Raw genomic sequence first — 221,072 nt, forward strand, 5'->3', positions numbered from 1 at the left:
GGCGTGGACGCCCCCGCCAGCGCCCCGACAAGCTGCACGCCGACAAGGCCTATGATGCCAGAGCGCGGCGTCGGGAGTGCCGGGCACGCGGGATCAGACCGCGGATTGCCCGGCGCGGTATCGAGAGAAGCGACAGGCTCGGGCGGCATCGCTGGGTGGTCGAGCGCAGCCACGCCTGGTTCAACCGTGCCCGCCGCTTGCCCGTCCGCTATGAGCGGCGCGCCGACATCTACGAGGCTTTCACGCTCCGGCAAGCCAGCCTCATCACCCTCCGCCAGTTCAGGCGGTTCTGTTAAACGCTCCAAGTGGGCTGCGGGCCTTATCCGCTCCCCTTTGTTCCCAACTCGACCCGTGTGCGATCCGTGCTGGATGGTCACGCCGCGCTGGTATCACGACCTTCCGCCCCTCGCGAGCAGACGCCGACCAGCGACAACGTGGATGGCAAAGCCACGACCATGTCGTACGAAGGATTATGCCGTTTGGCTCCCCTGCCGGCCGTAGACGTCCTCAATACGAATGATGTCGTCCTCGCCTGTGTAGCTCCCGACCTGGACCTTGATCAGGTCGAGCGGGATCTTGCCCGGGTTGGCCAGACGGTGCACGCACCCGATCGGCAGGTGCGCCGCCTCGTTCTCGTGCACCAGCCGCACCACACCGTCCACCGTCACCTCCGCCGTGCCCCGCACCACCACCCAGTGCTCGGCCCGGTGATAATGCTTCTGCAGCGACAGCCGGCCGCCCGGCTTCACGGTGATCCGCTTCACCCCGAACCGGCCCCCGATGTCGATGCGCTGGTAGGAGCCCCACGGACGGTACATCAGCCGGTGGGCATCTGCCTCCGGCTCGCCCCCCTCGCCGCAGGGTCTCGACCAGGCCCTTCACCTCCGCTCCGGCGCTGCGGCTCGTCACTAGCACCGCGTCGTCGGTCGCCACCACCACCACGTCGTCGAGGCCGACCACCGTGGTCAGGATCTCGCCGGAGGAATGGACCAGGCTGTTGCGGGTGTCGTGCACCGCCACGCGGCCGCGCAGCGCGTTGCTATCGGAGTCCCGAGCCGAGATCTCCCACAGCGCACCCCAGGTGCCGATGTCCGACCACGGGAAGCTCACCAGCAGCACGCCGGCCCGGCTAGTCCGCTCCATCACTGCGTAGTCGATCGAGATCTGCGGTGCCCGCGCGAAGGCCGCCGCGTCCAGGCGTACGAAGTCGAGGTCGCGGGTAGCCGTCGCGACGGCCTCGCGGGCGGCCGCGAGCACCGCCGAGGCGCGGGCCTCGAGTTCGTCGAGCATGACGTCGGCGCGGAACAGGATGTAGCCGCCGTTCCACAGGGCGCCCGCGGCGATCAGGTTGGTGGCGCAGGATGCGTCTAGCTTCTCGAGGAAGCGGGCGACGGCATGGGCGCAGGCCTCGCCGGGCAGCGTATGGCCGGGCTGGATATAACCGTATGCGGTGGAAGGGTGGGTTGGCGCAATGCCGAGCGTCATGATGTGACCGGCGCGGGCGGCGCGGACGGCGGCGGCGAAAGCCGCGTCGTCGCTGATCGCGTGGTCAGCGGGCAGGATCAGCAATAGGGCTTCGGAATCGCGGGCGGCGACGTGTAGCGTCGCGACCGCGACCGCCGGGGCGGAATCACGCCGGCACGGCTCAAGGAGGATGTTGGCCTCGATCTCGCCCTGAGCGAGTTGTTCGGCGACCAGGAAGCGGGTGTCGTTGGCGGTCACGACCGCCGGACGGGCGAAGGTGGCGGCGTCGGAGAGCCGCGCGGCGGTAGCCTGGAACGACGAACGCCCGGGCTCAGCGAGGGGGATGAACTGCTTGGGGAAGCTCTCGCGGGATGCTGGCTACAGCCGCGTCCCGAATCCGCCGCACAGGATCACTGGATAGACGAGATCAACGTAGTCACCGGTCATAACCTTCTCCTACTTGTGTATTAGCCTGCAGCGTCGCATGTCGGCTGGACCTCTGACTTGTCCTTTGCTTTGTTCGCTACGACGAGCGAATCCTTATCCGAGCGGCCGCTATGCCCACACGTGTTATCGACGACGTCATGATAGAATTTGAACCCGCCGCCCGGCCGCGGCGTTCTCCATAGGAACCGATCGGACCACGCTGGGCGACCGATCGTCGTGACAGACATGAAGAACGAGGTAGCCAAGGCCAACCTTCCGCCGGAGGAGCAGCTTTATCGCGGAGCGCCAGGTAGATCTCGTCGCTCGTATGACTGGGCTCCTTCGATCGTGGGAACGACGAAACCGAGTGCTTCAGCCCGCGCGGTGATCGAGGAACCACCGATAGGTGCTCGCAATCCCCTCTGAGAGGCCGATCCGGGGCCGCCATCCCATCGCGCGGATCATGTCACTCGACATCAGTTTGCGCGGCGTCCCATCCGGCTTCGAGGTATCGTATCGGATGCCACTCTCGTATCCGACCGTATCGCAGACCAGCTTGACGAGACCGCTGATCGGGATGTCCTCGCCGCTTCCGACGTTGACGTGCTGGTCGCCCGAATAGGTCTTCATCAGGAAGACGCAGGCATCGGCGAGATCGTCGACGTGCAGGGATTCCCGCCGCGGCGAGCCTGTGCCCCAGACATGGATCTGCGGGTCTCGAGTCAGCTTAGCCTGATGGGTCTTGCGCATCAGCGCCGGCATGACGTGGCTGGAGGACAGGTCGAAGTTGTCGCTCGGACCGTACAGGTTGGTCGGCATCACGAAGATGTAATCTCGGCCATGCTGGCGCCGGTAGGCCTCGCAGAGCTTGAGCCCGGCGATCTTCGCCACGGCATACCACTCGTTCGTCGGCTCGAGGGAGCCGGTCAGTAGGGCGTCTTCCAGAATAGGCTGCGGCGCGAACTTGGGGTAGATGCAGCTCGAACCGAGAAAGAGCGGCTTCTCGACGTTGTTGCGGTGTGCCGCCTCGATGACGTTCATCTCAATAACAAGATTGTCGTAGAGAAAATCGGCCGGAAACTGCGAGTTGGCGAAGATGCCGCCAACCTTAGCGGTGGCCAGGAAGACGACGTCGGGCCGCCTGCGCGCGAACCAGTTCCGGACCGCGCCCTGCTCCCGCAGATCGACCTCGCAGCGATCCGCGACGAGGATCTCGCACCCTTCCGATTCCAGGCGCCGCACAATGGCGTAACCGACCATCCCGCGATGACCGGCCACGAAGGCCCTCTTCCCCGAGAACGGGAATTGCTTGCTCATCCTACACGCCTTTCGCGATCGGAGCGTCCTTCATGACGACCAGATCCGCCTCGACCATCTCCCGCGCGAGTTCGCGAGCCGACGTCTCATGCGTCCAGTTCAGCTTATCTCGGGCTTTGGATGGGTCCCCGAGTAGCAGGTCGACCTCGGTCGGCCGGAAGTAGCGGGGGTAGCTCTCGATTAGGCATCGCCTGGAGGACGTGCAATAGTCCTTCTCATCGACGCTGCTGCCCTCCCATCGTAGGCCGATATCGACTGCCGAGAACGACCATTCCACGAAGTCGCGCACGGTCGTCGTCTCGCCCGTGGCGAGCACGTAGTCGTCCGGCTACTCCTGCTGCAGCATCAGCTTGATGGCCGCGGCCGCGCGGATGATCTTTCGCGTAACGAAGGTTTCGCCGCGCAGAGGGCTCTCGTGGTTGAAGAGAATGCCGTTCGAGGCATACCCACGGGCGCCAGCACGAAGCAGACCAGGCCCGCCATCACGGCGCAGCCGAGGCGCACGAGCCGCGCCTCCGTCGGCCGCAGGGCGTCGTGGGTCAGGACCCCGACGAGGAACGCCGCCGCGACCGTGGCGCCGAGGCTGACGAGGCGGCCGGAGAGGAGTTCTTCGAGGCCTGCCGCCCGGGCGAGCAGGCCGGCGGCAAGGTGATAGACCGGCGGGTAGTGGTAGACGAGGGCGGGAAAGACCCCGAGCGGGGCATAGGCGCGGCCGGAAAGGACGTCGCGCATCTGCTGCCAGACGATGCCCTCGCCGTACTCGCCTCCGTAGGGGTAGTGCAGGATCGCCGCCCCCGTCCCTGCGAGGGACGCCGCCGCGAACACGAGCAGCGCGGCGCTGGCGGCGAGGATTGCCGTGGCGAAGACGGGGTGCAGGACCCGATCCAACGTCCGGCCCAGGACCCCGCCCGGGCTCCCGTGCGCTGCCCGCCCAGTCACGCCGCCTGCCCCGGGCGTGCCACGACCAGCATCTGCTTGCCGAGCGGCTTGACCGGCGACCTCAGGTAGGCGCCGATCAGGGCCGGCCAGACCGGCAGGCGCGACTTGATGGTGGGCGGCAGGAAGCGCGGGCGCACCTCCTCGACGACCCAGCCATGCGCGCGCAGGAAGTCCGGCAGGCTGTGGTGCGAGTAGACCGCGACGTGGGTGTAGTCGTCGAAGTACTCGGGGTAGGCGTAGCGATAGTTCGGCTGCAGCAGGGTCAGGCGGCCGCCGGGGGCGAGCACCCAGCGCAAAGCGACGAGGGTCTCGACGGCGACGTCCTGCGGCAGGTGCTCGAACAGGTTCGACGCGAAGGCGAAGTCGACGCATCCGGCCTCGATCGCGCCGAGGTCCGTGATCGAGGCCACCACCGCTTCGACACCGGGCGCGACGTGGTGCGCCAGACCGGGCCAGCGGTCGACCGCGATGCGCCGCTGGGCGGTCACGACGTTGATGAAGCTCGCATAGCCCGCCCCGAGATCGAGGACGCAGGCCTCCTGCGCGATGCTGTGGCGGAAGTGGTAGCGCCACAGGGCCCGCCACAGCACGTCGCGGCGCGGATCCTCGGCGAGGCGCGAGCCGTGGTAGTCGCCCTCGCCGCCCGGGCTGCCCTGGCCGCTCACGCGAGGCGCCGCCAGTCGGACAGAAGCCCGAGGATCATCCGCGAGCCGACGGTGAAGCTGCGCCAGTTGCTGACGTTGCCGCCCTTGCTCACGCCGATGCGGGAGTGGAACGTGACCGGGCATTCGATCAGGGTGAGGCCGCGGGCGAGCGCGGTATCGAGGAAGTGGGCGTTGAACTCGAGGTTGACGGCCGGGTCCAGCCCGTCGAGCAGCCCCGCCAGCGGCTCGCGCCGACACAGCTTGTAGGTCTTGCCGACATCCGTGACGGTGCCGCGCCCGAGATGCTTGGCCTCGAGCAGCTTGTCGACGAACAGATTGCAGTAGAACATGAAGGTGCTGAGCTGCGTCAGGTACTGACGCAGGGGCTCGATCATGCGGGTTCCGTTGACGATGTCGGCGTGCGGCGCGTAGGCGACCAGCTTGTCGATGTCGTAGGCGCGGAAGGTGGCGTCGCCCTCGCACAGCACCACGAGGTCGGTGTCGGTGTGGCGCACCGCCTCGGACAGGCAGCGGAACACGCAGCGCCCGTAGCCGCGCCGCGTCTCGTCGAACACGATCGCGCCGGCGTTCTGCGCCACCGTGAGGGTCCGGTCGCAGCTGGCGTTGCTCACCACGATCACCCGGGCAACGAGCGGGTGACTCAGGAAGTCGGCGACGGCACCGCCGATGCTGTTCTCGTCGTTGTAGGCTGTGAGCGCCACGGTCACGCGGGAGTCGCGCAAGGGCTCGAAGCGCGCCGGCACGTCGGGCTTCTTGCGCCGGAGCAGGCACGGAAGGTCGAACAGCGACAGCACGATGCCGGCGAGGATCGGGATCCCGCTGTACCACACCAGCGCCTCCGCGACCGGATCGAGCAGGGCGTGCAGGCGCAGCAGGTAGCGCAAGAAGATCAGCAGCACGCCGGCCAGGTACATCGCCCCCACCGAAGCAGAAGCACAGCACGCCGTATAGCAGGAACGGCGCGCGCAGGCCCGCGCGTGCGACGACCGATATGCCCATGCGGCTTTTGCTCCCCACCCGAGCGGCCGAGCGGCGGCCGTTGCGCAGCGACGATTGGCGGCCGGGGGTTAAGGCGAGCTTGAGCCGATCGCGCGCAGGGCACCGAAGCGCGAGGTGAGAGCGCGAAGACCGGGCGGGAAGGAGAGAATGGTGCCGCTGGGGAGGATTGAACTCCCGACCTCGTCATTACCAATGACGCGCTCTACCACTGAGCTACAACGGCGCGCCGGTGCCTCGCTGCCCTCCCGGAAGGGATCGGCAGCTGTCAGACACACCGAGCGAAATCTCGAGACTTTCACGGTGAAAATGGTGCCGCTGGGGAGGATTGAACTCCCGACCTCGTCATTACCAATGACGCGCTCTACCACTGAGCTACAACGGCCCGTCTGCGCCGCTCGTCCCGCCCGTGGCTTCAAGGCCGGGCGGTTCGGGATGCGCCGAAGACGAGCGGGGGGATAGCGGATCGCCCGGCGCATTGCAACAGGCTCGCGACCGGGAATTGCCGAGCCGGCTGCGCGGATCGGCGCCTGCGCCGCCGGCCCGGCCCCCGCTAGCGCTGGCCCGCACCTTGCTTGAGTTTTTGGCAAGGGCAGCACGCCGTGGGGGGCTTTCTCGTTGGACATCGAACTCGCCAGCCTGACCAAGCGCTACGGCGACACCGTCGCGGTTGACGGCATCAACCTGAAGATCCGCTCCGGCTCGTATTGCTGCCTGCTCGGCCCCTCCGGCTGCGGCAAGACCACGACGCTCCGGATGATCGCCGGGCACGAGACGGTGTCGTCGGGCGACGTGGTGATCGGCCCCAAGGCGGTCGGCGACCTGCCGCCGGCCCAGCGCGGCACCGCGATGATGTTCCAGAGCTACGCGCTGTTCCCCCACCTCACCTGCCGCGACAACGTCGCCTTCGGGCTGAAGATGCGGGGCGTCCCGAAGGCCGAGCGGATCAAGCGCGCCGAGGCGATGCTGGCGCTCGTCCAGATGGACCACCTCGCCGGGCGCCTGCCGGCGCAGCTCTCGGGCGGCCAGCAGCAGCGGGTGGCGCTGGCGCGTGCCCTCGTCACCGGCCCGAAGGTGCTGCTCCTCGACGAGCCGCTCTCGGCCCTCGACCCGTTCCTGCGGGTGCGGATGCGGACGGAGCTGAAGCGGCTGCAAAGCGAACTCGGCATCACCTTCGTGCACGTCACCCACAGCCAGGAGGAGGCGATGGCGCTGTCCGACCTCGTGGTGGTGATGAATGGCGGCCGCATCGAGCAGGCGGCCGATCCCCGCACGGTGTTCGAGCGCCCGGCCACCGCCTTCGTCGCCCGCTTCATCGGCGGCCACAACGTCATCGCAATGCCCGACCGGCGCATCGCCGTGCGGGCCGACCGGATGCGCCTCGGGGCGGAGGCTGGCCCGGAGGCGAGAAGCGCCCGCGTCGTCGCGGTCGAGTACCAGGGCAGCACCGTCCACGTGAGCCTGGAGGCGCCCGACCTCGCCGCCGAACCGAATGCGCCGCTCACGGCGATCCTGAGCGACCACGCCTATGCCGGCCACCCCCTCGCCCTCGGAGACACGGTGCGGGTGGGCTGGCCGGCGAACGAGGCCCACCGCCTCGACGCCTGACGACTTTCAAAGAGGGGAGAATCCACCATGACCGAGATGAAGACACCTCGCCTGTCGCGCCGCACGCTGCTGCAGGGCGCCGGCGCCGCGGCCGGCCTCGCCGCGGGCTCGGGCGTCATCACGGGCTTTCCGGCGATCATCGCCGCCGAGCCGGTGACGCTGCGCTACCTCGGCACCGCCGTGAACCAGAGCGGCGACATCGCCCGCAAGGTGAAGGAGGATCTCGGCATCACGATCGAGTACATCCCGGTCGTGACCGACGAGGTCTCGAAGCGCGTCGTCACCCAGCCGAACTCGTTTGACATCGTCGATTCGGAGTATTTCAGCCTCAAGAAGCTGATGCCGTCGGGCAACCTCGTCGGCATGGACGCGCGCCGGATCAAGAACGCCGACAAGATCACCCCGGTCTTCACCAAGGGCGAGGTGGTCGGCAAGAAGATCGGCGACCAGGGCACGGCGCCCAAGAAGGTGTTCTACCTCGAGGGCCAAACTTCGACCAAGTTCGCCTCGTCGCCGACCGAGTGGATTACCCTGATCCCGACCACCTATAATGCCGACACGCTGGGCATCCGGCCCGACCTGATCAAGCGCCCGATCACGTCGTGGAAGGAACTCCTGAACCCCGAGTTCAAGGGCAAAGCCTCGATGCTCAACATCCCGTCGATCGGCATCATGGACGCCGCGATGGTGGTGGAGGCCACCGGCGACTACACCTATCCCGACAAAGGCAACATGACGAAGGCCGAGATCGACCGCACCATGAAGGTGCTGATCGAGGCCAAGCGTGCCGGCCAGTTCCGCGCCTTCTGGCAGGACTTCAACGAATCCGTGAACCTGATGGCCTCGGGCGAGACGGTGATCCAGTCGATGTGGTCGCCCGCCGTCACCAAGGTGCGCTCGCAGGGCGTCGCCTGCACCTACCAGCCGCTGAAGGAAGGCTACCGCGCCTGGGCCACCGGCTTCGGCCTGCCCAAGACCCTGACCGGCAAGAAGCTCGACGCTGCCTACGATTTCATCAACTGGTTCCTGTCCGGCTGGGCCGGTGCCTATCTGAATCGCCAGGGCTACTACTCGGCGGTGCTGGAAACGGCAAAAGCCCACATGGAGCCCTACGAATGGGCATTCTGGATGGAGGGCAAGCCGGCCGAGAAGGACATCAAGGCGCCGGACGGCACCATCATGGAGAAGGCCGGCGCGCTGCGCGACGGCGGCTCGTTCGAGAGCCGCATGGGCGCCGTCGCCTGCTGGAACTCGGTGATGGACGAGAACACCTACATGGTCCGCAAGTGGAACGAGTTCATCGCCGCATGAGCAATGCGGCCACCTCCACTCACGCCCTCCCGGAGGCGGCACCAGCCGCCTTCACCCCCATGGGCCTCGCCGCCGCGACGCGCCGCCAGCGGCGGCTGGCCTATTGGCAGGCGATGCTGCTCGGGCTCGTCTTCCTCGTGTTCTTCGTGGTGCCGCTGGCGCTGGCCCTGGTCGTCAGCTTCTGGGAGTACAACGAGTACGAGATCATCCCGGCCTTCACGCTCCAGAACTACGCCGACGTGTTCGAGGGCTGCCTGTCGGGGGGTGACCTCTGCACCACCTTCCGGACCTACCTGTCGACGCTGAAGTTCTGCCTGCTCGGCTGGGCCGCGACGCTCACGATCGGCTTCACAGTGGCCTACTTCGTCGCCTTCCACGTCCGCTCGACGGCGATGCAGACGGTGCTGTTCCTGATCTGCACCATTCCGTTCTGGACCTCGAACGTGATCCGGATGATCGCCTGGGTGCCGCTGCTCGGCCGCAACGGGCTCGTCAACGACACGCTGATGGGTCTCGGCCTGATCCGCACCCCGATCGAGGGCCTGCTCTACTCCGATTTCTCGGTGGTGCTCGCCTTCATCCACCTGGATACGGTGTTCATGATCGTGCCGATCTTCAACTCGATGATGCGGATCGACCGCTCCTTGATTGAGGCGGCCAGTGATGCCGGCGCCACGCCCTGGCAGACGCTGTGGAACGTCATCGTGCCGCTGTGCAAGCCCGGCATCGCCATCGGGTCGATCTTCGTGCTCACCCTGATCATGGGCGACTTCGTCACCGTGGGTGTGATGGGCGGCCAGCAGATCGCCTCGGTCGGCAAGGTGATCCAGGTGCAGATGGCCTACCTGCAATTTCCCGCGGCCGCCGCCAACGCGGTGGTGCTGCTCGGCGCCGTGATGCTGCTGATCGCAGGCCTCACCCGCCTGATCGACCTGCGCCGGGAGCTCTGAGGCATGCGCCGCGACGGCCCCCGCCCCTTCTCGTTCTACGTGCTCGCCTCCGTCTTCGGGCTGTTCGTGCTCTTCCTGTACGGGCCGACCCTGACGATCCTGGCGCTCAGCTTCCAGGGACCGCAGGGCGGCCTCACCTTCCCGATGAACGGGGTCTCGACCTTCTGGTTCTCGCGCCTGTGGGCCGGGCTCGGCGTCGTCGACATCTGGGCGGCGTTCCGGCGCTCGCTGGCGCTCGGCCTCGTGGTGATGGGGCTCACCGTCACGATCGCGTTCTTCGCGGGGCTCGCTTTCCGCAAGGGCTTCCTCGGCCAGACGCCGCTGTTCTACGTCGCCGTGGCGAGCCTGATCGTACCCTCGATCGTGGTGTCGCTCGGCATCGGCCTCGAGTTCCGGCTGATCGACGAAGGGATCAAGGCGCTCGCCGCCCGGACCGGCTGGGGCTTTCTGCAGGACCACGGTACCGTGATGGGGCTGTTCACCTCAGGCTTGGGCGCGCACCTGACCTGGACCCTGCCCTTTGGCCTCCTCATCATGTTCGCGGTGTTCAACCGCTTCAACCCGGCCTACGAGGAGGCAGCCCGCGACCTCGGCGCCACCGGCCCGCAATCGTTGCGTCACGTCGTCGTGCCGATCATCCTGCCGTCGCTGGTCGGCGTGGCCCTGTTCGGCTTCACCCTGTCCTGGGACGAACTCGCCCGCACCAGCCAGGCGATCGGCGGGCGCAACACCCTGCCGCTCGAACTCCAGGGCCTCACCACCACGGTGACGACGCCGGAGATCTACGCGCTCGGCACCGTGACGACCGGCGTGTCGCTCCTCGTCATCGGGCTCGCCTTCGGCAGCTTCCTGGCGATCCAGCGTCGGCGCGCGAAGCGGGTGACGCTACCGGAAACCTGCTAGCGACGAAGCAGTAGCCGGGCCTCCGGTCATATTGTAGGAGAACCGTGTAACGGGCGGACGCTGAACTATGGCGGTTTCGCTCCACATGTTACCTCGCACGCTCGGATTTGTCGCAAAAATATAAAGTCTCGCTATCATCAAAATTCCCGCTGGAGCATTAAATGTCGAATATTTATAAGCATTTGAATGTCGATATTCAAGATGTAGATCCCAACACATGGAGTATACCAACGGATCGTCCCCAGAAAAATCTTCTATTGAGAATATTTTCAAACACCAATGTGTCTCCGCCAAATTGCTTTACGATTGGTAATAATAATGAAGAAATATCTTTTGCCGCCTATGAAAATAGCCGGGCACGGCACTCCGGCGATATCGGATTTTTCACCATGCACGATGTGGTTTTGCGCAATACTGGATATATTTTTCATGACGATCATCTGCTCTCGCATCCCGGAGTTATGTTGCCATACGTCAAAGGAATGATCGAAAATGGGCAAAGAGATGATTTCATTGATAGTGGCCCGCTCGTCACCCGTGAAATCGAAGGTCCAGTCGCTATTATCACAGCAGAAGCGCCGCAGATTTATGGTCATTGGTTACTGGATTACCTGCCACGACTTTGGCTTTTGAGGCGCTATCTACGCAATACGGGAGTGCGCATCGCCCTCCCACACTTGGTACCACGGTGGGCACGCGATATCATGCTAGATTACTTCGACATGAAACTCGAGGATTTTGTCTATTTTGATCAAGGGGCCGATCTTGTAAAGATTGATCACGCAATTATACCAACTTTCTTGCACGCAGCCCATGAATTCCATCCTATCATGAATGAATTTGTTGCAGACTTGGTAGATCGTTGCACAGGGACCAGCGATACAAGCGATACTGGGGAGCGCATCTATATATCTCGACATCTACAGCGTCAATCTACCTTGAGTCGCCGCCGTACGTTGCGCAACGAAGACGAAATTATGAAGATTGCGCAGGACTACGATTTTAATATTATATGTCCAGAGCAACTATCGTGGCAAGATCAAATTAAAATATTTAGCCGTGCGCGAGTCGTCATTGGAGAAGAAGGATCGGCAATGCACAATACTTTGTTTTCTCCTCCAGGATCCGTCATAGCAACCGTACCGCAAGGAAATCACGTTCAATTTTCCCTATCTTCATTGCGGAATCACTCGATCACATTCCTACCAGCCGTCGATTTATCTGATGCAAATGGCGAAGTATATTATCGAATCGACCGCGCACGTGCGACTGAGATGTTTCAGGAAGCGATTAGGCGGTTAGGCTCAGGGCCGAACTATTGATTAGCATTCGCCAATACGTTAGATCGCGGTAGAGATAACCACTGCTAACAACGCAGATTTGTAATGCGGATACACAGATCTGCGGTTGTGGCAACAGAGATTTTTTCGCCCTTGGACGTCACGGAAACCCGGCAGGTACATCGAATGACCGAAGGAAATGATTTCACCGACCATGGCTCGCACGAGATTGACGAATACAAAATAATATCATCTATTTTTGATGCATTTTGGTATATCAACTCATATCATGACGTTGCCGAACAGCACATCGATCCTATCGCTCATTATATCCAATATGGCGCCCGGGAAGGGAAAGATCCCATTTCGGTCTTCGACACCGACTGGTATGTGCAACGCTATCCGGATGTCGCCGACAGCCGATTGAATCCACTGGTTCATTATCTACTCGAAGGCGGTCAGCGGGGTTACGCTCCGCATCCTCTGTTCGATCCCGAGTGGTATGCATCGCAAGGCGATGTAAAAAATCCGGTTGCCCTGCTCGATTATCTGCAGGACATGGCAAACTGGCGCCGCTCGACCCACCCCTTGTTCGACGGGGCCTGGTATCTCGAGCATTACCAGGACGTCGCCCTGCATCAGCTCAATCCGCTGTGCCACTTTCTCCAGTCCGGCGCGCGCGAATTGCGTGATCCATCGCCGCTCTTCGTGACCCGCTGGTACTTCGAGCGTCATCCCGAAACCCTGGCGCACACCAAGAATCCCCTGGTCGACTACGTCGATCGGACGGACTTCCGGGGTCGGGATCCGAATCCGTTCTTCTTCAGCGAATGGTACCTCCTCATCAACGGCGACGTCTCAGCGAGCGAGGTCAACCCGCTCGTCCATTACGCGACGGCCGGATGGCGGGAGGGCCGCAACCCGACGCCTTACTTCGATACGGCCTGGTACCGTGCTCGCTACCCCGAGGTCGAGCAGCGGAAGATCGACCCCCTGACGCATTTCCTGCGCATGGGCGGCAAGGAGGCGGGGTACATCACCTGTCCGGTCGACCGGCACACCCACGATTGCGACGCGCTCGACATCCCCTATGAGATCGTCCGGGCACCGGCCAGCCTAGCCGACCGCGACGTCTGCCTGTTCGTCGCGTACTCGGCCGAGGGGCGAATCGAGGACTACGTCGTTTCCTACATGAAGGCCCTCCACCGCGAGGGCCTGTCGATGATTCTGGTCATCGTCACGGAGGGCATGAGCGAGCCGATCCCGGCGACGCTCGACTTCATCGACGGCATCCTCATCCGCACCAACCATGGCTGGGACTTCGCCGCCTGGGCAACCGCCCTCGCGGCGTTCCCGGATATCTGGCGTGCCCGCATGGCCATCCTGGCCAACGACAGCGTCTACGGGCCGACCGATCCAGCAGGGCTCGCCGCGGTCCTGAGGTTCTGCCGGGAGAGCGACAAGGACATCGTCGCGCTGACAGACAGCCATCAGGTTCGCCGCCACCTGATGAGCTACTTCACGGCCGTCACGCAGTCGGGGTTGAAGAACCAGGCCATTCGCGAGTTCTGGAATAGCGTCCGCAGCAATCGCGACAAGTCGACCGTCATCCACGAGTACGAGATCCGGTCGATCGAGCGCTGGGACGGCGCGGACGTAACCTGGGACGTGATGTATCCGACGGCCGTCAGCGACGCCCTGCCAATTAATCCGACCCTGCGCGGCTGGCGGACCCTGGTCGAGAGCGGCTTTCCGTTCCTCAAGGTCCAGCTGTTGCGCGACTTCGCATCCGAGATGGATGCAGAGGACTGGGCCTCGAGCTTCTCAGGCAATCCCGAGCTCGTGCCCCTGATCGCGAGCGACCTGGAACGCCGCCGCCATCGCTTCGTGCCGCCGTTCCGCCCGGTCCCCAACCCGAAGCAGCGCTACATCCAGAGCGATCATCTTACCACGTATTACGGCGCAACGACCAGCGTGCGCCCGAGCGACGAGACCGATCTCGCCCTCGAGGTTCCCTTCCGCCCGGTCGGCGATGCGCCGTACGCGCTGCCGGAGAGGGTGGCGGTCATCGCCCACATCTTCTACCCGGATCTCGCTCCATCGCTGCTCGACGCGCTGCGCCGCATCCCGGTTCCAGCCGACATCTACATCTCGACTGACAGCGAGGCGAAGCAGGTCGCGATCCACGCGGCCTTCGAACACTACGACAACGGCCGGATCGATGTCCGCGTCTTCCCCAACCGTGGCCGCGACATCGCGCCGATGCTCATCGGCTTCGCGGACGTCTTCAAATCGTACGAGATCTTCCTCCACATTCATTCCAAGAAGTCGCCCCACGACAGCGCCTTCGCCGATTGGCGCGAGTTCCTGCTCGACAATCTGCTCGGATCCCCGGACGTCGTCCGTTCGATCCTGCATGTTCTGCACAACCATGACGTCGGCGCGGTGTTCTCGCAGCACTTCGCTCCGGTTCGGCACCTTCTGAACTTCGGCTACAATTTCAGCACGATGCGCGACCTGCTCGGTCGCTGCAGCGTGACGCTGACGCAGGACATGGTGCTCGAGTTCCCGTCGAGCTCGTTCTTCTGGATGCGGACCGCGGCGATCCGGTCCCTCCTCGATCTCGGCTTGACGTGGTCGGACTTCCCGGAGGAAGCAGGCCAGGTCGACGGGACGCTGGCGCACGCGATCGAGCGCTCGCTTCTCTACCTGACCGAGTCCGCGGGGCTTCGCTGGGCGAAGGTCGGGCGGCCGTGGAAGGTGCCGTTCGAGATGCTGGTGCCCGTGCAGGGCGTCGGTCAGGTCGAGGACGCCCTGGCGCGCGTGCATCGCCCGTTGCTGAACAACCGCGTGACGCCGCTCAAGGAGGCGACCCTCATCTCGGAGGTGAACAACGTCTTCGCGCGCCGCGACCCGAATCCGCGGCCGCGCCTGACGGTGATCGTGCCGACGCTCCAGCCGATCAAGACGTTCGGCGGGTTGACGACGGCCCTGCGCTTCTTTGCCGACCTCGGCAAGCGGATGGGCGACGACGTCGACCTGCGGATCGTCAGCATCTCGGAGCGCATCGACCTCGTTTCGATGCTGGCCTTCCCAGAGTACCGCCTGCTGCCGATCTCGGCGGTGTCGGACGATCATCCGCGCGTCGTCGTGGATGCCAGCGAGCGACAGCGCGGCTTCCTGAGCGTGCGGCGCAACGAAATCTTCGTCGCGACGGCGTGGTGGACCGCGGCCGCCGCCTACGCTCTCCAGGAGGACCAGGCGAGGCTGCATGGGCGCAAGCTCCCGGTCGTGTACCTGATCCAGGACCACGAGTCGTATTTCTATCCGTGGTCGAGCCGTTTCGGCATCGCGGAATCGACCTACGGCCGGACGCAGGACACCGTCGCGGTTCTGAACGCTGAGGAATTCGCGAACTACTTCTCCGAGCGCTACGGGCTGTCGAAGGCGTACGTTCTGCCCTTCGCGCTGAACCCGGTGATCGAGGCCGCCCTCACCGCCCAGCCGCGCGAGCGGATCATCCTGGTCTATGGCCGGCCGTCGGTGGACAGGAACTGCTTCCCGCTGATCTGCCAGGCGCTCGGATTGTGGCAGCGGGCGGATCCGATCACCGCGAGCCGGTGGCGGATCCTCTCGGCAGGCGAGAGCTTCGATCCGCTTACCGTCTCACAGGTTCGCAACCTCGAGGTGCGCGGAAAGCTCAGCCTAGCCGAGTACGCCGAGCTGCTGAGCACCGCGAGCGTCGGCCTGTCGCTGATGGTCTCGCCGCACCCGAGCTATCCCCCACTCGAGATGGCGTTCGCGGGATTGCACACGATCACCAACGCCTATGCCAACAAGGACCTCTCGCTGCGTTCGAAGAACATCGAATCGGTTGCCCACCTCGACGCGTCCGTGATCGCGGACGCGCTGGGAGCGGCCGTGGCGAAGGCGGAAGCGGTGATCGGCACGATCGTCCATCCCGCGCCGCTCGACGGCATACCGTGCGAGGTGCCGACCTACGACGGCGACGATCTGGCGGGCTACCTTAGATCCGCCATGTCGGCCGCTGTATAGGTGCCCCGCCGCCGCCGCCCCGGGGCGGCGGCGGCGATCTCGGCTCGGCGAGAGGGCCCGTTGCCGCCGGTGCGGCCGGTTCCGCGTTCGGTCGAGCGGGCGCCGTCAATCCGTCGTCCGGACCGTCCAGGTCGCTCGGCGGATTCCCTCGGCCGCCCCGAGGCGGGCGATCACCGCTTCGATTTCCTCCGGCTCGATCGCGGTGCTGACCAGTGTGGCGACCACCTCGACGTCGTCATCGCCGCGCTCCTCGACATCGACCTCGCTCACCGGATAGTGGGCGGCCTCCAGGCGCTCGACCAGGAGGTCGCGCACCTCGGACAGGCGGTCGGTGTCGGTGGTGGCGCGGACCTCGTAGGTCGCCTCGGCGTCGCGCTCGTCGATCGGGATGCGGTTGATGGCGTTGACCAGGGGCCGCAGCAGGGTGTTGCCGGCGAGCACCGCGGCGGTGACGAGGGCGGCCTCGGCGGCGAGGTCGACGCCCGAGAGTGCCCCGACGGCAGCCGAGCACCACAGCGTCGCGGCGGTGTTGAGGCCGCGGACGTTCATGCCCTCCTTCATGATCACGCCGGCGCCCAGGAACCCGACGCCCGAGACCACGTAGGCGACGATGCGGATCGCCCCGTCGGCGTGGCCGATGCGCATGCCGAGATCGGTGAAGGCCGCCGCCCCCACCGCCACCAGCACGTTGGTGCGCAGGCCCGCCGTGCGCTGGCGGTACTGGCGCTCCGCTCCGATCAGGGTGCCGAGCACGAAGGCGCAGAACAGGCTCAGGACCGAGTTGAGGAATTCGCCGGCCTGGAAGGCCTGGATGATCGCCATCGCGTCCGCACTCGTCGGGAGGGAGCCGCCGGGTCGGCCCCCGCGGGAAAGCCTGCCGCTATAGCGGAGCCGTATGACGGCCCGATAGCACCGTTGCCGTCAGGGCGCGCGGCCGGCCGGCCCCTTGGCGGCGGAGCCATTGCCGCCGGATTCCCGGCTGGTCGATGCCTTAGCGGCAGGCCTCTTCGCGGAGGCTTCCCGGGCAGAAGCGTCCTTGGCGACCGCGTCCTTGGCCGCGGAGCCCGCATGCGCGGCGGCCTTGACCTTCGCCTTGGCCTTGGCGCCGTCCGCGCCGGCCGCCCGGATCAGGGCGGCGAGCCCGGCCTCGGTCACCGCCTCCGCCGCGTCCGGCACGCTGAACCAGCGGCAGTCGCGCTCGTGCTGCTCGGGCCAGGTTTTGAGCTGCTTGCGCACCTCCAGCCGGAAGACCTGGACCTGGCACAGCACCGTGTCGCGGCTCTTCAGGCGCTTCTGGTAGAAGTAGCTGCCGAGCGCCCGCCGGCCGACCCGGCCGATCAGCCCCGCCTCCTCGTAGGCCTCGCGGGCGGCAGCCTCGTAATTCTTCAGCCCCTTCATCGGCCAGCCCTTCGGCACCACCCAGCGCCGGGTCTCCCGGGAGGTGATGAGCATGACCTGCATCTCGCCGCCCGGCAGGGTCCGGAGCGGCAGCACGCCGACCTGGCGGCGCGGCTCGCCGTTGCGCTCCGACCAGCCGGTCAGGGCGCCCGCCAGGGCCTTGAGGCTCCTCATGCGCCGGCCCGGCCGGCGGCGATGCGGCGTCCCGGGCGAGGACGGGTGCAGGTCACGGGTGTCACGTCGCGGCGCACTCGCAAGGGGTCCGGTCGGGAGCGGGAGACGGCGTAGGCGGGAGGACGATCGCGAGGATCTCGCCCGCGCGGAATGGCCCACGCGGATCGAACCCAGGCGAGTCGGCCCTCGGGGACGCGCGGCCTTCCGCTCCCCCTCGCGGCGGGCGGCGTCTTCCCGTCCGTCCCTTTAAACGGGATGCGGCGCGGTGCTCAAGCAGGATTTGTTAACCGGCAAAACAAACCGCCGCGGGGTCCGTCGCCTTCAGGCCTCGCCGCCCAGGGTGGCGATGAGCACGTCGAGGCGGGCGCGCAGGTCGGCGATCTCGCCTTCCGTCATCTGCAGGGTCTCGACGATCGACCGGCGCACCTCGACGGCCTGCTCCTCGAGGGCGTGGCCCTCCTCGGTCAGGCTGATCTCGACCTCGCGCTCGTCGGCCTGGCGCCGGGTGCGGCGGACGAAGCCGGCGGCCTCGAGGCGCTTGAGCACCGGCGTCAGGGTTCCGGAATCGAGGCGCAGGCGGCGGCCGATGTCGGAGACGGTCAGGCCGTCGTTCTCCCACAGCACGATCAGGACGAGGTACTGCGGATAGGTCAGGCCCAGCCGCTCGAGCAGCGGCCGGTAGCACTTCGTCATGCGGTGGGAGGCCGCGTAGAGCGCGTAGCAGAGCTGGTTGTCGAGCCGCAGAGCGGTCACGCCTGACAGGACAGGCTCGAAAGAGTTCATGGTCTCACCATACCGACGGCAATCGGACGCCGCCCTCGCCGAAGGATTGTCGAGCCGCCAGCCTATCATGGCGGGGCGGCCCGCCGAAATCGCACCGATGCGTTCGATGGTGGACAATACTCTCTCGAATGCAACTCCTTGTGCAACAGCACAGGATGATGGGCGGGCCGGCGGTGGCCGCAGACCTCAGCGGCGCCCGTCGAGCGGCGGGCGGATCCGGCGCTCGACCATGGGCCGGGTGGCCCGGCGCTCGACGATCACCGTGCGGGGGCCGCGCAGGCCGCTGCCGGTGCTGATGATCCGCTCGGGCGAGCGCTCGGCCTTCGGCTTGGCCGCCTGGGCCTGGGCCGCCTGGAGCACGTGCGGGCGCACCTCGTCGGGGGACAGGCCAATCAGGCCTGCGGCGATCTCGACCTGCTGCTCGACGTCGTCGGCGAGGTCCTGGGCCGCGGCCACCGCCTCGGAGACGGTCGGCGGCTCCTTGCGCACCCGGATGGGCGGCAAGTTGCGGGGCTTGTCGGTCGGCTTCTTCACGGTGCGGCTCATCATCATGGGCTGACCATAGCGCAGGCACGGCGATTGTTGCAGTGCAACACGTGCATGTCCAACCCGGCGCGGCCGGAATGGTTGCCCGGGCCGCCGGCGCGGTTCCGCAGGGTTCGGAAGGTAACCGCACGCCGCCGCCGCGAAAATTCGACTTGTGCCCGGGTCGGACCCCACCTCGGGCATAACGTCGCAGGAGCGATCCGAAACGTCCTGATTCCCGTCGGCGCCCGGTCCGGCTTGCTCCCGGCGGCCCGGCTTGAGAGACTGGCCGGCACCATGACCGCCCCCTTCTCCGCCGACGCCCCCCTCGATCCGCGCCTGACGCCGGCCCGGCCCGACCTCGCCGACGAGCGCCTGCGCGGGCGGGTCGCGGCGGACCGCTACGTCGCCGGGACGACGCACCGGATCCGCGTCCCCGTGGCGCCCCTGCGCCGCGCGCCCGATCCCGCCGCAGCCCTCGACAGTGAGGCGCTGCTCGGCGAGGCGGCAACCGTCTACGAGGTCCGCGACGGGTTCGCCTTCGCGCAGCTCTCGGCGGACGGCTATGTCGGCTACCTGCCGGCCGAGGCCCTCGGGCCGGTCGATCCGGCCCCGACCCATCGGGTCTCGGCCCTGCGGACCTTCCTGTACCCGGCCGCCGACCTGAAGCGGCCCGTCGTCGGGGCGCTCAGCCTCGGCGCCCGGGTGGCGGTCGCGGGGCGCGAGGGCGCCTATGCGCGCCTCGCCGACGGCCGCTTCGCCTGGGCCGGGCACCTCGCCGCCCTGGACGCGGTCGAGCCGGACGTCGCCGCGACGGCCCTGCGCTTCCTCGGCGTGCCCTATCTCTGGGGCGGGCGCAGCAGCCTCGGGCTCGACTGCTCCGGGCTGGTGCAGACCGCGCTCGCCGCCGCCGGGATCGCGGCGCCGCGCGACAGCGACCAGCAGGAGGCCGCCCTCGGCGAGGCGGTGCCGGTCACGGCGGACCTCGCCGGCCTGCGGCGGGGCGACCTGGTGTTCTGGCGCGGCCATGTCGGGATGATGCTCGACGAGGCCCGCCTGATCCACGCCAACGGCCACCACATGGCGGTGGCGATCGAGCCGCTCGCCGAGGCGGAAGGCCGCATCCGTGCCGGGCGCACGGGGCCCGGGACCGGCGACGGGGCGATCCGCGCGATCCGGCGCACGATCGCCGCCTGACGCCCGCCGAGAGACGTCGCGCCCCGCGACACCGGAGGAAACCGGCCCGGTGCGCGTCGAATCGCGCGTGCAAATCCGTGGACATCGCACGGAATGGAGCTCGGGCGGGGCTGGCACCACCTCGCCTCCGCCATCACCTGCGATAGACTGTGACGCAAGGGACCGCCTCGCGCGGCCCGCTCCCTCGAGCCTTGAGGACACCCGCCCGCGATGCTGACCGGTTCGGCCATCACCCGCGCCCTCGTCATCGTCGTGCTGGCAGCCGGCCTCGCCGGCCTGTGGCAGGTCCTGATGCCGCGCGCGACCGGCCCCCACCTCTCCGAGCCGCCCAAGGTGGATGCCGCCAGGGGCGATGCGGCCAAGGGAGATCCTTCCAGGCGGGTCGAGAGCGGGCGGAGCGCTGCGGCCCCGGCGACGGGCGAGACCGCGGACCCGGTGCGCTCGGTCTATCCCGGTCCGCGCCCGGCCGAGCCGTCGCCGCAGCGCCAGCCCCCGGCGGCCGAGGCGATGCCCGCCCCCGCTCCCGTGCCGGCTCCCGCCCCACCCGTTTCCACCCCTGCCGTTCCCGCCCCGAGCGCCGCCCCGGCGACGATGCCGGCCTCCACCCCTCCCCCGGTCTTCAGCCCGCCCTCGGTCGCGACGGCCGAGGAGCCCGCTCCCGCCCCGGCCGCCGCCGGCACCGTCGACCTCAACACCGCCAGCGTGGCCGAGCTGAACGGGCTGGGCGGCGGCATGATCGGCAAGGCGATCGTCGCCCGGCGGCCCTACGCCTCGCCGGGCGAGCTCCTGTCGAAGCGGGTCCTGAGCCGGGCGACCTACGAGAGGATCAAGGGCCAGGTCACGGTACGCTAGGGCGTCGGGATCAGTCGGCGCCCTCGTCGGGGATGTTCAGCACGGTGCCGCAGGCCTTGTAGTGCACGGCGTCCGGCTCGTGGCGCTGCAGCCCGCAGGTCGGGCAGGGAAAGCGCACCTTGTAGGGCCGGAACACCACCTGGGCGAGGCGGAAGAACAAGGTCACGCCGCAGATCATCACGACGACCGAGATGAGCCGGCCCGAGGGGCCCGGCAGGGTGATGTCGCCGTAACCGGTGGTCGTCAGCGACGTGACCGTGAAGTACAGCGCATCGACCGGGCTGCCGATCGCCGGGTTGCTGCCGGCCTGCGTGACGTAGACCACGCCGGTCATCACGAACACGAACACCACCAGGTTGGTGGCGGCCAGGATCGCCTCCTCGTGGCGCCGGAAGATCCCGCTGTCCCGGCGCAGCCGGTCGAGCAGCTGATAGGTGCGCAGGAGCCGCAGCGTGCGCAGGATGCGCAGGAATCCGACGCCCTGCACGAACATCGGCGCCAGGAACGAGGCGATCGCCACCACGTCCGTCCAGGTGCCCAGGCGCAGGAACTCGCGCGCCGGCGCCCGGCTGATCGCCAGGCGGCCGGCGAAGTCGGCCAGCACCCCGAGGCCGAGGACCACGTCGCCGACGGCGACCCAGGGCGAGAGCGGCAGGAACGAGGTTGCGATCACGAAGGCGACCGTCGCGACGTCGAAGGCAAGCAGGGCGTACCGGAAGCGGTGCGCCCCGTCGGTGTCGCCCTCGTAGAGGGCGCGGAGTCTGGCGGTAAGGGCGGTCATGGATCCGGTCGGGCGGGCGAGGGCCGCCCCATACCGCATCCGGGACGCCGACGCCCGTTGCGCGCCGGCCCCGTCGATGGGATACGGAGGCCAAGGTGTGCGGTCCCGGCGCGGGGCTTGCAGGTTCTCTGCCGTTGGTCGGGCCGCCAGCGGGGGAGACCCGTGCCCATGCCCCATCCTACCCTTCGCGGCGTCGATCCGGTCCCGGCGGCCGGCCCCGTGCCGGCTCCGACCCCCCCGGCGATCGGCCGGGCGTCGCCGAACCGTCCTTCCCGCGTCGGCACGGCAGCGGCATGAGCGGTCGGGTTCCCCTGCCGGTGCGCCGGCCGCTCTCGGCCCTGCGCACCATGCTGCACAACGAGGCCGGCGGCGGCCTCGTGCTGATGGCGAGCGCCGCCCTGGCGCTGGTCGTCGCGAACTCGCCCTGGGCTGAGACCTACTTCGCCGTCCTCGCGGCCCATCTCGGGCCGCTCTCGGTGCTGCACTGGATCAACGACGCCCTGATGGCGGTGTTCTTCCTGCTGGTCGGCCTCGAGATCAAGCGCGAGATGCTGGACGGGCGCCTGCGCACTTGGCCGGATCGCATCCTCCCCGGGATCGCCGCCCTCGGCGGCATGCTGATGCCGGCGCTGGTCTACGTCGCGGTCAACCAGCACTCGCCCGAGACCCTGCGCGGCTGGGCGATTCCCGCGGCCACCGACATCGCCTTCGCGCTGGGGGTGCTGGCGCTGCTCGGCTCGCGCGTTCCGGTCTCGCTCAAGGTCTTCCTGACCGCGCTCGCCATCATCGACGACCTCGGCGCGGTCCTTATCATCGCGGCGTTCTACACCGCCGATCTCTCGCTGCCGATGCTCGGCGGCGCCGGCCTGACGCTCGCCGTGCTCTACGGCATGAACAAGGCCGGGGTGGCGCGCCTGTGGCCCTACCTGCTGCTCGGCGCGGTCTTGTGGGTGTTCGTCCTGAAATCCGGCATCCACGCCACCATCGCGGGCGTGCTGGTGGCGCTGACGATCCCGCTGCGCCTCAGCGTCGGCAAGCCGGACGACCCGACCTCGCCGCTGCACATCCTCGAGCACGCCATCCACCCGTGGTCGGCGTTCCTCATCCTGCCGATCTTCGGGTTCGCCAATGCCGGCGTCTCGCTGGCCGGGTTCAGTCCGGCGATGCTGCTCGACCCTGTGACGCTCGGGGTGGCGCTCGGCCTGTTCGTCGGCAAGCAGCTCGGCGTGTTCGGGTTCGTGCTGGCCGTGGTCCGGCTCGGCTGGGCGCAGCGGCCGGCGCACGCGACCTGGCTGCAGGTTTACGGCGTGGCGCTGCTGTGCGGCGTCGGCTTCACGATGAGCCTGTTCATCGGCCTGCTGGCCTTTGCCGCGAGCCCCGCGCTCGAAGCCGAGACCAAGATCGGCGTGCTGGTCGGCTCGCTCGCCTGCATGGCGGCCGGGGCGCTGGTGCTGCGGCTGGCGCCGCGCGGGCCGGAGCGCAGGCCCTGATCGTCGGACCTGCTTGATCGTCGGACCTGCGGCCGAGCCGTGGACCGGACCGGCACCCCGGACGCGGATCGCGGGGCCCCCGCGCCGCGTCGGGGTGGCGGGCCCAACCCGACAGCGCGGCGATGCCGATGACCCGCGGCATGGCAGTCCGGCGCGCGAGCGCGCGCAGGATCGCCACAGCCGAACGATCGCTCGCTCCCGGTCGATCCGGGAGCGAGCGGCTCAGGCCCGGCAGGCCTCGAACCCCTTGCGGATCGCCTCCGGGTCGAGGTGGCGGCCGATGAAGACGACGCGGGACTCGCGCGGGTCGCCCGGCTTCCACTCGTCCTGCAGGTCGCCGTCGAGGATCATGTGCACGCCCTGGAAGACGAAGCGGCGCGGCTCGTCTGGGAAGCTGACGATGCCCTTGCAGCGCAGGATGTCCGGCCCCTGGACCTGGGTCAGGTCGGAGATCCACGGCATGAACTTGTTGGGGTCGACCGCGCCGGGCAGCCGGGCCGAGATCGACTGGATCTCGTCGGAATGGTGGTGGTGGTGCCCCTCCTCCAGGAACTCGGGCTCGATCTCGATGATGCGGGCGAGGTCGAAGGCGCTGCGGCCGAGCACCGTGTCGAGCGGCACGGCGCAGTGCTGGGTGCGGTGGATCTCGGCGGACGGGTTGAGGGCGCGGATCTGGCGCTCGACGCTGTCCAGGCCCGCCTCGTCGACGAGGTCGGACTTGTTGAGCAGGATCACGTCCGCGAAGGCGACCTGGTTCTTGGCCTCGGGGGCGTCCTTCAGGCGCTCGGACAGCCACTTGGCGTCGACCACCGTCACCACCGCGTCCAGGGTGGCGGCCTCGCCGACATCCTGGTCGACGAAGAAGGTCTGGGCGACCGGGGCCGGATCGGCGAGGCCGGTGGTCTCGACGATGATCGCGTCGAACTTGCCCTTGCGCTTCATCAGCCCGTCCATGATGCGGATCAGGTCGCCGCGCACGGTGCAGCAGATGCAGCCGTTGTTCATCTCGAACACTTCCTCGTCGGCGCCGACGACGAGGTCGTTGTCGATGCCGATCTCGCCGAACTCGTTGACGATCACGGCGTAGCGCTTGCCGTGCGGCTCGGTGAGGATGCGGTTGAGGAGCGTGGTCTTGCCGGCGCCGAGGTAGCCGGTGAGCACCGTGACGGGGATCTTGTCGGACATGCGGGAGGCTTCTTCTGCAACCGGACCGGGGGCGGGCGCCGCCGGGGCGCCGCGCGAGCCGGTGATATAGTGTGTCACTCGCCGCCGCGGGAGACCAAGGTCGGCGGAGGGAAAGAAGGCAGGGGAAAGCGGGCGACGTCGCGCAGGAGTTCGACGAAGGCCCGGGCGCCGTGATCGAGGAGGGCCCGCCCCGCCTCCGCGGTGCCGAGGCGCGCGTCGCCGATGGCGCCCGCGGGGTTCAGGTCCTGGGCGTGCCAGGCGAAGGCCGCCGGGCGGCCGGCCCGCAGGTGGGTATAGGTGCGCTCGATCTCCCGCGTCGCCGGCACGAAGTCGCGGATCGCGTCGCGGCGCACGAGGTCGGGGCGCAAGGCCAGCATCAGGGCGGTCTCGATCCCGCCGCCATGGATGCCGTGGCGCATCTCGTCCTCGGGAAACAGGCCCGGCGGAGTGCCGAAGCGGCTCCAGGCGGTCGTCACCGCGACCATCCCGTGCCGGCCGCGCAAGCCCAGGGCCACGAGGTCGACGAGCGCGCTGTTGCCGCCGTGCGAGGAGACGACGACGAGGCGCCGGCAGCCCGCCCGCGCCACCCCGTCGCCGATCTCGCCCCAGGCCCTCAGCGCCGTCTCGGGGGTGAGGGTCAGGGTGCCGGGAAAGTCGGCGTGCTCCGGCGACAGGCCGACCTGCTGGACCGGCAGCACCCGCACGTCGAGGCCGTCCGGGACGAGGGCCACGGCGCGCGCGAGGTAGCCCTCGGCGATGACGACGTCGGTCGCGAGCGGCAGGTGCGGCCCGTGCTGCTCCACGGCCGCGACCGGCAGCACCGCCACGGCGGCCCGGAGCGCGCCCGCGCGGCACTCCTCGGTGGTCAGGTCGCCCCAGGGCCGGGCCGGCATGCGCGTCTCCTCGCCATCTGTCCGTCGCCGGCAACATAAGCCGCGGCGGACCGAGCCGGAACCGGGGCCGCGTCATCCAGGCGTCACAGGCGGGCTGCCATGTGCGTGCGGGGCGCCGCCGCGGCGCCCCGGCCCTCCGTCCTTGCGCCGTTGGTGCAGGCGCGGCAGGATCCGTCTCGAAAAAGGGGCTGAACCCATGGCATCGGGCGAGCAGGCAGTGGCCGTAGCCGGGGACACCCCGCGCCGGGCGGCCAAGCGCCTCCGGCCCCCCGGCGCCAAGAGCGTCGGCTGGGCCCTGATGCAGGCGGCACGCCTGCACCGCGGCCGCATCGGCGACCGCCTGGCCGATCTCGACCTCTTCGCCGGCCAGGAGCAGGTGGTCCAGGCCCTCGCCGCCGCCGGCACCATGACCATGGGCGACCTCGCCGCCACCCTGCGGGTGCGCCCGCCCACCGCCTCGAAGACCATCACGCGGCTCGCCGCCATGGGGGTGGTCGAGCGCCGCACCGAGGCCGGGGACGGCCGGGTCGTGCGGGTCCGCCTGACCGAGGCCGGCATGGCCAAGGCGGAGGCGATCGAGGGCATCTGGGACGACGTCGAGGCCGAGATGCTCGACGGCTTCGACGGCAAGGAGCGCCGGCGCCTGCGCAAGCTCCTGCGCCGCGCCGCCCGCAACCTCGCCGAGGCCGCCGGCCTCGACGCGCACGATTCCGACGGCGAGGCCGAGGACGACCTCGACGGGCTCGATGCCGGGGATTCCAGCCGCGACATGGATTGAGAGCGGGGCGACTGAGGGTCGGGGGGACTGGGGGCAGCTTGCCCAGCGCCCGCTCCGCCGAACGGACTATCCCGGGGCGAGCAACGGCCTATGTTGGATGAACCGGCGCCACGGCGGGTGATCACCTTGCCAACACGCCGGTTTGTCAGTCTTCTACCGGAGGCGGACTGCTCGCGGTGGGCGCGAGGCCGCTAGGCCGGGAACGCGTGTCCGATCACGACCACACAGGCGAGGGTGCGGCCGAGGCCGCGGCGAATCCGCGGCGCGTGCGCGCCCGTCCCCTCTGGGCCCACGTCACGGCGCTGGCCGCGGCCCTGCTCGTGCCGGCGCTCATCATCATCGGGCTGATCGCCCAGCGCTGGGTCCAGGCCGAGCAGGCCCGGATGGAGGAGCGCACCGCGACGCTCAACGCCCACGCGGTCGAGCAGATCGACGGCTTCCTCGGCGGCCAGGTCGCGATGCTGCGGGCGCTCGCCACCTCGCCGGCCCTGGAGGCGGGCGACGACGCCCGGTTCGACCGCCAGGCGCGGGAGCTGGTGCGCCTGCCGGGAGTCGAGATCGTGCTGCGCGATCCGGACGGCCGCGAGCGGGTGAACACCCGGCTGCCCCGGGGCTCGGCCCTACCGGGCGGCGCCCTCGCCGACGACCCGATCGTGCAGGAGACCGGCGCGCCGGCGATCTCGGGCCTGTTCGCCGAGGCCGGATCGGGCCGGGCGGTCGTCGCCGTCACGGTGCCGGTGCGGCGCGGGGACACGGTGACCCATCTCCTCACCGCGACGCTGCCGGCCTCGCTGTTCGGGCAGATCCTGCGGGCGGCGGGCGTGGCCGCCCCCTATTCCGGCTCGATCGCCGACCGGGCCGGGATCATCATCGGCCGCTCGGTCGAGACCGACGCCGCGGCCGGCAAGCCGCTGCCGGGCTTCGGGACGATCGGCGGGACGACCGGGCAGTGGCGGGGCCGCAACCTCAGCGGCATTCCGGTCTTCGGCACCCACCACCGCTCGGTACCGTCGGGCTGGGTGGTGACGATCGGCGTCTCCCAGGCGGCGCTGCAGGCGCCGCTCGCCACCTCCGTCATGGTGCTGGCGCCGGTGGTGCTCGGCCTCGGGCTGATCGCCCTCCTCGCCTCGCTCCATGCCGGGCGCCGCATCCTGCTGGCCAAGGCGCTCCTCGCCGAGGCGGCGGACGACCTCAGCCGGGGCATCCCGCTGCGCACGCCGGTGACGCCGGTGCGCGAGGTCAACGAGGTCGGGGCGGTGCTGGCCGAGACCTCCGCCACCCTGCACCGCCAGGCCGACGCCCTGCGCAAGAGCAACGCCGACCTCGAGGACCGCATCGCCGAGCGCACCCGCGAGCTCGTCGAGAAGGAGGCGGTGCTCACCACCACCCTCGACGCGATGGACCAGGGCCTGATCATGGTCGACGCGCACGGGACCGTCGCGGTGACGAACCGGCGCCTCGCCGAGCTCCTCGACCTCGACCCCGCCTTCCTGGCCGGGCGGCCGTCGCGGGCGGCTCTGCGGCGGGTGCTCGAGACGGCGGGAGAATATGCCGGCACCGATCCGGCCTTCGGGGAGGCGATCGCGGTGGGCGACCTCGCGGTGCTGGGCGAGCGCTACGAGCGCACGCGGCCGAACGGCACGATCCTGGAGGTCCACAACGCGCCCACCGCCGAGGGCGGGGTGCTGCGCACCATCACCGACATCACCGCCCGGCGGGCGGCCGAGGCGGCGCTGCGCCACAAGAAGGCGCTCCTCGACGCGACGCTCGCCAACATGGACCAGGGGGTGCTGCTGATCGACGCCGCGGGCATCGTCCAGCTCTGCAACGAGCGGGCGATCGACCTCCTCGGCCTGCCGCCCGAGTACCGCCATTGCCGACCGGCCTTGGCGGACGTCGTCGCCCACCAGGACGCCGCCGGCGAGTTCGGCGACGCGCAGGCCGGGCGCGAGCCCTGGCTCACCCTCACCGGCGACCTGCTGGGCGCTCCCCCGGTCTACGAGCGCACGCGGCCGAACGGCACCGTGATCGAGGTACGCACCGTGCGGCTTTCCGAGGGCGGGGCGATCCGCACCTTCTCGGACGTGACCGAGCGCAAGCGGCGCGAGCTCGCGGTGCTGGAGGCCAACCGGGTGGCCGAGGCGGCGCGGCTCCAGGCCGAGGCCGCGAGCGCGGCCAAGACCGAGTTCCTGGCGACGATGTCCCACGAGATCCGCACGCCGCTCAACGGCGTGATCGGCTACGCCGACCTGCTGATGCGCGCCGGCGGCCTGTCGCCGGCCCAGGCCCGCAGCGCCGAGCGGATCCAGGATGCCGGCCAGGCCCTGCTGACGGTCGTCAACGACGTCCTCGACTTCTCGAAGATCGAGGCCGGGCAGATCGACCTCGACCCGCAGCCCTTCGCCCCGGCCTCGCTGGCCGACAACGCGGTCGCCATCGTCGGCAGCGCGGCCGAGGCCAAGCGCCTGGCCCTGGCGGTGCGGATCGAGCCCGGCCTCGCCCCGCGCCTCGTCGGCGACCGCGACCGGCTGCGCCAGGTCCTGCTCAACCTGCTCAACAACGCGATCAAGTTCACGCCCGCGGGCGGCGTGACCCTGCACCTCGCCAGCGTTCCGCTCGGCGGGGGCCGCCACGCGCTGAAGGCCGCCATCCACGATACCGGGATCGGCATCCCGCCCGACCGGCTCGGCCGGCTGTTCCAGCGCTTCTCCCAGGTCGACAGGTCGATCCAGCGCCGCTTCGGCGGCACCGGGCTCGGGCTGGCGATCAGCCGGCGGCTGATCGAGACCATGGGCGGCGAGATCGGGGTCGAGAGCCGGCCCGGCGAGGGCTCGACCTTCTGGTTCGCCGTGCCGCTGGCGGAGGCCGCCGAGGAGGCCGCCGGCCGGGAGCGTCGGGCGCCGCCGCCGCTGGAGCGGCCGGCCCGGGTGCTGCTGGTCGAGGACAGCCCGATCAACCAGGACATCGCCCGGGCGATCCTGGAGCGCCGCGGCCACCGGGTCACCGTGGTGGCGGACGGGGCCGAGGCGGTCTTGGCAGTGCAGGCCGGCGCCCACGACGTGGTGCTGATGGACGTGCAGATGCCCGGCATGGACGGCGTGACGGCGACGCGCCACATCCGCGAGCTCGGCTCGCCGCTCGGCCGCCTGCCGATCGTCGCGCTCACCGCCAACGTGCTGCCCCAGCAGGTCGCGCAGTTCCGCGCCGCCGGGATGGACGACCACGTCGGCAAGCCGTTCCGGCCCGACGAATTGCTGGCCACCGTGGAGCGCTGGAGCGCGGGGCGGGCGGCAGCGGCCTGACCGCTTGCCGCGGCACTCGACCGCTTGCCGCGGCACTCGACCGCTTGCCGCGGCGCTTGGGACGCTACTTCTCCCGCGGGATCGACAAGACCTCTCGCAGGAGACCGCCATGGCCAAGCTGGACCGCAGCGCATTGATCGTCGGGGCGTCCCGGGGCCTGGGCCTGGGATTGACCCGGGCCTTCATCGCCCGCGGCTGGGCGGTGACCGCGACCGCCCGGGGCGAGGCGCCGGCGCTCGCCGCCCTCACCCCCGTCGCCCCGGCGATCCGGCGGGTCGACATCGACGACGACGCGGCCGTGGCGCGGCTGCGCGACGAGCTCGGATCCGAGAGCTTCGACGTGGTGTTCGTGGTCGCGGGCATCGCCGACGGCGCCCACGTCCCGCTGCCCGAGGGCGACCGGGCGACGGCGCTCAAGGTCTACGAGACCAACGCGGTGAGCCCGATCCGCTTCGCCGAGGCCTTCGCCGGCCGGGTCGCCCCCGGCGGCCTGATGGTGCTGATGAGCTCGATCCTCGGCAGCGTGTCGCTCAACGAGGGCGGCACCTGGGAGAGCTACCGGGCGAGCAAGGCCGCCCTCAACACGCTCGCCCGCAGCTTCTCCGCCCGCCACGGCGACGCGCCCTTCGGCACGGTGCTGATGCATCCGGGCTGGGTCCGCACCGACATGGGCGGTCCCGACGCCGACATCGACGTGGCGACGAGCGCGGACGGGATGGCGGCGGTGATCGAGGGGCAACTCGGGCAGCGGGGCTGCGTGTACCTGGATTATCGGGGGGAAACGCTTCCCTGGTAGCCCGTCCGGTAGCCCGGCGGCATCCGATCCGCAGGACCGGTCGTCACCCCTCCGCCAGCCCCCGCCCCAGCGCCCCGACCACGATCTCGATCTGCCCGCGCAGGACCGGCTCGCTCAGCACCATCAGCTTCTCGTCGAGGCCGAGGCTGACGAGGCCGTGGGTGGCCGAGAACAGCGAGCGGGCGAGGAGCGCCCGCTCGCGGTCGCCGAGGCCGGGCCGCAGGACCTGCAACGGGGTCTCGATGTAGCGAAACAGGCGCACCTGCTCCACGAGGTACCAGTCGGGCAGCGCGTGCGTGATCCGGTGCTGGAACAGCGCGCGCCAGCGGGCCGGGTTCTCGGCGGCGAAGTGCAGGTAGGCCACCGCCAGCCGCACCAGGGTGTCGGCCGCCGCCGCCCGCTCGGCCGGGCTCGCCGCGCCCGTCGGCGGCGGCGCGATCGTCACCTCGGTGATCGCCCGCTCGAACAGGGCGAGGGTGCGCAGGTTCACCGTGAGGATCAGGGCGTCGAGGTCGGGAAACGCGGTGTAGATCGCCCCGAGCGCGCAGCCGACCTCCTTGGCGAGGTCCCGCGCCTTGAGCGCCGCCAGGCCGTCGGCCGCGATGGTGGCCTCCGCGGCGTCGATCAGCGCCATCCGCAGCCGGTCCCGCCTGTCCTCGTTGCGCATGCCGTTCCCACCTCCCGCCGTGCGTTGTCGCATCTTCGTACCTCGTGCGTCCCCGCACATGCGTGAACGATGTTCAAATTCGTGCTTGAACAACGTTCACGGCTGTGGAAAGGTGCCTTCGTGAACAACGTTCACGCAACCGGAGCCGACGATGCTCAACCTCCTCTCCACCCTCGTCCGGGGCGCATCCGCCCGCGCCGCCGAGGACCTCCACGACCAGCACGCCTTCCTGATCCTGGAGCAGCAGCTGCGCGACGCGGCCGCCGCCCTCGACGACAGCCGCCGGGCGCTCGGGCGGGCCATCGCCCAGGAGGCCGTCGACGCCAAGCGGCAGACGGCGCTCTACGCCAGGATGGTCGATCTGGAGGCCAGCGCCGTCGCGGCGCTCGCCGGCGGGCGCGAGGACCTGGCGCGGGAGGCCGCCGAGGCCCTGGCCGAGATGGAGCAGGCGGCGCTCACCCTCGAGACGACCCGGGCGGCCTATGCGGCCGAGGTCGCCGCCCTGCGCCGCGCGGTGCGCAAGGGCACCCACCAGTTCGCCGAGCTGGAGCGCGGCCAGCGCATCGCCCGGGCGACGGAGGCGGTGCGCCGCCTGCGGGCCCGGCGCGGGCAGGGAACGGGGAGCCCGGCGGCGCTCGCGGAGGCGCAGGCCACCCTGCGGCGCCTGCGCGAGGCCCAGGCCGCCGACGCCGCCTCCGACGAGGCGATGGCGATCATCGACGCGGCGGCGCCCGAATCCCTGTGCGAGCGCCTGGAGGAGGCCGGCTTCAGCCCGCGCCCCCGGCCGAGCGCCGGCAGCGTGATGGAGCGCCTGCGCGCCAAGGCGCAGGCCAAGGAGCAGGCCAAGCGCCAGACAGAGGCGCAGACCGAAGCCGGCGCCGCCTGACCGCACCGAACCCGCATCCCGTTTTCGAGGAGACACCGTCATGACCCAGCAGACCACGCAGCACACCTCCGCCTGGGTGGCGTTCACCTACGCCTCGTTCATCGGCGCCGCCACCATGGTGGCGGGCGGCATCCTGTTCCTGCCGCTCGACCTCTGGACCAAAGCCTACCTCGCCATGGGCGTGACGATGCTGGTCCAGTCCTGCATCACGATGGTCAAGACCGTGCGCGACGTCCACGAGGGCAAGCGTCTCGTCAACCGCATCGAGGATGCCCGGGCCGAGCGCCTGCTGATGGAGATGGGCAAGGAATAGCCGGTTCTCGCGCGCGGCGGCCCGACATCGGATCGCCGCAGACCGCGGCAACAAAGCCGATTAGGGTTTACCGGCTAAGCACTCTTCCGCGGCGGCCGGGGCCCGGCCTCCACGCACGACGCAACACCCAGCGAGGAACGCCCCGATGTCAGGATCGCTGATGGCCAGCCGGCGCTTCGCGCCCCTGTTCTGGTGCCAGTTCTTCTCCGCCTTCAACGACAACTTCCTCAAGAACGCCCTGGTGTTCCTGATCATGTTCGGGGCGGGCGGGGTCGGCGGCGGCGCGGATGGCGGCTCGGCGGCCCTGGTGACGCTGGCCGGCGCGGCGTTCATCGCGCCGTTCTTCTTCCTGTCCGGCCTCGGCGGCCAGCTCGCCGACCGCTACGACAAGGCCTACGTCGCCCGCCGCCTCAAGGCAGCGGAGATCCTGGCGGCGGCCGTCGCGGTGCTCGGGTTCTGGCTTTCCTCGGTGCCGATCCTGTTCGTGGCCCTCGTCCTGTTCGGGATCGTCGCGGCCCTGTTCGGGCCGATCAAGTACGGCATCCTGCCCGACCACCTGGCGCGCGCCGAGCTGCCGGCCGGCAACGCGCTCATCGAGGCCGCCACCTTCCTCGCCATCCTCACCGGCACCATCGCGGGCGGGCTCGCCGTCACCCATGGCGGGGCGCACGCCTTCGGCCTCCTGGTGATGGGCTTTGCCGGCCTGTGCTGGCTCGCCAGCCTCGCCATCCCGACGACCGGCGAGGCGGCGCCCACCCTCGAGGTCGACCGCAACGTGCTGCGCTCGACCGGCTCCCTGATGCGCGACCTCTACGAGGATACGCGGCTGTGGCGCACCGGGCTCATCACCAGCTGGTTCTGGCTCGTCGGCGCCGTGGTGCTGGCCCTGCTGCCGGCCCTGGTGAAGCGCACCTTCGGCGGCGACGAGACCGTGGTGACGGCGCTTCTCGCCCTGTTCTCGATCGGCGTGGCGCTCGGCTCCGGCCTCGCCTCCTGGCTCTGCGCCGGGCGGATCGTGATGCTGCCGACGCCGATCGCGGCGCTGATCATGGGCCTCGTCTCCCTCGACCTCGCGCTCGTGGCGTCGGCGAGCGTCCCGCCCCCCTCCCCCGTCGGCGCCCTCGAGTTCCTGGGGTCGTGGCGCGGCGCCCGCATCGCGGTCGATTTCGTGGTGCTCGCCGCCGCCGCCGGCCTGTTCATCGTGCCCTCCTTCGCCGCGCTCCAGGCCTGGACCCCGAAGGAGCGCCGGGCCCGGGTCATCGCGGCCTCGAACGTGCTCGCCGCCGCCTTCATCGTGCTCGGCGCCGTCAGCCTCGCGGTGCTGCAGAAGGCCGGCCTGTCCTCGGCCGGGCAGTTCCTGATCGTGGGCATCGCCAACCTCGTCGCCGGCGTCGCCGTCATGGCGGTCCTGCCGACGAGCGGGTTCCGCGACTTCCTGTCGATCGTCTTCCGGGCCTTCTACCGGCTCGAGGTGCGGGGCCTGGAGAACATCGAGAAGGCCGGGCCGAACGCCATCATCGCCCTCAACCACGTCAGCTTCCTGGATGCGGGCCTCGCCCTGTCGCTGACCGAGCGCGAGCCGACCTTCGCCATCGACCATACCATCGCGCAGAAATGGTGGGTGAAGCCGTTCCTGTGGCTGACCCGGGCGCTGCCGCTCGACCCGACGAAGCCGATGGCGACGCGCACGCTCATCAACGCCGTCAAGGGCGGCGAGACCCTGATCATCTTCCCCGAAGGCCGCCTCACCGTCACCGGCAGCCTGATGAAGGTCTATGACGGCGCCGGCCTCATCGCCGACAAGTCCGGCGTGCCGGTCGTGCCGGTGAAGATCGAGGGGCCGGAGCGGACGGCATTCTCGCGCCTGTCCCGGGCCCAGGTCCGCCGGCGCTGGTGGCCCAAGTTCATCGTGACGGTGCTGGAGCCGGTGCGGCTCGAGGTCGATCCGGCGCTCAAGGGCAAGGCCCGCCGCCAGGCCGCCGGCGCGGCGCTCTACGGGGTGATGTCGGACCTGATCTTCCGCACCGCACCGATCGACCGCACGGTGTTCGACGCCGTGGTCGAGGCGGCCGAGCGCGAGGGCGGAGCCCGCGTCGCGCTCGAGGATCCGGTCACCGGCACGCTCACCTACCGGCGCCTGCTGATGGGTGCCCGGGTGCTGGGCGCCAAGCTCGGGCCGCTGGCGCCGCAGGGCCGCGCCATCGGCGTGATGCTGCCGAACGCCAACGCGGCGGCCGTCACCGTGCTCGGCGTGATGTCGGCCGGCCGCGTGCCGGCGATGATCAACTTCACGGCCGGCCCGGCCAACATCCTCAGCGCCTGCAAGGCCGCGGAGGTCGAGACCCTCGTCACCTCCCGGGCCTTCGTGCAGAAGGGCCGCCTCGACGCGCTCCTGGAGACGCTGAGCCAGAGCCTGAAAATCGTCTACCTGGAAGACGTGCGGAGCCGGGTCGGCCGTCTCGACAAGCTGCGCGGATTCTTGAGCTGGCGGCAGGCGATCCACCCCCGCAAGCCCGAGGACCCGGCCGCGATCCTGTTCACGTCGGGCAGCGAGGGCACGCCGAAGGGCGTGGTGCTCTCCCACCGCAACATGCTGGCCAACGCCGCCCAGGCCCAGGCGCGGATCGATTTCGGCCGCACCGACAAGGTGTTCAACGTCCTGCCGGTGTTCCACTCGTTCGGGCTCACCGTCGGGCTGGTGCTGCCGCTGGTCTCCGGCGTGCCGGTCTACCTCTACCCCTCGCCGCTGCACTACCGGATCGTGCCCGAGCTGGTCTACGGCTCGAACGCGACCATCCTGTTCGGCACCGACACGTTCCTGGCCGGCTACGCCCGGGTCGCCCACGCCTACGACTTCCGCTCGCTGCGCTACATCCTGGCCGGGGCCGAGCCGGTGAAGCCGGCGACCCGCAAGGCCTACGCCGAAAAGTTCGGCCTGCGGATCCTGGAGGGCTACGGCGTCACCGAGACGGCGCCGGTGCTGGCGCTCAACACCCCGATGTTCAACCGCTTCGGCACCGTCGGGCGGGTCATGCCCGGCATGGAGGCGCGCCTCGAGCCGGTCCCGGGCGTCACGGAAGGCGGGCGCCTGTTCGTGCGCGGCCCCAACGTGATGCTGGGCTACCTCAGGGCCGAGAAGCCCGGCGTGCTGGAGGCCCCGGCCGAGGGCTGGCACGACACCGGCGACATCGTGACGATCGATGCGGACGGCTTCGTCACCATCCGCGGCCGGGCCAAGCGCTTCGCCAAGGTCGGGGGCGAGATGATCTCGCTCGCCGCGGTCGAGGCGGTCGCCGCCGAGCTCTATCCCGACGCCGCCAGCGCGGTGGCGGCCCTGCCCGATGCCCGCAAGGGCGAGCGGCTGGTGCTGGTGACCGAGAAGAAGGATGCGACCCGCGCCGCCTTCCAGGCGCGCGCCCGGGCCAGCGGCCTCAGCGAGCTCGCCGTGCCGGCCGAGATCGTGGCGGTGGACGCGCTGCCCCAGCTCGGCTCCGGCAAGGTCGACTTCGCCGCCGTCACCCGGCTCGCCGCCGAGCGGACCAAGCCCGCGGAGGCGGCGGCCTGAGGACCGGGCCGGGGCGGATCCGATCCGCCCCGGCACCCGTTCAGCCGCGCTTGCGATAGACGTAGACGTCCTGGTGCGCGTCGAGCTGCATCGGCCGGTACGAGACGGGCTCCAGCTCCGGCGCCGCCTCGGCCACCAGGCGCTCGACCGCGTCCTTGGTGAACCAGGTCAGGCCGTACTCGTCGGTGTAGTAGGGGTAGCGGGCGTAGTAGTAGCCGGCCTGCGCCATCGCCGAGAGCACCCCCGGCTTGTCGAGCCAGTACTGCTCGTAACGCTCCGCCGTCTCGGCCGAGCCCTGGCCGTGGATGGTGAACACCGCGACGCCGCCGGGCTTCAGGGCGCGGGCGACGTCGCGCAGGTTCGAGACCACGAAGTCCCGCGGCAGATGGGTGTAGACCGAGAGCAGGTAGATCAGGTCGTAGGCCGCGGACGGCTTGACCGCGGCGCGCTCCATCACCGGCACCTGGGTCGCGCCGAACTCGGACGCCGTGAAGCGGGCGCCCTCGTCGATCACGTCGCAGACCGCGATGCGGTTGCCCGGCAGCCGCCGCGACAGCTCGCGCACGATGCGGCCGTAGCCGCAGCCGATCTCCAGCGCCTGGCCGACCGAGTCCCAGTCGCGCCCGGCCTCCCTGAGCGCCGTCTCCAGGATGTCGACGAACTGGCGTGCGCCCGTCGTATAGCTCGCCACCCGGTCGGGGGCGGTCGAGGTCAGCATGAAGTCGTTGTAGTGGGCCCGGCCGATGCCGGCGACCGGCCGGGCGCCGAGGCGCGAGCCGAGCGCGAAGCGGGCCTTGCGCCCGGCGGCGTAGAGGGACGGCGAACGCTTGATGACGTTCAGCATCCCGGGCGGGATCAGCTTGGTTGAGAGAGAGGGCACTGGATCGCTCCGGTTGAACCGCTCCCGCCCGCGATCGACCGAGAGTGGCGGCACGATGCCGGCCCCCGGCCGCCCGGACAACGGTTGACGCGACTCAAGCCTAACGGAGGCTTGAGCCCGGCGGGAACATCCGCCGGGCCGGTTCACGCGCGTCTTTTGTTAGATCCCATCGCCCGATCGTCTGGAAGTGGACCTCACACCCGCTCGCGGCGGATCTCGGCGCCGCAGCGCACGAGCTTGGCCTCCAGCGCCTCGAAGCCGCGGTCGAGGTGGTAGACCCGGTTGATCTGGGTCTCGCCCTCGGCGGCGAGCCCGGCGATGACCAGCGAGACCGAGGCGCGCAGGTCCGTCGCCATCACGGGCGCGCCCTTGAGACGCTCGACGCCCTCGACCACCGCGACGTCGCCCTCGAGCCGGATCTTCGCGCCGAGGCGGGCGAGCTCCTGCACGTGCATGAAGCGGTTCTCGAAGATCGTCTCGCGGATGCGCGACTGGCCCTTGGCCCGGGTCATCAGGGCCATGAACTGGGCCTGGAGGTCGGTCGGGAAGCCCGGGAACGGATCGGTGGTGATGTCGACCGCCGCGATGCCGTGGCCGTTGCGGCGCACCCGGATGCCGTGGTCGAGCGGCGTGACCTCGGTGCCGGTGGTGCCCAGGATGTCGAGCGCGCTGTGCAGGAGGTCGGCCCGGGTGTTCTCGAGCGTCACGTCGCCGCCGGTCATCGCCACCGCCATCGCGTAGGTGCCGGTCTCGATCCGGTCGGGCAGTACCGCGTGGCGGGCGCCCGAGAGGCGCGACACGCCCTCGATCTCGATGCGGGGCGTGCCGGCGCCCTCGATCCGCGCGCCCATCCGGGTCAGGCAGGCGGCGAGATCCACCACCTCCGGCTCGCGGGCGGCGTTCTCGATCACCGTGGTGCCATGCGCCAGCACCGCCGCCATCAGGGCGACGTGGGTGCCGCCGACTGTGACCTTCGGGAACTTGATCTCGCCGCCGCGCAAGCCGTTCTTGGTGCGCGCCACCGCGTAGCCGCCGTCGATCTCGATCGTGGCGCCGAGCGTCTCCAGCGCCATCAGCAGCAGGTCGACCGGGCGCGTGCCGATGGCGCAGCCGCCCGGCAGCGACACCCGCGCCTCGCCGAAGCGGGCGAGCAGCGGCGCGATCACCCAGAAGCTCGCCCGCATGGTCGAGACGAGGTCGTAGGGCGCCGTGGTGTCGATGACGTTCGAGGCGGTGAGCCGGATCGTCTGGCCGGCCTCGGTGGTCTGGCCCGGACGCTTGCCCACCACCATGTGGTCGACGCCGTGATTGCCGAGGATGCGCAGGAGCGAGGCGACGTCGGCGAGCCGGGGCACGTTCGAGAGCTCGAGCGTCTCGCCGGTGAGCAGGCTGGCGATCATCAGCGGCAGCGCCGCGTTCTTGGCGCCCGAGATCGGGATGATGCCGTGAAGCGGCTTTCCGCCGACGATGTGAATGCGATCCATGGTGAGAACGTCCCTCGCGCCTCTCGCGGCGCGTCCGGCGCGCCATTGAAGCGCGCCCCGATTCCGAAACCCGTTTATTGCACCGCAGCGATGCGACCGCTACGCTTGCGCGTCAACGCCCATCCCCGCCGGTTCGATCCGCGGGTGCGTCCGGCGGGGCCTCGCCGGGCTCGGCCGCCTCCCGGCCCCGCGCCTGCGCCTTGCGGCGCTTGAGGTTGTCCCGGAGCGCCGCCTTCAGGCGCTGCTCCCGGGTTCCGTCGCCGGACCTGCCGTCTTCCCGCCCGCTCATCGCGCGCGACCCTTCGTCGCCATGACCAATTTCCAGCTTCCGTGCCCGTGCGGGAGGCGTCAGAACGCCCGCCTCGCCCTCGACTTTTTCAAAAGACAAAGCCGTCGCATTTGAGCGAGATCAAGGCGCGACCAGCGGCGGATCGGCGATCCCGGTCCCACGCCGCGCGGACGGGCTCCTTCCCGGGGCCTCGCCCGGTCCCGCCCCGGACAGCCGTCCGGCCAGACCGCGAAGGACCACGATGCCCGAGACCCGGCCCGAGACCCGCCCCGACCCCGTTCAGGGCGCGACCGACTACCAGGCCCTCTTCCGCGGCGCCATCGAGCGCCTGCACGGCGAGCGCCGCTACCGCGTCTTCGCCGACATCGAGCGCATCAACGGCCGCTTTCCCGCCGCGCAGTGGCGCCGTCCCGACGCCACCACCCGCGAGATCACCGTGTGGTGCTCGAACGACTATCTCGGCATGGGTCAGCACCCGGCGGTGGTGGGCGCGCTCACCGAGACCGCGCAGCGCTGCGGCGTCGGCGCCGGCGGCACCCGCAACATCGCCGGCAACAATTCGCCGCTCGTCGACCTGGAGCGCGAGCTCGCCGACCTGCACGGCAAGGAGGCGGGCCTCGTCTTCACCTCCGGCTACGTCTCAAACCAGGCCGGCATCTCGACGATCGCCAAGCTGATCCCGCACTGCCTGATCCTGTCGGACGCCTTCAACCACAACTCGATGATCGAGGGCGTGCGCCAGTCGGGCTGCGACAAGCAGATCTTCCGCCACAACGACCTCGCCCACCTCGAGGAGCTGCTGATCGCGGCCGGCGACCGGCCGAAGCTGATCGCCTTCGAGAGCGTCTACTCGATGGACGGCGACGTGGCGCCGATCGGCAGGATCTGCGACCTCGCCGAGCGTTACGGCGCCATGACCTACCTCGACGAGGTCCACGCGGTCGGCCTCTACGGGCCGCGCGGCGCCGGCATCGCCGAGCGCGACCGGGTGATGGACCGGGTCGACGTGATCGAGGGCACGCTCGCCAAGGGCTTCGGCTGCGTCGGCGGCTACATCACCGGCTCGGCGGCGCTCTGCGACGCGGTGCGCAGCCACGCCCCCGGCTTCATCTTCACGACCGCGCTCCCCCCGGCGATCGCCGCCGCCGCCATCGCGTCGATCCGCCACCTCAAGCAGTCGGGCACCGAGCGCGAGGCGCACCAGCGCCAGGCCGCCCGCACCAAGGCCGCCCTCCTCGATGCCGGCCTGCCGGTGCTCGCCACCGAGACCCACATCGTCCCGGTGATGGTCGGCGACGCGGAGGCCTGCAAGGCGGCGGCCGACCGGCTGCTGGAGCGCCACGGCATCTACATCCAGCCGATCAACTACCCCACCGTGCCCCGCGGCACCGAGCGCCTGCGCATCACGCCGTCGCCGTTCCACGGCGAGGCGCATATCGCGGCGCTGACGGAAGCCCTGGTGGAGGTGTGGGACGCGCTGAACCTGCCGCGGGCCGGGACGGTGTTCGTCGAGGCGGCGGAGTAGCGCGGAAGTCCGTTCTCCTCTCCCTTGCAGGGCAGGGCCGTTCGGGGAAAAGCCAAGGACGCGGGCTTTTTCCCCTCCCCCCTCTGCGAGGGAGGGTGCCCCGCGGAGCGGGGCGGGCGAAGGGCAGCGCGACGGTGCCAGGCAGGGCGCCTGTCAAAACTCTCGCGATTCTCCGGAAGCGGCGTCCCCTCTCCCGGCTCACTGCCTTCGCCACCCTCCCCCGCAGAGGAGGGAGGGAAAAAGCTCGCACATTTCCTTCCGCGAACAATCGTACCGTTGAGGGAGCAGCAGCGTTCTATTTTGGAACTAGGTGACGGCTTGATCGCTTCATCGTACGAAACTGCGGAACGTCGTTTTCACCTCTTCGTTGGTCACGAGCTCGCCGCGGGCGATCACGTCCTGCCGGTCGGGGGGCAACCGCTCCAATGCCGCCGCCGCTCGCCGAAGCAATTCCGTCATCGCCGGGCGCCCTCCGTCTCCGGTCCCGCGGATCGCAGCACGGCAAGGCGCCCAAGCCCGCTTACGTCAGCCGGCCCAGCAACCGCTCCACCAGCGGGTTCTCCGCCGCGAAGGCGTAGTCGATCCGCCGCACGCTCACCGCCTGGGCGCCGGCCTGGACCAGCGCCTCGGCGAGCCCGAACACCGCATCGGAGGGGCAGCGCAGCACGATCTCGCCGCGTCCCTCCGGCGCGCCGTAGGGCAATTCGGCCTCGTGCAGGGCGGCGAGACCCGCGAGGTCGATCTCGCCGGACGCCGGCATGCCGGCCCGGACCTCCCGGGTGGTGCGGGCCCGCTCCTCGGCGCTGATGCGGCCGAGCACCGCCTGGACGGCGCGGCGCGGGGTCTCGCTCCAGGAGGCGGCGAGCGAGGCGACGAGGTTCGCCTCCGAGCGCAGGATCACCCCGTCGTCGAGGATCTTCAGGGCGTTCGCCGCGAGCGTGGCGCCGGTCGTGGTGATGTCGACGATGATCTCGGCGCTGCCGGAGGCCGGCGCGCCCTCGGTGGCGCCTAAGCTCTCGACGATGCGGTAATCGGCGACGCCGTGCTCGGCGAAGAAGCGGCGGGTCAGGTTGACGTACTTGGTGGCGATGCGCAGGCGCTTGCCGTGGCGCACCCGCATGTCGCTCGCCACCTCGTCGAGGTCGCTCATCGAGCGCACGTCGATCCAGGCCTGGGGCACCGCCACCACCACGGTGGCCTGGCCGAAGCCGAGCGGCGTCAGGAGCTCGACCTGGCCGGCGGCGTCCGGCAGGGTCTCGCGGATCAGGTCCTCGCCGGTGATGCCGAGATGGGCCGCCCCGCTCGCGAGCTGGCCGGCGATCTCAGAGGCCGAGAGGAAGCGCACCTCGACCCCGTCCACCCCTTTCAAGCGGCCGCGATAATCGCGGGCGCCGCTGGTCTGGGCGAGCGTCAGGCCGGCGCGGCCGAAGAAGGCGGCGGCGTTCTCCTGCAGGCGGCCCTTCGAGGGCACCGCGAGAACCAGGGGGCCATCGACGGGACTTGCCATCGTCCTTGCCATCATCGTGTCGCTCATCAGCGCTCACCCCCGAGGCGTTCGAGCCAGAACGAGCAGCCCACGGCGGGCAGGGCGTCCGTGCTGCCGAGATGCTGGAGCAGGCCGTCGTAGCGTCCGCCACCGACGAGCGGCTTGATGCCTGCGGCGGACTCGCCCCCCTCCCCGTCCGCGACCTCGAAGATGAAGCCGGTATAGTAGTCGAGGTTGCGGGCGAAGCTGCCAGTGAACACGAAGCGTTCGAGCGGCAGGCCGCGGGCGGCGATGAAGCCGTTGCGCTCCTCGAACAGGGCGAGCGCCGCCTCGAGCCGCGGGTCGTCGAGGCCGGCCCGACGGGCGAGGTCGCGGGCGGCCGATGCCGCAGCGTCGGGATCGCCGGTCAGCGCGAGATAGGCGTCGAGCACCTCGCGGGCCTTCTTCCCGAGGCCGGCGCCACCTTCGGCATGGGCCGCGGCCTTGGCGAGGAAGCGCTCGGCGATCTCGCCGGCGGTGCGGCCGCCGACCCGGCTAATGCCCGCGATGGCGAGCACGTCCTCGACGAAGGCGCGCACCCCTTGCGGATCCTGGCCCTGGATGGCGGAGAGGAGGCCGGCATGGGCCGCATCGACCGCGACGGGCGCGGCGACCGCGTCGAGGGAGCGGCCGGCCGCCACCGCCCGCAGCGTCCGGCGCTTGGCCGCCGGCTGGACGTTCAGCGCGTCGAGGAGCGCGGTGATCAGGCCCATGTCGCCGAGGCGCACCTGGCCCTCGCCGCGCCCGAGCCGGTCGAGCCCGTCGAGGGCGAGACCCAGGATCTCGGCATCGGCCGCCGGCACGTCGGTCCGGCCGATCGACTCGATGCCGGCCTGGTGGAACTCGTCGGGCTCGGCCGCCCGCAGGCGGAAGACCGGGCCGAGATAGCTGTAATCGGCGGCCTGCCCGTCGGCGATGGCGCGGTGATGACGCCCGACCGGAATCGTGTATTCGGGCCGCAGGCAGAGTTCCGCCCCGGCGCCGTCCTGGGTGATGAAGATGCGCCGGCGGATGTCCTCGCCGGACAGCTCCAGGAAGGGCTCGACCGGCTGCAGCACCGGCGGCTCGACCCGCGCGTAGCCCCGGTCCTCGAACAGCGCCAGGAGCGCCTCGTGCGCCGCCGCCGGCCGGGGGGCCGCGGCTCCGTTACCCGTCATTGGTCACAACACCTGCAAATCTCGGACGGCCCTGTAGCAGCCGCGGGCGGGCTTGGCGACCGTGGGGACCGCGCGGCACTTTGCGGAGGGTTGGCATCGTCGACAGCCGCCAGACCAAGCGCGGGTTTCCCCCTCCCCCTTCTGCGGGGGAGGGTGGCCCCTGCGTCAGCAGGGGTCGGGCCAGGACGAAGTCCCGCAAGAGGGGCAGCGCGACGGTGCCGAGTATGGCGCCCTTCAGAACGGCTCCGCCTCGCCCGGAAGCGTGGTCCCCCTCTCCCGCCCGGCGCACGAGTGCTTCGCACTCGCAGCCGGGCACCCTCCCCCGCAGAGGGGGAGGGGGAAACCGCGCCGTTCTTTTTCCCGGACAGCCCTACACCTGCGGGGAGAAGCGGATACCGACGAGTTGCGAGCGGGAAAGGCTCTCACCCCCCGTAATGCCGCGCCAGCACCTCGCGCACCCGGGCGACCATCTCGTCCACCGGCACCGAAAGCTGGGCCGGGCGAACGGCCTTCCACTCGGCGTTGCTGGCGATCGCCTCGGCGGCCTTCGCGCCCTCGATCAGGTCCTTGATCTGGACCTCGCCCCTGGCCCGCTCGTCGCTGCCCTGGATGACGACGCACGGCGCGCCGCGGCGGTCGGCGTACTTCATCTGGGCCTTCATGCCGGAGGCGCCGAGATAGAGCTCAGAGCGGATGCCGGCCTGGCGCAGGCTCGAGACGAGCGCCTGGTAGGCGGCGGTCTCCTCGCGGTCGAGCACCAGCACCACCACCGGGCCGGGGGCGGCCTGACCCGAGACGATCGGGCTGCGCACGACCTGGAGGGCGGAGAACAGGCGCGAGACGCCGACCGAGAACCCGGTCGCCGGAACCGGCTCGGAGCGGAAGCGGCCGACGAGCCCGTCATAGCGCCCGCCGCCCGCCACCGAGCCGAAGCGCACGGTCTGGCCGTCCTCGTTGACGACCGGGAAGGTCAGCTCGGCCTCGAAGACCGGGCCGGTATAGTATTCCAGGCCGCGCACCACGGACGGGTCGGCCCGCACCCGGTCGTGGCCGTAGCCCGCCGCCTCGCACAGCTTCATGATCGTGTGCAGTTCGGCGATGCCCTGGCGCCCGGTCTCGGACGCGCCGACGACCTCGCTCCAGCCGCCGAAGAAGTCCTCCCAGAAGGCGAGGCGGTCGCCGCCCTCGGTGGGGCTCGCCTGGAACGAGACGTAGCGCAGGATGCGCTCGATCGCCTCGTCGGAGAGGCCCGCGCCCTTGGTGAAGTCGCCGCTCTCGTCCTTGCGGCCGGGGCCGAGCAGCAGGCGCACGCCGTCCGCGCCCAGGCGGTCGAGCTTGTCGATCGCCCGCAGCACGATGAGGCGCCGCCCGGCCTGATCGGCGCCGCCCAGCCCGATGGCCTCCATCACGCCGTCGAGGACCTTGCGGTTGTTGACCTTGACCACGTAGTCGCCGCGGCCGATGCCGACCTTCTCCAGCGTGTCGGCGGCCATCATGCAGATCTCGGCATCCGCCGCGACGGTCGGGGCGCCGACGATGTCGGCGTCGAACTGCATGAACTGGCGGAAGCGGCCCGGGCCCGGCTTCTCGTTGCGGAAGACGTAGCCGGCGCGGTAGCTGCGATAGGGCTTGGGGAGCGCGTCGAAATGCTCGGCGACGTAGCGGGCGAGCGGCGCCGTCAGGTCGTAGCGCAACGACAGCCAGGACTCGTCGTCGTCCTGGAACGAGAACACGCCCTCGTTCGGCCGGTCGAGGTCGGGCAGGAACTTGCCCAGCGCCTCGGTGTACTCGATGAACGGGGTCTCGACCGCCTCGAAGCCGTAGAGCTCGAAGCTCTCGCGGATCTTGTCCAGCATCCGGTTCGTGGCGGCGATCTCGGCCGGCCCGCGGTCGACGAGGCCGCGCGGCAGGCGGGGCTTGAGGGTGGCGGCCTTCTCGGCCTTCGCGGGCTTGGACATCGGGTCTCGCACAAGAAGCGGTCGGCGCGGCCTCGGGCGCCCGTCGCGGGGACGGGCCCGGGCGGGAGGCCGGCGCGGGGTTTGCCGGGCTCTAGCCCATTTGCCCGCGGCTGCAAACCGAGGCCCGCCTCACGCCTCCCCCGAGGCCAGCCACCGCATCCGTGCCGCCTCCAGTCCCCACACCATGCCGAGCATCATGTAGACGTGGCGCCACTTCTCCATGTCGATCTGCATCGCCTGGAGGAAGAACATCAGGAGGGCCGGAACCACGATCTGGGCGTGGCGCCGGTAGGGCGTGTCCTGGCTCATCAGCCGAAACCCCACCCGGCTCGTCATCAGCACGAGGAACACGAAGGCGACGCCGGCGACCCAGCCGCCGTTGGCGAAGGCGCCGATGTAGGAGTTGTGCGGCTCGAGGTTGAAGGTGCGGCGCCAGCGCAGCGGGCCCATGCCGAGGGGATCCTCGATCAGCATGCCGATGCCGCGCAGCTGGTTGCCGAAGCGGCCGGTCTCGCCCTCGTCGTAGTCCTGGGTGACGGCGGCGCGCTTCGAGAAGGTCTCGCCGACATCGCCGACCGAGAGGAGGCCGGCGAGCGACACCGCCCCGAACCCCGCCGTGAGGGCGGCGAGCAGCACGATGCGGCGGCGCAACCGCGGGGCGCTGGTGCGGTAGAGCATCACCACCAGCAGGATGCCCATCGCCAGGGTGCCGCCCCAGGAGCCGCGGGAGAACGACAGGAACACGCCGGCGAGCAGGATGGCAAGGCCGAGCCCCGACAGGAGCGGGCGCCGGGCCCGGCCGGTGAGCAGGTCGTGCATCAGGTAGAAGGCGCCGAGCGTCAGGAACGAGCCGAACACGTTCGGATCCTGGAAGGTGCCCGACGCCCGGCCATACATGCTGAACAGCTTGTCGTTGCCGATCAGCTCGAGATAGCCGCCGATGCCGAGGATCCCGCAGAACAGCGCGCTGGCGGTGTAGACCTTGAGGGCGACCTCGACCCGCCGGTCGGACTCGTCGGAGAAGAACATGGTGAAGAAGATGCCGGTGACGGCGAGGTAGCACAGCTGCACCGTCCAGACCGGCGGCAGTTCCTCGTCGAGATAGGGCATCAGGGCGACGACCGTGGCTCCCACGAAGACCAGGAGCACCAGGACGAGGGGCACCGCGCCCCGGTAGAGCCGCACGCCGAGCAGGACCCAGAGCACGATCGTCGGGATCGCCACGAGGTCGTAGGGCGAGGTGTCCGAGAAGGCGAAGCAGGCAAAGAAGATGAATGCCGCCATCAGGGCGTGGCCGAAGCCGCGCAAAAGCTGAAGGAACGGCACCGCCGCGAGGTCGCGGCGCGGCAGGACGAACGTGCCCATCGGGCGCCTCCTCGGGTGACGGCGCCCGGGAGGTTAGCGGCGGATGGTGTGCGCCCGCTGAAGCGACGGGGTGAACGAAGACTTAAAATCGGGAGGACGGCACGTCCCGGCAGTGGTGCCGGCACCGATCCACCGACGACGCCGGTCCCGGCCTCGAACGGCACGGCCCCGCCGCGGAACGCGCGACGGGGCCGGACAATCGAGAGAGCCGGTACGCAACGTGGCTCCCCAGGAGAATGGCGCGACGACGTGAATTCTTCGTCAACGCCGGGCGCGTCAGCGCGCCGCGAGCTTCGCCGCCGGTGCGGCGCCGACGGGGATCGCCCCGGCGGCCGGCGGCGCCTGCAGGCGCGCGGCGTAGCGGCGGGCGAGCGCCGCGCAGGCCATGAGCTGGACCTGATGGAACAGCATCAGCGGCAGGAGGATGCCGCCGACGTCCTGGCCGGCGAAGATCACGTTCGCCATCGGCACGCCCGAGGCCAGGCTCTTCTTCGAGCCGCAGAACACGATGGTGATCTCGTCCTCCTTCGAGAAGCCGAGGAGGCGGCTCGCCGCGGTGGTGATCGTCAGGACGAGGGCGAGGAGCACGAGGTCGACGACCAGCATGGTGGCGAGCGCCGGCAGCGGCGTGCGGCTCCACAGGCCGGTCGCCACCGCGTGGCTGAAGGCGATGTAGACGATGAGCAGGATCGAGCCGCGGTCGACCACCATGGTCAGGGGCTTGTGCCGGGTCAGCCAGGGCCCGAGGCGCGGCTGCAGCAGCTGGCCGAGCGCGAAGGGCAGGAGCAGCTGCGCCATGATCTTGCCCACCGCCGCCCAATCGAACTCGTGGTGGCTGCCCTGCGAGTTCAGCAGCACCGCGACGAGGAGCGGGGTGATGAACATGCCGAGGATGTTCGAGGCCGAGGCCGAGCAGATCGCCGCCGGCACGTTGCCGCCCGCCACCGACGTGAAGGCGATCGAGGATTGCACGGTCGAGGGCAGCACGCAGAGGAACAGGACGCCGGCGGCGAGCGCGGGGGTCAGCAGCGCCGGGCTGAGCAGGCCTGCAGCGAGGCCGAGGATCGGGAAGAGCACGAAGGTCGAGGCGAACACCACGAGGTGCAGGCGCCAATGCACCAGGCCGGCGAGCGCCGTCTGCCGGTCGATGCGCGCGCCGTGCAGGAAGAACAGCAGCGCGATCATGCCGTTGGCGAACAGGCTGAGCCATTCGGCCGCCCTGTCCTGCACCGGCAGGACGCTGCCGAGGATCAGGGCGCCGACGATCATCAGGGTGAAGTTGTCGGGACGCAGGCGAGAGAGCATGGCGGGCCGGAAAGGTCGGGGTCTGACGGGATCCCCTTCTCCCTAACCGGCCCGTGCCCGCATGGGTACGCACGGCTCCAGGATTACAGTTATCGCGAAATGCGATAGCCTGGGCCTCGTTCATGCAGGATGCGGAGAGCCGCCGTGGTGCCTTCGACGTGATGCGACCGACATGACTCGCCTGGTCGACCCCGTGCTGCTGCGCACCCTGGCGGCGGTGGTGCGCAGCCGCAGCTTCAGCCGGGCGGCCGAGCAGCTCGGGCTGGGCCAGTCGACGGTGAGCCAGCACGTCCAGCGCCTGGAGGCGCAGCTCGGCCACCGGCTGGTCGCCCGCGACACCCACTCGGTGGCGCTGACCCCGGAGGGCGAGACTGTGCTCGGCTTTGCCCGCACGGTGCTCGACGCGCACGAGCGGCTGGAGCGGGCGCTCGCCGGCGGCCCGGTGCGCGGCAAGGTGCGGTTCGGCGCCTCGGAGGATTTCGTGCAGAGCCGGCTGTCCGACGTCCTGCGCGATTTCCGCGAGGCCTATCCGTCGGTCGACCTCGAGCTGAGCGTGGCGCTCACGGGATTCCTGAACGACGCCCTGGCGCGCGGCGAGCTCGACCTCGTGCTCGGCAAGCGCCATGTCGGCGAGACGCAAGGGGTGCTGGTGCGGCGCGACCGGCTGGTCTGGGTCGGGCTGCCCACCGCGCTGCCCGAGCGGGGCGAGCCGGTGGCGCTCGCGAGCTTCCCGGCCCCCAGCATCACCCGGGCGATCGCGCTGGCGGCGCTGACCCAGGAGGGGCGGGCCTTCCGGGTCACCTGCACCTGCGCCAGCCTCAGCGGCTTGCGCGCCGCCGCGCTCGCAGGCGTCGGCGTGATGGCCCAGCCCCGCAGCCTGATCCCGGACGGGTTGCAGGAACTCGCCCATCCCGAGCTGCCGCGCCTCGCCGACGTCGAGTTCGTGCTCTCGGGGCCCGGCCTCCACCGCGAGCCGAGCCGGGCCCTGGCGCACGAGATCCTGAACGCGGACATCTGGGATTGACGCCGCGTTCAGTGGGGGATGGCGGAGCGATGGGGTCAGTACCCGATGGCGCCGCGCTTGAAGCCGAAGCCCGGGACCTCGCAGCCGCAGGACGAGTTGAGCGGGGCGGGCCGGGTCGGGCAGTTGCCGCGGGCGGTGACGCAGATCCGGCCGAGGCGGCCGCCGCCGTACTCGCGGTAGCCCGGGCGGTCGTAATCGTAGCGCTGGACGCGCGGGCGGTCGTAGTCGTAGCGCTCCTCGTAGCGGCGGCGCGGGCGGTCGTCGTCGTAGCCGCCGTAGCCGTACTGCGCGAAGGCGGGCGCGACGCCGAGGCCGAGGGTCAGGGCGGCCAGGGCCGCGGTCATCACGGTCTTCACGGATCTCTCCTTCGTATCGGATGGTGTGCCGGATCGTTTCACCGGTCACGCTAGGTGCAGCCACATGAACGCGCGCTGAGGCGATTCGGTGCCGTCACGGCAGCGGGGCGGGCGCGGATGCCACGGGGCGGCCTCATCGCGCCGGAAGCGGTTGTCGCGGGCGGGGGACGTCGCCACCTACGGGCGACCACCCTTTTCGACAGCACGGGCCGCGACCGCCGAGGCGACCGGCCCCCAGCACAGGGACGCCGACAGTGAAGGATGCGGAGATGGAGCTCCTGAAGCTCGCTGCCCTCGACGCCGACGATCTCGCGATCATCTCGACCCACCTCCAGGACGCGGTCCTGCGCACCGGCGACCTCGCCTACCTGCCGCGGGAGCGCCGCTTCGCCCTGGTGGCGCGGCGCTTCGACTGGGAGAGCCCCGACGGCGCCCCGCCGCGCCGCCGGCTCACCGGGCTGCACTTCGAGCGGGTGCTGGCCGTCCGCTGCCGCAACATCCCGCGCGACGAACCCGACAGCCCGCTCGAACTCCTCGCCATCACGTTCGAGCCCGGCGAGGCGCCGTCGGGCACCGCCACCCTGGTCTTTGCCGGCGGCGGGGCGATCCGGCTCGAGCTCGAATGCATCGAGGCGGCGATGAAGGATCTCGGCCCGGTCTGGCAGGCCGACAGCAAGCCGCTGCACGCCTCCCACGACAGGCCCCTCGACGCGGCCTGAATTTTTTGGCAGTCGGCGGGCCCTGGCACGATCCGCCGGCCCGTCCCTCCTCTCGGGCCCGTTCCTTCGGCCCGCCGACACGAGACCGGATTCCGCATGCAGCGCCTCGATTCCCGCGATCCCGATTTCGAGTCGCACTTCACCCGCCTGCTCTCGGTCAAGCGCGAGGTCTCGGAGGACGTCGACGCGGCGGTGCGCGACATCATCGCGGAGGTGGTCGCCCGCGGCGACGACGCGGTGATCGACTACACCCGCCGCTTCGACCGGCTCGACCTGACGCCGGACACCATCCGGGTCTCCGCCGAGGAGATCGAGGCCGCCACCGCGTCCTGCTCGGCCGAGGCCCTCGACGCGCTGGCGCTGGCCAAGGCGCGGATCGAGACCTACCACCGCGCCCAGGTGCCGGCGGACCACCGCGAGACCGACGCCCTCGGCGTGACGCTGGGCTGGCGCTGGACCGCGATCGAATCGGTCGGCCTCTACGTGCCGGGCGGCACCGCGAGCTACCCGTCCTCGGTCTTGATGAACGCGGTGCCGGCCAAGGTCGCGGGCGTGCCGCGCATCGCCATGGTGGTGCCGACGCCGGACGGGGTCACCAACCCGCTGGTGCTCGCCGCCGCCAAGCTCGCCGGGGTCGACGAGGTGTTCCGCGTCGGCGGCGCCCAGGCCGTGGCGGCCCTCGCCTACGGCACGGCGACGATCCGGCCGGTGGCCAAGATCGTCGGCCCGGGCAACGCCTACGTGGCGGCGGCCAAGCGCCGGGTCTTCGGCCAGGTCGGCATCGACATGATCGCCGGTCCCTCCGAGGTGCTGATCCTGGCCGATTCCTCCGCCAACCCCGAATGGGTGGCGGCCGACCTGCTCGCCCAGGCCGAGCACGACACCGCCGCGCAGGCCATCCTCGTCACCGACAGCGACGCGCTGGCCGACGCCGTGGCGGCGGCGGTGGAGGGCCAGCTCAAGACCCTGAGGCGGGCCGAGATCGCGACCGCGAGCTGGCGCGACTACGGGGCGATCGTGCGGGTCGCGCGGCTCGCCGACGCGATCCCGCTCGTCGACCGCCTCGCGCCCGAGCACCTCGAGATCGAGTCGCACGACGCCGAGGACCTGGCGGCACGGGTGCGCAACGCCGGCGCGATCTTCCTCGGCGCCCACACGCCCGAGGCGATCGGCGACTATGTCGGCGGCCCCAACCACGTCCTGCCGACCGCCCGCTCGGCCCGGTTCTCCTCCGGCCTCGGCGTGCTCGACTTCATGAAGCGGACCTCGCTCCTCTCCTGCACCCCCGAGGCCCTGCGGGCGCTCGGCCCCGCGGCGGTGACGCTCGGCCGCTCGGAGGGGCTCGACGGGCATGCCCGCTCGGTGGCGATCCGCCTGAACCTTTAATCAACCCGCCCAAGCCACCCTACGTCCGGCTTGCGCGGGAGGCCGCGCTCGCCTCTGCTGCACGCCCTGACAACGAACCCGCGACGATCCGGGGAGGAGATCCGATGGCGAGCGAGGCTCCCGATCCGCGACAACGCCTGGCGGCGGTGACGCTCGACGAGGATTCGATCGGGCGCGGCAATCCCGACCAGGAGCACGAGCGCGCCATCGCGATCTACGACATCCTGGAATCGAACACCTTCCGGGTCGCCAACAACGACGGCGGTCCCTACGGGTTGTCGCTCGGCCTCGTCGAGAACAAGCTGTCCTTCGCGATCTCGACCGCCGACGGCCAGCCGGTGATGACCCATCTCCTGTCGCTGACGCCGTTCCGCGGCGTGATCCGCGACTACGAGATGATCTGCGACAGCTACTTCAAGGCGATCCGCACCGCCTCGCCGAGCCAGATCGAAGCGATCGACATGGGCCGGCGCGGGGTCCACAACGAGGCGTCCGAGCTGCTGCGCCAGCGCCTCGAGGGCAAGGTCGAGATCGACCACGACACCGCCCGCCGGCTGTTCACGCTGATCTTCGCCCTGCACTGGAAGGGCTGAGCCGGTGCCCGAAGGCCCCTCCGCGGACGGCGCCGCGCCCGCCGGGGCCGATCCGACGAAACCCGACCCGTCCCGGCCCGACCCCGCGAGACCGGGCCGGCGGGTGCAGTCGGTCCTGTTCGTCTGCAACTTCAACGCTGTGCGCTCGGCCTGCGCAGAGGCCCTGGCGCGGCACTATTTCGGCAAGTCGGTCTACGTCCAGTCGGCGGGCGTGCGCGGGGGCGAGCCGGCGGACCCGTTCATGATCGCGGCCCTCGACGAGATCGGCATCGACGCCTCGCGCCACCGCCCCCGCACCCTGGAGGAGCTGGAGGAGTGGGAGGGCCTGAACTTCGACCTGATCGTCTCGCTCTCGCCGGAGGCCCACCACGCGGCGCTCGAACTCACCCGGACGCTCGCGGCCGAGGTCGAGTACTGGCCGACCCCGGACCCGACCGTGGGACAGGGCTCGCGCGAGCAGCGCCTCGACGGCTATCGCGACGTGCGGGATGGGTTGGGGTACCGGATCCGACAGCGGTTGCGGTGAGGAAAGCCGGTCGGCCTACAGCCCGACGGCCCGTCCCAGCGCCACCACCCCCAAGCCCGCCAGCACCGCCGCCAGCTCGAACCGGGTCAGCGCCATCACGCCGGCCGCGGTGACGAGGCCGAGCAGGCCCGGCAGCCCGGCCGAGAGGCCGGTGGGCACGGCGGTCGCCACCACGATCGAGCCCGGCAGGGCGCGCAGGCCCCGCTCGACCCGCGGGGTGAGGCGGACCCGGCTCATCAGCACCACGCCCGACGCCCGGCAGAGATAGGTGACGAGGGCGAGCGCCAGGATGGCGATCCAGGGCCCGGCGGGGCCGGCCAGCAGCGCGTCGATCACCGGCCCGCCCCGTCGTCGACGAGGAGGCCGGTGACGAGGCCGGCCGCCGCACCCGCCGCGATGAAGGCGTAGCCCGGCACCAGCCGCTGCACCACGAGCGCGACGAGGCCCGAGGCGAGCCAGGGCAGGGCCGGCCGCACCCCGCGCCACAGCGGCGCCAGCATGGCGGCGAAGAACACCGGCAGGATCATGTCGAGGGCGTAGGCCCGGGGCTGGGTGACGAGCGCGCCGGCCAAGTGCCCGGCCACCGTCGAGGCGACCCAGAGCGGCCACAGGCCGATGCCGGCCCCGAACAGCACGCCGAGATCGCGCCCGCCCTCCGCGCGATGGCGTACGCCGATGAGCCAGCTCGCATCGACGAGCACGAACAGGGTCATCGCGGTGCGCCAGAGCGGCGTGCCGCGCATCCAGGGCTGGATCGTCGCGCCCATCAGGATCATGCGGGCGTTGATGAGGCCGGTCACCGTCATGGCGGCCAGCAGCGCGCGCAGCGTCCAGGGCTGGCCCCACACTTCCAGGGTCACCATCTGGGCCGAGCCGGCATAGACGAGCGCGCTCGCGCCCGCGGCCTCCGCCAGGGTCACGCCGCGCTGGGCCGCCGCGGCCCCGAAGGCGGCGCCGAAGACCGCGATGCTCGGCCAGAGCGGCAGGCTGAGCCGGATGCCCCGAAGGATGCCGGCGCGGGTGAACGGCGCGGCGGATGTCGACGGGGAGGCGGTGAGCGGGGAGGGCTGGGGAGCGGCGGGCTCCCGGGACGACCCGTGGGACATGGAAGCGGGAGCCGTGGCGACGCGTCTGTGCGGGATGCCCGTCTGTCGCCCACCGGCCCGGCGGCCGTCAATCCGCGCGGGCGACGACCCCGGGTTGCAGGGCCCACATCCGTCGCGGGCCTCAGGTCTCGTTGGCGTCGAGGTGGCGGCCCTCGTGGTCGAGATGCAGGTAGTTCGGGTTGAACTGCACCGCCCGCTGCAGCGCGTCGAGCCGAAGAAGGGTGAGCTCGCGGCCGCGCAGCGCGATCAGGCCGGCGCCGCGCAGCTCCTGCAGGGTACGGTTCACGTGCACCACCGACAGCCCGATCGTGTCGGCGATCTCGGCCTGGGTTAGGGGCAGCTCGCAGGTCGGCCCCTGGGTGAGCCCGACCGCGTGCAAGCGCAGATAGAGCTCGCAGAGCAGGTGGCCGAGGCGCTCGAAGGCGGTGCGCTGGCCGATATTGACCGTCCACTCGCGCTGGATCGCCGCCGCCACCAGGGATTCCCAGGTCAGGGCCTGCGACAGCCGGGCGTGTCCGGCGGTGAGCTGGCGGATGGTCTCGGGGGTGATCTCGGCCAGGGTGACGGCGGTGAGGGTGCCGATCGAGTGGTCCATCTCGCGCAGGATCGGGACGCCGTGGTCGCACAGGTCGCCGGGCAGCAGGTAGGCGATGATCTGGCGGCGCCCGTCCTCCAGGGTCTTGTAGCGGCACGCCCAGCCGTCGAGGATCAGGTTCACCCCCGGCGGCAGGTCGCCCTCGCGCACGATGTCGTCCCGCGGGCGGATCTGGCGTGTGCGCTGGCGCGCCGCCTGGTCGAGCGCACGTCTGTCCTCGGCGGACAATCTCGAGAAATTCTCGAGCTCGCGGATCAGGAACTCGGCCAAAACGCCCCACCACAACGTACAAAATTAACGTAACATATTTGTGAAATCGAATATAATAACAAAAGTTAATCATCGCGAATGATCGATAAGTGACCGAAAAAACCGATCGTTAGGCCAATACAGATTGGCTCACGATCGGAACGGCCGCCGCCGCCGCGGCGCGCGCGGATGCAGGCCGCCGGGCTCGAACAGGTGGTGGCGGCGGTCTTCCGGACCCGGCGCGGACGATCAGACCAAGTGTTGCGGTGCCACCACATCGGTTTCCGAAGTGGAAGCTCGGCCACAGAGCAGGGATTGTGATCCGGGCTCAGATGGGCAGTTTTGGCGGCGAGAGCTGATCCTGCAAGGCGAGGCTGCGATGATGTCACGGACGATGCACGATCGTTCCGGCGGGCCGGTCCCCGCCATCCTGCCGCCGCCGGCCCTCCGGTCGACGGACGGCGCGGGTCCCCTCGCGGCCGTCCTGGCGCCGGGCCTGCACGCCGCGTTCGACGGCTGCCTCGACGAGGCGCTGCCGGCGGACCTGTCCGACCTCCTGGGGCGGCTCGACCGCGCCGCGGCCGGGCCCCGCGCCCGGACTTCCGATTCCTTCAAGCGTTCGTAAAGAGTCCCATGAGCGAAATCGCCGCCGAAACCACCCGCGTCGTCGCCTTCCCGCAGGCCGTGGCCGCGAGCCCCGTCGACGAGAACACCGCCTCGATGATCGAGGTGCTGCAGGAACAGCTGCGCCTGGCCCGCGAGGGCAAGCTGCGCTCCGTCGCGGTGGTCTCGGTCTCCTCCGACGGCGGGGCGGTCGGCACGCAATGGTCGTGCACCCACGGCGACATCACCAGCCTGATCGGCAAGCTGACGGTGCTGACCCACGACATGATGGCCGCCCGCAAGTGAGCGCTGCCAAGTGACGGCGGTCGAGTGACGGCGGTCGAGTGACGGCCGGCATCTGACGGCCGGCGAGTGACCATGCGACCCGCGACCGGCCGCGGGCGTGCCGGGACGGGAGACCCCGTCCCCCGCCTCAGTCGCGGCTGAGGCGGTAGGCGTTGGCCCGCACCTTCCGGCGGTAGTCCCGCACGACCCGCTCGGGCGTGCCGCCCGTGGCGAGCGTCATCGCCGCCTCCGCGGCGGCCTCGACCTTCTCGACCACCATGCGGTGCGCCTCGTCCTGGGCCGCGCTGCCGCCGAGCGAGAGCTTGGCCAGCCGCAGGGCGACGACCGTCTGCGCCTCGAGGCCGAGGCGGACCGTGTCGAGGCCGAGGCGCAGCCAGGAATCGTACATCGCGAAGCATCTCCAGATCGGGCTGTGGGGGTGGGGAACCGTCCGGCGCGAACAGCCGCGACGGACGGGGCGCGGCCGCCGGACCGGACGGCGGTCGCCGAATCAGGGAATCGCGCCCTGGGGCAGCATCAGCCCGCCGGGCGTCCGGGCCGGGGCGTCCGGCGCCCTCTCGCGCCGGGGCTTCGGCGCGCGGGGCGCGGGCTTCGACGCCGCCTTGGGCGCCTCCGCGGACGGATCGGCCGCGGCCCCTTCGGCCGAGGCCGCCTCGACCTTCGGGTCTGCCTTGACGTCTTTTTTGGCGGCGGCCCTGCCCATCGCGGTGCCGCGGGCCACGGGGGCGGGCTTGGGCATCGCGACCTTCGGGGGATCGCCGCAGGCCTTGAAGGCCAGCTCGGCCAGGACCTGGCCGTCATCCTCTGACAGGATGCGCAGGGCCGCGGGCAGGCCCTCGAGGGCCTCGGACCAGCGGATCGGCGCACCGTTCTGCGCCTCCAGGGCCGCCGGCGACGGGCCGCGGCGCAGGCCCGACAGGTCGGGTCCGTAGGCGGTGGCGAGCTTGTTGCGGATCACCACCTGCAGCACCTGCAGGGCTTCCGGCGAGAGCGGCCGCAGCGGGTTGTTCCAAGTCATGGTCCCCTGCCGGGTAACCCAGAGGCGAAAGCCCTTGCCGCCGGCGAATTCCGGCGCCTGCGGGGCCGCGCAGGCGGGCACCGCGTCCTCGGGGGCCGCACGGGCGGGGCCGGCCGACAGGGCAAGGCCGGCCGGCAGGGCGGCCAGAAGGACGGCCGTCAAGGCGGCACGGGTCACCGGGAATCTCCGTCACGCTCGAACGGCTGGGGATGGGGACGGCGCGCGCCCGGCCCGGAGCCGTGGGGTTCCGGCTCGGGCAGGCCTGGCTCGGCGGGATCGTGGTCGATGGTCATCGGCCCCTGGGGGCGGGGGCGGGGCGCCTCCAGCCGCTCGTAGGCCCGCGGCACCTCCGGTTGATGGGCGGCCTGCTCGAACACCCCGGCGAGGTCCTGGTCGAAATCGCGAAACAGCTCGTCGCCGCGGTCCTCCAGTTCCTGCTCGTGCGGGAGCCGCAGGGGCGGACGGCCGCGCCCGCGCCCGAACACGAGCATCACGCCGGCGAATACCAGGGCCGCCGCCGCGGCCAGAATCACGACCATCTCCATCGTGACGCCAGCCTTAGAGCATTTCCGGCGGCCTGTCCGGTCGCATGGCGCCGGGCCGGTCTGCGGCGCGCGGGGCCCGCCGCCCAGGCATGTCCCTCGTCGTCAGCCCGGCAGGCGGGCCGCCCGGGCACCCCGCAGGTAACCGGCCTCGCGCAGGCCCGCTTCGACGGCCTCCAGAAGCGCGCCGTTGGCGAGCGCATCCTCGGAGGCCGCCCTCCCGGCCGACGCCCGCGGGCGCTCGCCCATCAGCCCGGCGGGCAGGGCCTGGCCGACGAGGGTGGTGGCCGCCGTGACGGCCGCTCCGATCGACATCATGGCGTGGTCCCTTCCGCGAGCCGGCATCGGCGAGGCTCGCAAGATGGCGCGTTAGGCAAACCTTAACCATTGTCCGGGTCGCCGCAGGGGGATTTCTGGTCCCGCGCCGATCGCCCGGCGACACGGCGGCCGCCTCCCCTCGCAACCGGCGGGATCCCGCGGTAGAGCGTGGCCGGAATGCGGAACGCTCCTTGCGTCACCGCTCGCAGGCGCGAGCCCGCGCGCCGCGCGATCCGGACGGTGATCCGGCCACAGGACGAAGCGACCCGATGGACAGCCCCCACCGCTCCGGCACCCAAGGTCTCGATGCCCGGGAGGCCGACCCGCGCGAGGCCGACGCGCTCGAGGCGGACCTGCTCCGCCTGGTCGAGGAGGCGCGCCATCAGGCGAGCCAGGACCCGTTCCGCAATCCCGTCCTGACGGTGGCGCTGGCGATCAGCCGCCGCTTCGACCGGGGCGAGATCGGCGAGGAGGATCTGGGCGGCCTGTTCGTGCGCCTGCGCGCCCAGGCGCTGGAGGCGCGGGCGGCGCGGCTGCGGGCCTATCTCGGCCTCGGGTCGGAGCCGGATTCCGCCGCCGCGACCGAGGCGGTGGCGGGGGCGGCTCTGGGCGATCCCGAGATGACGTTCGACACCGCCCGCACCCGGGTCGAGCGCACGCGCTTCGCCGCGGTGTTCACCGCCCACCCGACCTTCGGGATGCCGAAGGCGGTGGCCCGGCTCCTCGCCGAGGCGGCGTCCGAGCCCGATCCGGCGGCGCGGCGCGCGCCGATCGCGCAAGCCGCGGCGCTCTCGGCCCGGGCCGACCCGGTGATCACCCTCAACGACGAGTTCGACCAGGCCCGGCACGCGGTCCAGCACGGCCGCGCCGCCCTCGACGGGCTGAACGAGGCCCTGCTGCGGGCCGCCCGCGAGCGCTGGCCGGACCGCTGGAGCGAGCTCGTCCCCAAGCCCGTCGTGATCGCCTCCTGGGTCGGCTGCGACACCGACGGGCGCACCGACATCGGCTGGTACGACACCCTGCGCTACCGGCTCGAATCGAAGCGCACCCAGTTCGACCGGGTGCTGGCCCAGCTCCCCGACGACCCGGCCGCCGCGCCGGCGCGGCGCCTCGCCGAGGAGGCGCGGGCGGCGGTCCTGCGCCAGCTCGCGGTGGCGCCGAAGCTCGGCGACCAGCCCGGGCTCGAGGCGGTGCACCGCTTCGCCCTGGCGCTGATCATCGAGCGCGACCGGGCCCAGACCGAGGCGGGCCCCCTCCTCGCCCTCCTCGACCGGGCGGTCCTGGAGGCCGCCGACGACGAGGCGCGGCTCGGGCTCTGCGTCCTGCGGGCCGGCGTCGCCGCGCACGGGCTCCAGAACGGCCTGCCGCATTTCCGGCTCAACGCCAGCCAGGTCCACAACGCCGTGCGCCGGGCCCTGGAGCAGGACGGCGACCCGACCGATCCGGCCCAGCGCCGCTCGCACCTCGCCTCGATCAACGCGCTGCTCGACACGGTCGCGGCGGTGCCGGTGGATTTCGGGGCGCTCGCCGCCGAGCGGGCCTCGGCCGCCCGGCTGATGATGACGATCGCCCAGATCCTCAAGCACGTCGACGGCACCCACCCGGTCCGCTTCCTGATCGCCGAGACGGAGACCGGCTACACGCTGCTGGCCGCGCTCTGGCTCGCCCAGCATTTCGGCATCGGCGACCGCGTCGAGATCACGCCGCTCTTCGAGACGGCCTCGGCGCTGGAACAGGGCGTGCACGTCATCGAGGACGCGCTGCGCTCACCCCACTGGCGCGCCTACCTCAAGCGCACCGGGCGCCTGGTGGTGCAGTTCGGCTACTCGGATTCGGGGCGCTACGTCGGCCAGCTCGCCGCGACCTTCTGGATCGAGCGCCTGCGCTTCCGCATCACCGAGCTGATGGCGGCGCACGACCTCACCGACATCGAGCTCGTCATCTTCGACACCCACGGCGAGTCGATCGGCCGGGGCGCCCATCCGACGAGCCTGTCCGACCGCCTGGCCTACCTCGCCCCCGACCACGCGCGGCGGCGCAACCGCGAAGCCGGGATCCGCACCAGCCTCGAATCGAGCTTCCAGGGCAGCGACGGCTACCTGATGTTCGGCACGAAGGCGCTCGCCGAGGCCACGGTCGCGCGTATCGGCGAGCACGTCTACAGCCGGCTCCAGCCCGCGCCCGACCCGATCTACGCGGAAGGCGACTTCGCCACCGAGTTCTTCACCGGCGTGCGCCAGGACATGGAGACGCTGGTCAACGATCCGGGCTACGCGGCGCTTCTCGGCACCTTCGGGCCGAACCTGATCGACCGCACCGGCTCGCGCCCGGTGGCGCGGCAATCCGACGGCGGCGGACCGGTCGCCATCACCCATCCGCGCCAGATGCGGGCGATTCCCAACAACGCGATCCTGCAGCAGCTCGGCTTCCTGGCCAATTCCCTGCACGGGGTCGGGCGGGCGGCGGGGCGCGCCCCCGACCTGTTCGTCGAGATGCGCGAGCGCTCCGAGCGCTTCGCCCGCGCCTTCCGGCTGGTGCAGGAGGCCACCGCCGTCGGCGACCTCGACGTGCTGCGCGCCTATATCGATACCCTCGACCCCTCGGTCTGGCTCGAGCGGGCGCGACGCGCGACGCGGGACGGGCGGCGCGAGGAGATCGTCGCGGTCGCCGCAGCCCTCGACCGGCTCAACCTCGCCCCTCACCTGCGCCGCCTGTTCGGCCGGCTGACGCAGGACCACCTGATGCTGCACACGGTCGCCCCGGACCTGCCCGAGATGACGCCGCGGCTGGCACTGCTGCACGCCCTGCGCCTGGCGCTCATCCACCGGATCTGGTTCCTGGCGGTGCACATCCCGGGCTTCCGGCCGCAGAACGGCATCACCCGCGAGGCCCTGATCGAGCGCATCCTGCGCCTCGACGTCGAGGGCTGCCTCAAGCTCCTCGACGACATCTTCCCCGTCACCCCGGACCCGACGCTCGGCCTCAATTTCGGCGAGCCGGCGGGTCCCCGCGGCGTCGGCACCTACGAGGCCGAGCACCGCACCCTGTTCGCTCCGATCCGCCGCCTGTTCGGCCTCGTGCGCGAGATCAGCGGCATGATCCAGCACGAGGTCGGGGCGTTCGGCTGACGGGGGCCGCCCCGCGGAAGCGATTGCGGGATCCCCTCGCCCGGCGATGCCCGGGGCCGAGGGGATCCCGCGCCTTTCCGCCTCACACCGTCCAGGGCGCCGGCCGGTTCGCGCCGAGGCCGTAGCGGGCGACCGCCTCGGCCACCGTCGCCCGGTCGAGCTTACCGTCGTCGGCGAGCGCGGCCAGCGCCGCCACCGCGACGTGGTGCCGGTCGACCTCGAAGAAGGCGCGCAGGGCGCTGCGGGTGTCGCTGCGGCCGAAGCCGTCGGTGCCGAGCGTGACGTAGCGGGCCTGGATCGCGGTCGCGATCAGCTGGGGATAGGCGCGGACGTAGTCGGTGGCGGCCACCACCGGGGCGGGGCCGGACAGCGATTCCTCGACGAGGCTGCGCTTCGGCGGCAGGCCCGGATTGAGGCGGTTCGACCGCTCGACCTCGCGGGCGTCGCGGGCGAGCTCGCTGAAGCTCGTGACGCTGTGGACCTCGCTGGCGATGCCCCACTCCTCGGCGAGAATCTTCGCCGCGGCAATCACTTCCGGCAGGATCGCGCCCGAGCCGAGGAGACGAATAGCCGGCTCATCGTTTCCATAGCCGGCGAAACGATACATTCCGCGGATGATCCCGTCCCGTACGCCCGTCGGCATCGAGGGCTGGGCGTAGTTCTCGTTCATCGCCGTGACGTAGTAGAACGCGTCGACGTCGCGCTCCATCATGTCGCGGGCGCCGTGATCGAGGATCACGGCCATCTCGTAGGCGAAGGCCGGGTCGTAGGCGCGGCAATTCGGGATGGTCGCGGCGACGAGGTGGCTCGACCCGTCCTGGTGCTGCAAACCCTCGCCGCCGAGCGTGGTGCGGCCTGCGGTAGCGCCGATCAGGAAGCCGCGGGCGCGCTGGTCGGCCGCCGCCCAGATCAGGTCGCCGACGCGCTGGAAGCCGAACATCGAGTAGTAGATGTAGAACGGCAGCATCGCGAGGCCGTGGACGCTGTAGGACGTCGCGGCCGCCGCCCAGGACGAGATCGCCCCGGCCTCGGTGATACCCTCCTCCAGGAGCTGACCGTCGCGGGACTCCTTGTAGTAGAGCATCGAGCCGGCATCCTCCGGCTCGTAGAGCTGGCCGAGCGGCGAGTAGATGCCGACCTGCCGGAAGAGGTTGGCCATGCCGAAGGTGCGCGCCTCGTCGGCGACGATCGGCACGACGCGCGGGCCCAGCTCCTTGTGCTTGATCAGGCTGCTGAACAGCCGCACCGCCGCGGTGGTGGTCGACATCTCCTTGCCGTCGGCCTCGAGCGCGAAGCCCGCATAGGTCGAGAGGTCCGGCACGGGGACGTGGGCCGCCGTGCGGCGGCGCTTCGGCAGGAAGCCGCCGAGCTTTTCCCGGCGCTCGCGCAGGTAGCGCAGCTCGCGGCTGTTCTCGTCGGGCTTGTAGAATTCCAGCCGCTCGACCTGCGCGTCGGTGAGCGGCAGGGCGAAGCGATCACGGAACGCCTTCAGGGCGTCGGTGTCGAGCTTCTTCGCCTGGTGGGCGGTCATGCGCGATTCGCCCGCGCCCCCCATGCCGTAGCCCTTCTTGGTCTTGGCCAGGATCACGGTCGGGCGGCCCTTGGTGGCCTTCGCCGCCGCGAAGGCAGCAAAGAGCTTGCGGAAATCGTGGCCGCCGCGCTTGAGCTTGTCGACGTCGCCGTCCGACATGTGGGAGACGAGCGCCTTCACTTCCTCGTCCTCACCGAAGAAGTGGGCGAGGTTGTAGGCCCCGTCCTTGGCGCCCAGCGTCTGGTACTTGCCGTCCACCGTGGCGGCGAAGCGGCGCAGGAGGGCGTGGTTGGTGTCGCGGGCGAAGATCGCGTCCCATTCCGAGCCCCACAGCACCTTGACGACGTTCCAGCCGGCCCCGCGAAAGACGCTCTCCAGCTCCTGGATGATCTGGCCGTTGCCGCGCACCGGCCCGTCGAGGCGCTGCAGGTTGCAATTGATCACGAAGGTGACGTTGTCGAGCTTCTCGCGCGCCGCCAGCGTCAGCGCGCCGATCGATTCCGGCTCGTCCATCTCGCCGTCGCCGAACACGCCCCAGACGTGCTGGCCGGCGGTGTCGGCCAAGCCCCGGTCGCTCAGGTAGCGCATGAAGCGCGCCTGGTAAATCGCGTTCATCGGCCCGATGCCCATCGAGCCGGTCGGCACCTGCCAGAACTCGGGCATCAGCCAGGGATGCGGGTACGAGCACAGGCCCTCGCCGGCGATCTCCTGGCGGTAATGCTTCAGGTTGGTTTCGGAGAGCCGTCCCTCCAGGAAGGCACGGGCATAGACACCGGGCGCCGAATGCGGCTGGAAGAACACGAGGTCGGCGCCCGCACCGGTGGCGTCGCCGGCCTGGAAGAAGTGGTTGAAGCCGAGCTCGAAGATCTCGGCGGCGGACGCGTAGCTCGCGACGTGGCCGCCGAGCTCGCCGTAGGCCATGTTGGCCCGCACCACCATGGCGAGCGCGTTCCAGCGCATGATCGAGGTGAGCCGCTCCTCGACCGCGAGGTCGCCCGGATAGGGCGGCTGCTTCTCGAGCGGGATGGTGTTGCGGTAGGGCGAGTAGGGCGGTGCCTCCTCGACGATGCCGATCTCCCGCGCCTTCTGCTCCAGCCGGTCGAGGAGGAAGCGGGCGCGCGCCGCGCCGCCGTGGCGCAGGACCGATTCGAGGGAGGCGAGCCAGTCCGCGGTCTCGGCCGGATCCGGATCGGCCACGCCGCGGGGACCCAGGATCGCTTGACCGGTCGAACGGTCGTTCTCGTTGACCGGCACGGCCGGGCTCGGCTTGGCGCTCGCGCTCATGGCGTTTCGTCTCCCATCGGTGGCGCCAGGATAAGCCCCCGGTCGCGGCAGAAGCTGCTTCGTTTGCCGCCTCCCGAGCCGATCGCGCAAAACATTTTCGCTTGAGCGGTCCGGTTCGGTCGTTCTTGCCGCAGGCCGGCGGCGAAGCGGTGCCGTTGCCGATCGGTCCGCGCGGGCCGGTAGGCCAGACCGGGTAGCGTCAATGGCACTTTTGTCCTAGCCTCCCGGGCGAAGTCGGACCGCAGGGGACCGGTGGTCCCGCCCGCGGCCGGACACGCTCGGGAGCCTCCGCGATGACCGCCAGCCTCCGTGAGACGCCCTTGCACGCGCTGCACGGGGAGGCCGGCGCCCGGATGGTGCCGTTCGCCGGCTACAGCATGCCGCTGCACTATCCTCTCGGGCTCCTGAAGGAGCACCTGCACACGCGCCGGGCCGCCGGCCTGTTCGACGTCTCGCATATGGGCCAGATCGCCGTGCGGGCCCGCTCCGGCGACCCGGGCGACGCCGACCGCGCCCTCGAGACCGTCCTGCCGATCGACGTCCTCGACCTCGGCGTCGGCCGCCAGCGCTACGGTGTCCTGACGCTGCCGGGCGGCGGCATCCTCGACGACCTGATGCTCGCCCACTTGGGCGACCACTACCTCCTGGTCGTCAACGCCGCCAACAAGGCGGCCGACCTCGCCCACTTGCTCGACGCAATCGGCACCGCCTGCACGGTCGAGCCGGTCGAGCGGGCCTTGCTCGCCCTCCAGGGCCCGGGGGCGGACGCGGCCCTCGCCCGCCATCTGCCGGCGGTCGCCGGGATGCGCTTCATGGATGCACGCACCATCGCGTTCGGCGGCGAGGAGGGCGTCGTCGTGCGCTCCGGCTATACCGGCGAGGACGGGTTCGAGGTCGCGCTGCCGGCCGCCTCCGCGGTGGCGCTCGCCCGGGCGCTGCTGGCCGAGCCGGAGGTGAAGCCGGTCGGCCTCGGCGCCCGCGATTCCCTGCGCCTCGAAGCCGGCCTGTGCCTGCACGGCTCGGATATCGGCCCCGAGACCTCGCCGGTCGAGGCCGGTCTCGCCTGGGCGATCCCGAAGGTGCGGCGCCTGGGCGGCGACCGGGCCGGCGGCTTCCCGGGGGCCGAGCGCATCCTGGCGGAGCTGGAGGAGGGACCGGCGCGGCTGCGGGTGGGCTTGAAGCCTGAGGGGCGGACCCCGGTGCGGGCCGGTGCGGCGCTCTACGCGGCGGCCGACGCCGCCGAGGCGGCCGGCCGGGTGACCTCCGGCGGCTTCGGCCCGAGCCTGGAGGCGCCGATCGCCATGGGGGTGCTGCCGCGCGCGCTGGCCGTGCCCGGCGCGCAGGTCTTCGCCGAGGTGCGCGGCCAGCGCCTGCCCTGCGCGGTGGTGCCTCTGCCGTTCCGCCCTGCCGGCTTCAAGCGGTCCTGACACAAGGGAGTTCTCTCGATGCTGAAATACACCGACGAGCACGAGTGGCTGCGCCTGGAGGGCGACGTGGCGACGGTGGGGATCACCGACCATGCCGCCGGGCAGCTCGGCGACCTCGTCTTCATCGAGTTGCCGAAGGTCGGCGCCACCCTGACCAAGGGCGCGGCCGCCGCGGTGGTGGAATCCGTCAAGGCGGCCTCCGACGTCTACGCGCCGGTCGACGGCGAGGTGATCGAGGTCAACGAGGCGGCGGTGAGCAGCCCGGAGAGCGTCGGCACGGACCCGCAAGGGGAGGGCTGGCTCTACCGCGTGCGCCTCTCGGACCCGTCCCAGTTCGACGGGCTGATGGACGAGGCGGCCTACCGGGCCTCCTTGGGCTGACATCCCGACGGGCGGGGCTGCGACCGGCTCCGCCTTCGCATCCCGAGCCGCCCCACGCGGCTCCGATCAGGGCGCGCCTCCCATGCCGATGGACAAGTACGATCCCTACGACTTCGCCAACCGCCGCCATATCGGCCCGTCGGTCGACGAGATCGCCCGCATGCTGGAGGTGGTCGGTGCGGACAGCCTCGACGCCCTGATCGACGAGACCCTGCCGGCCGGCATCCGCCAGAGAGAAGCCACCGAGTTCGGCGCCGCCCTGTCGGAGCGCCGGGCGATCGAGCGCCTGCGCGCCACCGCCAACAAGAACAGGCTGCTGACCTCGCTGATCGGCCAGGGCTACCACGGCACCACGATGCCGCCGGCAATCCAGCGCAACATCTTCGAGAACCCGGCCTGGTACACGGCCTACTCGCCCTACCAGCCCGAGATCAGCCAGGGCCGGCTCGAAGCCCTGCTCAACTTCCAGACCTGCGTCGGCGACCTGACCGGGCTCGACATCGCCAACGCCTCGCTCCTCGACGAGGCGACGGCCGCCGCCGAGGCGATGGGCATGGCGCGCCGGATCGCGACCGCCAAACCTGACATCTTCTTCGTCGACGCGCAGTGCCTGCCGCAGACCATCGCGGTGCTGAAGACCCGGGCCGAGCCGTTCGGCTGGCGCATCGTCGTCGGCGATCCCTTCACCGACCTCGATCCCGCTTCCGTGTTCGGCGCGATCGTCCAGTATCCGGGCGTCGAGGGCGCGGCCCACGACTTCACCGACGTATTCGCAAAGCTCCATGAATTCGGCGCCATCGCCGTGGTGGCGGCCGATCCCCTGGCTCTGACGGTGCTCAAACCCCCGGGCGAGATGGGGGCCGACATCGCGGTCGGCTCGATGCAGCGCTTCGGCGTGCCGATGGGCTATGGCGGGCCGCACGCCGCCTACATGGCGACGCGGGACGCCCACAAGCGGGCGCTCCCCGGGCGCATCGTCGGCGTCTCGGTCGATTCCCGCGGCAACCGCGCCTACCGGCTCTCGCTCCAGACCCGCGAGCAGCACATCCGGCGCGAGAAGGCGACCTCGAACATCTGCACCAGCCAGGTGCTGCTGGCGGTCATCGCCTCGATGTACGCGGTGTTCCACGGGCCGCGCGGGCTCAAGGCGATCGCGATGCGCATCCACCGCGACGCGACCCGGCTCGCCGCGGGGCTGAACCAGCTCGGCTTCGAGACCCATCCCGACGCGTTCTTCGACACGATCACCGTCACGGTCGGGCCGTTCCAGGGCGTGATCCTCAAGAACGCCGTCGCCAACGGGATCAACCTGCGGAAAGTCGGCAACGACCGCATCGGCATCACGGTCGACGAGCGCACGAGGCCCGACATCATCGAGGCGGTGTGGCGCGCCTTCGGCGGCGACAGCCTGGCTTACGACGAATCCTGGCCCGAGCCGCGCCTGCCGGCGGATCTCGTCCGCACCTCGGAGTACCTGACCCACCCGATCTTCCACATGAACCGGGCCGAGAGCGAGATGACGCGCTACATGCGCCGCCTCGCCGACCGCGACCTCGCCCTCGACCGGGCGATGATCCCGCTGGGCTCCTGCACGATGAAGCTCAACGCGACCGCCGAGATGCTGCCGATCTCGTGGCCGGAATTCTCGGAGCTTCATCCCTTCGCGCCGAAGGACCAGGCCGAGGGCTATGCCGAGATGATCCAGGATCTCTCGCAGAAGCTCGCCGACATCACCGGCTACGCGGCGATCTCGATGCAGCCGAATTCCGGCGCGCAGGGCGAGTATGCCGGCCTGCTCGCGATCCGCGCCTACCACCTGTCGCGCGGGGAGGGGCACCGGACGATCTGCCTGATCCCGTCCTCGGCCCACGGCACCAACCCGGCCTCCGCCCAGATGTGCGGCATGACCGTCGTGGTGGTCGGCGCCGACCGCAACGGCAACGTCGACGTGGCCGATTTTCGCGCCAAGGCCGAGAAGCTCGGAGATAACCTCGCCGCCTGCATGATCACCTACCCGTCCACCCACGGGGTGTTCGAGGAGGCGGTGCGGGAGATCTGCGACATCACCCACGCCCATGGGGCCCAAGTCTATCTCGACGGTGCCAACCTCAACGCGCTGGTCGGCCTCGCCCAGCCCGGCGACATCGGGGCGGATGTCAGCCACATCAACCTGCACAAGACCTTCTGCATCCCGCATGGCGGCGGCGGGCCCGGCATGGGGCCTATCGGCGTCAAGGCGCACCTGATCCCGTTCCTGCCCGGCCACGTCGAGACCGACGGGCGCGAATTCTCGGTCTCGGCCGCGCCCTACGGGTCGGCGGCGATCCTGCCGATCTCCTGGAGCTACTGCCTGCTGATGGGCGGGCGGGGGCTGACGCAGGCCACCCGCATCGCGACCCTCAACGCCAACTACATCGCGAAGCGCCTCGTCGGGGCCTACGAGGTTCTCTACATCGGCACCCACGGCCGGGTGGCGCACGAGTGCATCATCGACGCCCGCCCGCTGATGAAGAGCGCAGGGATCAGCGTCGAGGACATCGCCAAGCGGCTGATCGATTGCGGCTTCCACCCGCCGACGATGAGCTGGCCGGTGGCCGGCACGCTGATGATCGAGCCGACCGAGTCCGAGACCAAGGGCGAGATCGACCGCTTCTGCGACGCCATGCTGGCGATCCGTGAGGAAATCCGGGCGATCGAGGAGGGCCGGATGGACCGGGCCGACAACCCGCTCAAGAACGCGCCCCACACGGTCGAGGACCTGATCGGCCCCTGGGAACGGCCCTATTCCCGCGAGGCCGCCTGCTTCCCGGCCGGCGCCTTCCGGGTCGACAAGTACTGGCCGCCGGTCAACCGGGTGGACAATGCCTATGGCGACCGCAACCTGGTCTGCGCGTGCCCGCCGGTGGAGAGCTACGTCAAGGCGGCGGAGTAGCCGCCTCTACGCGGTCAGGCCGTAGAGTCCGGCCGAGGGATTCTGCCGGGTTGCGCCGGGACCAGGCTGGGTATGAGTGCATCGCGGGATCACGAGCTCACGTCGATTGTCATTCTGCTGGGGATCGAGCGCATTCGCCGAATGCCTGGTTCCACACCGGCTTTGTCCTCCTGCTCCGGATCTGCCAAATTCGGATTCGAAATTGATTTTTTTTAGCTGTGGGACGATTTTTCGATGCACGATACAGCCTACGAGATCGGCGGAGCGTTCATTCGAACATATGTCAAAAATCATCCATGCATAATTGTTGAAATTGGTAGTATGGATGTAAATGGAACATTGCGTGATCATGTTGAAAAAACAGATACTTACATCGGAATGGATGTTGAACACGGAAAAGGCGTCGATCTGATGATCGATCCTCTGAAGCCTCTACCAATAAGAGACAGCTTTTCCGACATCACTTTGTCGAGTTCGCAGATGGAGCACGACAAGTTTTTCTGGAAAACATTTTTAGAGTTAGTCAGAATTACGAAAAATGGCGGTTATATATACGTTAGTGCCCCGTCGAATGGCAAATATCATTCATACCCGATCGACTGCTGGCGCTTCTACCCTGAAGCTGGCCTCGCTCTCGCAGAATGGGCGACGGTCAACGGCTTTCAGTGCACGCTCATCGAGAGTTTCACGGCTGGTCGGATGAGCGACGACTGGAACGACTACGTCGGGATCTTCCAAAAATGTTTGCCGGAGGAGGCCAGTCCGGCCGGCTTCATCTCCGATCATTTCAAATCGTATAATGTCAGAAAATTCGGATCCAACAATGTCACCAACTTCAGCGAGCCGACGGAAGATTTCATACTGCTGACCGAAGTTCGGCAACGTGTGACGGCGCAGCAGAACGAGATTCGCGCGTTAACCGAGAAGATCCAAGCCCTTGAGCACGAACTGAGGACGGCAAAGGCGCAGGATGGGGCCGGACGCGAAGCCACCGAGTAGGATCGATCACGCGCCGGGACGGGTGCCGCGCCCTCAGCGCGCGGATCGCCCTTCCCGATTTCGGAATTCAATCCACCTCCCCCAGGTACTCCCGCCAGATCGCCTTCTCGCCCATGCCCGCCGTGAAGGCCGCATGCGCGGCCAGCTCGGCCTCGGTGAGGCGGCTGCGGGTCGGGCGCGGGCCGTGCTCGACGGGGGCGGCGCGCAGGGACGGGCCGGCCGGGCCGGCATTGCCCTCCACCGTCAGCCCGAGCGTTGTCTGCTTGCCGCCGAGCAACTCGATATAGACCTCGGCGAGGATCTGCGAATCGAGGAGCGCGCCGTGCTTGGTGCGGCGGGAATTGTCGATGCCGTAGCGCGAGCACAGCGCATCGAGGTTGTTGGCCGCGCCCGGATGCTTGCGGCGGGCGAGCGCCAGGGTGTCGACGACGCTCGCCAGCTCGATCGGCGGCGGCGCCTTGTCGCCCAGCCGAGCGTATTCGGCGTTGAGGAAGCCGACGTCGAAGGCGGCGTTGTGGATCACGAGCGTCGCGTCGCCGCAGAACTCCAGGAAGTCGGGCAGGATCTGCGCGAAGAGCGGCTTGTCGGAGAGGAACGCGTCCGAGAGGCCGTGGACCCGGAACGCGCCCTCCGACACCGCCCGCTGCGGGTTGATGTAGCGATGGAACTCGCGCCCCGACGGGATGTGGTTGAGGAGCTCGATGCAGCCGATCTCGATCAGCCGGTCGGTCTTGGCCTCGGTGCCGGTGGTCTCGGTGTCGAGGACGATCTCGCGCAGCATCGTGCGGTTCCCCTGTGAGCTGGTTTCGACCGGTGTAGCGAGGAAGCGTTAACCGGCCCGCCGCGCCGCCGCGGCGGCGATCACCGCGTCCACCTGCGCCTCGGCGTGGGGGAAGCCGCGGTCGGTCTCGATCAGGTAGTCGGCGCGCCGGCGCTTCTCGGCGTCGGGCATCTGCTTGGCGAGGATCTGCGCGAAGGCCGCCTCGGTCATGCCGGGGCGGGCCAGCACCCGGGCGCGCTGCACCTCGGCGGGGGCGGTGACCACCGCGACGGCGTCGCAATGGCGCTCGCCGCCGGTCTCGAACAGGAGCGGCACGTCGAGCACCACGAGGGGCGCCGCCGCGTGCGCGGCGAGAAACACGTCCCGGGCCGCGCCCACCAGGGGGTGGACCAGGGATTCGAGGTGGCGCAGGCGCTGGGCATCGCCCAGCACGGCGTCGCGCAACGCCGCGCGATCGACCGCCCCATCGGCGCCGAGCGTCCCGGGGAACGCATCGCCGATCGCGGCGGCGGCGGCCCCGCCCGGTCCGTAGAGGGCGTGCACGCAGGCATCGGCGTCGTGGACCGGCACGCCGCGCGCGCGGAACATCGCCGCGGTGGCGCTCTTGCCCATCCCGATCGAGCCGGTGAGGCCGAGGACGAAGGGCCGGCTCATCCGTGGCTCTCCAGATCGGCGACGATGCGGGCGCGCAGGGCGGGAGTCACGCAAGGCGTCGCGCCGAACCAGTGGCGAAAGCCCGGCACCGCCTGGTGCAGCAGCATGCCGAGCCCGTCGACCGCCGGCAGCCCGCGGGCCCGGGCGGCGGCGAGCAGCGGGGTCTCCAACGGCACGTAGACGATGTCGGACACCGCGGCCTGTGCCGGCAGCGGTGCGAGGTCGAGGACGAGCGGATCCTGCCCGGCCATGCCGAGCGCCGTGGTGTTGATGAGGAGCCCGGTCTCCGGGAGCAGCGACGGTACCGCATCCCAGGACGACGCCGTGATCCGGGCCGGATCGAGGGCGGTCAGGCCCTCGGCCCGCTCGGCGCTGCGATTGGCGACGATCAGCCGGTCGAGGCCGCGTTCGAGGAGCCCGACCAGGATGGCCCGGGCCGCCCCGCCGGCGCCGAGCACCAGGGCGGCGCGCCCGTTCGCGACGCCCGTCGCCTCCGGCCAGCCGGCACCCAGGCTGGCATCGAGATGGGCGAGGAAGCCCGGCGCGTCGGTGTTGTCGCCGTGGAGGCGCCCGTCCTCGAACCACAGGGTGTTGACGGCGCCGATCCGCCCGGCCCGGGGCGTCAGTTCCTCGGCGAGGCGGAAGGCCGCCTCCTTGTGCGGGATCGTGACGTTGCCGCCGACGAAGCCTGCCGCGTGCAGGGACCGGACGAAGTCCAGAAAGGCATCGGGATGGACGTCGACGCGCTCGTAGGTGCCGGGCAAGCCGTGCTCGGCGAGCCAGTGGGCGTGGATCAGCGGCGAGCGGGAATGGGCGATCGGGTGGCCCACCACGAAGGCTCGGGGGTGCGGGGTCGTCATCGCGACATCAGTCTCAGGCGGTTCGAGTGCTTTTCGAGATTGGTCCAATCCTCAACCTCATCCTGAGGTGTTAGCCGATTGAAAATCGGCTGACCTCGAAGGAGGGCTCCAGGGATCGCAGAGCCTTCTGGAACCCTCCTTCGAGGTCAGTCCATCATTGATGGACTGACACCTCAGGATGAGGTCGCGGGTGGGATGAAGGGAACAGGCGTCACGCTACTGCCCTGCCTCCGACATGTGTCCTCAGAACGCCAGCAATCCCCGCCCCCGCAACCGCGCGAGCAGCGGCAGCAGCGGCAGGCCCAGGATGGTCGAGTGGTCGCCCTCGATGCGGTCGAACAGGTGGATGCCGACGCCCTCGAGCTGGTAGGCGCCGACGCTGCCGGTCACCGAAGGCCCGGCGGCGTCGAGGTAGGCTTTGATCCCTGCCTCGTCGAGCGGCCGCATCGCGAGCCGCGCGGTGACGACGAAGACCTCGGCCACCGCGCCGTCGACCGCGAGCGCCACGGCGGAGTGGAGCGCGTGGGTGCGCCCCTGCAGCCGCGCGAGATGGGCGGCGGCGCCCGCCCGGTCGGCGGGCTTGTGGAAGACCGTGCCGTCGAGGTCGAGCACCTGGTCGGCGCCGACCACCACCCGGCCGGGCGACGGGCCCGCGACCGCCTCCGCCTTGGCGGCGGCCAGGCGCTCGGCGAGGTTTTCGGGCGAGAGACCGGCGGCCTGCGCCTCGACGGCGCGCTCGTCGACGCCCGGGGCCCGGGTCTCCACGGTCAACCCGGCGGATTCGAGCAGCGCGCGCCGGGTCGGGCTGGTCGAGGCGAGGAGGAGCGGCGCGGGCCCGCGCCAGAGCGAGGAAGCGTGCGGCATCGGATCAGTCGGCGATGAACTTGAGCCGGTGCTCGCGGTAGTAGTCGACGATCGCCGCGGCGGTCTCCTCGATCGAGCGCCGGGTGACGTCGATCACCGGCCAGCGGTTGCGGGCGAAGAGCCGGCGCGAGGAGGCGATCTCGTTCGCCACCGCGTCGCGGTCGACGTAGGAGGAGGAATCGTCGGCCTTGAGGCTGAGCAGGCGGTTCTGGCGGATCTGGACGATCCGCTCCGGCGAGGCGATCAGCCCGACGATGAGCGGCTGGCGCAGGGTCTCGAGGATCGCCGGCGGCGGCACGCCCGGGATGAGCGGGATGTTGGTGGTCTTCAAGCCCCGGTTGGCGAGGTAGATCGCCGTCGGCGTCTTCGAGGTGCGGCTGACCCCGAGCAGGATCACGTCCGCCTCGTTGAGGTCGTGCGGCAGGTTGCCGTCGTCGTGGGCGAGCGTGAAGTTCATCGCGTCGATGCGCTTGAAGTACTCCGCGTTCAGCATGTGCTGCGCGCCCGGCCGCGCCGTCGAGTGGGTGCCGAGATAGGATTGCAGCAGCTGGTGCACCGGCTCCAGCACCGAGAGCAGCGGCGAGCCGGTGGCCCGGCAGGCCTCCTCCAGCCGCTCGGTGAGCTCGCGCCCGACCAGGGTGTAGAGCACGATACCGGGGGCCTGCTCGATCTCGTTGATCACCCGCTCGAGCTGGGTGCCCGAGCGCACCAGGGGGTAGACGTGCTCGATCGCCGAAACCCCCTCGTACTGCGCGGCGGCCGCGCGGCCGACATTGATCAGGGTCTCGCCGGTGGAATCCGACACGAGGTGGAGGTGGAAGTAGCTGCGGACCACGCGGGCTCCCCGGGCTCGCCGCGGGCGCGGCAGACACCAAGACTCCGAGGCTCGGTGCGTCGTCCACCGATCAGCCACGCGGAGTCGATGAGTGTGGATAAAGCGCCGACGAAGCGAGGTCCAGGCAGGAGGCCTGTGGGTTAACGGCCTCGCGCCTCAACAGGCCGGGCGTTAACACTCGTGGCGGACCGCCCGTGGGAGAATCCGGGACGTGGACCCGACGATCCGGGTCCGACGGGGGTCAAACCCCTCGTGACTCTCGCGATCCTTCGACAATGGAGTAAATCTGTTAAAGGCCTCTTAACGCACCGGCGGTGGGGACGGGCTGTGGACGGGGCTGGAGCCCCGCGATGCCTGCCCCCAATAGAAAAAACAGATTCCTAGAATCTCTCTTTTCTTTTCAGAGGCCTGGGTGGGGATGGGCATCGCCCGGGGTCGCGACGACGCGTCGGGCTGGCGCCGGAGTGCGGTTCTCGGCATAGGGAAACCGGCCGCCGGCGTGGCGGCAGACGGTTTTCGGGGGGACGGAGAATGAGCGGGACCGCGGGAGCCGGGAAGGAAGCCGCCGAGCGGCCGATCCTGCGGGTGCTCGACGGCGAGGCGCTGTCGCCCCCGCCGGCCTGGATGATGCGCCAGGCCGGGCGCTACCTGCCGGAATACCGGGCGGTGCGGGCCGAGGCCGGCTCCTTCCTCGACCTCTGCTACAACCCCGACTTCGCCACCGAGGTCACGCTGCAGCCGATCCGCCGCTTCGGCTTCGAGGCGTCGATCCTGTTCTCCGACATCCTGGTGGTGCCCCACGCGCTCGGCCAGGACGTGCGCTTCGTGGAGGGGGAAGGTCCCCGCCTCGACCCGATGGCCGGCCGGACCGAGTTCGACGCGCTGATCGAGGCGGGCGACCCGCGGATCATGCGCCACCTGGCGCCCGTCTTCGAGACCGTCGGCCGCCTGCGGGCGGAGCTGCCGTCCGAGACGACGCTGCTCGGGTTCTGCGGCGCGCCCTGGACCGTGGCGAGCTACATGATCGGCGGGTGCGGCACGCCGGACCTGGCGCCCGCCCGCGCCCTCGCCGCCCGCGACCCCGCCCTCCTCGACGCCCTGATCGACCGGCTGGTCGCGGTCTCGACCGAGTACCTCGTGCGCCAGTTCGAGGCCGGCGCCGACGCGGTGCAGATCTTCGAGAGCCATGCCGGCAGCCTGCCGGACGTGCCGGCGGGCGAGGCGGGCGACGCGCTGTCGCGCTGGAGCTTCCGGCCGATCGCCCGGATCGTGTCCGGCATCCGCGCCCGGGTGCCGGGCGCCCGGATCATCGTCTTCGCCCGCGGCTCCGGGCTCGACGGCCACGCCCGGGTGGCGGACGAGACCGGCGCCGACGCGGTCGGGGTCGATTGGGCGGTGGATCTGAAGGCTCTGCGGGCCCGCCTGCCGGCCCGCGTCGTCACGCAGGGCAATCTCCACCCCGAGACCCTGATCGCCGGCGGCGCGGCGCTCGACGCCGCCGTGGACGCCATCCTGGAGGCCACCGCCGGCACGCCCCACATCTTCAACCTCGGCCACGGCATCACCCCGCAGACGCCGATCCCCCATGTCGAGCGGATGCTGGCGCGGTTGCGGCGGTGAGGGGACGTCGCACCACGCACGCTCCTGCCCCTTCTCATCCGCAACCTCATCCCGAGGCGCGACCGAAGGGAGCCTCGAAGGAGGTCTCCAGCTCGCTCGGAGGCTTCTGGAGCATTTTCCGACGAAGTGGATGCCGGTTCGTCGAAAGAAAATGCGGCAAAATCAAAGACGTAGAGAGCTTCGCGATCGCAGCGCGATCGTGGGGCGCTCCAGAGCCCTCCTTCGAGGTCAGTCGATCAAAGATCGACTGACACCTCAGGATGAGGTCGAGGGTAGGATGAAATGAACAAAGCGGTCAAACATCCCCTGACAGGAACCACCCCACCGTGTATCTCTGGATCAAGGCCGCCCACATCGTCTCGCTCATCGCCTGGATGGCGGCGATGCTCTACCTGCCGCGGCTGTTCGTCTATCACGCCGCGCTGCCGGCAGGCTCGGCGACGGCCGAGACCTTCAAGGTGATGGAGCGGCGCCTCGCCAAGGCGATCATGCTGCCGGGCATGATCGCCACCTGGATCTTCGGCATCGCCCTCATGGTGATGAGCGAGGCCTATACCCAGGGCTGGATGCACGCCAAGCTCGCCCTGGTGCTGGCGATGAGCGGCATCCACGGCTGGCTGTCGCGGATGGTCAAGGACTTCGCCGCCGACCGGAACGTTCGCAGCCCCAAATTCTACCGGGTGCTCAACGAGGTGCCGACGCTCCTGCTGATCCTGATCGTGATCCTGGTGGTGGTGAAGCCGTTCTGAGGGAGCCCGTGATGGCCGGCATCGAGACGCAGACCCTCTCCTTCACCCTGGCCGGGCGCGCCCTGACCCTGCCGGTGGACCGGATCGGCGAGGGACCGCCGGCCCTGCTGCTGCCGGCCCTGTCCTCGATCTCGACCCGCGAGGAGATGCGGCCCCTGGCGACGCGGCTGTCCACCCGCCACGCTTGCCTGGTGCCGGACTGGCCCGGCTTCGGCGCGCAACCGCGTGCCCGGGTGCCGCTCGCGCCCGACACGCTGCACGCCTTCCTCGACGCGCTCCTGGCGCCGCATGGCGGCGCATGGCAAGCGCCCGGCCCCTACGCGCTCGGGATCGCGGCCGGCCACGCCGCCGGCTACCTTCTCGCCGCGGCCGCCCGGCATCCGGGCGCCTTTTCCCGGCTGGTCCTGGTGGCGCCGACCTGGCGCGGCCCGCTGCCGACCGCGATGGGCGAGGAGCGCCGGCCGCTCTTCGGGCGCCTGCGCCGCGCCGTCGAGGCGCCGTTCGTCGGCAACCTGCTCTACCGGATCAACGTCAGCACCCCGATCGTGTCGCGGATGATGCAGGCCCACGTCTATGCCGATCGGGCCCGGGTCACCCCGGCGCTGCTGGCCGAGAAGCGGCGGGTGACGCACCAGCCCCGCGCCCGCTTCGGCACCGCCGCCTTCGTCACCGGCGGCCTCGATCCGGTGCGGACCCGCGCCGAGTTCCACGCCCTGTTCGGCCCCGGCCTGCCGCCGGTGACGATGCTCCACCCCAGGGGCGCGCCGCGCCGCTCGGGCGCCGAGATGACGGCGCTCGCCGAGGCCGGCCTCGTGCGCAGCGTCGCGATCCCTGGCGCGCTCGCCGCCCACGAGGAATGCCCCGAGGCGGTCGCGGCCGCGATCCTCGGCGCCGCGGCGTGAGGACGGGGCGGGCGCTCCTCGCGGGGGTGCGCCTCCTCTCCGCGGCGCTTGTGCTCTCTGCCGCGGCGCTCGCCCCGGCCGCGGCCGAGCCTGCGCTGCGGCCCTACCTCGCCGACGGCGCCCTCGACGCCGCGGCGATCCTGCCACCGCCGCCGAAGCCCGGCAGCGCCGCGCACGCCGCCGACGCGGCGACCTACGCCGCGACCCGGGCGCTCGCCGGCACCCCGCGCTGGGCGCTTGCCACCGCCGACATCCCCTCGGGCATCGCCGCGCTCCTCGGCCACTTCTCCTGCCCCGCCGGCCGCCGCCTCGACCCCGCCCGGCTGCCGGTTCTGGCCGGTCTCCTCGCCCGTGTCCGCCGCGACGTGGTGACGGTGGTGCGCGACGCCAAGGCGCATTTCGCCCGCCTGCGGCCGCATCTCGGCAACGACGCGCTCCTCTGCGGCCCGCGCAGCCGGGCCCTCGACGAGAGCCTCGCCTACCCGTCCGGCCACGCCACCGAGGGCTGGACCTTCGGCCTCGTGCTGGCCGCCCTGATGCCGGAGCGCGCCGCCCCGGTCCTGGCCCGCGCCCGGGTCTACGGCGAGAGCCGGATCGTCTGCGGGGTGCATTGGGCGAGCGACGTCGAGGCCGGGCGCCTCGCCGGCAGCGCCCTGTTCGCGGCGCTGATCGGCGATGCGGCGTTCCGGGTCGACCTCGAGCGGGCCCGGGCCGAATTCGCCGACGCGGCGACGATCCCACCCGATCCGGCCGTCTGCGCCCGCGAGGACGCAGCGTCGTCTCCCTGACGCCGGGCCCACCTTCCCGCGGGCGTCCTTCGGGCCGGGGAGCGCGCCGTCGGCCACGACGCCGGATCCTCCCGAACGAGAACAGCCCCCGACCGGGTGACGGTCGGGGGCTGTTCTCGCAGCAACGTTCAGGGGCGCGTCACGCCGCGTTGCGCTTCCCCTTCCGCGCCCGCCGGCCGAGGATGTTCAGCGCCTCGACGCCGGCCGAGAAGGCCATGGCGGTGTAGACGTAGCCCTTCGGCACGTGGGCCCCGAAGCCTTCCGCGATCAGCGTCATGCCGATCATGATCAGGAAGCCCAGCGCCAGCATCACCACCGTCGGGTTGGCGGCGATGAAGCGCGACAGGGGATCGGCGGCCACCAGCATCACGGTCACCGCGGCGAGAACCGCGATCACCATGATCGGCACGTGCTCGGTCATGCCGACCGCCGTGATGATGCTGTCGATCGAGAACACGAGGTCGAGGATCAGGATCTGGCCGATCGCCGCGGCGTAGCCGAGCGAGGCGCCCCCACCGGTCTTCTCCGCCGGATCGGGATCGAGGCTGTGGTGGATCTCCTTGGTGGCCTTCCAGAGCAGGAACAGGCCGCCGGCGATCAGGATCATGTCGCGCCAGGACAGGCCCTTGCCGAAGATCTCGAACACCGGCTGGGTCAGGTGGACGATGTAGGCGACGGTGCCGAGCAGGGCGAGGCGCAGGATCAGCGCGAGCCCGATGCCGATACGCCGGGCCCGCGACTGCTGCGCCACCGGCAGCTTGTTGGTGATGATCGAGATGAAGATCAGGTTGTCGATGCCGAGCACGACCTCCATGACGACGAGGGTCGCGAGGGCGGCCCAGGCCGTCGGGTCGGCGGCGAGCTGAATGAGGGACTCCACGGCGAGATCCTCTCTACGGGAAGATCGAGGGTCGGCCCGTCGGCGCCGCGGGCGGCGGGGCGTGGACCTGGACGGCTTGTCGCAGCACCCGCACGTGGGCGGGGGTGTAGGTCGTCAATTCGCCGTCGGTGTTGACCGGGCGCGGCTTCTTGGTGCGCAGCACCACCTCGGTGGTCTGGAAGGCCCGCACGTCGGCGGCTTTCCCTTGCGTGCCCCGGCGCAGGGCCGGCAGCAGGGCCAGCAGCCGCCACCAATGGGCGACCTCGAGGCTGTAGAAGTTGAGCAGGCCGTCGTCGACGGTGGCGTTCTCCTCCACCGTCATGCCGCCGCCGTAGTGGCGGCCGTTGCCGACCGAGACCTGGATCGTGCGCACGGTCTCCACCGTGCCGTCGTGCTCGATATAGACCGTGAACGGCCGCGAACGGCGCAGCAGCCGGAACGCCGCGACCGCATAGCCGACGGTGCCGAGGCGGCGCTTGAGGTCGGCCGTCAGCTCGCCGGCGAGATCGGCCGAGAAGCCGATGCTGGCGACGTTGAAGAAGTAGTGGCCGTTGACGCAGCCGAGGTCGATCGGCCGGGCCGGCACGGACGCGATCACCTCCGCGGCCTCCAGCGGGTCGGCCGGCAGGCCGAGGCTGCGGGCGAGGTCGTTGGCGGTGCCGAGCGGCAGGATGCCGAGCGGCAGCTGCGCCTCCGTGAGCGCCTGAGCGGCGGCGTTGAGGGTGCCGTCGCCTCCCCCCAGGATCACCATGTCGCAGGTGGCCGCGTGGGCGTGGATCAGCGCCTTGCAGTCGGTCTCGCCCGGCGGCGGATCCACCGGCTCGATGCCGCCGCGGCGCAGCACGCCCTTGACGGCCTCGAGGTCCAGCCCGCCGTTGCGGGCCTTCTTGTTGACGACGAGCAGGGCCCGCCGGGTCGCCTCAGCGCCGGACATCGGCGCCTCCCGCGACGGGACGGGAATGGACGGGGGGAACGACGCGCACGAGTGCGGGCCCTCCAGTGCGATCGTGCCGCGTCAGCACAAAGGCAGAGAAGGGGTCCGACATCGCGGTCGACGCCTCGAACCGCCAGAGGGGCCCGGACCCGGGGAGCCCTTCAGGTGGGGTCGCGGCCGCGCTCGGCAAGGGCTACGTGCTCGCAAGGGCTGCGCGCTCGCACGGGCGCCGCAGGCTCGGCGAACGGGCCGCCGGGCCGGGAGGAGCCGCCCTTCGCGCGGGACGCCGGCCCGATCCGCGGTGGGCCCGGGACCCGCGCGGGGATGTGGGCAGCGTGGGTAGCGGGGAGGGCGCAGCGTCCGCAATGGAACCGTAACCGCGGCGACGAACGTTCACCGTTCTGAACCTGGTCCTCCCCCCGGTGCCGCCCCCATGCTCGGTCCCTTCCGGCCTCTCCCCACCCGTCCCGCGGCCGCCCTGCTCGGGCTCGGCGCGAGCCTCCTGATCGTGCCCGCCGCCCTGGCGCAGGGCTGGGTCGATCCGCCCGCCCGCGCCGGCGTGGCGCCCGCCCCCGCGCCGAAGGTCGAGCCCGGCCCCCGGGTCGAGGCGCCGCCCGCCAAGGTCCAGGCCAAGTCCCAGCCGACCGCCCCGCGCCGGCTCGCCGAGGAGGCCCACCGGCCGGCCCGCAGCGGGCTCCACGCGGCCACCGAGGCCAGGCGCGCGGCGCGTCTCGCCCGGACCGAGCGGCCGCTGCCGGTGCAGATTCCCGCGCCCGCCCCGGTCGCCGTCTCGGACGGCCAGATGCGCGACTGGGCGGTGGCCTCGCAGCGCCTCGCGCGCGACTACCTGGCGTCGATCTCGGGGCCCAACGGCACGACGCTCGCGGACGCGCCGGGCTTCTACGGCAATCAGGTCGTCTTCCACGGCCGCACGATGAGCGTGGCGAGCCTGATGTCCGAGAAGCGCCGCTTCGTGCAGCGCTGGCCGGAGCGGCGCTACCGGCCGCGGCCGGATTCCCTGCGCACCGCCTGCAGCGCCGGCCTCGCCCTGTGCCAGGTGCGGGCCACGGTCGACTTCTCGGCCTTCAGCCCCGCCCGCGGCGTGCGCTCGCAGGGCACCGTCGACCTCGAGCTCGCCGTCAGCCTGGCGGGCGGCCGGCCGGTGATCGTGTCGGAGAACAGCAGGGTCGTGCGCCGCGAGGCCGTGGCGAGCCGCGACTGAGCGCATCTCGCGACCTCCCGGTCACCGCCGCTGCCCGTCGGGGCGGCGGCCCGACGGGCGTCGCGGGCGAGACATCAAGCGCGGCCGCCCTGTGACAGGACGCCGTTCGGCACCTACATGTGGGGCGGCCCGGACGACGGGTGCGGCTCGGGACCCCCGCTGCCGGGACGATGGGACGTGATGCGGACATGACCACGCGTGAGCAGTTGCAGGCGCTGATCCGGGCGGAAATCGACCGTCAGCGTCCCGTCGCGGTGGCCCGTCGCACCCTCGAGCTCCTGGTCGAAGCGGCGATCCGGCGCCTCGACGCCCCGCCCGGCTACCAGGTCGTCGACCGCGACGGGCGCCCGCGCACCCGGACCACGGCCGGCGAGGTGCAGCCCCTGACCCTCGGCGACCTCGTCGACGAGCTGCGCCGCCAGCACCCGACCCTCTTCCTGCCTCCCGCCGCGCCCGGCCCCTCCGCCTCGGCGCCGGCCGCGCGGGACTGGATCGTCGTCGATCCCGCGCCCCGGCCGGGCACGCCCGCCCCCGCCCGGCCCGACCGGACGGCGCGGCTGAAGGAGACCGTCCGGGGTCTCGGGGCGCGCCTGCGCCGTCCGCCCCCGGAGCCCGCACCGCCCGAGGCGGCCGCGCTCCCGGTCGCCCCGCCCCCGCCGGGCGCGGGGCTGAAGCCCGGTCTCGCGCGGCGCCAGCCGGTGCCCGGCCGGGGGCCGGCCCGGCGCCCGCTCTACGCCGCCCTCGGGGCGCTCGTGCTGCTCGGCGGCGCCTACGCGGCGTTGCGCAATCCCGAGCCGGCCGCCGACCGGGCCGCGATCGCCCAGGCACAGGGACAGGCCGCGACCCGCACGGCCGAGGCCAGGCCGCCGGCGCGACCCGACGAGCCCAGGGGCGCCGACAGGACGGTCGCCGACAAGGCCGCCGAGACGAAGCCCGCGGAAGCCAAACCGTCCGAGAAGGCGGGAGAGCCCAAATCCGCCGAGGCGCGGCCCGGCGGCAAGCGCGAGCCGGTCGAGACCGGCGCGGTGACGGACGGCGGCCCGGTCGCCGGCGTCGCCGAGGTGGTCGACACCGCGACCCTGCGCCTCGGCGGCCGGACCTTGCGCCTCTCCGGCGTCGAGGCCGCCCGGGGCGCCCAGGCGAGCGACCTCTCGGGCTACCTCGCCGGTCGTCCGGTCAACTGCCAGCCCAACCCGGGCCGTACCGCCTGGATCTGCACGGTCGACGGCCACGACCTCTCGGAGGTGGTGCTCTACAACGGCGGCGGCCGCGCCACCCCCGAGGCGACGGCGGACCTCGTCGACGCCGAGCGCCACGCCCGCACGGCCCGGCTCGGCATCTGGGCGAGGCCCTGAGGCGGGCCCCCGTAAGCGGGATCGGCGCCCCCTCCGCCCGGGTCCCCGGTCTTACCGCGGACTTAAGAACACGTCGCCACCCTTCTCCACGGGATTGACGCATCCGCCGAGACGCGGCCTGATCGGCACAAGGCCGGGCCATCGAAGCACCGGCGCGGCGGAGGGGACGCAGCGGATGGCGCGAGGCGCTGAGCAGGCGGTGGCGCGGGGAACCGTCGGGGCAATGCCCCCGATGCCCGATGATGCGGGGCGCGCGCGGCTCCACGCTCTCCGGACCGGCCTGGAGGCGGGCCTGATCGGCTCGACCGGCCTCGTCGAGCGGCTGCTGATCGGGCTCCTCACCGGCGGCCACCTCTTGATCGAGGGCGCGCCGGGCCTCGCCAAGACCCGGGCGGTCAAGCGCCTCGCCGACGGGCTCGACACGGGTTTCGCCCGCATCCAGTGCACCCCCGACCTGATGCCCGCGGACCTCACCGGCACCACGGTCTGGCGGCCCGACGGCGGGCGGTTCGAGTTCCTGGCCGGCCCCCTGTTCCACTCCCTGGTCCTCGTCGACGAGGTCAACCGCGCGCCTCCCAAGGTGCAGTCGGCACTGCTCGAGGCGATGGCCGAGCGCCAGGTCACGGTGGCGGGTACCACCCACGCCCTGCCCGATCCCTTCATGGTGGTGGCGACCCAGAACCCGATCGAGCATGCCGGCACCTTTCCGCTTCCTGAAGCGCAGCTCGACCGGTTCCTGCTCCACGTCGTGGTCGAGATGCCGGACGAGGCGTCCGAGCGCCGCATCCTCGACCTCGTCGAGGGCGAGCTGACCGAGGACGTCGCGCCGATGCCGGTGCGGCTCACCGCTGAGGAGCTGCGCGCCGCCCGCGCGGCCGCGCTCAAGACCCACGTCTCGCCGGCGCTCAAGGACTTCCTCGTCCGCCTCGTCGCCGCCACCCGGGGCGGGCCGGCGGCGGCGGATCTGCGCGGCGCCATCGAGCACCCGGTCTCGCCCCGCGGCACCCTGGCGCTGATGCTCGCCGGCAAGGCCCGGGCCTACCTGCACGGGCGCGACCACGTCACCCCGGACGACGTCGTGGCGCTCGCTCCCGATGCGCTCGCCCACCGCCTCGCCCTCACCTGGCGGGCCGCCGCCGAGGGCCAGACCACCCGGGCCCTCGTCGCCGCCCTGCTCGACCGGGTGCACCCGCTCTGAGGATCGTCCCGACCGTGGCACGGCCGCTTCCCGGTTCCGACCCGCTGAAGGCCCCGGGCATCGCCCTCGAGGCCGCCGCCCTGATGGGCCTGCGCCACCTCGCCCGCCGCGGCGCCGGCACGGCGACCCGGGTCCGCGCGGGCCTGCCCGGCGGCCTCGTCACCCGGCGGCGCGGGCGCGGCACCGAGCCCGACGACGTGCGCCCCTTCGCCGAGGGCGACGACGTGCGCCACATCGACCGCAACGTCACCGCCCGCACCGGCTCGCTCCATGTCCGCACCCACCACGAGGAGCGCGACCGCGCCGTGGTGCTGGTGGCGGATTTCCGGCCCTCGATGCTGGTCGGCACCCGCCGGGCCCTGCGCTCGGTCGCCGCCGCCGAGGCGCTGGCACTGCTCGGCTGGCGCATCGTCGGCGATGGCGGCCGGGTCGGGCTCTGCGTCGTGGCCCCCGAGCCCGCCGCCCTGCCGCCCGCCGGCGGCGGGCGCGGCATGGCGGCCCTGTGCCAGGCCCTGGCGCGGGCCCACGAGAGTGCGCTCCTCGGCCCGCCGGACCCCGATCCGCCGCTCGGGCCCGTGCTGGAGCGGGCCCGCGCCCTGCTGCCGGCGGGCGGGCACCTCGTGCTGGCGAGCGCCCTCGACGCGCCGGGCGAGGGTTTCGCCGAGGCGGTGGCGGTCCTGGCCGAGCGCATCTCGGTGAGCCTGATCCTGGTGAGCGACCCGTTCGAGCGCGCGGCCCCGCCCGGCCTCTATCCCTACGCCACCCCGGACGGCCGGCGCGGCACCGCGCGGCCCGCCAAGGAGCCGGTAAGGGGGCCGGCCAGGGCACGGCCGGCGCCGGAGGAGCGCGTCGCGCCCTATACCCGCCTCGGCGTCGCGACCCTGCGGGTCGATTCCGAGATGGGGCCTGAGGGCGTCGCGCCCCTGATGGAGCGGCTCGATGCCGTGCTGTGAGGTTCCCCCCGGTGCGCTCTCCGCCCTGCGCGGCCTGCACCTGCCGCCCGATCCCGGGCTGGTCCGGCCCGGGGTGCTGGCGGCGGTCGTGGCCGGCCTCGTGCTCGCCGGTCTCGTCGCCTGGCTGTGGCCGCGCTGGCGCGCCCGCCCGGTGCGGCGCGCGGCGCTCGCCGAGCTTGCCGCCGCCCGCGCCCTGCCGCCCGCCGAGCGCCGCCTCGCCCTGGCCCGCCTCAGCCGGCGGCTCGCCCGCAGCCTCGGGGTCGAGGGGCCGGCGGGGCTCGACGCCGCCCTGCGCACCGACTTCTTCGGTCGCGGCCCCGGCCGGGTCCTGACCGAGGCCCTCTACGCCCCGGGGCCGGTGCCGGACCTGTCGGCCGCCGAGGCCGGGCTCGCCCGCCTCGTCGCCGGCCTGCGGGCCTGACGGCGATGGCCGGCCTCGCCTCCCTCGACTTCGCGGCGCCGCTCGCCGCCCTGCTGCTGCCGCTGCCGCTTCTGGCAGCCCGCTTCCTGCCGCCGCGGCCGGGGGGCAGCGGGGCGCTCGCCGTTCCCGCCTCCCTGGTCGCCGGGCTCGACCGCGGCGGGCCGCTCACCGTCGGGGTGCGGGGCCGCGCGGCGCTGACCTGGCTCCTCTGGGTGGCGCTCGTCGCCGCCCTCGCCGGTCCGCGGCTGGTCCTGCCCGGCGCGGCGTTGCCGGCCTCGGGGCGCGACATCGTGCTCGCCCTCGATCTCTCGGGCAGCATGGAGCGGATCGACTTCGCCCTCGACGGGCGCACCTCCTCGCGTCTCGCCGCGGTCAAGCGCGTCGGCGCCGACTTCATCCGTCGCCGGACCGGCGACCGGGTCGGCCTCGTGATCTTCGCCGACCAGGCCGACGTCGCCGCCGCCCCGACCTTCGACACCAAGGCCGTCGCCCGGGCGCTGGAAGAGGCGCAGATCGGCCTCGTCGGCCGCTCGACCGGCATCGGCGACGGGCTCGGCCTCGCCCTGAAGCGCCTGGAGGCCCTGCCGGGTCCCTCCAAGGTGGTGGTGCTGCTCTCGGACGGCGCCAACAATGCCGGCCAGACCACCCCGCGGGACGTGGCCGTGCTCGCCCGCGAGCTCGGCGTGCGGGTCCACACCATCGCGCTCGGGCCCCGCGACCTCGCGGACGCGAACGGCGAGCAGGACGTGGTCGATTCGGACGCCCTGCGCGACGTCGCGACGACGAGCGGCGGCCGCTTCTTCCGGGTGCGCACCACCGACGACCTCGCCGGGGTGGCCGACAGCATCGATGCCCTCGAAGGCGGCCGCGACCGGGCCCCGCCGGTGCCGCTGCGCCGCGACCTTTGGCCCTGGCCCGGCGCCGCGGCCCTGCTCGCGGCGCTCGCCCTGCTGCTGACCCGGAGGGCGGCGTGAGGACGTGTCCATGACCGAAGCCGTCACGCTCCTGCGCCCGTGGTGGCTCCTCGCCCTGCCGCTCCTCGGGTTGCTCGCCTGGCGCGCCGCCCACCGCTCGGCGCCGCTCGGCGACTGGGTCCGGGCGGTCGAGCCGCACCTGATGGCGGCGCTCGCGGCCCGCGGGGCGGTGCGGCCGGGGCGCCGGGGCGGGCAGGTTCTTCTCGTCTCGGCCGGCGCCCTCCTGGCGCTCGGCCTCGCCGGCCCGGCGCTGGAGCGGCGCGACGTGGCGGGCTTCCGCAACCTCGACGCCACGATCCTGTGCCTCGACCTGTCGCGCTCGGTCGCCGAGGGCGGGCGACTCGGCGAGATGCGGGTGCTGGCCCAGGCGCTCGCCGAGGCCGCCGGCACCCGCTCGGTCGCCCTCGTCGCCTATGCGGGCGACGCCTACCTGGCGGCGACGCCGACCACCGACCGCGATTCCCTCGGCACGATCCTGTTCGCCCTCGACGGCGCCACGGTGCCGGACCGCGGCAGCCACCCGGCCCGGGCACTCGCGCTCGCCCGCCGGACGCTGGCCGAGGGCGCGGTGGTGACCGGCGACGTGGTGCTGGTGAGCGACGGCGGCGGCCTCGACGAGGCCGCGACGCGCGAGGTCGCCGCACTCGCCGCGGACGGCCACCGGCTCCACACCGTGCTGGTGACCGATCCCGCCCTGCCGCCCGACGCGCCGCGGCCGGACGGCGCCGGGATGGCCCGCCTCGCCACGCTCGGCGGCGGCAGCGCCGGCAGCCTCGACGCCCCGGCTCCCGTGCTGGCGGCAATCTCCGAGACGCTCGCCCGCCACCTCGCCGAGGGCGGCTACGCGGTGCTGGCCTGGCGCGACCTCGGCCGCTGGCTCGCCGGCCTCGCCCTGCTGCCGGTCCTGCTGCTGTTTCGGCGGAGCGCCTGATGCGGATCGCGCTTCTCGCCGCCGGCGGCCTCGCCCTCATCGGACTCGCGGTCGAGCCCGCGGCGCTGGCCCGCCTCCTGCTGGGTGCCGGGATGCCGGGCCTCGCCGCCGCGATCAGCGACGATCCGGCCTGGCGCGGCACCGCCCTCTACGCCGCCGGCCGCTACGCCGAGGCCGCCGAGGCCTTCGCGGGCTCGCCCTACAACCGCGGCAACGCGCTGGCGCTCGCCGGCGACCTCAAGGGCGCGATGGCCGCCTACGACGCGGCGCTCGTCCGCGACCCGTCCGACGAGGACGCCAAGGCCAACCGCGAGCTGATGGCGCGCCTCCTCGACACGCCCGACGCTCCCGGCGGGCGCACCGCCGGCGAGGCCAACGCCCAGGCCGACGCGACGACCCGCTACGCCACCAAGACCGAATCCGACGCCAACGACGCCGGCACCGCCTCGACCGGCGAAGGGCTGGCGGGCCACCGCGAGGCCTCCTCGGCGGCGGACTCGCCCGGCAATTCCAAGGCCGCCCGTACCGGCAAGGCCGAGCAGCGGGCGGTCGATCCCGGCCGCGGCCAGGCCCGCGGCTCGGCCAGCGACGCCGAGGGCGGCGGACGCCAGGGCGGCGGCAATGCCAGCGTGTCCGAGGTGGTGGAGCGCGAGGTGCGCCGGGTCTCGAAGAGCTTCGAGGCCCGGGAGATCCGCCCCGACCGGCACTGGCTCGCGACCCTGCCGGACGATCCCGGCCGCTTCGTCCGCTTGCGCATCCTCGCCGAGCAGACCCGCCGGCGCGCCGACGGCACCGCCGTGCAGCCCGGGAGCAACCCATGGTGACGCCATCCATGGTGAGGGGAAGCGTACTCGCGCTGGCGCTCACCGCTCCCGTGCTCCTTGCCGCGCCCGCCCGGGCGCTGGAGGACGGCGACCTCACCCTCACGGTCACGGCCGAGACCCCGGGCTCGGCCGAGCCCTATCCGCGCGAGATGGTGCTCCTGCGCATCCACGGGGTCTACCGGGCCCAGATCGCGCTCGAGGAGCTGCGCCAGCCGAGCCTGCCGCATTTCGGCTGGACCCAGCTCGGCCGCGACCGCTGGTCCCGCACGACGATCCAGGGCCAGGAGGCGCGCAGCTTCGAGCGGGTCGTCGCGGTGTTTCCGCAAGGGCCCGGCCGCTTCACGGTCGATCCCTTCGTCCATCGCCTGACGCTCGTCGACAACGGCGAGCGCCGGGTGGTCGAGGTCCGCTCCCCTCCCCTGCCGATCGCGGTCGCGGCCTGGCAGGGCCCGGGCGGGCCCGACGCGGCCGAGCCCTGGTGGCTGCCGGCCCGGGACCTGACCGTGACCGACGCCTGGGAGCCCGAGCCCGAGACCCTGAAGCTCGGCGAGCCGGCGCGCCGCACCGTGACGCTGGAGGCGAGCGGCCTCACCGCCGACGCCCTGCCGCCGCGGCCGGTTCTGCGCACCCGCGGCGTCCTCACCTTCGCCGGCCCGGTCGAGCGGCAGACCCGCATCACCCCGGCGGGTCCCGTCGCCCGCGTGACCTATCGCTGGGACGTGCGCCCCGGCGTGCCCGAGCCGATCACGCTCTCGGCCATCACCATCCCGTGGTTCGACACCAAGGCGCGGGTGATGCGCGAGGCCGAGATCCCGGCCCGCATCATCGGCGGCCGGACCGCAGCCGTGGAGGCGGGCCCGCCCCCCGCCCCGGCCTCGCCCTGGCGGGCGCTCGCCGCCGGGCTCGCCGCGTTCGGCGTCGGCCTCGGTGCCTGGCGGACGTTTCGCCGCCGCGAGGCGCCGGCGGCGCCCGCCCTGCGGGCGCTGGCCCGGGCCGGCCGGCGGCGCGACCCGCGGGCCTTCCATGCGGCCATCAGCGAGGCCGCCCGCCGCGATCCGGCGCGCGCCGCCCTCTGGCGGGCCGATCCCGGCACCGGTCCGCGTCTCGCCGCCCTCGATGCGGCCCTGTTCGGCGACGGCCGTGACGCGGTGCCGGATCTCGCCGGCCTCGCCCGCGCCCTCGCGCGCCTGCACCCGCCCGACACCGTGCCGGACGCCCTCGCGCCCCTCGACGGCCCGGTGCGTCACGCCGGCTGAGGCACGCTACCGGCCTCGGCCGCGACGAGGCGCGCCCGGGTGGCGTGGAAGGCGGTGCCGGCCGCGGCGAAAAAGCCGGCCGGAAGCGCGCCGTAGCGCGACAGCCGCGCCTCGACCGTGCTCCAGCCGACCGCCTCGGCGAGTGCGAAGGCGCGCAGGCCCTTCTCGATCCGCTCGTCGGTGTCGGCGAAATCGGCGAAGTGCAGCGTGTCCCGGCGCGGCATGTAGGCGAAGCGGATCGCGGGGCGCAGCGCCAGGCGCCGTACCGGCTCCCAGGCGAAGCCCGCCGCCGCCGCCGCGACCGCCGGGGCCACCACCATGCGCTGTTCCCAGCGGAAGAACGCCTCGAACAGGTGCGCCCGCTCGTCCGGGCCGAGCGCCGTCATCCGCAGCCCGGCATGGTGGCAGCGGTTGAGCGCGTCGAGGAGCACCGGATCGACATGGGCCTCGGCGCCGGCCCGCTCGCCGTGGGCCAGGGTGAAGCGGTAGCTCGCATAGACCTCGACGAAGACCCGCCGGTTGATCGCTCGAAACGCCTCCGCGAAACCCGCGAGGCCGGCGAGCCGGGCCCGGCGCAGGGCCGGCCGGTGCAGGGCGCCGAGCGAGAGCGCCGCGCCGGCCCGGGCGCCCCAGGCGAAGTAGCCCCGGGCCCAGAGCGCGCCGTGCGCGGCGAGCAGCGGGAAGGCGTGGTGCCCGCCGGAGTGGCGGAAGAGGTGGTGGTAGGCCAGGGCCCGCTGGGCGAGGTCGCCCGTGCCCCCGGCCAGGATCTCCGCCTCGCGGCGCGCCGCGGCGTAGTCCCGCGCGAGCCCGCCCGCCCCGACACCCGACCCCGCCATCGCCGCCTCCTGTTTAGGCTGTCGCCTAAATTGCACAGGGTGGGGAGGGCTGCTATTTTGTCAACGGTCTAATTAGGCAGGAGCCTAAATTGTCGGATGGCCTGCAGGTGATGGCGGAGGCGCTGGTGTCGCCGGTCCGGCGCAAGATTCTCGCCTACCTGTCGGCCGGCCCGCTGAGCGCCGGGGAGATCGCGGCGCGGTTCGAGATCTCGAAGCCGTCGCTGTCGGGCCACCTCTCGATCCTGTCGGCGGCCGGGCTGATCGTTGGCGCGCGCCACGGCAACCGGATCGAGTACAGCCTGGTCGAGGACAGCCTGGTCAACAAGCTCGGTGCCCTGGTGCAGGAGGTCTGCCCGGTCGCCGGGCCGCTGCGGCGCGAGGCCCGGCGCAAGGCAGCGCGGAAGGACCGTTCCGGGGGCGACGACACCCCGGAGGAGCCGCAAGCCGGCTGACGAATTCCGGGACGGCCGGGCGCGGCCGGTTGCCTTCCGCGGCACCGTCCCTGCATACCCCCGTGGTTTCCGCCCGAAGGGTCGCGACCGCATGACCGAGATCAGCCCCCGCCTCGGCGCCCGCGTGATGGCGCTGATCGACGACCTCGCCCGCCACACCGACGAGCCCGGCCGCCTGACCCGGCTCTACCTCTCGCCGGCCCACCGGGCGACGGCGGACGCGGTGCTCGGCCTGATGCGGGCGGCGGGGCTCTCGGCCCGGATCGACGCCGCCGGCACCGTGGTCGGGCGGGTCGAGGGCCGCGAGCCCGGCCTGCCGGCTCTGGTGCTCGGCTCGCACATCGACAGCGTGGTCGATGCCGGCCGCTACGACGGCCCCCTCGGGGTCGCGGCGGCCCTGGTCGTCGCGGAGGAATTGCGCGGCGCGGCCCTGCCCTTCGCCCTCGAGGTGGTGGCCTTCGGCGACGAGGAGAACGTGCGCTTCCCGACCTCGCTCTCGACCTCGAAGGCGTGGGCCGGCCAGTACCGGTCCGAGTGGCTGGAGGGCCGCGACGCCGCCGGCCTCACCTTGCGCGAGGCGCTGGTGACGTTCGGCGGCGACCCGGACGGGATCCCGGCGCTCGCCCGGCGCCCGGAGGCGGTCGCCGGCTACCTCGAGGTCCATATCGAGCAGGGCCCGGCGCTCGAGGCGGCCGTGCAGCCGGTCGGCGTGGTCTCGGCCATTGCCGGGCTGACCCGGGCGCGCTGCACCGTGACGGGAGAGGCCAACCACGCCGGTACGGTGCCGATGGGGATGCGCCGCGACGCGCTCGCGGCCGCCGCCGAGATGACGCTCGCGGTCGAGCGCCTGAGCGAGGGCATGCCCGGGACCGTCGCCACGGTGGGGGGGCTCGCGGTGGTGCCCGGCGCCGTCAACGTGATCGCGGGCCAGGTCGATTTCAGCCTCGACGTGCGCTCGCCGGTCGACCCCGACCGCCACGGCCTGTTCGCGGCGATCCAGGCCGAGTGCCGGGCGATCGCGGGGCGCCGCGGGGTGGGATTCACGAGCGAGACCTTCATGGACAATCCCGCGGTCGGCCTCGATCCCGGCCTGCAGGCCGCCCTCGACCGGGCGGCGCGGGACCTCGGCTTCGCGCCGCTGCGGCTGCCGTCGGGCGCCACCCACGACGCGGTGGCGATGGCGGCGCTCGGCCCCTCCGCGATGCTGTTCGTGCGCTGCCGCGGCGGCATCAGCCACAACCCCGCCGAGTCGATCACCCTGGAGGATGCCGACGCGGCGACGCGGGTGCTCCTCGGCACGGTGCGCGACCTCGCGGGCCTCCCCCACTGACCGATACGAGACGGCGAGTGATGCAGCAGGACGAACGGACGGCCGACATCGTGGTGGTCGGCGGCGGCATGGTGGGGCTGTCCTCCGCCATCGCGCTCAAGGACAGCGGCCTCGACGTGGTCTTGTGCGATCCGGGCGAGGCCCGGGCCCGCACCTCCTACGGCAATGCCGGCGTGGTCAGCCGCGGCTCGATCTTCCCGATGTCGAGCCCGGCCCTGTGGGGCAAGCTGCCGGCCTACCTGCGCAACGCCGATGCGGGCCTGCGGCTGCGCCACCTCCACCTCCTGCGGGTGATGCCCTGGGCGGCGCATTTCCTGGCGAGCGCCCGCACCTCGGCCTGGCGCCGGGCCGCAGCGGCGCTCGCGCCGCTCACCGATGCCGCCTATCCCGAGCACCGCCGCCTCGCCGACCGGGCCGGCGTGCCCCACCTGCTGCGCGAGAGCGGCTGGGTGAAGCTCTACCGCACGGAAGAGGCCTTCGCGGGCGCGGCCCTCGAGCGCGAGATCCTCGCCCATCACGGCGTGCCGTTCGAGATCCATGACGGAGCGGGCATCCAGGCCCTGGAGCCGGCGCTGATCCGCCCCTTCGCCCGGGCGATGCTGCTGCCGGAGACCGGCGCCGTCGGCGATCCGGGCGGGCTGGTCGAGGCGAGCGAAAAGCTGTTTGCCGGCCTCGGCGGCCGGATCCTGCGCACCACCGTGTCCCGGCTCGAGCCCGAGGCGGAGGGTTGGCGGGTCGTCCATCCGGGCGGCACGGTGCGGGCGCGCCGGGTCGTGCTGGCGACGGGCGCGGCGGCCAACGAACTGTCGCGCCCGCTCGGCTACCGCTTCGCCTTCGCGGCCGAGCGCGGCTATCACCGCCACTACGCGCTCCAGCCCGGCAGCCCGGCCCTGACCCGGCCGGTCTACGACACCGGCGCCGCCTCGATCCTGTCGCCGATGGGCGAGGGCCGGGTGCGGGTGCTCTCCGGCGTCGAGGTCGCCGACCGCCATGCCGAGCCGGATTACCGCCAGATCGAGGCGGCGGCGAAGGAGGCCGCCGGCACGGTGCGCCTCGGCCAGCCCCTCGACAACCGGCCCTGGCTCGGCTCGCGCCCCTCGACCCCCGACGGCCTGCCGGTGATCGGCCTCGCCCCGCGCCACCAGGGCCTGATCTTCGCCTTCGGCCACGGCCATATCGGCCTCTCGACCGGCCCGATCACCGGCCGCCTCGTCGCCGACCTCGCCACCGGCCGCACGCCGTCGGTGCCGGTGGCGCCCTTCGCCCCGGGGCGGCTGCTGGGCTGGCCGCGGCCGTAGCGGGATCCGACGGAGGACGGGGCGGACGTCGCGACGTCCGCCCGGTCGCTCAGAACCCGTAGAGCCGGGCCGGATTCTCCACCAGCACCCGGTGCCGGTCGGCCTCGTCGGGCACCCACTCGGCCAGGAGGTCGAGGAGGTCGCGGACATTCATCATCGGCCCCCAATGCGCGACGTGCGGCCAGTCCGAGCCCCAGACGCAGCGCTCCGGCGCCGCCTGATGGAGCGCGCGGGCGAACGGCACCGTGTCGGCATAGGGCGGGCCGGCGACGGAGTTGCGGTAGGCGCCCGAGAGCTTGACCCAGGCGCCGTCGCGCACGAGCGACACGAGGGTGCGGAAGCCCTCGTCCCCGACCCCGCAGGAGGTCGGGAAATGGCCCATATGGTCAATGCAGAACGGCACCGGCAGCCTGGACAGGCGCCCGGCGAGCGGCGGCAGGCTGCGCGCGTCGATCAGGAACTGCAGGTGCCAGCCCATCTCGCGACAGAGCGCGCCGTAGGCCTCCACCGCCTCGAAGCCGACCCCGCCGCCATAGAGCACGTTGAGGCGAAGCCCCACCACGCCCGCCTCCTTGAGCGAGGCCAGCTCCGTCTCGGGCAGCCCGAGCGGGACGACCGCGATGCCGCGCAGGCGCCGCGGATGCGCCCGCAGGGTCTCGACCATCAGCCGGTTGTCGGTGCCGTGGACGCTGACCTGGATCAGCACGCCATGCGTCATGCCGGTGGCGTCGAGCATGGCGAGGTAGGATCCCGCCGCGGCCTCCGGCGGCGTGTAGCTGCGGGCGGCCACGAAGGGATAGGCCGGCGGCAGGCCGATGACGTGGGCGTGGGTGTCGACCGCGCCCGCCGGCACGGTGAACCGGGTGGGTCCGCGCGGATGCGGGGCGGGCCCGGGACAGTCGCGGATCTCAGCCATCGGCGTGCAGCACCTTCCCGCGGGTCTCGGGCAGGGCGTAGGCCGTGAGGAAGAACACCCCGTACGCGGCGGCCGCGAAGATCGCGATGGCGCTCGCCAGGCTCATGCTCGCCGAGAGATAGCCCACGAGCGCGGGGAACAGCGCGCCGATCCCGCGGCCGAAATTGTAGCAGAAGCCCTGGCCCGAGCCGCGCAGGCGCGTCGGATAGAGCTCGGTCAGGAACGCGCCCATGCCCGAGAAGTAGCCAGAGGCGAAGAAGCCGAGAGGGAAGCCCAGCACCCAAAGGACCGCGTTCGAGAGCGGGAGCTGCGTGTAGACCAGGATCACCGCGATGGCACCGAGCGAGAAGATCAGGAACAGGGGCCGGCGCCCGAGGCGGTCGGCGAGCCAGGCTCCGGCGAGATAGCCGGCAAAGGATCCGGCGATCAGGGCGGCGAGGTAGCCGGTCGAGGACACGATCGACAGGCCGCGCTCGGTGGTGAGGAAGCGCGGCAGCCAGGTCGTGATGGCGTAGTAGCCGCCCTGGCAGCCCGCCGACATCAGCGAGGCGAGGATGGTGGTGCGCAGGAGCGGACCGGAAAAGATCTCCCAGATCGCCGGACGGTCGCCAGTGGCGGCGGCCCGGGCCCGGCTCTCGACGGCGACCCGCGGCTCCTCGACGTAGCGGCGCAGGTAGAAGACCAGGAGGGCGGGGGCGGCCCCGATCACGAACATCCAGCGCCAGGCGGTCTCGGGCGGCAGCACCGAGAACAGGACGGCCTGGGACAGGACCGCCATGCCCCAGCCGATGGCCCAGCCCGATTGCACCGAGCCGACGGCACGACCGCGATACTGCGCCCGGATGGTCTCGCCCATCAGCACGGCGCCCGCCGCCCACTCGCCGCCGAAGCCGAGGCCCAGCAGCGCGCGGGCGATGAGCAGCTGCGAGAAATCCTGCGCGAAGGCGCAGAGCAGGGAGAAGAACGAGAACCACAGGATGGTGATCTGGAGCGTCAGGACCCGCCCGATCCGGTCGGCGAGGTAGCCGGCGAGCCAGCCGCCGAGCGCCGAGGCGAGCAGGGTCACGGTGGCGGCGAGCCCGGCCGTGCCCGCATCAACGCTCCACAGCTTGATGATCGTGCCGATCACCAGCGGGTAGATCATGAAGTCCATGCCGTCGAGGGCCCAGCCGGCGGCGCAGGCCCAGAAGGTGTGGCGCTCCGGCGGGGTCATGTCGCGGTAGAAGGCGGTGAGGCTGGCATCCTCCACCGCGACCGCGTCGCGGGCGGGCGTTGGCATCGTGTTGCTCCCTAGTGTCGTCGCGGCCCTCGCGGGGCCGGTCGGGAGATGACACGATTTGTCGGATGCCTGCTACGATGCCGCACCGACCATGACGTATAGCCGGCTAATCGGATATTTTTCGGTGTGAAACACCTCGCCGATCGGATTCCCTCCGGCATTCAAGCCATGAAACGCACGCCGATCTCGACGCCGCGCTGGCGCACGACCTCGCAGGGTCGTGCCGGTCCGCCCTCGATCCGGAGCAGAATCCGGGCCGGCAGTCGCATGGGCCGGGCGAGGCCGAGCTTGGCGCCCGTCTCCGAGAGGTTGAGCAGGATACAGGGAAGGGTCTCCTCCGGGCCCGGACCCGCCGGCACCGTGACCTCTCCGGGCTTCGAGGTCCGCACCCTGTCTCCGATCCGCCGCTCCTCGACGCCGACCAGCCATTCGTCGAGGCTTCCGGCGAGGTCGGCGACGCCGGCCGCCGTGGTCTGGACGTTGTGGCTGACCTCGCCGGTCGTCGCGCGCTGGCGCTCGCTGGCGGACGTCGTCTCGGCGATGAAGCCCTGCACGGCGTCGACCGCGCCGCGGATCGAGCCGAGCGCCTCGGCGACCTCCCGCGACACCACCTGCATCGCGCCGATCTCGCCCGAGATCCGGTCGGTCGCCGCCCGGGCCTGCCCGGCGAGGTTCTTCACCTCGGAGGCCACCACGGCGAAGCCCCGGCCCGCCGCCCCCGCCCGCGCCGCCTCGATGGTGGCGTTGAGCGCCAGCAGGTTGATCTGCTCGGCGATGGCGGTGATCGCCTCGACGACGCCGTTCATCGCCTGGGCGGCCTCGTCGAGCCGCCCGGTGGCGGTCCCGGCCGCACCCATCCGCTCCTGGATCTCGTCGACCGCGTGGCGCGACCGGTCCATCTGGGTCGCGATCGCCGTCGAGGTCCGGTGCATCTCCTCGGTGGCGACCGACACCGCCTGGACCCGGCTCAGGGTCCGCTCGGCCGCCGCGATGGCCCGCGCCCGCACGGTCATGCTGTGGGTGACGTCGGTGGCGAACTTGATCACCTTGCAGGGCCGCCCGTCGATGTCGAGGACCGGCGTGTAGGTGGCCTGGATCCACACCTCCCGGCCGCCCTTGCCGAGCCGCTGGAACACCGCGGAGGCGTAGCGCCCGGCGCGCAGCCCGGCCCAGAACTCGGCATAGCCCGGGCTCGCCGCCTGGTCGGGCGACACGAACATGCGGTGGTGGCGCCCGACGATCTCGTCGAGGCCGTAGCCCATCGCCTTCAGGAAGTGGCCGTTGGCCTCCAGGATGGTGCCGTCCATGGCGAACTCGATCACCGCCTGCGAGCGGAGCGCCGCCTCGATCTTGCCCGCGGTGTCGGCGGCGTGCTGCTTGGCCGCCGTGATGTCGGTGGCGTACTTGACGATCTTGAGCGTGCGCCCGGTCGCGTCGAGGATCGGGTTGTAGGTCGCCTGGATCCAGACGTCGCCGCCGTCCTTGCCCCGGCGCTTGAACTCGCCGCCGTGGTACTCGCCGCGGGCGAGGCCGGCCCAGAACTCGCGGTAGGCCGGCGAGGCGGCCTCCGCCTCGGTCACGAACAGGCGGTGGTGGCGGCCGCGCACCTCGGCGAGGTCGTAGCCCATCGCCGTAAGGAAGAGCGGGTTGGCGTCGAGGATCGTGCCGTCGGGAGCGAAGTGGATCACCGCCTGCGAGCGGTTGATGGCGGTGATCTGTCCGGCGGAATCGATCGCCGCCTGCTTCTCGGCGGTGATGTCGAGGGCGAACTTGACGATCCGGATCGGCCGGCCGCGGGCGTCGAGCACCGGGTTGTAGCTGGCGCGGATCCAGACCTCGCGCCCGCCCTTGGCGAGCCGGCGGTACTCGGCGCTCTGGAACTCGCCCCGGCGCAGGGACGCCCAGAACGCCGCGTAGGCGGGCTCCGCCGCCTCGGCGGGATCGACGAACAGGCGGTGGTGGCGGCCGCGCACCTCGTCGAGGGCGTAGCCCATCAGCCCCAGGAAATTGCCGTTCGCCTCGAGGATCCGGCCGTCGAGGTCGAACGCCACGGTGGCCTGGGATCGCTCGATGGCGTCCAGCTTGGCGGCGGTGCCGGAGCGACGGGCGGAAGCGAACATGCGGGCGTCCCAGGCTTCTTTGGATTGCCTCGCGTTCAATCAGATCGGGCTTAACGTGTTATGACAGAGGCCGGCCTCGCGCCGGCCCGCGGCCCTGCAATGTCCGATCGATCGCCCGGCGTTTGCTGCACATGCGCGTGGCTATGCGACACGTCGGCTTCGCTCGGGTCCGCGGGGCCGACGGTTCCACCGCGCGAGGGCGCGGGACGACTTTCGAACATCATCATCCGGAGGTTGTGTCAGCCCTGTTCGATCATCCGGCGGATGCGCAGCGCGAGCGCCTCGACCACGAAGGGCTTGGTCAGCACCGCGGTGCCGGGCTCGAGCTGGCCCGTCCCCAGCGCCGCGTTCTCGGCGTATCCGGTGATGAACAGCACCTTCAGGCCGGGCCGCAGCACCCGGCCGGCATCCGCCATCTGGCGGCCGTTCATCCCGCCGGGCAGGCCGACATCGGTGACGAGGAGGTCGATGCGGGCGTCCGATTGCAGCACGCGCAGGCCGGCCGCGCCGTCGGCCGCCTCGATCGCCGTGTAGCCGAGATCCTCCAGTACCTCGGTCACCAGCATCCGTACGGTCGGTTCGTCGTCGACGATCAGCACGGTCTCGCCGCGCTCGGCCCGGGGCGCCTCCCGCCGGGGCGCCCGCACGGCCTCGGTCTCCGAGGCGCCGTGGTGGCGCGGCAGGAGGAGCGTCACGGCGGTGCCGCGCCCGACCTCCGAGGCGATCCGCACCTGCCCGCCCGATTGCTGGGTGAAGCCGTAGATCATCGAGAGGCCGAGGCCCGTGCCCTGGCCGATGGGCTTCGTGGTGAAGAACGGGTCGAAGGCGCGCCGCACCACCTCGGGCGCCATGCCGGTGCCGGTATCGGCGACGGCGAGCGACAGGTAGTCGCCCGGCGGCATCTCGTGCGCGCGGGCGGCGGCCTCGTCGAGGCTCAGATGACCGGTCTCGATCCCGATCCGCCCGCCGTCCGGCATCGCGTCGCGGGCGTTGATGCAGAGGTTGAGGAGTGCGTTCTCGAGCTGGGGCGGATCGACGAGGACGGTCCAGAGATCGGCGGGCCCGGAGACCGCGATCTCGATCGCCGGGCCGACGGTGCGGCGGATCAGCTCCTCCATGCCGGCGATCAGGCGGTTGACGTCGGTGGGGCGCGGATCGAGCGTCTGGCGGCGCGAGAACGCCAGCAGCCGGTGGGTCAGCGCCGCGGCGCGGCGCGTGGCGTCCTGCGCGGCGGCGACGTAGCGGTCGACCTCCTTGAGCCGGCCCTGCTGCAGGCGCGCCTGCATCAGCTCGAGCGAGCCCGAGATGCCGGCCAGCAGGTTGTTGAAGTCGTGGGCGAGGCCCCCGGTGAGCTGGCCCACCGCCTCCATCTTCTGCGACTGGCGCAGGGCCTCCTCGGCCCGCATCAGCTCGGCGGTCTGCGCGGCGACGCGCTGCTCCAGCGTCTCGGTCAGGGCCCGCAGCATCGTGGTGGCGCGGTCGCGCTCGGCCGCGACGGCGCGGCGCTCGTTCACGTCGATGAGGACGCCCGGGAAGCTCAGCGGCGTGCCGTCGGGCGCGTGGTCGACCCGCCCGTTCGCCTCCAGCCAGTAGTAGTGCCCGTCGGCCCGTCGGGTGCGGTACTGGTGCGCGTAGGCGCCGCCGCGGATCACCACCGCGTCGATCGCCGCGATCAGGCCGGCCCGGTCGTCCGGGTGCACGGTCTCGATCACCTGCTCCAGGCTCAGGCCCTCCCGGCCGAGCACCGGATCGAGGCCGAAGCTGCGGGCGAAGGCCTCGTCGACGGTGAAGCGGTCGGTCGGCAGGTCCCAGAACCAGGTGCCGATGATCGCGCCGGCCGACAGGGCGAGCTGGACCCGCTCGATGTTCTGCCGGGCGAGCGCCTCGCTCTCGCGCAGCCGGCGCGTCGCGGTCACCTGCGCGGTGGTCTCGTTGGTGAGGATGAAGAGACCCGCGACGCGGCCCTCCCCGTCGAGGACCCGCGAATAGGAGAAGGTCCACCAGGTGTCGGCCTCGCCCCGGTCGGTGTCGAGCTTCCAGGGCAGGTCGACAAAACGGCGGCTGCGCCCCGCGAAGGCGTCCTCGATGATGGGCCTGGCTTGGTCCCAGCCGTCGGCCCAGACGCGGTCGAACCGCTCGCCCATCGCCCAGTCGAGGCGGGGGCCGAGCAGCGGGAAGTAGGTCTCGTTGAAGAAGAAGTGGAGATCCGGCCCCCAGGCCAGGATCATGCTCTCGGGCGAGTTCAGGATCAGGCTGACGGCGGTGCGCAGGGAGTCCGGCCAGGTCTCGGGGCCCCCGAGCGGGTGGCCGGTCCAGTCGCGCGCGCGGATCATCTCGGCCGCGCGGCCGCCGCCGGCCAGGAACGCAAGGGGGTCACTCATCGGCGTCGCGGCGTTCACCTGGGACTCGGGCACCTTGGGAGTCTGGCGCCTTGAAAATCGGACACCTTGGGAATCGGCCTCGCGGGCGCGAGGAGACGCGCCGGCCCGGGGAGGTCGCGTCTTATCGCCCGGCGCGGCGGATTCGGCAAAGCCGTTCGGGGGCCGTCGCGCGGATGCGTCCCCGTGATGGCGGATGGGCCACGCTTTTGGCAGGATCGGCCGTGGCCGGCGCGCCCCGGCCGCGCGCCGCCAGGGGAGGACCGACCGGATGGCCCACTTCATCAACGACCGCGCCGCCCTGGTGGCGGAGGCGGTGGACGGCCTCCTGCGCGCCAGCGGCGGGCGTCTCGCCCGGCTCGACGGCGATCCGGCGATCCGCGTCGTGCTGCGAGCCGGCTGGACGGCGAACCGGGTCGCCCTCGTCTCCGGCGGCGGCGCGGGCCACGAGCCAGCCCATGCGGGCTTCGTCGGGCGCGGCCTCCTCACCGCGGCAATCTGCGGCGACGTGTTCGCCTCGCCCTCGGTCGATGCGGTGCTGGCCGGGATCCTGGCGGTGACCGGGCCGGCGGGATGCCTTCTCATCATCAAGAACTACGCCGGCGACCGGCTGAACTTCGGGCTCGCCGCCGAGCGGGCCCGGGCCCTCGGCCTCGCGGTCGAGACGGTCACGGTCGCCGACGACGTCGCGATCCCCGGCGCGGCGCAGCCCCGCGGCATCGCCGGCACGCTCCTCGTCCACAAGGTGGCGGGCCACGCCGCCGAAGCCGGCCGGCCGCTCGCCGAGGTGGCGGCCGCCGCGCGGGCCGCCGCTGCCGGGATCCGCTCCCTCGGCATCGCGGTCTCGGGCTGCACCCTGCCGGGCGGGACGGCCGAATCCCGCCTCGCCCCCGGCGAGGCCGAGCTCGGCCTCGGCATCCACGGCGAGCCCGGCATCGAGCGCATCGCCCTGCCACCGGCCGCCGACCTCGCCGGGCTGATGACCGCGCGCCTCGCCGGGACCCTGCCGGCGGACGGCCCCCTCGCCCTCCTGGTGAACAACCTCGGCGGTACCACGGCGCTGGAGATGCAGGTCCTCGCCCGGGCGGTGCTGGCCACGACCCTCGGCGCCCGGGTGCGCCTCCTCCTCGGGCCTGCCGCCGCGATGACGTCGCTCGACATGCACGGCGCCTCGCTCTCGCTGATGCCCCTCGACGCCGACACGGAGGCGGCGCTGACGGCCGCGACCGACGCCCCGGCCTGGCCGCTCGCGGTGCCGGTGGTCGCGCCCGCGACGCGCCCCCTGCCCGATCGCCTCGCGCGGCAGGGTCAGGAGCCTGTGCCCTCGCACGATCCGACCGTGGCCGGGGCCATCACGGCGGTCTGCACGGCGCTGGCGGCGGCCGAAGCCGACCTCAACGCCCTCGACGCCCGGGTCGGGGACGGCGATACCGGCACCACCTTCGCGACCGCCGCCCGGGCGGTGCTGGCCGAGCGCGACCGGCTGCCCCAGGCCGAGCCCGCCGCCCTGTGCCACGCGCTGTCCGACCGCCTCGCCCGGGTGGCCGGCGGGTCGAGCGGGGTGCTGATGTCGATCTTCTTCGCCGCCACCGGCTCGGCCCTGGCGGAGGGTGCGGGCTGGCCCGCCGCGCTCACCGCCGGTGCGGCGCGGCTCCAGGCGCATGGCGGGGCGAAGCCCGGCGACCGCACCCTGCTCGACGCCCTGGTGCCGGCCCTCGATGCGCTGGCGGCCGGCGGCTTCGCCGCGGCGGCGCGGGCCGCGGAGGCGGGTGCCGCCGCCACAGCCGGCATGACCCGGGCCGGGACCGGACGCTCGAGCTACCTCGCCGCGGCCGATCTCGCCGGAGTCGAAGATCCGGGCGCCGTCGCTGTGGCCCGCGCCTTCGCGGCCCTGGCCGGCACCGCCGGACGCTCCGCGCCGGCGTGAGGGGGCGGTCAGCGCCGCCGGCTTGCGGGCGATCCACCGCGCTTCACTCTCCCCGGACCGGATGATCGGGAGGCCGCGCGCTGTCGGTGTGGGGGTGTGTCCTGTCGTCGGCCTCGTCCGGAGTTCGGTCGATCGACGAGGCCGGTTCCACCGACCGTGTGGAGGTCAGGGCCCGAGACAGGACGAGAGGATCGTCCCGAGAGTGGGCGATCGTCCCTCGCGGCATGATATTTTGCCGGCAAATTTACGATATACGGAGGGCTGCGGCGCACGAGGCCGCCAGCTGGACCGGGTCACCGTCCGCCGACATTGCACTCGTTCGGGGAAAGGACCCGCGCCGGGCTGCAGGTCACCGGCCCGGAATCCGCATCGAATCCAACAAAGCCGTGTCTCGCCCGCTCGCCTGCTCTGTTGCGCCTCGCAGCCCCGAACGGCGTCCCCACGCGGGGGGATCCGCTTCCGGCCTTTCGGCGGACGAGCGGTCGGGCCGTCTCCGAGGCCGGCGGACGCATGCCGCTGCGTCCGCCGGATGTCGGGCTCTCCGCCTCAGGCGTTGCCGCGGCGGCCGCGGCGGGGCTTGCTCTCGACCGGAGCCTCCGCCTCGGGGGCGGCGTCGGCGTCGCCGTCCGGGATGTCCGTCGCGTCCGCCGGCTCGGCGTCGTGGCCTTCGGCCGCGTCGTCCGTCCCCGCTTCGACCCGCACGGCGCTGCGGCGGCGCTGCTGGCCGAGGCCCAGCGAGCGGGCGAGCTCCGAGCGCTGCTCGGAGTAGCTCGCCGAGGTCATCGGGTAGTCGTGCGGCAGGCCCCACTTCTGGCGGTAGGCCTCCGGCGTCAGGCCGCGCAGGGTCAGGTGACGGCGCAAGGTCTTGTAAGACTTTCCATCCTCGAAGCTGACCAGGAAGTCGTGGCTGATCGAGCGGCGGATCTCCGCCGGCGTCGCCTTGGGATGGGCCGGCTCAGCGGCGGCTTTGCCGCCCTTCGCCACCTCGTTCAGCGCACCGAAGACGTCGGCGATCAGCTTCGGCAGCTCCGCACCTTGAAGATGATTGCTGCTGACATATGCCGAGATGATGTCGGCCGTCAGCGTGACGATATGATCGTGTGTGTTAGCTGTCTCGTCCATGCCGCAGGCCCGGGAATCACTGCAAATCGGTCTCTTATCCTTAAGTTCGTGGTGACCGAAAAGGCAAGGATTATCTGTCGATAAAAACCGCATTTTCATGGGATTCGATCGGTTTGACATGACGAGCGGCGGCGCGATCCAGCGTCGTGCTGCCGCCCCGGACGGCGCCGGAACCCGGCCGTGCGGCTGCGGTTCTCTCCAGCGGACAGTCCGGGAGCCGTGGATGCGCGTCGTCGTCGACCTGAATCGGTGCCAGGCCTATGCCCAGTGCTGCTACGCGGCGCCGGAGCGCTTCGTGCTGCAGGGCGACGAGATTCTGGCCTACGATCCGGCGCCGCCGGCGGCCGAGCGGGCCGCCATCGACCGGGCGGTGCAGGCCTGCCCGGTCCGGGCCATCCGGGTCGAGCACGACGAGACGGCGGAGCGGGCGGCGTGAGGGACGGGACCATCGTCGTCGCGGGCGCCTCGCTCGCAGGCCTGCGCGGGGCCGAGGCCCTGCGGCGGGGCGGTTTTTCCGGCCGCCTGATCCTCGTCGGCGACGAGCCCCACCTGCCCTACGACCGCCCTCCCCTCTCCAAGCACGTCCTCACCGGCGAGGTCGCCGCCGGGGCCACCACCCTGCCGGGCGTCGGCGCCCTCGACGCCGAGTGGCGTCTCGGCACCCCGGCCGCCGGCCTCGACCGCGCCGGCCGGTCACTCCTTCTCGCCGACGGCACGCGCCTGCCCTTCGACCGGCTGCTGATCGCCACCGGGGCCCGCGCCCGGCCCTGGCCGCAGGCCGACGAGGCCCGGCTCGCGGGCGTCCACACCCTGCGCGGCCGCGACGATGCGGCGGCGTTGGCCGCCGGGCTGGCCGCCCGGCCCGGACGGGTGCTGATCCTCGGCGCCGGCTTCATCGGCGGCGAGGTCGCCTCCAGCATTCGCGCCCTCGGGCTTCCGGTCACGGTGGTCGATCCCGAGCCGGCGCCCCTCGCCCGTGCGCTCGGCAGCGTGCTCGGCGGGTTCATGGCTGGGCGGATGGAGGCATCGGGCGTCGATCTGCGCCCGGGCACCCGCGTGGCGCGGCTCGAGGGCGACGAGGCCGGCCGGGTGCGCCGCGCGCATCTGGCCGAGGGCGGCACGATCGAGGCCGACCTCGTCGTGGTGGCGCTCGGCGCCGTGCGCAACACCGGCTGGCTCGCCGGCAGCGGCCTGTCGGCGGACGAGGGCGGATTGTCCTGCGACGGCGCCTGCCGGGCCCTCGACGAGGCCGGCCGGCCCGACGACGCGATCTTCGCCGCCGGCGACGTGGCGCGCTTTCCCCATCCGCTCTACGGCGGCCGTCCGGTCGCCCTGGAGCATTGGGGCAACGCCGTCGCGCAAGGGGCGCACGCCGCCCGCGCCATGCTGGACGGGCCGGACGCCGCGGGCGCCTATGTCGAGCTGCCGGCCTTCTGGTCGAGCCAGTTCGGCCTCAACATCAAGTCCCTCGGGCTGCTCGAGGGGGCCGACGCGATGGCGATCGTCCAGGGCGATCCCGGGACTGGCCGGTTCCTGGCGGTCTACGGCCATGAAGGCCGCACGATCGCGGCGGTCTCGATCAATGCCGGGCGCTGGCTGCCGGCCTACGAGGCGCCGATCCGGGAGGGTGCGCCGTTCCCGCCGATCACCGGCGGCGCCGACCAGCCCGCCCCGGCGCCGTTCCCGCCGGGCCTGCCGTCCATGCAGGCCGCCTGACGCGCGGCCTATCCGAGGTTCCGCATGACCGACACCGACGGCACCCTGTTCGCGCAGGTCCGCGACCCTGCGAACCGCGCCGATCCCTACCCGCTCTACACCCGCCTGCGGGCGCAGCCCGTCGCGCGCCAGGACGACGGCACCTGGGTGGCGAGCGGCTACGCGGCGATCCGCGCCCTCCTGCACGATCCCCGGGTCAGCTCGGAGGACCTGCCGCCGGCCGAGCACCCGGCGACCGGCAACCCGATCAAGGATTTCTTCGTCAACCCGATCAAGGACTGGATCACCGACCGCCACCGCCCCTTCATCTTCCGCGATCCGCCCGACCACGGCCTCCTGCGCCGCCAGGTGATGGGGCAGTTCACGGTGGCGCGGGTGCGGGGCATGAAGCGGCGCACCGAAGCGCTGGTGGACGAGTGCCTGAGAGCGCACGCGGGCGCGACCCGCTTCGACCTCGTCGACGACCTCGCCTATCCGCTTCCGGTCACGGTGATCTGCGAGATGCTCGGCGTGCCGCGGGAGGACGAGGCGCGCTTCCACGCCTGGGCGACGCAGCTTGCCACCGCGCTCGAGCCCGAGAGCCGCAACGACGAGGACCTGCGGGCCCGCAACACCGAGACCTTCGACGCCATCGCGGCCTACATGCGCGACCTGATCCGCGAGAAGCGCCGGGCGCCCGCCGACGACATGCTGTCGGGGCTCGCCACGACCAAGGACGCGCAAGCCGGGCGGATGAGCGACCCGGACCTCATCGCCACCGCGATCCTGCTCCTGATCGCCGGCCACGAGACCACCGTGAACCTCATCACCAACGGGATGCTGACGCTCCTGCGCCATCCCGACGAGCTGGCACGCCTGCGCGCCGACCCGGAGCGGGCGCCGCGGGTGATCGAAGAGTTGCTGCGCTACGAGCCGCCGGTGCATTTCCGTACCCGGCTCACCCGGGCGCCGATCCCGGTCGGGGGCGTCACCATTCCCGAAGGCGTGCCCCTGGTGCTGCTCTTCGCCGCCGGCAACCGCGACCCGGCCCGCTTCCCCGACCCCGACCGGTTCGACCCCGACCGGGAGGACAACCAGCATTTCGGCTTCGGCGGCGCGCTGCATTACTGCGTCGGCGCGCCGCTCGCCCGCATCGAGGCCGAGGCGGCGTTGACCGCGCTGGTCGCCCGCCTGCGGGAGCCCCGCCTCGTCGAGGACCCGCCGCCCTACCGGGCGGGCGCGTCCCTGCGCGGGCCCGAGCGCCTGCTCCTCGACATCCGCGGCATCGCCTGACGGCACCGCAAGGTCATCCGCGCGTTGCCCGCCGACGAACGACGCGACGGACGGGAGCGCACGATGGCCGAGGGCGGTGAGAAGACCGGGAAGACGGACGACAAGCCGGATTTCGCGCGCGGCATCCCGGCGGGCGACCTGCCCGAGGGCGCGATGATCGAGGGCACCCTCGGCGAGGACAAGGTGCTGCTCCTGCGCCGCGACGGCGCGGTGACGGCGATCGGCGCCCGCTGCACCCATCTCGGCGCGCCGCTCGCCAAGGGGATCGTCGCCGAGGGCGAGATCCGCTGCCCCTGGCACCATGCCCGGTTCAGCCTGAAGACCGGCGAGGCGGTCGGCGCCCCGGCCTTCGCGCCGCTGCCGTGCTACCGCGCCGAGGAGCGCGACGGCCGCATCACCGTGACCGGCAGGCGCGAGGCCGCATCCAGGCCTGAAGGCGCCGAGCCGGCCAAAGGTTCGCCTGGCAAGGTCGTCGTCATCGGCGGCGGGGCCGGGGGGCACGCCTGCGCCGAGTGGCTGGCCCGGGCCGGCCACGGCGCCGCCGTGACCCTGGTGAGCGACGATCCCGATCCGCCCTACGACCGCACCTTCTGCTCGAAGCAGTACCTCTCCGGCAAGGCGCCCCGGGAGAAGACGATGCTCGCCCCGGACGGCTTCTATGGCGGCGAGGGCCCGCGGCTCCTGCGCGACCGGGTGGTCTCGCTCGATCTCGGCGCGGAGGAGATCGTGACGGCCGGCGGCGAGCGGCTGGCCTACGACGCCCTGGTGATCGCCACCGGCGCGGCGCCGCAGAAGCCGGACCTGCCGGGCTTCGACCGGCCCGAGGTCCACACCCTGCGCAGCCTCAAGGACGCCGACGCCCTGATCGCGGCGGCCGAGAAGGCCCGCTCGGTCGCCGTGGTGGGGGCGAGCTTCATCGGCCTCGAGGTCGCCGCCGCGATGATCGCCCGCGAGAAGAGCGTCACGGTCGTGGCGCCCGATGCCGTGCCGCTGGCCAAGGTTCTCGGCGAGGCGGTCGGCCGCTTCGTCCAGGGCCTGCACGAGGAGAAGGGCGTGACGTTCCGGCTCGGCCGCAAGGTCGAGGGCTTCGACGGGACGGCGCTGACCCTCGACGACGGCAGCCGGATCGAGGCCGACCTCGTGGTGCTCGGCACCGGCGTCTCGCCGCGGGTCGACCTCGCGGCGGCGGCCGGGCTGGCGCTCGCGCAGAAGGACGACGGCGGCGGCATCGCGGTCGACGCGCATCTCGCCACCTCGGCGCCCGGCATCTACGCCATCGGCGACGTCGCGTCGTATCCGGATCCGCGCAGCGGCCGGCCCCTGCGGGTCGAGCACTGGGTCCATGCCCAGCGCCAGGGCCAGCACGTCGCCCGCACGCTGCTGGGCGAGACGGCGCCGTTCACCGAGACGCCGTTCTTCTGGAGCGGGCATTACGCCACCAGCCTGCGCTACGTCGGCCATGCCGGCTCGGCCGAGGAGCCCCGGATCGAGGGTGAGGTGGGCAAGGGCGACTTCGCCGTGACCTACCGCGAGGACGGGCGCGACGCCGCGCTCGCCACCTGCAAGCGCGACACGCGCTCGCTCGAGGTCGAGGCGGCGTGGGACCGGGAGGCGCGGGCGGCGGTCTGATCGCCAGGGGCCAGGGTCCGGGCGCGCCACCCCGCTTGCGCCCGGGCCCGTTCGCGGGCAGGTGGCGGACCAGTCCCACGGTCGAACACGGGCCCGTCCAGCGTTGCCGAGCGAAGATTCCCCGGGCCTTGCCCGTCTCGAAGGCCTGATCGGCTACACCCTGCGGCGGGCGCAGGTCGCGGTGTCGCGCAGCTTCGTCGAGCTGTTTGCCGACCTCGACGTGCGCCAGAGCCAGCTCGGCGTGCTCACGGTGATCGAGGGCAGCCCGGGCGCGCGCCCGAGCCAGGTCGGCGCGGCGATCGGCATCAAGCGGGCCAATATCGGCCCGCTCCTCGACGCGCTGGAGACCCGCGCCCTGGTGCGCCGCGAGCCCGACCCGACCGACCGCCGCTCGCAATCCCTGTTCCTGACGGAGGCCGGCGAGGCCCTGATGGCGGAACTCCACCGCCGGGAGGCCGCGCACGAGGAGCGCATCGCCGCCTTCCTGAACCCGGACGAGCGCACCATGCTCCTCGACTTCCTGCGCCGCCTGGAGCAGGGGGCGCGGGAGGTGGTGGGAGATTTGGCCGGCGACGAGGGGGCGGAGGAGACCGACTGAGGCTCACTCCCCCCGGAAGCGCCGCACCAGCTCCTCGGGGATCGGCGCCGCCTTCATTCGAGCGGGATCGTCGGGGTGGCGGCCGGCCCAGACCCGGCGCTCGCGGCCCTCGACGGCGAGCTCGCCGTCCTTGAGCAGGCGATGGCGCACGGCAAAGCTCGATCGGCCGACATCCACCACCGTCGAGACGATCTCGACCCGGTCGCCGTAGCGCGAGGGCTTCAGGAACCGCGCCCCGGTCTCGACCAGCGGGATGCCGAGGAGGTCGTAGCGCGCGAGCATCCCGGCCTTCGGCAGGCCCGTCGCGGCCTCGCAGAGCAGCGCGGTCGACCAGTCGAAGAAGTCGAAGAAGCGCGGGTTGAACACGATGCCGGCGGGGTCGCAATGGCCCCATTCCACCGTCAGGGTGCGGGCATGGGTGAAGCCCTCGTGGTCGGACGTCGAGTCTTGCGGCGGGGTCATGCGGTCTCCGGGACGATGATGGCGGGGGAAGGCGGCGCGGCGTAGAGGCGCTCGACCGCCTCGGCCCGGTTGCGCAGCACGCCGCGCTGGTTGATCGAGCCCTTGTCGGTCACCTCGTCGCGGTCGAGGGCCGGCGGCTCGGCCAGGAGCAGCAGCCGGGCGATGCGGTTCGACGAGCCGGTGGCCCTGGCGGCGAAGGCGGTCAGCCGCCGGGCGAAATCGCGGCGCAGGGCCGGGTGGGCGAGGACGCGCTCGTCGTCGCCGGTCTCGCCGCAGAGGGCCCGGCAGGCGGCGATGTCCGGAAAGACCAGGGCCGTGACCTCGTCCCGCGCCTCGCCCGCGATGGCGACGTCGCGCACCAGCGGCTGGAACGCGTCGAGGAAGGCGGCCCGCAGGGGCCCGACGCTGACCCAGATCCCGGTGGTGAGCTTGAAATCCTCGTTGAGGCGCCCGTCGAAGGTGAAGCCGCGGAGGAGATCGTCGGGGTCGACCGGCACGAGCGCGTCGCCGAGGCGGTAGAATCCCTCGTCGTCGAAGGCCGCTGTCGTGAGGTCCGGCCGGCGCCAGTAGCCGGGGGTGACGTTGGGCCCGCGCACCCGCGCCTCGCGCTTGGTGCCGACGGGGGCGACCTTCAGCGCGACACCGGGAGCCGGCAGGCCGACCTGGCCGGCCTTGGCCGGGCGGTCGTCGGTGACGAGGGCGAGCGGCGCGGTCTCGGTGGCGCCCAACCCCGTCACCATCGGCACCGTCCGGCCGATCGTCCTTCGGGCGAGGTCGTCGATGGCGTCCCAGACCGGCTGCGGCAGGCCGGCGGCGGCGAAGAAAGTGACTTGGAGCCGGCTAAAGAAGTTTTTCCGCAAAGCCCCGTCGTCGCGCAGGTGCGGCACCAGGGCCTCGAAGCCCTTCGGGACCGTCAGGTAGAGAGTGGGCGCGACCTCGCGCAGGGCCCGCACGGTCTCGCGGATGCCGCTCGGCGTCGGCCTTCCCTCGTCGATGTGGAGGGTGCCGCCATTCGCCAGCACCAGGTTGAAGTTGTGGTTGCCCCCGAAGGTGTGGTGCCAGGGCAGCCAGTCGACCATCACCGGCGGTTCGGCGATGAGCGCGGGAAACCGCGCCTGCAGCATCGCCTGGTTGGCGGCGAGCATCCGGTGGGTGTTCACCACCGCCTTCGGCACGCCGGTGGAGCCGGAGGTGAACAGGAGCTTTGCCACCGTGCCGGGCGTCACCGCGGCGTGGGCGGTTGCGACGGAGCCGGGATCGTGGGCCTGCATCAGGTCCGCGAACGGCGTCGCGGGCCGGCCGATCGCCGCGTCGTCGCCGATCACCACTTCCGTGCCCGCCGGCACCGCCGCCGCGATGGCGGCGGCATAGGTCGCCCCCTCCGCCGCGAAGACGAGGCCGGGGGTGAGCAGGTCGACGATCGCCCGCAGGCGGGCATGGTCCTGCGATACGGTGGAATAGGCCGGCGAGACCGGCGCCACCGCGATGCCGACATGCAGGGCGGCGAGCGAGACGAGCGCGTGCTCGAAGCCGTTGCCGGACAGGATCATCACCGGCCGCTCGGCCGAGAGGTTCCGGGCGAGCAGCGCCGCGGCGATCCGCTCGACGGCGCGGAGCGCCGCCCCGTAGGTCAGGGGCTCGGTGCCGCCTTGCCCGCGCCGGACCAGGAACGGGCGGTCCGGCGCCTCGGCGGCGTGGCGCATCAGGTGCGCGGTCAGGCGCTCCGGATAGGGCGGCAGCGCCGCCGTCGCGGTGACGATGAGGCTGCCGTCGTCGCGCGCGGTGAAACGATGCGTCTCCATGCGTCTCATCCCTTCACCAGCGGGCAGCCGCCCTCGGCGAGCGGGCGCCAGGCCTCCTCGGCCGGCACGGTGCGGACCGGCTTGAAGTAGTCCCAGCCGCCCTTGCTCTCGGCCGGGGTCTTGGTCTCGAGCAGGTACATCGGATGGAGCTTGCGGCCGTCCTCGCGGATGCGGCCCTTGCCGAAGATCGGATCGTCGGTCGGCATCGCCTTCATGGCCGCCACCGCCGCCCGCCCGTCGCCCGCGTCCTTCACGGTGCCGAGGCTTTTCAGGTAGTGCTCCACCGCCGAGTAGACGCCGGCCTGCATGTCGTTCGGCATGGCGTGGCGCGGGTGGCGGGCGGCATAGCGCGCCGCGAAGGCCCGGGTGCCGTCGTCGAGGTTCCAGTAATACGGCGTGACGATGTAGACACCCTGCGTCGCCTTGAGGCCGAGCGCCGGCATGTTGGTGATGTTGAGGATCAGCCCGGCGAGGCGCTGGCCCGGGGCGATGCCGAATTCCGCCGCCTGCTTGAGGGCGTTCGAGGTATCGTCGCCGGCATTCGCCAGCCCGATCACGTCGGCGCCCGACGCTTGCGCCTGGAGCAGGAAGGACGAGAAGTCGGAGGTGCCGAGCGGATGGCGCGAGCCTCCCTTCACGCTGCCGCCCATCGCCTTGACCTCCTCGGCGGCCGAGCCTTCGAGGTCCTTGCCGAAGGTGTAGTCGGCGGTGAGGAAGTACCAGGACTTTCCGCCCTGCTGCACCAGCGCCTTGGCGAGCGCATGGCCGAGCGACCAGGTGTCGTAGGTCCAGTGTACGGTGTTGGGCGAGCATTGCTTGCCGGTGAGCTCGGCGGTGCCGGCGCCCGAGCCGATGAACACCTTGTTCTTCTCCCGCGCCAGGTTCGCGACGGCCAAAGCCACGGCGGAGTTCGGCACGTCGACGATCAGGTCGACGCCGTCCTGGTCGAACCAGCGCCGGGCGATCGAGGCGCCGATATCGGTCTTGTTCTGGTGGTCGGCCGAGACCAGCTCGACCGGCCGCCCGGCCTTGGCTGCAAAATCCTCGATGGCGAGCTGCGCCGCGATGACCGAGCCCTGGCCCTGGTAGTCGGCGTAGGGGCCCGACATGTCGTTGAGGACCCCGATCTTCACCGGCCTCTCGGCGGCCGCTGCGGGGGCGAGAAGGGACAGGAGGGCGGCGAGCGCCGGGGCGAGCCGGCGGATGGGACGGCGTGGCATGGTTTCCTCCGGGGGTGGGGTGGCCGGTCTTGATGCCGGGTCTTGGGATTTGATCGAGAAAATCTGTGTCTTTGACAAACAAGTAGAAGTTTCTGGATCCCTTCATCCGTGTGGGAGAGGGGAAATGCGCTTGAATTGTTGCGCGCCAATTTTCTACTTATCGGAGGCCGTTTGATCGGATTTGACTGGCGAAGTCTGATGGCGGCGATGAGTTATCCCACCCTCACACCTCATCCTGAGGTGTGAGTCGATCGAAGATCGACCGACCTCGAAGGAGGGCTCCAGGGAACGCAGAGATTGCTGGAGCCCTCCTTCGAGGCTCCCGTTGATCGCACCTCAGGATGAGGTGGGAGGGTAGGACAGTCTCGGTCTCCTCGAGTCTTAAGTGGAAGATCTCGCTTAAGCAGTCTCTCAGGGTCATCCCGGGGATCGCGCAGCGGAGCCCGGGATGACGCAGAGAGTAACGACCGCGGAGCCAAGAAAAGAGAGGCGTCTGCCTATTCCCGCACCTTCTTCGCCCGCCCCTCCAGAAACTCCGAAAGCCGCCGCTTGGCCTCGGCGTCGCTCTGGGCCACCGCGGTCATCAGCGCCTCGGTGAGGTAGCCCGTCGCCGGGTCGGCCTCGGCGATGCGCGGCAGGGCGTGGATCAGGGCATAGTTGGTCAGCGGCGCGTTCTCGGCCGCCCGGGCGGCGAGCGCGATCGCCCGCTCCAGCCCCTCGCCCGGCGCCACGACGTAGTGCGACAGGCCGAGCCGCTCGCCGCTCTCGGCATCGTGGACCCGGCCGGTCAGCATCATGTCGCGCATCCGCGAGACGCCGATCAGCCGCGGCAGCCGCACCGAGGCGCCGCCGCCGACGAAGATGCCGCGCTGGCCCTCCGGTAGCGCATAGAAGGCGGACGATTCGGCGACCCGCAGATGGGCCGAGAGCGCCAGTTCGAGCCCGCCGCCGATCACCGCGCCCTTCAGTGCGGCCACCACCGGCACCCGGCCGAACTCGATCTCGTGGAAGGCCCGGTGCCACATCCGCGAATGCAGCATCCCGGCCGGCGCATCGCGCTCGGTCAGCTCCGCGAGGTCGAGACCGGCGCAGAAATGCGGGCCTTCCGCCGCGATCACCAGGGCGCGCACGTCGTCGGGCAGCCCCCGGACGATGCGCTCGAGCCCCAGCACCATGCCGTCGTCGAGGGCGTTGCGCTTGTGCGGGCGGTTCAGGGTGACGATCGCCACGGCGTCCCGCCTCGTGACGACCAGGGACTCGGTGCCGAGGCCCGACAGGTCCTCCCCCATGCGGCGCTCCTTGCGATTCTCGCTCCGGCCGTTCGCGCCGGATTGCCAAACCTGATTTGTAATGTGATATAACTATCACAACGGGTCAATCGGGCGGCAAGCCCCGACAGCAGATCCGATCAGGGAGGGCGCCGCGATGAACCACGCGAGCGGACAGGCCGGCGCGTACCGCACGGCCATCGGACGGGTGGCGGTGATCGGCACCGGCGTCATCGGGGCGTCGTGGGTGTCGCAATGCCTCGCCCGCGGGCTCGCCGTCGTCGCCACCGATCCGGCTCCCGGCGCCGAAGCCGCTCTTCGCGAGACGGTCGCCCGGCACTGGCCGGTCCTCGAACAGATCGGTCTCAGCCCCGGCGCCTCGCCCGAGCGGCTGACCTTCGTGGCCGGTCCGGAGGAAGCCGTCGCCGACGCCGATTTCGTCCAGGAGAACGGTCCCGAGCGCCTGGAGATCAAGCACGAGACCTTTGCCCGTCTCGACGCCGCGGCCGCGCCCGACGTGGTGCTGGCGACCAGTTCCTCCGGCCTGACCCCGAGCGCGATCCAGACCGCCTGCCGCCATCCCGGCCGGGTGGTGCTCGGCCATCCCTTCAACCCGCCCCACCTCGTCCCGCTGGTCGAGGTTCTGGGGGGAGAAAAGACCGACGAGGGCGCCGTCGCGGCCGCGATGGCGTTCTACCAAAACCTCGGCAAGCGGCCGATCCGCCTGCGGCGCGAGCTCGTCGGCCACGTCGCCAACCGGCTCCAGGCGGCGCTCTGGCGCGAGGCGTTCCACCTCGTCGGCACCGGCGCCGCCACGGTGGCCGACATCGACGCCGCCATCGCCCACGGCCCGGGCCTGCGCTGGGCCCTGATGGGGCCGTGCCTGCTCAACCACCTCTCGGGCGGATCCAAGGGGCTCGCCCACACCCTCGACCATCTGGGACCCTTGATGGAGGCGATGTGGGCCGATCTCGGCGACCCGCGCCTGACCCCCGAGCTGAAGGCGAACCTCGTCGAGGGCCTCGAACAGGCGCTCGACGGGCGCGACCGGGACGCGATGGTGGCGCAGCGCGACCGGCTCCTCGTCGACCTCGTCCGGCAGAAGCGCGAGGCGCCGGACCTGCCGTAACCAACCCCAACGAACCAAGGGAGCACACCATGACCAAGGTGATCGTGACGGTGGCGCCGACCGGCGGCATGGCCTCGAAGGCGCAGAACCACAACCTGCCGACCCAGCCGGCCGAGATCGCCGAGTCGGTGCACAAGTCCTGGAAGGAGGGCGCGGCGATCGCGGCGCTCCACGCCCGCCGGCCGGACGACGAGGCGACCTGCAACGCCGAGATCTACCGCGACATCAACCGGCGCATCCGCGAGCGCTGCGACATCATCCTCAACAACTCGACCGGCGGCGGCTCGAGCGGCGACATGCTGGTGCCGCGCCCCGACGGGCTGTTCGAATCGAGCTTCGAGGAGCGGCTGAAGGGCTGCGAGGCCGGCGCCGAGATGGCGACCTTCGACGGCATGACCTTCGCGGACGTGCATGGCGGCCGCGAGATCCTGGTGGTCACCACGCCGAGCCGCTGCGAGGCCCTGGCCAAGCGCATGCAGGAGCGCGGCATCAAGCCGGAATGGGAGGTCTTCGGGCCCCAGCACATCCTGCAGGACGTGACCCGGCTGATCGAGAAGGGCTACGACAAGCCGCCCTACTACATCAACATGGTGCTGGGCGCAGACAAGGGTTTTCAGGGCGCGATGCCCTACTCGCACGACATCCTGGCGGCGATGATCCGGATGCTGCCGCCGCAATCGATCTTCTGCGTCTCCGGCATCGGCCCGGCGCAGCTGCCGGCCACCACCCAGGCCATCCTGCTCGGCGGCCACGTCCGGGTCGGGCTGGAGGACAACAACTACTATTCCCGCGGCCAGCTCGCCACCAACGAGCAGCTCGTCGCCCGCACGGTGCGGATCATCAAGGAGCTGAACCACGAGCCGGCGAGCCCGGCCGAGGCGCGCGACATCCTCGGCCTCAAGGCCGTCTGACCGGAGGGACGACGATGCGCGCCCTCCGCTCCGCCCTGCTGGCGGGCCTGATCGCCCTCGCGCCCGCCGCAGGCCGTGCGGCGGAGGGCGCGATCTCCGGCGATGTGGTCAAGATCGGCGTGCTCGCCGACATGTCGACCGCGATGTCCGGCAATTACGGCACCGGCAGCGTCACCGCGGCGCGGCTCGCGGTCGAGGATTTCGGTCCGACCGTTCTCGGCCGCCCGATCGAGGTCGTCGCCGCCGACCACCAGAGCAAGCCGGACGTGGCGAGCACGCTCGCTCGCCGCTGGTACGACGTCGAGGGGGTCGACATGATCACCGACCTCGGCAACTCGGCGGTGGCGCTGGGCGTCCAGGCGCTGGCGACGGAGAAGGGGCGGCTCGCCCTGATCACCGGATCGGGCTCGACGGTGATCACCGGGGCGCAGTGCTCGCCGAACGGCGCGCTCTGGGTCATCGACACCCATGCCCTCTCCCGCGCCATCGCCAAGCCCCTGGTGGAGGCGGGGGAGAAGACCTGGTTCTACGTCGTCGCCGACATCACGCTCGGAAAGTCCTTCGTCGCCGACGTGACACCGGTGGTGACGGGCGGCGGCGGCAAGGTGGCGGGCCAGGTCTTCCACCCCCTGCTCTCGCCCGACCTGTCGTCGCAGATCCTGCAGGCGCAAGCTTCCGGCGCCGGGGTGATCGCGCTCTTCAACGTCGGCGGCGACGCGATCAACGCGGTCAAGCAGGCCTCCGAGTTCGGCGTGCTGGGCGGGCGTCAGAAGCTCGCCGGCTTCTACATGACGGCGGTCGACGTCCACGCGCTCGGGCTCGCGGCCGCCGGCGGCCTGTACCTGGCGGAGGCGTTCTACTGGGACCAGGACGACGCCGCCCGCGCTTTCGCCAAGCGCTTCTACGCGCGCCAGAAGGCGATGCCGAACAGCTACCAGGCGGGCGTCTACTCGGCGGTGATGCACTACCTGAAAGCCGTCAGGACCGCCGGCACCGATGCGGCCGCACCGGTCATGGCGGCGATGCGCGCGATGCCGATCGAGGACGTCATGACCCGTGGCGGCCGCCTGCGGCCGGACGGGCGGGTGATCCGCGAGGTCTCGCTCTTCCGGGTCAAGCGCCCGGAGGAGTCGAAGGGCGAGTGGGACGTGATGGCGCGGGTCGCGACGCTCTCCGGCGACGAGGCGTTCCGGCCGCTCTCCGAGAGCGACTGCCCGCTGGTGAGGGGCAAGCCGTGACCCGGGCCATGACGACGATCCCCGCCCCCGCCCTGGAGCACGTCTTCGACGCCCGCATCCTGGTCGCGGTACCCTGCGAGATCGGGGAGACAGTGGCGGGCAGCCGCCGGGTCATCGCCATCACGGGCGGCATCGTCTCGGGGCCCGGCCTCGCCGGCCGGGTGATGCCCGGCGGGGCCGATTACCAGACCATCGCGGGCGACGGGCTGACCCAGCTCCATGCCCGCTACGTGATCGAGGCCGAGGACGGCGCGCGGATCTACGTCGAGAATACGGGCCTGCGCTTCGGCCCACCCGAGGCGCTGGAGCGCCTGCGCCGGGGCGAGCCGGTCGATCCCGCGCTGATCTACTTCCGCTCCGCGCCCCGGTTCGAGACCGCGGCCCCGCGCCTCGCCTGGATGCAGACGAGTCTCTTCCTCGCCACCGGGGCGCGGGCCCCGGACCATGTGGCGCTGAGCGTCTACCGGGTCGCGTGACGGCTTACGCCGCGGGCGGCGCCACCTCGCCTTCGCCGGATCGGGCCACCGCCACCGTCCCGCCCTCGACCAGCGTGAACACGATCCCGGCCTTGCGCAGGGCGGCAAGGGCGTGAGGGCGCGAGCGCGAGGTCGGCCCCTCGGATTCCTCCTCGAGGCGCCGGACGGTCGAGAGCGACAGGCCGCTCGCCCGCGCGAGGTCGTTGAGGGTCCAGTCGAGGAAGCCGCGCGCCGCCCGCAGGTGGCAGCCCTGGATCGCCTGCTCGACCTGGCGCGGCAGCGGCCCGCACGGGGTCGCCGCCGTCCCGCCATCGTGCGGGGTGATCACGATGGTCCAGCCCATCTGGTCGGCCGCCCCCTCCCGGAGGGGCACCATCGTCAGGTGGAACGGCGCCCGCCCGCCGGCGGCGAGCCGCAAGGTCGGGGCGATGCTGAAGGTCCGCCCGGCCGCGGCGAGGCGGGGCAGCTCCTCGGCCCAGCGCGCCCATTCCTCCGGCACGATCGGGCTGAGCCAGTTCGCCCGCACGTCCTCGCGGCCGAGGCCGACGAGCGCCAGGAAATCGGGGCCGTACTCGGTCGGCGGCAGGCTCGCCTCGGAATAGATGAAGACCTGCGCCTGCTGCGCCAGGCTCGCCCGGCGCTGCTGCTCGAGGCGGTGCAGCTCGGCCAGGCGCTCGCGGTCGGTCACGTCGAGCAGCACGCCGGTCACCGAGACGGGCCGGCCCTCGACGCTGAAGAACACCTCGCCGCGGCTCACCACCGTGCGGGCCGTCCCGTCCGGCCGGATCAGCCGGACCGTGTGGCTGCCGAAGATCCCGGTCTGGACGATCTGGGCGGCATCCTCCAGCACGTCGCGGTCGGCCGGGTGGACCAGGCCCAGCAGCCGCTCGTAGCTCGCCGCCTCGCCCTCCGGCAGCCCGAGCAGGCGGTACAGCCCGGACGACCAGACCTGGCGGCCGGTGCCGAAATCCCAGCGCCAGGCGCCGGTGAGCCCGAACGCCTCGATCAGGTGCATGAAGTCGTGGGAGGTCGGATCCGCCGGCCGGCCCGTCCCGTCGATCGACGCGCTCATCGGCGGCCGGCCCGTGCCGCGGCGCCGGACGACGGGACGCGTGCGGGCGGCGGCCCTCCGGCCCCGCGCCCAGCCGGCGTTCGAAACTCGCTGTCCAAAGCCACCATTCCCAGAACGACGGATGCGCCGCGCCGCGGACCGGCCGGTCCACGATCTCGTCAATTGATTGTACACTATCGATTGCCGCACCGGCAACCATCGCCTCTACGGTGTCAGGCCTGCGAACCGGGACACGGACGCCTCTCCGGCGGGCTCGCGCAAGGGTCTGCAGGGGCTTGCGGCCGCGCGGAGAGCCTCGGCTGCGTCACGACGCAGCAGGCGATCGATGGCCCGGATGGGAGCGAAGACGAAACTTCTCCATACGAACGACCGAGCAATAAACATCTTCTCTTTCGTCGTCGAAAATGGAAAACCACGTCTATTGCTGCGAGCCCATGCACCGACCTATCTAGTGGTTCGAGGCTGCCATCCGGGAAGCCTTCCCTCCACGCCGGGTCTTACCATGCGTCCTGCCATCTTCGATCCGTTCGGCGAGCGTCTGGACCTGCGACCGGTGTCGGAGGCTGCCTGCACCACGGCGCCTCGGCGTCGGCGGACCCGCCGCATCGTCGGCGCGGTGTTGTTCTGGGCGCTTGCCGCGGGGCTGATCACCGCCCGTGGCGCGTTCTTCGACCCGAGCACCGCCTTCGGTCCCGACGCCCCGGCCCGCGTGGCCGCGCAGGCCGTCGGTCCGACCCAGAATCTTGCCGCCGCGTCGGACGCATCCGTCCTTCGCTGACGGTCCGACGGCCTCGTCCCGCGATCCTGGCCCTCCCGGGACTTCGCGCACTGCCTCCAGGGACTTCTTCCTCCCAGCCGCTCGTCCGCTCGCCGCAACGACCTCGTCGAGCGGCCTGCGCGCAAGCATCGCTCTTCAGGAACGGCACCCGGCATCCCACATCCGTCGCGTGACGAGGCGACAGCGCCTCCGGGGCCGCAAGGCCCCGTTCCGTGACCGGAGCGACCCGATGCTGTTCTTCCGCAAGCGTGCAGAGATGCCGGCCCCCGACCAGATCCTGCCGGGCCGGCCGACCCCCCTGCCGACGGCCGACCGCCACTTCGTCAACGGCCATCCGCTGAAGGGCCCCTACCCGCCCGGGATCGAGACCGTCGTGTTCGGCCTCGGCTGCTTCTGGGGCGCGGAGCGCAAGTTCTGGCAGCTCGGCGACGGGGTGTTCGTCACCGCGGTGGGCTACGCCGCCGGCACCACGCCGAACCCGACCTACGAGGAGGTGTGCTCCGGGATGACCGGGCACAACGAGGTCGTGCTCGTCGCCTACGATCCCGCCGCGATGCCGTTCGCCAGCCTGCTCAAGACCTTCTGGGAGAGCCACGACCCGACCCAGGGCATGCGCCAGGGCAACGACGTCGGCACGCAGTACCGCTCCGGCATCTACCTGTCGGACGCGACCCGCCTGGCGGAGGCCGAGGCGTCTCGCGAGGCCTACGGCGGCGCCTTGAAGGCGCGGGGCTTCGGCCCGATCACCACGGAGATCCGCGACGGCGGGCCGTTCTACTTCGCCGAGGAGTACCACCAGCAGTACCTGGCGAAGAACCCGGGCGGCTATTGCGGCCTGGGCGGCACCGGCGTGTCCTGCCCGGTCGGGGTCGGCGTCGCGGCCGAGTGACCTGAAGAGGTCGAGTGATTCGAAAGAGGGCAGGACCGGCTCCCGGCCGGTCCTGCCCTCTCGTCATACGAAATCCGATTGGTTGCTTCGCTACGCGGATTTCGGCTTCGCTCACGCGCCGTCTCAGCGCGCCTTCAGCACCGTGCGGCAGGCATCCGGCAGGCCCGCCAGCGTCATCGACGGGCGCGGCTTGCCGGGTGGGCGCGGCTTGGGGTTCAGGATCGCGTCCGAGAACCAGTAATCGAGCTCGGGGCCGCAGCCGTCGCCGGAAGGCGGCGGGTCCTGGTCGTGGCAGGCCGCGTCGCCCGCCGGGCAGTCGAGCCGGATGTGGAAGTGGTAGTTGTGGCCGTAGATCGGCCGGACCTTGGTGAGCCAGCTCCGGTCCGAGCCCGCCTCGCGGCAGAGCGCCAGCTTGATCGCCGGGTTGACGAAGATCCGCGCCACCTCGGGCTCGCGGGACACCATCTTGATCAGCCTCAGGTGCTCGGGCCGCCACACGCTCGGGTCGATGTCGCGCCGGTCGGACCGCACCACGTTGGTGGCCGATATCTCCTCGCGCTCGGCCCGGGTCAGGCGCCGGTCCGGCATCGGGGTCAGCCAGATGTCGGCATCGAGGCCGAGCTGGTGCGAGGCATGGCCGGTCAGCATCGGCCCGCCCCGGGGCTGGGACATGTCGCCGACGAGAAGCCCCGGCCAGCCCGCCTTGCGCGGCGCCTCGGCGGCGATCTTCTCCAGGAACGCGACGAGCCGCGGGTGGCCCCAGTTCCGGTTGCGGGACAGGCGCATCACCTGCCAGGTGTCGCCGTCGATCGGCAGGGCCTCGGCGCCCGCCACGCAGCCCCGCGCGTAGCCGCCGATCGCCTGCGGCGGCAGGGCCGCCGGCGTCGTCGCGCGCCCGAACAGGGCCTTGGCCGGCGTCGACGGGTCGTCCGGGTTGGCGAGCGGCGGCAGCGGTTTGGGATGCAGGGTGCCGCGATCCTGCGCGAGGGCGGGAGCGGCGAGCGTGAGGAGGACCGTCAGGACGGCGGTGCGGCGAATCGGCATGGGGCCAAGCTAGCGCTCCGCTCCGCATCGGGAAACCCGCCTCCCGGCTCCGCCATTCGCCGCAGCGGCACCGGAACAGGCGCCCGCGCGCCGGCGTTGCCGGGGCAACCCGACACCCGCGCTGCGGACACGAACCGGAGGACAAGCCCGATGACCACCGTCGCACCGACGATCGGCGACCGTTCCGACATGGGCAGCCAGACCACCACCCAGACCAACGCCCTCATCGCGAGCGACCGCGTCGAGGGCACCGCGGTGCGTCGCCCCAACGGCGACAGCATCGGCCGCATCGAGCGGCTGATGATCGAGAAGGCCTCCGGCAAGGTGGTCTACGCCGTGATGAGCTTCGGCGGCTTTCTCGGCATCGGCGAGGGTTACCACACCCTCCCGTGGTCGACCCTGCGCTTCGCGCCCGAGATGGATGCCTACGTGGTCGACCTCACCGAGGAGCAGCTGCGCGCCGCCCCTCCGGCCTCGGCGGAGGGCAACGACCCCTCCTTCGACCGCGGTTGGGAGGAGCACGTCCACCAGTACTTCAAGGCGACGCCGTACTGGAGCGTCTGATCCCGGACCGGCTGAGGCGTCTACCGACGAAGCGGTTACCGGTTCGTCGGAGGATGCGGCAAAGCCAAAGACTTGGAGCAACACCCGATTGCAGGGCGATCGGGTGTTGCTCTACGGGGCCTCCGCCGGCACGCCCGACAGGGCCCAGCGGCACAGGCTCGATTCCTTGACCTTCAGGCAATCGTAGGCGGTGCCGCCGACCACAACCCGCTCGGCGTTGCCCTCGACCCGGTCCGGGCCGAACCGGGCGCAGCCGAGATGGTCGGCCTTCGGATCGGCCAGCCGCGCCTTGATCGCCGCGGAATCGCCCGCCGTCTCGGTCATCAGGATGCGCAGGTTGGCGAGCGAGGCGCAGGCTACGACCTTCGTCGGCACGGCCGCCTTGTCGGGTGCGGGCTTCCCCGGAGCCTTGGCCCTCTGCGCCGCTACCGGGCCTGCGGCGACGGCGAGCCCGAGAGCGGCCAGGAACCACCGAGAGCGACGCTCCTTGCGGGTCCCCATTCAGAGACGGCCCGTCATAGACCACCCATGCGGCGCACCAGCGCCCACTCCGACTCGCTGACCGGCTGCACCGAGAGGCGCGAGTTGTTGACCAGCACCATCTCGCGCAACGCCGTCTCGGCCTTGATCGCCTCCAGGGTGACGGGCTGCGGCAGGGCGACCACCGCCTTGAGGTCGACCATCCCGAAGCGGCCGGTCTCGTCGGTATGGTCGGGATAGTAGGTGCGGATCACCTCGACGATGCCGACCACCGCCTTGCCCTCGTTCGAGTGGTAGAAGAAGCCCTGCTCGCCGAGACGCATCGCCTCCAGGTTCTTGCGGGCGACGTGGTTGCGCACCCCGTTCCAGTACGTCCCCGCCTCGCCCGCGGCGACCTGGTCGTCCCACGACCAGACCGAAGGCTCGGACTTGTAGAGCCAGTGCGCCATCCCGTCGTCTTTCCACGCTCGCAGCCGCTCGCGCTGCGCGGGCTCCCCATCGCCCGATCCGGGTGCGGGAGTCCAGAGGGAGCGGAGGCGGTGGCCTGCGGTCGGCTGCCCCAGGGTTCCGGGGGTCGTTCGGGTGCCGGGATGCCGACCGATCCTGAAAACCGTGCATCCATCGATTGTACAGCCGTGAAAACTGGACGAGAATTCTCCCCGAGGCCGCGCCGTCGGCACCGGTTCGCGGGAGAGGAATCGATGATCGACTGGACCTGGCTTCTCTCGACCAGCGCCTTCGCCGTGGCGATGTCGGCGACGCCCGGGCCCAACAACACCATGGTGGTGGCCTCGGGTGCCACCTACGGCTTTGCCCGCACGATGCCGCACATGCTCGGCATCGCGGCGGGCTTCCCGGTGATGCTGATCATGCTCGGCACCGTCGGCCTGCCCCTGCTCGCCGATCCGCGGGTCCATGCGGTACTCAAGTGGGTGGGGGCCGTCTACCTGCTGTGGCTCGCCTGGAAGATCGCGACCGCCGATCCCGATCCGGCGACCGAGTCCGTGGCGACGCCCGGGGCGGCGACCCCTGTGACGTCCGGACGCCCGCTCGGCGTCCTGCAGGCGGCCCTGTTCCAGTGGGTCAACCCGAAGGCCTGGATCATCGCCGCCGGGGCGCTCGCCGCCTACACGACGGATGCCGACGGCGCGTCGCTCGCCGCGACGCTGGTTCTCGCCTTGGTGTTCGGGCTCGTCGCCGTCCCGTGCGTCGCCCTGTGGACGCTGATCGGGGTCGGCACCGCGCGGCTGCTGCGCTCGCGGCGATCGGTGCGTCTGTTCAACCTCGCCATAGCGGGGCTGCTGGTCGCGTCCCTGGTGCCGGTTCTCGCCGAGTAGGACGGTCGTTTCCCGTGAAACGTTTTCGTCCCGGATCGGGATTTTCGTGCGGACCGGGGCGGTGAACGCCCCGGTCCGCATTCGCGGGGAAGCTTACGCGGTGCCGCCCTGGACCTGCGCCTCGGCGGCCTTCTGGCGGTAGAGGCCGACGAAGTCGATCGGGTCGATGTAGAGCGGCGGGAAGCCGCCGTTGCGCACCGCGTCGGCGATGATCTGGCGGGCGAACGGGAACAGCAGCCGCGGGCACTCGATCATGACGGCCGGGTGCATCTGGTCCTGCGGGATGTTGCGCAGGCGGAAGATGCCGGAATAGGTCAGCTCGAACGCGAACAGCACCTCGGCGCCGATCTTGGCATCGCCCTCGAGGCGCAGGTCGACTTCGAAGTCTTCCTCGGCGAGCTGCTTGGCGTTGACGTTGACCTGGATGTTGATCTGCGGGCCCTGCTGCTGCGGCTGCAGCGAGCGCGGCGCGTTCGGGTTCTCGAAGGAGAGGTCCTTGGCGTACTGGGCCAGCGCATTCAGGGTCGGGGTGAGGTCGTCGGGCTGCGCCGCGGCGCCACCGTTGCCGTTCGGTACCGGGGAATCGGCCATGGCGGAGGGTTCCTTCGAGGGCTGGACGTAACGACGAACCGTCGCACGCTGGCGCGCAAATCGGCGCGCGCGACGGCGGGGTTGCGGCTATCATGCCCGCAGCGCGTGAACAAGCAGAGCGGCCGATCGTCTCCTCCGACCCATTGACCCTGCGACAGGCCGAGGGCCGGCCCGCCCGCTGCGGCACCTTGCGCGTGGACGGGCACATCCTCGCGAGGCGCCGCCTGGATACGACGGCCCCTCGGCCCCATATCGTCTCCATGGGCCCGCCGCGCGGCGCCGGCCGGGGGTTTGCCGTGGTTCTCTGGGACTTGCCGAGGTGTTTGCCGAAGCTCTCGCCGAGGTCCCGGCCGAGGTTCTTGCCATCCCCCGGTGCCGGTGCCAAAGCCGGCGACGCGCCGAATGTATCGCACGCTGAGCCGGGACGGTCAGGAATGCTCCGCGTAAGGCCGCCAAGAACGGATCGATGAACGGATCGATGATGCAGGATTCCCTCGACCTTACGACCCTCATCTTCCTCGGGCTTGCGGTCTTCGTGATCTGGAAGCTCCGGTCCGTCCTCGGACAGAAGACCGGGAGCGAGCGGCCGCCCTTCAACCCGCTGGCCCGCCGCGAGGAGCCGCCGCCGGCCGCCACGCGCGAGGGCGACAACGTCGTGCGGCTGCCGGGCGCCGGCGCCGAGCGCGCCGCGGCCGCCCCGGTGGCGACGGCGGTGCCGCGCAACTGGAAGGGCGTGGTCGAGCCGAACTCGCCCGCCGCCCGCGGCCTCGACCTGATCATCCAGCAGGAGCCCGGCTTCGATCCCCGCGGCTTCACCGACGGCGCCAAGCTCGCCTACGAGACGATCGTCACCGCCTTCGCCAAGGGCGACCGCAAGACCCTCAAGACCCTGCTCTCGCGCGAGGTCGCGGACGGGTTCGAGCGGGCGATCCAGGGCCGCGAGCGCGCCGGCCAGACCGTCGAGACCACCTTCGTGTCGATCGACCGGGCCGAGATCGTCGGGGTCGATGTGCGCAACCGCGTCGCCCAGGTCACCGTGCGCTACCTCTCGAAGCTGATCACCGCCACGAAGGGCCCGCAGGGCCAGGTCGTGGACGGCAGCCCCGAGAAGGTGGTGGACGTCACCGACGTCTGGACCTTCGCCCGCACGCTCGGCAGCCGCGATCCGAACTGGCAGCTCGTCGCCACCGAGGCCGGGCAGTAGGCAGGCCGAAGCCCGGCTCCCGCCGCGGAGCCGGGCCACGCCACCCCACCGGTTCGCCGCTCCGGCGGCTTGATCGTCCGCCGGGCATCGACCAAGATCGAACGACCGTCGCCCACCGCGACCCCACCCAGCATCGCCACATTTCCGGGGCCGGAGCCCGTCAAGCCCATGCCGCCGGCCGTCGGCCCCTACCGTTCCGTCCCCGGTCGCGTTCGCAGACCCCGCCCTCGCAGGTTCCCCTCGGGCAGAGGTCTCCGCACCGGTTCCCGCCTCTCAGCGCTGCTTCTCGCCGGTCTCCTCGCCGGCCGGGCCGAGGCCGCCCCGTTGCGCGTCGGCGACGCCGTGCTCGAGCCCGTCGCCCTCGACGCCCTCCCGGGGTTTGGCGACGACGACCTGACGGCGGCGCTCGCGGCGTTCCGGGCGACCTGCAGACCGGATCAGCCCCAGGCGCCGGTCCTCGCCGAGGCCGCCCCCGACGCGCCGCGCCAGGACCTCGCGGCGGCCTGCGCCGCCGCCGCGGCCGTGCCCTCCGAGGGCGCGCGGGAGTTCTTCCTGCGCCGGTTCGCCGCCTACCGGGTCCTGCGGCCGGCCCGGGAGACTCCGGCCGAGCGCCGGGCGGGCTTCCTCACCGGCTATTTCGAACCCGAGCTCGACGGCTCCCCGGTGCCGACGCCGGACTTCACCGTGCCGGCCCTGGCGCGCCCCGACGACCTCGTTTCCCTGGAGCCCGGCGAGACCCGGCCCGGTCTCGATCCGTCGCTCCGCGCCGCGCGCCGCGAGGGCGACGCGCTGACGCCCTATCCCGACCGGGCGGCGATCGAGGACGGGGCGCTCGGGCCGCGCACCCGCCCGCTGGTCTGGCTGCGCGACGCGGTCGACCTCCTGGTGCTGCAGGTCCAGGGCTCCGGCCGGGTCCGCCTGCCCGACGGCCGTTCGGTCCGCCTCGCCTATGACGGGCGCAACGGCCGGCCCTACACCTCGGTCGCCCGGCTGATCGTCACCGGTGGCCATCTGCCCCTCGAGGGCCTGACGCTCGAGCGCTGGACCGGCTGGCTGCGGGCCCACCCGGCGATCGCCCGCGACCTGATCCGCCGCAACGCCTCCTACATCTTCTTCCGTCTCGACGACGGCGCCCCGGAGACCGGGCCGCGCGGTGCCGCGGGCGCGCCGCTGACCGCCGGGCGCAGCCTCGCGGTCGACGCCACCCTGTGGCGCTACGGGTTGCCGTTCTGGCTCGACGGGGCTTTGCCGGAGCCCGAGGGCGGCAGCGTCCCGCTGCGCCGCCTCGTGATCGCCCAGGATACCGGCTCGGCCATCGTCGGCCCGGCCCGGGGCGACCTCTATCTCGGCACCGGCGCCCGGGCCGGTGCCACGGCGGGGCTCCTGCGCGACCCGGCCCGCTTCGTCGTGCTGCTGCCGAAGCCGGATGCGCCGGGGGCTGCGCCGTGACCGAGCCGCGCCGTCCCCGCCGTGTCCGCCGCCTCACCACCGAGGAGAGCCGGCTCTGGGCCGAGATCTCCCGCCTGATCGTGCCGCTGCGCGGGCGGGCGCCCGTCCCCGTCGCGCCCTCCCCTCCCCCGGTATCGGTGCCGACGCCCGCCCCTGCGCCCACGGTGCCTCCTCCGCCGCAATTCGTGCGGCCCGCCAAGGTGGCGCGACCTGCCCCCAAGGGGGCCTCGAAGAGCGCGAGCCCGCCTCCGCCGCCCGCGCCGGTGCTGCCGCCGCTGGCGCCTCTGGAGCGCCGGGTGCGGACCGGCCTGCGCCGCGGTTCGCGCAGCGTCGACGCGGCGATCGACCTGCACGGCATGCGCCAGTCCGAGGCGCATGCGGCGCTGATCGGCTTCCTGCACCGCTCCCGCGCCTCCGGGCACGCGGTGGTGCTGGTCGTCACCGGCAAGGGCGGTGGCGGCGACGATCCCTATGCCGAGCGCGGCGTCCTGCGCCGCAGCGTCCCGCACTGGCTGCGCCTGCCCGAGCTGCGCCCCCTGGTCGTCGGCTTCGAGGAGGCCGCCCACCACCATGGCGGCGGCGGCGCGCTCTACATCCGCCTCCGGCGCCGCTGACGGTCGCCCTCATCCCTTCGTCGGTCCCGGCGACGCGTCACTTTTCCCCTGCGGGGACTTGAGTCGGTGCCGCGGAGCCGCTACATAAAGTCGTTCCCTCCTCCATCGTCTTGTCACGTCGCATCCAGGACCGATCCGGTTCCTCCGCGCGACCTCCGGGACACATCAGGCGACGATTTCGCGACCGGTGCCCGCCTCGGCCACCCCGTTGCTTTCCGCTCAACGCCGCGACCCGCGGCGGCCGGACTTGTCCCGACATGACGACGCTCCCCAGCTTCGCCTCGCACCCCGATATCCCATGATCGAAGACACGCTCGCCCCGATCGAGACCCCGGCCGCCCCCGCCATGCGCGAGGTGAAGCTGCAGGATCTCAAGTCCAAGACCCCCACCGAGCTCCTGGCCTTTGCCGAGGAGGTCGAGGTCGAGAACGCCTCGACCATGCGCAAGCAGGAGCTGATGTTCGCGATCCTGAAGCAGCTCGCTGCCAAGGACGTCGAGATCATCGGCGCCGGCACCGTCGAGGTGCTGCAGGACGGCTTCGGCTTCCTGCGCTCCTCCGACTCGAACTACCTGCCGGGCCCGGACGACATCTACATCTCGCCGACGCAGATCCGCCGCTTCGGCCTGCGCACCGGCGACACCGTCGAGGGGCCGATCCGGGGCCCGAAGGACGGCGAGCGCTACTTCGCGCTGCTCAAGGTCAACACCATCAACTTCGAGAACCCGGACAAGATCAAGCACAAGGTCCATTTCGACAACCTGACGCCGCTGTTCCCGACGCAGCGCTTCAAGCTCGAACTGGCGGAGCCGACCCGCAAGGACTTCTCGCCCCGGATCATCGACATCGTCGCGCCGATCGGCAAGGGCCAGCGCGCCCTGATCGTGGCGCCGCCGCGCACCGGCAAGACGGTGCTGATGCAGAACATCGCCCAGTCGATCACCCTGAACCACCCCGAGTGCTACCTCATCGTCCTGCTCATCGACGAGCGGCCGGAAGAGGTCACCGACATGCAGCGCTCGGTGAAGGGTGAGGTCATCGCCTCGACCTTCGACGAGCCGGCGACCCGCCACGTCCAGGTCGCCGAGATGGTGATCGAGAAGGCCAAGCGCCTCGTCGAGCATGGCCGCGACGTCGTCATCCTGCTCGACTCGATCACGCGGCTGGGCCGCGCCTACAACACCGTGGTGCCGTCCTCCGGCAAGGTGCTGACCGGCGGTGTCGATGCCAACGCCCTGCAGCGGCCCAAGCGCTTCTTCGGCGCCGCCCGCAATATCGAGGAGGGTGGGTCGCTCTCGATCATCGCGACCGCGCTGATCGACACCGGCTCCCGCATGGACGAGGTGATCTTCGAGGAGTTCAAGGGCACCGGCAACTCCGAGATCATCCTGGACCGCAAGGTCTCCGACAAGCGCATCTTCCCGGCGATCGACATCACCCGCTCGGGCACCCGCAAGGAGGAACTGCTGGTCCCGCCGGACGCGCTCAAGAAGACCTACGTGCTGCGCCGCATCCTCAACCCGATGGGCGTCACCGACGCGATCGAGTTCCTGCTCGACAAGCTGCGCCAGACCAAGAGCAACGGCGACTTCTTCGACTCGATGAACACCTGATCCGGCCCCTTCGGTCGCGATCGTCAGGCTCACGCGCGGCGCCCCGAGAGGGGCGCCGTTTTCATATCCAGCCCCGCTCTCGGACACCGCATCCCGCGGCTCGGATGCCCGCACGTGGCGCCCCGGCGGATGGGAGGCCGGCGACAAAGGTCCTCGCCCGGAGGGGCCCGAGTTCGGCGCCTGCTTGCGTGCACCCGTCTCCGCCTGGCCGGGGTCCGGCACCGGGCAGGCCACGGTATCGCGGGCTCCGCACGGAGGCGGCACTGTGCTCCGGCTGACGACGCAGTTAGCAAGACGCCGCCCGTCCCGATCCGTTCGGCGGCAAGACCGGATCGTGCTAGCCACGGCGCCACCCTTTTCGATGCCCCCTCCCCCGATCACCCGATGCTCGCGCCCGACACCATCTTCGCCCCCGCCACTGGCCACGGCCGTGCCGCCGTCGCTGTCGTGCGGATCAGCGGCCCGCAGGCCGGCCCCGCCCTCGCGGCCCTGATCCGGACGCCGCTGCCGCCGGCGCGCCGCCTCGCCCTGCGCACCCTGCGCGAGCCGGAGACCGGGGAACTCCTCGATCAGGCCCTCGTCGCCTGGCTGCCCGGCCCCGGTACCGCAACCGGCGAGGACATGGTCGAGCTGCACCTGCATGGCGGCCCGGCGGTCCGTGCGGCGGCTCTGCGCAGCCTCGGCGCACGGCCGGGCTTGGTGCCGGCCGAGCCCGGTGCCTTCACCCGGCGGGCCTTCCTCAACGGCCGGATGGACCTCACCGCCGTCGAGGGGTTGGCCGACCTGATCGAGGCCGAGACCGAGGCGCAACGGCGCCAGGCCGTGCGCCAGCTCGATGGGGCGCTGGGCCGGGCGGTCGAACGCTGGCGCGACACGCTGCTTGATGTGCTCGCCGGCACCGAGGCCGCCCTCGATTTCTCCGACGAGGGCGATGTCGACGACGAAGCGCTGACCGCCTCGGGCCGCATCGCGGCCGCGCGGGTGCGGGACGAGATCCGCGCCATCCTCGCCGATGGCCGGCGAGGCGAGCGGTTGCGGGAAGGCTTCACGGTCGTGCTCGCTGGCGCGCCCAATGCCGGCAAGTCGACTCTGCTCAACGCGCTGGCCCGGCGCGACGTGGCGATCGTCTCGGAGGTTCCGGGCACGACCCGGGACGCGATCGAGGTACGGTGCGATCTCGGCGGGCTGCCGGTGCTGCTGGTCGATACCGCCGGCCTGCGCGAGACTAGCGACGCGATCGAGGTCGAGGGCGTCGCCCGCAGCCGTCGCCGCATCGAGCAGGCCGACCTCGTCCTCTGGCTGCGCGAGCCGGGCGGAGCCGAGCCCCCTGCCCTCCCGGTTCCTTTCCGCGTGGTCTCGACCAAGCGAGACGTGCCGGGAGACCGGGCGGAGGGCGAGATCGCGATCTCGGCGCGGACGGGGGACGGCGTCGATCGTCTCCTGACCGAGATCGAGCGTGAAGCCGCGACCTCGCTCGGAAGCGGCGACGCCCTGGTCACCCGCGAACGTCAGCGTCTCGCGCTCGAAGCCTGCATGCGCCATCTCGATAGGGTAGCGGTTCACGGTGACACCCTGCCGGCGGAACTGGTCGCGGAGGATCTGCGCCTCGCGGTCCGCGCTCTCGGCGAGGTCGCCGGCCGGGTGGGCGTCGAGGAAATGCTGGACCGGCTCTTTGCCGGGTTCTGCATCGGCAAGTAGCCTTCTCGCCGCCGGTCCCGCGGAGTTTTCACGTGAAACGCGCGTGGCGCCGACAGGGTGATTGACGTCGTCGGCCGGCGGCCCCTAATCACCCCATGCACAGAGATGATTCCTCCTTCGACGTGATCGTCGTCGGCGGTGGGCATGCGGGCGCCGAGGCGGCCGCCGCCGCCGCGCGTTACGGGGCCCGCACCGCCCTGGTGACCCATCGCCGCGACACGCTCGGGGCGATGTCCTGCAACCCGGCCATCGGTGGCCTCGGCAAGGGGCACCTCGTCCGCGAGGTCGATGCCCTCGATGGCCTGATGGGCCGGGTCGCCGATCGTGCCGGCATCCAGTTCCGGCTGCTCAACCGCCGCAAGGGTCCGGCGGTTCGCGGGCCCCGCACCCAGGCCGACCGCAAGCTCTACGCTCGGGCAATGCAGGCCGCGCTCGCCGACACCCCGAACCTGACCATCGTCGAGGGCGAGGTCGCAGACCTCACCATCGCCGACGGCCGGGTCGCCGGTGCCGTGTTGACGGACGGCCGTGCCCTCCCCTGCCGCGCCGTCGTCCTGACCACCGGCACCTTCCTGCGCGGTCTGATCCATATCGGCGAGGTCACCATGCCGGCCGGCCGCATCGGCGAAGCGCCGGCTCTCGGCCTCTCGGCGACCCTCGACCGGCACGGCTTCGCGCTGGGCCGGCTCAAGACCGGGACACCGCCGCGCCTCGACGGCCGCACCATCGACTGGCACGGCATCGACAAGCAGGCCGCCGACGACGAGCCGGTGCCGTTCTCGACCCTGACCACGCGCATCACCACGCCCCAGATCGAGTGCGGTGTCACCCGCACCGGCCAGGCGGCGCACGACCTGATCCGCGCCAACCTGCACCGCTCGGCGATGTATTCCGGCGGCATCACCAGCCGCGGCCCGCGCTACTGCCCGTCGATCGAGGATAAGGTCGTACGGTTCGGCGACCGCGACGGTCACCAGATCTTCCTCGAGCCGGAGGGCCTCGACGATCCGACGGTCTATCCGAACGGCATCTCGACCTCCCTGCCGGAGGAGGTGCAGTACGGCATCGTCCGCCTGTTGCCCGGCTGCGAGCGGGCGGTGATCCTGCGCCCCGGCTACGCGATCGAGTACGATTACGTCGATCCGCGCGAGCTCGACCCGACGCTCCAGGCGCGCCGCATCGCCGGCCTGTTCCTCGCGGGCCAGATCAACGGCACCACCGGCTACGAGGAGGCGGCCGGCCAGGGGCTGGTCGCCGGCCTCAACGCCGCCCTCCTGGCGGGCCAGGCCGACCTCGCGGTGTTCGACCGGGCCGAGTCGTATATCGGCGTGATGATCGACGACCTCGTGACCCACGGGGTCAGCGAGCCCTACCGGATGTTCACCTCGCGCTCCGAGTACCGGCTCAGCCTGCGGGTCGACAATGCCGATGAACGCTTGACCGGCCGCGGCCTAGGGCTCGGCTGCGTTTCGGCGGGGCGGGCCGCCCACCATGCCGCGCGGCAGGACGCCTTGGCGCAGGCCCGGCGGATGCTCGACGATCTCAGCCTGACCCCGACCGAGGCCGAGCGCCACGGCATCGTGCTGAACCGCGACGGCATCCGCCGGTCCGCCTTCCAGCTCCTGTCCTACCCGGAGATCGGGTGGGAGCGGCTCGCCGCGGTCTGGCCTCAGCTTGCCGCGATCCCCCCTGCCCTCGCCGAGCGGGTCTGCACCGACGCGACCTACGCGGTCTATCTTGACCGGCAAAAAGCCGATATCGCGGCGTTCCGGCGCGACGAGGCGGTGACCCTGCCGGACCATCTCGATTACGGCGGTATCGCCGGCCTGTCGAACGAGCTGCGTTTGAAGCTCGACAAGGTCCGCCCCCTCACCCTCGGACAGGCGGCACGCATCGAGGGCGTGACCCCGGCGGCGCTGACCCTGCTGGCGGCGCATGCCCGCCGTACTCCCTCCCTACAGGTTTCGGCTGAATGAAGATATCCGCCGTCGGCCGCGATGCCGTCCTGCGCCAAGCCGGCGTTTCACGTGAAACAGCCGAGGCGCTCGACCTCTACGTCGCCCAGCTCACCCGCTGGCAATCGATCAAGAACCTCGTCGGTCCCTCCACGCTGGCGGAGGTCTGGACCCGCCACGTCGCCGATTCGCTTCAGCTCCTGGCGCTCGCGCCCGATGCGACGCGCTGGCTCGACCTCGGCAGCGGTGCCGGCATCCCGGGCCTGATCCTGGCGATTGCCGGGCGCGATCGGCCGGGCTTCCACGTCGACCTCGTCGAGAGCAACGGCCGCAAGGGCGCCTTCCTGCAGGAGACCGCGCGGCTCACCGGCGCGGCGGCCAAGGTTCATGTCGCGCGGATCGAGACGGTGATCGGCGGCTTCGCCGAGGCGCAGATCGTCACCGCCCGGGCACTGGCGCCGCTGTCCCAGCTCCTCGCCTGGACCGCCCCACTGTTGAAAAACGGCGCCACAGGGCTTTTTCCGAAAGGCCGTGATGTCTTAACCGAATTGACCGAGGCGGAGGAAAGGTGGAGATTTACCGCGGATCTGATCCCGAGTTGGACCGATTCTGATGCCAGGATCGTCCGCATCTCCAGTGTGAGCGGCCTTCTCCCATGATCGCGGAATCTCCCGAGGCGCAGGCCGGCGACAGCGCGCGGCCCCTGCGCATCATCGCGCTTGCCAACCAGAAGGGCGGCGTCGGCAAGACCACCACGGCGATCAATCTCGGCACGGCGCTCGCGGCGATCGGCGAGCGCGTGCTGATCATCGATCTCGACCCGCAGGGCAACGCCTCGACCGGCCTCGGAATCGACCGGCGCCAGCGGCGCCTGTCGACCTACGACGTGCTGGCCGGCGAAGCGCCCCTGGCGGAGGCGGTGCAGGCTACCGCCGTCCCGCGCCTGTCCTTGGTTCCCTCGACCATGGATCTCCTCGGTCTCGAGATGGCGATGGCGAGCGCGGCCGACCGGGCGCAGCGCCTGCGCCGGGCCCTCGAACCCCTCGACCGGGGCGAGATGCCGGAGGACCAGCGTTTCACCTACGTGCTGATCGACTGCCCGCCCTCGCTCAACCTGCTCACCCTCAACGCGCTCGCCGCGGCGCATGCGGTGCTGGTACCGCTGCAATGCGAATTCTTCGCCCTCGAAGGCCTGAGCCAGCTGCTGCGCACCGTGGAGCAGGTGAAGGGTGCCCTCAACCCGCGCCTGGCGATCCAGGGCGTGGTGCTGACGATGTTCGACCCGCGCAACAACCTGTCGGCCCAGGTCGTCGCCGACGTGCGCGAGTTCATGGGCGACAAGGTCTACGAGACCATGATCCCCCGCAACGTGCGCGTTTCCGAGGCGCCGTCGCACGGCAAGCCGGTGCTGCTCTACGACCTCAAATGCGCGGGGTCGCAGGCCTATCTGCGCCTCGCCTCGGAGGTCATTCAACGGGAAGGCCGCCTTCCGGCCGCCGCCTGAATCGACGTAACGGAGTTGTTGAGAGGATGAAGGGCATGGCGGAGGAGGGAGCGCGACCGCGCCTCGGGCGGGGTCTCGCGGCGCTGATCGGCGATTTCGGCGAGGACATCCCGGCCGCCACGGAGAAGCCGAAGGCCGGGCAGCGGCGGGTTCCGATCGAGTTCCTGCGGCCGAACCCGCGTAACCCCCGCCGCCACTTCGCCGAGACCGAGCTCGAGGAGCTGTCGGCCTCGATCCGCACCCGCGGGGTGATCCAGCCGATCGTCGTGCGGGCGCTGGCCAACCTGCCGGACGCGTTCGAGATCGTCGCCGGCGAGCGGCGCTGGCGGGCGGCGCAGCGCGCCGGCCTGCACGAGGTGCCGGTGGTCACGGTCGAGATCGACGACCGCACCTCGCTCGAATTCGCTATCCTGGAGAACGTCCAGCGCGCCGACCTGAACGCCATCGAGGAGGCGGCGGGCTACGAGCGGCTGATGAGCGAGTTCCGCTACACCCAGACCGAGCTCGCCGAGATCATCGGCAAGAGCCGCAGCCATCTCGCCAACACGCTCCGCCTCCTGCAGCTGCCGCCCTCGGTCCAGGAGCACGTCGTCGCCGGCAGCCTGACCGCGGGCCATGCCCGCGCGCTCCTGTCGGTCAAGGACCCGGAAGGCATCGCCCGCCGGGTGATCGAGGACGGGATGACGGTGCGCGAGGTCGAGGCGCTCGCCGCCGGCGAGCAGGCCGGCACTGGGCCGCGCCCCGGCCGGCCGCGCAAGGCCGCGGTCGAGAAGGACGCCGATACTCGCGCCCTGGAGCGCCGCCTCGAGGACGCCCTCGGCGTCGTGGTGTCGATCGATGCCAAGGGCGGCGGCGGCGAGGTGCGGCTGCGCTACGCCAGCCTCGACCAGCTCGACGGACTCTGCCGGCGGCTGGAAATGCAGATCGGCGAATGAGGCGAGGGCCGGACCGGAACGGTCCGGCCTTTTTCGCGAGAGGCCGTCGCCTCATCCACGGGCCGAGGATCTCGTTTCGGCGGGCGGATCAGGGGCCCGCCGTTGCGGGGCCGAACCGGCCGCCGCGACGAGGGGGGAGGGGGCCTTCACCCCCGCCGCGCCGCCTCGCTGGCGAGGCGCAGGAAGAGGTCGGCCGCGATGGCGTGCGAGAAGTCGCCGCCGGCTCGGCGGGCGCCCAGCACCGCGTCCTGCAGCAGCGTCACCGCCCTGCGCAAGGAGGCCGGGCTCCAGCGGGCGAGCTGCGTCTCGACGATGCGTTGGCGGCGGAAATGCAGGCCGCGCCAGCCCGCCACCATCGCGCCCGGGCTCTTGCCCTCGCCGTCGAGACGGGTGGCGAGCAGCGTCAGCGCGTGGCGGAGCGCGGCGCCGAGCATCACCGAGGCATCCATGCCCTCGATCTGGAAGCGGCGATAGCTGCGCTCGGTCTCGGCGATCCGCCCGGCGAAGGCGGCGTCGACCAGGGTGTTGAGCATCGAGCCCGAGACATCGCTGCCGATCGCCTCGACATCCTCGATCCCGATCTCGCCCTGACCGCGAGCGTAGAGCGCCAGTTTCTCGATCTCGCCGAGGCTCGCCCGCCGGTCGCCGCCGAGGCCGGCGGCGAGGAGGTCGCGGGCATCGCGGGTGATGCGCAGGTTGTCGGTCCGGAGCGTCCGGTCGATCAGGTCGGCGAGCGTGCCGGCATCGTCGGCGTAGCAGGGGATGGCGAGTGCCCGGGGCGAGCGCTCGCAGACCACCCGCAGGGGCGCCGACTTGGCGAGGTCGCCGGCCTCCACCACGATCCGGGTGTCGGCACCCTCCTGCTTGAGCGCGGCCTCGACCGCCGGGGCGTAGTTGCGGCTGCCGGGGCGCACCCAGACCGCCCGCTTGCCGCCGAACAGCCCGACCGTGGCGGCCTCGTCGACGAGGCGGCCGGGATCGCTCGCCAGCACGTCGCCGTCGAGCTTGACCAGGGCGAAGGGATCGGCGGGATCGTCTACCGCCTTCTCGGCGAGCAGGCGGGCGCGCTCGGCGACGAGGCCGGTATCCGGGCCATAGACAAGGATCACGGCGATGCGCGGGTCGGGGCCGCGGCGCAGCAGCCCCTCGACCTCGCCGGCCTTGACGGCGGTCACGACGCGCTCAGGGCTGGGTCGCCAGGATCGCGGCGACGCGCGTCTTGATCTGCTCGGAGAGGAGCTTGGCGAGCCGGATCTCGGCGTCGCGGGCGGCGCGCAGGCTGGCGAAGCGCTGGGACGAGCGGTCGTAGGTGGCGGTGCCCTGGGCCACGCCCTCGGTGAGGGTGCGGTCGCCCGACAGCGTCTGGACCTTGTAGGCGGCGGTACCGAGCAGGGTGGCCGATTCCGCCCGCCCGGTGATCGAGCTGACGATCGGGGTCTGCACCGTCTCGCTGGCGGTGAGCGTCAGGCGGTACTTCTTGTCCGAGGGCTGGCCCGAGCCGTCGAGGTCGAACACCAGCTCGCTGCGCAGGTAGTGGCCGAGGCGTTCCTGGCCCTGGGCGGTCTTGGCCGGGTCGACCTGGATCGAGGCCAGCACGGCGCTCAAGGGGGCGCCGGACGCGGTCGGCCCGTAGAGCGGGCGGAAGCAGGCCGAGAGGCCGAGCGCCAGGGTGGCGACGAGAGTGAGGTTCCGCGCCGTCTTCACCGTGCTGCCTGCCATGAAGCCTGTCATGAAGGTCCGTCCTGCCGCCACACGTCCCGTTACCGCCCCGCCGGAGCTCTGCCAAGTGGCCGAGCGCTCCCGGGGAGCACCCCGACGAATCCCGGCCTCGCGGGCCGTCAGGGTAGGGGCGGAGCCTAAAGAATTTCTGCGGCGACAGCAGGGCCGTACGCCCCGACGGGAAAGAATAGCGGGGACGGCGCCGACGTACGAAGGGCCCGGCGATCGTCGGATCGCCGGGCCCTTCGGGAGGCTCGGAGCGTCGCCGCGGTCAGACGACGATGTTGACGATGCGCAGCGGCACAACGATCACCTTGCGGGGCGGCTTGCCCTCGAGCGCGCGCTGCACCGGCTCGAGCGCCAGCACGGCGGCCTGCACCGCGGCCTGGTCGGCGTCCCGCGGCACCGTCACGTCGGCGCGCTTGCGGCCGTTGATCTGGACCGGCAGCGTCACGCTGTCCTCGACCAGGAGGTCGCCGCGGACCTCCGGCCAGCCCGCCTCGGCCACCAAGCCGTCCTGCCCGAGCGCCGTCCAGCAGGCCTCGGCCAGGTGCGGCATCATCGGGGCGATGAGCTGCACCAAGATCAGGGTCGCCTCGCGCAGGGCGGGGGAGGGGGCGTGGCCGCGCTCGGCCGCGACCGCCTCCTGCAGGCTGTTCGCCAGTTCGTAGACATGGGCGACGCAGCGGTTGAAGCGCAGGCGCTCGATGTCCTCGCCGACGGCGGCCAGCGCCTTGTGCGCGGCCTTCAGCACCGCGTCGTTGCCCGTGCCGGCCGGCTCGGCCCCACCCTCGGCGACCTCGCCCACCATGCGCCAGACGCGCTGGACGAAGCGCGAGGCTCCCTGGACACCATCCTCGGTCCAGATCACGTCGCGCTCCGGCGGCGAGTCCGAGAGCATGAACCAGCGGGCGGTGTCGGCGCCGTACGAAGCGATGATGTCGTCGGGGTCAACGACGTTCTTCTTCGACTTCGACATCTTCTCGATCGCGCCGATCGTGACCGGCGCCTCGGTTTTCACGTGAAACGCCTTGCGGGCGCCGTCCTCGCTGACGATCCGGACATCGACCGGCTGCACCCAGGCGCCGGCCTCGTCGCGGTAGGTTTCGTGGACGACCATGCCTTGCGTGAACAGGCCCGCGAAGGGCTCGTCGACACCGGCCCAGCCGGTCTGGCGCATCGCCCGCATGAAGAAGCGGGAATAGAGCAGGTGCAGGATCGCGTGCTCGATGCCGCCGATATACTGGTCGACCGGCAGCCAGTGATCGGCCACCGCCTTGTCGGTCGGCGCATCCTCCAGCCACGGCGCGGTGAAGCGGGCGAAGTACCAGGACGAGTCGACGAAGGTGTCCATCGTGTCGGTCTCGCGCCGTGCCGGCTTGCCGCAGGACGGGCACGGCACGTTGCGCCACGCGGCATCGCGCTCGAGCGGGTTGCCCGGCACGTCGAACGAGACCTCCTCGGGCAGCCGCACCGGCAGGTCGGCGACCGGCACCGGCACCGCACCGCAGGCATCGCAGTGGATCACCGGGATCGGGCAGCCCCAGTAGCGCTGGCGCGACACGCCCCAGTCGCGCAGGCGGAACTGCACCCGGCGCTTGCCGACGGAGGCGCCGTCGAGGGTCTCGGCCTCCAGGCGGTCGGCGACGGTCTTGAACGCCGTGTCGGTGTCCATCCCGTCGAGGAAGCGCGAGTTGATCATCCGGCCGTCACCGTCATAGGCGGTGTCGGTGATCGTGAAACCGGCGGGGTCCTGGTCCGGCGGGCACACGACCGGGGTGTTGCCCAGGCCGTACTTGTTGGCGAAGTCGAGGTCGCGCTGGTCGTGCGCCGGACAGCCGAACACCGCGCCGGTGCCGTACTCCATCAGCACGAAATTCGCGACGTAGACCGGCAGGGTCCAGGACGGGTCGAGCGGATGGCGGACCTTCAGGCCGGTGTCGAAGCCGAGCTTCTCCGCCGTGTCGATCGCCGCCTGCGCCGTACCCATGCGCCGGCACTCGGCGATGAAGTCCTGCAGCGCCGGATTGTCCCTCGCCACCGCGGCGGCGAGCGGATGGTCGGCGGCGACCGCCAGGAACTTCGCGCCGAACAGCGTGTCGGGGCGGGTGGTGTAGACCGTCACCTCGGAGGCCGCGCCCTCGGGCGCCGTCTCGAGGGCGAAGCGCAGCTCCAGCCCCTCCGAGCGGCCGATCCAGTTGCGCTGCATCAGCCGGACCTTCTCCGGCCAGCGCTCCAGCGTGTCGAGCCGGTCGTCCAAGTCCTGGGCGAAATCGGTGATCTTGAAGAACCACTGGGTCAGCTCGCGCTGCTCGACCAGCGCGCCGGAGCGCCAGCCGCGCCCGTCGATCACCTGCTCGTTGGCCAGCACGGTGTGGTCGACCGGGTCCCAGTTCACCTTGGCGGTGCGGCGCGAGACCAGCCCGGCCTTCAGGAAATCCAGGAACATCCGCTGCTGGTGCTTGTAGTATTCGGGATCGCAGGTCGCGATCTCGCGGCTCCAGTCCAGCGACAGGCCCATCGACTGGAGCTGCGTCCGCATCGTGGCGATGTTGGCGTAGGTCCAGTCCCGCGGGTTGACCTTGTTCTGCATCGCGGCGTTCTCGGCCGGCAGGCCGAAGGCGTCCCAGCCCATCGGGTGCAGGACGTTGAAGCCCTTGGCGCGCTTGTAGCGCGCGACCACGTCGCCCATGGCGTAGTTGCGGACGTGGCCCATGTGGATGCGCCCCGACGGATACGGGAACATCTCGAGGACGTAGTATTTCGGACGAGGATCGTCGTTGCGGGTGCGGAAGATCTCGCGCTCGGCCCACACCTGCTGCCAGTGGGGCTCGGAATCCTTCGCGTTGTAACGTTCGGCCATGGGCGGCGTCTTTGCGACCGGTCGGCGCCGGCGCCGTGAGCACCGGCGGCAGGGATGAAGGGAAAACGTCACGGCCGCAAACGGTTGAGCTTGCTCGGCGCGGCGCCGGCGGACTAGGACACGGTTTGGTCCCGAGGGTCAACAATGGAGAGGCGCCGGTCATGATCGACCCGCAGACCGTCACGTCGAACCTGGCCGAGGTGCGCTCGGCGATCGCCCGGGCGGCCGAGGACAGCGAGCGCGATCCCGCCGGTGTCGCCCTGATCGCGGTGTCGAAGACGGTTCCCCCGGAGGGGATCCGGCCGGCGCTGGAATCCGGGCAGCGTTGCTTCGGCGAGAACTACGTCCAGGAGGCGAAGGCCAAGTGGCCGGCCCTGCGCGAGTCCTGTCCCGACGTCGAGCTGCACCTGATCGGCCCGCTGCAATCGAACAAGGCCCGCGAGGCGGTCGAGCTGTTCGACGTGATCCATACCCTGGACCGGACCTCGCTCGCCGCGGCTCTGGGCAAGGAGATCCGGCGCAGCGGCCGGCATCCGCGCCTGCTGGTGCAGGTCAATACCGGCGAGGAGCCGCAGAAGGGCGGCGTGGCGCCCGGCGCGGTCGAGGCCTTCCTGGCCGAGTGCCGGGACGTGCACGGCCTCACGGTGTCGGGCCTGATGTGCATTCCCCCGGCGGAGGATCCGCCCTCGGCGCATTTCGGCCTGCTGGCGGCGATCGCCCGCCGCCACGCCCTGCCGCTCCTGTCGATGGGGATGAGCGCCGACTATCCGGCGGCGATCCAGATGGGGGCGACCCACGTGCGGGTCGGCAGCGCGATCTTCGGAGCGCGTCAGCCCAAGGACGCCGCTGAGGACGCCGCCGAGGACGAAACGAAGGGCTGACGCACCGTCGTCAATTGGCGTGCAGGCAGCGGATCTCTTCCCGCGCCTGCTCCAGGAAACGGACGCGGTCCTCGTCCGTCAGCAGCACGGGGGAGTTCGGCAGCCCGTCGCGGTAGCGGGCGGAGCCGTTCCAGAGGGTGCCGCGCGGCCCCTCGACGGCATGGATCTGGCGGGCCCGAACGATCTCGGTCGCGGTGTAGGCGTCGAGCATGCGTCTCTCCCTGCGTCCCGTGCGGTTTTTGTGTGGCAGCCGAACCCTAGCGCATGTCCTCGCGGTGCGCGAGTGTGGCAGCGTTACCAAATTTAAAGATTTCGTTGTGCCTTGCAGCATGGTTCGACGGGGAGGAACCCCGTCCAATGCAGCGCAGGATTGGAGAAGATCTTTCTCAGATCGTCAGGCGTGTGCCGGGGCCGAGGCGGCGCAGGAGCCGCACCAGGTCGGGGCGGCGCAGCGCGACGCAGCCCTCGGTCGGCCGGAAGCCCGGCCGGGCGACGTGCAGGAAGATGGCGCTGCCATGCCCGGGGCGGATCGGGCCGCGGTTGTAATCGAGGTCGATCACGAGGTCGTAGAGCCCGTCGTCGCGCCACATCGCCTCGGCGCTGATGCCCGGGGCTGGCAGGGCGAGCGGCCGGTTGTAGCGCCGGTCGCGCGGGTCGTCGCACCAGCCGTCGCTGGGGCGGATCGCCCGCAAGGGGAGGGCGGTCGGCGGCCGGGTCCCGAGCCGGTCGGGCCGGTAGAAGCCGCCGCGCAGCCGGAACGTGCCGCGCGGCGAGGCGCCGTCGCCCTCGCGCTTCACCTGCCGCTGGCCGCCCTTGCCCAGCGCGCAGGGGATCAGCACCGGGCCGGCGATCAGGGTGCCGCGGCGGCGGTCGAGGGGGTTCGGGCGGACCCGCAGGTGCGAAAGGGTGGTGCGCTTCATCGTCCTCCTCTTTAAGGCTCCGTCCGCGCCGGCTCCAGCGCCGCGACGGAGCGCCCGGCGCCGGCCGCGCGCGGGGCCGATCCACGATCACCGGGTGAACTCCTCGACGCGATGCCGGAGCCGACCCCATCCCCCGTCCCGGACTGGCTCGGCTGGCTGCCGCCGCGCCTCGTCGCCCTCGACGTCGAGGCCACCGGCCTCTCGGCGGGCGACCGGATGGTGAGCGTCGGCGCCGTCGCGCTCGCCACCGCCTCCCTCGCCGCCGGCCGGCCCGAGATCGTCTGCCATCACCTGGTCGTCGATCCGGGGCGGCCGAGCCATCCGGCGGCGCTGGCGGTGCACGGCTACGACGACTGGCTGCTGCGCCATCAGGATCCGGCGGCGCTGCATCTCCCGGCCCTGGCGCAGGTCCTGGCGGGGGCAGACCTCGTCGTCGCACACAATGCCGCCTTCGACCTCGGCCTCCTCAACCGCGAGATGGCGCTGGCCGGGCTGCCGCCGGTCGCGCCCAGGGTCTACTGCACCATGGAGGCCTATCGCCGCCGGGGCGAGAAGGGCCGGGCCGCCCTCGACGCGGTGTGCCGCCGCATCGGGCTCGCCCGGTCCGGCGCCCGGCACGGCGCGCTGGAGGATGCCTGGCTGGCGCTGCGGGCCTATCTCTGGCTCCAGGCCTGCCCGGTGGCGGTCGCGCGCCCGGAGCTTGCCGCGCCGAGCAACCTGCGCCCAGTCCCGCCCCGTCCCGAGGGCCCGTTGCCGCCGCGGGGCTGAGCACCGGGGCCGTGGACAGGCGGGACCCCGGCCCTTGCCGCGGCTTGCCGCTCCGCTACTCTGCCCCGCACGCTGCCAGGCTGCGCTCCGTTCGGGACCGCAGCCCCCGGCCGGCGGCAGGGCCGGGCCCGGCCGGCGGCCGTCCGTCCTGTTCGAGAGTGCCGGTTCGATGTCGAACGCCCACCGCCTGCTCGTCGTCGACGACGATCCGACCCTGCGCGACACCCTGACCGAGCAGCTCGCCCTCTCGGACGCCTTCGACGTGGTGACCGCCGAGACCGCGCAGGGCGCGATGGAGCGGGTCGCCGCCGAGCGGATCGACCTCGTGGTGATGGATGTCGGCCTGCCCGACCTCGACGGGCGCGAGGCGGTGCGGCAGATGCGCCATGGCGGCTTTCGCGGCCCGGTGATCATGCTGACCGGCCAGGCCTCGGATGCCGACACCGTGCAGGGGCTGGATGCCGGCGCCAACGACTACGTGACGAAGCCGTTCAAGCTCGCGGTGCTGCTCGCCCGCATCCGGGCCCAGCTGCGCCAGTACGAGGCGAGCGAGGACGCGGTGTTCCAGATCGGCCCCTACACCTTCCGGCCGGGTGCCAAGCTGCTGGTCGGCGAGCGCGGCTCGAAGCTGAAGCTCACCGAGAAGGAGACCGCGATCCTGCGCTTCCTCTACCGCGCCGGCCGGCAGGTGGTGGGGCGCGACACGCTGCTGGCCGAGGTGTGGGGCTACAACGCCCAGGTCACCACCCACACCCTCGAGACCCACATCTACCGCCTGCGCCAGAAGATCGAGCCGAACCCGGCGACCGCCTCGATCCTGGTGACGGAGGGCGGCGGCTACAAGCTGCTGCCGTAGGCCGCCGCCCCGGCGGCCGCCGTCGGCGGGCGCTCAGGACGCGATGAGCCCCCGCGCCGCCACCGGCAGCGTCCCGACGATCGCGCCGCCGCGCACCGTCACCAGCGTGTCGACCATGTTGACGACGACGCAGACGTGGTTGGGCACCACCTCGACGAGCGTCCCGACCGGCGGGCGGTCCGTGCAGGCCGAGAGGTCGAGGAAGCCGTGCTCCTCGGCAAAGGCGTGGATGCGGGCGCCCGGATGGTCGGGCAAGAGCCCGAACCCGTCGAGCCCGCCGCCGGTGTCGCTGGTGAGCGTCTTCGAGCCGGCATCCAGGATGCCGCGCTCGGGGCCGGCCCGGCTCACCACCCGGGCGAGCACGGCGAGCGCGCACTCCTCCAGGCCGGCGACGCCCGCTTCCATCATCATCCGGTCGTTGAAGATCACGGTGCCGGCCCGGTGCTCGGTGGCGCCGCGGATCTCGCCCAGTTCCGGCAGGTTCGGCGTGCCGCCGGTCGAGACGATGCGGGCTTCGAGCCCGTGGGCGGCGAGGCCCGCCTTCGCCTCGTCGAGGAAGGCCTGGGCCCCGGCGGCGGCGCCGGCCGGGGGATAGAGCAGCAGGCCCGCGAAGGCGAGGCCGGGCCGGGCGGCGATGTCGCGGGCGAGCGCCACGGCCTCGCCCGGGGTCTCGACGCCGGCGCGCTTGCGGCCGGTGTCGCACTCCACCACCACGTCGAGGGTGCGGCCGCCGGCACGCGCCGCCTCCTCCAGCCCCGCCACGGTCACCGGGTTGTCGGCCGCGACCGTGAGCCGGACCGGGCTCTCGCGCAGGAGGCGTCCGAGGCGCCCGACCGCGTGCGGGCCGACGAGGTTGTAGCTCACCAGGATGTCGTCGATGCCGGCCGCCGCCATCACCTCGGCCTCGCCGAGCTTCTGGCAGGTGATGCCGCGCGCGCCGGCGGCGATCTGCATCCGGGCGAGGACCGGGCTCTTGTGGGTCTTGATGTGCGGGCGGTTGGCGAGGCCGGCCGCGTCGCAGGCGGCCTGGAGCCGGGCGATGTTGCGCTCGACCCGGTCGAGGTCGACGACGACCGCCGGCGTGCCGTAGCGGCGGGCGATCTCCTCCCGCAGGGAGAGGGGGATCATCGCGCGGTCCCCGCTGCGCGCCCCGCCCGCCTCGTCCGTTTCCGGCCTTGCCTCGCCGCCCATGATCGTTCCTTCCCTGCGGATCCCGCGCCCGATCGTAGCCGTAAACCGGGCCTGCCGGCCACCGCCCGAAACGGCGGCCGGGCAAGGCTCGGGCGCAACCCAATCTTAGACTTCGGGTCATACACCGGTCGTATCGCAGGCACTGCGCAACGGAGCGCCGATGCACCCTCGAGCCCGTCGGCGGGGTCCCGCCGCGTCCCGCATGCTGGCCGGGTCGATCGTCGCCGTCACCCTGGTGATCGGGGCCGCCTCCGGCCTGACGGTCATGCAGATGCGTCGCAGCGCCTGGGAGCAGGTCGGCCGGGTGTCGCAGAACCTGCTCGAGGCGGTCGAGCACATGGTCGACCGCAACATCGAGTTCTACGACCTGTCGATCCGGGCGGTGGTCGACGGCCTGCAGAACCCGGCGATCGACGAGAGTCCGCCGGAGCTGCGCCAGCTCGCGCTGTTCGACCGGGCCGCCACGGCCAACGGCCTGGGCGCGATCCTGGCGCTGGATCCGCAGGGGCAGGCCTTCGCCGATTCCGCGAGCGCCGTGCCGCGGGCGCAGGCCTACCCCTCGGCGGATTTCTTCCTGGTCCACAAGCAGCGGGAGGATGTCGGGCTCTACATCGGCAAGCCGTTCCGCATGGCGCCGGATGGCCGCTGGGTGATCCCGCTCAGCCGGCGCCTGGCCTATGCGGACGGGGCCTTCGCCGGCGTCGTGATGGGCACGATCGACATCGGCTACTTCAACGGCCTGTTCGCGCGCCTCAGCATCGGCGACCAGAGCCGCATCGCGTTCTTCCGCGAGAGCGGCGAGCTCCTGGTGCGCAGCCCGGTCGTCGAGAGCATGATCGGTCAGAACCTGTCGTTCCTCGCGCATTTCCGCCGCTTCTTCGAGGGCAATGCGGGCCAGTTCGTCGCGACCGGCCACCCGGACGGGGTCGAGGCCCTGTTCACCTATTGCCGGGTGGGCCACCATCCGCTGGTGGCCACGGCGGTGGTGCCGACCGAGGTGATCACGGCCCTGTGGCGGCCAAAGGCCGTCGCGATCGGCGTGCTGGTGGCGATCCTGTGCGGCGGCATGATCGCGCTGACCCTGCGGCTCCAGCGCGAGCTGGAACGGCGCAGCCGGGCCGAGACGCTCGCCCTCGACGCCAACCGCGATCTCGCCCGCCTCGCCCATACCGACGGGCTGACCGGCCTTCCGAACCGGCGCCACTTCGACGAGGCCTTCGCGCGGGCGCAGGAGCAGGACATGGGACGGGGGCAGGCGCCGCGCCGGGCGACGTTCAGCCTCGTCCTCCTCGATGCCGACCGGTTCAAGGTCTACAACGACACCTACGGCCATCTCGCCGGCGACGAGGTGCTGCGCACCGTCGCCAGGGTGCTGCAGCGCCAGATCCGCGGGCCGGCGGAGATCGCCTGCCGGATCGGCGGCGAGGAGTTCGCCGTGCTGCTGCCGGGCGTCTCGCGCGCCGAGGCGGTCGCTCGTGCCGAGCGCATCCGCCTGGCGGTGGCCCGGCTGCTGATCCCGCATGCCGGCAACGAGGGCGGCGGCGTCACGGTGAGCCTCGGCGTCGCCGAGGCCGGCCCGGGCGAGAGCGGCGGCCGGTGCTTCGCGGCCGCCGATGCGGCGCTCTACGAGGCCAAGCGCCGGGGCCGCAACCGCGTGATGGCGGCGCCCGCCGACGACGCGACGAGCGCGCAGGTCGCGTGACGCCCGCGTCGCGGGGAGGCCCGGCCGGGTTCGGCGCGAGCGGCCACACACCGTAAGAGGGATCCGCGCGCATGGTGCCGCGGCACCGGATCGGCTAGAGCTTGGCCGGATCGCCCGGGGGCGGGACGGTCGCGCCGGGGTTGCACGGCAGGGGGAGAGCGGAGCCGTTGGCGCTCGACGACGACATCGCGATTCTGGCCGCGGCGCCGCTGTTCGGATTGATGGACCGGGACGCCCTGCGGCTGATCTCGTTCGCGGCCGAGCGCCGCCGGCTGGCGCCCGGCGCCGTGCTGTTCTCCCGCGGCGCGCCGGCCGATGGCGGGTTCGTGGTGACGAGCGGCATCGTGGTGCTGGAGCCGCGCTCGCCCCACGGCGCGCCGGTCGAGGCCGGGCCGTCCGCGCTGATCGGGCAGACCGCCCTGTTCCTCCCCCTGGAGCGGCCGAGCACGGCCCGGGCCGGGGACGAGCCGGTCGAGGTGATGGTCGTCACCCAGGCGCTCATGCGCCGGGTGCTCGAGGTGTTTCCCGACGCGGCCGCGGTGATCCACGACGCGCTCGCCGACGAGCTCGCCGCGCTGACCCGTACCTTTGCCGGCAGCCGCGCCGCCGACCCGGCGTGACAGCGGGCCCGAGGCTTTGATAGAGGGGACGCCGACACGACTTCCCTCCCGCCCTGGACGCCTCCCATGTCGCACGCCGATCTCGCCCGGACCATCGAAGCCGCCTGGGAGGACCGCGCTGCTGTCGGCGCGGACACGCGCGGGCCGGTGCGCGAGGCGGTCGACGCCGCCCTGGCGCTGCTCGATTCCGGTCAGGCGCGGGTCGCCGAGAAGGCCGAGGGCGGCGACTGGCACGTTAACCAGTGGCTCAAGAAGGCGGTGCTGCTCTCCTTCCGCCTCAACGACATGGCGCTGATCGAGGGTGGCCCCGGCGGCGGCGGCTGGTGGGACAAGGTGCCGTCGAAGTTCGAGGGCTGGGACGCCGCGCGCTTCCGCGCCGCGGGCTTCCGGGCGGTGCCGGGCGCGGTGGTGCGCCGGGGCGCCCACATCGCCCCCGGCGTGGTGCTGATGCCGTCCTTCGTCAATCTCGGCGCCCATGTCGGCGAGGGCTCGATGATCGACACCTGGGCCACGGTCGGCTCCTGCGCCCAGATCGGCAAGCACTGCCACATCTCCGGCGGCGCCGGCATCGCCGGCGTGCTCGAGCCGCTCCAGGCCAACCCGGTCATCATCGAGGACAACTGCTTCATCGGCGCCCGCGCCGAGGTGGCCGAGGGCGTGATCGTCGGCGAGGGCAGCGTGCTGTCGATGGGCGTCTATATCGGCGCCTCGACCAAGATCATCGACCGGGCCACCGGCGAGGTGACCTACGGCCGGGTACCGCCCTACTCGGTGGTGGTGTCGGGCACCCAGCCCGGCAAGGCGCTGCCGGACGGCACCCCGGGCCCGTCGCTCTACTGCGCCGTCATCGTCAAGCGCGTCGATGCCGGCACCCGGGCGAAGACCGCGATCAACGACCTGCTGCGGGACTGACGTCCCGTGCGGGACTGACGTCCCGTGCGGGGCCGGACCCCGCCCGCCGTCGCGGTCGCGTCAGACCGCGACGTTGTCGATCAGGCGGGTGCGGCCGAGATAGGCCGCCACCAGCACCCGGGCCGGGCCCGCGACCCGCTCCAGCGGCGCCAGGCTCTCGGCGTCGTTCACCGACAGGTACTGCACGGGCCCGAAGCCCGCCGCCTCGAGCGCGGCCCGGCCCTCCGCCAGGGCGGGCGCCGTCGCCGCGCCGCCGCGCACCGCCGCGGCCACCCGCTGCAGCACCGCGTGGATCGTCGGCGCGGCCCGCCGCTCCTCGTCCGAGAGGTAGCGGTTGCGCGACGACAGGGCGAGGCCGTCGGCCTCCCGCACCGTCGGCACGCCCTCGATCGCCACCGGGACGTCGAGGTCGCGCGCCGCGCGCCGGATCACCTGGAGCTGCTGAAAGTCCTTCTCGCCGAACAGCGCGACGTCGGGCAGGGCCTGGAGCAGCAGCTTCGTCACCACGGTGGCGACGCCCGCGAAGTGCCCCGGCCGCACCGGGCCGCACAGGACGTCCGTCAGCCCTTCCACCGTCACGGTCGTGGCGAAGCCCGGCGGGTACATCGTCGCCACGTCGGGCAGGTAGGCGGCATCCGCCCCGGTCTCGGCGAGGAGCGCGATGTCGTCCTCCAGGACGCGGGGATAGCGCGAAAAGTCCTCGTTGGGGCCGAACTGCGTCGGGTTGACGAAGATGCTGACCACGACCCGCCGGCAGCGCGCCTGCGCCTGCCGCACCAGGGCGAGGTGCCCCTCGTGCAGGGCCCCCATGGTCGGCACCAGAGCCACGGTCTCCCCGGCCTCCCGCCAGGCCCGCACCTGCGCCCGCAGGGCGGCGACGTCGCCAAGGCGCAGGACGGCGGAAGGGGAGGGGGGTGGCGTCATCGCGCGGGGCTCCTGTCGGTCGGACCGGCGCGACGGTAATCGGCGCGACGAGCCCGCGCCAGGGGAGCCTTGGAGGAAGGCGATCGGCCGATCGCGGACTGCACGACGCCGAAAGAATGGGATAGGGCGATCCCGTGATCGGCGTGCACGCCGCCGCGCTGCGCGAGGAGACGCCCTCCCGTGACGCCGCGCGGCATCGACGGGGTCGTTCCGTTCAGGCCGGTCGCGATGTTCCACGTGCGCGGTCCCGGCGAGGTAGTCGGCGGCGACACTCCCGGCGCCGATCCCCGACCCGGCGACCTACCAGCAGCCCCGAGAGAGGCGCCGGCCGTACGGATCGTCGACGCCGCGCGGGGGCGGGAAGCCGTAGTAGCTCGGCTTGCCGATACCGAAGGGCGAGCCGACATAGGTGGGATCGCCTGGCGCGTTGGTGGGCACGAAGCCCTGGCAGCCGGGATCGCCCCGGGTGCCGAGCGAGGCGTCGCTATCGCCGCGGGGAAAGTAGCGCGGGGCCAGAACGGGGCCCGGCACGCGGCGGGGCTCCGGCCAGTAGCCCGGCTCGGGCATGTCGGCCGCCATCGCCGTCCCGGCGAGGCCGAGGACGATCGCGCCCGCCAGGAGCCTCACACTGTGACCCATCCCACGTCCCCGCCTGCGATCCGGGACCAGCCTTGGCGGATCGTGGTTAACGGGGCGTTTCTGTCAGGTCACGGCCTCGGTCCGCGCCTGCAGCACGCGCACGAGGTCGTCGGGCCTCACCCGCACCTGCAGCCCGCGCTGGCCACCATTGACGAAGATCTCGGGCAGCGTGAGGGCGGCGGCGTCGACCAGGGTCGGCACCGCCCGCTTCTGCCCGAGCGGACTGATGCCGCCGACATGGTAGCCGGTCAGCCGCTCGGCCTCGGGCGGGCGCATCATCGCGGCGGACTTGCCCGCGAAGGCCGCGGCGAGCTTCTTGAGCGAGACCTCCCGGTCGGAGGGCACCAGCACGCAGACCGGCTTGCCGTCGACGGCGGCCATCAGGGTCTTGAACACCTCGCCGGGCGACACGCCCATCGCCTCCGCGGCCTGGAGGCCGATGCGGGTCGCCTCCGGGTCGTAGTCGTAGGCGTGGACCGTGTGCGGGATGCCGGCGCGGGCGAGGACTTGCGTGGCGCGGGTGGTCTTCGACATCGGTGGCCGGGTCTTCGCAGGAGGCGTCTTCGCGGGCGGATCAGGCGCCCGGGAAGCTCCGGGCGATCAGCCGGCCGACCTCGGCGTGCAGGGTGTCGCGCGCGGCGGGCTCGGCGGGTGATCCGGTGAGATACACCGCCGCGAGGATCGGCGCACCGTCCGGGCGGTGGATCAGGGCCACCACGTTGGCGGTGCCGTTGTCGCCGGTACCGGTCTTGTCGGCCGTGCGCCACCCCTCCGGCAGACCGGCGCGGACGCGCTTGAGGCCGGTCGGGCTCTCGTGCATCCAGCCGACGAGCTTGCCGCGCGATTCCGCCGAGAGGGCCTGGCCGAGCAGGACGTTGTCGAGCAGCCCGACCATCGCCGCCGGGGTGGTGGTGTCGCGCGGGTCGCCGGTGATCGCGGTGTTGAGCGTCGGCTCGGTACGGTCGAGGCGGGTGACGCCGTCGCCGTGCGCCCGCGCGAAGGCGGTGATGCCGGCCGGACCGCCCATCGTGGCCAGCATCAGGTTGGCGGCGGTGTTGTCGCTCCAGACCACGGCGGCGGCGCAGAGCTCGGCCAGCGTCATGCCGGTCTCGACGTTCTTCGACGTCACCGGAGCATAGCTGAGGAGGTCGCCGCGGCCGTAGGAGATGCGCCGGTTCAGGTCGTCCTGGCCCTTGTCCGCCCGGGCCAGCACCGCGGCGGCGGCGATCGCCTTGAAGGTGCTGCACATCGGGAAGCGCTCGTCGGCCCGGTGTCCGAAGCGCCGGCCGGTGGCGGTGTCGCGGACCTCGACGCCGAGACGGCCGCCGTCGCGCCGCTCGAGCTGGGCGAGGCGGGCGGCGGCGTCCTCCATCGCGGCGGCGCCGCGCACCGCGCAGGTCGCGAGCGCCGCGCCGATCAGGGCGGCGCGACGGGTGAGGCCGGTGGCGGACCGGGAAAGGGCGAGATCGGACATCGTGGCGGCTCCCTGCTGCACGCGGTACGTCAGGGATGTCCGCGTGCCGCACGACCTGGGCGATATCGCGCTGAGGCCGTGACGGGATCGGGGCGCGGCGACGGGGTCCGCTGGAATGCTCCAGTGTGAGCCGCGCCGGGCGGAGTGCCGGGCGCGGCCGATGGTTTCACGGGAAACACCACGGGCCGCGCGCCGTACCGACGCTCAGTGCGAACGCGGCGAGCGGCCCTTGCCGTCGGGGTCGTGGGCGTGGTGCCGGTCGCGCTCGCCGCCGCCGCCCGAGACGTGCGAGCGGCTGTCGCTGGTGGCCTCTCCCGGGGCCGGACCCGCCTGGGCGGTGGGGTCCGGCCGGTCGGGCCGCTGATGGCTGCTGCCGGGGCCGCCGTGATGGCGGTCGGCGGCGTCGGTCTTGGTCGACGTGCTCATGTGCGGAGACTCCTTCGCGGTTCAGCGGTCCTGCTGATGGCCCTGATGGGTCGTGTTCACCTTCGCGTTGCCGGACTGGCCGATCTTGTCCGGATCACGGGTCTGGCCCGTGTCCTTGGCGCCGGTCTCGGTCGGGGCGCGCTCGGCGCTGCCCGGTCCCTTGTCGGAGCGGTTGGCCGGCGGCACGGGGGGCGGGGAAGCGGTCATGCGGATCTCCCTCGTCTCAAGCGTCGGCCGATCGAGCGCTCAAGGCCCGTCGCCGATGGGGGCGGTCAACGCCCTCTGCCTGCCCGCGTTCCGCGCAACATCGATCCCAAAATACTCCTTTACAGTATGAGTATTATCCCGAACCGGCCCAGATGGTCGACGTTGGCCCGGACAGCCGATCCCAACATGGACGCGGCGTTGCGCCGCCACATCGCCGAGACGCGCGACCGGCTCGACGAGGCGCTGGCGGCGATGTCGGAGAGCCCCTCGGCCCTGAAGGAGGGCGGGCTCGGTTTCATCGGCAACATGGCGGCTTTGGCCCACGCGCCGGGCCAGGACGAGATCCTGAAGAACGCCTTCGCCGATCGCGCCTTCGAGAACGACGAGGCGGCGGCCTACGACGCGCCGACCACGCTGGCCGAGGCCGCCGGCCAGGGTGCCCGGCCGCCGGCCTTCGAGCTGTCGCTGCGCGAGGAGCTGGCGATGGCGCAAAAGATGGCCGACCTCGTGCGGCCGACGACGCAACGTTACCTCGAACTCACGGTCAGTGGCGACAAGGCGGATCGCTGAAGATCAAAGCCCGTCGACGCATCAAGGGTGATGCTGATATGTACTTCCATCCCACCCATGACCTCATCCTGAGGTGCGACTGAAAGGGGTCTCGAAGCAGATCTCCAGGAATCGCAGCGATATCTGGAGACCTCCTTCGAGGTCATTCGATTGTCAATCGACCGACACCTCAGGAAAAGGTCCAGGGTGAGATAGAGCGACCAGACACGCCGTCAGAGCCGGAACAGCCCGCCCCGGCCGGTAATCCGGCCGGGATCGGCACCCGCCGCGCGCAAGGCCGCCCACAGGGTGACGGCGATCGAATCGAAGACCGGGATGCCGAGCTCGGCCTCCAGCTCCTCGACCATCGCCGCACCCGCCATGTTGGTACAGACGATCGCCACGGCTTGCGCGCCCTCGGCGGCCACGGCCCGCGCCATGGCGGCGACCTCGGAAACCGGCACCTCCGCGAAGGAGAAGTTGTCGGACAGGCCGCAATGCCGCTCGGCCGTGCAGTCGAACCCGGCCGCCCCCCAGTTCGCCTGGATCCTGGCCTGCACGTCGCCGGTATAGGGCGTGACGAGGCCGACCCGGCGGATGCCCGCGCGGGTGAAGGCATCGCGAAAGCCCAGCACGGCGGTCGCCGCCGGGATACCGGTGACGTCGGTGATCCGGGCGCACAGGGCCTCGTCGCGGGCAAAGCCCAGCCACGCCGCCGAGGTGCCGTTCCAGGCGATGGCGTCGACCTTGGCATCGGCGAGGAGCCCGGCGGCCGACAGGATCGGCGCCTCGTCGAACTGCCCGAGCCCGGCCGCCGACAGGGTGATCTCGGTGACGCGAAAGCGCGAGAAGTGCGCCGTGATCCCGGGCGCGGCGTGCAGGAGGTCGGCGGTCGCCGGTTCGAGCCGGGTGTTCGACGACGGGGTGAGCATGCCGAGGCGGATCATCAGGCGGCGGCCTTCCTGGTCGATTCCTCGCGGATCATCCCGAGCACCCGGCGCTTCATGTCGTTGAAGTCCGGGCTCGTCACGTCCCGCGGCCGGGGCAGATCGAAGGGGATGAACTCGCGGATGCGGCCCGGGCGCCGGCTCATCACGGCGATGCGGCTCGCCAGCACCAGCGCCTCGTCGACCGAGTGGGTGACGAACACCACCGTGGCGCCGACCCGCTGCCAGATCGCGACCAGCTCCTCCTGCATCTCGATCTTGGTCTGGGCGTCGAGGGCCGCGAAGGGCTCGTCCATCAGGATCACCGCCGGGTTCATCAGGAGCGCCCGGGCGATGCCGACCCGCTGACTCATCCCGCCCGAGAGCTCCGCCGGGTAGTGCCGCTCGAAGCCGGTGAGCCCGACGAGATCGATGTAGGTCTTGGCCCGCTCGTGCCGCTCGGCCTTGCCCATCCCCTTCAGCTTGAGATGGAAGGCGACGTTGTCGATCACCGTGAGCCAGGGCATCAGCGTCGGCTGCTGAAAGACCACGCCGCGGTCGGCGCCCGGCCGCTCGACCCGCCTGCCCGCGACGCGAACCTCGCCGGTGCTCGGCGCCTCGAAGCCCGCGATCATGTTGAGCAGGGTGGACTTGCCGCAGCCCGAGGGGCCGAGCAGGCAGACGAACTCGCCCGCCTCGATCGTGGCCCGGGTGCGGTCCACCGCCACGAGGTCGCGCCCGTCGCGGTCGCGAAAGACTTTCTGGACGTCGGCGAGGTCGATCGCGCTCATGGGATTCTCCGCGGGAAAGGAGCGGGGCGGGTCACCGCCCCTGCACCGTCGTGCCCTTCTGCCAGTGCAGCACCGAGGCCATCAGCGCCTTGAGGCCGAGATCGGACAGGTATCCGAGCAGCCCGATCGAGATCATCGCGGCGAGCACGATGTCGTAGCGCAGGAAGTAGTAGGAATCCCACAGCACGTAGCCGAGCCCGCTCTTCACCGCGACCATCTCGGCGGTCACCGTCAGCATCCAGGCCGAGCCGATGGCGATGCGAAGACCCGAGAAGATCGACGGCAGGGCGGCGGGCAGCACGATGTCGGTGAGGAGCTGGCGCTCGGAGGCCCCCATCATCGCGCCGGCCCGGATCAGGTTGCGGTCGACCCCGCGCACCCCGTGGATGGTGTTCATCAGGACGGGGAAGAACGCGCCGAGAAAGACCAGGAAGATCGCCGGCTTGTCGGCGATGCCGAACCAGATGATGGCGAGCGGGATCCACGAGACCGGCGGGATCGGCCGCAGCATCTGCAGGGTCGGCTCGACGGTGCGCTCGACGAGCCGCCACCAGCCGATCGCGACCCCGATCAGAACCGCCGAGACCGCCGCGATGGCGTAGCCGGCGGCGACCCGGGTCAGGCTCGCCAGCGCGTCCGCCACCCAGTGGCCGGAATAGGTCTGGGTGCTCTCGTCGATCCCGAAGAGCCAGTCGCCCAGCGCGTGCAGCACGGCGCTCGGGGCCGGCAGGAGCGCCGCCGGCAGGGCGCCGGAGCGGGCAAACGCCTCCCAGCCGGCGACGAGGAGGAGCGGAAGCGCCGCCCGCTCGGCGAAGGCGACGAGGCGCCGGGGCAGCCGGCGGGCGGGGGCCGGCGTCGCGGGGGCGAGCGGCGCCGTCTCAGTAGCCGAGGCCATCGCGGGTCTTCCTGGTGGCGGCCTCGAGGAACGAGAAGTCCATGTGCTTCTCCACGTCGGCCGAGACGTCGCGGCCGATGTATTTCAGGTCCCGCATCATCGCGGCGATCGCCAGGGTCTTGGCGCGGTGCATCCGGTAATCGGGCTCGGCGTTCTCGATCGCGGCGGCGGCGACCTCCTTCGACAGGCCGGTCTTCTGGTTGATGACGTCGACCCAGACGCCCTTGTCGGCCTTCAGCTTCTCGACCAGGGCCACGTCGGCATCGACCACCGCCTGCACGCCGGCGCGGTTCTTAGCGATCACGTCGGAGCGGGTGACGATCAGGTTCGTCAGGTTGCCGGCCGCCTGGTCGTAGGGCAGCACGAAACGTGCGGCGGCCCCCGCCATGCGGATCTGCGAGGCGAAGGGCTCGACCGAGCAGACCATGTCGATCTCGCCCCGCTGCATCGCCGCGAGGTGGTCGGACGGGTTCGGGATGTTGACGAACTGCACGTCCTTGTTCGGGTTGATGCCCTGCTTGAGGAAGGCGCCGCGCATGTGGATGTCCTGCGCGTTGCCGCGGGACGCCGCGACCTTCAGCGGGGTTCCCGCCGCCTTCGCCTTCTCGACCGCGGCCTTGAACCCGGCCCAGTCGTCGGCCGTCAGGTTCAGCGCCTTCGACGACAGGCATTCCGAGCCGCCATTCACCTCGCCGGCCACCGCCACGATGTCGAAGCCTTTGTCGAGGGCGGTGACGTAGTGGAGGTAGGTCACCTGCGCGACGTCGAGGCTCTTGGCGATCAGGGCGGTGAGCACGTCGTTGCCCGAATTGAAGCCGGTGGCCTCGATCGTCGCGCCCTTGGCGAGCCCCGGCAGCAGCGCGACCGGCAGGCAATGGGCGCACTTGGCGTAGCCGACCTTGACCGGGGCTTCCTGGGCGAAGGCGGGGGCGAGGAACCCGGGCGTGACGGACCACAGGGCGGCGGCCAGCAGGGGGCCGAGGGAACGGCGCATGGAGAGACCTCGCGGTGGGGCGGCGGCGTCGATGCTCGGGCCCGACGGCCGCTCGAACGCGGCGTTCCGGGTGCCGCGGGATCAGGGTGTGACGGGCCGGACGGCGGCGCAACGCATTTTTGGTGCTCTGCATGCAATTCGTGCCAAATGACGAGGTAGACAGCAGAATTGCCTTGAATTGATGCGCCCGCTGCCGGTCGGGGCGGCTATGGTCGCGAACCGTGAGGATGAGGAAGAGGACACGCATGGATCCGGTCCGGCGCCCCCGCGGGCGCCCCCGCAAGCCGGTGCTGCTGGAGCCCGAGGCCCTGAGCCCGCGGCGCGGCCTGCACGATCAGGCGGTGGAGCGCCTGCGCGCCCTGATCGTCGCCGGCACCCTGCCGGCAGGGAGCGCGCTGGTCGAGACCGAGCTGTCGGCGGCGCTCGGCATCTCGCGCACGCCGTTGCGCGAGGCGCTGAAGCTGCTGGCCGTCGAGGGCTTGGTGGAGCTGCGCCCCAACCGCTCGCCGCTCGTGGCGGAGCTGCGGCCAGACGCGGTGAGCGAGCTGTTCGAGGCGATCGCCGCCATCGAGCGGGCGGCGGCGGAGCTGACGGCTTTGCGCGCCACCGCGGCGGACCTCTCAGGGCTGCGTCGGCTCCAGGCCGAGATGGAGGTGCATCACGCCGCCGGCGACCTCGCACCGTACTTCGCCCTCAACCAGCGGATCCACGCCCTGATCGTGGCGTGCGCCCGCAACGGGCCGTTGCGGGAGGCGCACGCGGCCCTGCACGCGCGGGCCGAGATCGCCCGCCGCCGCGCCCTCGACAGCCGGGCGCGCTGGGACGAATCGGTCGCCGAGCACCGGGCGATCCTGGACGCCCTCGAAGCCCGCGACGCGGCGGGCGCCGGCCGCCTGCTCGCCGAGCATGTCGGCCATACCGGCACGGCCCTGCTCGCCGGCCTCGCCCGGCCCGCCGCCGCCTGAGCCTTCGCCCGATCCCCGGCCGCCCGACGAAAGACCCCCGATGCGCCTGCTGCTCCTCAACCCCAATACCAGCCGTGACGTGACCGAGCTGATGCGCGCCACCGCCGCGGCCGTCGCCGCGCCCGGCACCGAGATCCTCACCGCCACCGCGCCCCGGGGCGTGCCCTACATCGCGACCCGAGCGGAGGCGCAGATCGGCGGGGCCATCGCGCTCGAGATGCTGGCCGAGGCAGCCCCGGTCGATGCCGCGATCATCGCGGCCTTCGGCGATCCGGGCCTGTCGGGTGCCCGCGAGCTGTTCGACCATCCGGTGATCGGCCTGGCGGAGGCCGCGATGCTCACCGCCTGCACGCTCGGCCGGCGCTTCGGCCTCGTCACCTTCGCGCGCGCTCTGGTGCCCTGGTACGAAGAGACCGTCGCCGCCCACGGGCTGGAGCGGCGCTGCGCCGGTGTGCGGGCGCTGGAGGGGCGCTTCGCGACGCTCTCCGGCGTCCAGGAGGAGAAGGAGGCGCAACTCCTCGACCTCGCCCGGTCGACGGTCGAGGAGGACGGCGCCGACGTGCTGATCTTCGCCGGCGCGCCCCTGTCCGGTCTCGCCGCCCGGGTGCGCGAGCGCCTGCCCGTCCCGGTGGTCGACCAGGTGGTGGCGGCGGTCAAGCTCGCCGAGGCGGTGGCGGCGCAGCGGCCGCGCAAGGCGACCGCCGGCACCTTCCGGCGACCCGACCCGAAGCCGAGCACCGGCCTGGCGCCGGCGCTGGCGGCCCGGATCGGGCGGACGGACTGACTGACCCGTTTCCGCCCGGCTCTTCAGGCGGCCTTGCGGGTGGGCGCTGCGGCCGCGCCCGGCGCCTTCAAGGCGCAGAGCGTCCGGGCATCGAGCGGCCCGGAGGACAGGGTGATGCCGAACTGGCCCTCGTCGCTCCAGATCACGCGAGCCTGATGCGAGGCGCCGCCGAGTTCGATCGTCACCGCCGTGCCGACCGGCAGGGGCGGGCCGAACGCGGTGAGGCGCGCGCCCGTCGCGCTCACGTCCTGCAGGGTCGAGCGGTGGTGCCGGCCCGCGACCGTCACCCCGACCTCCGCCGCCGCCGGGAAGCGCTCCCCGCCGCGCCGGTCGGCGATCTCGACGAGGAGGTGGTTGATCTCGCCGTTGACGAGCCCGGCCTCGCCGCTGAGGTCCGACGCCATCGCGGCGAGCCGGGTCGCCAGGGCGTCGGTCTCGCGCGCGAGCCCCGGCAGGACCGCGATGCCGGTGATCACCGTCTGGGTCCGGTTCGCGACGGTCTGCATCATCTGGGTGATCTCGCCGGTCGCCGCGTTCTGCTCCTCGACCGCGGAGGCGATCGAGGTGCCGATGTCGGCGATCGTCCCGACCGTCGTGGCGATGCCGTCCACGGCGCCGAGCACGCTGCTGGAGGCGGCTCGCAGCGAGCCGACCTGCCGGTCGATCTCCTCCGTCGCCCGGGTCGTCTGGGCGGCCAGCGACTTGACCTCGGCGGCGACCACCGCGAACCCCTTGCCGGCCTCGCCCGCACGGGCCGCCTCGATCGTCGCGTTGAGGGCGAGCAGGTTGGTCTGGCCCGCGATGGAGTGGATCAGGCCCGTGATGCTGCCGATCCGGTCGCTCAGCTCCGAGAGCTGCACCGCGAGGGCGCGGGCGGCCGCCGCCTGGGCGCGCGCGTCCTGCATCGCCGCGGTCGATTGCGCCGCCTGGCCGGCGATCTCGCCGATCGAGGCCGAGAGCTGCGTCACCGCGCTCGCGGCGCCGGCGACCTCGGCGGCGGTGCCGTTGAGATCCTCGACCGAGCGCGACAGCCGCTCGCGGGTATCGGTGGCGTGGTCCTGCACGCCCGCGCTCGCGTCCTGCATGGTGACGGCGACCTCCTGGAAGTGCCGCACGCCGCCGCCCACCGTGTCGCGGATGCGGTCGGCGAGCTGCGCCATGAACCGGCGCTCCTGCTCGATCATCGCCCGGCGGTGCTCGTCGTCGCTCGCCCGGGCGATCGACTCGGCGGTCCGATCGCGGAAGTGCACGATGGCGCGCGCCAGCGCGGCGATCTCGTCGCGGCCACCCGCCTCCGGCACGTCGGCGTCGAGCGACTGGTCGGCGAGGGCGCGCACCCGCCGGTCGAGGCCGGCGAGACCCTGCACGACCGAGCGCGTCAGCAGGAAGGCGAGCAGGAAGGCCAGTACCGTCACCGAGCCGGCGATCCCGAGCGCCACCACCAGACGGTTCTGGAGGCCGGCGACCCGGGCTGCCAGCAGGCGGTCGAGGGCGACCGCGCCGTCCGCCCACAGCCGGTCGGCGCGGGCGACGAGATCGGTCGCGGCGCGCTGGAACAGCGCGAGGTCGGCCGCGGTCTGCCGGCCGGCCGCATGGGCCTCGGCGAGGGCGGCGACGGGCCGGTCGAGCGCCTCGAACGCCGCCACGACGGCGGTGGCCGGCGCCGCGAGGGCACCCTCGACGGTGCCGTCGGCATTGGCCTTGGACGCTGCCTTAAGGGAGGCTTGGAGGCCCTCGGCGGTCGCGCGGAGCTTGCCCTGCTCGATCAGGAATCGCGCGGCGTCGCCGGGCGTCAGCGCCGGCTTGCCGCGCAGCTCGACCGCGAGCGCCGCCAGGGTGCCGGCCTGCTGCAGCAGGTCCGGCAGCCTCACCGCGACGGCGTCCATCACGTAGAAGGAATCGAGGTCGGGATCGAGGATCAGGTTGGAGCCATCGCCGATCTTGGTCACCAGGGTGCGGGCGGCCTCCACGATCGCGGCGGGGTCCTTGCCACGCGCCAGGGCGAGGTCGCGGGCGGCCTCGCCGGTCCCCATGACCGGGTCGTGACGCGCGTGGGCGGCCTCGAAGGCGGCCCAGTCGTCGCCCGTCGTCGCGGCCGGAATCCGCGACAGCGTGGCCGCGCGCAGGATCGGCCAGGCGGTCTGCAGGTAGGCGACCCCTGCCTGTTCGCGACTGGCGAAATCGATGTCCTTGCGCGACTGGATCACGAACAGGCCGGACAGCAGCGCGATCGGGATCAGGAACAGGCCGAGGGTCGAGATGAGCTTCGTTCGAATCGTCAGCATGGCCGACATGACCTTTCCTCGCAGTCGATCGAACGCTTCGGTCCGATCTCTTCGGAGGGCCCCTGTCGACGGAACCACGCGACCCTGGGGCAGCGACGGCGATCGAGCGAAGTATGGTGGGCCTTATAGGATAATAAGCCCAGATCGGTTTAAGGAGTCATAATGTAATGCAAGACACCCTTAAGCCAAAATACATAGTCGAGGCATCTTTTCGAACTAAGCAGACGCGGTAGCTGGATGTCGGGGCCGTTTTCCCGGCCGGGCCGGGGAGGATCGGGTTCCGCATCCTCCCCGACCGGTCGCTCAGCCGCCGCTGCCGGCCTCGTCCTGGCAGCGGATCAGCTTGGTCTGGGCGGCGGCCCGGCCGGGCTCGGCCAGGCGGAACTCGCCGGTCTCGGGGTCGCGGACCCGCAGCTGCCCGGTGGCGATGCCGAAATGCGCGCCGTGGAGCTGCAGCTTGCCGCGCTCCACCAGGATCTTCACGCAGGGGAACGTCATCAGGTTCTTGAGGCTGTTCGTCACCGTGGCGAATTCGAGCTGCTCAAGGTAGTCCGGCCCGCGCGGCTCGTCGCCGAGCGCCTCCGCCGCGGGGCGGATCAGCGAGACCCAGCGGCCGATGAAGTCGCCCGGCGAGAGCGGCGCGGCGTCGTCCGCGAAGGCGCGCACGCCGCCGCAGCGGGCGTGGCCCAGCACCACGATGTGCTTCACCTTGAGCGCCTGCACGGCGAATTCGAGCGCCGCCGAGGTGCCGTGGTACTCGCCGCCGGTCTCGAACGGCGGCACCAGGTTGGCGACGTTGCGCACCACGAACAATTCGCCCGGCCGCGCGTCGAAGATCACCTCGGGCGAGACCCGGCTGTCGCAGCAGCTGATGATCAGGATCTCGGGGCTCTGCCCCTCGGCGAGGCTGGCATAGCGGTCCTGCTCGCGCACGAACCGGTCGTCCAGGAAGGCGCGGTAGCCGTCCGCCAGCGCCGGGGGAAACGACAGATCGTCGGCCATGGGTCGTGATCTCCTTGGGATGAGCCTCTGCGGCAGGCTTACGCCGCGCCCGGCCCCCAGGACAACGTCACGACCTCCGGGATCGTCTCGCCGGCCACGAGCCTTTTGGCCAGATCGGCGAGCCCGCGCGGTTCCACTCGCTCGTGGGTGGCGGCGAGTTCGTCGAGCGGCCACCAGCGCGTGCCGTAGACCGGATTGTCCTCGGTCTCGGCGAGGCGGCTGGTATCGACCTTGTCGTCGGGCAGCCGCACCACGAAGTAGCGCTCGCGGGCGAAGCGCGACTTGTTGAACAGCGTGAAGGCGCCGTCGCAGCGGGCGACCTGGGGGCCGAGCGGCGCATCCTGGACGCCGATCTCCTCCTCCAACTCGCGCCGGCAGGCCTCTTCCGGCGTCTCGCCGGGCTCGATGCCGCCGCCGGGCATGAACCAGAACGTCCGGTCGCCCGGCCGGCCCGGATCGACGTCGCGCGAGGCCTCGTAGGCGATGAGCAGGAGGCGGCCGGCGGGATCGAGCACCAGGGCGCGGGCGATGTCGCGGGTGGGAAGGTCGGCGGAAGCGTCGGTCATCGGGGGGCCTCGCTGTGGGGAAGCGTCCAGATCGCGGCCGTCAGGCCGTGGGCGTCGCGCTCCGGCGGATCGGGATAGGGCACGCCGCGGCCCTTGGCGATGGCCCGCGCCACGGCGAGGGCCGCCAATGCGTCGAGGAGGTCGTCGGGCTTGGCGCCCTTGGGGACCGGGAGGTCGGCGGGCAGGCCGGCACGGGCCAGGAGGTCGCGCCGCAGGGCCGCGCCCGCGGGCTTGCGCTTGGGCTCGGGCAGCGGCGTGCCGCCGTTGAGGCCCTGGAAGGCGAGCTCCGGGTGCACCTCGTAGACCCGCGCCTGCAGCTCCGTCCGGGCGCGCAGGAGGCCGTCGGCCTCGCGGATGCGGGGAAAGATCGCCTGTGCGGGCGGGGAGGGCGCGAAGGGCTGGGTCTCGGGCCGGCGCGACAGGGCGATGGCCGCGGTGTAGTCGGGCGCGTAGACGACGCTGCGGGCCGAGGTCGGGAAGACCGAGGCGCGCCGCGGTCCGAGTAGCGCCCGTACCAGCACTTCCGCCGTGCGGCCGCCGGGCCCGACCCGGTCGGGCAGGCCGATCGGGATATCGACCGCCACGATCGCCGGTGCCTCGGGCGCGTCGCAGATCGCCTCGAGGCTCGGCAGCACGCGGGCGCGGATTTTTTCGAGGTCGTGGCCGTCGCTCGGCCCGAAGACCGCGACCCAGCCGCCCGGGCATCCGTCCACCCCTGCGACCCATGGCATGCGCCGATCCCCCTGCTCGGGGCGGGATCTAGGGCGGGGAGGGCGGTTGTCGCGAAGCGTGTCTTTGTCGGGATCGTTCTTCCAACCTGTGACCTCGGGATGTGGTTCTGGGTTGGAGAGGACGACTTGCCGACGTGGGATGCGTTCAGGTCGAGGTCGCGGCAGTGTACGGTTCCCGGGCTCCGCTTCGCGGCCCCGGGATGACCCGGAGGACGTCAGGAACCGTAGAGGAGGGTGAAGCTCCTCACGCCGCCTTGGCGTAGCGCGACTCGGCGAGGTCCTGATGGTCGATCTCGGGCGCGCGGCCGCCGATCAGGTCGGCGAGGAGCCGGCCCGAGCCGCAGGCCATGGTCCAGCCGAGCGTGCCGTGGCCGGTATTGGTGTAGAGGTTGTCGTAGGCCGTGGCGCCGACGATCGGGGTGCCGTCCGGGGTCATCGGGCGCAGGCCGGTCCAGAACTTCGCCTGCGAGACGTCGCCGCCCTGCGGGAAGAGGTCGAGGACCGAGCGCTCCAGGGTCGCCCGGCGCGGGCCGCGCAGGGCCTGGCTGAAGCCGGCGAGCTCCGCCGTGCCGCCGACGCGGATGCGGTCGCCGAGCCGGGTGATCGCCACCTTGAAGGTCTCGTCCATCACGGTCGAGACCGGGGCGGCCTCGGCATTCGTGACCGGCAGGGTCAGGGAGTAGCCCTTCACCGGATAGACCGGCAACTCGATGCCGAGCGGCTTCAACATCATCGGGGTGTAGCTGCCCATGGCGGCGACGTAGCGGTCCGCCGTCAGCACCTCGCCGCCGGCAGAGCCGGTGCCGGCCAGGCCCACGCCGACGATGCGGCCGCCTTCCTGGCGAAGCGAGGTGATCGTCGCGCCGTACCGGATGGTGACGCCCATGCTCTCGCAGATCGCCGCGAGGCGCTGGGTGAACAGATGCGCGTCGCCGGTCTCGTCGCCCGGCAGGCGCAGGCCGCCGACGAAGGAGCCGCCGACCCGGGCCAGCGCCGGCTCGGCCGCGATGCAGCCCGCCGGGTCCAGCACCTCGTAGGGCACGCCGTACTCGTCGAGGACGCCGGTGTCGTCGCCGACATGGTCGAGCTGCTTCTGGGTGCGGAAGAGCTGGAGCGTGCCCTTCTCGCGGTGATCGTAGGTGATGCCGGTCTCGGTGCGCAGGTCGCGCAGCACGTCGCGGCTATACTCGGCGAGCCGCACCATCCGGCCCTTGTTGCGGCGGTAGGCGTCCTCGGTGCAGTTCGCCAGCATCTTGGCGAGCCAGCCGTAGAGCTTGGGCTCCAGGCTCGGCCACAGCACCAGCGGCCGGTGGCGCATCATCAGCCACTTCATCGCCTTGACGGGGATGCCCGGGGCGGCCCAGGGCGCCGAGTAGCCCGGCGAGACCTGGCCGGCATTGGCGAAGCTGGTCTCGAGGCCCGCGCCCGGCTGGCGGTCGAGCACCGTGACCTCGTGACCGGCCTTGGCGAGGTAGTAGGCCGAGGTGACGCCGACCACGCCGCCGCCGAGGATCAGAACGCGCATCGCCGCAAAACCTTCTGTCGCGCCTCGCCTTTCGGTGTCCGACCCGGCGCCTGGTCGATGGAGGGAGTGTCGCGCAAGGATCGCCGAATTTCTCGCCGGATCGGCGCATGGCCTGCGAGAGTCTGTTACGGTACGCAACGATCTGCGGCTTGACGACAGGAAATTGCGCGGTGGCGGGACGGGACGAGATCGACGCGCGGATCCTGCGCGTCCTGCGCGACGACGGGCGCATCAGCAACGCCGATCTCGCCGCCAAGGTCGGCCTGTCGCCCTCGGCCTGCCTGCGCCGGCTGCGGCTTCTCGAAACGAACGGCACCATCCGGGGCTACACCGCGCTGATCGAGGCCGACGAGCGCGAGCACCACATGGTGGTGCTGACCCAGATCACCCTGGAGCGGCAGACGGAAGAGTCGCTCAACCGCTTCGAGGCCGCGGTGCGCCGCTGCCCCGAGGTGCGCGACTGCTACCTGATGACCGGCCTGTCCGATTACCTGATGCGGATCGAGGTCGCGGATGCGGGCGATTACGAGCGCCTGCACAAGGAGGTGCTGTCGCGCCTGCCGGGGGTGGCGCGGATCCAGTCGAGCTTCGCGATCCGGACGGTGGTGGGGCGGGGATGACGCTCGACAAAATCTCAAAACGAGATATCGTCTGTCCGTGACTTGGCTGGACGACCCGCCGGCTCGGAACCTCGGAGGGGAGCCGTGAGGCCGAGGTGCCGGAGGCTCCGAACGGGCGGTCGCCGAAACGATGCGCGTCATCTCGAACAAGAGCCTCGTGGATTTCGCGACGCTGCACCCGGCCGCCGCAAAGCCACTTCAGGCATGGCGTAAGATCGTCGAATCGAACACATTCTCGAGCTTTTCCGGTCTGAAATCGACATTCAATTCCACGGATCGAGTGGGGGCTTTCTATATATTCGATATCAGCGGTAACAAGTATCGGATTGTAGCATCGATTCATTTCAATACGCAGAAATTGTTCATACGGCATGTCTTCACGCACAAGGAGTACGATGCATGGAATGCCTGCCCTTGAGCCGCGACGACGTCGCCACGCTCTCTCATCATTTCGCGGTCATCACCCGGAAAATCCCCCTGCACCCGATCGCCGACGACGCGCAGTACGAAGCGGCGATCGAGGCGATGAACGGCCTCATCGATGCCGGCGCGGGTGACGATTGCCATGCCTTGGCCCCGCTTCTCGGTCTCCTCGGCGTCTTCATCGCCGATTACGAGGACGCCGCGCTCCCCCGGCCGGACGTGCCGCCCGCCGAGGTGGTGCGCCTGCTGATGGACCAGCACGGGCTCAAGCAGGGCGACCTGCCGGAGATCGGCAGCCAGGGCGTCGTCTCGGAATTGCTGAGCGGCAAGCGCGAGTTGAACAGGAACCAGATCGCCCGCCTGTCGGAGCGCTTCGGCGTCAGCCCGGCGACGTTCTTCTGATCGCGCCTCAGGCGAAATAGGCCGGCCACCGCGCCCGGATCTCGTCGCCCAGCGCGATCGACTTCGAGAGGTGATCGCGAAGAGCCTCCTGGGCGGCCTCCGGCTCACCCTCGGCGAGCGCCGCCACGATCCGCCGGTGATCGGCTACGATCTGCTGCGCCTTGCCCTCCACCGGCAGGTGCAGGCGGCGCAGGCGGTCGATATGGCCACTGCGACGGCGGATCAGGTCCCAGAGGTCGGGGACGGCAGCCGCCTCGCACAGGGCGCGGTGAAACGCCTCGTCGCTCGCCGACAGCCGCGCGAAGTCGCCCGCCTCGGCAAACAGCGCCTGCTCGGCCACGAAGGCCTGGAGCCGCGCCACCAGCGCCCGGTCGGGTGCCCGGGCCAGGGTGCGCACAACCTCCTGCTCCACGGCGCGGCGCAGGAACTGCGCCTGGCGGGCGGCCGCGAGATCGATGCGGCTCACCACCGTCGAGGATTGCGGGAAGATGTCGACCAGCCCCTCCTCCTGGAGCCGCAGGAGCGCATCGCGGATCGGGGTGGCACTGAGGCCGAAGCTCGCCTGCAATTCGGGCCGCGACAGCACCGTGCCGGGCGCGAGATCGAGCGAGACGATCTTGTCCCGGATGAGGTCGAAGACCTGCGGGGCGGCGTGGCGCGAGCGGTCGCGGAGGCGCTGCGCACCGGCGAAGACGGCGTTCATGACGGTCGGACTCGGCAATGACCCGGCACCGCCGGAGCGGCCCTAGCGGCAGCCTAGCACGACCCGGCTCGGGTTGACATACTAATGCATTACCATTTTAGTGAGTGGGCTGGACCGGCGATCGACAACAAGCCGGCCTGCGCCGCCCCGCGGCGGCCTCGGGAGAACGCTCATGATCCATTCGCCCACGCGCCGCGCCCTCGCGGCGGGCTTCCTCGCTGCCGGTCTGCTCGCCTCCGGCTCGGCGCGGGCGCAGCAGAAGAGCGACGTGGCGATCACCCGCCAGCCCGGCATCATCTACCTGCCGACCCACGTCATCGAGAAGCAGGGGCTGATCGAGAAGCATGCCGAGCGTCTGGGCGTGCCGGGCGTGAAGACGAAGTGGCTCACCTTCACGGGCGGCGGCAGCCAGACCGACGCGCTGCTCGCCGGCAACGTCGACATCGTCAATACCGGCACCGGCAACCTGCTGCTGCTGTGGGACCGGACGCGGGGCGGCGTGAAGGGCATCGTCGCCACCTCGGCGCTGCCGCTGCTGCTCGTCAGCCGCGACCCGAAGATCAGGACGATCAAGGACATCGGCCCCGGCGACAAGGTCGCGGTGCCGACCGTGAAGGTCTCGACGCAGGCGATCCTGCTGCAGATGGCGGCGGGCGAGGCCTACGGCGCCGACCAGTCCGGCCGGCTCGACGCCAACACGGTGCAGCTCGGCCATCCCGATGCGGCGATCGCGCTGGCCAACCCCACCCACGAGATCAAGACCCACTTCGCGGCGCCGCCGTTCCAGTACGTCGAATTGCGCACCGTGCCCGGCGCCCACATCGTGGCGCGCTCGCCCGACATCATCGGCGGGCCGCTGACTCAAGGCCAGTTCTTCACCACCACCAAGTTCGCGGACGCCAACCCCAAGATCGTCCAGGCGGTGCGGGCGGCCTCCGAGGAAGCGCAAGCCTTCATCCGCCAGGATCCCGCCAAGGCGGTCGAGATCTACCGCGAGGTGACCGGCGACAAGACCAGCGCCGAGGACCTGCTGAGCTACTTGGCCGAGCCCGGCATGATGGAGTTCAACCTCCAGCCCCAGGGCACGATGCGCTTTGCCGAGCACCTGTCCCGCATCGGCACCCTGCGGACCAAGCCCAAGGCCTGGACCGACTACTACCTGCCGGTCGCCCACGACCTCAGCGGCAGCTGAGCCCTTCCGGTTCGAGAGGACACGACACCATGACCGCGCTCCTCGACGTCCGCGGCGTCACGCTCCGCTACAAGACCCCCAACGTGCTGGTCACCGCGACCGAGCGCGTCAGCTTCCGGGTCGAGACCTCGGACCGCTTCGTGCTGCTCGGGCCGTCGGGCTGCGGCAAGTCCACCCTGCTCAAGGCGGTGGGCGGCTACCTGCACCCGAGCGAGGGCGAGATCCGCATCAAGGACCGGGTGGTCAAGGAGCCCGGCGCCGACCGGATGATGGTGTTTCAGGAGTTCGACCAGCTCCTGCCCTGGAAGACGGTGCTCGAGAACGTCACCTTCCCGCTCCTCAACGCGCGCAAGATGTCCCGCCGCGCGGCCGAGGAGCGGGCGCGGGCCTATATCGAGAAGGTCGGCCTGACGCGGGCCATCGACAGCTACCCCCACACCCTGTCGGGCGGCATGAAGCAGCGCGTGGCGATCGCCCGCGGCATGGCGATGGAGCCCGACATCCTGCTGATGGACGAGCCCTTCGCGGCCCTCGACGCGCTCACCCGGCGCACCTGCCAGGACGAGCTGTTGCAGCTCTGGGAGGAGACGAAGTTCACGGTGCTCTTCGTCACCCACTCGATCGCCGAGGCGATCAAGATCGGCAACCGCATCCTCCTGCTCTCGCCCCATCCGGGCCGGGTCAAGGCCGAGGTGCGCGACGTCGACAAGGTGTCGTCCCAGGACGGCAGCGCCGGCCAGCTCGAGCAGCAGATCCACGACCTGCTGTTCTCCGACGAGCCCGCCCACCACTGACCGATCGTCGAGGAGGCACCCCCATGAGCAGCACGACGAGCATCACGACGGGCTCCCCGATGCCGGCCCGCATCATCATGAGCGAGGCGGCGCCCGCCGCCGACGGCGCGGTCGAGCGCCAGCTCGGCACCGCCGAGATCCTCTGGAACAGCGGCTTCGTGCGCAAGACGGTGATCATCGTCGTGCTGGCGCTGGTCTGGGAGATCTACGCCCGCTTCCTCGACAACCCGCTGCTCTTTCCGACCTTCTCCGACACCGTCACGACGCTGTGGCAGCAGACCCTCGACGGCACGATCCCGAACCGGGCGCTCACCTCGATCAAGGTGCTGCTGATGGGCTACGTCGCCGGCATCCTGCTCGCCGCGACGCTGACCATGGTGGCGATCTCGACCCGCATCGGCACCGACTTCCTCGAGACGATGACGGCGATGTTCAATCCCCTGCCGGCCATCGCGCTCCTGCCGCTGGCGCTGATCTGGTTCGGGTTGGGCAACGGCAGCCTGGTCTTCGTGCTGATCCACTCGGTGTTGTGGGCGGTGGCGCTCAACACCCATTCGGGCTTTCGCGGCGTCTCGAACACGCTCCGGATGGTCGGGCGCAACTACGGGCTGAAGGGCCTGCCCTACGTCACCAAGATCCTGATCCCGGCAGCGTTCCCCTCCATCCTCACCGGCCTCAAGATCGGCTGGGCCTTCGCCTGGCGCACGCTCATCGCCGCCGAGCTCGTCTTCGGCGTGTCGTCGGGAGCCGGCGGCCTCGGCTGGTTCATCTTCGAGAACCGCAACCTCCTCGACATCCCGGCCGTCTTCGCCGGCCTGCTGACCGTGATCATCATCGGCCTCGTGGTCGAGAACCTGATCTTCCGCACGCTGGAGCGGCGGACGGTGCAGAAGTGGGGCTTGCAGCACTAGCACTGACGAGCACGCCGCCCTGACCCCTCCCCCCTCTGCGGGGGAGGGGTCAGGGCGTGCGGTCCGTCACGTAACGTCGAATACCGACAGGAGCCTGGAAAAAGATGGCCCGCGATCCGCTCCCCCCGCCCGAACTCGAGCCAGGTGCTATCCCGGACGGCCCGCAGGCCGTGCGCCGCGAGCCCTCGTCCCTGCGTTCCGCCCGCTGGTTCGGGCCGGCGGACCTGCGCTCCTTCGGGCACCGCTCGCGGGCGATGCAGATGGGCTACGCGCCCGAGGAGTGGACCGGAAAGCCGGTCATCGCGATCCTGAACACCTGGTCCGACCTCCAGCCTTGCCACGCGCACTTCAAGCATCGCGTCGACGATGTGAAGCGCGGGATCCTGATGGCGGGGGGCTTTCCCGTCGAACTGCCGGCGATCTCGGTCTCGGAGAGCTTCGTCAAGCCGACCACCATGCTCTACCGCAACATGCTGGCGATGGAGACCGAGGAGCTGTTGCGCTCCCACCCGGTCGACGGCGCGGTACTGATGGGCGGCTGCGACAAGTCCACGCCGGGCCTGCTTCTCGGCGCCACCAGCATGAACCTGCCGGCGATCTACATTCCCGCCGGGCCGATGCTGCGCGGCAACTGGCAGGGCAAGGTGCTGGGCTCCGGCTCCGACAGCTGGAAGTACTGGGATGAACTCCGCGCCGGCAAGATCACCGACCAGGACTGGCTCGGGATCGAGGGCGGCATCGCCCGGTCCTACGGCACCTGCATGACCATGGGCACCGCCTCGACCATGACGGCGATCGCGGAAGCCGTCGGCATGGTGCTGCCCGGCGGCTCGTCGATTCCGGCGGCGGATGCCGGCCATATCCGCCTCTCCTCGGAATCCGGCCGGCGCATCGTCGACATGGTGTGGGAGGACCTGACACCGCAGCGGATCCAGACCCGGGAGGCCTACGAGAACGCGATCGCGGTCGCCATGGCGATGGGCTGCTCGACCAACGCCATCATCCACCTGATCGCCATGGCGCGCCGGGCCGGCCACGCCATCGGCCTCGACGATTTCGAGCGCTACAGCCGCATCGTGCCGGTGATCGGCAACGTGCGGCCGAGCGGCAACACCTACCTGATGGAAGACTTCTTCTACGCCGGCGGCATCCGCGCGCTGATGAACGAGATCCGCGAGCACCTGCACCTCGACTGCCTGACGGTGAGCGGCCGGACGCTCGGCGAGGTGATCGAGGGGGCTAAGGTCCACAACGCCGACGTGATCCGGCCGCTGTCGAACCCGGTCTACGGCCAGGGCTCGCTGGCGGTGCTGAAGGGCAACCTGGCGCCAAGCGGCTGCGTCATCAAGCCGGCGGCGATGGACCAGCGCTTCCTCAAGCATTCCGGCCCGGCCCTCGTCTTCGACGATTACCCGTCCCTGAAACGCGCGATCGACGACGAGACTCTCGACGTGACCGCCGACCACGTGCTCGTGCTGCGCAATGCCGGGCCGCAGGGCGGGCCGGGCATGCCGGAATGGGGCATGCTGCCGATGCCGAAGAAACTCCTCAAGGAGGGGCACCGCGACATGCTGCGCCTGTCGGACGCGCGGATGAGCGGCACCAGCTACGGCGCCTGCGTGCTCCACGTCGCGCCCGAATCCTTCGTCGGGGGGCCCCTGGCGCTCCTGCGCACCGGCGACATCGTCAGCGTCGACGTCGAGGCGAGGGCGATCCGCATGGAGGTGTCCGACGAGGAGCTGGCACAGAGGCGCGCCGCCTGGACCCCGCCGGCGCCCCGCTACGAGCGCGGCTACGGCGTGATGTTCTCCCGCCACATCCAGCAGGCGGACGAGGGCTGCGACTTCGACTTCCTGCGCACCGAGTACGGCGCTCCGGTGCCCGAGCCGGCGATCTACTGAGGGTCAGGCCGGCGCGCCGCCCACCAGCGCGGCGGCGCGCATCAGCCCCGGCAGGATCCGGGCGATCTCGTCCGGGTCGCCCCAGCGCCCGGCCTCGCCGGCGACGTGCAGGGCGCCGAACGGCCGCCGCGCCGCGTCGGTCAGCGCCACCGCGACCACGACCTCGTCCTCGATCACCTCGTGGGCGGCGACCGCGTAGCCGTCGCGCCGCGCCTCCGCCACCGCCGTCATCACGTCGTCGATCCCGGTGCGGGTGAAGCGGGTCAGCGGCCGGCGGTCCTCCGCCGTCACCAGGGCGCGGGCCTCCGGTTCCGCGAGGACGGCCAGCACCGCGCGCCCGCCGGCACTGCAGAAGAGCGGGATCCGGCGCCCGACCAGGTTGGTGTAATAGTGCTCGGCCCGCGCCTGCAGCCGGAGCGCGTAGACCAGCGACGATTGCGAGAAGAGGCTGAGGTCCACCCGCGCGTCGCAGGTCCGGCGCAGGTCCATCAGGATCGGGGTCGCCCGCTCGATCAGCGGATGGTGGCGCAGGAAGGCGTAGCTCAGGTCGAGCACCCGATCCGCCAGGGCGTAGCGCCGGGTCGTCGCGCATTGGTCGAGATAGCCGAGCTGCGCCAGCGTGTGCACCATGCGCTGGCACGTACTCTTGTCGTGACCGCTGCGCTCGCTGATCTCCTGCAAGGACAGGGCGCGAACGCCGTGGAATGCTTCGAGGACGCTGAAGCATTTTTCGACCGAATGAACAAACAATCGGCTTCGCGCGGTTTCGCCGCTGACATCCGTTGACATCGTGTCGTCCCTTGAACCAGCATAAGATGCAATGCAGCGTATTGCATGGCAATACGGACGCGCGGGGAACCGGATGGACGGCACGGTCGCGACGATCGGAGCGGGGCAGGTGCGCGCGGGGATCGACCCGCGGGCGCGGCGGGCGATCGCCGCCGCCTGCATCGGCAACATGCTCGAATGGTACGATTTCGGGGTCTACGCCTTCCTGGCCGGGGCGATCTCGGCGGCGTTCTTCCCGTCGAGCGATCCCACCGCCTCGCTCCTCGCGACCTTCGCGGCCTACGGCGTCGGCTTCCTGGCCCGCCCCTTCGGCGGCGCGGTGATCGGCCGGCTCGGCGACCGGCGCGGGCGCAAGGTCGCGCTCGTCCTCACGCTCCTGATGATGGCGCTCGGCACGATCGGGCTGGGCCTGCTGCCGACCTACGCCCAGATCGGGATCGCGGCCCCGGCGCTGCTCGTCGCCCTGCGCATCCTCCAGGGCATCGCGGCGGGCGGCGAGTGGGGCGCCTCGACGGCCTTCATCATCGAGTGGGCGCCGGAGGGCCGGCGCGGCCTGTTCGGCTCGTTCCAGCAGGTCAGCACCGCGTCCGGCATCCTCCTCGGCTCGGGCGTCGCCGCGCTCCTCACGTCGCTCCTGACCCCGGAGGCGATGCTGGCCTGGGGCTGGCGGATCCCGTTCCTCCTCGGCGCCTCGCTCCTCGTCGTCGGCATCCTGATCCGCCGCAGCGTCGACGAGACGCCGGTCTTCGAGGATCAGGTGGCCCGGAAGGACGCCGCGCCGGTCGCGCCCGCGCAAGAGAGCGGCCCGCGGCTCGGCCTGCGCGCCTTCGGCTTCACGATCTTCTGGACCGTGTCGTACTACATGCTGCTCTCCTACATGCCGACCTTCACCCAGAAGTTCGGTGCGCTCACCGCCTCGCAGGCCCTGTGGTCGAACACGATCGGCCTCGTCGCGATGGTGCTGGCGGTGCCGGTCTTCGGCCACGTCTCGGACCGGGTCGGCCGCAAGCCGCTCCTGATCGCGAGCGCGGTCGCGGCGATCCTGCTGTCCTACCCGCTGTTCCGGATCGTCGCCGGCGGGGCGGGCTTCCTGACGGTGATGTCGATCCAGGTCGTGTTCGGGCTGATCGTCGCCCTCTATTCCGGCCCCGGCCCGGCGGCGATCTCCGAGATGTTCCCGAGCCACCTGCGCTCGACCTGGATGTCGATCGGCTACACGCTCGCGGTCGCGGTGTTCGGCGGCTTCGCGCCCTTCGTCGCCACCTGGCTCATCGCGGTCACCGGCTCGCCGCTGGCGCCGGGCGCCCTCTACCTGATCCCGATGGCGGTCCTGACGCTCGTCGTCGTCGCGCGCATGCCCGAGACCGGCAAGAGCCGGCTCGCCTGACCGGAGGACGTCCCCATGAACACCCCTTCTTCCGCCGACCTCAAGCCCTGGCAATGGCCCGAGGACCACTGGCGCCGGCGCGTCGCCAAGGTCCGGGCCGGGCGCAGCCTGGCGCCGGCCTGGCCCGACGGCAAGCGGTGCGCCGTGGCGCTCTCCTTCGACGTCGACCACGAGACGAACGAGCTGCGCGACGGCGGCAAGTCGCTGGGCCGGCTCTCCTGGGGCCAGTACGGCCACCGCCAGGGCATGCCGCGCATCCTCAAGTTGCTGGCCGAGCACGACGTGCCGGCGAGCTTCTACGTGCCGGCGGTGGTGGCGATGCTCTACCCCGACGAGCAGCGCGGCGTGGTGGCGGCCGGCCACGAGATCGGCATCCACGGCTGGATCCACGAACTGAACTCGATCCTGCCGGCCGAGGCCGAGCGCGACCTGATGCTGCGCAGCGCCGACGCCCTGGAGCGGATCACGGGCACGCGCCCGGTCGGCCTGCGCACCCCGTCCTGGGACTATTCGGACGCGACGCTGGCGATCATCCGCGAGATGGGCCTCCTCTACGATTCCTCCCTGATGGCCGACGACACCTGCTACGAGCTGATGGAGGACGGCGCGCCGACCGGCATCGTCGAGGTCCCGGTCGAGTGGATCCGGGACGACGCGCCCTACTTCATGATGAGCCGGTTCGAGGGCTTGCGCCCGCATATCGGGCCCGAGGACGTGCTGGCGATCTTCATGCGCGAGTTCGAGGGCGCCTACCGCGAGGGCGGCCTGTTCCAGCTCACCATGCACCCGCACATCATCGGCTACCGCTCGCGGCTGTGGATCGTCGAAGAGCTGATCCGCGCCGTCAAGGCCAAGGGCGACGTGTGGTTCGCCACCCATGCCGACATCGCCGCGCACGCCGCCACCGCGTTGCGGTCATGAATCCCCTCCCGGTGATCCCCGTCCCCGATCCGGCGGACCTCGCCCCCGCCCTCGACCGCCTGCGCCGCCTCGTCCTGTGCGAGACGCCGAGCTACGCGCCCGAGGCGCTCGCCGCCGGGCTCGCCCTGATGCGCGCCGAGCTCGCCGCCGACGGCCTCGCGGTGGCGCCCGAGACCGCCGACCTCGCCGCGGCCGGCGCCGTGCGGGCAACCTACGACCGGGGCGGGACGCTCGACGGTCCGCCGATCCTGATCCTCGGCCATCTCGACACCGTCCACCCGGTCGGCGAGCTCGCCGCCAACCCGTGGCGGATCGAGGGAAGCCGCGCCTTCGGGCCCGGCATCCTCGACATGAAGGGCGGGATCGTGCTGGCGCTCGAGGCGCTCCGACGGGCCGAGCCGCACCTCCCGCGGCCGGTCGAGGTCCTGATCACCACGGACGAGGAGATCGGCTCGCCGCGCTCCCGCGGACTGATCGAGGCGCGGGCGCGGGAGGCGGCCTGCATCCTGGTGCCCGAGCCCGCCCGCGACAATGGCGGCCTCGTCGTCGGCCGCCACGCCATCCTGCGCTTCGCGCTGGCCGCGACCGGCCGGCCCGCCCATGCCGGGCGCGACCCCGCCCGGGGCGATTCGGCGATCCATCGCCTCGCCCGCGCGGTCGTGGCGCTGGAGGGCCGCAGCGTCCCGGGCGCGAGCCTCAGCGTCGGGGTGATCGGCGGCGGGCTCTGGGTCAATTGCGTGCCCGAGCGTGCCGCGGCCGAGATGCTGTGCGTGGCCGCCGACGACGCGCGGCGGGACGAGATCCTGCGGATCGTCGCCGGGGAGGCCGACGACCGCCTGGCGATTGAGCTTGCGAGCGAGCGCCCGCTCTGGCGCACCGGCCCGGGCGACCGGGCGCTCTACGGGGCCGCGCAGGCCATCGCGGCGGAGCTCGGGATCGCGGTCTCACCGGAGGTGTCGGGCGGCGGCTCGGACGGCAACTTCACCGGCGCCCTCGGCCGACCGACCCTCGACGGGCTCGGGCCCTGCGGGGCCGGGCTGCACGCGCACGACGAGCACCTGGACCTGGCGAGCCTGGGGCCGCGGATCGCCCTGATAGCGAACCTGCTGGTCCGGGTCGGACACCTTCCGACAGGCGATTGAGCCTGTTCACGGATCCCGCGGCCCGAGACCCCCGGAGAGCGGGAAGGGGCGAGGTCTACGGGACGCCGTTCATCCGTTCCGCCACCGTCGCGGGGTCTACCCCCCGCTGCGCGCAGCCAAGCGGGATAGGGGCGTCGCCGCGGGTTCGGCACGGGCGGAGGGACGACGCGAAGGCGCCGATCCTCAGGCCGGCATCCCGGCCCGCAGAGGCGGGCCGGTGAGCACGGCCCGATAGGCTTCGAGGACGCCCGCCGTCATCGCCTCGACCGTGTAGGTCTCGGCCCGCGCCCGCGCCTCGGCGCCGAGGCGCGCCCGGATCGCGGGATCGGCCGCCACCATCTCGATGGCGTGGGCGAAGCCCGCATCGTCGTCGGGCGCGATGAAGATCGCGGCCTCGTCCCACAATTCGCGGAAGGTCGGGATGTCGGAGAGCACCAGGGCGCAACCGGCGCTCGCGGCCTCCAGCACGCCGAGGCCGAAGGGCTCGTAGCGGGCGGCGGAGGCGTAGATCGGCGAACCGGCGAGCCAGCGCGCCACGTCCTGGTCGCTGAGCCGTCCGAGGGAGCGCAGGTGCTCGGGCGCGAATTGCGCCGCGTTCGGGCCCTTCAGGTCACCGGCGGCGAGGAGCGGCAGACGCATCCGGGCGGCGGCCCGGTCGAGGGTGCGGGCGTTCTTGCCCTCGTCCCAGAGCCGGCCGGCCGTGAAGGCGAAGGGCGAGGCGGCGGCGCCCGCCGGGGTGCGCTGGCCGCGGTCGGCGGGCTTGCGCCGGCCGTTCGGCACCACGCGGGGCGGGCTGATCCCGTAGGTCGCGGCGGTGGCCTCCGCGAAGGCGCGGGTGGGGCTGAGCAGCGCGTCGACCCGGCGGTAGCCCTCGGCGACGAGGTTCGCCCGCCAGGCGAGGTCCGGCGGCAGCGGGCCGGGGCGCATCGCCGCCCACCAGGTCGCCACGCAGGCATGCGCCACCGCGATCACGGGCGCGCAGAACTCGGCGAGCGCGGCGAGCGCCGGGCTGTTGAGGTGGATCAGGTCGGCGCCCGCCCGCTCGGCCTCGCGGGCGACGATGGCGGCGGTGGCCTCGACCTCGCGGCGGGTGAGCGCGGTCCAGTCGAGGCTGACGCCGAGCGGGCGCAGGTCGAGACCCCGGATGGCACGGGCCGCCCGCATCTGGTCCTGGCTCGGCTCGGGGCCGAGCACCGCCAGGGTGACGGCGACGCCCCGGCGCGTCATTTCCTCGGCGAGGTCGAGCCCGTATTGCCAGATGCCGCCCACCGCATCGACCGTCATGAACAGGTGGAGGACGGGCGCCCCCCGGTGGGGGAGGGGGCGTCCGGCCGGGACCGTCAGGCTGGGCAGCATGCCGCCTCCAACTCGCGCAACGGGGCCGGCGCTGCCGACGGGATGTCACCGGAGCGGTCGAACCGACCGCGGTGAGGGACGCACGCGCCCTTCCGGGCCCTGCCGTCCCGCGCGCGCCACGGGCGGCGGTCATACGGCGAGGACGGGCGGAGACGCACGGGATCGTCGGCCCGGACGCAGGCGCAGAGCGCGACCCGTGGGGCGCGCGGGACGACCTCGTCGAGGCGGGTTGCGCCGTGCGCGATCAATCGGTCGATCTCCTCCAGGGGCGGCGGCACGTGCCGCCGGTCGGCGTCCCCGGAACCGGTCTCGGCGCAAAAGGTGCAGGAATGAGGGCGGCCGTGCGAGGGGCCCGGTTCCCCGGGCGTCTGCCCCCGTCGGGCGTCGAGCCGTTGGGGCGAGGGGCATGCGACGCACAGGCTGCTTCCGAAGCTCCAGGTCGGGTTGACGAGGGCGATTCTCAAAGCGGGCGTCCTGAACCGGGAACGGGCATCGCTGATACGGAAGACAACGATCGACGAAGGTGGCGGGGCCGCTCGGGACGACAAGGCCTTTTCGCCCGAATGCAGTTAAACGAATGATACCAGAGGCTCCGTTGCCATGACGGTGATGCATGGCCGTGTCGTCACCATGCGGCGGAAGCGGGCGTTCTTCGGGAACCGAATTACGTTTCGCGCGTGGTGGCGACCCGAGGAGACCGCGAGACGCCCGGACGCGGGGGAGCCCGGACGCCTGGCAAGCCGATCCGCCGGGTGCGCGGCCGGCGGCCCGAACGCGGTCCGGTGCGCGACGAGGATCCGCGCCCCGGCCCGGGCGACGCCGCCGGCCCGCCGACGGGACGTCTCGGTGGTATCCGGGAAACGCGACGCGCGGCCCGGCGTCATCGTTCTGGCGTCATTCAGACCGATTGCTCCATGACCACCAGCGGGATAGCGCAGCCACGGCACCGAGAGCCGCCTCCCGCGCCGGTTCCTCAGCGAGTTCCCGCACCGAGTCCCGTCACCGAGTTCACGCGCCCTCCATGTCCCTCGCTCCTCCGTCGCACGACGCCGTGCCGGTCGCTCCCGGTGCGGAACCCGCTTCCCCGCAGGAGGCCGCCGCCCTGCGCCGGCGGCGCCTGGCCCTCGCCGTGCCGACGGTGGCGACGGCGCTCGCCCTCGCGGCGGCGGCGGCGGCCAGCATCGGCGTGCCGGACGGGCCGCTCGAGGCCGCGGTGCTGGGGCTGTTCTGCCTGGCGATGGCCTGGCAATCCTACATCGCCTGGCAGTACCTCTACGGCGCGATCGCGGCCGGCCTCGGGCCCCGGGTGATGTCGGCGGTGGAGCGGCAGGCCGCCGACCTCGCGCCGCAGGCGAGCGGGCGCAGCCGCACCGCGGCCGTGGTGGCGATCCACGCCGAGGATGCAGGCGCCGTCTTCGCGGCGATCCGGGTGATGGCCCGGTCCCTCGCCCGTGCCGGCGGCGACGGGCGCGACCTCGACATCTTCGTCCTCAGCGACACCCGCGACCCGGAGATCGCCGCGGCCGAGGAGCGCGAGCTCGCCCGCGCGCTGGCCTGGCGCGAGACCGCCGGGCCCGGCCTGCCGGCGATCCGCTACCGCCGCCGCCAGGACAATACCGGGCGCAAGGCCGGCAATATCGGCGAGTTCTGCGAGACCTACGGTCACGCCTACGACTTCATGATCGTGCTCGACGCCGACAGCCTGATGACCGGTGCCGCCATGCGCCGGCTGGTGCGGCTGTTGGAGGAGAACCCCCGCGTCGGCCTGATCCAGACGGTCAGCTACGCCGCCGGGCGCGACACGCTGTTTGCCCGCATCCAGCAGTTCGCCGTGCGGCTCTACGCGCCGCTCTCGATCCGGGCGCTCGAGACCTGGCAGGGGCCGGACGGCGGCTACTGGGGCCACAACGCGATCCTGCGCATCGCCGCCTTCGCGGCCAATGCCGAGCTGCCGGTGCTGCCCGGCCGGGCGCCGCTCGGCGGCGAGATCCTGTGCCACGACACGGTGGAGGGCGCGTTCCTGCGCCGGGCCGGCTGGGAACTGCGCCTCTTGCCGGAGGAACCCGGCACCTGGGAGGAGATGCCCACCAACCTCACCGACCTCCTCGGCCGCGAGCGGCGCTGGTGCCAGGGCAACCTGCAGCATCTCGGCGTGATCGGGATGCCGGGCCTCACCGCCGGCAGCCGCTGGCACCTCGGCGCCGGCATCCTGTCCTACCTCGCCTCGCCGGTCTGGGTCGCCTTCCTGGCGCTGGGCACCTGGCAGGCGATCCGCAGCGGCGATCTCGGGCTGCTGGCCTACGGCCTCACCGGCGAGGGGCCGGCGGCGGCGGTGCTGGCGGCCCTGAGCGTCGCCGTGCTGGCGCTGCCGAAGCTCCTCAGCCTCGGCCACGTCCTCCTGTCGCCGGAGCGCCGCGCCGCCTTCGGGGGTACGCGCCGGCTCCTTATCGGCGCGGCCCTGGAGCAGGCGCTCTGGGTGCTGCTCTGGCCGGTCCTCACCCTGTTCAACGCCGGTGCCGTGCTCTCGACCTTCGCCGGAAGGGTGGTGCGCTGGGAGACCCAGGCCCGCGACGACCGCCGGGTGCCGTGGTCCGAAGCCTGCCGCCTCCAGGCCGACGCGCTGGTGGCCGGCGGGTTGCTCGCGGCGGCGCTCGTCTATGCCGGCGACCCGCTCCTCGCCCTCTGGATGGCCCCCGTCGCCCTCGGCCTCCTCGGCAGCCCGGCGCTCAGCGTGCTGACCAGCCGGGCCGATTACGGCCATGCGGCGCGCCGGCGCGGCCTCTTCCTCACGATCGACGATACCGCCCAGGCGCCGGAGCTGCGCGACCTCGCCGCCGCCCGCGCCGCGCCGCCGGCTCCCGCCCGCCCGCCGGTGCGCGGCGAGGCCCCGGTCTGGCTCGCCACCGCCACCGACGACGCGAAGGCGTCGCGGGCGCGGGAGATCTGAGAAGCGCCCGATCGCGGACCGGGAAGGTGCGCGTCCTAGAGCACTTCACGATCGCGTTGCAATCGCGAAGCTCTCCAGGTCTTTGTTCTGTCGCATTTTCTGCGACGAACCGGTTTCCACTTCGTCGGAAAACGCTCCAGCGTTGCCGACGTCGGCAACGCCTTCCATCGCACCGGGCCGGACCTCGCCAGCCCGGTCTCGCGCGACCCCGGGCCTCTACTTGCCCAGCACCTTGAGCGGGTCGGTGCGCTGGCTCGGCGAGGGCTCGGCGGTGAGGCTGTCGGCGCGCTCCTGCGGGCGGCCGCGGACGCTGCCGGTGGTGGCGGGGCTGCCCTGGCCGACGGTGGCGCGGTTGGTGGGGCTCGTCACCGGCACGGCGCCGCTGGCGAGCTCGAGGCAGGTCAGCATCTCGACGTAGCTCGGAAAGCCGCCGGCGCGCGATTGCTGCGAGCACTGGGTCTTGGCCGGGCCGGAGAACTGGCCCCAGCGCTTGCGCAGCTCGTCGCCCGCCGAACGCTCGGAGCGCAGGCAGCCGTCGGAGCCGGCCTCCTGGCTCACCGAGGAGCGGCCGGGCGAGTTGCAGGTGTGCTCGATGTCGAGCCGCGGCGGACCGTCCGCCGCGACGAGGACGAGATGCGCGCCGAGAAGCGCGAAGGGCAGGGCGGCGGGCATGATCGGTCTCCACGGGGCCGGAGAAGAAAAAGCATCGCCGGTTCAACGCGCCGGGACCGCAAGAAGCTCCCGTCGTCGGCGCGTCCGTTCCTGTCGCCCGCTCGTCCCGCCCGCCTCCTCAATCCTGGCGCAGGGCCTGGTCGAGGTCGGCGAAGAGGTCGTCGACGTCCTCGATGCCGACCGAGAGGCGCAGCAGGTCCGGCGGGCAGGGGGTGGTCGGTCCCTCGATCGAGGCGCGGTGCTCGATCAGGCTCTCGACGCCGCCGAGCGAGGTCGCGCGCTTCCACAGGGCCACCCGGGCCGCCGTCGCGATCGCCGCCGCCTCGCCGCCGGCCACCCGGATCGACAGCATCGTGCCGAAGCCGGTCATCTGGCGCGCCGCCACGGCGTGGCCGGGATGCGTCGCCAGGCCGGGATACAGCACCCGGGCCACGGCGGGGTGGGCGGACAGGCGCTGTGCCAGCTCGGCGGCGTTCGCCATCTGGGTGGCGATGCGGACGTGGAGCGTGCGCATGCCCCGCATCAAGAGGTAGGCCTCGAAGGGCCCGAGGATCGCGCCGTTGCCCGAGCGGATGCGCTGGATCCGGGCCCAGAACTCGTCCGCCCTGGCACCGGCGAGGGCACCCGCGATGACGTCGGAATGGCCGTTGAGCACCTTGGTGGCGGCGTGCATCACCACGTCGGCGCCGAGCGACAGCGGCCGGGTCACCACCGGCGAGCTGGCGGTGGAATCGACCGCGAGCCGGGCGCCGGCCGCATGCGCGATCTCGGCCGCGCCCGCGATGTCGGTGACGGTCCAGAGCGGGTTCGACGGGGTCTCGAGCCAGACGAGCTTGGTCTGGCCGGGCCGCACCGCCGCCTTGAGGGCGTCGAGGTCGTCGGTGGCGACGAAATCGACCTTGAGGCCCCAGCGGGTCGCTTCCTCGGTCAGCCAGCGGCGCAGGGCCCAGTACATCACGGTCGGCGCCACGATGTGGTCGCCGGGATCGAGGGCGCCGAACACCGCCGTGGCGGCGGCCATGCCGGAGGAAAACAGCAGCGCGCCGGCCTCAGCCTCCTCCAGCATCGCGATCACGGCTTCCGCCTCGCGCACCGTGGCGTTGTCGGGCCGGCCGTAGACGTAGCCGGAGGAATACTGGTTGTCGGGGTCGCGGATGTAGGTGGTGGCGACGTGGATCGGCGGCACCACCGCCTTCGTGATCGGGTCGACATGGCCCAATGCCTGCGCGGCGAGGCTCTTCTTCGACCAGTGGCGCGGGGCGCTGCTCATGCCGGGGCTCCAGGGGACAACAGGGACGTTTTGCTCCCCCGCCGCCCTTGCAGAACCGGTGCCGGCGCGCAACCTCCATCCCGGTATAGCACCTGAGCCCGAGATGCCGCCCACCGCAACGCTGCCTCACCCGGAGCCCGCCCGGCCCGTCCTGTCGCCCCTGCCGCGCCTCGCCGCGGCGATCGTGCCCGTCGCCGCGGTCGCGGTGGTGGGCAGCCTGGCGACCTCGCCCAACATCCCGACCTGGTATGCGGGCCTCGCCAAGCCGGGCTTCACGCCGCCGAACTGGCTGTTTCCCGTCGCCTGGACGATCCTCTACGCGCTGATCGCATTCTCGGGCTGGCGCCTGCTCGGCACCGCCCCCGCCACGGGGTCGCTGCGGCGCACCCGCACCCTCGCCCTGTGGGCGTTCTTCGTCCAGCTCGCCCTCAACGGCGCCTGGACGCCGGTCTTCTTCGCCCGCCACGACCCGGCCGGCGGCCTCGTCGTGGTGGTCGCCCTGCTGATCATGATCCTGTGGACGATCCGGCTCGTCCTGCCCCTCGACCGGCTCGCGGCCCTGGTCCTCGTGCCCTACGCCGCCTGGGTGTCCTACGCGACGGCGCTCAACGCGGCGATCTGGTGGATGAACTGAGGGGCGCGGACATCCCGCATTCGTCCTACCCACAACCTCATCCTGAGGTGTTGGCCCATCGAAGATGGGCTGACCTCGAAGGAGGGCTCCAGAAGTCTCCGCGATCCCTGGAGCCCTCCTTCGAGGCCGCTGCGCGGCACCTCGGGACGAGGTCGCGGACAGGACGAGCGAGCCCCCCGGGTCTCGAGCACGGGTGGTGCCTCACGGCACCAGCACGATCGCCCCGGTGACCTTGCGCGCCTCAGCCGCCTCGTGCGCCTCCACCACCCTCTCGAGCGGGAACCGCGCGCCGACATCGACCGCGACGTGGCCGCGGCCGATCGCGTCGAACAGGTCGGCGGCGTTGGCCCGGAAGGTCGCCGGGTCGGCGTTGTGCGGGAAGACCGACGGGCGGGTCAGGAACAGGCAGCCCTTCTTGTTGAGAAGCTCCGGGTCGATCGCCGGCGACGGGCCCGAGGCGGCGCCGTACGACACGACGAGGCCGAACGGCGCGGCGCAGTCGAGGGACTTCAGGAGCGTGTCCTTGCCGACCGCGTCGTAGACCACCCGGGCCTTGGCGCCGCCGGTGGCCTCCAGGAAGGCCTTCGGCCAGTCCGGCTGGTTGAGATCGATCACCGCCGCGCAGCCGGCCGCGAGCGCCGCCTCCCGCTTCTCCGGCGAGCCGGTGGTGCCGACGACCTTCGCCCCGAGCGCGGTCGCCCAGCGGGTCAGGATCTGGCCGACGCCGCCGGCGGCGGAATGGACCAGCAGCAGGTCGCCCGGCTGCACCGCATGGGTCTTGCGCAGCAGGTACTGCGCCGTCATGCCCTTGAACAGCAGCGAGGCGGCGGCCTCGTCGCTCACGCTCCCGGGCAGCCGCACCAGCTTCTCCGCCGGCACGGTGCGCCGGTCGGCATAGGCACCGACCCCGGCATTCATGTAGGCGACCCGGTCGCCCGGCTTCAGGTCCACGACGCCCGGCCCGACCGCCTCGACCACGCCCGCCGCCTCGAAGCCGAGCCCGGTCGGCCGCTCGAGCGGGTAGGCGCCGCGGCGCTGGTAGACGTCGATGAAGTTGAAGCCGATCGCGGTCTGGCGCAGCTGCGCCTCGCCCGCGCCCGGCGCCGGCAGGTCCCTGCTTTGCAGGGTCATCACCTGCGGCGGACCGAACTCGGTGATCACCACGCTGCGCGTCGTCGCCATGACGGCCTCTCCCCTGGTCTGCCCCGTTCGTACGCCCCCGATATGGGTTCGCCGGGCGCCAGGGCGACTCCGTGCCGGTGGAGGAGGGGGGATGCGGCGGGGTTCGAGGCCGGACGGGAGCGCGGCCGCGCGCGACGGATATCGCCGGGGCCGCGGGCGATCCCGCGCGGCCGGGATCCGTCCCCTATCGACGCCCGCCGATCCGGGAGCGGTCCCTCAGCGTGCCACCACCGCTCCGGCGGCGCGCAGGGTGCGGGACACCGTGGCGCGCATGTCGGCGAGGGTGAAGGGCTTCGTCAGCACATCGGCCACGATCGCGTCGAGGCCGCGGGCGCGCTCGCGCTGGTCGGCAAAGCCCGTCATCAGCAGGATGATCATGTCCGGATAGTCGCGCTTGGCCGCGAGCGACAGGGCGATGCCGTCCATCAGCGGCATGCGGATGTCGGTCAGCATCAGGTCGAAGGCACCCTCGGCCAGCCGGTCGAGACCGTCGCTGCCGTCGATCGCCGTCACGACCGTGTGGCCGTCCATCTCCAGCCCGCGCTTCAGGAAGCCGCGGATCGGTTCCTCGTCGTCGACCAGCAGGATGCGCGCCATGTCCTCTCGTCTCTCTGGGTCGAAAAGCTGCGCGGAACCATGACTGTGATCGGGCGCACGCCACAGGGTCAAGCGGGACTCGCGCCGCGGGTTCCGCTTTCCCGGCGTGCGGCGCAACAAGGTCAGGCCACGTTGCAATCGCGCATCGCTTCCGGGCGTTGCCGGGGGGAATTCGCTTCAGGCGATCGCCGTGCCGTCCGAACCCGTGTCGAACAGGTCCGGCTCGCCGTCGCCGTAATCGACGAGGCCGACGAAGGGGAGCTGCCGGAAGGCGTGGGCCACGTCCATGCCGTAGCCGACCACGAACACGTCCGGGCAGGTGAAGCCGACGTAATCCGCGTCCATCGTCACCGCGCGCTTGCCGGGCTTCTCCAGCAGCACCGTGGTGAGCACGCGCCGCGCGCCACGGGCCATCAGGAGGTCCTTGGCGTAGACGAGGGTGCGGCCGGATTCGAGGATGTCGTCGATCAGCAGCACGTCGCGGCCGCGCACCTCGCTCTCGACGTCGCGCAGGATCGCGACCTGGCCCGAGGACACGGTCGCGGCGCGATAGCTCGACAGGTGGATGAACTCGACCTGCGGCGCCAGCCCGGCCCGGTGCAGGGCACGGATCAGGTCGGCGGCGAACATGAAGCTGCCCTTGAGCACCGCCACCACCAGGAGGTTCTCCAGCGGCTGGGAGGCGATGGCGCGGGCGATCTCCTCGTTGCGCTGCGCGATGGCGGATTCGTCGAAGAGGACGCGGACGCGGGGCAGGGACGGGGTCATCGGTCTTCGGGGTTCACTTCGGGTTCGTCGGAGCCTTCAGGCTGACTGCAGAATCGTGGCTGTCAACCGCGGCAAAGCGGACCAGCACCTGACGGCCCTTCGCCGAGGCCCCGGGCAGCTCGGCCCGGAAGCGGGCGGATTCCTCGGGCTCGAGCCGCTCGCGCGGCGCCTCGGCGCGCCAGCGATAGACGACCTGGCCGTGGTCGTCGCGCAATTCGAGGCTGAGCGGGGGCACCGCCACCGCCTCCCTGGCGGCGCTCACGACGTCGCCCTCGACCACGAGGCGGCCGGAGCCGGAGGCGTCCGGCACCTGGTAGGCGGCGACGTCCCGGAAGGTCAGGCCGCGCAGGTTCACCGGCAGGCCGATCGCCGCGTAGAGCCGGGCGGTCTGGGGCAGGGCGCGCACGAGGCCGGCCCGGCCGGCCGGCATCAGCGCGGCCGCCGCCACGGCGCAGGCCGCCAGGGCCGCGCCCCCCACGGCGAGGCGCCGGATCCGGCCGGAGCGGGCGCCCTCCGCCGGCTCCCGCCTCCGCGCGCTGCGGTTCCCGGCCTTGTCCTCGGACGGGCCGGACGCCGCCGCGGCGGTGAACACCGCCTCGCCGGGGGGCGAGAGCGTCGGCTCGGCGGCGGGGGCCGCCACGAACCACGGCTCGCGGCAGGCCGCGCAGCGCACGGTGCGGCCGGCCGGGCCGATCTTGTCGGCATCGAGCGTATATTCGCTTGCGCAGGCGGGGCAGACGATCAGCATGGCGAATCAGTCGGGCGCGGCACCGAGGCCGGATCACGACTCCTCCCGCCTCAGCCTTAATGCATGGTAAAGCGGCCGGGCCGCGAGAGACCCGCGAGGCGTAATCGGGCCGCCGAAGGGCCTTCATACCGAGGCCTCGGACCCTTGATGGAGACCGGATGGACGCGAGAACCGACAGGGGCACCGGCAACAGCCTGCTCGGCGGAATGGACGAGCCGGTGGTCCGGTTCGAGAACGTGGGGATGCGCTACGGGGTCGGCCCCGAGGTCCTGAGCGACATCAGCTTCACCATCGCGCCGCACTCGTTCCAGTTCCTCACCGGCCCGTCGGGCGCCGGCAAGACGACGCTGCTGCGCCTGATCCTGCTCTCGGCGCGGCCGAGCCGCGGCCTCGTCTCGGTGTTCGGCGAGGAGGTGAGCGGCATCTCGAGCGGGGCTCTCACGTCCCTGCGCCGGCGCATGGGCGTGGTCTTCCAGGATTTCCGCCTGCTCGACCATCTCACCACCTACGAGAACGTCGCCCTCCCCTTGCGCGTCCAGGGCCGGGCCGAGACGAGCTACCGGGCCGAGGTGGTGGAGCTCCTGCGCTGGGTGGGTCTCGGCGAGCGCATGCACGTCCTGCCCCCGCTCCTGTCGGGCGGGGAGAAGCAGCGCGCGGCGATCGCCCGGGCGCTGATCGCCCGGCCCGAATTGCTGCTCGCCGACGAGCCGACCGGCAACGTCGATCCCCAGCTCGGCCGGCGCCTGCTGCGCCTGTTCGTCGAGCTCAACCGCCTCGGCACCTCGGTGCTGATCGCCACCCACGACTTCGCCCTGATGGACCTCGTCGACGCGCGCCGGTTCATCCTGGGCAACAACCGCCTGCGGATCGAGGGATGAGCCGCGGGGAGACGCATCATGTCTGAGGGAGCCACCCTGGAGCGGGCCCCGCGGCGCGCGGCGCCCGCCGCCGACCTGCCGCCGACGCTGCGCCGCAACGCCCCGCTGGTGCCGACCGACACCAGCGCCGGCCGCGCGCTGGCCGCGGTGATCGCGATCCTGACCTTCCTCGCCGCCCTCTGCGCCGGGGGCGCCGAGATCGTCGCCACGAGCGCCGCGCAGTGGCAGGGCTCGGTGGCCCAGGAGGTGACGATCCAGGTCCGCCCGGGCCCGGGCCGCGACACCGACGCCGACGTCGCCAAGGCGGCGGCGCTCGCCTCGGCGACGCCCGGCATCGCGGCGACGCGGCCCTTCACCAAGACGGAATCGGAGCGCCTGCTCGAGCCTTGGCTCGGCAGCGGCCTCGATCTCGGCGACCTGCCGGTGCCGCGCCTGATCACGGTGCGGCTGGGCTCCGGCACGCCCGACCTCGGCGACTTGCGCCGGCGCCTGGCCGACGCCCTGCCCGGGGTGGCAAGCCTCGACGACCACGCGCTCTGGCTCTCTCGCCTCTCGACCATGGCCAACACCGTGGTCGGCGTCGGCGTCGCCATCGTCGGGCTGGTGCTCGTCGCCACCGGACTCGCCGTCACCTTCGCGACCCGCGGCGCCATGGCGGGCAATCGCGAGGTGGTGGAGGTGCTGCACTTCGTCGGCGCCGACGCCGACTTCATCGCCCGCGAGTTCCAACGCCGCTTCTTCCGTCTGGGCCTGCGCGGCGGGGCGATCGGGGCGGCGGCGGCGCTCGCCGTGATCGGGGCCGGCGGCGCGCTCGCCCGGGTCTGGCGCGCGGGACCTGCCGGCGACGAGATCGAGGCCCTGTTCGGCGGCTTCGCCATCGGCTGGCGCGGCTATGCCAGCGTGGTGCTGATCGGCGTCATCGCCTCGGTCGTCACCGCGGTCGTCTCGCGCCTCACCGTGCGGCGCTTCCTCGACTGAGGCGGGTTCCGGGAGATCCCTTCCGGAAACCGTACGAGGCGGATCCGAGGACAGCCCGGCGCCAGGGATCCTCGCTACCGTGGCCCGATCTCCGGTGGCCGGACCCGTCGGCTTGCCCGCTCTTCACAGGAACGCGCGGTCGGAGTGAACGAATCGGCCTCCGGCGCGGTTGCCTCCGGGCCGCCGCAATCGGCACTATGCTCGACAGGGGTGAGATGACCTCGCGGATGCAGCGTGGAATGACGACGCGAACCGGCGACGTGGTGGGCTGGTCCTGGTCGGGCGGCGGATCCGAGGGACCGCCCCCGCCCCGGCGGAGCCTGCGCCGCCGCCTCGCCCTCGGGGCCGCGGGTCTCGGCCTCGCCGGCGCCCTCGCCCTCGGCCTCGGTTTCCTCGCCTTCGTGGCCGGCCTCGCCCGCTCGGAGCGGCTGCCGCTCGGCCCCTCCGACGGCATCGTGGCGCTCACCGGCGGGGCCCAGCGCATCGAGGATGCGATGGACCTGCTGGCCGGCGGCTACGGACGGCGCCTGCTGATCACCGGGGTCAACGAGCGCACCAGCCGCGAGGAGATCGCCCGGCTCAACCCGGGCCAGCAGCACCTGATCGCCTGCTGCGTCGACCTCGACTACCGGGCCCGCAACACCATCGGCAACGCCATCGAGATCCGGCGCTGGATGCGCGAGAACGGGTTCCAGAGCGTCGCGGTGGTCACCTCGAACTATCACATGCCCCGCACCCTGGTGGAGCTCGACCACGCCCTCGAGGGCGGGCACCGGGTCGTGCCCCACCCCGTCGTCTCGGAGGGGATAGACCCCGACCAGTGGTGGCGCCACCCGGCCTCGGCGCGGCTGCTCGCCTCCGAATACGCGAAGTTCCTGGTCGCCTGGGTCCGCACCCGGTTCGAGACCGACCCCGAGCATTCGAGCGCGGCGGTGCTGGTCAGCCGCGGCCATCCGGTGAAGGTGGTGGCCGAACCGCTGGTGCGGTGACGCGCCACCACGGCGCGCAGGCTCCCGTCCCGCGGGGTGGAGGAGCGGAAAACGGCGTTTTGCCCGAGATCTTTGGCGCGACGGGGCGGGGGGACCGCCCCAGCGCCGCCTGCTCAGCGCCCCTTGCTCAGCGTCCCTTGCAGCGCGTGCGCAGCATCTCGGAGAATTCCTTCTCCGAGCCCTGGACCTGGGCCAGGCGCTCGCTGCGCTCCCCGCCCGACAGGCAGCGGCCGTAGACGGTGGCGGCGCGGCGCATCGTGTCGACGTGCTGGCGCCAGCCGCGGCAGCGGTCGGCGTCGCTGTCGCCGAGCATCTCCAGGCGCTCGATCGCGGTCTTCTGCGAGGATTGCGCCACCAGGAGGTCGCGGGCGCAGGTGCCGTCGACGGCGCGCGCCGGGGCGGCCGCGGCGAGAAGGCACGCCGCCGCGAGAAGGGAGGTCCGCATCGTCACGCCGGTCACGCCGCCTGGGCGGGGGATTGGGTCAGGAGCGCGTAGAGCGCGTCGGCATCGCGGGCCGCACGGATGCGGTCGATGATGCCGGGCTCGCGCAGCACCCGGGCGACCCGGGCGAGCGCCTTCAGGTGGTCGGCGCCGGCGCCCTCGGGAGCGAGCAGCAGGAAGGCGATGTCGACCGGCTGGCCGTCGAGCGCCTCGAAGTCGACCGGGCGCTCGAGGCGGGCCATCAGGCCGAACAGCGTGTCGAGCCCCGGCAGCTTGCCGTGCGGGATCGCCACGCCCTCGCCGATGCCGGTCGAGCCCAGGCGTTCGCGCTGCAGGAGCGTCTCGAAGATCTCGCGCTCGTCCAGGCCCGGGAGGTGGCGGGCCGCCTGGGCGGCCAGCTCCTGCAGAACCTGCTTCTTCCCCTGCGCCCGCAGCGCCGGGAGGACCGCCTCCGGCTTCAGGAATTCCAGCAATGGCATCGAAACCGCTGCCTCATCGGCGGGGACGCGTCGGCGCCCCGCACTTGTTCCAGGACCGGAGGCCTTCCGGGAGAGGGCGTTCGAGCCCGCTTACGGAGTGCCGCGTTCCGGCGGATCGATCCACCCGATCGCGCCGTCGCCCCGACGATATACGACGTTGACCCGCTCGGTGCCAGCGTGAACGAAGACGAGGACGGGGACACCGGTGAGGTCGAGTTCCACCACCGCCTCGCTCACCGTGCGCCGGTGCAGGGTGCGGGTGCTCTCGGCGATGATCGGCGGGTGCTCGCCGGTATCCTCCTCCGGCGCCTCGAACACCGAATAGGCCGCCTCCATCACGGCCTCGCGGCCCGGCAGGCTCCCCGGCAGGCCGCCGTCGAGGCCGACTTCCTTGGCGTGGCCGTTGGGATGGGCCTTGAGGCGGTGCTTGTAGCGGCGGAGGCGCTTCTCGATCCGCTCGGCGGTCTGGTCGAAGCTCGCATGGGCGTCGTGGGCGGTGCCGGACGCTTCCAGGGTGATGCCCGAGGGTAGATGCAGCACGCAATCGGTGCGGTAGGCCGCCCCGTCCCGCGCGACCGTCACATGGCCGTGGTAGGCACCGTCGAAGTACTTGGCGAGGGCCGCGGAGATCCGCTCCTCCACCCGTGTCCTCAGGGCTTCCCCCAAGTCCACGCCACGACCCGACACGCGCAACGCTGCCATTGGCTCCCTCCGGTCTCGTCGTTCGTCGGCCCGCGTCCCGGGGACGTCTCCGGCACGGGGCCAGCGTTTCAAGAGCTAGGAACGCGCGGACGCGAAGTCAACGAAGCCGGCTCAGCTCGAAGGCCGGGCCGGCCCCCGCCTCACCGCGCCGGCATCGCGGCGCGCTCGCGCCGGCGCTCGATCGAGGAGGGGATGCGCAGCGATTCCCGGTACTTGGCGACCGTCCGGCGGGCGATGTCGACGCCCTCGCCGCGCAGGCGCTGCACCAGGGCGTCGTCCGACAGGACGTCGTTGGCCTCGCCGTCGATGAGCTGCTTGATGCGGTGGCGCACGGCCTCCGAGGAATGGGCCGCCGCGCCCGCCGCCCCGGGGATCGCCGCGGTGAAGAAGTACTTCATCTCGAAGGTGCCGCGGCTGGTGCCGATCGACTTGTTCGAGGTCACCCGCGAGACGGTGGATTCGTGCATCCCGATCGCGTCGGCGACGGTCTTCAGGTTGAGCGGGCGCAGGTGGGCGACGCCGTTGACGAAGAACCCGTCCTGCTGGCGCACGATCTCGCTCGCCACCTTCAGGATGGTGCGGGCGCGCTGCTCCAGGCTGCGGGTGAGCCAGTTGGCGGTCTGCAGGCATTCCGACAGGAAGGCCTTGTCGGTCTCGGTCTGCGGGCCGCGGGTGACGGTGGCGTAGTAGCTCTGGTTGACCAGCACCCGCGGCAGGGCCTCGCTATTGAGCTCGACCAGCCAGGAACCGTCGGGGGCCGCGCGCACGAACACGTCCGGCACCAGCACCTCGACCGGGCCGGCCCCGAAGGCGCGGCCGGGCTTGGGATCGAGGCGGCGAAGCTCGGAGAGCATGTCGGCGAGGTCCTCGTCGTCGACCCCGCACAGGCGGCGCAGGGACGCGAGGTCGCGCTTGGCGACGAGGTCGAGGCGCGAGACCAGGGCCTGCATCGCCGGGTCGAACCGGTCCTGCTCGCGCAGCTGGATCGCCAGGCACTCGGCGAGGTCGCGGGCGCCGACGCCGGACGGGTCGAAGCCCTGGACGAGGGCCAGCACCCGCTCGACGACCGGCATGGCGACGCCGAGTCGCTCGGCGAGCCCGGGCAGGTCCTCGCGCAGGTACCCGGCCTCGTCGATGGCGTCGACCAGGAAGCCGCCGACCAGGCGCTCGGCGGGATCGCGGGTGGCGAGGTCGAGCTGGGCCGAGAGATGCTCGTGCAGCGAGGATTCGCTCGTCAGCGTCGCCTCGAAATCCGGCGCGTCGCCGTCGAAGCTGCCGCCGGCATTGCCCCAGGGGGCCGGGGTCAGCGACAGCCCCTCGGAGCCGACCGGCGCCTCGCGGCCGGCCGGCCCCTCGTCGGGAAACACGTTGTCGAGGCGGGTGCCGAGATCGCCCTCGATCTCGCTGCGGCTCGGGTTGAGGTCGTGGGAGAGCCAGGGCTCGGCCGCGCCGTCGCCCCCGTCCCGGCCGGCCTCCGCGGCCTCTCCGTGGCCCTCGCCCCGGGAATCGCCGATCTCGGGCGCCTCGGCCTCGGCCCGCTCCAGCAGCGGATTACGCTCGAGCTCGGCATCGACGTAGGCGGCGAGGTCGAGGTGGGAGAGTTGCAGAAGCTTGATCGCCTGCAGGAGTTGCGGCGTCATCACCAGGGCCTGGCCCTGGCGCATCTCGAGCCGTTGCAGCAAACCCATCAGCCAGCCCCGACATGCGACGCCCCGGTTTCGGCCGGGGTCGGCACGACTCTTGCTTCATGTCTCTGAATGTAGCTTTAAACCGAAGCGTGGCACGCGTCAAAGCGGACGTGGCGGAACCGGTCCGGACCTTCCGCGAGAGGCACGGGGGGAGCCGGACGCCATTGGTACAGGGATCGTCGCGACGGGGTATTCGCCGCGAGCCCACGGCAAGCCGGCCGAACGGACGCGGCCGACCTCGCGCAGGGGGGCACCGGAGCCGGACCGCGGCGCCCGAGGTGGGGTGGACCGGGGCGGGCGCCTCCTACAGGCGGAAATCCTCGCCCAGGTAGAGCCGCCGCACGTCCTCGTCGGCGACGATCTCCTCGGGCGTGCCCTCGGTGAGGATGCGACCCGAATGGACGATGTAGGCCCGGTCGATCAGGCCGAGCGTCTCGCGCACGTTGTGGTCGGTGATGAGCACGCCGATGCCGCGGCCCTTGAGGTGCATCACCAGTTCCTGGATGTCGCCGACCGCGATCGGGTCGATGCCCGCGAAGGGCTCGTCGAGCAGCATGAACGACGGCGAGGAGGCGAGCGCCCGGGCGATCTCGCAGCGCCGCCGCTCGCCGCCCGAGAGCGCGATCGAGGGCGACTTGCGCAGCCGGGTGATGTTGAACTCTTCCAGCAGCGAATCGAGCTTGCGCTCGCGGGTCTTGCGGTCGGGCTCCACCACCTCGAGCACCGCCCGGATGTTGTCCTCGACGTTGAGGCCGCGGAAGATCGAGGCCTCCTGCGGCAGGTAGCCGATGCCGAGCCGGGCGCGCTGGTACATCGGCAGCCGGGTGATCTCGTGCCCGTCGAGGCTGATCGTGCCGCGATCGGCCGAGACGAGGCCGGTGATCATGTAGAAGATCGTGGTCTTGCCGGCGCCGTTGGGGCCGAGCAGGCCCACCGCCTCGCCGTTGCGCACGGTCAGGCCGGCATCGTGCACCACGGTGCGGGCGCCGTAGCTCTTCTTGAGGCCGGCCACCGCCAGGATGCCGGGCCCGCCGAAAGTCGCGGAGGCGCCGTCCGGCTCCGCCGCCACGGCCTCCACCTTTCGCCCGCGGCCGAACAGGCGCCCGAGGCGCGAGACGGTCGGCATCGCCTGGGTCGGAACCGTCTGGGCTTGCAGGGGCAGGGCGGAGGGAAAGGTCACGGGCTCTCTCGCGAAGGATGCCGGCGAAGAAGACCGGCTGTCGGCGCCCCGCCACGTCGGCCCGATCCGCCCCAGGCGGCCGTGCGGCGGAGGAACGGCGCCGGTTTAGCCGAAGCCGGGCCCCGGCCGCAACGCGCCCGACGGTCCGCCGCCCCCTGCCGGCCCTTGCCCCGTGTTCTGGGACACACCGCCACAATGCGCTTACAAGATCGTTCACACGACTCCTCCCGCCCGGACGGCCCGATGCTCTCGCTCCTCGACCTCTGCGCCCGAATCGATTCCGGCCGGCTCACCCCCGAGGGGGCGGTCGGCCTCGTGCGCGAGGCGATCGCGGCCCGCGAGCCGGAGATCGGCGCCCTGGTCTGCGTCGATCCCGCGCCCGCCATCCCGACGACGGGGCCGCTCGCGGGAATCGCGGTCGGGATCAAGGACATCATCGACACCGCCGACCTGCCGACCGCCATGGGCTCGCCGATCTACGCGGGCTGGCGGCCGCGCGCCGACGCGCCCGTGGTGGCACGGCTCAAAAGCCTCGGCGCGGTGCCGCTCGCCAAGACCACCACCACGCCCTTCGCGTTCCTCGACCCGACCGCGACGCGCAACCCGCATCACCCCGGGCACACCCCGGGCGGCTCCTCGGCGGGGTCCGCCGCCGCGGTGGCGGCCGGGATGCTGCCGCTGGCGCTCGGCACCCAGACCGGCGGCTCGATCATCCGCCCGGCGGCGTTCTGCGGCGTCGTCGGGGTCAAGCCGTCGTTCCGGCTGCTGCCGACGGTTGGGGTAAAGTGCTATTCCTGGGCCCTCGACACGCTGGGCCTCTTCGCCGCGAGCGTGCCGGACGCCGCCCACGCCCTCGCGCTCCTCGCCGACCGGCCGGCCATCGCCGCCCACGCCGATGCCGGGGCCTTGCGCATCGGGATCGTGCGCCAGGATTTCTGCGCCGCCCCCGACCCGGAGGCGGAGGCCGCCCTCGCCCGAGCCGCCCGCGCCGCCGAGCGGGCCGGCGCGAGGGTTCGCGACTACGCCCTGCCGGCCCGGTTCGGCGAGGCCTTCGCGGCCCACGCCGCCATCCAGGACTACGAGGTGCGCCAGAGCCTCGCCTGGGAATACGCCACGCACCGCGATGCCCTGCCGCCGCGCCTGCGGGCCGCCCTCGACGCCGCGCAAGGGATCGAGACCGCGGCCTACGACGCGGCGCGGCGCACCGCCCACCACGCGCGGCGCGGCCTGAAGGAGGTTTTTTCCGAGGACGGCCTCGACGCGATCCTGACCTATGCCGCGCCCGGCGCGGCGCCGGCCGGCCTCGACCAGACCGGGGATTCGCGCTTCAACCGCCTCTGGACCCTGATGGGCGTGCCCTGCGTCACCCTGCCGGTCGACCGCACGTCCGCCGGCCTGCCGATCGGCGTGCAGGTGATCACCCGGTTCGGCGACGACGGCCGGGCGCTCGCCGCGGCGGGGCTGATCGAGCGGGCGCTGCGGGACTAGGACCCGCGTTCAGGCCGCCGCCCGGCCCGGGCCCGCGGGCCCGCTCCCGCGCAGCTCCGCCACCGGACAGGGCCGACCGAACAGGTAGCCCTGCAGCTCGTCGCAGCCCGCCTCGCGCAGGATCGCGGCCTGCTCCTCGGTCTCGACGCCCTCGGCCAGCACGATCATCCCGAAGGTCTTGCCGAGGCCGACCGCGGCCCGCACGATCTCGCTGCTGCCCGCCTCGTGGCCGAGGTTGCGCACGAAGGACTGGTCGATCTTGATCTTGTCGAAGGGGAAGCGGCGCAGGTAGCTCAGGGACGAGTAGCCGGTGCCGAAATCGTCCATCGCGGTGCTGACCCCGAGCGCCCGCAGGCGGTGCAGGATGGCGAGCGTCGCGGCGTCGTCCTGCAGCAGCACCGATTCGGTGATCTCGAGCTCGAGCCGCTCGGCCGGCAGGCCGCTCGCCGCGAGGGCCTGCGCCACCTCCTCGACGAGGGCGTCGCCGACGAACTGCACCGGGGACAGGTTCACCGCCACCTTGAGGTCGGCCGGCCAGGCGGCGGCGTCGGCGCAGGCCCGGGCCAGCGCCCAGGCGCCGAGCCGGCGGATCTGGCCGGTCGCCTCGGCGATCGGGATGAACTCGCCCGGGCTGACGAAGCCCTCGCGCGGGTGGCGCCAGCGCAGCAGGGCCTCGAAGGCGCGCAGGGCCCCGTCGGCGGCGACGATCGGCTGGTAGTGGAGATCGAGCTGGCCCTCGGTCAGCGCGCTGCGCAGGTCGGCGCCGAGCTGGCGGCGCCGCTGCAGGTCGGCGTCCATCGCCGGGTCGAAGAAGCGCCAGCCGTTCCGCCCCGAGGCCTTGACCTGGTAGAGTGCCACGTCGGCCCGGCGCTGCAGCTCGGCGGTGGTGACCTCGCCGGTCTCCGTCGTCGCGATGCCGATCGAGGTGCCGATGCCGACCTCGTGGCCCTGGACCTCGAACGGCACCCGCAGGAGCCGCACGATCCGCTCGGCGAGCGCCGCGATCCCAGCCGGGTGCGAGGGCGCGCAGCGCATCACCGCGAATTCGTCGCCGCCCAGGCGCCCGACCAGGGCCGTGACGCCGACGGCCTCCTTCAGGCGCAGGCCCACCTGGCGCAGCAGCTCGTCGCCGACCGCGTGGCCGTAGGTGTCGTTGACGTCCTTGAACCCGTCGAGATCGAGGCAGAGCACGCTCACCGCCTCGTCCGCGGCCCGCCCGGCCAGCGCCGCGTCCACGCGCTCCTGCATCCGGGCGCGGTTCGGCAGCCCGGTCAGGGCGTCGTGGCCGGCCATGTGGGCGATGCGCTGCTCGGCCCGGCGCTGCTCGGTCACGTCCTCGTGGGTGCCGAGCCAGCCGCCGCCGGGAACCGCCACGTGGACGATCGCGATCGCCCGCCCGTCGGGCAGGTCGCATGTATGGCTCGCGGAGACGCCCGCCGCGATCGCCGCGGGCGCGCCGCCGGCGGTGCGGCTGCAGGCCGTCACCAGCGCGTTCGCCGGCCCGCCATCCCTGCCCAGATGCTCGAGCAGGGCGGCCACCGGCGTGCCGCGCCGGCGCAGGGCGTTTGGCACGGCGTGCATCTGAGCGTAGCGCGCGTTCATCACGATCAGCCGGTCGTCGCGGTCGAACAGGCACAGGCCCTGGGTCATGTGGTCGAGGGCGATGCGGAACTGGGCCTGCTGGGCGTTCAGCTCCTGCTCGCCGCGCTCGCGCGCCTCGGCCGCCGCCCGGGCGGCCTCCGATTCGGTGAGGCGCGCCTGGGCCCGCGCCTGCCGCAGGCCGAGCAGCACCATCCCGGCGAGGCCGAGATCGAGCACCAGGGCGCCCGCTCCGATGAGCCAGGCCTGCTGGCGCCAGGCCGCGAGCCCCGCTTCCGTGGTCCGGCTGACGCTCAGGATCAGCGGGTAGCGCGCCAGCGGCCGCGTCGCGGCGATGCGGTCGTGCCCGTCGATCGGGCTGACGGTGCGGAGCACGCCGCCGGCCGGGGTGGTGAGCGCGATGCGCAGGGCGGCGGCGTTCAGGAAGGTCCGGCCGACGCTGCCGTCCCGCTGGGGATGGCGCACCAGGAGGGTGCCGTCGTCGCGGAAGAGCGAGATCACGTAGTCGCTGGCCGGCACGATCGCCGCGTAGAGCCGCTCGAGGTAGCCGAGCTCGACGGCGCCGAGCACGAGGCCGAGGAACGCGCCGTCCGGGGCGCGCACCTTGCGGGCGATGTAGATCGTCCAGGCGCCGTCGCCGCGATTCTGGAACGGACGGCTGATCGCGCGGTCGCGCTCCGGATCGTCGGCCAGCATCCGGAAATAGTCCCGGTCGGCGATGTTGATCGCCGGGATCGGCCAGTAGCGGCTGAAGTTCAGGAGGGTGCCGTCGCGGGCGATCACCGTGACGGCGTTCGCCTGCGGCAGGGCGGCGATGCGCGTCCGCAGCGCCTCGTGCAGGGCCGGCCGCTTGGCTTGGGCGACGTAGTCCTCCGGGCGGGAGACCCCGGCGGCCTTGAACTCGCCGATCACGGTCTCCTGCACCAGCTCGATCGCCTGCAGCGACCGCTCGGCCTGGTCGGCAAGGATGGTGGAGAGCCCGGTGAGGTTGCGCTCGGTGTCGGCCACCGCCTGGTCGTGGAGGTCGCGCGCGAGCAGCCCGGAGCCGACGGCGATGATCGCCGCCAGCAGGCCGGCGGACGCGGCCACCATCCGGAAGGAGCGTCCGCGCAGGGCCGGGGCCGGCGGCATCATGTCGGTCGTCGGGCCCACGCGTCTCATCCGGTCGACATGGTCGCAGGAGATGGATTCTCTGTGCCTGCCCGAGGTTTAAGAAGGCGTGAAACCGCGTGCGGCCATCCGCAGGTTTCACGCGTGCCCGGTGACGCTGGCTCGCCCGGCGGACCGCCTTCCGCGGAGAGCGCCGCTACAACCCTCCGTCCTGCAGCCGGTACCAGGCCACCACCGCCGCGGCGTAGAGCCGGTGCAGCCCGTGCAGCGGCAGGGGCGTGATCGGGCTCGGGGCCACCGGGAGCGCGTCGGCATCGTCCCGGGCGACGAACCGCGCGATCGCCTGGCCCATCCGGGTCTGGAGGCCGACGCCGCGGCCCTGGCAGCCGATGTCGATGAGGAGGCCGGGCTCGGGCGCGTGCAGGTGGGGCAGGTAGTCCCGGGTCACCGCGACCCGCCCGCACCAGCGATGGTCGAAGTCGATCCCGGCGAGCTGCGGGAACAGTTTCGGGACGATCCGCTCCAGATGCGCCCAGTCCGCCGCCCCGCGCGGCTCGCGGAACGGCCCGCGCCCGCCAAGCAGCAGCCGCCCGGTATGGTCGAGGCGGAAATAGAGCAGCAGCTTGCGGGTGTCGGAGGAGACCTGGCCCTCGGGCAGCACCGTGCGGCGCAGGTTGTCGGAGAGCGGGACCGTAGCGACCTGGAACGAGTTGGCGGCGATGATGGTCTGCCGGAGCCTCGGCCACAGGTCGCCCGAATAGCCGTTGGTGCACAGCACCACCCGCTCGGTGGTCAGGCTCGGGCCGCGGCCCGTCCGCACCGTCCAGGTCGTCCCCCGGCGCGACAGGCCGGCGACCGGCGTGTCGGTGTGGAGGACGGCGCCCGCCGCGAGCGCCGCCTTCGCGAGGCCGCGGGCATAGGCGAGAGGCTGCACCGCGCCGCCGCGCCCGTCGAGCCAGCCGCCGCGATAGCGCTCGGAACCGATCAGCCGGTCGGCCTCCGCCTTGTCGAGGAGGCGGGTCGGCGCCCCGCGCCGCGCCCATTGCTCGGCCCGGCGCTCGGCCTGCGCCAGGCCCTCGTCGGTGTGCGCGCCCTGGATCCAGCCGGTGCGGGTCCGCGGCACGTCCATCCGGTGCCGGTCGATGAGGTCGAACACCGCATCCGCCGTGCCGGCCCCGAAGGCGGCGAGGCGCTCGCCGCGCTCAGGCCCGAACATCGCCACCAGCTCGTCGGGATCGTGCTTGAGGCCCGGAATCACCTGGCCGCCGTTGCGGCCCGAGCCGCCGAAGCCGATCTCGCGGGCTTCCAGCAGCACGGGCTTCAACCCGGCCTCGGCGAGGTGGAGCGCCGTCGACAGGCCGCAGAACCCGCCGCCGATCACAACCACGTCGGCCCGGCCGGATTCCGTCAGCGGCGCGGTCGCCGGCGGGGGAGGGGCGGTGGCGGCCCAGAGGGCGGGTCCGAGGGGGAAGGGCTCGGTCATCGGGGAACGCCTCGTCACAACGGGTTCAGCACGCGCCGCAAAAAGTCCTGGGTGCGGGGCTGCTGCGGGCGCCCCAGCACCTCGCGGGCGGCGCCCTCCTCGACGATCACCCCGCCGTCGAGAAAGAGCACCCGGTCGGCGACCTCGCGGGCAAAGCCCATCTCGTGGGTGACGACCACCATGGTCATGCCCTCCTCGGCGAGCCCGCGCATCGTGCCGAGCACGTCGCCGACGAGCTCGGGGTCGAGGGCCGAGGTCGGCTCGTCGAACAGGATCGCGTCGGGCCGCATGGCGAGAGCCCGGGCGATGGCGACCCGCTGCTGCTGCCCGCCCGACAGCTGGGGCGGGTGGGCGTCCTCCTTGCCGGCGAGCCCGACGCGGGCGAGCAGCGCCCGGCCGCGCTCGGTCGCCTCCCGGCGGGGCTCGCCCTTAACGTAGATCGGCCCCTCGACGACGTTCTCGAGCGCCGTGCGGTGCGGAAACAGGTTGAAGCGCTGGAACACCATCGAGACCTGGACCCGCACGGCCCGGATCGAGCGGTCGGAGCGGTCGACCTTCTGGCCGTTCACGGTGATCGTCCCGCCGTCGTAGGATTCGAGCCCGTTGATGCAGCGCAAGACCGTCGACTTGCCCGAGCCCGAGGGGCCGATGACGCAGACCACCTCGCCCCGGTCGACCCGCGCGGTGATGCCCTTGAGGACGGGCAGCGCCCCGAAGGACTTGCGGACGTCGTCGAGCACGATCATCGCCGGCGGGCCTGCTTCTCGAAGTGGCGCACGATCAGGATCAGGGGCAGGCTCAGGGTCAGGTACATCAGGGCGACCAGCGAGAAGACGCTGGTGTTCTTGAAGGTCGCCGAGGCGACGAGCTTGCCCTGCAGCGCCAGCTCGGCGACCGTGATGGTCGAGGCCTGGGACGAATCCTTCAGCATCATGATCATCACGTTGCCGTAGGGCGGCAGCGCGGTGCGGAGGGCCTGCGGCAGCAGCACCCGCCGCATGGTCATCCCCCAGCCCATGCCGATGGTCTGGGCCGCCTCGACCTGGCCCTTGTCGATCGCCTCGATCGCGGCGCGGAAGTTCTCGGCCTGGTAGGCCGAGTAGGCGAGGCCGAGGCCCAGCACCGCCGCCTGCACCGCCGAGAACGACAGCCCGTAATCCGGCAGCACGAAGTAGATGTAGAACAGCTGCACGATGATCGGGATGCCCCGGATCACGTTGATGAAGGTCGCGGCGAAGAACGAGAGGGCGCGCACGCCCGAGACCCGCATCATCGCCCAGACGAGGCCGAGCGCGGTCGAGACCACGAGCGAGCCCGCCGTGATCAGGATCGTCAGCCAGACGCCCTGGAGCAGGATCGGCAGGAACTCGCGGGCGTCGGACAGGAAGCCGTCCATGGGATCGCGCGTCCGCTCAGGACGGGTTCACGGAGGGCTGCAGGCCCCACTTCTCCAGGATACGCGCGAGCTCGCCGTTCTCCTTGATCTTGGACAGCCCCGCGTCGATCTTGGCGAGCAGGGCCTTGTCGTCCTTGCGCAGGCCGATGCCGACCGAGCCGACGACCACCGGCTTGTAGGACGCGACGAGGTGGGCGTTGGGGAAGTTGCCGCTCTTGAGGTTGTAGGCGGCGATCGGCGCATCGGCGAAGATCGCCTTGACCCGGCCGGCATTCACGTCCCGCAGCATGTCCGGGAAGGTGTCGTAGACCTTCACCTCGCCGAACTGGCCCGATTTCTTCAGAGCGTCGACGAAGGCGGTGCCGACCTGGGCGCCCACGGTCTCGCCCTTGAGGTCGGCGAACGCCGTGTAGGCCTTGGTGTCGGCCTTCGGCACCACCAGCCCCTCGCCGTAGGTGTAGACGGGAGCCGAGAACGCGATCACCTCCTGGCGCGGCGGGGTGATGAACATCGCCGCCGAGATGACGTCGATCTTCTTGGCCGTCAGCGCCGCGATGAGCGTCGAGAACTGGAACGGCTCGATCTGCACCGAGAAGCCGGCTTCCTTCCCGATCGCCGTGATCACGTCCACCATCACGCCCTGGATGGTATTGGTCTTGGTGTCGAGGAAGGTGAAGGGCACGCCGGTCGGCGTCGAGCCGACCCGGACGGTCTCCTGAGCCAGGGCCGGCCGGGACAGGGCCCCCGCGAGCACCAGGGCCGCGCCCGCGGCCATCATCAGACGCTTCATCGTCCCCGCTCCCGTGCCGGGCGGCTTTATGATGCCGCCGCGAAATTTCATTGACATGAACATCAGGGCATAATTCGCTGCATCACGCAATCCGATTTCACGCACATGAAACAGGCGACGGCCGGACCACGGAATGGGCAAGGTGCCCGGCAGGCAGCCGGGCCGATCGCGGCCGACCTCGCGGTCGGGCAGCGGCTGCGCGCGCTGCGGCAGGCCCGCAACCTGTCGCTGAAGGCGGTGGCGGCGGCGACCGGGCTGTCGATCGGCTACCTCAGCCAGGTCGAGCGGGGCCTGTCCTCGCCCTCGCTGCGGGTGCTGACCGGCGTCGCCGACCTCCTCGGCGTCGGCCTCGGCGCCCTGTTCGACGGACCCGGCGCGGGCGGGGCCGAGGGGTTCGTCACCCGGGCCGGGGAGCGGGCGGCCCTCACCCTCTGGCGCGCCGGCATCACCAAGCAGCTGCTGACGCAGGGCGACGGGGCGCTCAGCCTTTTCCTGATGCAGCTCGCGCCGCTCGCCGGCACCGGGGACGAGCCCCTGGTCCATGACGGCGAGGAGGCCGGGCTGGTGCTGGAAGGCGCCCTCGTCCTGACGGTCGAGGGCACGACGGTGGAGCTCCAAGCCGGCGACAGCTTCCGCTTCGCCAGCCGGCGCCCGCACCGCTACCGCAACCCGCACCCCGACCGGCCGGCCGCGGTGCTGTGGGTCAACGCCGTGCCGCGGGCGGGGGCGTGAGGCTTTCGAGCGGATCCGTGCGGCGCAACGCGGCTCGGGTGCCTTCTGTTCGTTGCTCCCAGGGCGGACGACCGTTTGGTGAGATTTTTCCGCATTTATATTTATAAATAGCTATTTATATTTGCATGATGATAGTTGTTTGCGCAATATCGGGATATTTTTGATCGGATCGACAATCCTGATATCTCCCTCGTCATTCTACGCCCCCGCGGCGGTCCCTGGTACGAAGAGAAGGTCCGTAGGGTCATAGCTGGCGACCGGAAGAAGACGATCGTGTGTTCTGGCGATCGACTTGTCCGGCACGCAGCAAGGACAGCATTTCGAATGTCGGTCTGTTCCGAGATGGTCGAGCGGTGCGAACGAGCCCGGATCCCCGACGCGAGGACGAGGGTGACGAACCACCCGGCACACTCGCGATCGCCTCGATGGAAACGTACGAAGGCAAGCAATATTGATTGATTTTGCCAAAATAAAAAATCTGCTTTCCAAAAAATTTCATTGTGAACAATAAATATATGATGCTAAAAATGTGCTAGTTCGAAATTAATATCAGCAGATCGACTTGATCGATTTTATATTTTAACTATCTTCGTTGCATCCAGAATATGGATAGTGTTAGAAATCATACATATAGAGGAGCGATCTATGTCGATTTCTCTCCGTATCGTCGGCATTTTCTACAATCGGTCTGACATTCCCGATAGAGGTAAACAAACAGTAAAAGATGTTCTCGATTACGCCGTCAAAAATTCCAGGCCTCCAAATTTTCCATCCGACAATTTCAAATATATAGTTAGTTCTACCGCTGCGCCTGCGGGCGCCAATGCAAAACCGAGTGTCAGCGCATTTTTTGCAAACTATACTGACAGCTTTGCAAGTCCGACCAGTGGTCTGAAGTATCCGCGCGGCGAATATTTTCTGTCCGAGTCACTGGTCGAAAACCCGAGTTATGTCGTCTGGCAATTTTATGTCTTCAGTGCGAACGGCGTGCCGATCATCCCCAATCCTCGAATCTCTTCCTTCGTCGACGTCCAGGTTCCGGATGGCGGCCGCGTCGTTTGGCGTCTCGTCAAGGTCCTGTCGGCTCCGAACCTCGTGCCCACGGTGTACCGGACGGCGTTCGGCCTGGGAGATCCGAAACAGGCGGTCGTGGCACCCGGCGCCGGTGTGTCGGCCGGAACGTCGCCCGGCCACGCGGATGCCGGCTCGTCGCCGGCCGGTGCGGCACAGTCATGAAGCGGGAACGGCGTCCGATCGCGTGACGATCGGACGCCGTTCCGTCAGGCTTCGGACGCCGAGAGCAAAACCCTGCCGGGCGAATCGCGTCCGGCACGGGCCCATCGCGGCAAGGAGCGGCCCGAAAGCCCATACGGGGTCGACAGCCGCCCCTCGTGCGCTCCAGCCGACACCCTCGGTTCAGCCCATCGCCCGCTTGACGAACCGGTCCTCGACGGTGGTGGCGAGGTCGATCTTGGCGCCCTGCAGGTCGGGGTCGAGGGTGCGCACCAGCTCCAGCACGCTCGCCATGCCCTCCTGGGTCGGGATGCCGGTGCGGGAATAGCTCTCGAGCGAGTTCTTCACCGCCTGCACGTAGAGCGGCTTGTCGCCGAAATGGTAGGCCGGCGGCACCGTGTCGGCGATCTCCTCGGGCGAGGCGGCGACGATCCACTTCAGCGCCTTGGCGAAGGCGTTGACGACCTTTTGGGTCGCGGCGGGGTGGTGCTCGATCCAGTCCTGCTTGGTGTAGACCACCGCGGCCGGGTTCGGTCCGCCGAACAGGGCGCGGGTGCCGGCCTCGGTGCGGGTGTCGATGAGGACCGTGATGTCGCCGTCGGCCTCGAGCTTGGCGATCACCGGGTCGAGGTGGGAGATCGCGTCGATCTCGCCCTTCTTCATCGCCGCGATCGCGCCGGCGCCGCCCCCGACCCCGATCAGGGCCGCGTCGGTGGCCTTCAGCCCGGCCTTGATCATCGCGTACTGGGCGGTGAGCGAGGTCGAGGAGCCCGGCGCCGTCACGCCGATCTTGCGGCCCTTGAGGTCGGCGGCCGACTTCACCGTGCCGGCGAGGTCCTTGCGCACCCCGATCACGATGGCGGGGTAGCGGCCGAGCTCGCACACGGCGCGAACGTCCTGGCCCTTCGCCTGCATGCGGATCGTGTGCTCGTAGGCCCCCGTCACCACGTCGACCGAGCCGCCGATCAGCGCCTGGAGCGAGCGGGCGCCGCCGCCGAAATCGTTGATCTCGGCCTCGACGCCCTCCTCCTTGAAGTAGCCCTTCCGCTCGGCGATCGTCAGCGGCAGGTAGTAGAGCAGCGGCTTGCCGCCGACGCCGATGCGCACCTTCACGGTGTCGGCCCGGGCGGGGGCGGCGGGCGCGAGCGCCAGGGCGGCGGCGCCGGCGAGGAAGCTGCGGCGTTGCATGGGTGGTGTCCTCCCGTTTTCCGGTCTCTCAGCCCTGGCCGCCGGCTTGCGGGCGCCAGACCAGGAGGCGGTTCTCGATCAGGGTGACGACCGTGTCGATCACGACGACGAACACGGTCAGGATCAGCATCCCGGCGAACACGCCGGTGACGTCGAACACGCTCTCGGCCTCGTGGATCTTGTAGCCGAGGCCGGCCGAGGAGCCGAGATACTCGCCCACCACCGCGCCGACCAGCGCGAAGCCGACCGCGGTATGCAGCGAGGAGAACATCCACGTCAGCGCCGAGGGCCAGTAGACGTGGCGAAGCAAGCCGCGCTCGCTCATGCCGAGCATCCGGGCGTTGTTCAGCACCACCGGGCTCACCTCGCGCACGCCCTGGTAGACGTTGAAGAACACGATGAAGAACACCAGCGTGAAGCCGAGCGCCACCTTCGACCAGATGCCGAGGCCGAACCACAGGGCGAAGATCGGCGCCAGCACCACCCGGGGCAGGGCGTTGGCCGCCTTGATGTAGGGATCGAACACCGCCGCGAGCAGCGCGTTGCGGGCGAACAGGAACCCGAAGGCGATGCCGCCGGCCGCGCCGAAGACGAAGGCCAGCACCGTCTCCTGCAGGGTGATCCAGAGATGGCCCCAGATCTCCGGGTTCGTCATCTCCATCCAGGTCCGCTTCAGGACCTCGACCGGGGTCGAGAAGAAGAACTGGATCTGCTTGGGGGCGCCGAGGATCGGGTAGACGGTCAGCACGTGCCAGATCGCGAGGCCGATCAGGCCGACGAGGATCTGCAGGGCGAGGAGGCCCAGGCGGTTCACGGGGCGGTTCACGACAGGAATCTCCGATGAGGCGTCACGCCAGGGTCCTCACGCCGGACCGCTCGCGTAGGCGCGGGAGACCTCGACCCGCAGGCACGACCAGATCTCCTTGTAGAGGGCGTGGAATTGCGGCTCGAGGCGGATCTCGCTGATGTCGCGCGGGCGGGGGAGATCGACCTTGAACTCGCCGACGATGCGGGCGGCGGGGCCGGCCGAGAGCACCACCACCCGGTCGGACAGCGCGATCGCCTCCTCGAGGTCGTGGGTGACGAACATCACCGCCTTGCGGTTGGCCGCCCACAGCTCCAGCAGCAGGTTGCCCATGATCTGCCGGGTCTGCGCGTCGAGCGGCCCGAACGGCTCGTCCATCAGCAGGATCTCGGGGTCGCGGATCAGCATCTGGGCGAGCGCCACGCGCTTGCGCTGGCCGCCCGAGAGCATGTGCGGATAGCGGTCGACGAAGGTCGCGAGCCCGACCTTGCCGAGCCAGTCGCGGGCCCGCGCCAGGGCTTCGGCGCGCTTCACGCGCTGCGGCTCCAGCGCCACCGCGACGTTGTCGAGGGCCGTCTTCCACGGCATCAGGGCGTCGGCCTGGAAGAGGTAGCCGGCGCGGGCGTTGAGCCCCGAGAGCGCCGAGGAGAAGACCGCGACGCCGCCCGACGCAGGCTTGAGCAGCCCGGCGGCGGCGTTCAGCAGGGTCGACTTGCCCGAGCCCGTCGGCCCGACGATGGCGACGAACTCGCCCGGCCTCACCCCGAGGTCGATCCCCTCGACGGCGACGTAGCGCCTACCGCCCTTGAGAGTGAAGGCGATGCTGACGTCGTCGAGGCGCACCGCGTCGCCGTGGGCGAGTGCCGTGCCGCCGACCAGGCGCATGCCGGACCGCCCTCCCTTACGCCCCTCGGCGGCGCGCTGCCCCACCATGCGTCCCGTCTCCCTCCCGGCGTCCCGGCCGTCTCGCGCGGCTCCCGGACGCGGCCGACCATCGGCGAGCGGGCCCGCGAGATCAACCGCTCCATCCGTCGCGTATCCCGGTTTCGCGCCGGCCGACGGGGCCGGCACCTGCGACATGGGCCGCACGTGACAACACCGCCCGAAGCTGGTCGGATGGCGTTCCCGATTCGATCTCGTTTGCAACCCGTCAGCCGCAGCGTTCCACAGCCTTGTCCGCCGCCCTCGCCTTCTCGCTCCCCGTCGACCGCCGCCAGTCGCCGACCGCCCTCGGCGTCCAGCGCGGCGTACGGCGCCTCTTCGCCGAACTCGGCTTCGTCACGATCCCGGAATTCACCCTGGCCAACGGCCGGCGCGCCGACCTGATCGCGCTGGGGACGTGCGGCAAGCTGACGATCATCGAGATCAAGTCGAGCGTCGCCGATTTCCGCGCCGACCGGAAATGGCCCGACTACCGCGACTTCTGCGACCGCTTCTACTTCGCGGTGCCGGAGACCCTGCCGGTGGAGATCCTGCCGGACGACACCGGGCTCATCGTCGCCGACGCCTTCGGGGCGGCGATCCTGCGCGATCCGCCCGAGCATCCCCTGGCCGGCGCCCGCCGCAAGGCCGTGACCCTGCGCTTCGCCCACGCCGCGGCGGGCCTGCTCCACGCGCTGGCCGATCCGGGCTCGATCCGGGAAGGGGCGCTGTAGGCGCCCCGCCCGACGCTCCCGCCAGGTCCAGCCTTCCGTCGCCCGATGCGGACCGCGACGCCCGCACCCGCTACCGCAGGTGCTCGACCAGGCGCCAGCACCCCTGGATGTGCTCGAACACGTAGGCCTCCGGCGCACCGAACGTCCGGATGAGGTCGTCCTCGGGGGAGAACTTGGCCTTGACGAAACCCAGGCGCATCCGGTTGCCGTCGATCTTGAACGTCAGCTTGATCCGCGCCAGCTTCGCCGTGCTGCGACCGGGCTCGTCGTAGAACCACATGTTGTCGACGATTGTCACCCGGAACGGCTCGCCGGGCCGGGCCACCGGCCTTGCCGGATCCCGCAGGTCGCGCTCGGTAATCGGGGACGCGCTGTAGGCCGCGCGCAAGGCCGGATCGGACACGATCGCGTTCAGGAACTCGCCGAAGCCGTCCTCCGTCTTCTTGCAGGCCTCGGACGGCAACTCGGCCCGCGCCGCGGCCGGTGCCGCCAGGGCGGGGGCCGTGGCCATCGCGCCGCCGGTCAGGAGCGAGGTCGCGAGCGCGGTCCTGGCCCAGCGTTGCGTCATGGCGGCAGTCCTTTCCGTCGGGCACATCCGGTGCCGGCGGAGCACGGCGCAGGGTGGCGGGGCGCGTCGTCCCACGGTCCCGAATGACCTGTCCAGTGGACTAGTACATCGTCACCCGGCGGCGCTCCGCGCTTCCTGGGCGATCCCGGATTCCGCGGATCCTGGCCTCCGAATCCCCGATGGCGTCACGCCACGCCTTCGCGACCGGACGCGATCCGCGCGCGGGCCCGAGCGAGTCGACCCGGGAATCGGCCGCGCCCCGGTGCACGACAGCGGGCGGCGCGCGGCCGGCAGGCCGCCGGAGCCGGGGCACCTTCAACGAAGGAGTGTCACAACACCAGATTCTCGTCGAACCGGTCCGGCGAGAGCGGCAGGCGGAACTCGATCGCGGCGCCGCCCTTGAACCGGCGCACCACCCGGCCGGGCGTGCGCCCGACGGTCAGGGAGGTATCGAGCGGCAGATCGACCTCGCAGGCCACCGCCGCGCCCGACAGCGAGATGTCGACGATGCGCGCGGCGATCTCGCGGCCGCCCTCGAGATGCAGGGTGGTGAGGGCGCGGCGCGGCACCACGCGCTCGTGCCGGCGGTCCTCCGGCAGGCCGAGCTCGGTCCGGTTGGCGAGCCAGGTCAGCTGCGAGGCGATCTTGTCGCGCTTGTGCGTCGTGGCGTTGATCGTCACGGCGATCCCGTCCGGCAGGATCCGCGCCACCGTCCCCTCGATCCGCCCGACATGCTCGAGGTAGATCACGATGCGCTCGCCGACCGTGCCGCCGACCGCGCAGGTCAGCCGCACCCCGCCGGGGGACATGTCGATGGTCTGGCAGGGATATTCCTGCCGATCGGACAGCATGTAGCGCCCGAGGAGCGCCACCGCGACGCGGGTGTGCCGGCGCTGCTCGGCCATCGCCCGCAGGGACAGGGCACGCGCGATCACCGAGGCCGGCCGGACCGCGGTGCCGCTCGGCGCGCCCTCCGCGGCGCTGCCCACCGCGCTCGCCCCCACGCTCGCCATGACGCTCGATTCTCCCGGCGCGGAACCCACCGCCCCGGACGATCATGCGTTCGAGTGGTTAACGAACCGCTCTGCCGTCAGGCCCGGCCGCCGTGATGCACCACGAAGCGCTTGCGGCGCTCGGGCCCCGGCTCGTCGTTGGCCGCCGGCGGGGGGGCTGCCAGCGGAGCGGCGATCGCCGCGTTGGCCTCCCCGGTGAGGATCCGCAGCGACACGGTGCGCAGGGCCACGATCGGGCGCAGGCCGAGCCAGGTCGGGATCACCGCCGGCGAGAGCGAGCCGATCACCCGGGCCTGGGTCTTGCCGCGGTGGCGCAGGGGCAGGAGCAGAAGCTCGAGGTCGAGGGTCTCGCCGGCCTCGGTCACCCCGACGAGCCCGACCACCACGCCGGCGGTCTCCTGGATCACCACCTCGACCAGCCGCCAGGGATCCGCTGCCGGGGCCTCGCCCCACAGGCCGCCGAAGGAGAGGCCCCTGAGCTCGGCCCCGAACAGGGCGCAGAGCCGCGTGCCGGCGAGGCGAACCGTGGCGGCCTGGGAGGCTGCGTCGATCTCCAGGATCAGGCTGTCGGCCAGCACGTGGCGGATCTCTCCGGGCTCGATCTCGCCCCGCTCCGGTGCCGCGCGGGCGCCGCGCAAGCCGTTCCAGTAGGCGTGGAGCATGCGGCTGGTCGGGTGCTTCATGGCGTCTCGGTCTGGCACGGTCGGGCGGACGGGCGGTCCCAGGGGCTACCGGAGGTTGTCCCATCTCGGGACTGCCACCGGCGCGGCTGATTCGGTTGAGCAGACCCTATGCCGAACGCGAGGGGTGCGAGAGCGTAAGGTTCGGTTAGGGTTACCGGCCCCTCGTTGTTGCGTTTGCCCCACACCCGGGCGATTGTGGGGAGCAATGGCGGATTGGGGCTGGCCGGGTGCATCGCGGCGCCCTAAGCCCGCCCGCATGCAAAGGGGTGAGGGCCGGATCCGGCCCGCGTCGTCACGGTCCTGACGACGTTCCGCGCGCGGCCGTGACGCGGCTGGCGCGATCATCCTCTTCGGGGAGAGCGGCAACGCTCTCCCTTTTTTTTCGGCCGGCCGGTCGTCTTTTCCCGGGTGCCCCCAAGCCGCGGCGGCGCCCGCCCTTGCGGACGGCCCCCGCGCCCCGCAATGGTGCCCGCATGGATGCCACCCCCGACCTCCCGCGACCGCCGCGCGTGCCGGTCTTCAACATGCCCGCCGTGGTCACCGCCTCGGTCGGGATCCTGGTGCTGATCCACGCCGTGCGGCAGGTCCTGCCCGACGTCTGGGACATCACCCTGCTGCTCGACCTCGCCCTGATCCCGGCGCGCTGGACCCTCGCCCTCGATCCGGGCCGGGCCGCCGACGTGCTGCGCGCCGCCGCCGAGGGGGATGCCGGCGGCGTCGAGCTGCGCAAGGCCTTCGCCGCCTACCTGGTGGCCGACGCCGACGGGATGCCCTGGACCTTCGTCACCTACGCCCTGCTGCACGGCTCCTGGGCCCACGTGCTCCTCAACAGCGTCTGGCTCGCGGCCTTCGGCTCCCCGGTGGCGCGGCGCTGCGGCGCCTGGCGCTACGGCGTGATCGCGCTCGCGGCGACCGCCGCCGGCGGCCTGCTCCACGTCCTGATCGACCCCTTGAGCACCGTGCCGCTGATCGGCGCCTCGGCGGGCGTGTCGGGGCTGATGGCGGCGGCGGTGCGCTTCGCCTTCCACCCGCCCGAGCCCGCCGGCGCCGCCGCGGTGCCCTGGCAGCGCCCGGTGCCGACCCGGCTGCAGACGATCCCCGAGCTGTTCCGCAACCGCTCGGCGGTAGTGTTCCTCGTCATCTGGTTCGTCACCAACCTGCTGTTCGGCCTCGCCGCCCTGCCGCTGGGCCTGAGCGACGCTCCCGTCGCCTGGGACGCGCATCTCGGCGGCTTCGTCGTCGGATTCCTGCTGCTGCCCCTGGTCGAGCGCATCGGGCGACGCTGAGCCCGGCGGGAGTTGTTTCCCTTCGACTTCCGGGGTGCTTGCGTCCTGCGTCCCGCGGTCACACACTCGGCCCCGCAACCGAGAGTCCCGCCCGGACCGTCACGGCCGGCGGGGCCCGAGCCCTGGGAGGTGTTGATGACCGTCGCGCGCATCCTGTCGCAGAAGGGCCGCACTGTCGTGACCGTGCAGCCCCACCGCACCCTGGCGGAGGCCGCCGCGCTCCTGACCGAGAAGGGCATCGGCGCCCTGGTGGTGAGCGATGCCGGCCAGACCGTCCTCGGCATCCTGTCGGAGCGCGACATCATCCGGGCGGTGGTCCGCGGCGGCGGCGCGGCGCTCGAGGCGCCGGTCTCCCGGCACATGACCGCCAAGGTGATCTGCTGCAGCCGCGCCAGCGCCGTCGACGAGGTGATGGAGCTGATGACCGACGGCCGCTTCCGCCACGTCCCCGTGGTCGAGGACGGCCGCCTCGTCGGCCTCGTGTCGATCGGCGACGTAGTCAAGCACCGCATCGAGTCGGTCGAGGCCGAGCATCAGGCGATGCGCGAGTACATCGCCACCGCATGATGCCCGCCGGCGGCCGCCTCACGCCGGTGCGACGGCGGCCGCGATCATCTCGTGGATCTCCGGCAGCATCCGCCGGGTGGCCTGGCGGCCGAGCTCGATGCACTCCTCGGCGCGGTGGAACTCGAACAGCCCCATCTGGGCGAGCTTCGGGTTGATCATCACGTCGGGCGGGTCGCCGGCCAGCCGCGAGCGCGAGATCCGGTCCTGGGTGATGTTGAAGGCGTCGACCATCACGCTGGCGATGCCGCTCGGCGCGCCGGATTCCGGCCGGGGCTTCGGCTTCGCCCGCCGGCCGCCGATCAGCGGCCAGCGCCGCGCCTCCTCGGCCGGCGCCCCGGCGGCCTCGGCGGCGGCCTCTATCACCGCATCCGCCCCTTCCGCCCCGTGCGACTGGATCACCGTGCCGCGCACCCGCATGTCGCCGTTGAGGTTGACGCAGAGCACCACGTCGGCCCCGAGCGCGCGCGCGGCCGTGACCGGCACCGGGTTGACCAGCGCCCCGTCCATCAGCCAGCGCCCGGCGATCTTCACCGGATCGAAGATGCCGGGCAGCGCGTAGGAGGCCCGCACCGCCTCGACGAGGCCGCCGCGGGTGAGCCAGATCTCGTGCCCGGTGCCGAGCTCGGTCGCCACCGCCGCGAAGGTGAGCGGGAGATCCTCGATGCGGGCGCTGCCGAGGTCGCGCTCGAGCAGCCGCCGCAGGCGCTCGCCGGCGATCAGCCCCGAGCCGCTGATGTGGAAGTCGAGCAGGCCCATCACCCGGCGCTTGGTCAGGGTGAGGGCGAAGTCGCGCAACTCGCCGAGCTTGCCGGCAGCGTGGCAGGCGCCCACCGCCGCCCCGATCGAGCAGCCGGCCACCACGTCGATCGGGATCCCGGCCTCCTGCAGCACCTCGATCGCCCCGATATGGGACCAGCCCCGGGCGGCCCCGCCGCCGAGCGCCAGGCCGACCTTGGCCCGCCGGGGCCGCTCGGGCTCGCGAAGGGGAGGAACACCCGCGGCACCCAGCACGCCGTCCGCTGAGCGCCGCACGGGCGCGCCGGAGAAGAGTGCGATGCCGTCCCACATCATGGCGCCTGACCTCCGCCGGGCTTGTCCCGGATCGCAGTGTGGCCTGGAACCATCAAGCGTTCGTCAACGGTGGAGGTTGCATCGCCCTTTCGTCGGGGAATCGGGTGCGAGAGGATCGGGCCGGAGCGGGAGGCCCGGGACGGGCGGGGTCAGGCGGAGGAGGGCCCGCGCGGCAGCGGCAGGGCGGCCGCCTCCTTCAGCGTGTCGAGCACCACCGCGGAATGGACGTGCGCCACGCTCTCGTGCGGCAGGAGCACGTCGTTGATCACCGCCGAGAGCGCCTTCAGGTCGGGCACGATCAGCTTGAGCAGGTAGTCGCTGTCGCCCGTCATCACGTGGGCCTCCAGCACGCAGTCGAGGCCGCGGACCAGCTCGGCGAAGCGGCGGGCGTTGTCGCGGTTGTGGGTGGCGAGCGCCACCTTGGTGAAGACCGTGACGGCAAGCCCGAGCGGCTCCGGGGCGAGCTCGGCCCGGTAGCCCCGCACCACGCCGCGCTCCTCCAGCCGCAGGCGCCGGCGCGAGCACTGGCTGGCCGAGAGGTGGACGCGCTCGGCGAGCTCCTGGTTGCCGAGGCGCCCGTCCTCCTGGAGCGCCGCGAGGATCTTCAGGTCGAACCCGTCGAGGGTGAGAGGATCGGTCATCGCCGGGCGTCTCCATGCACGATCCGTGCGCGGAGGCCGGGCCGGCGCCCGGATTTCGCACGCCCCGCGCGGGCCGTCCATGCTCTGATGGCGACCACGAACGCAGAAGAGGACGCGAACGATGGGCCCCTATCCGCACGATGCCCCGGCCGCCCAGGTCACCGCCGCCAACCCGATGGGCACGGACGGGTTCGAGTTCGTCGAATACGCCCATCCCGAGCCGCAGGCCCTGCACGACCTCTTCCGCGCCATGGGTTTTGCCGCGGTGGCGCGCCATCGCACCAAGGCGATCACCGTCTACCGCCAGGGCGACGTGAACTACCTCATCAACGAGGAGCCCGGCAGCCACGGCCACCGCTTCGTCGCCGCCCACGGCCCCTGCGCCCCGTCGATGGCGTTCCGCGTCGTCGACGCGAAGGCCGCCTACAAGCGGGCGCTCGCCCACGGCGCCGAGCCGGCCGACCCGGCGGAGGGCAGCAAGACCCTCGACGTGCCGGCGATCAAGGGCATCGGCGGCTCGCTGCTCTACTTCGTCGAGACCTACGGGCGGAAGGGCTCGCCCTACGAGGCCGAGTTCGATTGGCTCGACGCGCGCGACCCCAGGCCCGAGGGCCTCGGCCTGTTCTACCTCGACCACCTGACCCACAACGTGCATCGCGGCCGGATGGGCGTCTGGGCCGGGTTCTACGAGAAAATCTTCAACTTCCGGCAGATCCGCTACTTCGACATCGCCGGCAAGCAGACCGGCCTGTTCTCCAAGGCGCTGACCTCGCCGGACGGCAAGATCCGCATCCCGATCAACGAATCGGCCGACGAGAAGAGCCAGATCGAGGAGTACCTGCACGCCTATAACGGCGAGGGGATCCAGCACATCGCCTGCGGCTGCCGCGACATCTACGCGACGATCGAGGCGCTGCGGGCAGGCGGCGTCGCCTTCATGCCCGCGCCGCCGTCGGTCTATTACCGTCGCGTCGAGAAGCGCCTGCCCGGCCACGGCGAGCCGCTGGAGCGGATGGAGCGGAACGGCATCCTGATCGACGGCGAGGGCGTGGTCGAGGGCGGGATGACCAAGATCCTCCTCCAGCTGTTCTCGGCCAACGCCATCGGGCCGATCTTCTTCGAGTTCATCCAGCGAAAGGGCGACGACGGCTTCGGCGAGGGCAACTTCAAGGCCCTGTTCGAGTCGATCGAGGAGGACCAGATCCGCCGCGGCGTGCTGGCGGATCACGGGCCGCGCGACGCGGCCGCCTGAGGCCGATCCGGGCATCTTCTGAGATCAGGCACGGCCCCGTCCCCCGGCCCGGGAGACGGGGCCTCCCTTTGTTTATATCTGGAATAATAACGAAGAAGTGAGGGCGGACCTCCGCCCGACTTGTCCTTTGGCAGCGTCGGCGATCCGGGCCGGGGCGACTTCATGGCGCGAGCCGTCGCCTTGTCGCACGGGCGGGTTCCCGCCTATCAGGGGCCCGCGCGCCGGCCCCGGCCCGCGTCCCACCGCCACCGGACCGTCATGCTCAAGGCCTTCCTCGCCTATTACCGGCCGTACCGGACCCTGTTCCTCGTCGATTTCGGCTGCGCCATCCTGTCGGGGCTGCTCGAGCTCGGCTTCCCGATGGCGGTCAAGGCCTTCGTCGACGTGCTGCTGCCGCGGCAGGACTGGAGCCTGATCCTGCTCGCCGCCGCGGGCCTGGCGCTCCTCTACGTCGCCAATGCCGGGCTGATGGTGGTGGTGACCTATTGGGGCCACGTGCTCGGCATCAACATCGAGACGACGATGCGGGCGCGCGCCTTCGACCACCTGCAGACGCTGTCGTTCCGGTTCTTCGACAACCAGAAGACCGGCCATCTCGTCGCCCGGGTGACGAAGGACCTGGAAGAAATCGGCGAGGTCGCCCATCACGGGCCCGAGGACCTGTTCATCGCCGTGATGACGCTGTTCGGCGCCTTCGGACTGATGCTGTACGTCCATCCGCCGCTAGCCCTGATGACCGCCGCGATCCTGCCGGTCATCGCCTTCGTCACCGTGCGCTACGGCGGACGGATGACGCAGAACTGGCAGGCGCAGTACGGCCGGGTCGGCGCCTTCAACGCCCGCATCGAGGAGAATGTCGGCGGCATCCGGGTGGTGAAGGCCTTTGCCAACGAGGCCCACGAGCGCCGCCTCTTCGCCGCCGACAACCAGCGCTACCGCGCCACCAAGCTCGACGCCTACAGGATCATGGCGGCGAGCCTGTCGCTCAACTACCTCGGCATGCGCCTCGTCCAGATCGTGGTGCTGCTGGGTGGGGCCGCCTTCGTGGTGCGGGGCGATCTCAGTCCCGGCGGCTTCATCGGCTTCCTGCTCCTCGTCGGGGTGTTCTACCGGCCGCTGGAAAAGATCAGCGCGGTGGTCGAGACGTATCCCAAGGGCATCGCGGGCTTCCGGCGCTACATGGCGCTGCTCGCCACCGCCCCCGACATCGTCGACCGGCCGGGCGCGGTGCCCGCGCCGCCCTTGCGCGGCGAGATCCGGTTCGAGGGCGTGCGCTTCGGCTACGGCGACGGGCGCGAGGTCCTGAGCGGCGTCGACCTCGCGGTCCGGGCCGGCGAGACCGTGGCCTTCGTCGGGCCGTCGGGGGCCGGCAAGACCACCCTGTGCTCGCTGGTGCCGCGCTTCTACGACGTCGAGGGCGGGCGCATCACCCTCGACGGCCACGACATCCGCGACCTGACGCTGGCCTCCCTGCGCGGCCAGATCGGCATCGTGCAGCAGGACGTCTTCCTGTTCGCCGGCACGATCCGCGAGAACATCGCCTACGGCCGGCTCGATGCGAACGAGGACGAGATCCGGACGGCGGCCCACCGGGCGCGCCTCGACACCCTGATCGCGACGCTGCCCGACGGCCTCGACACGGTCGTGGGCGAGCGCGGCGTCAAGCTCTCCGGCGGGCAGAAGCAGCGCCTGGCGATCGCCCGGGTCTTCCTGAAGAACCCGCCGGTCCTGATCCTCGACGAGGCGACCTCGGCGCTCGACACCCAGACCGAGCGGGAGATCCAGCAGGCGCTCGCCGAGCTGACGCAGGGGCGCACCACGCTCGTCATCGCCCACCGCCTCGCCACCATCCGGCACGCCGACCGCATCGCGGTCGTGTCGGGCGGGCGCATCGTGGAGCAGGGCTCGCACGACGCCCTAGTGGCGGCGGACGGCGCCTATACGCGCCTGCACGCGGCGCAGGCAGGAGCGATGGCCGCGGAGTGATCCGCGGCCGTTCGATCGCGACGCGACCGGACGGGAAGCGGCGTCAGTGCGCCGAGGTGTGGAGGGCCCAGACGTCCTCCTCGACGTCGAGCAGGGTCTCGTGGACCTGCCGCGCCAGGGCGAGCGCGGCCTCGTCGCTCGTCGCCGGGCCGGAGAAGCGGGCGATCACCGCCAGCATCTCGACCGTCAACCCCTGCCGGAACCGGGCGAAGCCGCCCGGGCATTCCGCCTCGTAGGACAGGGCGAGGTCGCGCAGGACATGCGCCAGAAGGTCCGCCGCCGGGGCAGCGGCGGGAGCGGGGGCACGGCTCTCGGCAGCCGGCAGCAGGTCGAGCGTCGGGATCATGCGGGCACAGATAGGGCCTGCAACGCCCGAGCAACATTCGGGCGTACAGCCTAGGTCTGACGGCATAGAACATCGCACCGGGTCGTGCCCAGTGGCGCCTGCGTCGATCTGCATGTGCGGGCGCCGGACGCGAAGCGTGGAGCGGCCCCTGCCGTTGGGTTGAACACCACACTGCATCAATCGTGTCAATGCATCCGACGCAGCGGTGATCGGAATGGACCTTTCCAATACCCGCGGCCGGTCCGGCGCTGCTCCCGTCCCGGATTGTCCAGTTCCCGACACTTGATCGGTTGCTTGCCCGGGTCGACGCGACTGCAACCCTCGCGTGACGGTGGGCGGCGGTGGGGGGAGATCCGGGGAATCGTCCCGCCCGCGCTGCTCCGCCCGGGGGCCCGGCCTCACCCCATCACCAGCCCGCCGTCGACGGTGAGCACCTGCCCGGTCATGAAGCGGCTGTCGTCGTGGGCGAGGAACAGCACCGGCCCGGCCACGTCCTGCGGCGTCGCGAGGCGGCGCAAGGGGGTCTGGGCGATCAGTGCGTCGCGGACGGCCTCCGGGGTGTCCCGGCTCGCCTGCGTCGGGACGACGAGGCCCGGCGCCACGCAGTTGACCCGCACGCCGACCGGCCCGAGCTCGGCCGCGAGGTTGCGGCTGAAGCTGACGAGCGCCGCCTTGGCGGTGGTGTAGTCGTGGTAGGGGATGCTCGGGCGCGACACGAGGTCGCTCGCGAGGTTGACGATGCTGGCGCCGCTGCGGCGCGTCAGCAGCGGCAGCAGAGCGTGGACCACCTGGTAGGTGCCCCGCACCGTGCCGTCGAACTGGCGCTGGTAGGCCTCCCAGGGCAGGTCGCGGAAGCGAATGCGGTGGTCCGGATCGAAGCGGTAGGGTGCGAAGGCGTTGTTGACGACGGCGTCGAGCCGCCCGACCTCCTCGCCGATCCGCGCGGCGAGCTCCGCCACCGCGGCGGGATCCGTCACGTCGGCGGCGACCGGAAGCGCCTGCCCGCCGAGCGCGCGGCAGCGATCCGCCACCGCCTCGGCGCCGGCCGCGTCGCTGCGATAGTTGACGATCACGATCGCGCCCTCGGCGGCGGCGGCGGTGGCGATGGCGGCGCCGATGCCCCGGCTCGCACCCGTGACCAGGATCGCGCGGTCGCGAAACCTCACGGCGTGCCCTCCTTCGCAGGGCTCGCGGCACTCTCCTTCACGGGGATCAGGTCGGTCTTCACCACCTGGCCCATGTCGAGGGCGCGGGCGACGAGGCCGAGGCGCCGGAAGGTGTCGGCGCCCTGCTGCAGGACCGGCAGGTCGAAATGGCCCAGGCCCTCGCGCTCGGTCGTCGGCGAGACGCTGGAGAGGTTGCGCAGGCGGATGACCTCGCGGTTGATCGCCTCGTCGCGACCGTTGATCGCCCGGGTCACCGCGAGGCGGGCAGCCTCGTCGGGCCTGGCGATCATCCAGGCCGCCGAGTCGCGGTAGGCGGCGAGGAAGCGCTTCAGGAGCGGCTTTCTCGCCTCGTAGTCCTTGCGCGTCACCACGAAGATGTCGCTCGGCAGGTTGAGGTGGTCGCGCACCTCGATCACGTCGACCTCGCCGAGACCTTTGGCCCGGCCGACGAGGAGACCGGTATCGGTGGCGGCGGTCGCGTCGACTTGGCCCTGGATCAGGGGGGCGAAGTTGAGGAGGCCGGTGACCTCGACGGTCACGTCGGTCTCCTTCAATCCCGCCGTCGCGAGGAGCAGGAGCAGGTGCTGGCGGGTACCGCTCGCCAGGCTGTAGACGCCGACGCGCTTGCCCTTGAGGTCGGCGATCGTGCGGATGCCGCGGCTCTTCGGCGAGACGACGTTGAACACGTTCTGGGGATAGATGTCGTAGACCGCCACCAGGTCCGCGCCCTTGTCGAGGGCGAGGTAGAACGAGGCCGGGTCGGTGAAGGCGATGTCGGCCTGGCCCGCCAGCACGGCCTGGATCGCCGAGCCGCCGCCATTGCCCGGGACGTAGTCGAGGGCGATGCCGCGAGCCTTGAACAGGCCGTGATCCGGCTCGGCGAGGAGGTTGGTGATCTCGCTGATCGGCTGGCTCCAGCCGCCGACCGTGACCTTGTCGAGGCCTTGCGCCGCGGCCGGGGGGCTGAGCCCCGCGAGAGCGAGCGCCGCGAGAGCGAGGAACGGCAGGGCATGCAGGCAACGGGGAAGCTTCACGACACTCAACCTCTCGGGTAGCGACGCAGGATCAGGGATTCGAGGGCGCGGGCGGCCTCGTAGACCGCCATCCCGAGGGCGGTGATGACGACGAACAGGGCGAGGATCAGGCTCGAATCCATCGTGCTCTGGGCGGCGATGATCGCGGCGCCGAGGCCCTGGCGCCCGCCGACGAACTCGCCCACCACCGCCCCGACCAGCGCGAGCACGATGGCGACCCGGAACCCCGCCAGGATCACCGGTAGGGCCGAGGGCAGCTTGAGCCGCCACAGGGTCCGGGCCCGGCTCGCGCCGAGCATCCGAAACAGCTCGCGCTTGCCCCCATCGACCTGATCGAGCCCGGTCAGGGTATTCTCGAGGAGCGGGAAGAAGCAGATCAGCGCGGTGATCACCACCGTCGGGGTCAGGCCGAAGCCGAACCACAGGATCAGGAGTGGCCCGAGGGCCAGCTTCGGGACGAGCTGGCTCGCCAGCACGTAGGGATGCAGCACCCGGTGGAGCGCCGGCCACTCGGCGAGCAGGATGCCGGCGCCGAGGCCGAGGCCCGTCCCGGCGGCGAGCCCGAGCGCCATCTCGGTCGCCGTCGCCTGCAGGTGCGGCCAGAGCCGGCCCGAGACGGCCTCGCCCCACAGGGTCTCGGCGACCGAGGAAGGCGGCGGCAGGACGAGGGCCGAGACCCCGCCCGCGCGGCACCACGCCTCCCAGGCGCAGAGCAGCACGACGAGGAGCAGGGCGGAGACGAGGCGCGGCCTCATGCGGCGCACCCCGCGGCGGGGGAGGGGGCGTCCAGGGCGGGGGCGTCCATGGCGGCGCGCAAAGATCGGCAGGCGGCGCCGAACGCGGCGGTATAGCGGATGCCCGGGGGACGGGGCCGCGGCAAGGGGACCGCCGCCTCATGGACGAGGCGCCCGGCCGCCATCACGCCGACCCGGTCGCCGAGATACGCCGCCTCGGCGATGTCGTGGGTGACGAACAGGGCCGCGGTGCCGCGCGCCGCGCACAGGTGCAGGAGGTCGTCCTGCAATTCCTCGCGGGTGAGCGCGTCGAGCGCCGCGAAGGGCTCGTCGAGGAGCAGGAGGTCGGGCGCGCCGATCAGCGCGCGGGCCATCGCGACCCGGCTCTGCTGCCCGCCCGACAGGGTGGCGGGATGCCGGCCGGCGAGGGACCCGAGCCCCATCGTCGCCAGAAGGTCGCGTGCGGCCTTCCGGTCGGCCTCGCGGGGGCGGCGCTTGAGCGAGACCGGCAGCAGCACGTTGTCGAGGACGCTGAGCCAGTCGAGCAGGGTCGGGGCCTGGAACACGAAGCCGACCCGCGGCGCCGGCCCGCGCACGATCGTCCCGTCGACCCGCACCTGCCCCTCGTCCGGCACGATCAGCCCGGCGGCGATCTTGAGGAGCGTGGTCTTGCCGCAGCCGCTGCGGCCGAGCAGGCAATGCACCGCCCCGGGGGGAATCGCCCAGTCGACCTCGTCCACCGTGGCGGCGGCGTCGCCCGGGAAGCGGTAGCGCACGCCCGTAAGCGCGAGGGCGGCGTCACTCGGCATAGGGCGCGACATCGTCCGCCGCGGCCTCGGCGCTGGCCTCGATCTCCGTCACGGTCACGAGGTCGAGCAGGCTGAAGCGGCCGTCATGGTGCCAGCCGGCCTCCGGCGCGGTCATCCGGCCGAGCGCGGCGATGCGGGTGACCCCGGCCGCCGCGAGGTCCTCCGCGAGGGAGAACAGACGGGCGGGGGCGGCGGCGAGGCCCGCGCTCTGGAGATAGGCGCGGTGGGGCGCCACCAGGGCCGGCACCTCGGCGAGGTCGTCGACCGCCACCACCGCGACGGTGCGGTTGAGGCCGGACGGGCTCAAGGGCACGGGCGCGTCGAGATGGACGACGCTCCAGGAATCCTCCGGATCGCCGAGGAGCACGGTGCCGGCGTCGTCGAGTGCCCGCATCTCGTGGCCGCTGCGCCAGGCCGCGATGGCGGCGCCCTCGCCCGGATCGAGGTGTCTGCGCGGGTGGCGGGCGGCGAGCGCCGCGAGCGCGTGGGCGAGGTGGCGGGCGAACTCGTCCGGCGCCACCGGCCCGCCGCGCTCGACGAACAGCATCTGCGGCGCGTAGCAGCCCTGCTGCTCGTAGCGCACCACGTCCTGGGCGGCGGCCTGCGCGGCGGCGCCGGCGCGGCGGCTGTCGAGCGCCTCGCGGCCGATCATGGCAAAGCCGATGCGGTGGCCGTGCGGCAGGAACCGGGTGGAGACCGGCACCCTGGCGCGCAACGCCGCCAGGGTGGCATCGCCGCCATAAGCCATGACGCAGTCGGCGGCTTCGAGGAACGTCGCCTCGACGCCGCCCTCTCCGCCCTTCCACCAGGTCATCGCCAGGCACTCGCCGAGCTCGGGATCGGCCTCGGCGACCGCCTGCGCGAACCAGCCGGCGGTGAGCGGCTCGGCGGAGGCGAGCTTGCCGATGCTGCCGGCCTTGACCAGTAGCCCGGCGACGAGGCTCCATAGCGGTAGGGCCGGAACGTTGCCGGCCCAGACGTGCAGCAGCAGGTCGGGCCCGCGCGCCCGCGTGAACCCGCCCTTCACCGCCGGCCGGAAGCCGTCGAGCACCCCCGGATCGGAAAAGTCCTCGGCGAGGAAGCGCAGGAGCTGCGGCCGCCGGAAGGTCTTGAGGTAGCGCGTCAGGCCGAGCCGCACGGTCTCGGGATCGTAGCCGGTGACGACCGGCAGCAGCGCCTCGGCCTTGCGGCGAGAGGGGTGCGTGCGGTCGAGGAGGCAGGCGCTCGCCCGGTCGATCGCCGCGACGATGCGGGCGGTCTCCATGCCCCGCAGGGTGTCGCGGGCGCGGGCCCGGATATGGGCGCAGAGCGACCGGGCCTGGGCCTCGTCGAGCACCGGCAGGGCGACCGCGACCGTCTCGCCCCAGGCTCGGTGCACGACGACCCGCCGGCCGGCCAGCCCGGCGAACGGCCCCGGAAGGTAGCCGGCCTCCTCGACCGCGCTCATCCCCTGGTCGTTCATCCTTGCGCGGCGGCCAGGAACTCGGCCACCGCGACCGAGCAGCCGCGGGAGGCCGAGCCCTCGACCCGGCCGAGCAGCCGGAAGCCGCCCGGCACGATCACCCCGGCATCCTCGGTCAGGATCGCCGAGACCGAGTTGAAATGGGCGAGGTCGTGGTGGACCAGCACGCCGGTCTCGCCCTCGGGCAGGTCCTGGCCGGTCAGCGGATCGACGACGCGGCTGCGGATCCAGTGCGGGCCGGACTTCACCGGCGGGCAGGCCGCGTTGCCGTCGTCGTAGAACTGGGTGCTCAGCTCGGTCATGCCGTACATGTTGAGGCAGGCCTCGCGCGGCACTCCGAAGGTCCGCGAGAGTCCGTCGTAGAAGGCGTCGGGCTCGATCTCCCGCGACTGGCCCTTGAAGCCGCCGGTGTCGAACAGGAAGCTGCCGGGTGGCAGGGCGATGCGGCGGCCCTGCGCCGCGAGGGCGTCCATCACCGGCACGAAGGCGTAGGTGGCGCCAAGCAGCGCATAGGGCTCGCCCGAGGTCTCCGCCTCCGCGAGCGCCGCCAGCAGCCCGTCGAGGTCGAGCCCGCAAGGGCCGACGAAGACCGCGCTGTCCGGCGTCCCGAAACGCTCACGCGCCAGCGCCAGGTAATGGGCGAGCGACGAGTTCGGGAGTGCCGCCTCGTCGGGAAACAGGAAGCCCATGCGGATCGTGTCGCGCCCGCGCATCACCCGGGCGGCGAAGCCCTCGAGCATCGAGCGGTCGTAGACCGCGAGCGTCGGGTGGTAGCTGCGGCCGCGCCCGCTGCCGGTGGTGCCGCTCGTCATGAACACCCGCTCGGCCTCGTCGGCCGGGCAGCAGCTCAGGGTGAGGTCCTTGAACGCCTTGATCGGGACCGCCGGGATGTCGCGCCAGCGCCGGACGGCGAGCGGCGTGCGCCCGCGCGCCTGGGCGAAGCGGCGATAGGGGGCGTTGTGCGCGTACTGGTGGGCGAAGAGCCGCAGCGCCATCGCCTCGAACTCCGCCTCGTCCGCCCCCGGCCGACCGATGAAGTCGATCAGGGCCTCGACGATCTCCGCTTGCGACATCACGGCCACCTCGCGCCCCATCGTGGGCGTCGGCCGTGCCGGGCGTGAGATCCTGCGCGAAAAGACGGCTGGCGGCGGCGCCCTCGTGGCGGCGCATGGCGGCCGTGCCGGTCCCGCATCCCTCCGCCGGCATGACCCGGATCAGGTTCATAGGGTCACCGCGGCGCCCGGACGGGTCCGGGCCGGCGGAATCTCAGCCTCCTCGCGAGGCTCCCCTGGGAAGGTCGGAGAGTGGGGGGCGGTGGGGCGGGTGTCAAGGAGAGGACTCACACCCGCGCCAGCCCCTCGGCGAGGCGCCGGAAGGCGTCGAGAGCCTTGGCCAGGGTCGCCTCCGGCGCGTCCGACGCCGCGATCCAGAGGGCGGCGTGGAGCGAGGCGCCGTTGAGGAGGCGCGCCGCCGCCTCCGGATCGACGGGCGGGATCGCGCCCTCGGCGACGAGCGCCCGGATGCGGCGCGTCGTCTCGGCCAGGCAGGCATTCTGGCTCGGCCAGGTCGAGGGATCGCCCAGCACCGCCGGCCCGTCGAGGAGCACGATGCGCTGGATCTCCGGCTCCAGCGCCATCTCGATATAGGCGCGGTACTCGTCGAGGAGGCCCTGCCACGGGGTCTCCGCCCGCTCGCCGACGACGGCCAGGCGCGCCGCCATCTCGGCGTCGATCCGGTCGACGACCGCCTGAAGCAGGCCCTTCTTGTCGCCGAAATTGTGATAGAGCGCGCCGCGCGTCAGCCCGGCCGCGGCGGTCAGGTCGTCCATCGAGGACGCCGCGAAACCCTTCGTGGCGAAGGCCTGGCGGGCGGCCTGGATCAGCCTGGCCCGCGTCTCCTCCATCATCTGCGCGCGTCGTCCCGCCACCCGATCCACCTCCATCGGCATACGCCGCGTATGTAATTTGACATACGGCACGTATCCATGCTCAATCGCATACGGCCCGTATACCAAATCGTGGTCCCGAGGAGCAGTCCATGGCGCAGACCCGTTCGACCCGCGACGCGATCGTCCCGCCCGGCCGGCAGGCGCTCTACGACAAGCACCGCTACTCGGCGGCGATCCGCTCCGGCGACTTGCTGTTCGTCTCCGGCCAGGTCGGCAGCCGCGAGGACGGCTCGCCCGAGCCGGATTTCGAGGCGCAGGTCGCCCGCGCCTTCGCGCGGCTCGACGACGTGCTGGATGCGGCGGGCTGCACCTTCGACGACGTTGTCGACGTCACGACCTTCCACACCGACCCGGAGGCGCAGTTCGACGCGGTGATGCGGGTGCGCGACCGGGTGATCGGCGCGCCGCCCTACCCGAACTGGACCGCCGTCGGGGTGACGTGGCTCGCGGGCTTCGCCTTCGAGATCAAGGCGATCGCGCGGATTCCGGCGCGCGGCTGAGGCCCGGGAGGTCGGGGGCCTCGCGCATCGCCGTCCGGCCGCGCTCCAGGATGCGGACGGGGTCCCCGAAATGGGCGTCCATCTCCGCCTCGGTCTCGTCCGGGTGCCCGTCGCCGATGAAGCGGGCCAGGCGCTCGTGCTCCTCGATGAGCGCCCGGTTCTGGCGATAGCCCGCCATCATGAGCCGCAGGCACAGGCGGGTCTCGGCCTGGAGGGTGTCGTAGCTGCGGGACAGGCGCTCGCTGCGCGCCTCCTCGACGATGCGCCGGTGGTAGTGCAGGTCGAGGTCGGCGATCTCGGCCCAGTCGCCGGTGCCGAGGAGAACGGCCATCCGGTCGGTCAGCTCCCTCAGCTCCCGCGCCAGGGCGGTGCGGCGGGGTTCGGTCATCACCCGGCGGATCGCCGCGATCTCGAGGGACTTGCGGGTGAAGTAGATGTCGACGACGTCGTCGTCGGCGAGGTCGAGGACGAAGACCCCGCGATGGGGCTCCGCGCGCAGCAGGCCCTCCTGGACCAGGCGCTGGATCGCCTCGCGCACGGGGCCGCGGCTCACGCCGAACTGGCCCGCGAGCGCCATCTCGTTCAGCTGCCCGCCCGCCGGAAACTGCCCGTCGAGGATGGCCGCCCGGATCTCCGAGGTGAGCTGGCCGGCCAGCGTGCTCCGGACGACGCGGCGCAGGCCCTTCGTCCGATCGGGCGCTTGCGGGGCATTCGACACGATGATGGCTCTTCCGCTCCACGGGGCCCGGGACGGGCGCGATCCGGCTCGCGCCGTAGAGCGCCCCGGCCGGGGGCGATACAGCACGAAGCGGGGGCTCCGTCGAGCGTGCCGGGCGCCTGCGCCCGGTCTCCCGGTGGGAAACCCCGGCGAGGTGTCTCGCGCCGGGATGCGTGCTCCCGGACGGAACATCGGGTGACTCTACGCGACGCCGCCCGCGTCGCCGACCTCGCGTATGGCGCCGAGGGCCGGGTGCCCGCGCTCCCCCTCCGAGAGCCTGTTTAACGTGTGACGACGCAATCGCGAGGGGATTCTCTATCCTACCCTCCCCCTCATCCTGAGGTGCGAACGCAGTGAGCCTCGAAGGAGGGATCCAGTGATCTCGGAGGCTTCTGGAGCCCTCCTTCGAGGTCAGTCGATCACTGATCGACTAACACCTCAGGATGAGGTTACTTATTGGATTAGAGTATATCTATCGGTCGAACAGGCTCTGAAACCGTGCTGCGAGCGAGGGCGGGGATCGTCGCCCTGGATGGCGCGCTTCTGTTGCGACAGTCCTCGCGGCATTGAACGGACCCGTCGGACGGCCTCAGGGCCCGCAGCCGCAGCTCCCGCATCCCTCGGCCGGGCACAGCGCGCCGCAGGACGGCACGCCCGGCAGGCGCTGGCGCAGGCAGCAGGTGCGCCGCCGCCGTCCCCCCGACCGCTCCCCTGGCGCCCCGCACAGGGCCTGGGCGAGGGGATGGAGGCGCGGGCACGGCGTCCCGCACCAGCCGAGGCAGGTCGCGACCTCGGGGCAGGCCATCGTCTCGGGCTCGCCGAGCTCCCGCGCGACGTAGTCGAGGATCACCGCGGCGTTGCCCCAGATCACCCGGGGGGCGA

Annotated in this window: 209 protein-coding genes, 2 tRNA genes, 3 pseudogenes and 1 riboswitch (1 of these 215 running past the window's edge); of the genes and pseudogenes, 101 read left to right on the forward strand and 113 right to left on the reverse strand. The window is 71.7% G+C overall.

Translation table 11 applies throughout. From position 1 onward, the window contains the following. On the forward strand, window positions 1-296 hold a 296-nt coding region (locus V3T34_RS11630; protein WP_331369170.1), incomplete at its 5' end, for a transposase. 174 nt (window positions 297-470) lie between these two features. Here V3T34_RS11630 and V3T34_RS11635 read toward each other — a convergent pair. From V3T34_RS11635 to V3T34_RS11670, 8 genes and pseudogenes are all read right to left on the reverse strand, one after another. Beyond that, window positions 471-1,809: pseudogene (locus V3T34_RS11635) on the reverse strand (mannose-1-phosphate guanylyltransferase/mannose-6-phosphate isomerase). A 453-nt stretch (window positions 1,810-2,262) separates the two neighbouring features. After that, complete coding sequence (gene fcl, locus V3T34_RS11640) at window positions 2,263-3,207, reverse strand: GDP-L-fucose synthase (RefSeq protein WP_331369171.1); 945 nt, start codon at window positions 3,205-3,207, stop codon at window positions 2,263-2,265. Between the two features lies 1 nt (window position 3,208). Next, window positions 3,209-3,652 (reverse strand): annotated as a pseudogene (locus V3T34_RS11645) (GDP-mannose 4,6-dehydratase); the annotation flags it as partial. Next, the gene (locus tag V3T34_RS11650; protein WP_331369172.1) at window positions 3,553-4,095 is read right to left on the reverse strand and encodes a hypothetical protein; all 543 of its coding nucleotides are present in this window, start codon (window positions 4,093-4,095) and stop codon (window positions 3,553-3,555) included. The pseudogene V3T34_RS11645 and the gene V3T34_RS11650, both read right to left, overlap by 100 nt. Window positions 4,096-4,142: 47 nt before the next feature. Next, window positions 4,143-4,811 (reverse strand): class I SAM-dependent methyltransferase, encoded by a 669-nt coding sequence (locus V3T34_RS11655; protein WP_331369173.1) that lies wholly within the window; start codon window positions 4,809-4,811, stop codon window positions 4,143-4,145. Next, a complete protein-coding gene (locus tag V3T34_RS11660) occupies window positions 4,808-5,725 on the reverse strand; it encodes a glycosyltransferase (RefSeq protein WP_331369174.1) in 918 nt (305 codons plus the stop codon). Before V3T34_RS11660 ends, V3T34_RS11655 begins: the two co-directional genes overlap by 4 nt. A gap of 233 nt (window positions 5,726-5,958) precedes the next feature. Beyond that, window positions 5,959-6,033 (reverse strand) — tRNA-Thr (locus V3T34_RS11665). An 84-nt stretch (window positions 6,034-6,117) separates the two neighbouring features. Continuing rightward, a tRNA-Thr gene (locus V3T34_RS11670) sits at window positions 6,118-6,192 on the reverse strand. A gap of 233 nt (window positions 6,193-6,425) precedes the next feature. On the opposite strand from V3T34_RS11670, the gene V3T34_RS11675 reads away from it, so the two are divergent. From V3T34_RS11675 to V3T34_RS11700, 6 genes are all read left to right on the forward strand, one after another. Further along, window positions 6,426-7,415 (forward strand): ABC transporter ATP-binding protein, encoded by a 990-nt coding sequence (locus tag V3T34_RS11675; protein ID WP_331369175.1) that lies wholly within the window; start codon window positions 6,426-6,428, stop codon window positions 7,413-7,415. A 27-nt stretch (window positions 7,416-7,442) separates the two neighbouring features. Then, on the forward strand, window positions 7,443-8,726 hold the full coding sequence (locus V3T34_RS11680; RefSeq protein ID WP_331369176.1) for an ABC transporter substrate-binding protein: 1,284 nt from the start codon (window positions 7,443-7,445) through the stop codon (window positions 8,724-8,726). Then, a complete protein-coding gene (locus tag V3T34_RS11685) occupies window positions 8,723-9,676 on the forward strand; it encodes an ABC transporter permease (protein ID WP_331369177.1) in 954 nt (317 codons plus the stop codon). The genes V3T34_RS11680 and V3T34_RS11685 overlap by 4 nt, the downstream gene beginning before the upstream one ends. Before the next feature lie 3 nt (window positions 9,677-9,679). After that, window positions 9,680-10,579 carry an ABC transporter permease gene (locus tag V3T34_RS11690; RefSeq protein ID WP_331369178.1) on the forward strand — a complete coding sequence of 300 codons (900 nt, stop codon included), beginning with the start codon at window positions 9,680-9,682 and terminating at the stop codon, window positions 10,577-10,579. A 161-nt stretch (window positions 10,580-10,740) separates the two neighbouring features. Beyond that, window positions 10,741-11,901: a glycosyltransferase family 61 protein gene (locus V3T34_RS11695; protein ID WP_331369179.1), complete on the forward strand. Its 1,161-nt coding sequence runs from the start codon at window positions 10,741-10,743 to the stop codon at window positions 11,899-11,901. Window positions 11,902-12,045: 144 nt separating this feature from the next. Next, the gene (locus V3T34_RS11700; protein ID WP_331369180.1) at window positions 12,046-15,915 is read left to right on the forward strand and encodes a rhamnosyltransferase WsaF family glycosyltransferase; all 3,870 of its coding nucleotides are present in this window, start codon (window positions 12,046-12,048) and stop codon (window positions 15,913-15,915) included. 105 nt (window positions 15,916-16,020) lie between these two features. Here V3T34_RS11700 and V3T34_RS11705 read toward each other — a convergent pair whose 3' ends face one another. The 4 genes and pseudogenes from V3T34_RS11705 to V3T34_RS11720 all read right to left on the reverse strand — a co-directional run bounded on the left by V3T34_RS11705 (window position 16,021) and on the right by V3T34_RS11720 (window position 18,804). After that, window positions 16,021-16,737 carry an MgtC/SapB family protein gene (locus V3T34_RS11705; RefSeq protein ID WP_331369181.1) on the reverse strand — a complete coding sequence of 239 codons (717 nt, stop codon included), beginning with the start codon at window positions 16,735-16,737 and terminating at the stop codon, window positions 16,021-16,023. 270 nt (window positions 16,738-17,007) lie between these two features. Next, window positions 17,008-17,487 (reverse strand): annotated as a pseudogene (locus tag V3T34_RS11710) (NUDIX hydrolase); the annotation flags it as partial. A gap of 321 nt (window positions 17,488-17,808) precedes the next feature. Next, complete coding sequence (locus V3T34_RS11715; protein WP_060845231.1) at window positions 17,809-18,270, reverse strand: MarR family winged helix-turn-helix transcriptional regulator; 462 nt, start codon at window positions 18,268-18,270, stop codon at window positions 17,809-17,811. A gap of 186 nt (window positions 18,271-18,456) precedes the next feature. Then, complete coding sequence (locus V3T34_RS11720) at window positions 18,457-18,804, reverse strand: hypothetical protein (protein ID WP_407942695.1); 348 nt, start codon at window positions 18,802-18,804, stop codon at window positions 18,457-18,459. Window positions 18,805-19,092: 288 nt separating this feature from the next. Here V3T34_RS11720 and V3T34_RS11725 point away from each other — a divergent pair, with 288 nt between their 5' ends. Together V3T34_RS11725 and V3T34_RS11730 are read left to right on the forward strand one after the other, a co-directional pair. Then, on the forward strand, window positions 19,093-19,992 hold the full coding sequence (locus tag V3T34_RS11725) for a C40 family peptidase (RefSeq protein WP_060845233.1): 900 nt from the start codon (window positions 19,093-19,095) through the stop codon (window positions 19,990-19,992). A gap of 210 nt (window positions 19,993-20,202) precedes the next feature. Further along, on the forward strand, window positions 20,203-20,844 hold the full coding sequence (locus V3T34_RS11730; protein ID WP_305078949.1) for a helix-hairpin-helix domain-containing protein: 642 nt from the start codon (window positions 20,203-20,205) through the stop codon (window positions 20,842-20,844). 10 nt (window positions 20,845-20,854) lie between these two features. Here V3T34_RS11730 and V3T34_RS11735 read toward each other — a convergent pair whose 3' ends face one another. Next, the gene (locus tag V3T34_RS11735; RefSeq protein WP_305078948.1) at window positions 20,855-21,625 is read right to left on the reverse strand and encodes a potassium channel family protein; all 771 of its coding nucleotides are present in this window, start codon (window positions 21,623-21,625) and stop codon (window positions 20,855-20,857) included. A gap of 293 nt (window positions 21,626-21,918) precedes the next feature. On the opposite strand from V3T34_RS11735, the gene nhaA reads away from it, so the two are divergent. Next, window positions 21,919-23,115: a Na+/H+ antiporter NhaA gene (gene nhaA, locus V3T34_RS11740; protein WP_305078947.1), complete on the forward strand. Its 1,197-nt coding sequence runs from the start codon at window positions 21,919-21,921 to the stop codon at window positions 23,113-23,115. A gap of 222 nt (window positions 23,116-23,337) precedes the next feature. Here the strand turns inward: nhaA and V3T34_RS11745 are convergent, their stop codons facing one another. Beyond that, on the reverse strand, window positions 23,338-24,300 hold the full coding sequence (locus tag V3T34_RS11745) for a CobW family GTP-binding protein (protein ID WP_305078946.1): 963 nt from the start codon (window positions 24,298-24,300) through the stop codon (window positions 23,338-23,340). Between the two features lie 74 nt (window positions 24,301-24,374). After that, the gene (locus V3T34_RS11750) at window positions 24,375-25,193 is read right to left on the reverse strand and encodes a creatininase family protein (RefSeq protein WP_305078945.1); all 819 of its coding nucleotides are present in this window, start codon (window positions 25,191-25,193) and stop codon (window positions 24,375-24,377) included. Between the two features lie 196 nt (window positions 25,194-25,389). Between V3T34_RS11750 and V3T34_RS11755 the strand changes: the two genes are divergently transcribed. From V3T34_RS11755 to V3T34_RS11765, 3 genes are all read left to right on the forward strand, one after another. Continuing rightward, entirely contained in the window at window positions 25,390-25,971 is a 582-nt protein-coding gene (locus tag V3T34_RS11755) for a MarR family winged helix-turn-helix transcriptional regulator (protein WP_305078944.1), read from the forward strand. Between the two features lie 266 nt (window positions 25,972-26,237). Then, a complete protein-coding gene (locus V3T34_RS11760) occupies window positions 26,238-29,273 on the forward strand; it encodes a PAS-domain containing protein (protein WP_331369182.1) in 3,036 nt (1,011 codons plus the stop codon). Window positions 29,274-29,382: 109 nt separating this feature from the next. Further along, window positions 29,383-30,069 carry an SDR family oxidoreductase gene (locus V3T34_RS11765; RefSeq protein ID WP_305078942.1) on the forward strand — a complete coding sequence of 229 codons (687 nt, stop codon included), beginning with the start codon at window positions 29,383-29,385 and terminating at the stop codon, window positions 30,067-30,069. A 43-nt stretch (window positions 30,070-30,112) separates the two neighbouring features. Here the strand turns inward: V3T34_RS11765 and V3T34_RS11770 are convergent, their stop codons facing one another. Beyond that, window positions 30,113-30,769 carry a TetR/AcrR family transcriptional regulator gene (locus tag V3T34_RS11770; protein WP_305078941.1) on the reverse strand — a complete coding sequence of 219 codons (657 nt, stop codon included), beginning with the start codon at window positions 30,767-30,769 and terminating at the stop codon, window positions 30,113-30,115. A 118-nt stretch (window positions 30,770-30,887) separates the two neighbouring features. On the opposite strand from V3T34_RS11770, the gene V3T34_RS11775 reads away from it, so the two are divergent. From V3T34_RS11775 to V3T34_RS11785, 3 genes are all read left to right on the forward strand, one after another. Then, window positions 30,888-31,622 (forward strand): PspA/IM30 family protein, encoded by a 735-nt coding sequence (locus V3T34_RS11775; RefSeq protein ID WP_305078940.1) that lies wholly within the window; start codon window positions 30,888-30,890, stop codon window positions 31,620-31,622. A gap of 40 nt (window positions 31,623-31,662) precedes the next feature. Continuing rightward, window positions 31,663-31,935: a YiaA/YiaB family inner membrane protein gene (locus V3T34_RS11780; protein ID WP_060845244.1), complete on the forward strand. Its 273-nt coding sequence runs from the start codon at window positions 31,663-31,665 to the stop codon at window positions 31,933-31,935. Window positions 31,936-32,080: 145 nt separating this feature from the next. Beyond that, the gene (locus V3T34_RS11785; protein ID WP_305078939.1) at window positions 32,081-35,500 is read left to right on the forward strand and encodes an acyl-[ACP]--phospholipid O-acyltransferase; all 3,420 of its coding nucleotides are present in this window, start codon (window positions 32,081-32,083) and stop codon (window positions 35,498-35,500) included. 40 nt (window positions 35,501-35,540) lie between these two features. Here V3T34_RS11785 and V3T34_RS11790 read toward each other — a convergent pair whose 3' ends face one another. Beyond that, window positions 35,541-36,380 (reverse strand): class I SAM-dependent methyltransferase, encoded by an 840-nt coding sequence (locus tag V3T34_RS11790; protein WP_139234882.1) that lies wholly within the window; start codon window positions 36,378-36,380, stop codon window positions 35,541-35,543. A 194-nt stretch (window positions 36,381-36,574) separates the two neighbouring features. Next, a complete protein-coding gene (murA, locus tag V3T34_RS11795; RefSeq protein ID WP_091882773.1) occupies window positions 36,575-37,864 on the reverse strand; it encodes a UDP-N-acetylglucosamine 1-carboxyvinyltransferase in 1,290 nt (429 codons plus the stop codon). Window positions 37,865-38,394: 530 nt separating this feature from the next. Here murA and hemA point away from each other — a divergent pair. After that, the gene (gene hemA / locus V3T34_RS11800; RefSeq protein WP_288588123.1) at window positions 38,395-39,678 is read left to right on the forward strand and encodes a 5-aminolevulinate synthase; all 1,284 of its coding nucleotides are present in this window, start codon (window positions 38,395-38,397) and stop codon (window positions 39,676-39,678) included. A gap of 327 nt (window positions 39,679-40,005) precedes the next feature. Here the strand turns inward: hemA and V3T34_RS11805 are convergent, their stop codons facing one another. The 6 genes from V3T34_RS11805 to V3T34_RS11830 form a co-directional block, all read right to left on the reverse strand. Continuing rightward, window positions 40,006-40,137, reverse strand: coding sequence for a hypothetical protein (locus V3T34_RS11805; RefSeq protein ID WP_268926722.1), 132 nt, complete (start codon window positions 40,135-40,137; stop codon window positions 40,006-40,008). A 61-nt stretch (window positions 40,138-40,198) separates the two neighbouring features. Then, window positions 40,199-41,212, reverse strand: a complete 1,014-nt coding sequence (gene hisG / locus V3T34_RS11810) for an ATP phosphoribosyltransferase (protein ID WP_305078938.1) — start codon at window positions 41,210-41,212, stop codon at window positions 40,199-40,201. Further along, complete coding sequence (locus V3T34_RS11815) at window positions 41,212-42,360, reverse strand: ATP phosphoribosyltransferase regulatory subunit (protein WP_305078937.1); 1,149 nt, start codon at window positions 42,358-42,360, stop codon at window positions 41,212-41,214. Before V3T34_RS11815 ends, hisG begins: the two co-directional genes overlap by 1 nt. A 422-nt stretch (window positions 42,361-42,782) precedes the next feature. Beyond that, window positions 42,783-44,318 (reverse strand): histidine--tRNA ligase, encoded by a 1,536-nt coding sequence (hisS, locus tag V3T34_RS11820; RefSeq protein ID WP_305078936.1) that lies wholly within the window; start codon window positions 44,316-44,318, stop codon window positions 42,783-42,785. A gap of 129 nt (window positions 44,319-44,447) precedes the next feature. Continuing rightward, a complete protein-coding gene (locus V3T34_RS11825; RefSeq protein ID WP_305078935.1) occupies window positions 44,448-45,683 on the reverse strand; it encodes an O-antigen ligase family protein in 1,236 nt (411 codons plus the stop codon). Window positions 45,684-45,959: 276 nt separating this feature from the next. After that, the gene (locus tag V3T34_RS11830; protein WP_305078934.1) at window positions 45,960-46,988 is read right to left on the reverse strand and encodes a bile acid:sodium symporter family protein; all 1,029 of its coding nucleotides are present in this window, start codon (window positions 46,986-46,988) and stop codon (window positions 45,960-45,962) included. A 172-nt stretch (window positions 46,989-47,160) separates the two neighbouring features. On the opposite strand from V3T34_RS11830, the gene V3T34_RS11835 reads away from it, so the two are divergent. Then, entirely contained in the window at window positions 47,161-48,012 is an 852-nt protein-coding gene (locus V3T34_RS11835) for a LysR substrate-binding domain-containing protein (RefSeq protein ID WP_305078933.1), read from the forward strand. A 35-nt stretch (window positions 48,013-48,047) separates the two neighbouring features. On the opposite strand, the gene V3T34_RS11840 is transcribed toward V3T34_RS11835, so the two are convergent. Then, a complete protein-coding gene (locus V3T34_RS11840; protein WP_329618813.1) occupies window positions 48,048-48,368 on the reverse strand; it encodes a hypothetical protein in 321 nt (106 codons plus the stop codon). 269 nt (window positions 48,369-48,637) lie between these two features. On the opposite strand from V3T34_RS11840, the gene V3T34_RS11845 reads away from it, so the two are divergent. From V3T34_RS11845 to V3T34_RS11860, 4 genes are all read left to right on the forward strand, one after another. Beyond that, window positions 48,638-49,087 carry a DUF2948 family protein gene (locus V3T34_RS11845; protein ID WP_060845255.1) on the forward strand — a complete coding sequence of 150 codons (450 nt, stop codon included), beginning with the start codon at window positions 48,638-48,640 and terminating at the stop codon, window positions 49,085-49,087. Between the two features lie 96 nt (window positions 49,088-49,183). Continuing rightward, window positions 49,184-50,473 carry a histidinol dehydrogenase gene (hisD, locus tag V3T34_RS11850; protein WP_060845256.1) on the forward strand — a complete coding sequence of 430 codons (1,290 nt, stop codon included), beginning with the start codon at window positions 49,184-49,186 and terminating at the stop codon, window positions 50,471-50,473. A 104-nt stretch (window positions 50,474-50,577) separates the two neighbouring features. Further along, window positions 50,578-51,066 carry a UPF0262 family protein gene (locus V3T34_RS11855; RefSeq protein WP_060845257.1) on the forward strand — a complete coding sequence of 163 codons (489 nt, stop codon included), beginning with the start codon at window positions 50,578-50,580 and terminating at the stop codon, window positions 51,064-51,066. 103 nt (window positions 51,067-51,169) lie between these two features. Next, window positions 51,170-51,592, forward strand: coding sequence for an arsenate-mycothiol transferase ArsC (locus tag V3T34_RS11860; RefSeq protein ID WP_060845258.1), 423 nt, complete (start codon window positions 51,170-51,172; stop codon window positions 51,590-51,592). Between the two features lie 15 nt (window positions 51,593-51,607). On the opposite strand, the gene V3T34_RS11865 is transcribed toward V3T34_RS11860, so the two are convergent. The 3 genes from V3T34_RS11865 to V3T34_RS11875 form a co-directional block, all read right to left on the reverse strand. After that, on the reverse strand, window positions 51,608-51,928 hold the full coding sequence (locus V3T34_RS11865; protein WP_060845259.1) for an AzlD family protein: 321 nt from the start codon (window positions 51,926-51,928) through the stop codon (window positions 51,608-51,610). Then, window positions 51,925-52,698 carry an AzlC family ABC transporter permease gene (locus V3T34_RS11870; protein ID WP_305078932.1) on the reverse strand — a complete coding sequence of 258 codons (774 nt, stop codon included), beginning with the start codon at window positions 52,696-52,698 and terminating at the stop codon, window positions 51,925-51,927. Before V3T34_RS11870 ends, V3T34_RS11865 begins: the two co-directional genes overlap by 4 nt. A gap of 121 nt (window positions 52,699-52,819) precedes the next feature. Next, entirely contained in the window at window positions 52,820-53,563 is a 744-nt protein-coding gene (locus tag V3T34_RS11875) for a Crp/Fnr family transcriptional regulator (RefSeq protein ID WP_305078931.1), read from the reverse strand. 373 nt (window positions 53,564-53,936) lie between these two features. Here V3T34_RS11875 and V3T34_RS11880 point away from each other — a divergent pair, with 373 nt between their 5' ends. Next, window positions 53,937-54,167, forward strand: coding sequence for a hypothetical protein (locus V3T34_RS11880; protein WP_305078930.1), 231 nt, complete (start codon window positions 53,937-53,939; stop codon window positions 54,165-54,167). A gap of 8 nt (window positions 54,168-54,175) precedes the next feature. After that, window positions 54,176-54,451 (forward strand): hypothetical protein, encoded by a 276-nt coding sequence (locus V3T34_RS11885; RefSeq protein ID WP_060845262.1) that lies wholly within the window; start codon window positions 54,176-54,178, stop codon window positions 54,449-54,451. 127 nt (window positions 54,452-54,578) lie between these two features. Here V3T34_RS11885 and V3T34_RS11890 read toward each other — a convergent pair whose 3' ends face one another. The 4 genes from V3T34_RS11890 to V3T34_RS11905 all read right to left on the reverse strand — a co-directional run bounded on the left by V3T34_RS11890 (window position 54,579) and on the right by V3T34_RS11905 (window position 56,329). Next, a complete protein-coding gene (locus V3T34_RS11890) occupies window positions 54,579-54,839 on the reverse strand; it encodes a hypothetical protein (protein ID WP_305078929.1) in 261 nt (86 codons plus the stop codon). Window positions 54,840-54,941: 102 nt separating this feature from the next. Then, window positions 54,942-55,646 (reverse strand): hypothetical protein, encoded by a 705-nt coding sequence (locus V3T34_RS11895; RefSeq protein WP_305078928.1) that lies wholly within the window; start codon window positions 55,644-55,646, stop codon window positions 54,942-54,944. Then, a complete protein-coding gene (locus V3T34_RS11900) occupies window positions 55,643-56,002 on the reverse strand; it encodes a hypothetical protein (RefSeq protein ID WP_139234883.1) in 360 nt (119 codons plus the stop codon). The genes V3T34_RS11895 and V3T34_RS11900 overlap by 4 nt, the downstream gene beginning before the upstream one ends. Window positions 56,003-56,116: 114 nt before the next feature. Then, on the reverse strand, window positions 56,117-56,329 hold the full coding sequence (locus tag V3T34_RS11905; protein ID WP_305078927.1) for a hypothetical protein: 213 nt from the start codon (window positions 56,327-56,329) through the stop codon (window positions 56,117-56,119). 269 nt (window positions 56,330-56,598) lie between these two features. On the opposite strand from V3T34_RS11905, the gene V3T34_RS11910 reads away from it, so the two are divergent. Next, window positions 56,599-59,457 (forward strand): phosphoenolpyruvate carboxylase, encoded by a 2,859-nt coding sequence (locus V3T34_RS11910; protein WP_060845267.1) that lies wholly within the window; start codon window positions 56,599-56,601, stop codon window positions 59,455-59,457. A gap of 82 nt (window positions 59,458-59,539) precedes the next feature. Here V3T34_RS11910 and mdeB read toward each other — a convergent pair whose 3' ends face one another. After that, complete coding sequence (gene mdeB, locus V3T34_RS11915) at window positions 59,540-62,272, reverse strand: alpha-ketoglutarate dehydrogenase (RefSeq protein ID WP_091882813.1); 2,733 nt, start codon at window positions 62,270-62,272, stop codon at window positions 59,540-59,542. Window positions 62,273-62,565: 293 nt separating this feature from the next. Between mdeB and gcvT the strand changes: the two genes are divergently transcribed. The 4 genes from gcvT to V3T34_RS11935 all read left to right on the forward strand — a co-directional run bounded on the left by gcvT (window position 62,566) and on the right by V3T34_RS11935 (window position 68,011). Next, window positions 62,566-63,699 carry a glycine cleavage system aminomethyltransferase GcvT gene (gene gcvT / locus V3T34_RS11920; protein ID WP_305078926.1) on the forward strand — a complete coding sequence of 378 codons (1,134 nt, stop codon included), beginning with the start codon at window positions 62,566-62,568 and terminating at the stop codon, window positions 63,697-63,699. Window positions 63,700-63,717: 18 nt separating this feature from the next. Beyond that, a complete protein-coding gene (gene gcvH, locus V3T34_RS11925; protein WP_305078925.1) occupies window positions 63,718-64,080 on the forward strand; it encodes a glycine cleavage system protein GcvH in 363 nt (120 codons plus the stop codon). 82 nt (window positions 64,081-64,162) lie between these two features. Then, the gene (gene gcvP / locus V3T34_RS11930; RefSeq protein ID WP_305078924.1) at window positions 64,163-67,012 is read left to right on the forward strand and encodes an aminomethyl-transferring glycine dehydrogenase; all 2,850 of its coding nucleotides are present in this window, start codon (window positions 64,163-64,165) and stop codon (window positions 67,010-67,012) included. A gap of 234 nt (window positions 67,013-67,246) precedes the next feature. Further along, on the forward strand, window positions 67,247-68,011 hold the full coding sequence (locus V3T34_RS11935) for a methyltransferase type 11 (protein ID WP_305078923.1): 765 nt from the start codon (window positions 67,247-67,249) through the stop codon (window positions 68,009-68,011). Between the two features lie 67 nt (window positions 68,012-68,078). On the opposite strand, the gene dnaQ is transcribed toward V3T34_RS11935, so the two are convergent. The 5 genes from dnaQ to V3T34_RS11960 form a co-directional block, all read right to left on the reverse strand. After that, entirely contained in the window at window positions 68,079-68,792 is a 714-nt protein-coding gene (gene dnaQ, locus V3T34_RS11940) for a DNA polymerase III subunit epsilon (protein WP_305078922.1), read from the reverse strand. 48 nt (window positions 68,793-68,840) lie between these two features. Next, window positions 68,841-69,446, reverse strand: a complete 606-nt coding sequence (gene coaE, locus V3T34_RS11945) for a dephospho-CoA kinase (RefSeq protein ID WP_305078921.1) — start codon at window positions 69,444-69,446, stop codon at window positions 68,841-68,843. Beyond that, window positions 69,443-70,306 (reverse strand): shikimate dehydrogenase, encoded by an 864-nt coding sequence (locus V3T34_RS11950; protein ID WP_305078920.1) that lies wholly within the window; start codon window positions 70,304-70,306, stop codon window positions 69,443-69,445. Before V3T34_RS11950 ends, coaE begins: the two co-directional genes overlap by 4 nt. Before the next feature lie 243 nt (window positions 70,307-70,549). Then, window positions 70,550-71,170, reverse strand: a complete 621-nt coding sequence (locus tag V3T34_RS11955) for a Maf family protein (RefSeq protein WP_331369183.1) — start codon at window positions 71,168-71,170, stop codon at window positions 70,550-70,552. Window positions 71,171-71,174: 4 nt separating this feature from the next. Continuing rightward, window positions 71,175-72,005, reverse strand: coding sequence for a pyruvate, water dikinase regulatory protein (locus tag V3T34_RS11960; RefSeq protein ID WP_060845278.1), 831 nt, complete (start codon window positions 72,003-72,005; stop codon window positions 71,175-71,177). A 531-nt stretch (window positions 72,006-72,536) separates the two neighbouring features. Between V3T34_RS11960 and hemE the strand changes: the two genes are divergently transcribed. From hemE to V3T34_RS11980, 4 genes are all read left to right on the forward strand, one after another. Then, entirely contained in the window at window positions 72,537-73,625 is a 1,089-nt protein-coding gene (gene hemE / locus V3T34_RS11965) for a uroporphyrinogen decarboxylase (protein ID WP_305076546.1), read from the forward strand. A 326-nt stretch (window positions 73,626-73,951) separates the two neighbouring features. Next, window positions 73,952-74,374, forward strand: a complete 423-nt coding sequence (gene hemJ / locus V3T34_RS11970; RefSeq protein ID WP_091750351.1) for a protoporphyrinogen oxidase HemJ — start codon at window positions 73,952-73,954, stop codon at window positions 74,372-74,374. Between the two features lie 11 nt (window positions 74,375-74,385). After that, window positions 74,386-75,276 (forward strand): alpha/beta fold hydrolase, encoded by an 891-nt coding sequence (locus tag V3T34_RS11975; protein WP_175539865.1) that lies wholly within the window; start codon window positions 74,386-74,388, stop codon window positions 75,274-75,276. After that, window positions 75,273-76,064 carry an acid phosphatase gene (locus V3T34_RS11980; RefSeq protein WP_305076545.1) on the forward strand — a complete coding sequence of 264 codons (792 nt, stop codon included), beginning with the start codon at window positions 75,273-75,275 and terminating at the stop codon, window positions 76,062-76,064. Before V3T34_RS11975 ends, V3T34_RS11980 begins: the two co-directional genes overlap by 4 nt. A 139-nt stretch (window positions 76,065-76,203) precedes the next feature. Here the strand turns inward: V3T34_RS11980 and V3T34_RS11985 are convergent, their stop codons facing one another. Together V3T34_RS11985 and V3T34_RS11990 are read right to left on the reverse strand one after the other, a co-directional pair. Then, window positions 76,204-76,944 carry a TerC family protein gene (locus V3T34_RS11985; RefSeq protein ID WP_305076544.1) on the reverse strand — a complete coding sequence of 247 codons (741 nt, stop codon included), beginning with the start codon at window positions 76,942-76,944 and terminating at the stop codon, window positions 76,204-76,206. A 13-nt stretch (window positions 76,945-76,957) separates the two neighbouring features. After that, a complete protein-coding gene (locus V3T34_RS11990; protein ID WP_091882850.1) occupies window positions 76,958-77,878 on the reverse strand; it encodes a lipid kinase in 921 nt (306 codons plus the stop codon). Between the two features lie 433 nt (window positions 77,879-78,311). Between V3T34_RS11990 and V3T34_RS11995 the strand changes: the two genes are divergently transcribed. From V3T34_RS11995 to V3T34_RS12035, 9 genes are all read left to right on the forward strand, one after another. Further along, window positions 78,312-79,100, forward strand: a complete 789-nt coding sequence (locus V3T34_RS11995) for a hypothetical protein (protein ID WP_091882853.1) — start codon at window positions 78,312-78,314, stop codon at window positions 79,098-79,100. Between the two features lie 188 nt (window positions 79,101-79,288). After that, a complete protein-coding gene (locus tag V3T34_RS12000; protein WP_305076543.1) occupies window positions 79,289-80,455 on the forward strand; it encodes a thermonuclease family protein in 1,167 nt (388 codons plus the stop codon). Window positions 80,456-80,687: 232 nt separating this feature from the next. After that, window positions 80,688-81,653: an AAA family ATPase gene (locus V3T34_RS12005; RefSeq protein ID WP_407942696.1), complete on the forward strand. Its 966-nt coding sequence runs from the start codon at window positions 80,688-80,690 to the stop codon at window positions 81,651-81,653. An 83-nt stretch (window positions 81,654-81,736) separates the two neighbouring features. Then, window positions 81,737-82,606, forward strand: a complete 870-nt coding sequence (locus V3T34_RS12010) for a DUF58 domain-containing protein (RefSeq protein WP_305076557.1) — start codon at window positions 81,737-81,739, stop codon at window positions 82,604-82,606. Continuing rightward, window positions 82,593-83,027, forward strand: a complete 435-nt coding sequence (locus tag V3T34_RS12015; RefSeq protein ID WP_060845288.1) for a DUF4381 family protein — start codon at window positions 82,593-82,595, stop codon at window positions 83,025-83,027. Before V3T34_RS12010 ends, V3T34_RS12015 begins: the two co-directional genes overlap by 14 nt. A gap of 5 nt (window positions 83,028-83,032) precedes the next feature. After that, entirely contained in the window at window positions 83,033-84,001 is a 969-nt protein-coding gene (locus V3T34_RS12020; protein ID WP_305076542.1) for a VWA domain-containing protein, read from the forward strand. 10 nt (window positions 84,002-84,011) lie between these two features. Next, a complete protein-coding gene (locus tag V3T34_RS12025) occupies window positions 84,012-84,932 on the forward strand; it encodes a vWA domain-containing protein (RefSeq protein WP_331369184.1) in 921 nt (306 codons plus the stop codon). Further along, entirely contained in the window at window positions 84,932-85,756 is an 825-nt protein-coding gene (locus tag V3T34_RS12030) for a tetratricopeptide repeat protein (protein ID WP_305076540.1), read from the forward strand. The genes V3T34_RS12025 and V3T34_RS12030 overlap by 1 nt, the downstream gene beginning before the upstream one ends. Beyond that, entirely contained in the window at window positions 85,750-87,012 is a 1,263-nt protein-coding gene (locus V3T34_RS12035) for a hypothetical protein (RefSeq protein ID WP_407942697.1), read from the forward strand. The genes V3T34_RS12030 and V3T34_RS12035 overlap by 7 nt, the downstream gene beginning before the upstream one ends. Here the strand turns inward: V3T34_RS12035 and V3T34_RS12040 are convergent. Continuing rightward, a complete protein-coding gene (locus V3T34_RS12040; protein ID WP_305076539.1) occupies window positions 87,000-87,848 on the reverse strand; it encodes a hypothetical protein in 849 nt (282 codons plus the stop codon). The two genes, V3T34_RS12035 and V3T34_RS12040, sit on opposite strands and share 13 nt — an antisense overlap. A gap of 89 nt (window positions 87,849-87,937) precedes the next feature. Here V3T34_RS12040 and V3T34_RS12045 point away from each other — a divergent pair, with 89 nt between their 5' ends. From V3T34_RS12045 to V3T34_RS12055, 3 genes are all read left to right on the forward strand, one after another. Then, entirely contained in the window at window positions 87,938-88,300 is a 363-nt protein-coding gene (locus V3T34_RS12045) for a metalloregulator ArsR/SmtB family transcription factor (protein WP_236012440.1), read from the forward strand. Window positions 88,301-88,391: 91 nt separating this feature from the next. Next, window positions 88,392-89,630, forward strand: a complete 1,239-nt coding sequence (locus tag V3T34_RS12050; RefSeq protein ID WP_305076538.1) for an allantoate amidohydrolase — start codon at window positions 88,392-88,394, stop codon at window positions 89,628-89,630. Between the two features lie 20 nt (window positions 89,631-89,650). After that, window positions 89,651-90,928 (forward strand): NAD(P)/FAD-dependent oxidoreductase, encoded by a 1,278-nt coding sequence (locus V3T34_RS12055; RefSeq protein ID WP_305076537.1) that lies wholly within the window; start codon window positions 89,651-89,653, stop codon window positions 90,926-90,928. Between the two features lie 49 nt (window positions 90,929-90,977). Here the strand turns inward: V3T34_RS12055 and V3T34_RS12060 are convergent, their stop codons facing one another. From V3T34_RS12060 to V3T34_RS12075, 4 genes are all read right to left on the reverse strand, one after another. Then, entirely contained in the window at window positions 90,978-91,844 is an 867-nt protein-coding gene (locus V3T34_RS12060) for an amidohydrolase family protein (protein WP_331369185.1), read from the reverse strand. Beyond that, on the reverse strand, window positions 91,837-93,123 hold the full coding sequence (locus tag V3T34_RS12065) for an MFS transporter (RefSeq protein ID WP_060845296.1): 1,287 nt from the start codon (window positions 93,121-93,123) through the stop codon (window positions 91,837-91,839). Before V3T34_RS12065 ends, V3T34_RS12060 begins: the two co-directional genes overlap by 8 nt. A 161-nt stretch (window positions 93,124-93,284) precedes the next feature. Then, window positions 93,285-95,243, reverse strand: coding sequence for a methyl-accepting chemotaxis protein (locus tag V3T34_RS12070; RefSeq protein WP_060845297.1), 1,959 nt, complete (start codon window positions 95,241-95,243; stop codon window positions 93,285-93,287). A 239-nt stretch (window positions 95,244-95,482) separates the two neighbouring features. Continuing rightward, complete coding sequence (locus tag V3T34_RS12075) at window positions 95,483-97,624, reverse strand: hybrid sensor histidine kinase/response regulator (RefSeq protein WP_305076535.1); 2,142 nt, start codon at window positions 97,622-97,624, stop codon at window positions 95,483-95,485. 268 nt (window positions 97,625-97,892) lie between these two features. Here V3T34_RS12075 and V3T34_RS12080 point away from each other — a divergent pair, with 268 nt between their 5' ends. Next, window positions 97,893-99,548: a dihydroxyacetone kinase subunit DhaK gene (locus V3T34_RS12080; protein WP_305076534.1), complete on the forward strand. Its 1,656-nt coding sequence runs from the start codon at window positions 97,893-97,895 to the stop codon at window positions 99,546-99,548. Window positions 99,549-100,094: 546 nt separating this feature from the next. On the opposite strand, the gene V3T34_RS12085 is transcribed toward V3T34_RS12080, so the two are convergent. Beyond that, window positions 100,095-100,670, reverse strand: a complete 576-nt coding sequence (locus V3T34_RS12085) for a Ros/MucR family transcriptional regulator (RefSeq protein WP_091882894.1) — start codon at window positions 100,668-100,670, stop codon at window positions 100,095-100,097. Between the two features lie 223 nt (window positions 100,671-100,893). Between V3T34_RS12085 and V3T34_RS12090 the strand changes: the two genes are divergently transcribed. From V3T34_RS12090 to V3T34_RS12110, 5 genes are all read left to right on the forward strand, one after another. After that, window positions 100,894-101,106, forward strand: a complete 213-nt coding sequence (locus V3T34_RS12090) for a ferredoxin (RefSeq protein WP_060845299.1) — start codon at window positions 100,894-100,896, stop codon at window positions 101,104-101,106. Then, window positions 101,103-102,386: an NAD(P)/FAD-dependent oxidoreductase gene (locus V3T34_RS12095; protein WP_305076533.1), complete on the forward strand. Its 1,284-nt coding sequence runs from the start codon at window positions 101,103-101,105 to the stop codon at window positions 102,384-102,386. Before V3T34_RS12090 ends, V3T34_RS12095 begins: the two co-directional genes overlap by 4 nt. 24 nt (window positions 102,387-102,410) lie before the next feature. Beyond that, window positions 102,411-103,658: a cytochrome P450 gene (locus tag V3T34_RS12100; protein ID WP_305076532.1), complete on the forward strand. Its 1,248-nt coding sequence runs from the start codon at window positions 102,411-102,413 to the stop codon at window positions 103,656-103,658. 63 nt (window positions 103,659-103,721) lie between these two features. Beyond that, window positions 103,722-105,287: an apoptosis inducing factor family protein gene (locus V3T34_RS12105; protein ID WP_305076531.1), complete on the forward strand. Its 1,566-nt coding sequence runs from the start codon at window positions 103,722-103,724 to the stop codon at window positions 105,285-105,287. 103 nt (window positions 105,288-105,390) lie between these two features. Beyond that, window positions 105,391-105,885 (forward strand): MarR family winged helix-turn-helix transcriptional regulator, encoded by a 495-nt coding sequence (locus V3T34_RS12110; RefSeq protein WP_175539866.1) that lies wholly within the window; start codon window positions 105,391-105,393, stop codon window positions 105,883-105,885. A 3-nt stretch (window positions 105,886-105,888) separates the two neighbouring features. On the opposite strand, the gene V3T34_RS12115 is transcribed toward V3T34_RS12110, so the two are convergent. From V3T34_RS12115 to V3T34_RS12130, 4 genes are all read right to left on the reverse strand, one after another. Beyond that, on the reverse strand, window positions 105,889-106,347 hold the full coding sequence (locus tag V3T34_RS12115; protein ID WP_305076530.1) for an acyl-CoA thioesterase: 459 nt from the start codon (window positions 106,345-106,347) through the stop codon (window positions 105,889-105,891). After that, on the reverse strand, window positions 106,344-108,149 hold the full coding sequence (locus V3T34_RS12120) for a feruloyl-CoA synthase (protein ID WP_305076529.1): 1,806 nt from the start codon (window positions 108,147-108,149) through the stop codon (window positions 106,344-106,346). The genes V3T34_RS12115 and V3T34_RS12120 overlap by 4 nt, the downstream gene beginning before the upstream one ends. A gap of 5 nt (window positions 108,150-108,154) precedes the next feature. Further along, window positions 108,155-109,369, reverse strand: coding sequence for an ABC transporter substrate-binding protein (locus tag V3T34_RS12125; RefSeq protein ID WP_305076528.1), 1,215 nt, complete (start codon window positions 109,367-109,369; stop codon window positions 108,155-108,157). Between the two features lie 497 nt (window positions 109,370-109,866). After that, window positions 109,867-110,658, reverse strand: coding sequence for a crotonase/enoyl-CoA hydratase family protein (locus tag V3T34_RS12130; protein ID WP_305076527.1), 792 nt, complete (start codon window positions 110,656-110,658; stop codon window positions 109,867-109,869). 136 nt (window positions 110,659-110,794) lie between these two features. Between V3T34_RS12130 and V3T34_RS12135 the strand changes: the two genes are divergently transcribed. From V3T34_RS12135 to V3T34_RS12150, 4 genes are read left to right on the forward strand one after another with little or no spacing between them, the layout of a single operon-like run. Continuing rightward, window positions 110,795-111,766, forward strand: a complete 972-nt coding sequence (locus V3T34_RS12135) for a 3-hydroxyacyl-CoA dehydrogenase NAD-binding domain-containing protein (protein ID WP_305076526.1) — start codon at window positions 110,795-110,797, stop codon at window positions 111,764-111,766. Window positions 111,767-111,795: 29 nt separating this feature from the next. After that, window positions 111,796-112,677, forward strand: a complete 882-nt coding sequence (locus V3T34_RS12140; RefSeq protein ID WP_305076525.1) for a beta-keto acid cleavage family enzyme — start codon at window positions 111,796-111,798, stop codon at window positions 112,675-112,677. 14 nt (window positions 112,678-112,691) lie between these two features. Then, the gene (locus tag V3T34_RS12145) at window positions 112,692-113,915 is read left to right on the forward strand and encodes an ABC transporter substrate-binding protein (RefSeq protein ID WP_091882918.1); all 1,224 of its coding nucleotides are present in this window, start codon (window positions 112,692-112,694) and stop codon (window positions 113,913-113,915) included. Between the two features lie 8 nt (window positions 113,916-113,923). Beyond that, complete coding sequence (locus V3T34_RS12150; protein ID WP_060849134.1) at window positions 113,924-114,391, forward strand: DUF3237 domain-containing protein; 468 nt, start codon at window positions 113,924-113,926, stop codon at window positions 114,389-114,391. Between the two features lie 4 nt (window positions 114,392-114,395). Here V3T34_RS12150 and V3T34_RS12155 read toward each other — a convergent pair whose 3' ends face one another. After that, on the reverse strand, window positions 114,396-115,463 hold the full coding sequence (locus V3T34_RS12155) for a PAS domain-containing protein (protein ID WP_305076523.1): 1,068 nt from the start codon (window positions 115,461-115,463) through the stop codon (window positions 114,396-114,398). Between the two features lie 502 nt (window positions 115,464-115,965). On the opposite strand from V3T34_RS12155, the gene V3T34_RS12160 reads away from it, so the two are divergent. Continuing rightward, window positions 115,966-116,241, forward strand: a complete 276-nt coding sequence (locus V3T34_RS12160; protein WP_305076522.1) for a hypothetical protein — start codon at window positions 115,966-115,968, stop codon at window positions 116,239-116,241. A gap of 229 nt (window positions 116,242-116,470) precedes the next feature. Next, on the forward strand, window positions 116,471-117,130 hold the full coding sequence (gene msrA, locus V3T34_RS12165) for a peptide-methionine (S)-S-oxide reductase MsrA (protein WP_060845313.1): 660 nt from the start codon (window positions 116,471-116,473) through the stop codon (window positions 117,128-117,130). Between the two features lie 123 nt (window positions 117,131-117,253). Here msrA and mepA read toward each other — a convergent pair whose 3' ends face one another. Continuing rightward, the gene (gene mepA / locus V3T34_RS12170) at window positions 117,254-118,174 is read right to left on the reverse strand and encodes a penicillin-insensitive murein endopeptidase (RefSeq protein ID WP_305076521.1); all 921 of its coding nucleotides are present in this window, start codon (window positions 118,172-118,174) and stop codon (window positions 117,254-117,256) included. A 189-nt stretch (window positions 118,175-118,363) separates the two neighbouring features. Here mepA and V3T34_RS12175 point away from each other — a divergent pair, with 189 nt between their 5' ends. Then, complete coding sequence (locus V3T34_RS12175) at window positions 118,364-118,738, forward strand: PRC-barrel domain-containing protein (protein ID WP_060849135.1); 375 nt, start codon at window positions 118,364-118,366, stop codon at window positions 118,736-118,738. A 111-nt stretch (window positions 118,739-118,849) separates the two neighbouring features. On the opposite strand, the gene V3T34_RS12180 is transcribed toward V3T34_RS12175, so the two are convergent. Further along, window positions 118,850-119,113: a hypothetical protein gene (locus V3T34_RS12180; protein ID WP_236012951.1), complete on the reverse strand. Its 264-nt coding sequence runs from the start codon at window positions 119,111-119,113 to the stop codon at window positions 118,850-118,852. A 140-nt stretch (window positions 119,114-119,253) separates the two neighbouring features. Then, complete coding sequence (locus tag V3T34_RS12185; RefSeq protein WP_060845316.1) at window positions 119,254-119,667, reverse strand: EVE domain-containing protein; 414 nt, start codon at window positions 119,665-119,667, stop codon at window positions 119,254-119,256. Between the two features lie 252 nt (window positions 119,668-119,919). On the opposite strand from V3T34_RS12185, the gene V3T34_RS12190 reads away from it, so the two are divergent. Further along, window positions 119,920-120,555, forward strand: a complete 636-nt coding sequence (locus tag V3T34_RS12190) for a LysE family translocator (RefSeq protein ID WP_305076519.1) — start codon at window positions 119,920-119,922, stop codon at window positions 120,553-120,555. 93 nt (window positions 120,556-120,648) lie between these two features. Here V3T34_RS12190 and secB read toward each other — a convergent pair whose 3' ends face one another. Beyond that, window positions 120,649-121,146, reverse strand: a complete 498-nt coding sequence (secB, locus tag V3T34_RS12195) for a protein-export chaperone SecB (protein ID WP_060845317.1) — start codon at window positions 121,144-121,146, stop codon at window positions 120,649-120,651. Window positions 121,147-121,627: 481 nt separating this feature from the next. Here secB and V3T34_RS12200 point away from each other — a divergent pair, with 481 nt between their 5' ends. From V3T34_RS12200 to V3T34_RS12240, 9 genes are all read left to right on the forward strand, one after another. Continuing rightward, entirely contained in the window at window positions 121,628-122,350 is a 723-nt protein-coding gene (locus tag V3T34_RS12200; protein WP_175539874.1) for a Tim44/TimA family putative adaptor protein, read from the forward strand. 324 nt (window positions 122,351-122,674) lie between these two features. After that, the gene (mltA, locus tag V3T34_RS12205; RefSeq protein WP_407942698.1) at window positions 122,675-123,799 is read left to right on the forward strand and encodes a murein transglycosylase A; all 1,125 of its coding nucleotides are present in this window, start codon (window positions 122,675-122,677) and stop codon (window positions 123,797-123,799) included. Next, window positions 123,796-124,413, forward strand: a complete 618-nt coding sequence (locus tag V3T34_RS12210) for a Smr/MutS family protein (protein ID WP_060845319.1) — start codon at window positions 123,796-123,798, stop codon at window positions 124,411-124,413. Before mltA ends, V3T34_RS12210 begins: the two co-directional genes overlap by 4 nt. Before the next feature lie 298 nt (window positions 124,414-124,711). Further along, window positions 124,712-126,025, forward strand: coding sequence for a transcription termination factor Rho (gene rho / locus V3T34_RS12215; protein ID WP_048461698.1), 1,314 nt, complete (start codon window positions 124,712-124,714; stop codon window positions 126,023-126,025). Between the two features lie 384 nt (window positions 126,026-126,409). After that, window positions 126,410-127,723, forward strand: coding sequence for a tRNA uridine-5-carboxymethylaminomethyl(34) synthesis GTPase MnmE (gene mnmE, locus V3T34_RS12220; protein ID WP_305076517.1), 1,314 nt, complete (start codon window positions 126,410-126,412; stop codon window positions 127,721-127,723). Window positions 127,724-127,818: 95 nt separating this feature from the next. Beyond that, window positions 127,819-129,699, forward strand: a complete 1,881-nt coding sequence (gene mnmG / locus V3T34_RS12225; RefSeq protein ID WP_305076516.1) for a tRNA uridine-5-carboxymethylaminomethyl(34) synthesis enzyme MnmG — start codon at window positions 127,819-127,821, stop codon at window positions 129,697-129,699. Then, the gene (rsmG, locus tag V3T34_RS12230; RefSeq protein WP_305076515.1) at window positions 129,696-130,337 is read left to right on the forward strand and encodes a 16S rRNA (guanine(527)-N(7))-methyltransferase RsmG; all 642 of its coding nucleotides are present in this window, start codon (window positions 129,696-129,698) and stop codon (window positions 130,335-130,337) included. The genes mnmG and rsmG overlap by 4 nt, the downstream gene beginning before the upstream one ends. After that, the gene (locus V3T34_RS12235; protein ID WP_060845323.1) at window positions 130,334-131,182 is read left to right on the forward strand and encodes a ParA family protein; all 849 of its coding nucleotides are present in this window, start codon (window positions 130,334-130,336) and stop codon (window positions 131,180-131,182) included. The genes rsmG and V3T34_RS12235 overlap by 4 nt, the downstream gene beginning before the upstream one ends. A gap of 35 nt (window positions 131,183-131,217) precedes the next feature. Then, window positions 131,218-132,117 carry a ParB/RepB/Spo0J family partition protein gene (locus tag V3T34_RS12240; protein WP_060845324.1) on the forward strand — a complete coding sequence of 300 codons (900 nt, stop codon included), beginning with the start codon at window positions 131,218-131,220 and terminating at the stop codon, window positions 132,115-132,117. A gap of 146 nt (window positions 132,118-132,263) precedes the next feature. On the opposite strand, the gene holA is transcribed toward V3T34_RS12240, so the two are convergent. The 3 genes from holA to leuS form a co-directional block, all read right to left on the reverse strand. Beyond that, complete coding sequence (gene holA, locus V3T34_RS12245; RefSeq protein ID WP_305076514.1) at window positions 132,264-133,292, reverse strand: DNA polymerase III subunit delta; 1,029 nt, start codon at window positions 133,290-133,292, stop codon at window positions 132,264-132,266. Between the two features lie 7 nt (window positions 133,293-133,299). Then, window positions 133,300-133,836: an LPS assembly lipoprotein LptE gene (gene lptE, locus V3T34_RS12250; protein WP_060849138.1), complete on the reverse strand. Its 537-nt coding sequence runs from the start codon at window positions 133,834-133,836 to the stop codon at window positions 133,300-133,302. A gap of 271 nt (window positions 133,837-134,107) precedes the next feature. Then, window positions 134,108-136,699 carry a leucine--tRNA ligase gene (leuS, locus tag V3T34_RS12255; protein ID WP_305076513.1) on the reverse strand — a complete coding sequence of 864 codons (2,592 nt, stop codon included), beginning with the start codon at window positions 136,697-136,699 and terminating at the stop codon, window positions 134,108-134,110. Window positions 136,700-136,860: 161 nt separating this feature from the next. Here leuS and V3T34_RS12260 point away from each other — a divergent pair, with 161 nt between their 5' ends. Continuing rightward, entirely contained in the window at window positions 136,861-137,580 is a 720-nt protein-coding gene (locus tag V3T34_RS12260) for a YggS family pyridoxal phosphate-dependent enzyme (RefSeq protein WP_305076512.1), read from the forward strand. Between the two features lie 10 nt (window positions 137,581-137,590). On the opposite strand, the gene V3T34_RS12265 is transcribed toward V3T34_RS12260, so the two are convergent. Both V3T34_RS12265 and V3T34_RS12270 read right to left on the reverse strand, forming a co-directional pair. Further along, complete coding sequence (locus tag V3T34_RS12265) at window positions 137,591-137,791, reverse strand: hypothetical protein (protein WP_048427522.1); 201 nt, start codon at window positions 137,789-137,791, stop codon at window positions 137,591-137,593. Window positions 137,792-137,966: 175 nt separating this feature from the next. Further along, complete coding sequence (locus tag V3T34_RS12270; protein ID WP_305076511.1) at window positions 137,967-138,500, reverse strand: L,D-transpeptidase family protein; 534 nt, start codon at window positions 138,498-138,500, stop codon at window positions 137,967-137,969. Between the two features lie 111 nt (window positions 138,501-138,611). Between V3T34_RS12270 and V3T34_RS12275 the strand changes: the two genes are divergently transcribed. Continuing rightward, window positions 138,612-139,268 carry a 3'-5' exonuclease gene (locus tag V3T34_RS12275; RefSeq protein WP_091882955.1) on the forward strand — a complete coding sequence of 219 codons (657 nt, stop codon included), beginning with the start codon at window positions 138,612-138,614 and terminating at the stop codon, window positions 139,266-139,268. Between the two features lie 169 nt (window positions 139,269-139,437). Further along, window positions 139,438-140,124, forward strand: a complete 687-nt coding sequence (locus V3T34_RS12280) for a response regulator transcription factor (RefSeq protein WP_060845330.1) — start codon at window positions 139,438-139,440, stop codon at window positions 140,122-140,124. 33 nt (window positions 140,125-140,157) lie between these two features. Here the strand turns inward: V3T34_RS12280 and V3T34_RS12285 are convergent, their stop codons facing one another. After that, complete coding sequence (locus V3T34_RS12285) at window positions 140,158-141,249, reverse strand: alanine racemase (protein WP_407942702.1); 1,092 nt, start codon at window positions 141,247-141,249, stop codon at window positions 140,158-140,160. A 268-nt stretch (window positions 141,250-141,517) separates the two neighbouring features. Here V3T34_RS12285 and V3T34_RS12290 point away from each other — a divergent pair, with 268 nt between their 5' ends. The 3 genes from V3T34_RS12290 (at window position 141,518) to dapD (ending at window position 144,549) form a co-directional block, all read left to right on the forward strand. Next, window positions 141,518-143,017 (forward strand): sensor domain-containing diguanylate cyclase, encoded by a 1,500-nt coding sequence (locus V3T34_RS12290; protein ID WP_060845331.1) that lies wholly within the window; start codon window positions 141,518-141,520, stop codon window positions 143,015-143,017. Window positions 143,018-143,184: 167 nt separating this feature from the next. Further along, window positions 143,185-143,637, forward strand: a complete 453-nt coding sequence (locus tag V3T34_RS12295) for a Crp/Fnr family transcriptional regulator (RefSeq protein ID WP_060845332.1) — start codon at window positions 143,185-143,187, stop codon at window positions 143,635-143,637. Window positions 143,638-143,703: 66 nt separating this feature from the next. Continuing rightward, complete coding sequence (gene dapD, locus V3T34_RS12300; RefSeq protein ID WP_060845333.1) at window positions 143,704-144,549, forward strand: 2,3,4,5-tetrahydropyridine-2,6-dicarboxylate N-succinyltransferase; 846 nt, start codon at window positions 143,704-143,706, stop codon at window positions 144,547-144,549. Between the two features lie 60 nt (window positions 144,550-144,609). On the opposite strand, the gene panC is transcribed toward dapD, so the two are convergent. The 6 genes from panC to V3T34_RS12330 form a co-directional block, all read right to left on the reverse strand. Next, window positions 144,610-145,473, reverse strand: coding sequence for a pantoate--beta-alanine ligase (gene panC, locus V3T34_RS12305; RefSeq protein ID WP_305076507.1), 864 nt, complete (start codon window positions 145,471-145,473; stop codon window positions 144,610-144,612). Window positions 145,474-145,773: 300 nt separating this feature from the next. Then, entirely contained in the window at window positions 145,774-146,100 is a 327-nt protein-coding gene (locus V3T34_RS12310; RefSeq protein ID WP_305076506.1) for a hypothetical protein, read from the reverse strand. Window positions 146,101-146,175: 75 nt separating this feature from the next. Next, a complete protein-coding gene (gene ybaK, locus V3T34_RS12315) occupies window positions 146,176-146,646 on the reverse strand; it encodes a Cys-tRNA(Pro) deacylase (protein WP_305076505.1) in 471 nt (156 codons plus the stop codon). A 40-nt stretch (window positions 146,647-146,686) separates the two neighbouring features. Next, on the reverse strand, window positions 146,687-147,586 hold the full coding sequence (gene bla / locus V3T34_RS12320; RefSeq protein ID WP_305076504.1) for a class A beta-lactamase: 900 nt from the start codon (window positions 147,584-147,586) through the stop codon (window positions 146,687-146,689). Between the two features lie 204 nt (window positions 147,587-147,790). Beyond that, window positions 147,791-148,012 (reverse strand): hypothetical protein, encoded by a 222-nt coding sequence (locus tag V3T34_RS12325; RefSeq protein ID WP_060845338.1) that lies wholly within the window; start codon window positions 148,010-148,012, stop codon window positions 147,791-147,793. Window positions 148,013-148,033: 21 nt separating this feature from the next. Beyond that, window positions 148,034-148,219: a hypothetical protein gene (locus V3T34_RS12330; protein WP_060845339.1), complete on the reverse strand. Its 186-nt coding sequence runs from the start codon at window positions 148,217-148,219 to the stop codon at window positions 148,034-148,036. Between the two features lie 162 nt (window positions 148,220-148,381). Between V3T34_RS12330 and V3T34_RS12335 the strand changes: the two genes are divergently transcribed. Beyond that, on the forward strand, window positions 148,382-148,789 hold the full coding sequence (locus V3T34_RS12335; RefSeq protein WP_305076503.1) for a DUF892 family protein: 408 nt from the start codon (window positions 148,382-148,384) through the stop codon (window positions 148,787-148,789). A 212-nt stretch (window positions 148,790-149,001) separates the two neighbouring features. Here the strand turns inward: V3T34_RS12335 and V3T34_RS12340 are convergent, their stop codons facing one another. The 4 genes from V3T34_RS12340 to V3T34_RS12355 are packed head-to-tail and all read right to left on the reverse strand — an operon-like array spanning window position 149,002 to window position 152,374. Next, complete coding sequence (locus tag V3T34_RS12340) at window positions 149,002-149,715, reverse strand: maleate cis-trans isomerase family protein (protein WP_305076502.1); 714 nt, start codon at window positions 149,713-149,715, stop codon at window positions 149,002-149,004. Next, window positions 149,715-150,485, reverse strand: a complete 771-nt coding sequence (locus V3T34_RS12345; protein ID WP_060845341.1) for an ABC transporter ATP-binding protein — start codon at window positions 150,483-150,485, stop codon at window positions 149,715-149,717. The genes V3T34_RS12340 and V3T34_RS12345 overlap by 1 nt, the downstream gene beginning before the upstream one ends. Window positions 150,486-150,516: 31 nt before the next feature. Beyond that, window positions 150,517-151,380 carry an ABC transporter permease gene (locus V3T34_RS12350; RefSeq protein WP_091882977.1) on the reverse strand — a complete coding sequence of 288 codons (864 nt, stop codon included), beginning with the start codon at window positions 151,378-151,380 and terminating at the stop codon, window positions 150,517-150,519. Further along, complete coding sequence (locus tag V3T34_RS12355) at window positions 151,364-152,374, reverse strand: ABC transporter substrate-binding protein (RefSeq protein ID WP_305076501.1); 1,011 nt, start codon at window positions 152,372-152,374, stop codon at window positions 151,364-151,366. Before V3T34_RS12355 ends, V3T34_RS12350 begins: the two co-directional genes overlap by 17 nt. A 245-nt stretch (window positions 152,375-152,619) precedes the next feature. Between V3T34_RS12355 and V3T34_RS12360 the strand changes: the two genes are divergently transcribed. Next, window positions 152,620-153,339 carry a GntR family transcriptional regulator gene (locus V3T34_RS12360; RefSeq protein ID WP_305076500.1) on the forward strand — a complete coding sequence of 240 codons (720 nt, stop codon included), beginning with the start codon at window positions 152,620-152,622 and terminating at the stop codon, window positions 153,337-153,339. A 40-nt stretch (window positions 153,340-153,379) separates the two neighbouring features. Then, window positions 153,380-154,123, forward strand: a complete 744-nt coding sequence (locus tag V3T34_RS12365; RefSeq protein ID WP_305076499.1) for an aspartate/glutamate racemase family protein — start codon at window positions 153,380-153,382, stop codon at window positions 154,121-154,123. Window positions 154,124-154,146: 23 nt separating this feature from the next. On the opposite strand, the gene V3T34_RS12370 is transcribed toward V3T34_RS12365, so the two are convergent. The 5 genes from V3T34_RS12370 to V3T34_RS12390 all read right to left on the reverse strand — a co-directional run bounded on the left by V3T34_RS12370 (window position 154,147) and on the right by V3T34_RS12390 (window position 160,370). After that, window positions 154,147-156,408, reverse strand: a complete 2,262-nt coding sequence (locus V3T34_RS12370) for a methyl-accepting chemotaxis protein (RefSeq protein ID WP_305076498.1) — start codon at window positions 156,406-156,408, stop codon at window positions 154,147-154,149. Window positions 156,409-156,711: 303 nt separating this feature from the next. Beyond that, on the reverse strand, window positions 156,712-157,410 hold the full coding sequence (locus V3T34_RS12375; protein ID WP_060845347.1) for a carbonic anhydrase: 699 nt from the start codon (window positions 157,408-157,410) through the stop codon (window positions 156,712-156,714). Window positions 157,411-157,448: 38 nt separating this feature from the next. Beyond that, entirely contained in the window at window positions 157,449-157,976 is a 528-nt protein-coding gene (locus tag V3T34_RS12380; RefSeq protein WP_060845348.1) for an NUDIX hydrolase, read from the reverse strand. Continuing rightward, complete coding sequence (locus V3T34_RS12385; protein ID WP_305076497.1) at window positions 157,973-158,707, reverse strand: DUF429 domain-containing protein; 735 nt, start codon at window positions 158,705-158,707, stop codon at window positions 157,973-157,975. Before V3T34_RS12385 ends, V3T34_RS12380 begins: the two co-directional genes overlap by 4 nt. Window positions 158,708-158,951: 244 nt before the next feature. After that, the gene (locus tag V3T34_RS12390) at window positions 158,952-160,370 is read right to left on the reverse strand and encodes a D-amino acid dehydrogenase (RefSeq protein ID WP_305076496.1); all 1,419 of its coding nucleotides are present in this window, start codon (window positions 160,368-160,370) and stop codon (window positions 158,952-158,954) included. 11 nt (window positions 160,371-160,381) lie between these two features. Here V3T34_RS12390 and V3T34_RS12395 point away from each other — a divergent pair, with 11 nt between their 5' ends. From V3T34_RS12395 to V3T34_RS12405, 3 genes are all read left to right on the forward strand, one after another. After that, window positions 160,382-160,852, forward strand: a complete 471-nt coding sequence (locus tag V3T34_RS12395; RefSeq protein WP_305076495.1) for an Lrp/AsnC family transcriptional regulator — start codon at window positions 160,382-160,384, stop codon at window positions 160,850-160,852. A 130-nt stretch (window positions 160,853-160,982) separates the two neighbouring features. Then, window positions 160,983-161,270: a type II toxin-antitoxin system HigB family toxin gene (locus tag V3T34_RS12400; RefSeq protein WP_082742349.1), complete on the forward strand. Its 288-nt coding sequence runs from the start codon at window positions 160,983-160,985 to the stop codon at window positions 161,268-161,270. Continuing rightward, a complete protein-coding gene (locus V3T34_RS12405) occupies window positions 161,252-161,677 on the forward strand; it encodes a helix-turn-helix domain-containing protein (protein ID WP_060845352.1) in 426 nt (141 codons plus the stop codon). The genes V3T34_RS12400 and V3T34_RS12405 overlap by 19 nt, the downstream gene beginning before the upstream one ends. A 7-nt stretch (window positions 161,678-161,684) precedes the next feature. On the opposite strand, the gene V3T34_RS12410 is transcribed toward V3T34_RS12405, so the two are convergent. Beyond that, on the reverse strand, window positions 161,685-162,380 hold the full coding sequence (locus V3T34_RS12410; protein ID WP_060845353.1) for a GntR family transcriptional regulator: 696 nt from the start codon (window positions 162,378-162,380) through the stop codon (window positions 161,685-161,687). Between the two features lie 172 nt (window positions 162,381-162,552). On the opposite strand from V3T34_RS12410, the gene V3T34_RS12415 reads away from it, so the two are divergent. The 4 genes from V3T34_RS12415 to araD all read left to right on the forward strand — a co-directional run bounded on the left by V3T34_RS12415 (window position 162,553) and on the right by araD (window position 167,178). Then, the gene (locus tag V3T34_RS12415) at window positions 162,553-163,572 is read left to right on the forward strand and encodes an ABC transporter substrate-binding protein (RefSeq protein WP_305076494.1); all 1,020 of its coding nucleotides are present in this window, start codon (window positions 162,553-162,555) and stop codon (window positions 163,570-163,572) included. A gap of 29 nt (window positions 163,573-163,601) precedes the next feature. After that, window positions 163,602-164,366 (forward strand): ABC transporter ATP-binding protein, encoded by a 765-nt coding sequence (locus V3T34_RS12420; protein ID WP_060845355.1) that lies wholly within the window; start codon window positions 163,602-163,604, stop codon window positions 164,364-164,366. Between the two features lie 59 nt (window positions 164,367-164,425). Then, on the forward strand, window positions 164,426-165,277 hold the full coding sequence (locus tag V3T34_RS12425) for an ABC transporter permease (RefSeq protein WP_060849141.1): 852 nt from the start codon (window positions 164,426-164,428) through the stop codon (window positions 165,275-165,277). A gap of 104 nt (window positions 165,278-165,381) precedes the next feature. Next, window positions 165,382-167,178: an L-arabinonate dehydratase gene (gene araD, locus V3T34_RS12430; RefSeq protein ID WP_305076493.1), complete on the forward strand. Its 1,797-nt coding sequence runs from the start codon at window positions 165,382-165,384 to the stop codon at window positions 167,176-167,178. A gap of 3 nt (window positions 167,179-167,181) precedes the next feature. Here the strand turns inward: araD and V3T34_RS12435 are convergent, their stop codons facing one another. After that, window positions 167,182-168,138: an IclR family transcriptional regulator gene (locus V3T34_RS12435; RefSeq protein WP_331369186.1), complete on the reverse strand. Its 957-nt coding sequence runs from the start codon at window positions 168,136-168,138 to the stop codon at window positions 167,182-167,184. Between V3T34_RS12435 and V3T34_RS12440 the strand changes: the two genes are divergently transcribed. The 3 genes from V3T34_RS12440 to V3T34_RS12450 are packed head-to-tail and all read left to right on the forward strand — an operon-like array spanning window position 168,041 to window position 171,417. Continuing rightward, entirely contained in the window at window positions 168,041-169,354 is a 1,314-nt protein-coding gene (locus V3T34_RS12440; RefSeq protein WP_305076491.1) for an MFS transporter, read from the forward strand. The two genes, V3T34_RS12435 and V3T34_RS12440, sit on opposite strands and share 98 nt — an antisense overlap. A 15-nt stretch (window positions 169,355-169,369) precedes the next feature. After that, entirely contained in the window at window positions 169,370-170,275 is a 906-nt protein-coding gene (locus V3T34_RS12445; protein WP_305076490.1) for a polysaccharide deacetylase family protein, read from the forward strand. Then, on the forward strand, window positions 170,272-171,417 hold the full coding sequence (locus V3T34_RS12450; protein WP_305076489.1) for a M20/M25/M40 family metallo-hydrolase: 1,146 nt from the start codon (window positions 170,272-170,274) through the stop codon (window positions 171,415-171,417). The genes V3T34_RS12445 and V3T34_RS12450 overlap by 4 nt, the downstream gene beginning before the upstream one ends. Before the next feature lie 183 nt (window positions 171,418-171,600). On the opposite strand, the gene V3T34_RS12455 is transcribed toward V3T34_RS12450, so the two are convergent. Next, on the reverse strand, window positions 171,601-172,773 hold the full coding sequence (locus V3T34_RS12455; RefSeq protein WP_060845359.1) for a glycosyltransferase family 4 protein: 1,173 nt from the start codon (window positions 172,771-172,773) through the stop codon (window positions 171,601-171,603). 1,021 nt (window positions 172,774-173,794) lie between these two features. Here V3T34_RS12455 and mdoH point away from each other — a divergent pair. After that, window positions 173,795-175,720, forward strand: a complete 1,926-nt coding sequence (gene mdoH, locus V3T34_RS12460; protein ID WP_305076487.1) for a glucans biosynthesis glucosyltransferase MdoH — start codon at window positions 173,795-173,797, stop codon at window positions 175,718-175,720. Window positions 175,721-175,936: 216 nt separating this feature from the next. On the opposite strand, the gene V3T34_RS12465 is transcribed toward mdoH, so the two are convergent. Beyond that, window positions 175,937-176,392: a hypothetical protein gene (locus V3T34_RS12465; RefSeq protein ID WP_060845361.1), complete on the reverse strand. Its 456-nt coding sequence runs from the start codon at window positions 176,390-176,392 to the stop codon at window positions 175,937-175,939. 118 nt (window positions 176,393-176,510) lie between these two features. Further along, window positions 176,511-177,662, reverse strand: coding sequence for a trans-sulfuration enzyme family protein (locus V3T34_RS12470; protein ID WP_060845362.1), 1,152 nt, complete (start codon window positions 177,660-177,662; stop codon window positions 176,511-176,513). Window positions 177,663-177,765: 103 nt separating this feature from the next. Between V3T34_RS12470 and V3T34_RS12475 the strand changes: the two genes are divergently transcribed. Next, a complete protein-coding gene (locus V3T34_RS12475) occupies window positions 177,766-178,296 on the forward strand; it encodes a TspO/MBR family protein (RefSeq protein WP_279356512.1) in 531 nt (176 codons plus the stop codon). A gap of 201 nt (window positions 178,297-178,497) precedes the next feature. Here V3T34_RS12475 and V3T34_RS12480 read toward each other — a convergent pair whose 3' ends face one another. The 4 genes from V3T34_RS12480 to V3T34_RS12495 form a co-directional block, all read right to left on the reverse strand. Further along, on the reverse strand, window positions 178,498-179,478 hold the full coding sequence (locus V3T34_RS12480) for a quinone oxidoreductase family protein (protein ID WP_305076486.1): 981 nt from the start codon (window positions 179,476-179,478) through the stop codon (window positions 178,498-178,500). A gap of 216 nt (window positions 179,479-179,694) precedes the next feature. Beyond that, window positions 179,695-180,075 (reverse strand): response regulator, encoded by a 381-nt coding sequence (locus V3T34_RS12485; protein WP_305076485.1) that lies wholly within the window; start codon window positions 180,073-180,075, stop codon window positions 179,695-179,697. Window positions 180,076-180,252: 177 nt separating this feature from the next. After that, complete coding sequence (gene hpt / locus V3T34_RS12490; RefSeq protein ID WP_060845366.1) at window positions 180,253-180,843, reverse strand: hypoxanthine phosphoribosyltransferase; 591 nt, start codon at window positions 180,841-180,843, stop codon at window positions 180,253-180,255. Window positions 180,844-180,856: 13 nt separating this feature from the next. Beyond that, on the reverse strand, window positions 180,857-181,591 hold the full coding sequence (locus tag V3T34_RS12495; protein WP_305076484.1) for a zinc-ribbon domain-containing protein: 735 nt from the start codon (window positions 181,589-181,591) through the stop codon (window positions 180,857-180,859). Between the two features lie 158 nt (window positions 181,592-181,749). Between V3T34_RS12495 and ftsE the strand changes: the two genes are divergently transcribed. The 3 genes from ftsE (at window position 181,750) to V3T34_RS12510 (ending at window position 184,436) form a co-directional block, all read left to right on the forward strand. Next, complete coding sequence (gene ftsE, locus V3T34_RS12500; RefSeq protein ID WP_060845368.1) at window positions 181,750-182,469, forward strand: cell division ATP-binding protein FtsE; 720 nt, start codon at window positions 181,750-181,752, stop codon at window positions 182,467-182,469. An 18-nt stretch (window positions 182,470-182,487) separates the two neighbouring features. Further along, complete coding sequence (locus tag V3T34_RS12505) at window positions 182,488-183,447, forward strand: cell division protein FtsX (RefSeq protein WP_060845369.1); 960 nt, start codon at window positions 182,488-182,490, stop codon at window positions 183,445-183,447. A gap of 239 nt (window positions 183,448-183,686) precedes the next feature. Next, window positions 183,687-184,436: a YdcF family protein gene (locus tag V3T34_RS12510; protein ID WP_305076483.1), complete on the forward strand. Its 750-nt coding sequence runs from the start codon at window positions 183,687-183,689 to the stop codon at window positions 184,434-184,436. Window positions 184,437-184,563: 127 nt separating this feature from the next. Here the strand turns inward: V3T34_RS12510 and V3T34_RS12515 are convergent, their stop codons facing one another. The 5 genes from V3T34_RS12515 to lptB form a co-directional block, all read right to left on the reverse strand. Beyond that, the gene (locus V3T34_RS12515; RefSeq protein ID WP_060845370.1) at window positions 184,564-184,881 is read right to left on the reverse strand and encodes a hypothetical protein; all 318 of its coding nucleotides are present in this window, start codon (window positions 184,879-184,881) and stop codon (window positions 184,564-184,566) included. An 11-nt stretch (window positions 184,882-184,892) separates the two neighbouring features. Next, complete coding sequence (gene ptsN, locus V3T34_RS12520) at window positions 184,893-185,357, reverse strand: PTS IIA-like nitrogen regulatory protein PtsN (protein WP_048451812.1); 465 nt, start codon at window positions 185,355-185,357, stop codon at window positions 184,893-184,895. A 90-nt stretch (window positions 185,358-185,447) separates the two neighbouring features. Beyond that, the gene (hpf, locus tag V3T34_RS12525) at window positions 185,448-186,059 is read right to left on the reverse strand and encodes a ribosome hibernation-promoting factor, HPF/YfiA family (protein WP_060845371.1); all 612 of its coding nucleotides are present in this window, start codon (window positions 186,057-186,059) and stop codon (window positions 185,448-185,450) included. A 140-nt stretch (window positions 186,060-186,199) separates the two neighbouring features. Next, window positions 186,200-187,747: an RNA polymerase factor sigma-54 gene (gene rpoN / locus V3T34_RS12530; RefSeq protein WP_305076482.1), complete on the reverse strand. Its 1,548-nt coding sequence runs from the start codon at window positions 187,745-187,747 to the stop codon at window positions 186,200-186,202. A gap of 304 nt (window positions 187,748-188,051) precedes the next feature. Further along, window positions 188,052-188,873, reverse strand: a complete 822-nt coding sequence (gene lptB / locus V3T34_RS12535; protein WP_175539875.1) for an LPS export ABC transporter ATP-binding protein — start codon at window positions 188,871-188,873, stop codon at window positions 188,052-188,054. Between the two features lie 297 nt (window positions 188,874-189,170). Here lptB and V3T34_RS12540 point away from each other — a divergent pair, with 297 nt between their 5' ends. Further along, complete coding sequence (locus V3T34_RS12540; protein ID WP_305076481.1) at window positions 189,171-190,415, forward strand: amidase; 1,245 nt, start codon at window positions 189,171-189,173, stop codon at window positions 190,413-190,415. Window positions 190,416-190,424: 9 nt separating this feature from the next. Here the strand turns inward: V3T34_RS12540 and V3T34_RS12545 are convergent, their stop codons facing one another. The 5 genes from V3T34_RS12545 to V3T34_RS12565 all read right to left on the reverse strand — a co-directional run bounded on the left by V3T34_RS12545 (window position 190,425) and on the right by V3T34_RS12565 (window position 196,793). Further along, a complete protein-coding gene (locus tag V3T34_RS12545; protein ID WP_331369187.1) occupies window positions 190,425-193,166 on the reverse strand; it encodes a bifunctional diguanylate cyclase/phosphodiesterase in 2,742 nt (913 codons plus the stop codon). Between the two features lie 154 nt (window positions 193,167-193,320). Beyond that, on the reverse strand, window positions 193,321-194,607 hold the full coding sequence (locus V3T34_RS12550) for an NAD(P)/FAD-dependent oxidoreductase (RefSeq protein ID WP_091883044.1): 1,287 nt from the start codon (window positions 194,605-194,607) through the stop codon (window positions 193,321-193,323). 14 nt (window positions 194,608-194,621) lie between these two features. After that, window positions 194,622-195,353, reverse strand: coding sequence for an amino acid ABC transporter ATP-binding protein (locus tag V3T34_RS12555; RefSeq protein ID WP_305076479.1), 732 nt, complete (start codon window positions 195,351-195,353; stop codon window positions 194,622-194,624). Further along, window positions 195,350-196,003, reverse strand: coding sequence for an amino acid ABC transporter permease (locus V3T34_RS12560; RefSeq protein ID WP_305076478.1), 654 nt, complete (start codon window positions 196,001-196,003; stop codon window positions 195,350-195,352). The genes V3T34_RS12555 and V3T34_RS12560 overlap by 4 nt, the downstream gene beginning before the upstream one ends. Window positions 196,004-196,019: 16 nt before the next feature. Beyond that, window positions 196,020-196,793 carry an ABC transporter substrate-binding protein gene (locus tag V3T34_RS12565; RefSeq protein ID WP_060845379.1) on the reverse strand — a complete coding sequence of 258 codons (774 nt, stop codon included), beginning with the start codon at window positions 196,791-196,793 and terminating at the stop codon, window positions 196,020-196,022. A 105-nt stretch (window positions 196,794-196,898) separates the two neighbouring features. On the opposite strand from V3T34_RS12565, the gene V3T34_RS12570 reads away from it, so the two are divergent. Both V3T34_RS12570 and V3T34_RS12575 read left to right on the forward strand, forming a co-directional pair. Further along, a complete protein-coding gene (locus V3T34_RS12570; RefSeq protein WP_060845380.1) occupies window positions 196,899-197,525 on the forward strand; it encodes a cupin domain-containing protein in 627 nt (208 codons plus the stop codon). A gap of 645 nt (window positions 197,526-198,170) precedes the next feature. Then, a complete protein-coding gene (locus tag V3T34_RS12575) occupies window positions 198,171-198,761 on the forward strand; it encodes a hypothetical protein (protein WP_305076477.1) in 591 nt (196 codons plus the stop codon). A 180-nt stretch (window positions 198,762-198,941) separates the two neighbouring features. On the opposite strand, the gene V3T34_RS12580 is transcribed toward V3T34_RS12575, so the two are convergent. Genes V3T34_RS12580 through V3T34_RS12590 form a run of 3 tightly spaced genes read right to left on the reverse strand, consistent with a single transcriptional unit; the run spans window position 198,942 to window position 201,636 of the window. Beyond that, window positions 198,942-199,946, reverse strand: a complete 1,005-nt coding sequence (locus V3T34_RS12580) for an ABC transporter substrate-binding protein (protein WP_091883047.1) — start codon at window positions 199,944-199,946, stop codon at window positions 198,942-198,944. Window positions 199,947-199,974: 28 nt separating this feature from the next. After that, window positions 199,975-200,760: an ABC transporter permease gene (locus V3T34_RS12585; RefSeq protein WP_060849145.1), complete on the reverse strand. Its 786-nt coding sequence runs from the start codon at window positions 200,758-200,760 to the stop codon at window positions 199,975-199,977. 48 nt (window positions 200,761-200,808) lie between these two features. Next, window positions 200,809-201,636, reverse strand: coding sequence for an ABC transporter ATP-binding protein (locus V3T34_RS12590; protein ID WP_305076554.1), 828 nt, complete (start codon window positions 201,634-201,636; stop codon window positions 200,809-200,811). 287 nt (window positions 201,637-201,923) lie between these two features. Between V3T34_RS12590 and V3T34_RS12595 the strand changes: the two genes are divergently transcribed. After that, a complete protein-coding gene (locus V3T34_RS12595; RefSeq protein WP_060845383.1) occupies window positions 201,924-202,406 on the forward strand; it encodes an MmcB family DNA repair protein in 483 nt (160 codons plus the stop codon). Window positions 202,407-202,476: 70 nt separating this feature from the next. Here V3T34_RS12595 and V3T34_RS12600 read toward each other — a convergent pair whose 3' ends face one another. The 3 genes from V3T34_RS12600 to V3T34_RS12610 form a co-directional block, all read right to left on the reverse strand. Continuing rightward, window positions 202,477-202,974, reverse strand: a complete 498-nt coding sequence (locus tag V3T34_RS12600; protein WP_305076476.1) for a hypothetical protein — start codon at window positions 202,972-202,974, stop codon at window positions 202,477-202,479. Window positions 202,975-203,303: 329 nt separating this feature from the next. After that, entirely contained in the window at window positions 203,304-203,879 is a 576-nt protein-coding gene (locus V3T34_RS12605; protein WP_305076553.1) for a PilZ domain-containing protein, read from the reverse strand. 185 nt (window positions 203,880-204,064) lie between these two features. Next, entirely contained in the window at window positions 204,065-204,670 is a 606-nt protein-coding gene (locus tag V3T34_RS12610; RefSeq protein WP_060845385.1) for a PAS domain-containing protein, read from the reverse strand. 473 nt (window positions 204,671-205,143) lie between these two features. Between V3T34_RS12610 and V3T34_RS12615 the strand changes: the two genes are divergently transcribed. Beyond that, window positions 205,144-205,956, forward strand: coding sequence for a rhomboid family intramembrane serine protease (locus V3T34_RS12615; RefSeq protein ID WP_305076475.1), 813 nt, complete (start codon window positions 205,144-205,146; stop codon window positions 205,954-205,956). 135 nt (window positions 205,957-206,091) lie between these two features. After that, complete coding sequence (locus V3T34_RS12620; protein WP_048428671.1) at window positions 206,092-206,523, forward strand: CBS domain-containing protein; 432 nt, start codon at window positions 206,092-206,094, stop codon at window positions 206,521-206,523. 18 nt (window positions 206,524-206,541) lie between these two features. Here V3T34_RS12620 and V3T34_RS12625 read toward each other — a convergent pair whose 3' ends face one another. Further along, complete coding sequence (locus V3T34_RS12625) at window positions 206,542-207,594, reverse strand: patatin-like phospholipase family protein (protein ID WP_305076474.1); 1,053 nt, start codon at window positions 207,592-207,594, stop codon at window positions 206,542-206,544. Between the two features lie 149 nt (window positions 207,595-207,743). Beyond that, window positions 207,744-208,235, reverse strand: coding sequence for an Lrp/AsnC family transcriptional regulator (locus V3T34_RS12630; protein ID WP_060845388.1), 492 nt, complete (start codon window positions 208,233-208,235; stop codon window positions 207,744-207,746). Between the two features lie 121 nt (window positions 208,236-208,356). Between V3T34_RS12630 and hppD the strand changes: the two genes are divergently transcribed. Together hppD and V3T34_RS12640 are read left to right on the forward strand one after the other, a co-directional pair. After that, the gene (gene hppD / locus V3T34_RS12635) at window positions 208,357-209,487 is read left to right on the forward strand and encodes a 4-hydroxyphenylpyruvate dioxygenase (protein WP_305076473.1); all 1,131 of its coding nucleotides are present in this window, start codon (window positions 208,357-208,359) and stop codon (window positions 209,485-209,487) included. Window positions 209,488-209,745: 258 nt separating this feature from the next. Continuing rightward, entirely contained in the window at window positions 209,746-211,473 is a 1,728-nt protein-coding gene (locus V3T34_RS12640) for an ABC transporter ATP-binding protein (RefSeq protein ID WP_305076472.1), read from the forward strand. Window positions 211,474-211,516: 43 nt separating this feature from the next. On the opposite strand, the gene V3T34_RS12645 is transcribed toward V3T34_RS12640, so the two are convergent. The 8 genes from V3T34_RS12645 to V3T34_RS12680 form a co-directional block, all read right to left on the reverse strand. After that, complete coding sequence (locus tag V3T34_RS12645) at window positions 211,517-211,819, reverse strand: hypothetical protein (protein WP_060845391.1); 303 nt, start codon at window positions 211,817-211,819, stop codon at window positions 211,517-211,519. Window positions 211,820-212,217: 398 nt separating this feature from the next. Next, window positions 212,218-212,985, reverse strand: a complete 768-nt coding sequence (locus tag V3T34_RS12650) for an SDR family oxidoreductase (RefSeq protein WP_305076471.1) — start codon at window positions 212,983-212,985, stop codon at window positions 212,218-212,220. Then, window positions 212,982-214,019, reverse strand: coding sequence for an ABC transporter substrate-binding protein (locus V3T34_RS12655; protein ID WP_200601855.1), 1,038 nt, complete (start codon window positions 214,017-214,019; stop codon window positions 212,982-212,984). The genes V3T34_RS12650 and V3T34_RS12655 overlap by 4 nt, the downstream gene beginning before the upstream one ends. 5 nt (window positions 214,020-214,024) lie before the next feature. Next, window positions 214,025-214,774, reverse strand: a complete 750-nt coding sequence (locus V3T34_RS12660) for an ABC transporter permease (protein ID WP_305076470.1) — start codon at window positions 214,772-214,774, stop codon at window positions 214,025-214,027. Continuing rightward, on the reverse strand, window positions 214,771-215,562 hold the full coding sequence (locus tag V3T34_RS12665; RefSeq protein ID WP_305076469.1) for an ABC transporter ATP-binding protein: 792 nt from the start codon (window positions 215,560-215,562) through the stop codon (window positions 214,771-214,773). The genes V3T34_RS12660 and V3T34_RS12665 overlap by 4 nt, the downstream gene beginning before the upstream one ends. Continuing rightward, window positions 215,552-217,009, reverse strand: a complete 1,458-nt coding sequence (locus V3T34_RS12670) for an acyl-CoA reductase (RefSeq protein ID WP_305076468.1) — start codon at window positions 217,007-217,009, stop codon at window positions 215,552-215,554. Before V3T34_RS12670 ends, V3T34_RS12665 begins: the two co-directional genes overlap by 11 nt. Window positions 217,010-217,020: 11 nt before the next feature. After that, window positions 217,021-218,097 carry a LuxE/PaaK family acyltransferase gene (locus V3T34_RS12675; RefSeq protein WP_305076467.1) on the reverse strand — a complete coding sequence of 359 codons (1,077 nt, stop codon included), beginning with the start codon at window positions 218,095-218,097 and terminating at the stop codon, window positions 217,021-217,023. A 118-nt stretch (window positions 218,098-218,215) separates the two neighbouring features. After that, a riboswitch (TPP riboswitch) is annotated at window positions 218,216-218,314 on the reverse strand. Window positions 218,315-218,363: 49 nt separating this feature from the next. Further along, window positions 218,364-218,966, reverse strand: coding sequence for a TetR/AcrR family transcriptional regulator (locus tag V3T34_RS12680; RefSeq protein WP_407942699.1), 603 nt, complete (start codon window positions 218,964-218,966; stop codon window positions 218,364-218,366). 95 nt (window positions 218,967-219,061) lie between these two features. Here V3T34_RS12680 and V3T34_RS12685 point away from each other — a divergent pair, with 95 nt between their 5' ends. Next, window positions 219,062-219,472, forward strand: coding sequence for a RidA family protein (locus V3T34_RS12685; protein WP_305076466.1), 411 nt, complete (start codon window positions 219,062-219,064; stop codon window positions 219,470-219,472). Here the strand turns inward: V3T34_RS12685 and V3T34_RS12690 are convergent. Both V3T34_RS12690 and fhuF read right to left on the reverse strand, forming a co-directional pair. Next, on the reverse strand, window positions 219,438-220,190 hold the full coding sequence (locus tag V3T34_RS12690) for a GntR family transcriptional regulator (RefSeq protein WP_305076465.1): 753 nt from the start codon (window positions 220,188-220,190) through the stop codon (window positions 219,438-219,440). The two genes, V3T34_RS12685 and V3T34_RS12690, sit on opposite strands and share 35 nt — an antisense overlap. A 589-nt stretch (window positions 220,191-220,779) precedes the next feature. Further along, window positions 220,780-221,072 carry the 3' end of a siderophore-iron reductase FhuF gene (gene fhuF, locus V3T34_RS12695; RefSeq protein WP_305076464.1) on the reverse strand. It continues 427 nt past the right edge of the window, so the window shows 293 of its 720 coding nt (coding positions 428-720); its start codon lies beyond the right edge, outside the window; it ends in the stop codon at window positions 220,780-220,782.

The sequence above is a fragment of the Methylobacterium ajmalii genome (assembly GCF_036448855.1).
GTDB classification, from domain to species: domain Bacteria; phylum Pseudomonadota; class Alphaproteobacteria; order Rhizobiales; family Beijerinckiaceae; genus Methylobacterium; species Methylobacterium ajmalii.

What these genes read in the sequence shown, in the direction of transcription:
- hemA (WP_288588123.1), top strand. Translation starts at nt 38,395, where the DNA reads ATGCCCGAGACCCGGCCCGAGACCCGCCCCGACCCCGTTCAGGGCGCG.
- V3T34_RS11805 (WP_268926722.1), bottom strand. Translation starts at nt 40,137, where the DNA reads ATGACGGAATTGCTTCGGCGAGCGGCGGCGGCATTGGAGCGGTTGCCC.
- V3T34_RS12645 (WP_060845391.1), bottom strand. Translation starts at nt 211,819, where the DNA reads ATGATCCCGACGCTCGACCTGCTGCCGGCTGCCGAGAGCCGTGCCCCC.
- V3T34_RS12270 (WP_305076511.1), bottom strand. Translation starts at nt 138,500, where the DNA reads ATGAAGCGCACCACCCTTTCGCACCTGCGGGTCCGCCCGAACCCCCTC.
- V3T34_RS12325 (WP_060845338.1), bottom strand. Translation starts at nt 148,012, where the DNA reads ATGAGCACGTCGACCAAGACCGACGCCGCCGACCGCCATCACGGCGGC.
- V3T34_RS12015 (WP_060845288.1), top strand. Translation starts at nt 82,593, where the DNA reads ATGCCGTGCTGTGAGGTTCCCCCCGGTGCGCTCTCCGCCCTGCGCGGC.
- V3T34_RS12615 (WP_305076475.1), top strand. Translation starts at nt 205,144, where the DNA reads ATGGATGCCACCCCCGACCTCCCGCGACCGCCGCGCGTGCCGGTCTTC.
- V3T34_RS12445 (WP_305076490.1), top strand. Translation starts at nt 169,370, where the DNA reads ATGAACACCCCTTCTTCCGCCGACCTCAAGCCCTGGCAATGGCCCGAG.
- V3T34_RS12425 (WP_060849141.1), top strand. Translation starts at nt 164,426, where the DNA reads ATGCCGGCCCGCATCATCATGAGCGAGGCGGCGCCCGCCGCCGACGGC.
- V3T34_RS12565 (WP_060845379.1), bottom strand. Translation starts at nt 196,793, where the DNA reads ATGAAGCGTCTGATGATGGCCGCGGGCGCGGCCCTGGTGCTCGCGGGG.
- V3T34_RS11695 (WP_331369179.1), top strand. Translation starts at nt 10,741, where the DNA reads ATGTCGAATATTTATAAGCATTTGAATGTCGATATTCAAGATGTAGAT.
- V3T34_RS11830 (WP_305078934.1), bottom strand. Translation starts at nt 46,988, where the DNA reads ATGCTCTCTCGCCTGCGTCCCGACAACTTCACCCTGATGATCGTCGGC.
- V3T34_RS12100 (WP_305076532.1), top strand. Translation starts at nt 102,411, where the DNA reads ATGACCGACACCGACGGCACCCTGTTCGCGCAGGTCCGCGACCCTGCG.
- V3T34_RS12005 (WP_407942696.1), top strand. Translation starts at nt 80,688, where the DNA reads ATGCCCGATGATGCGGGGCGCGCGCGGCTCCACGCTCTCCGGACCGGC.
- V3T34_RS12610 (WP_060845385.1), bottom strand. Translation starts at nt 204,670, where the DNA reads ATGAAGCACCCGACCAGCCGCATGCTCCACGCCTACTGGAACGGCTTG.
- mdoH (WP_305076487.1), top strand. Translation starts at nt 173,795, where the DNA reads ATGTCCCTCGCTCCTCCGTCGCACGACGCCGTGCCGGTCGCTCCCGGT.
- V3T34_RS12240 (WP_060845324.1), top strand. Translation starts at nt 131,218, where the DNA reads ATGGCGGAGGAGGGAGCGCGACCGCGCCTCGGGCGGGGTCTCGCGGCG.
- V3T34_RS12345 (WP_060845341.1), bottom strand. Translation starts at nt 150,485, where the DNA reads ATGAGCGCGATCGACCTCGCCGACGTCCAGAAAGTCTTTCGCGACCGC.
- hisS (WP_305078936.1), bottom strand. Translation starts at nt 44,318, where the DNA reads ATGTCCAAGCCCGCGAAGGCCGAGAAGGCCGCCACCCTCAAGCCCCGC.
- V3T34_RS12050 (WP_305076538.1), top strand. Translation starts at nt 88,392, where the DNA reads ATGACCGAGATCAGCCCCCGCCTCGGCGCCCGCGTGATGGCGCTGATC.
- mnmE (WP_305076517.1), top strand. Translation starts at nt 126,410, where the DNA reads ATGCTCGCGCCCGACACCATCTTCGCCCCCGCCACTGGCCACGGCCGT.
- V3T34_RS11910 (WP_060845267.1), top strand. Translation starts at nt 56,599, where the DNA reads ATGGACAGCCCCCACCGCTCCGGCACCCAAGGTCTCGATGCCCGGGAG.
- V3T34_RS12410 (WP_060845353.1), bottom strand. Translation starts at nt 162,380, where the DNA reads ATGAACGCCGTCTTCGCCGGTGCGCAGCGCCTCCGCGACCGCTCGCGC.
- V3T34_RS12470 (WP_060845362.1), bottom strand. Translation starts at nt 177,662, where the DNA reads ATGAGCAGCGCCCCGCGCCACTGGTCGAAGAAGAGCCTCGCCGCGCAG.
- V3T34_RS12025 (WP_331369184.1), top strand. Translation starts at nt 84,012, where the DNA reads ATGACCGAAGCCGTCACGCTCCTGCGCCCGTGGTGGCTCCTCGCCCTG.
- V3T34_RS12075 (WP_305076535.1), bottom strand. Translation starts at nt 97,624, where the DNA reads ATGAGTGACCCCCTTGCGTTCCTGGCCGGCGGCGGCCGCGCGGCCGAG.
- lptB (WP_175539875.1), bottom strand. Translation starts at nt 188,873, where the DNA reads ATGCCGACCGTCTCGCGCCTCGGGCGCCTGTTCGGCCGCGGGCGAAAG.
- ftsE (WP_060845368.1), top strand. Translation starts at nt 181,750, where the DNA reads ATGGACGCGAGAACCGACAGGGGCACCGGCAACAGCCTGCTCGGCGGA.
- V3T34_RS11730 (WP_305078949.1), top strand. Translation starts at nt 20,203, where the DNA reads ATGCTGACCGGTTCGGCCATCACCCGCGCCCTCGTCATCGTCGTGCTG.
- V3T34_RS12550 (WP_091883044.1), bottom strand. Translation starts at nt 194,607, where the DNA reads ATGACCGAGCCCTTCCCCCTCGGACCCGCCCTCTGGGCCGCCACCGCC.
- hemE (WP_305076546.1), top strand. Translation starts at nt 72,537, where the DNA reads ATGAGCGGGACCGCGGGAGCCGGGAAGGAAGCCGCCGAGCGGCCGATC.
- V3T34_RS11745 (WP_305078946.1), bottom strand. Translation starts at nt 24,300, where the DNA reads ATGTCCGACAAGATCCCCGTCACGGTGCTCACCGGCTACCTCGGCGCC.
- V3T34_RS12590 (WP_305076554.1), bottom strand. Translation starts at nt 201,636, where the DNA reads ATGCGCCTGGTCGGCGGCACGGCACTCGCCCACGGCGACGCGGTGCGC.
- V3T34_RS12035 (WP_407942697.1), top strand. Translation starts at nt 85,750, where the DNA reads ATGGTGACGCCATCCATGGTGAGGGGAAGCGTACTCGCGCTGGCGCTC.
- V3T34_RS12185 (WP_060845316.1), bottom strand. Translation starts at nt 119,667, where the DNA reads ATGGCGCACTGGCTCTACAAGTCCGAGCCTTCGGTCTGGTCGTGGGAC.
- secB (WP_060845317.1), bottom strand. Translation starts at nt 121,146, where the DNA reads ATGGCCGATTCCCCGGTACCGAACGGCAACGGTGGCGCCGCGGCGCAG.
- dnaQ (WP_305078922.1), bottom strand. Translation starts at nt 68,792, where the DNA reads ATGCTGCGCGAGATCGTCCTCGACACCGAGACCACCGGCACCGAGGCC.
- V3T34_RS11685 (WP_331369177.1), top strand. Translation starts at nt 8,723, where the DNA reads ATGAGCAATGCGGCCACCTCCACTCACGCCCTCCCGGAGGCGGCACCA.
- dapD (WP_060845333.1), top strand. Translation starts at nt 143,704, where the DNA reads ATGTCGCACGCCGATCTCGCCCGGACCATCGAAGCCGCCTGGGAGGAC.
- V3T34_RS12145 (WP_091882918.1), top strand. Translation starts at nt 112,692, where the DNA reads ATGCGCGCCCTCCGCTCCGCCCTGCTGGCGGGCCTGATCGCCCTCGCG.
- mdeB (WP_091882813.1), bottom strand. Translation starts at nt 62,272, where the DNA reads ATGAGCGCGAGCGCCAAGCCGAGCCCGGCCGTGCCGGTCAACGAGAAC.
- V3T34_RS11835 (WP_305078933.1), top strand. Translation starts at nt 47,161, where the DNA reads ATGACTCGCCTGGTCGACCCCGTGCTGCTGCGCACCCTGGCGGCGGTG.
- V3T34_RS12575 (WP_305076477.1), top strand. Translation starts at nt 198,171, where the DNA reads ATGTCGATTTCTCTCCGTATCGTCGGCATTTTCTACAATCGGTCTGAC.
- V3T34_RS11690 (WP_331369178.1), top strand. Translation starts at nt 9,680, where the DNA reads ATGCGCCGCGACGGCCCCCGCCCCTTCTCGTTCTACGTGCTCGCCTCC.
- V3T34_RS12275 (WP_091882955.1), top strand. Translation starts at nt 138,612, where the DNA reads ATGCCGGAGCCGACCCCATCCCCCGTCCCGGACTGGCTCGGCTGGCTG.
- V3T34_RS12155 (WP_305076523.1), bottom strand. Translation starts at nt 115,463, where the DNA reads ATGAGCGCGTCGATCGACGGGACGGGCCGGCCGGCGGATCCGACCTCC.
- V3T34_RS12175 (WP_060849135.1), top strand. Translation starts at nt 118,364, where the DNA reads ATGGGCAGCCAGACCACCACCCAGACCAACGCCCTCATCGCGAGCGAC.
- V3T34_RS11705 (WP_331369181.1), bottom strand. Translation starts at nt 16,737, where the DNA reads ATGGCGATCATCCAGGCCTTCCAGGCCGGCGAATTCCTCAACTCGGTC.
- V3T34_RS12115 (WP_305076530.1), bottom strand. Translation starts at nt 106,347, where the DNA reads ATGACCCCGCCGCAAGACTCGACGTCCGACCACGAGGGCTTCACCCAT.
- V3T34_RS12475 (WP_279356512.1), top strand. Translation starts at nt 177,766, where the DNA reads ATGCCGCCCACCGCAACGCTGCCTCACCCGGAGCCCGCCCGGCCCGTC.
- V3T34_RS12040 (WP_305076539.1), bottom strand. Translation starts at nt 87,848, where the DNA reads ATGGCGGGGTCGGGTGTCGGGGCGGGCGGGCTCGCGCGGGACTACGCC.
- V3T34_RS12290 (WP_060845331.1), top strand. Translation starts at nt 141,518, where the DNA reads ATGCTGGCCGGGTCGATCGTCGCCGTCACCCTGGTGATCGGGGCCGCC.
- V3T34_RS11885 (WP_060845262.1), top strand. Translation starts at nt 54,176, where the DNA reads ATGAGCGAAATCGCCGCCGAAACCACCCGCGTCGTCGCCTTCCCGCAG.
- V3T34_RS12560 (WP_305076478.1), bottom strand. Translation starts at nt 196,003, where the DNA reads ATGGACGGCTTCCTGTCCGACGCCCGCGAGTTCCTGCCGATCCTGCTC.
- V3T34_RS12235 (WP_060845323.1), top strand. Translation starts at nt 130,334, where the DNA reads ATGATCGCGGAATCTCCCGAGGCGCAGGCCGGCGACAGCGCGCGGCCC.
- fcl (WP_331369171.1), bottom strand. Translation starts at nt 3,207, where the DNA reads ATGAGCAAGCAATTCCCGTTCTCGGGGAAGAGGGCCTTCGTGGCCGGT.
- V3T34_RS12130 (WP_305076527.1), bottom strand. Translation starts at nt 110,658, where the DNA reads ATGGGGGAGGACCTGTCGGGCCTCGGCACCGAGTCCCTGGTCGTCACG.
- V3T34_RS12105 (WP_305076531.1), top strand. Translation starts at nt 103,722, where the DNA reads ATGGCCGAGGGCGGTGAGAAGACCGGGAAGACGGACGACAAGCCGGAT.
- V3T34_RS12140 (WP_305076525.1), top strand. Translation starts at nt 111,796, where the DNA reads ATGACCAAGGTGATCGTGACGGTGGCGCCGACCGGCGGCATGGCCTCG.
- V3T34_RS12620 (WP_048428671.1), top strand. Translation starts at nt 206,092, where the DNA reads ATGACCGTCGCGCGCATCCTGTCGCAGAAGGGCCGCACTGTCGTGACC.
- V3T34_RS12200 (WP_175539874.1), top strand. Translation starts at nt 121,628, where the DNA reads ATGCAGGATTCCCTCGACCTTACGACCCTCATCTTCCTCGGGCTTGCG.
- V3T34_RS12330 (WP_060845339.1), bottom strand. Translation starts at nt 148,219, where the DNA reads ATGACCGCTTCCCCGCCCCCCGTGCCGCCGGCCAACCGCTCCGACAAG.
- V3T34_RS12660 (WP_305076470.1), bottom strand. Translation starts at nt 214,774, where the DNA reads ATGAGGCCGCGCCTCGTCTCCGCCCTGCTCCTCGTCGTGCTGCTCTGC.
- V3T34_RS11700 (WP_331369180.1), top strand. Translation starts at nt 12,046, where the DNA reads ATGACCGAAGGAAATGATTTCACCGACCATGGCTCGCACGAGATTGAC.
- V3T34_RS11855 (WP_060845257.1), top strand. Translation starts at nt 50,578, where the DNA reads ATGGCGAGCGAGGCTCCCGATCCGCGACAACGCCTGGCGGCGGTGACG.
- gcvT (WP_305078926.1), top strand. Translation starts at nt 62,566, where the DNA reads ATGACCGCCAGCCTCCGTGAGACGCCCTTGCACGCGCTGCACGGGGAG.
- V3T34_RS12080 (WP_305076534.1), top strand. Translation starts at nt 97,893, where the DNA reads ATGGCCCACTTCATCAACGACCGCGCCGCCCTGGTGGCGGAGGCGGTG.
- V3T34_RS12580 (WP_091883047.1), bottom strand. Translation starts at nt 199,946, where the DNA reads ATGCAACGCCGCAGCTTCCTCGCCGGCGCCGCCGCCCTGGCGCTCGCG.
- V3T34_RS12420 (WP_060845355.1), top strand. Translation starts at nt 163,602, where the DNA reads ATGACCGCGCTCCTCGACGTCCGCGGCGTCACGCTCCGCTACAAGACC.
- V3T34_RS12570 (WP_060845380.1), top strand. Translation starts at nt 196,899, where the DNA reads ATGAAACAGGCGACGGCCGGACCACGGAATGGGCAAGGTGCCCGGCAG.
- V3T34_RS12480 (WP_305076486.1), bottom strand. Translation starts at nt 179,478, where the DNA reads ATGGCGACGACGCGCAGCGTGGTGATCACCGAGTTCGGTCCGCCGCAG.
- V3T34_RS12515 (WP_060845370.1), bottom strand. Translation starts at nt 184,881, where the DNA reads ATGCGGACCTCCCTTCTCGCGGCGGCGTGCCTTCTCGCCGCGGCCGCC.
- V3T34_RS11680 (WP_331369176.1), top strand. Translation starts at nt 7,443, where the DNA reads ATGACCGAGATGAAGACACCTCGCCTGTCGCGCCGCACGCTGCTGCAG.
- V3T34_RS12030 (WP_305076540.1), top strand. Translation starts at nt 84,932, where the DNA reads ATGCGGATCGCGCTTCTCGCCGCCGGCGGCCTCGCCCTCATCGGACTC.
- ptsN (WP_048451812.1), bottom strand. Translation starts at nt 185,357, where the DNA reads ATGCCATTGCTGGAATTCCTGAAGCCGGAGGCGGTCCTCCCGGCGCTG.
- V3T34_RS12495 (WP_305076484.1), bottom strand. Translation starts at nt 181,591, where the DNA reads ATGCTGATCGTCTGCCCCGCCTGCGCAAGCGAATATACGCTCGATGCC.
- V3T34_RS12355 (WP_305076501.1), bottom strand. Translation starts at nt 152,374, where the DNA reads ATGCGCCGTTCCCTCGGCCCCCTGCTGGCCGCCGCCCTGTGGTCCGTC.
- V3T34_RS12415 (WP_305076494.1), top strand. Translation starts at nt 162,553, where the DNA reads ATGATCCATTCGCCCACGCGCCGCGCCCTCGCGGCGGGCTTCCTCGCT.
- V3T34_RS12385 (WP_305076497.1), bottom strand. Translation starts at nt 158,707, where the DNA reads ATGCCATGGGTCGCAGGGGTGGACGGATGCCCGGGCGGCTGGGTCGCG.
- V3T34_RS12020 (WP_305076542.1), top strand. Translation starts at nt 83,033, where the DNA reads ATGGCCGGCCTCGCCTCCCTCGACTTCGCGGCGCCGCTCGCCGCCCTG.
- V3T34_RS11770 (WP_305078941.1), bottom strand. Translation starts at nt 30,769, where the DNA reads ATGCGACAACGCACGGCGGGAGGTGGGAACGGCATGCGCAACGAGGAC.
- mepA (WP_305076521.1), bottom strand. Translation starts at nt 118,174, where the DNA reads ATGCCGATTCGCCGCACCGCCGTCCTGACGGTCCTCCTCACGCTCGCC.
- V3T34_RS11880 (WP_305078930.1), top strand. Translation starts at nt 53,937, where the DNA reads ATGCACGATCGTTCCGGCGGGCCGGTCCCCGCCATCCTGCCGCCGCCG.
- V3T34_RS12465 (WP_060845361.1), bottom strand. Translation starts at nt 176,392, where the DNA reads ATGCCCGCCGCCCTGCCCTTCGCGCTTCTCGGCGCGCATCTCGTCCTC.
- V3T34_RS12605 (WP_305076553.1), bottom strand. Translation starts at nt 203,879, where the DNA reads ATGGCCGAGCAGCGCCGGCACACCCGCGTCGCGGTGGCGCTCCTCGGG.
- panC (WP_305076507.1), bottom strand. Translation starts at nt 145,473, where the DNA reads ATGACGCCACCCCCCTCCCCTTCCGCCGTCCTGCGCCTTGGCGACGTC.
- V3T34_RS12665 (WP_305076469.1), bottom strand. Translation starts at nt 215,562, where the DNA reads ATGCCGAGTGACGCCGCCCTCGCGCTTACGGGCGTGCGCTACCGCTTC.
- V3T34_RS12055 (WP_305076537.1), top strand. Translation starts at nt 89,651, where the DNA reads ATGCAGCAGGACGAACGGACGGCCGACATCGTGGTGGTCGGCGGCGGC.
- V3T34_RS12125 (WP_305076528.1), bottom strand. Translation starts at nt 109,369, where the DNA reads ATGCCACGCCGTCCCATCCGCCGGCTCGCCCCGGCGCTCGCCGCCCTC.
- V3T34_RS11660 (WP_331369174.1), bottom strand. Translation starts at nt 5,725, where the DNA reads ATGTACCTGGCCGGCGTGCTGCTGATCTTCTTGCGCTACCTGCTGCGC.
- V3T34_RS12265 (WP_048427522.1), bottom strand. Translation starts at nt 137,791, where the DNA reads ATGCTCGACGCCTACACCGCGACCGAGATCGTTCGGGCCCGCCAGATC.
- V3T34_RS11755 (WP_305078944.1), top strand. Translation starts at nt 25,390, where the DNA reads ATGGCATCGGGCGAGCAGGCAGTGGCCGTAGCCGGGGACACCCCGCGC.
- V3T34_RS12505 (WP_060845369.1), top strand. Translation starts at nt 182,488, where the DNA reads ATGTCTGAGGGAGCCACCCTGGAGCGGGCCCCGCGGCGCGCGGCGCCC.
- V3T34_RS12090 (WP_060845299.1), top strand. Translation starts at nt 100,894, where the DNA reads ATGCGCGTCGTCGTCGACCTGAATCGGTGCCAGGCCTATGCCCAGTGC.
- nhaA (WP_305078947.1), top strand. Translation starts at nt 21,919, where the DNA reads ATGAGCGGTCGGGTTCCCCTGCCGGTGCGCCGGCCGCTCTCGGCCCTG.
- leuS (WP_305076513.1), bottom strand. Translation starts at nt 136,699, where the DNA reads ATGGCCGAACGTTACAACGCGAAGGATTCCGAGCCCCACTGGCAGCAG.
- V3T34_RS11995 (WP_091882853.1), top strand. Translation starts at nt 78,312, where the DNA reads ATGCTCGGTCCCTTCCGGCCTCTCCCCACCCGTCCCGCGGCCGCCCTG.
- V3T34_RS11845 (WP_060845255.1), top strand. Translation starts at nt 48,638, where the DNA reads ATGGAGCTCCTGAAGCTCGCTGCCCTCGACGCCGACGATCTCGCGATC.
- murA (WP_091882773.1), bottom strand. Translation starts at nt 37,864, where the DNA reads ATGGATCGCATTCACATCGTCGGCGGAAAGCCGCTTCACGGCATCATC.
- msrA (WP_060845313.1), top strand. Translation starts at nt 116,471, where the DNA reads ATGCTGTTCTTCCGCAAGCGTGCAGAGATGCCGGCCCCCGACCAGATC.
- V3T34_RS12680 (WP_407942699.1), bottom strand. Translation starts at nt 218,966, where the DNA reads ATGGAGGTGGATCGGGTGGCGGGACGACGCGCGCAGATGATGGAGGAG.
- V3T34_RS11955 (WP_331369183.1), bottom strand. Translation starts at nt 71,170, where the DNA reads ATGCCGCACGCTTCCTCGCTCTGGCGCGGGCCCGCGCCGCTCCTCCTC.
- V3T34_RS11975 (WP_175539865.1), top strand. Translation starts at nt 74,386, where the DNA reads ATGGCCGGCATCGAGACGCAGACCCTCTCCTTCACCCTGGCCGGGCGC.
- hppD (WP_305076473.1), top strand. Translation starts at nt 208,357, where the DNA reads ATGGGCCCCTATCCGCACGATGCCCCGGCCGCCCAGGTCACCGCCGCC.
- V3T34_RS12120 (WP_305076529.1), bottom strand. Translation starts at nt 108,149, where the DNA reads ATGGAGACGCATCGTTTCACCGCGCGCGACGACGGCAGCCTCATCGTC.
- V3T34_RS12360 (WP_305076500.1), top strand. Translation starts at nt 152,620, where the DNA reads ATGGATCCGGTCCGGCGCCCCCGCGGGCGCCCCCGCAAGCCGGTGCTG.
- V3T34_RS12135 (WP_305076526.1), top strand. Translation starts at nt 110,795, where the DNA reads ATGAACCACGCGAGCGGACAGGCCGGCGCGTACCGCACGGCCATCGGA.
- V3T34_RS12440 (WP_305076491.1), top strand. Translation starts at nt 168,041, where the DNA reads ATGGACGGCACGGTCGCGACGATCGGAGCGGGGCAGGTGCGCGCGGGG.
- V3T34_RS12400 (WP_082742349.1), top strand. Translation starts at nt 160,983, where the DNA reads ATGCGCGTCATCTCGAACAAGAGCCTCGTGGATTTCGCGACGCTGCAC.
- gcvH (WP_305078925.1), top strand. Translation starts at nt 63,718, where the DNA reads ATGCTGAAATACACCGACGAGCACGAGTGGCTGCGCCTGGAGGGCGAC.
- V3T34_RS11775 (WP_305078940.1), top strand. Translation starts at nt 30,888, where the DNA reads ATGCTCAACCTCCTCTCCACCCTCGTCCGGGGCGCATCCGCCCGCGCC.
- V3T34_RS12010 (WP_305076557.1), top strand. Translation starts at nt 81,737, where the DNA reads ATGGGCCTGCGCCACCTCGCCCGCCGCGGCGCCGGCACGGCGACCCGG.
- V3T34_RS12350 (WP_091882977.1), bottom strand. Translation starts at nt 151,380, where the DNA reads ATGGCCTCGGCTACTGAGACGGCGCCGCTCGCCCCCGCGACGCCGGCC.
- V3T34_RS12070 (WP_060845297.1), bottom strand. Translation starts at nt 95,243, where the DNA reads ATGTTCGCTTCCGCCCGTCGCTCCGGCACCGCCGCCAAGCTGGACGCC.
- araD (WP_305076493.1), top strand. Translation starts at nt 165,382, where the DNA reads ATGGCCCGCGATCCGCTCCCCCCGCCCGAACTCGAGCCAGGTGCTATC.
- V3T34_RS12600 (WP_305076476.1), bottom strand. Translation starts at nt 202,974, where the DNA reads ATGACGCAACGCTGGGCCAGGACCGCGCTCGCGACCTCGCTCCTGACC.
- V3T34_RS12540 (WP_305076481.1), top strand. Translation starts at nt 189,171, where the DNA reads ATGCTCTCGCTCCTCGACCTCTGCGCCCGAATCGATTCCGGCCGGCTC.
- V3T34_RS12375 (WP_060845347.1), bottom strand. Translation starts at nt 157,410, where the DNA reads ATGGCCGACGATCTGTCGTTTCCCCCGGCGCTGGCGGACGGCTACCGC.
- V3T34_RS12260 (WP_305076512.1), top strand. Translation starts at nt 136,861, where the DNA reads ATGATCGACCCGCAGACCGTCACGTCGAACCTGGCCGAGGTGCGCTCG.
- V3T34_RS12065 (WP_060845296.1), bottom strand. Translation starts at nt 93,123, where the DNA reads ATGCCAACGCCCGCCCGCGACGCGGTCGCGGTGGAGGATGCCAGCCTC.
- lptE (WP_060849138.1), bottom strand. Translation starts at nt 133,836, where the DNA reads ATGGCAGGCAGCACGGTGAAGACGGCGCGGAACCTCACTCTCGTCGCC.
- V3T34_RS12280 (WP_060845330.1), top strand. Translation starts at nt 139,438, where the DNA reads ATGTCGAACGCCCACCGCCTGCTCGTCGTCGACGACGATCCGACCCTG.
- V3T34_RS12085 (WP_091882894.1), bottom strand. Translation starts at nt 100,670, where the DNA reads ATGGACGAGACAGCTAACACACACGATCATATCGTCACGCTGACGGCC.
- V3T34_RS11785 (WP_305078939.1), top strand. Translation starts at nt 32,081, where the DNA reads ATGTCAGGATCGCTGATGGCCAGCCGGCGCTTCGCGCCCCTGTTCTGG.
- gcvP (WP_305078924.1), top strand. Translation starts at nt 64,163, where the DNA reads ATGCCGATGGACAAGTACGATCCCTACGACTTCGCCAACCGCCGCCAT.
- V3T34_RS12450 (WP_305076489.1), top strand. Translation starts at nt 170,272, where the DNA reads ATGAATCCCCTCCCGGTGATCCCCGTCCCCGATCCGGCGGACCTCGCC.
- V3T34_RS12160 (WP_305076522.1), top strand. Translation starts at nt 115,966, where the DNA reads ATGCGTCCTGCCATCTTCGATCCGTTCGGCGAGCGTCTGGACCTGCGA.
- V3T34_RS12555 (WP_305076479.1), bottom strand. Translation starts at nt 195,353, where the DNA reads ATGATCGTGCTCGACGACGTCCGCAAGTCCTTCGGGGCGCTGCCCGTC.
- ybaK (WP_305076505.1), bottom strand. Translation starts at nt 146,646, where the DNA reads ATGTCGAAGACCACCCGCGCCACGCAAGTCCTCGCCCGCGCCGGCATC.
- rho (WP_048461698.1), top strand. Translation starts at nt 124,712, where the DNA reads ATGATCGAAGACACGCTCGCCCCGATCGAGACCCCGGCCGCCCCCGCC.
- V3T34_RS11715 (WP_060845231.1), bottom strand. Translation starts at nt 18,270, where the DNA reads ATGAACTCTTTCGAGCCTGTCCTGTCAGGCGTGACCGCTCTGCGGCTC.
- V3T34_RS11935 (WP_305078923.1), top strand. Translation starts at nt 67,247, where the DNA reads ATGCACGATACAGCCTACGAGATCGGCGGAGCGTTCATTCGAACATAT.
- V3T34_RS12675 (WP_305076467.1), bottom strand. Translation starts at nt 218,097, where the DNA reads ATGTCGCAAGCGGAGATCGTCGAGGCCCTGATCGACTTCATCGGTCGG.
- V3T34_RS12340 (WP_305076502.1), bottom strand. Translation starts at nt 149,715, where the DNA reads ATGATCCGCCTCGGCATGCTCACCCCGTCGTCGAACACCCGGCTCGAA.
- hisG (WP_305078938.1), bottom strand. Translation starts at nt 41,212, where the DNA reads ATGAGCGACACGATGATGGCAAGGACGATGGCAAGTCCCGTCGATGGC.
- V3T34_RS11905 (WP_305078927.1), bottom strand. Translation starts at nt 56,329, where the DNA reads ATGATGTCGATCGGAGCGGCCGTCACGGCGGCCACCACCCTCGTCGGC.
- V3T34_RS12485 (WP_305076485.1), bottom strand. Translation starts at nt 180,075, where the DNA reads ATGGCGCGCATCCTGCTGGTCGACGACGAGGAACCGATCCGCGGCTTC.
- V3T34_RS12060 (WP_331369185.1), bottom strand. Translation starts at nt 91,844, where the DNA reads ATGGCTGAGATCCGCGACTGTCCCGGGCCCGCCCCGCATCCGCGCGGA.
- V3T34_RS12380 (WP_060845348.1), bottom strand. Translation starts at nt 157,976, where the DNA reads ATGACCGACGCTTCCGCCGACCTTCCCACCCGCGACATCGCCCGCGCC.
- hpt (WP_060845366.1), bottom strand. Translation starts at nt 180,843, where the DNA reads ATGACCCCGTCCCTGCCCCGCGTCCGCGTCCTCTTCGACGAATCCGCC.
- V3T34_RS11750 (WP_305078945.1), bottom strand. Translation starts at nt 25,193, where the DNA reads ATGCCGGCCCGGCCCTGGGGCGACCTGACCACCGAGGAGTGCCGCGCG.
- V3T34_RS11815 (WP_305078937.1), bottom strand. Translation starts at nt 42,360, where the DNA reads ATGACGGGTAACGGAGCCGCGGCCCCCCGGCCGGCGGCGGCGCACGAG.
- V3T34_RS11765 (WP_305078942.1), top strand. Translation starts at nt 29,383, where the DNA reads ATGGCCAAGCTGGACCGCAGCGCATTGATCGTCGGGGCGTCCCGGGGC.
- V3T34_RS11950 (WP_305078920.1), bottom strand. Translation starts at nt 70,306, where the DNA reads ATGACGACCCCGCACCCCCGAGCCTTCGTGGTGGGCCACCCGATCGCC.
- bla (WP_305076504.1), bottom strand. Translation starts at nt 147,586, where the DNA reads ATGTCCGATCTCGCCCTTTCCCGGTCCGCCACCGGCCTCACCCGTCGC.
- hisD (WP_060845256.1), top strand. Translation starts at nt 49,184, where the DNA reads ATGCAGCGCCTCGATTCCCGCGATCCCGATTTCGAGTCGCACTTCACC.
- V3T34_RS12640 (WP_305076472.1), top strand. Translation starts at nt 209,746, where the DNA reads ATGCTCAAGGCCTTCCTCGCCTATTACCGGCCGTACCGGACCCTGTTC.
- V3T34_RS12435 (WP_331369186.1), bottom strand. Translation starts at nt 168,138, where the DNA reads ATGTTGCCGATGCAGGCGGCGGCGATCGCCCGCCGCGCCCGCGGGTCG.
- V3T34_RS11990 (WP_091882850.1), bottom strand. Translation starts at nt 77,878, where the DNA reads ATGTCCGGCGCTGAGGCGACCCGGCGGGCCCTGCTCGTCGTCAACAAG.
- V3T34_RS11735 (WP_305078948.1), bottom strand. Translation starts at nt 21,625, where the DNA reads ATGACCGCCCTTACCGCCAGACTCCGCGCCCTCTACGAGGGCGACACC.
- V3T34_RS12625 (WP_305076474.1), bottom strand. Translation starts at nt 207,594, where the DNA reads ATGATGTGGGACGGCATCGCACTCTTCTCCGGCGCGCCCGTGCGGCGC.
- V3T34_RS12510 (WP_305076483.1), top strand. Translation starts at nt 183,687, where the DNA reads ATGACGACGCGAACCGGCGACGTGGTGGGCTGGTCCTGGTCGGGCGGC.
- V3T34_RS12630 (WP_060845388.1), bottom strand. Translation starts at nt 208,235, where the DNA reads ATGACCGATCCTCTCACCCTCGACGGGTTCGACCTGAAGATCCTCGCG.
- hpf (WP_060845371.1), bottom strand. Translation starts at nt 186,059, where the DNA reads ATGGCAGCGTTGCGCGTGTCGGGTCGTGGCGTGGACTTGGGGGAAGCC.
- coaE (WP_305078921.1), bottom strand. Translation starts at nt 69,446, where the DNA reads ATGAGCCGGCCCTTCGTCCTCGGCCTCACCGGCTCGATCGGGATGGGC.
- V3T34_RS11870 (WP_305078932.1), bottom strand. Translation starts at nt 52,698, where the DNA reads ATGTCCCACGGGTCGTCCCGGGAGCCCGCCGCTCCCCAGCCCTCCCCG.
- V3T34_RS12405 (WP_060845352.1), top strand. Translation starts at nt 161,252, where the DNA reads ATGGAATGCCTGCCCTTGAGCCGCGACGACGTCGCCACGCTCTCTCAT.
- V3T34_RS12670 (WP_305076468.1), bottom strand. Translation starts at nt 217,009, where the DNA reads ATGAGCGCGGTCGAGGAGGCCGGCTACCTTCCGGGGCCGTTCGCCGGG.
- rsmG (WP_305076515.1), top strand. Translation starts at nt 129,696, where the DNA reads ATGAAGATATCCGCCGTCGGCCGCGATGCCGTCCTGCGCCAAGCCGGC.
- rpoN (WP_305076482.1), bottom strand. Translation starts at nt 187,747, where the DNA reads ATGGGTTTGCTGCAACGGCTCGAGATGCGCCAGGGCCAGGCCCTGGTG.
- V3T34_RS12685 (WP_305076466.1), top strand. Translation starts at nt 219,062, where the DNA reads ATGGCGCAGACCCGTTCGACCCGCGACGCGATCGTCCCGCCCGGCCGG.
- V3T34_RS11725 (WP_060845233.1), top strand. Translation starts at nt 19,093, where the DNA reads ATGACCGCCCCCTTCTCCGCCGACGCCCCCCTCGATCCGCGCCTGACG.
- V3T34_RS12150 (WP_060849134.1), top strand. Translation starts at nt 113,924, where the DNA reads ATGACGACGATCCCCGCCCCCGCCCTGGAGCACGTCTTCGACGCCCGC.
- V3T34_RS12000 (WP_305076543.1), top strand. Translation starts at nt 79,289, where the DNA reads ATGACCACGCGTGAGCAGTTGCAGGCGCTGATCCGGGCGGAAATCGAC.
- V3T34_RS11825 (WP_305078935.1), bottom strand. Translation starts at nt 45,683, where the DNA reads ATGGGCACGTTCGTCCTGCCGCGCCGCGACCTCGCGGCGGTGCCGTTC.
- V3T34_RS11780 (WP_060845244.1), top strand. Translation starts at nt 31,663, where the DNA reads ATGACCCAGCAGACCACGCAGCACACCTCCGCCTGGGTGGCGTTCACC.
- V3T34_RS12370 (WP_305076498.1), bottom strand. Translation starts at nt 156,408, where the DNA reads ATGCTGACGATTCGAACGAAGCTCATCTCGACCCTCGGCCTGTTCCTG.
- V3T34_RS12365 (WP_305076499.1), top strand. Translation starts at nt 153,380, where the DNA reads ATGCGCCTGCTGCTCCTCAACCCCAATACCAGCCGTGACGTGACCGAG.
- V3T34_RS11890 (WP_305078929.1), bottom strand. Translation starts at nt 54,839, where the DNA reads ATGTACGATTCCTGGCTGCGCCTCGGCCTCGACACGGTCCGCCTCGGC.
- V3T34_RS12190 (WP_305076519.1), top strand. Translation starts at nt 119,920, where the DNA reads ATGATCGACTGGACCTGGCTTCTCTCGACCAGCGCCTTCGCCGTGGCG.
- V3T34_RS12455 (WP_060845359.1), bottom strand. Translation starts at nt 172,773, where the DNA reads ATGCTGCCCAGCCTGACGGTCCCGGCCGGACGCCCCCTCCCCCACCGG.
- mnmG (WP_305076516.1), top strand. Translation starts at nt 127,819, where the DNA reads ATGCACAGAGATGATTCCTCCTTCGACGTGATCGTCGTCGGCGGTGGG.